Origin of the sequence: Bacteroides sp. MSK.20.12 (genome assembly GCF_019052435.1) — a bacterium.
In the GTDB taxonomy this organism is placed as follows: domain Bacteria; phylum Bacteroidota; class Bacteroidia; order Bacteroidales; family Bacteroidaceae; genus Bacteroides; species Bacteroides xylanisolvens.
Genome location: NZ_JAHQVH010000004.1, coordinates 1 through 230,686, shown reverse-complemented (window position 1 = coordinate 230,686; position 230,686 = coordinate 1). Strand labels below are relative to the sequence as shown.

Below are 230,686 nucleotides of genomic sequence, written 5' to 3'. Positions count from 1 at the left end.
AGACAACATCAATACAGTTGAGAAAAGTGGTGCTGTTCCACCCGGAATATACAATCCCACTTTTTCGATTCCTACCGATTTTTGCCAGCAAGTCACACCGTTCATTGTTTCTACCTTCTTTCCGATAAAACGTTGGGAAGCATGAAAGGTTTCAATATTTTGTTTTGCCAGGGAGATGGCTGCTTTCAGTTCATCGCTTACCAATGTTCCGGCAACCTGTATCTCTTCAGGAGTCACAGCAAGCGCAGACAAGGCGACTTTATCAAAAGTAGCTTCATATTCCAAGACGGCTTTGTCACCTTCTGTTTTTACCTTATTTATAATAGAGCGAACAGTGTCGAACAAATTTTCCGTATTCAGTGCCGGACGTTTCAAAAGTTCCGTCCACTGTTCTTTTGAGGGATATTTAATCAATCTCATGGTTCCTACTTTATTAGATACCTATATATTTATACAATCATCTTTTCAATCGGCAGTACTAAAATACCTTCCGCTCCCAGTCCTTTCAGTTTTCCAATGATTTCCCAAAAACGTTTTTCATCAAGTACTGTATGAACAGAGCACCAGCCTTCCTGTGCTAACGGCATCACCGTAGGACTCTTCATACCCGGCAATACAGCAATGATTTCTTCCAGTTTATCTTTCGGAGCATTCATCAATACATATTTTTTATCTTCGGCTGTTTTTACCGCATTCATGCGGAACAGCAGTTCTTCGAGCACTTCTTTTTTCTCGTCGCTCATATTCTTGTTGCCAATCAGCAATGCTTCCGACTTCATTACGACTTCCACTTCTTTCAAACGGTTACTTACCAACGTAGAACCGGAGCTTACAATATCGAAAATAGCATCAGCCAATCCAATTCCCGGAGACACTTCTACAGAACCGGTAATCACGTGAATTTCAGCATTTACACCATTTTTCTTCAGGAAGTTACGAAGAATAACCGGATAGGAAGTAGCGATCTTCTTACCGTCAAACCATGACAAACCGGGATATTCAATATCTTTCGGCATAGCCAATGAAAGGCGACACTTACTGAATCCCAAACGTTTGATGATTTCCGCATCTTCTTCCTTTTCCATAAATTCATTTTCGCCAACAATTCCCAAGTCTGCCACACCGGTAGCCACTGTCTGCGGGATATCATCATCACGAAGGAATAGAACTTCAATAGGGAAATTGGAAGACTGCACCAATAAGGTACGTTTTGTAGTGCTCAACTTAATATCCGACTCTCCTAAAAGTGCCATTGTCTCTTCGAAGAGACGTCCTTTGGCTTGTACTGCGATTCTTAACATGACTTTATTTAATTTTTAATTATAATATGCGTTGAGAAATAAAAAAGGCTTACCGTATTCGGCAAGCCTTAGTTATCGTTTATATAGTTATACACAATATCATCCACGCCCACCGATTATTCGTTAGGAAAATGATGATGATGATGTGTAGTTGTATATTTCATATTTCTTTTATTAACTGCGACAAAAGTAAAGCATTTGTTTGAAACCACCAAACATTTATCACAAAAACTTGAGTTTTTATTTCAAATTAAAGGCAATATCTCTTCCGGCTCTACATCACATTTCGTAAAATGCATTTCGTCTTTCGACTTTTCTTTCGAGAAAGTAAAGTAGGTACAAACCGATTCTGTGCATACTTCTCCATCCTCATTATATAATTTTGCTTCAACAATGACAATGTTCCGCTTCACTTCTTTAATAGAGGCGCGCAATACTATATGAGAATCTTTGGTATCAACAGATTTTCGGTAACGGGTTTCCATCTTCGAAGTCACTCCAGTCGTTTGTAGTTTACGAAGCACCACCCACGCACAGATTTCATCCATCAAAACTGCTTGAATACCGCCATGCAAAGTGTCAATCCAGCCTTGATACTCGGGACGTGGCTTCCAAATGCTCACTACTTCGTCACCATCCTCATAAAATTCCATTTTTACTCCAGCTTCATTATTAGGAGCACAACCGAAACAATTGTACCCTTCCAAACCCTTCCAGGGATTTATTATCTTCTTCATAGTTCTCTCTTTTAGTTAGTTTTACTTCCCAAATATAAGCAATTTATGAAAAGGAGATGCAATTTTCACTGATTTACTTTCTAATACAACGAATAGCGAAAGCTTTCGTATCAATACCCGCATTAGATTCTTCTATGATATTCGTATCACTTTTCATGTAGAAAACCTTAGTATCGATGGTGGCATTTGTATTGTCCAATGTCCAATATGCCAAATGTTTGTTCTCATAATCTGCTTGAAAAGCCCCTACATACATTCCTACAGGAATACCATTAAAACCGGATAAATTAGTTGCAGGTTGCACTTGTTCTTCCGTCTTCAGGGACAACCAGGTCCCTGACTTCAACAAAGAAGCTTCCCCCTTCAAGTAGTCTTTTAAAATATTCCAGTCTTCCCAATTCGGTATACTCCAGTGAGTTGGCAAGATCCTACCGGAAAGCGCAACATTAGCGGTATAAAAATAATGCTCTGTAGTAGATTGCAAATATCCGGCTATATTTGCTGTTACCTGATTCAATTTAGGGAGCGCATCACCGTTTACATATAAAGATGTCTCCAAATTACTCCTCATCCAGTATTGAGTTCCGATCTTCACTAACGGATAATTATGGATGACTCCTCCACGAACATCACGAACAATATCTTCCTGTGCCAAAACAGGTAACACATCATCTGCCAGTGTTACTGATAAGGAGATTGTTCCGTCTGCCAGCACATAAACATTATGACGAGCCAATAAGGTGCCATCCACATAGGTTAATGAATGATCTTCCATATTCCATGATACACTTCCACCATTCACTTTTCCTGATTTTCCTAATAACTGTGCTACAATCCCTTGAGATAAATTAACGCTACCGTCTTCTTTCATCGGATAGGCAACAATCGCTTGAGAAGAAAAATCCGGAGTAACAAGATACTCTTTACATATTTCGGCTACTTGTTTTCCCGAATGTATCACTTTGTACACATTCGATTTTTCAAAAGTCAGCTTCGATACATCTATGTATTTATGCAAAATACCCGATTCGGTATGATCCACTTCTGTTCCATCCCAATCCCCGATTTCTCCGTTCACTTTACTCATTAATATATCTTCGGCCGATACAAACGTTATTTCCAACTCTCTCTGTTTTCCACTTTCCAATTGTAAAGTGGATGGTAATAAACTGGTATATAGTTTGCCGGCAGCTTCCAATGTTATGTATTGATACCCAACAGTCGCCTCTTGGGGAATCAAAATAAGCTCTTTTCCTACTAGTCGACCGTCTTTTATTTCCCATTCTCCTGCAGGAGTAATATCTTTCTCTTCAGAATAGGCAGAGAATGTTTTCTTCTGAAAATCATAAATGGTCTTAGTATAAAAGCCACTCACCGAAAGTGTAGGTTTCACAGATAGTATTTCTTCTATATTCTCTTCCTCTCCGGGGACAAGGACTATTTTCATGCGAAAGAACTGGTGGTTGTAAGTCAAAGCAACTGCATCTTTACTAGCTAATACTTCCTTTTTGGAAGCAACTAGAAAATCAGAATGAGAATAATCATCCAGTTTATCTTGAGTTGTTGCAACGGTCACTTGCATGGAACTTTCACCCATTACTACCCCGCCCTTCTGATATGGATAATAACTGATTAAATTCAATGTTACTCCATCATCCGGATAGTAAACCGACTCATCAGATACAAACTCACCAGTAGATGAACGCACAAAATGAAGATTATCTGCATAACGTTCTTCTTGCATTGTAGTAGTTCCTGCAAGTGCAAATAATCCCACTTCATCTTTTTCTCCAAAACTATTGTTTACTACACGAGTATTCATGATCTCATGAATATCAGCTACAAACTTCAACGGAATATCTCCATTATTAATGATTTCCCCTTCTTCCTCCGAAATATGGTTTACACAAGCAGTAAACATAGTACAACAAAGGATAAAAAAACCTACTCCCACAAATAGGTTATGGCATGTTTTCATTTTGTTTTTCTATTAGTTCAAAAAAAGAAATTCTTGATTGAGCAGAAAGAATGCCATAAGAGGAAGTATTCACTTTCGGTTATGAAAAACCATACAACACGTCTGTTGCAACTGTAGAATCTTAAATTCCCACATTACAGTTTGAAATGTGGAAGCGAAAGTACAGATTATAGTTAAGAAAAGAAATATTTTCCTTTAAAAAGATTAATCTTTTATATAAAAAGCACGTAATCAGCCATTTACATAACACATGCAAAAACAAGACATTCTGAACTCCACATTATTATATTAGCATTGGTTATTATTTACTATCCGTCATTTATTTCAAAAAGAATACCCCACTTCTATTCCGGCAATGTGTCTGCCTTGCGAAGATGCATATTGATAACAATAAAATGCATCCAATGACCAACGTTTGGCTAAAGCAATCTCCACTCCGGGACGATAGCGCATACGGTCTGCTCTCCAAAAAGAGGTATCATCCAGACTTTGATAAATTTCAACAGAAAAATAAGGAGAAACGATTCCTTTTGTAGGAGCATAGGATAACTTCAAACGAGAACGTAGACGAGTTTCAGAATCACCACGGTCAAAAGTCTGCTGAAACCTCTCCCGCAAAGACACTTTCAACCATTGATAACGAAAGTTGGCAGTGGCAGATATATGATAGCGATGTCTCAACTTCCAGTCTGAATCACCCAAATTCCGAAGATGGGTCTCATATCCCACTCCCAGATTCAAAAAAGAACAAGGGCGATAACTTCCACCAACTGTCAGTCCCCAACGATCTAATCGACTTACATCATCCTTCATACGTAATTCCAAATCGCCTGAAACCGAGAAACGAGAATCTATCTTATGACTCACTTTAAACTTGGTCCATGTATTGAAATCATCACTTTGTGCCCATGCGGGAAACGACATTCCAAACAACAACACAAACAGCCAAATCTTAGTATTTAATATTATTCTACTCATTGATTATCGGGTTAAAGTTGCAAAGATAACAAATTATCTCCGGCAAAGGAAAGACATAAAACTGAATTTATTCTGAAAAGATAATGTTTGTATTCTACTTAAATTCTCATTTGCATATTGTATCTTTGCGTAAGAAACTCTAAAACCATCGGATATGGACAACTTAATGCGTAAACTTCCTATTGGAATACAGACATTTGAAGGAATACGGAAGGAGAATTATCTTTATGTGGATAAAACTGCGCTTGTATGGCGTATGGCCAATTTGGGAAAGCCATATTTTCTAAGCAGACCACGCCGCTTTGGTAAAAGTCTATTAATTTCGACATTCGATGCTTATTTCCAAGGAAAAAAAGAGCTATTTAATGGTTTGGCCATTGAACAACTAGAGACAAAATGGGAACAGTTTCCTGTTTTACACCTTGATCTGAATGCAAAAAAATATGAGACGGCAGCGGATTTAATCGCAATGCTAAACCAATATTTAGAGAAATGGGAAGCTATTTATGGTGATGAGAAAAAAGATCGTAGCCCCGAAGAACGCTTTAGCTATGTGATCGAGCAAGCTTTTCTGAAAACTGGAAAAAACATCGTTGTATTAGTAGACGAATATGACAAACCTCTTTTGCAAGCCATTACCCGTCCGAAATTGTTCGAAGAGTATCGTCAGATATTGAAAGCCTTTTATGGAGTATTGAAAAGTGCTGACGCATATCTCCGTTTTGTTTTCCTGACCGGAGTTACGAAGTTCTCTCAAATCAGCGTATTCAGCGACTTGAATCAGTTGAATGACATTAGTCTTGACTACTCTTACGCCACACTTTGTGGCATCACTCGTGAAGAGCTAAAGAGTACTTTCGAACCCGAAATTGAAACTTTCGGTCACAAAAATAATCAGACGCCAGAAGAAGTGGTCACTGCAATGGAACGCAATTATGACGGCTATCATTTTCATCCGGATGGCGCAGGAGTATTCAACCCATTTAGTGTATTGAATGCTTTCAGCAAATTGGAGTTGGGCAGCTATTGGTTCCAAACCGGTACACCGACATTCTTGGTTGAACTACTACAAAAAAGTGAATATGATCTCCGTACTTTATTAAATGGTATAGAAGCGCCTGCTTCTTCTTTTGCTGAATACAGAATGGATGCTAATAATCCTGTACCGCTGATTTATCAAAGTGGATATCTAACTATTAAAGATTACGACAGAGAGTTTCAGAATTATCTGCTCGATTTTCCGAATGATGAAGTGCGCTACGGATTCATTAACTTTCTTGTTCCGTTTTACTCTCCGATGAAGAACAACGATCAAGGATTTTATATCGGAAAATTCGTTCAGGAATTGCGCACAGGTGATTATGAATCTTTCCTCACCCGCCTGGAGGCTTTCTTTGCCGATATTCCCTATGAATTGAATAACCAGACCGAACGTCACTATCAGATTATCTTCTATCTTGTATTCAAACTGATGGGCCAATTCACGGAAGCGGAAGTACGCAGTGCCCGCGGACGTGCCGACGCTGTAGTCAAAACACCCAAATACGTCTATGTATTTGAGTTCAAATTAAATGGAACCGCAGAAGAAGCGATGAAGCAGATTGATGAAAAAGGATATTTGATTCCTTATCAAAAAGATCATCGGGAAGTAGTAAAGATTGGTGTGGAATTCAGTGCGGAAACTCGCAATATCAATCGTTGGCTGGCAGAGACAAAGTAAATATGATAAAAAGATTTTCGGGAAGAATCGTAAAAACGAACTTCCCGAAAATAAATCCAAGACTTTTGAATATAAACACTTGTTATCTTCTTTTACAAACAAGCTTTCTCAATCTAACCTAATACATCTTTAGAATTAACCCACTACTTTTGATTTTGCATTCCAAACCAATAACGCAAAAAGTACCGACAGCAGAGCCGCCCCTATCCAAAACCAATTGATATAAGTGAAATCATAAACATCAACTCCATTCTGAACAGTTTTTTGACCTTCTATCAAAACACCACTCATCACATCCTGCAATCCGGCTCCGATATAACTAGCAATACCTACTACTCCCAATGCAGCACCCGACGCATTACGGGGAGCAATATCCACTGCCATCAAACCACCTAGAAAGCAAATTAGTACTCCGATTCCTAAACCGAAAAGAATCATAGCCAATACATCTATCCAAAAATGCACCCCCGGAACCAGTAAGAACAGACAGAGCGCAAGCACATTCATCAATCCGAAGATTAAGGCAGGAACATTGCGACGACCACCAAACAATTTATCCGAAATCACTCCGGAAAACATCGTACCGATGATACCACAAACCGGACAGATAGAAATGATAAAACTGGCATCCAGGGTAGAATACCCTTTTTGAGCTTCCAAGTAAAAGACGCCCCAGCTGTTTATCGCATAACGACTGATATACATAAAAGCACTCGAAAGGGCAAGAATCCAAATGGCAGGCATCATCAACACCTGGCGCTGTGCTTTATTGAAATCCGCCGTTTCTGTTGCACTCATCTCTTTTTTCTGTTTGGGAACATTCACCGGAGGGAAACCCTTACTCTCGGGAGTGTCATGAAAGAACTTCCACACGATTAAAGCTCCAAGCAAACCGACAATACCGGCTCCGAAGAAGCCGTATCGCCAACCCAAGACACTGACAATAGACGCAATAATCAAAAAGGTTAACGCCTCACCGATGTTATGGCTGGCAGACCAAAATCCGTAATAGGAACCGCGTTCTTTGTCCGTGAACCAACGGGAAAGACCAACCACACAGGAGGCGGCCCCCATAGACTGAAACCAGCCGCTAATCCCCCAAAGGACAGCAAACAGAATAAAAGAATTGGTAAAGCCGAGACATAAGTTCACTAATGCCGTAACCAATAAACCGGTAGTCATGAAGCGATTGATATTGCTACGGTCGGCAAGGAAACCATTCGTGAACTTTCCGAGGGCGTAAGTGAAGAATAATACGGAACCGATTATTCCCAGTTCCGTTTCAGAGAAGATTCCTTCCTCTACGATGGGCTTCTTTACGACATTCAGGCTAAGGCGGCAAACGTAATACATACCGTAGCCAAAGGTTGCCGAAAGGAAGGTAGACCACTTCAGATACTTCAGACGACGTTCATCGGAAGAGGACAAAGCCTCCCCGTTACAAGGTCCCGGTGAAGAGACCTTGTAAAAGTTTATAAGCTGTTTTAACATGAAGAAATACGGTTAGTCGTGAAGTTTCTTTTTGCGCAGATACTCCAATAACAGAGCAGGACGATCGGTTTGAATTAATTTCGCTCCCTGATTAATGATCCATCCCCAGCTTTCTTCCGGTTGATGGAGTTCCACCGCACGGTCATCATCATGACCGCCACATAGTTCGGGCCAAAGAGAATTGATAAACAAGTTAGAACCTGTATCACGCACTTTCTTTATCAGGTTAAGAACCTCCGGATTATCATTGTCGAATACTAATTCATAAGCAGCAGGCTTCATGTGTGTCTGGTAACTATCAATAATAGCTTCGGCTCCTTCTTTGTGCAACTGTACAATAGGCATAAAAATTACTTTATCCAACACAGCACCGTTTTCAGCTTTCACTTGTTCGTAAGGAAGCCCAGCTTTGATAACACACTGGTCGACTGTTCCAGTCTTCTCAAGTACGGCATAAGCCTCCTGAAAATAATCATAGCCCTTATCAATATTTACCATTATCTTACCTTTGCAAAGCAACATGACTTCCTCCAATGTAGGAATCTGATGTCTTGTTTTACAAGCGACCCCATTTTTAAGACGCATTGCTTTCAATTCTGCTAATGTATAATCTTCTACCAGCCCTTTTCCGTTCATGGTGCGATTGATTGTTTTATCATGCATCACTACCAAATGTCCGTCTTTTGTTCTTTTCAAATCGATCTCTACCATATCGACTCCCATATCAATGCAATTCTGTATACCTTGCAATGAGTTTTCCGGAGCATTACGCCAGTCGGCCCGATGTGATACAACCAGTATTTTATCAGGATGATCTCCTAACAGGTTTTCTTTGATTTCAGTTATTCTATTTTGGGCAACAGCCAGTTGTACCAAGCATAGAAGAAGTATGAAGTTACATATCCGTTTCATAAGTTCAAACATTAAGAATTTTAATTCAGTTTATTGTTTTTCCAGACCATTTTTTCTCCCCACATTGGTACATAGGTCTGTTCACAGTTAATCTTCGAAGCCCGTTCGAGTGCCAGTTCCAATGACCATCTCGATTCGTCAACACCGGCATGAGCAAGTTCCAGAATATGCGATAACAAGACATAATCCGGTTCTACCTGCCCTGCACCCGAACCCAGAATATTATTTTCAGTCAGTGCATTGGGAGCGTAACGTGGTATCAATACATTCACATGAGAAGCTAGATTCGTATATTGTTCCGGTTTATAGTTGGAGTCTCCTACATGCATAAAGACGAAGTTACCGGTATCTTCACCACAATCAATCGAAAATACAGTCACAAAATTAGATAACCCGGAATTGTTGTGATCGGTGATACAGGTTTTAATTTTGAATTTTCCTATTTCATAATCTTTATCTCCTTTTGCGGTATAAGGATATGTCGTATCTTTCAGGTAGTTAGACAATACCGGTTTGCCTAAATCAAACATAGCCTGAATAAGATCATTGTTATAATGATCGGAATGCTTATGAGTGACGCAGAGAAAATCAATATAAGGTGCCAGTTCTTTTGCCCAACGATGAGATATGTCAATAGCAAAACACCCTGACGGAGTCTTAACCACATACCCCATATTATAGAGTGCCCAAATCTCTACTGTACCATTTTCCACTTTTGAGTTTTTAATTCCATCCATCACGCGGTCAAATGCGCTCCGATAAAAATAGATAATAGGATCGCACTTTTCCATACTTGTACTTGCTTGGTCGAAACCATTCAGATAACTGATGAAATAATCATCTTTACATTTATCCGCATACCCCTGAATTTTGGTCAAAGTAGCAGTACGTCCGGCATTGACAATCAAAGGAGAAGAACTCCACAACTGTTGTGCTGTGGCATCCACTTCCTCTGCCAATTGAGTAAGGATTCCTTCATGACCTGTTTCGGTACTGTTGTTGTCATCATCATCGCAAGCAACAAAGCCTATTGCCAAAAGGCAAAACAGTAAATATTGAATTTTTCTTATTATATCCATCTTATTTCAGTGTTTTATAATCATTTATTATTTTATTGAAAGTTTCAACGACCCGTTCCGGGGTTGGACGTGTATCATGGCTTTCGTGATCTTTAGTCGCTTCATACATGAAAACTCCTTCATAACCGACTCCTTCGAGTGCGTGCATTAACTTTCCCCACTTAATATCGCCTTGCGTAGGAAGCCAGTGGCACTCGTTGACAAAATCAAAATCCGAAGCATGTATGGTACCAATACGTTCACCAATGGTTTCTACAAAATGTTCCGTCGTTCCTTTTGTATAATGATTGGTATCAAAACAAACCTTCACACCGGGAATGTCTTTGATGATCTCCCCAAGTTCTTCAGGAGTATTTCCCAAACAAGTCCGCGGCAGATTCTCTATACATAACTGTGCTCCTATCTGATCCGCATATTTCTTCAGATAAGCAATAGACCTGGAAGCATTGGCTATTCTTTGTGCCCGAATACTGTCGTCAATCGGTTCAGAACTTGGATGCAGAACTAAACATTTCGGTTGAAATTGAGCACACTGTTCAATCATCTCCGCCATAAAATCTACATTTTCTTTCCTTTTCTTTTCATCGAGAACCGATATATCCAGCGTGCGGGAAAAAGGAAGATGTATAGACCAGACTTTGATACCGGCACTATCAATTTTTGCTTTCATATCCCGAACACGAGGAATGACCTCATTTGCCGGAACGCCTCTATAACACTGGTTAAATGCAACTTCCACATACTCTAGCCCCACAGACCGAGCTTGAGAAAAATCTGTGGAAGCAGGTACTTTCCACAAAGCTGTAGTAGTACCTACTTTATATTTCTGTGCATATACTCCCATTGTCATCGTCATAAATACAATAAAAACCGAGATTCTCATCATCACTTACTTTTGACGGTTTGTACCTTGAATATCACCACCACGAATACTCCAGGAGTCTGTCTCCAAAGTCTTATTAATATCAAATGCTTTGACAGCACCGATATTACCAGATCCGATCGTTCCGCAATAAAGCCGTTTGTCCGGACCAATAGTAACAGCTGCCATGACTTGTTGTCCTACAGTTTCTTCAAAAACAATGTTTCCATTAGTAATATCAAGTCCCAATACTTTGTTTCCTGATTGAGTACCTATATAAAGAATACCATCCGTGCTCAAGGTACCTCCACTGTAATTCAAATTGTTGCCTACCTTTTTCTCCCAGATTTTAGCCCCGTTGGCATTTACTGCATGAACTGTCTGCGCTCCTTTCTCTGTAAAGTAGATATTACCATTTTTATCTACAATCGGGAAATAGGCATCACCTTTCGTAGTCGGATACGTCCATATCTTTGTCCCGTTTGTCATATCGACAGCAACAAGTCCGCCTCCTTTCAACGTCGCATAAAGCATCTGATCTTTCAAAGCAAACGTAGCCTGTTCTGTCACATTTACTTCTTCCAATTTCCATATCTGATCCTTATTCGGTTTAAAAGCATAAATAGCAGCACTTGTACCCGCATAAACATTTCCGGCTTTATCAATAGCTACCGCACTACCTGTTGCTCCGTCAAGGGATTGTTGCCATTTTATAATGCCACTGGATGCATCGAGGGCATACAACGTACTCTTATTGGTGAGACAGTAAAGGACACCATCGGCAGACAATGCAGGAAAAGCACCTATCGCAGCATCCAATTTAACCGCCCACTTTTGAGTTCCGTTCGGATTTATAGCATATACATTATTAATAGTAGCATTTCTTACACACTGATATATAGTACCATCAGGAGCCACCAACGCACCTCCACCATACGTTATCTCACTGATAGCAAACACCCATTTGAATTCACCGCTCACTACATCAATAGCAAATAAATGCCCTGCAGGAGTAGATGTTGGAGTGTACATTGTTTTTCCATCCGGAGAGAACACCGGATTGGAAGTCTTTACATATCCGGTAAGTCCGCCAAAGTTCAAATCGACAGAATTCCATTTATAATTGCCGACTGTAACAGCCAGACTACCCGACTCGGTTGTGTTATTTACATAAGTCACCGTAACAGCTACTGTATAAGTTCCGGTAGTAGCAAATGCATGTACAGGGTTGTTTTCTCCTGATGTCGTACCATCACCAAAATCCCAGCTTACCGATTTCACTTCACCTGCCATAAAATACATATCGTTATAAGCAAAGGCGCAAGGTTCCCACACGACCAGTTCCGTATTGGCAAGAATAGGATAGATCAATCCCGGAGTAGCTGAAGTTTCCACTGGAATAGAATTGCCTGTAGGATAAACACAAACTACGTTGAACGTATATTCCTGATCGTTAGTCAACCCGTCAACAATGTATTCTTCCAATGAAGTATCATCCAGATTGATAATCTGATTGCCCGGATTAACAGTAACCTGATAACGGGTAAAACGTTCACTGGCAGGTTTTGTCCATCTCAAACGCACTCTTTCATTGCCGGCTGCTGCCGTCAGATCAGAAATCGGGTATCTCGCATTCTTCGGCGTACAGGCAGCGGTCGTTTTACTAGCCAATCCTCCTGTATAACGAGGCTGTACAGAAAAAGTGTAAGCAACGTCATTCACCAGATTATTGATTGTGGCAGTCATCGTTTTTGCATCCACAGTCATCTCACCTCCTTCCGCGTCTGACGATCCAGAAGTCCAAAGAATCAAATATTCATTAGGCCGGGCATTTTCGTATGCCTCCCAAGCAAGAGTCACATTCATATCTCCGGCTGTTGCCGTAAGTGACTTCAGTTCATATAAATCGAAATTCGCTTTTGGCAGCTCTTCTTCACAAGCAGTAAAAACTACTGTGAGAATAAACAACAAGCTATATATTATTTTTTTCATTGTCTGAATTCTTTTAGTTTAACCCTATTAATATCCCGTATTCTGCCACAACAATTCTGTGTTGTTTATTCTTTCCAATTCCGTTTTGGGAATAGGATACAGGAATTGGTAATCCTGAATAATATGTCCTTCTGCTTTCATGGCTTCCTTAGCACCTCCCATACGTACCAAATCGAACCAACGCTGTCCCTCATAAGGAAATTCCTGTTGACGTTCCAGCATGATCGCACTACGGAAACTATCCTGGTCGGGTAACTCTGTAATCAAAATCGGAGACAATCCGGCACGGGTATGTACAGCATTCAAAGCAACCAAGGCTTCTGAATTCTGCAAATTACTGTAACTAATTTCATTCAAAGCTTCTGCGTACATCAACAATACATCGGCATAACGGAGAATAATCTGGTCATTACCAACAGTGTTATAAGTCGCGCTCTTGACATCTTTAAATTTATTCATGACACAGACCTTATCTTCCACCTTTACATAAGTAATCAAATCTTTCCGCTTATCCCCGTCTTTATAACATTCTTTCAGCGCCTTTGTCTGATTGGTATCGTCGGTCAGGTTAATAATAGAGAACCAGTATCCATGCCCTTCTCCTTCCACATCCTTATTAAAGCGAACAGCAAAAATGATCTCATCATTCATTTTATTATTTACATCAAAAACCCGGTCCGGAGTAGTCATCAGAGAATACTTACCTATCAATTGAGATAACACATTTCGAGCTTCCGTCCATTTATGGAAAGTGAGGTAAATCTTGCCGAGCAGTGCCATTGCAGCACTGGAAGTCACTCGTCCCATATCGGCACTTGCATAAGAAGACGGCAACATACTTTCATTAATAACCTGATTCAAATCACCGACAAGGAAATCATAAACCTGCTGGTCTGAACTACGTCCGATTTTCAGAGCTTCGGCCACTGTTACCACCTTATTAGTCATAGGTATTCCTCCCCACAGACGATACATATTAAAATAGGTAAGTGCACGAATGAAAAGGGCTTCTCCTTTATATTGTTTTTTCAGAGTAGCGTCAAAGTTGGCTTCATCAATCCTATCTAATATAAGATTACAACGATAGACTCCATTATTAAAATTCGCCCAAGCATTTTCCAGGATTCCATTAGAAGCTTTATCTGCAAACTGGTCGATATCATAACGGTCCTGCGTTCCGGCAGTAGGTGCGCTCAATGTCAAATTATCACTCCGATATTCGCAACACTCCGTAAAATAGGAAACCTGTGTCTGCAATTTAGAGTAACATCCCATCACAGCTACATTAAAATCGTCTGCTGTCTTATATACTTTATCGGTAGGCACACTGCTACTTGGTTCCAAATCGAAGAAACTATCTGTACAAGCAACTGATAGAAAAGCAGTTGACAAGAATAGTATTAGTTTATATTTTTTCATACAACGTGTATTTTAAAGGATGATTAAAGAGTTATATTCAATCCGAATAAGAATGTTTTAGCCAATGGATAAGTACCATAGTCCTCACCCGGTGAAAGAGAATTAGACGGCCGGGCATTCACTTCCGGATTGTATCCGCTATAATTAGTTGAAGTCCAGAGATTTTGTCCGGAAACGTATACTCTCAACTTTTCTACAAAAAAGCGCTGGGTCAGATTCTTCGGCAGAGTATATCCCAGTGTCACATTCTGCAACCGCAGATAAGAACCATCTTCCAAATGCCAGGTTGACGTACGTCCATTATAACCTTTTGATTTACGATTGGCACGATTCACCTGACCGTTTCCCGGATCTTCCGGACTCTTCCAACGATTCAAGGCGATGGTAGTACCATTGGTATTGCCTTCCAGATTATCAATGTAACGGCGATTCAAGTTCAGAATCTCATTACCATACACTCCCTGGAAATTGAAATCAAGATCAAATCCCTTAAACCACACTTTTCCTCCGAATCCATAGGTGAAATCAGGCATATAGTTACCTACTATCGCACGGTCTTTATCCAAGTCCATCACGCCGTCTCCATCTACATCCACAAACCGGAAATCTCCGGGCTTGGTATTGCTGAAATGAGGATATTTCTTCAATTCTTCTTCATTGGAGAAAATACCATCCTGCACCAACAGATAATAACAGCCGATAGGTTCACCAACTTTCGTTATGTAATACGCATGATCTACGCTACCGGTAGATATGATAGGAGCATTACCCGGACCGAGCGCCTTTACTTCGTTTGTATTTGTAGCATAATTGGCATTGAATGAATAACCGAAATCTTTCGTTATATTCTTCTGCGAGGTCAATGCTATTTCCCATCCCCTGTTGTTCACTTTACCGATATTCATCAATGCAGTGCTATATCCGGTCAGATGAGGAACAGGTACGTTCAACAACATATTAGAAGTGTTGGTATTGTAATAATCCACAGTCAGCCCCAACAATCCTTTGAACATTTGTAAATCAATACCTACATTCACCATCGCATTCTTTTCCCAACTCAAATCCTCGTTTTTTATGGTACTAGGTTTATATCCATTCACCAACTGTCCATTGCCTGTACCGAGTATATAATTATCGGAAGCCATCAGAGACAGGTGGTCATAATTACCAATCTGAAAATTACCGGTAACTCCATAACTGGCTCTAAGTTTCAAGTCATCAACAAATGACAGGAATTTTGCTTTCGTGAAAAAGTCTTCTCCACTTATTCTCCATGCAAAAGAAGCAGAAGGGAAATATCCCCAACGGTTGTTTTTTCCGAAACGGGAAGAACCGTCTGCACGAATGGCTGCTGAAGCCATATACTTACCTTTATAGCTATATTGTACACGTGCCAGATAAGAAGCAATTGTCCACTGTGTTTTATCAGATGCACCTTTCGTCACCGTACCTCCGGAAATTGTTTGTATATAGTCATTCGGGAAATCGGTAGCCGTTACATTATCACCTTTATATGTTTCTTTTTGAGCCGATTGCACTAAAACGACATTGATAGAATGAGCATCCTTGATGGTCGTATTATAATTGATTTTATTCTCAACCAACCAGTTGAAGTAAAAACCGGATGAACTGTATGCAGTAGGATTCGACTTCACATCATAATATTTCTGTCCCAATAACGGAAGTTCCGATGAACGGTATTGATCGTTATGCGAACCGTAATAATCACCACCAAAAGAAATGTTATAGGTAAGCCCTTTATATAACTCCAATTCCGCAAAGACTTTTCCCACAATAGCCATACGATCTACAACATCCGATTGGAGGTTTGCCATGGCTACCGGGTTTAATACGGCATTGTGCTGATAGTCATTTCCAATTCTCCAATATCCGTTTCCCTGATAGTTATAACTTCCATCCGCATTATACACCGGCCATACCGGAGGCATCATCAAGGCTGATTGCACAATACCGTTAGACCCGGAAGCATCTACCCGGTTGGAAGTAGAATAAGAAGGAGAAAAATTCAGACCGAATTTCAGTCTTTTATATTTCCCGTCCAAATTCATACGCATACTATATTTCTTAAAATCGGAATTAATGATAATACCTTCTTTATCATAATAGTTGGCTGAAATAAAATAACCGACTGTTTTTCCTCTGCCGGAAATAGATACATTGTGGCTGGTAGTAGCAGCAGTACGGAATATAGCGTCTTGCCAGTCCGTATCGGTCAGTCCTTTGTCACCATTCAGATAAGGAAAGAGTTCGGTGGGGATACGTTCCCATGAGTTGGGACGCATCCCATTCGGATCATCCGGTGATCCACCGGGATTGGCATCCAGATAGGCGTTGTCATGCCCATCTTTTGCAAATTCGGCAAACTGATATGCATTCATCATTGAAAGTTTCTTCGAAACACTCTGGATACCATAATATCCATCATACTGCACTTTCATTTTCTCCGACTGCCCCTGTTTGGTTGTGATAATAATTACACCATTCGATCCACGACTACCATAAATAGCTGCCGAAGAAGCATCTTTCAAAACTTCTACAGATTCAACATCATTATTATTCAGATTGGCAAATCCACGTTCCACCGGTACACCGTCGATAATATAGAGAGGATCACTACCTGCATTCACTGTGCTGATACCACGAACACGGATACTTACGCTTCCTTCCGGATCACCACTAGGTTGCGTAACCTGTACTCCCGGCATTTTTCCCGCCAACGCCTGACGAAAATCGGAAGCGGAAACTTCTGCTATTTGTTCGGCTTTCACGGAAGAAATAGAAGTAGAAACATCTCTTTTTCTCTGAACACCATAGCCTACCACGACTACTTCATCGATCATCTTACTATCTTCCACCAACGTGATTTTTACCGTATTCTTATCTTTTGCAGAGATATTCACCGTTTTATAGCCGATATAAGAAATAGTCAGTGTGGCAGATTCTGGTACATTCATGATTGAATAACGTCCGTCGATATCGGTAATGGTACCACTGCCTTCTCCTTTAATCTGAACACTGGCACCAATCACCGGTTCTCCTTTATCATCTGCAACAATTCCCTGGATAGTGCGTGTGCGTTGAGCTGTTTCTTCCTTTTTAAGCGGCTGTTTGCTGACAGCAATTGTATGATCGGTCCTATTGAAATAAAGTTTGGCCTGGGTGGTTATCTCGCCCAGAATCTGTTTTAATGAAGCATTTTTAATGTCGAAAGAAACTCTCGGAGCTTTGTTCACTGTCTCCTGGTCATAGAGAAATTTAAAATTAGTCTGTTTGCTGATTTTATTGAAAACACTTTCTACCGGCTCATTTTGCACGCGAAGCGTTATATCGTGCTCTTTCAGTGTTTGAGCAGCAGCCGGAACAATTAAAATGAAGGTGAATAGTAAAAAAGCTAAAAACGAACAGCTATTTTTACTTATCCCTTTACAAATAAGAAGATTATTCATAAATTTGTGCGTTTTAGTAATTGACTAAAGTTATTAAAAACAAGCAATACGCGATACGTTATTCATTTGGGTCGAAGCTTATGAATATCCGTCCGGATTGCGGATAGGGGCATTCCTTTGGAGTGCTTCTATCATTTTAGGGGGTTCATGAAGGGGCTGTTTTCATCTATTATTCTTTTAAAGGTTGAACATTATCTTTTCTTCATCTCATTCTTTATAAAGAAGGACATTAATACCTTCTTTCTTATATTTGATATCACCGCTGATAAATTCGATGGATTTAAGTACGGCCTCCAGACTCTTATTATCGTGCTCACCGGTAATCAAATTGTTGAAATCCTGACCGGGAGCAAAAGTAATCCGGCAATTATATACACGCTCCAGTTCTTTTGCCACATCCCGAATCGGTGTACTGTAGAAACGTAAACCTCCTTTCATCCAGACAGCCACTCCCCTGTCTTCTGTTTTCTTGCTATATTCACCGGAAACCGTATTGATAAGCACTTGCTCTTTTGCGGTCAGCCTCATCATCGCTTCCGGTAAATCAACCTGTACTTTACCACTCTCCACACTCACAGATACAATCTCATCCGTTGAATAGGACTTGACATCAAAACGAGTACCCAATACCCGAACATCCAGCCGCTTTGTCTTTACAACAAATGGCATCTTTTCATTACGGGCAACACGGAAATATCCCTCACCTTCAAGTTCTATTTCACGGCTATCTCCCACAAAACGTTCCGGATAACGCACTTGAGAACAAGAATTCAATACCAAAAGAGTTCCATCCGGCAAAGTCACTTGTCTTTTCTCACCAAAAGAAGTGGTGACTTCGGCAAGCGTGACCTGCTGCTCATTCATATACCGGAAAAAGTTGACACTCCCTATTATAATGGCTATGACAGCCGCCGTACTAACCGCCACCACAGACGCCCGACGGAACCAGGTACGTTTTTTGTGTTCAATACGTTTCAATAACTGACGTGCCTCTCTCTTATATTTTTCCCGTTCCAAATCAGTAGCAGGTTGCAAGTTCCCGGATTCTTCCCAAACCTCTGCTGCCAGTTCATCCAATAAATCTTGGTTTTCTGCCTCTTTTATGCTTTGCAAAAGTTGCGAAGCCTCTTCCCGGGTATAAAGGTCATCCAGGTAACGATGCAATTTATCTTTTTCTGTTTTAGTATCTTTCATCATACATTCAAAATTAGGATATTAATTTCCTTCCCTTTGTATAAGTAATACACAAAAGTAAGAAAGAGCTAGGGTGTGATTAACATTTATTATAAGTTTAAACAAAATAGAATCAAAAGTATATCAGCTGATGTACTTGAATATTTAGTCAGATAAGAACGAATCACTTTCAGAGAAACAGAAATATGTTCCTGCACCGTATGAACAGAGACACCCAACGCTTCGGCTATTTCTTTATGAGACATCTGTAACTCACGGCTCATTTTGAACACTTCCCGTTGGCGGGGTGTCAATTGTTCCAATGCACGGGCAACAATCTCTTTCAAATCATTGAGCAAAATATGGTTATTGGTCTCGTTTGTTGAATCGATCGCTTGAGAAAGAATCTGTTCTTTCAGCTGATCTTCATTAGCCATGTCGCACAACTGATTCAGAATACGATTACGTACGATGGTATAAAGGTAGGAAGAAAAAGAGGCTTCGGGATTGATGAAACGACGAGTTTGCCAGACTACCGTAAATGCATCCTGAAAAATATCTTCAGCAAATTCACGCGACTTGACGAACTTCAGGGCGAAGTAGAGCAAACGATTCTTGTAAGCGGCATAAAGTTCGCAAAAGGCCTCTTCATCTCCGTCTATCAGACGGAGAACCAATTCCCGTTCATTTACAAGAGTGTCTGTTGCGTACATATTTTCTTTATTTTTGGGCACAAAGGTATTGTTATGATGTTACAAACGTATGTATTTTTTCTGAAATAAAAAAATAAAAGCGATCTCACCGAAAAGATGAGACCGCTTTTATTTCATTTATCATTCAAGACAGTGCCTTATCGAAGATTTTAATTTTTCCCTTTCTTATAATTCTCCAATCCGGTCTGCAAGAATTCGATATACTTAGGAATATCTTCGTTATAAGCATACGACTTATTCAACGGTTTACCCTGATTGTCCAACAATACATAGAAAGGCTGGGCGTTGGCTCCGAATTTCACACGTTGCAGATAACTCCATTTATCGCCGACAGTACGCAAAGTACGTTCTGTACCGTTCTCGATTATCTTTACGGGCTCTGTCAACGGAGTCTTATTATCCACGTAGAGAGTAATCAGTACATAATCGTTATTAATCAAATCACTCACTTTCGGATCAGTCCACACCGCTGCTTCCATCTTACGACAGTTTACGCAACCATATCCGGTAAAGTCGAGCATAACGGGCTTTCCGTTCAGACGGGCATATTCCATGCCTAAATCATAATCATCGAATTTCGCATGTACCTCGTTCTTATACAAATTGAAGTCTTGCGTCTGCATAGGCGGAGCAAATGCAGATACAGCCTTCAATGGTGCTCCCCACAAACCGGGAACCATATATACGGCAAACGCTAAAGAGATTAATGCCATAAAGAAGCGGGTGACTCCCACCTTATTATCATCGTCATCATGCGGAAATTTGATCTTACCCAACAGATAGAATCCAAGCAAAGCAAAGATTACAATCCACAGAGCCAGGAATGTTTCGCGGTCAAGCAGTCTCCAACCGTAAGCCAAGTCAGCTACCGACAAGAATTTAAGCGCAAACGCCAATTCGAGGAAACCCAGCGTTACTTTGATTACATTCATCCATCCACCGGACTTCGGCATAGATTTCAGCCAAGACGGGAACAGGGCAAAAAGTGTAAATGGCAATGCCAAAGCAATGGCAAATCCTAACATACCGATTGCCGGAGCAACCACACTTCCTGTGGTAGATACCTGTACCAGCAGAAATCCGATAATCGGACCTGTACAAGAGAAAGATACCAATGAAAGCGTGAAAGCCATCAGGAAAATACTTAGTAATCCGGTCGTAGATTCCGCTTTGCTATCTACTGCGTTTCCCCATTTCGAGGGTAGTCTGATTTCAAACGCTCCAAAGAATGAAGCGGCAAAAATCACCAACATCAGGAAGAAGAGAATGTTGAAAATAGCATTGGTAGATAAAGCGTTTAATGCGCTGGCACCGAAAACCAAGGTAATAGCCAAACCTAATGCCACATAAATCACGACGATAGATGCACCATACGTCCACGCATCACGAATTCCTTTCTTTTTGTCTTTACTGCGTTTCAGGAAAAAGCTGACTGTCATTGGAATAATCGGCCACACACAAGGAGTGAACAAAGCCAATAATCCTCCAAGGAACCCTGTAATAAATATATATATCCAGGACATATCTTCCTGACCGTGCTCCTCACCTAATGCTTGCAGATCACTGATAACGGGTTTCCAAAGTTCACTAGAGGCAACTGCCGGCTGAATATCCGTGGCTGCTTCCGTTGTAGTTGCAGGCACCAACTCCATCATAGCAGATGAGTCTTTCGAAGCAACAGAAGTTGCCTCTTCTTTCTTATCTGCCTTATCCACTACTTTTTGTTCCGGTTGTTCTGCTTTCGATTGTTCTGTTTTCGTTGCGGCAGCATTTCCGGCTTTTGCTACTCCCGAAAACTTGAATGGCACTTGAGTAGGAGGCAGACAACTCTCGTCATCACAAGCTCCGTATTCCAGATAACCTTCTATCGCGTAAGCTCCACCCGTAAATTTCACTTTCTGCACAAACTTTGCTGTATTCTCGAAATAACGTACCTTCATTTCGAACAATTTATCGAAAGTAGCTACTTCTTTGCCCACAGGTTTCAGTTTACCGACAAGCTCGACACCCGATTTATTATCAACATTAAATGTTGCAGAAATAGGACCGCCATCTCCCAGGTCGGTAGAATAAACATGCCAACCTTTATCAATGGCAGCCGTAAACACCACCTCTGCCTCCGTATCGGAGAGAGGTGTCAGTTCTGTTTTAAACTTTACCGGATCTTTGATCTGCGCTTGCAATGCATATACAACAAAGCTTAAAAGCAGGAAAGAAATTATTTTTCTCATCTTTATTTTTGGGGTTTATAATTCATAGTCTACGCATGCACGGCTTTCCTTCGTTTCAGCCAAAATCTTACCGGCAGCTACGTGGTCGGGATGTGTTGCGTAGAATTTCACATCTTCTAGTGTTTCAAACTCACTGTAAAGCGCAATATTCCATGTTTCACCAGGATTCATATTCAATCCGACTTCCACTTTGCGAATGACAGAGATTTTAGCAGGAAGAGCTTCTATCGCTTCCTTGAATTTAGTCATGACTACCAGTTTCTCTTCAGCAGGAACTTCGTCTTTTAACTTAAATAATACAATGTGTTTTACCATTACGTTGTTATTTTAATGAATTGTTTCTATATTTGTCTTGTTAATGCAATCATCGCATTAATAGTAATGCAAAAATACTCTATTTGGTTCAAATATACATTTAAAGAGATGTTAATTATAGGAATAGCAGGCGGAACAGGCTCCGGAAAGACCACCGTCGTACGGAAAATTATAGAAAGTCTCCCCGCAGGGGAAGTAGTACTCTTACCACAGGATTCATACTACAAAGACAGTAGTCATGTCCCGGTTGAAGAACGCCAGAATATCAATTTTGACCATCCCGATGCTTTTGAATGGAGCCTACTATCCAAACATGTCATGATGCTGAAAGAAGGAAATAGCATCGAACAGCCTACCTATTCTTATCTCACTTGTACGCGCCAGCCCGAAACGATTCATATCGAACCTCGTGAAGTGGTTATCATTGAAGGAATCCTTGCTTTATGTGATAAAAAGCTACGCAATATGATGGACCTTAAAATCTTTGTAGATGCCGATCCCGACGAACGCCTGATACGTGTTATCCAAAGAGATGTTATTGAGCGCGGACGTACTGCCGAAGCTGTAATGGAACGCTATACACGGGTTTTAAAGCCTATGCACCTGCAATTTATCGAACCTTGCAAACGATATGCCGACCTTATTGTACCGGAAGGCGGCAGTAATAAGGTAGCTATTGATATACTGACTATGTACATCAAGAAACACTTGAAGAGTTGAGAGTGGAGAATGGAGAGTTAAAAGCAAAATGTCAGGTATGAATGTCAAGACACTGATTATCCCTTTATTCCTCGTATTGTTCTGTTGTGTGTTCGGATGCCGGAACAAGCAACATAGTACAACGGATGAATCCACACGTGATCTTCCACAAATAAAAGATAGTGGCGAACTCGTTGTATTGACATTGTATAGCTCTACTTCCTATTTTATTTACCGGGGACAGGAAATGGGATTCCAGTATGAACTTAGCGAGCAGTTTGCCAAAAGTCTGGGACTAAAGCTTAGGATTGAAGTTGCCAACAGCGTTGACGAGATGATTCAAAAATTGCTGGCAGGCGAAGGAGATATGATTGCCTATAATCTGCCTATCACCAAAGAGTGGAAAGACAGTCTGCTTTATTGTGGTGAAGATGTCATCACCCATCAAGTGATTGTTCAACAAGGAAGAGGAAAACAGAAGCCATTAAAAGACGTAACCGAACTGGTAGGAAAAGATATATACGTAAAGCCGGGGAAATATTACGACCGCCTCGTCAATCTGAACAGCGAATTAGGAGGCGGCATCCGGATTCATGAAGTTACCAATGACAGTACTACCATCGAGGACTTGATAACGCAAGTGGCGCAAGGAAAAATTCCGTATACAGTAGCCGACAATGACCTGGCAAAATTAAATAAGACCTATTATCCTAATTTAAATATCGATCTGTCTATCAGTTTCGATCAACGGTCTTCGTGGGCAGTACGAAAAGACAGTCCCGAACTGGCAGCCGCCACTACTAAATGGCATCAGGAAAATATGACCTCTCCTGCCTACACAGCCAGTATGAAACGTTATTTTGAGAATAGTAAAATGATGCCCCACTCTCCTATCCTTTCATTGAAAGAGGGGAAAATTTCTCATTATGATGATTTATTCAGAAAGTATTCCAAAGATATCGGATGGGATTGGCGTATGCTGGCGTCACTAGCCTATACTGAATCTAATTTCGATACCACAGCTGTTTCCTGGGCTGGCGCCAAAGGACTGATGCAGTTAATGCCTGCCACCGCCCGGGCAATGGGAGTACCTCCCGGCAAGGAGCAGAATCCGGAGGAAAGTGTGAAAGCGGCTATCAAATATATCGCCGCCACCGACCGCAGTTTCAGTATGATTCCCGACAAACAGGAACGACTCAACTTCATTCTGGCATCTTATAATGCCGGCTTGGGACATATATACGATGCCATGGCGCTAGCCGAAAAATACGGAAAGAACAAACTAGTATGGAAAGACAATGTAGAAAACTTCATCCTGCTCAAAAGCAACGAAGAATACTTTACCGACCCTGTCTGCAAAAACGGGTATTTCCGTGGTATCGAGACTTACAATTTCGTACGTGATATCATGTCGCGCTACGAATCCTACAAGAAGAAAATAAAAGCATGATTAATATTAAGTATCAAGTATTAAGTATTAACCGTGGCCTTTGAGATGTTTATCCGCATGGCGTAATACTTAATACTTGATACTTACTTAATACTTATTTTTTGGTTATTAAGCTGATTACGATGATGGCTAATACAGATAATGGTAAGGCAAATAATATCGGATCAATCACAGGGAAAGGATAAGTGGTAATCAATACATCCCGTCCAAATAATGCTTTGCAGATACCTAATGCTGCAGATTCTTTCTGATGAAGAAATACAAGGGCAAACAGGCTACCGATTGTTCCGACCCAAAGACTTGCCATGACACCCTGCTTAGTAGCTTTCTTCCAATATAAAGCACAGAAATAGGCTGGAAGGAAAGCTGCAGCACAAATCCCCATAAAGATAGAAGTTCCACGGGCGATAATATCATGAGGCAACATATAGCAAATAATGTAGCTGACCAGAATAGAGAACAATACTCCCAGACGAATCACGTTGGTCAGTTTATTCCGCGAACGGGGTTTATAAGTTCCATAGATATCAGAACCTACCGAAGCCCCCATTGTATGGAACTGCGAGCTTAGTGTAGACATACTGGCCGAAAGGATACATAACATAAAGAGTGCGGCAAACCAGTCGGGCATCGCTTTATTAATAAAATATGGAATAATCTTATCGATGTCCTGCACTACTTCGGTAGCAACCGCTCCTTCTGTTTTCAGGAAGAAAAGGTTACTCAAAGCTCCGGCATGATAGATAGCTCCTACTGTTATAATCAAAAAGAAACAACCGATAAATACACCGCGGTTTAATTGTTTGCTACTTTCCACAGTCATAAAACGAACCACTAGCTGGGGTTGCGCAAGACATCCGATTCCTACTCCTAAAATAAGGGAAGTAACAAGTGAGTACCATTGCGGTGAACCTGTAACAGGCATTGCAGTCCATCCCTGATGTCCCAATGCTTTAAATTTTTCCGGGACTAACGGAGCAATAGCAGTCAACTCTTTATTCGCCTCGGTAAAACCCATACCGAGCACCTGGTATAAAGAGAATAATAGAAACAGCATGCAACCGAACATGATTACTGCCTGCAACGCATCTGTATACATGACTCCTTTCATACCGCCTGCAATAACATAAGCAGCAATAACCAATGTAAATATCAACAAAGAGATATTGAAATCAATCTGAAAGATCTGTTCGATAAATACAGCTCCACCTTTCATCACAACTGCTGCATAAAGCGGCATTCCGACAAAAATAACAGCAGCAATAAATACCTGTATATTACGGGAACGAAAATGACACCCTAATAATTGAGGAAAAGTGCTCACATTCAGTTTTGCACCCATACGCCGGGTGCGTAAACCGAAAAAGATAAAAGCAATGACAACCCCAATAAACATATTCAGGAAACAGAGCCACTGAATACCCATTCCGAAAGCTGCCGCCACTCCTCCAAAACCTACAATAGCAGATGCAGAGATAAACGTAGCACCGTAAGAAAGTGCCATAACAATAGGATTCATCTGACGTCCGCCTACCAGATAGTCACTGGTATTCGTTGTTTTCTTGTATCCCAAAAAGCCGAGGTAAGCAAGTGACAGGAGATATCCTATCACAATCAAGCCGAGTGTAAATGTATTCATCGAGTTTCGTCTTTTTCGTCGTCCTTATTCCAATACTTCAGCCCAAACCAGGCAGCAAAGATCACACATACCACTGAAAGAAGGTAAGGCAGAATTATAAAAGGGTCGTCTATTCCAAACATTTGCGTATCAGATTTTAATTAGCGTTGCAAATGTAAGGAAATTATTGAAAAGACAAAACTTTTGCTTACTAATACTGATTATAATGTATCTTTTTCTCGTCAAATTTCTGTTTCGGGTTCTCTTTTGTAGCCGGATAGCCGAAAGGAATGACACAAAGCGGAAGGATATTATCAGGTAGATTGGTATATTTGCGTACCACCTGCATACGGTCTTCATAAGGATAGGCAGCCGTCCATACAGCCCCCAGTCCCAGACTTTCGGCAGCCAGCAGAATATTTTGCGCTGCTGCTGAACAATCCAAATACCAATAAGACGAACGTACAGAATCTCCGCAGACAATGATAGCGTTACGGGCTTGGGTTAACATCTTTGCATAAGGAAGCGCAGCAGCCATTGAATCCAGTTTGGCACGGTCGGATACTACTATAAACTCCCAAGGACGGACATCTTTACCCGAAGGGGCAGCCATTCCGGCACGAAGCATCAAGTCTATTTTCTCTTTCTCCACTCCCTTATTCAGATAAGTACGCACACTTTTACGTGCGAAGATATTATCCAAAGCAGCATTTCCGGTTTCGGACGTTCCTTTTTCTTCTTTGGTAGAAGAACATGCGCTCATAGCAACAACTATTGCTGCAATCAGACATAAGAAAGAGAAAATCTTTTTCATTGTGATACTATTTAAAACAGATTCAACTTATTTTTCTGCGCCTCTTCCAATGAAACCGTTTCACGTTTCAGCAGACCGCTTTTTTCACGAAGCACCTCATATTCGCTATTCAGTTCGTTCACCAATTCGGCTTTCAGCTGTGGATTCAATAATTTGGAAGCAACACTTGCATTCTGGGAAGCATCTTTCAGATGTACCACCGGAGCGTGATAGACAGGAGCAATCTTCAATGCTGTATGCATTTTCGATGTAGTAGCCCCACCAATCAGAAGAGGAATATCCAGTCCTGCTTTTTCGAGTTCCAAAGCCACATGCGCCATTTCTTCCAAAGAGGGAGTAATCAGACCACTCAATCCAATCATATCCACTTTTTCTTCAATGGCACGCTGCACAATGGTTTCCGCCGGCACCATCACTCCCAAGTCTACAATATCATAACCATTGCAAGCCATCACCACCGCTACAATATTTTTTCCAATATCGTGCACATCGCCCTTTACAGTTGCCAGCAACACTTTTCCAGCCGCGGCGCTTCCTTCCACTTTTTCCGATTCGATAATCGGCTGCAGGATAGCTACGGCTTTTTTCATCGTACGGGCAGTCTTCACAACTTGGGGAAGAAACATCTTACCGGCACCAAACAACTCACCTACATAATTCATTCCATCCATCAACGGGCCTTCAATCACATCGACTGCTTTATCATAAAGCGGCAATGCTTCCGCCAAATCCTGTTCAAGGAAATCTCCGATTCCTTTCATCAAGGCATATTTCAAGCGTTCCTGAACGGATTCTTCTCTCCACGCATCTTGTTTGGCGGCTGGTTGTCCGGCAGTTCCGCTCATAGTTGCTTTCAGCGATTCCGCCAATTCTATCAGACGTTCCGCTGCGTCCGGACGACGATTTAAGACGACATCTTCTATCTTTTCCAATACATCGGTCGGGATATCACTATATAACACGGAAGTACCCGGATTCACAATTCCCATGTCCATTCCTTGCTGAATGGCATGATAAAGGAATACAGCGTGCATCGCCTCACGGATATAATTATTGCCACGGAAAGAGAAAGAAAGGTTACTGACTCCTCCGCTAATATGAGCACCCGGAAGATTCTTTTTGATCCATGCGGTAGCTTCAATGAAATCTACGGCATAGTTATTATGTTCTTCGATCCCCGTAGCTACGGCAAGTACATTGGGGTCAAAAATAATATCATGAGGATTAAAACCTACTTTATCTACCAAAAGACGGTAAGCCCGTTCGCAAACTTCTATTTTACGGGCGGCTGTATCTGCCTGACCTTTCTCATCAAAAGCCATTACGACGGCGGCCGCTCCATATTGGCGGATGATACGGGCATGTTCGAGGAAAACGTCCTCGCCTTCTTTCAGAGAAATGGAGTTAACGATTGACTTTCCTTGCAGACATTTCAGGCCGGCTTCAATCACTTCCCATTTGGAAGAGTCAATCATTACCGGAACACGGGCTATTTCCGGTTCGGACATGATAAGATTCAGGAAAGTAGTCATCTCTGTCTTTGCGTCCAACAGTCCGTCATCCATATTGACGTCAATCACCAAGGCACCATCTTCCACTTGTTGACGGGCGATGGAGAGAGCTTCATCATATTTCTTTTCGTTTATCAGACGAAGAAACTTACGAGAACCGGCTACGTTGCAACGTTCGCCGACATTTACAAAGTTAATTTCCGGTTTGACTTCCAATAGTTCAAGTCCGGAAAGCCACATACAATCCGGTGCAAGAGCAGGGACGTGTGGTTTAGCACCTTTCACGAGGGCGGGATATTCGGCAATATAGGCATCCGTCGTTCCACAACAGCCGCCAATGATATTGATTAGTCCTTCTTCGATATATTCTCTCACTTCGTGAGCCATATCAGCAGGTGTCTGGTCATACTTACCCAGGCTATTCGGTAATCCGGCATTCGGATAGGCGCTAATATAATAAGGTGCACGAGCTGCCAGTTGTTCAAGGAATGGTTTCAATTGGCGGGCTCCGAAAGAACAGTTTAAACCGACAGAAAAGATATTGGCATGTTGCACGGAAGCAAGAAATGCGTCCAATGTCTGGCCGGACAATGTTCGTCCGCCAATATCAGACACCGTTACAGATAACATGACAGGCACTTCGACACCTGTTGCTTTCATTGCTTGTTCGGCTGCAAAAATAGCAGCTTTAGCATTCAGGGTATCAAAGATTGTTTCGATCAGAATGGCGTCTACGCCACCTTCAAGCATTGCTTCCATCTGTTGCTGATAGGATGCAGCCAGTTCGTCGTAACTCAAAGCACGATAAGCCGGATTGTTCACGTCCGGGCTCATAGAGCAGGTTTTATTGGTTGGGCCTACAGAGCCGGCTACAAAACGCGGTTTATCGGGATTCTTTGCAGTGTACTCGTCGGCAAGATCACGGGCTAGTTTTACGGCTGCCAGATTCATCTCACGCACGTATTCTTCTACGTGATAATCAGCCATAGAAACTGTAGTCGAACTGAATGTATTGGTTTCGATGATATCCGCACCTGCTTCCAGGTATTTACGATGAATATCCTGAATCACGTCGGGACGTGTAAGACACAATAAGTCGTTATTCCCTTTCAACTGTCCGGGGATATGCGCAAACCGTTCACCACGAAAATCTTCTTCCTTGAGGTTATATTGTTGAATCATTGTACCCATTGCCCCATCCAGAATAAGGATGCGCTCGGATACGACTTGAGAAATTGTCTTTTTCATTACCCTATCACATTAATACCTAAATACCTACTCTGCCATCTTCTGCCAGACACTTCGCAGTCCGGCGTTTATCTTATAGCGGTTTTTACTTACCGCTTGAACATTCTTGCCATATCTCTACGGTCGTCTTTCTCCTTTATAGATTCTCGTTTATCGTATTCTTTCTTACCTTTCGCCAAAGCGACTACCAGTTTCGCCAAACCTTTTTCATTGATAAACAAGCGTACAGGAACAATCGTAAAGCCGGGATTTTTCATCTCCCGCTGAAGTTTCTCCAATTCTTTTTTACTAAGCAACAACTTCCTCTCTCTACGTGCCGTATGGTTATTGTACGATCCATAGAAATATTCGGCAATGTGCATATTCTTCACCCACAATTCGCCTTTCGTAAAATAGCAAAACGTATCTACCAGACTGGCTTTTCCCAAACGAATGGACTTTATTTCCGTACCGGTCAATACAATACCTGCTGTGTAGGTATCTATCAGCTCGTAATCAAACGTAGCCCGTTTATTCTTTATATTTACAGGAGGTTGTTTCATCTTTACTCATTAATTAAGTATAGCCGTCAGTCTATTAAACACGATCTGTATCACTGCCGGACATAGTATTAACAATACAGACGACAAAAGGGTGTATTTTAATCGTTGTTTTTCTTCTACTCCCATCAGTATAGGAACTCCCTCCCATACCACATAGACGATGTAGAACTGCAGCAACCAAGCAATAATTCTAAAATCAGGTAATAGTCCGGTTACTATCTGAAGCAGGAAAGACACAACCAATGCATATCCTGCAAACTGTTGTGTCAACGGCATATTACTATGCATGCCAAACATCCTTGTTCCCATTTCATTGATGGCATAAGCTGCCAGAAAATAGCCACCGAACAAGGCTACAGCTACGGCGCAACAATTGGTCATAGCTATCTGGAAACTTTGCGGACCTCCCCACCCATTCGTCAATAACGAACCGATGAATACGGACAGACCGCATAAACCAATCATAGGATAGACAAAAGCCATAAATACTTTTCGCCTATCCTCTTCCATAGAAATTTCCTCCCAGGCCTTGGCCGGAGAGGAAATCAATTTCATTGCTATGTTAAATAGTTCTTTGTAGTTCAATGTTATTCTGTAAATGCGTAATCATATTCAACCGAAGTTTCTCCATTCGCTTCTTTCAATTCATCTTTCGAATTATTGGTTTCAGCTGTCAGTTCCAAGTATTTCGGCAATTTACCACTTGTTGCTGTTTTAAATGCTTCAAGAGCAGTCCTAATAGAATAAGCTCTATAAGCATACGTAAAATTAGAACGAGTAACAGTCTCACCTTCTGCATCATCAACAACGTGACTAATATATAATTTTAGTTTAGTATCAGTAGCTTTTATGTCAGGATCATAGGAAAGAACAAATGAATGTTTCTTTACTTCTGAATCTTCAACGCTAGAGTTTGTAACTTTCACCCAATATGGCATTGTCAAAACAATCGTATTTTTATCATAATAAACTAAACTTGACTGTTGCTTATCCAATGAATAAAGAGGATTAGTAGGTTCCGTTTTTGTGTAAGTCAAAGTTTCATTACCTTTAGGGTCAATACAAAGCGGAGTAGATAGCAAAGTAACTGGTATATTAGTACTGTTTGCTGTCACCTGTGATTGGTCATATTGGCATGAAATTATAAACATATTTCCATCCAAAAAGCCCAACTCTGTAGTTGGCACCAACTTCGTAGTTCCATCACCCATCAAAAATGATCCATAATTATACTTAACAGGAACAGTCATTGTAACATTGTGGTTATCATCTCCATTCATACAAGAAGTAACTGACATACCCATAACCACAGCCATCAAAGCCACCAAGAAAAATTTCACTTGTTTCATAAACATATTTTTTAGATTTTGCAAAGATATAAATTCTAATTCATAATTAATAAATGCAAGTACTTAAAAAATACTGCATCCGTTACTTTATTATTTTTGCAAAAAGTTCCAAATGTTCATCTACATAGCTTGCAATCAATGCTGTGACCTGTTCTTCCATTTCTAAATAGGCTTCTTCCAAGTCATCAAAAGCTTCATATTGCTCGTACATAGCCATAAATTCATCATCCGTCCGTTCCTTTTCCAAGTCTTTCCGGTTGGCATCAAAGATTTTCTTAGCCTTATAAACTAATTTCGAAAACTCTTCCGCTCCCCATAAACGCATCACTTTCGCAAACGGATTATCAAATATATAGCCACCATAACCATTCTGAATCAATTGGCAAAATCCCCCCGCCATCACCTCATCACGAAAAATCTGATAAGCCAGCAAAGAATGTTGTTCCCCTGTCAGCAGAGGCATTGTTTCGGCGGTTAGTTCGCCACCGATAATCTCTTTATATTTATCTGTAAACGCCTGGATAAATTCATCCATTCCTTCACCCGCAGCCTTTTGCAAAGTAGATTCTACAACTTCGATCATAACTTTCTTATATAAATTATGCAGCAAAGCTACGAATTTTATTCTACATCCAGTAATAATCCTTACACAATCTTACCTGTCTTAACTTCATTATCTATCCTCCACTGCCTTCACACGACGCATATCAACTCATTTACAGACACTTCCTGTGAACAAATCATATAAAACACGGTATTCACATCCTTCACAGAATATGTATTTCACAGTTTCACCACATAGTGAGAACCAATACTTGCTATATTAATAGAAACAGGCAAATAGCATATATATCCCGAACGGAAAGCAACTGTTTAATAACAGACGACTCCAGTCGGCTATCCAGTCAACTCCAGTCGGCTAATCAGACAACGATAGTTGTCCGAATCGCCGGCTATCGTCAGCCGACAAGAATATTGTAAGGTGATTTATGAATAGCCGGCTCTATTCAGGCTATTTATTATACATGTAATCGCATCCCCAAATAAACTCCTATTAGATAAGGTATAAGCCAAATGCACCAAACTACAATGCTGAAACGATTAAAATGTCTCTTTTCTATAGGCGTTCCCTTCACATAGGTCCATATCGCCCATAACGCATGTACAAACATCAGAAGAATAGCAATTGCCCCTGTCACCGTATGCATTTCGTCATGCAGATGAGTCAGTTCGGCAATATGCTCCATCAGGCTTGTACCCACCGTGTCGGCCAGCAACCCGAGAAGAAAGAAAATGATATGCCAAAACTTTAATTTCCTTTGAAGACGTTCTCCCCAAACACCTATCGTATAAAACACAAGCGCAGATGAAATAACGCAAATTGCCGCTATTAAATAATGTATATCTATCTGATTCAGTTCCATAAATTTTCTTTTTCTAATAACAACAAAGCACAGGATAGATAGTTCTCGCGGTCTCAATCTTTCACAAATGCAATCCCGACTTTACAAACGACGAAAAAACGTAAACAGATTTGTCTCTTTTCACAAAAAAGTAATAAAAGGCGATTTGCAGAAACAAATAAATCGACTACCTTTGTGGGCGATTTAGAGAATCGTGACTACGTATTTTTAATTATATCACTAAAAAAAGAGCTAATTATGACTTATTCACACGAAGTGGAACACATGTGTGTTGTAAAGAAGGGCCCTAACCACGGACCGGCTCCCATACCCGAAGAAGGCAAATGGGTAAAATCTAAAGAAATCGTTGATATTTCTGGTTTGACACACGGTATCGGTTGGTGCGCTCCTCAACAAGGTGCTTGTAAACTGACACTGAACGTTAAAGAAGGTATCATTCAGGAAGCTTTAGTTGAAACTATCGGATGTTCCGGTATGACTCACTCTGCTGCTATGGCTGCTGAAATTCTTCCGGGAAAAACGATCCTTGAAGCATTGAACACTGACCTTGTTTGCGACGCTATCAATACTGCAATGCGCGAACTTTTCTTGCAAATCGTATACGGACGTACTCAATCAGCTTTCTCTGAAGGTGGTTTGATTATCGGTGCAGGTTTGGAAGACTTGGGTAAAGGTCTGCGTAGCCAGGTAGGTACTCTTTATGGTACTTTGGCTAAAGGTCCTCGTTACCTTGAAATGGCAGAAGGTTATATCAAACAAATCTTCTTGGACAAGAACGACGAAATCTGCGGATACGAATTCGTACACATGGGTAAGTTCATGGACGAAATCAAGAAAGGTACTGATGCTAACGAAGCTTTGAAGAAAGTTACAGGTACTTATGGACGCGTAACAGCAGAACAGGGAGCAGTTAAATCTATTGATCCACGTCACGAATAATATAAGGAGGAAAGAAAACTATGATTAGAGAAGTAAAATTCGAAAGCCAAGACCGTCGTATCAAAGGTATCATTGAAGCCTTGAACGCTAACGGCATCAAAGACATCGAAGAAGCTAACGCTATCTGCGAAGCTGCCGGACTTGATCCTTATAAAACGTGTGAAGAAACTCAGCCTATCTGTTTTGAAAACGCAAAATGGGCTTATGTAGTAGGTACTGCCATTGCTCTTAAGAAAAACTGCACAAACGCTGCTGAAGCTGCTGAAGCTATCGGTATCGGTCTGCAAGCATTCTGCATCCCGGGTTCTGTAGCTGACGACCGTAAAGTTGGTATCGGCCATGGTAACCTTGCTGCTATGTTGCTGCGTGAAGAAACTAAATGTTTCGCTTTCCTGGCAGGTCACGAATCTTTCGCTGCTGCTGAAGGTGCTATCAAAATCGCTGCTAAAGCAGACAAAGTACGTAAAGAACCGTTGCGTTGTATCTTGAACGGTCTTGGAAAAGACGCTGCTCAGATCATCTCTCGTATCAACGGCTTTACATACGTTCAGACTCAATTCGATTACTTTACTGGTGAACTGAAAGTTGTTCGCGAAATCGCTTACTCTGACGGTCCTCGTGCAAAAGTAAAATGTTATGGTGCTGACGACGTTCGCGAAGGTGTAGCTATCATGTGGAAAGAAGGTGTAGACGTATCTATCACAGGTAACTCTACTAACCCGACTCGTTTCCAACATCCAGTTGCAGGTACTTACAAGAAAGAACGTGTTCTTGCTGGTAAACCATATTTCTCTGTAGCTTCAGGTGGTGGTACAGGTCGTACTCTTCACCCGGATAACATGGCTGCCGGTCCTGCTTCATACGGTATGACAGATACGATGGGTCGTATGCACTCAGACGCTCAGTTCGCCGGTTCATCCTCAGTTCCTGCTCACGTAGAAATGATGGGATTCCTTGGAATTGGTAACAATCCTATGGTAGGTTGTACAGTGGCTTGCGCTGTTGACGTAGCTCAGGCCTTGAGTAAGTAATTCAAATAATTACCATATAGTAAATCCCTGTAACTGATAAGGTTATGGGGATTTTTATTTTCAGTATGTTCGTAGGTTGAACTGCTGATTTACCTCTCTCCTACCTTTCTAATATAGTTTAGTTTTGTATTCCTACCTAATACTGATTTCACTTTACTAAGATGGATATAGATACTACTTTAAACTAAAAAAGAAAGTATTTATTAGTCCAATGCAAAAAAAGTAGAGTATTAATACAACTATCCCTAATGATACCTTGTTAAAGTAAGAGTTATTAATTATCTTTGCATTGAAAGGAGATACACCTATGAAGCTGATTGAAAATAATATCCAAAAGATAATTGACCTATGCAAAAAACATAAGGTACATAAATTATTTGTCTTTGGTTCTGTTCTTACGAGTCGTTTTAATGACAACAGCGATGTTGATTTAGTTGTCGATTTTAATAAGGCAGAAGTAAGCGATTACTTTGATAATTTCTTTGATTTCAAATATGCTTTAGAAAATTTGTTTGGTAGAAAAGTAGATTTACTGGAAGAACAGACTATTAAGAATCCATATTTGAAGAAGAATGTGGATGCAACTAAAACTTTAATCTATGGATGAGTTAATAAAGAAACACTTGCAAGATATTCTAACTGCCATTGAAGAAGTAGAAAGTTTCTTCGGCAATGCTCCTAAAGTTTATGATGACTTCTATAGTAACCTATGCCTTAGACGAGCCGTTGAAAGAAACATAGAAATTATTGGTGAAGCTATGAATAGAATACTAAAAGTTGATAAAGATATAGCTATAACCAATTCTCGTAAAATAGTAGATGCCAGGAATTATATCATACATGGCTATGATAGTCTATCCGTAGATATACTTTGGAGTATGGTTATTAATCATTTACCAAAACTAAAAAATGAAGTAACAGCATTACTAAATATATAAGGTTTGTGACTTATTCACGACCATTTATTCAAAGCAGAGAGATTTATAATCTGGAGCGTTCTTTAAAACATTTCAATATTAACCTGTAAAACAATCATTTACGATTAATTTGATTGAATTATAGGGATGCAGTGTCACTACTTCATACGGTATGACAGATACGATGGGGCGTATGCACTCAGACACTCAGTTCGCTGGTTCTTCATCTGTTCCTGCTCACGTAGAAACGATGGGATTCCTGGGAATTGGTAACAACCTGATGGTAGGTTGTACAGTAGCTTGTGCTGTTGACATAGCTCAGGCTTTGGGTAAGTAATTTATTACTTTTATACATAAGGAGAGTGCTCAATACAGCACTCTCCTATTTTTATTTAAAAACAAAAACTTTTGGAATAGCGTTTCCATTCTATATTTATTAAAAGATATTGGCATAAACACCAAAGAATTATTATATAACAATGCTAATTTATCAACTGAACTTTGTTGGATATAAACCTAATAACCATATCTGCATAAGCTCATAATCAATAAAATTATGGAATACATCAACGAATTTCACAAGCAATGGATAGAGCGTACTCGCAAGTCAATAGCATTATGGAGCAAGTAGCCAGCCTCATTAGAAGAAAAAAGGAAGCAACAAGAACGTTTGGATCAACAGAGAGCTATAAGAGAAGGCAAATTGAAGAGTTAATTTCATTTGCCAATTCAGACGATTTATGGATCCCCCCTCTAATTTGAATATAGAATTCTTAAGTAAAGATGGAGAAAATGAGTCTATACAGGAGATGAAGATATAGTTGTAAAGCTGAACAACTTTAAGTACACAGGCGATACTTTATGGAATAGATGGAGATTTGTATTTTATTGATATACAATTAGATTGAGAGCTCAATCCTAACGAAAGTTCTATTTGAGAACTATTATACAACTTCACTTGTTTATATAACAGATACTAAACATTATACAACAATGCTACTCACATTCTTAAATACACTCGCCACTATCATCAGTGTCATCAGTCTACTGATTGTGACCTATGGTGTGCTCGTTGGTTTCGTTGCCTTCCTGCGCAATGAGATAAAACGGTTCAACGGAACTTATACTATTAATAATATCCGGCAACTTAGAGCAGATTTCGGCAGTTACCTCTTACTAGGACTGGAATTCCTTATCGCATCCGACATACTGAAAACTGTAGTTGATCCTACTTTGGATGAACTGGCGATCTTGGGCGGAGTAGTTGTAGTAAGAACTATACTTTCCGTGTTTTTGAATAAAGAGATTAAAGAATTGGCAAAAGATGATTCTGTCAAGGACATAAAGAAAATATAAGATAGGTCAGCATTATTAAATGTCTCCAAAGCTGCATATTTTTATTACCGGATATTTCTACTTTTAGCTACCTTTGCAAAAGCAAATCCTTTATAAAGAAGCTAAAAGAAAAATATCCATGCATCTGATTATATATAGCTCATTTTTATACTCTATGCAACTCCAAGCAGTTCCACTTCGAATATCAATGTCGAGTAAGCAGGAATAGAATCAAAAGATTTAATACCATATCCCATTGCATAAGGTATATAGATAATCCATTTATCTCCAACGTGCATTTTCTGAAGTGCTACCTGCCATCCTTCTATTACATCACTAAGACGTAAGGCATCGGGACAAGTACGTTCATAAGAATTATCAAATACCCGGCCATCAATCAGACTTCCTTTGTAATGCACGGTAACAATACTCCGCGCACCCGGAGAAATCGTACCTTCACCAGTTTCCAAAACTTTGTAATAAATTCCACACGGCAACGCAAAAACACCTTCCTGAAATGACAGCTTTTTCAGAAATCGTCGATTGGCCTCTTTGTATTCTTTCTTTTTCCCCATAAATAAATTGATTAAGAACTTGCAAAAATAATCAGAATAACAAAGGATTTAGCATAAAAACTGTATATTTGTTTGTTGAACTATAAAAAAACTCATCGCTATGGGACTAACAAAGACTACACGTAGCATTAGTGCTACCGGACTACTCCTACTTATCATGATGACTGTGGGCCTATATTCATGCACACGTACTCAAAAAGACATCATTCCTTCTGCCGATTATGCACCGTATGTAAATGCGTATACGGGAGGAGTTATTTCACAGAATTCAACCATACGCATAGAGTTGACCCATGACCAACCCATGGTGGATCTGAACAGTGAGTTAAAAAACAATCCGTTCAGCTTTTCCCCTTCATTAAAAGGAAAAGCATACTGGGTAAGCAACAACACCATTGAGTTTGTGCCGGAAGAAGGAACATTGAAACCGGGAACGCTCTACGAAGGAACTTTCCAACTGGGAGACTTCATCGAAGTGGACAAAAAACTAAAAGAGTTCAACTTCTCATTCCGTGTGCAGGAACGTAACTTCACTTTGCAGTTGGAGTCGTTACCAATTACAGCTACCCAACCGGATGAAATAAATATTAAAGGAGAAATACGCTTCAGCGATGTAGTGAAAAAAGAGGAAGTGGAAAAGATGCTGACTGCCAGCGATGGCAAGAAGAGTTATCCGGTAGAAGTCACCGCGACAGACAACCTTACCCGGTATCAGTTCAACATCAGACAAATACCCAGAGAAGCTGATGATTACCCATTGACCATTACAGCCAATGGTAACCCAGCCGGCATTGACCGCAAACAAAGCGAAGAAGTGCTGATACCGGCTAAAGATTGCTTCCGTTTTATGTCTGCCGAACGCATTGAACAACCGGAAAACGGAATTGAGATTGTTTTCTCCGCTCCTTTATCCACTACCCAGGATTTAAAAGGACTGATTGAGATTCCGGAAGTCTCCTCATCTATCTTCCAAATCAGCGAAAACAGAGTCTTTATCTATTTCGAAGCAAACACACAGAACAAACTGACGTTGAATATCCATGAAGGAGTCAAAGACAGTCAAGGTAAAGCGCTGGGAACTTCTCATACGATCTCGTTCAGTGAAGTAAGTCTGAAACCACAGGTAGAAATGTCTACCTCCGCCGCTATCCTGCCCGATTCGAAAAGTCTGATTATTCCTTTCAGAGCAGTCAATCTATATGCTGTGGATTTGAGCGTGATCCGCGTCTTCGAGAATAATGTATTGATGTTTATGCAAACCAATTCGCTCGCCTCGGCCAATGAACTACGCCGCTCGGGAAGACTGGTTTACAAAAAAACATTGTGGCTTGCCAAAGATGCTTCCAAAGACATTCATCATTGGGGAGATTACTCAATAGATCTTGCCGGGTTGATTCATCAGGAGCCGGGTGCCATATACCGTGTCATACTTTCATTCCGTCAGGAATACTCCGCTTATCCTTGTGGAGGAAACGAGAATCAGGATATGAAATTTGCCGACAGTAACACATCCGACGGGTTGATCAAAGTAAGCGGAAGTGTCTTGTCAGAAGAAGATGAAGCCATCTGGAATACGCCCGAAGCTTACTATTATTACAACGGAGGAACAATGGACTGGAGCGTGTACCGATGGACGGAACGCGACAATCCATGCCATCCATCTTATTATATGAATTCAGACCGAATTGCTGCATGTAATGTGTTTGCTTCCAATCTAGGAATGATTGTAAAACGGAATTCACTGAACAAACTATGGATTGCCGTAAGCAATATTTTGGACACCAAACCGATAGGGAAAGCACAAGTAACAGCATATAACTTCCAGTTACAGCCCATAGGAAAGGGAGAGACCAATGGAGACGGGTTCGTTGAAATCACTCCGAAAGGCGTACCTTTCATTATCGTGGCAGAATCGGAAAAGCAAAAGGCGTATGTGCGTGTCGTAGACGGTGAAGAACAGTCCGTCAGCAGATTCGATGTAGGAGGAAAAGATATTCAAAAGGGATTGAAAGGATTCATATATGGCGAAAGAGGAGTATGGCGACCGGGAGACACATTGCACATTTCCTTTATATTGGAGGACCGCGAAAAGAGAATCCCCGACAAGCATCCCGTAGCACTGGAAATATATAATCCGAGAGGACAGTTCTACACCAAAATGATTTCAACGCAAGGAATGAACGGATTTTACACATTCGACGTTCCGACACAGGCTACAGATCCGACCGGACTCTGGAATGCATATATTAAGGTAGGAGGAACCACCTTCCACAAAGGTCTGCGCATCGAAACCATAAAGCCCAACCGCTTGAAAATAAACCTGGCATTGCCAAAGGTTCTTCAAGCTACGGACAAAGATATCTACGCCCCACTCACTTCGACCTGGTTGACAGGAGCCACTGCCTCCAAATTGAAAGCTAAAATAGAAATGTCTTTATCTAAAGTGAATACACAGTTTAAGAAGTACGGACAATATATCTTCAATAATCCGGCTACGGATTTCACGACTATCAAAACAGATGTATTTGACGGTACACTGGATGCAGAAGGAAAAGCCAGCGTCACACTGAAAGTTCCGACTGCAACCGAAGCACCGGGTATGTTGAATGCAACTTTCACCACCCGTGTATTCGAACCGGGAGGAGATGCCAGCATCTACACCCAAACAATCCCGTTCTCGCCATTTACATCTTACGTCGGTATCAACTTGAACCAACCGAAAGGCAAATATATTGAAACGGACAAAGATCACGTATTCGATATTGTGACTGTAAACACGCAGGGACAGTTAGTGAACCGTACTAATCTGGAATACAAAATATACCGCATCGGCTGGAGCTGGTGGTGGGAGAACAGCGGTGAATCTTTTGGCACTTACATCAACAACAGTTCCATCACACCTGTTGCCAGCGGCAACTTACAGACAAGAGGCGGAAAAGCATCCTTCAAGTTCCGCGTCGATTATCCATCATGGGGACGCTACCTGGTTTACGTAAAAGACAAAGAGAGCGGACATGCCACCGGAGGAACCGTTTATATAGACTGGCCGGAATGGCGCGGACGTTCGAGCAAAACAGATCCCAGCGGCATCAAGATGCTTGCTTTCTCTCTGAACAAAGATTCATACGAAATTGGAGAAACAGCCACAGCCATTATTCCTGCGGCAGCGGGAGGACGTGCACTGGTATCCATTGAAAACGGTTCGACAGTTTTGCGTCAGGAATGGATAGAAGTCTCCAACGGAGGAGATACGAAATATACATTCAAGATTACGCCGGAGATGACTCCGAACGTATATTTGCATATCAGTCTGTTACAGCCTCACGCACAAACAGTCAATGACCTGCCTATCCGTATGTACGGCGTTGTTCCGGTATTTGTCACTAACAGTCAGACAGTATTGCAACCGCAGATACAGATGCCGGAAGTGTTACGCCCGGAAACCAACTTCAACGTAACCGTCAGCGAAAAGAGCGGTAAACCGATGACTTATACATTGGCGATCGTAGACGACGGTTTATTGGATCTTACCAACTTCAAGACACCGGACCCATGGAATGATTTCTATTCACGCGAAGCGCTTGGCATCCGGACATGGGATATGTATGATAATGTATTGGGAGCTTCTTCCGGAAGCTACAGTTCGCTTTTCAGCACAGGTGGAGACGCCACACTGAAACCTGCCGATGCTAAAGCAAACCGTTTTAAACCGGTAGTCAAGTTTATAGGTCCTTTCTATCTGGGAAAAGGAAAGAGCCAGACGCATACATTGAAACTTCCGATGTATGTGGGTTCGGTACGTGCCATGGTGGTTGCCGGACAGGACGGTGCTTATGGCAATGCGGAAAAGACTGCCTTCGTACGAACTCCATTGATGATGTTGTCTACTTTGCCCCGTGTGCTTAGTATTCAGGAAGAAATTACCGTTCCGGTCAATATCTTTGCGATGGAGAATCAAGTGAAGAATGTGACCGTATCACTTCAGGTATCCGGTGGAGGAGTACAGATTGTAGGAGCTAACCAACAATCGCTCAAATTCACCCAACCGGGAGACCAGCTTGTCTTCTTTACCTTAAAAACAGGCAGCAAAACCGGAAAGGCTACAATCCACCTGACAGCAAATGGCGGCGGACAACAAACCAAAGAAACCATTGAAATAGACGTACGCAATCCGAATCCGGTAGTAACCCTGCGCAACAGTCAATGGATAGAAGCCGGACAAAGCAAAGAATTGTCATACAACCTAAGCAGTTCTTCCACAAATAATCAGATCAAGCTGGAAGTATCCCGCATACCTTCGGTAGATATCAGCCGTCGGTTCGACTTCTTATACAATTATCAGCACCATTGCACGGAGCAGTTGACTTCCAAGGCTCTGCCTCTTCTGTTTGTCGCTCAATTCAAGACGATAGATAAGACGGAAGCCGAAAAGATAAAGACGAATGTACAGGAAGCTATCCGGCAGATTTATGGTCGTCAGCTCCCCAACGGCGGATTTGTATATTGGCCGGGGAATGCTGTTGCCGACGAATGGATCAGTTCTTATGCAGGAATGTTCCTGACGCTGGCGCAAGAAAAAGGATATGCCGTTCATGCGAACGTACTGAACAAGTGGAAGCGCTTCCAACGTGCAGCCGCACAAAACTGGCGTATGCCGCAGGAAGCAAGCGGTTGGCAGCAATGGCAGTCGGAATTGCAACAAGCCTTCCGTTTATATACCCTTGCATTGGCAGGAGTACCGGAATATGGAGCCATGAACCGAATGAAAGAACAGACCGGATTATCTATTCAGGCCAAATGGAGACTGGCAGCCGCATACGCACTGACCGGAAAGATGAAACCGGCTGAAGAACTTGTGTATAATGTAGAAACAACGGTGAACCCCTACTCTTCCATGAATCAGATTTACGGTTCTTCCGATCGTGACGAAGCAATGATTTTGGAAACACTCATCCTGATGAACCGGGAACGGGATGCTTTACAACAAGCGAAAGTCGTTTCTAAGAATCTATCACAAGAGGATTGGTTCAGTACACAATCTACCGCTTTTGCTCTGATGGCAATGGGACGTCTGGCAGAAAAGCTGTCAGGCACACTGGATTTTGTGTGGTCATGGAACGATAAACAGCAGCCTGCTGTAAAATCAGCCAAAGCTGTGTTTGAAAAAGAGATCGCTACCACTCCAAAATCCGGCACTGTTTCTGTGAAGAATCAAGGAAAGGGAGCGCTTAGCGTAGACCTTATCACACGTACGCAGTTATTAAACGATACGTTACCGGCTATCAGCGATAACCTCCGCATGGATATAAGATATGCTAACCTGAACGGTACACCGCTCTCTGTCAATGACATCATACAGGGAACTGACTTTATGGCTATCACCTCAATATCCAATATCAGCGGTACTTCCGATTACACTAATCTGGCACTGACGCATATCATACCGTCCGGTTGGGAAATATACAATGAAAGAATGGTTGCTCCCAAAACGGAAAACGTAGCAGCCGACGGCTCCGGTCAATCAGTCAGCAAGTACAGCTATCAGGATATACGTGATGACAGGGTGTTGACCTATTTCAATCTGCGCCGCGGTGAGACAAAGGTATTCACTGTCAGGTTACAAGCGACCTATGCCGGTAACTTTATTCTCCCTGCCGTTCAATGTGAAGCGATGTATGATGTAAACGTACAGGCACGAAGCAAAGCAGGAAGAACAACTGTCAGTCGATAATATTAGGCACGGATTACACGGATTTCACGGTTCTACTCGTTCACTTAAACCGCGTAATCCGTGCCTAATTATTTCGTACCTTATTATTTCTTACTTAATTATTTGTCACAAAGATATGTCTCTTAGCTTTTAATATTTAAATGAATCCTATAAAATTCTTCAAACGATTATCTGTCACTAAGAAAGTAATGACTATAAGCATTACTCTTTTGATAATAGGATACATCTTTTGCCTTCCCCGGCAACTGTTTCATGTACCCTACTCTACCGTTGTGACTGATCGAAATGAAGAATTATTGGGAGCACGCATCGCCTCGGACGGTCAATGGCGGTTTCCTCCCCGAAAGACAACACCCGAAAAAATCAAGCAATGCCTCATTACCTTTGAAGACAAACACTTTTATCACCACTGGGGAGTTAATCCGTTAGCTACCGGAAGGGCACTCTATCAAAATTTAAAGAACAAACGTGTCGTAAGCGGAGGAAGTACTCTTACCATGCAAACCATTCGTCTCGCCCGGAACAAGCCCAGAACTCTCGGAGAGAAAGTCGTTGAAATGATATGGGCTACCCGTCTGGAATTTCGGGCTTCTAAAGAGGAAATCTTATCCATGTATGTCTCTCATGCACCATTCGGAGGAAATGTTGTAGGATTGGATGCTGCTGCCTGGCGTTACTTCGGTCATTCTGCCGAAAATTTATCATGGGCGGAATCGGCTATGCTGGCTGTCCTGCCCAATGCCCCCGCCATGATTCATCTATCCAAAGGACGAAAGACACTGCTTTCCAAACGCGACCGTTTATTAAAGCAACTTTTTGAAGAAGAGATTATCGATGCGTCTACCTACGAATTAGCTGTCAGCGAACCGTTACCCGACGAGCCGCATCCGCTTCCTCAAATAGCTCCCCACCTAGTCAGCCGCTTCTATCAGGAAAGAAACGGGCTATATACTCGTTCAACTATTGACAGAGGGATACAAACCCACATAGAGAGTTTGGCAGAACGGTGGAGCAACGAGTTTAATCGAAGTGATATCCGCAACCTAGCAATTCTGGTTATCGACATTCCCACCAATCAAGTAGTAGCATACTGCGGAAATGTACATTTCGACCGTAAACAAGGAGGAAGCCAGGTAGATGTGATCCAAGCTCCCAGAAGTACAGGTAGTATTTTAAAACCCTTTCTCTACAATGCCATGCTACAGGAAGGAAGTTTATTACCAAAAATGCTGTTGCCGGATGTACCGATTAATATCAACGGCTTTACTCCTCAAAACTTCAGTATGCAGTTTGAAGGAGCAGTCCCCGCTTCCGAAGCCCTTGCCCGTTCGTTGAATATCCCGGCTGTAACCATGTTACAAAGATATGGAGTACCCAAGTTTCACCATTTGTTGCAACAGATGGGATTCAAGACTATCAATCGAGCAGCCTCTCATTATGGTTTGTCACTGATTTTAGGAGGTGCAGAAGCAACATTATGGGATGTAACGAATGCCTATGCGCAAATGGGACGAAGCCTTTCCAGCAGCCCCTCCCCGACCGTATCTCAAGGAAAGGAAGCACAGATACTACTGGAAACAGAAAATACAGAGCAAATAAACAATGATACGAAGCAAACAAGCCGTAATCATAAAAGCAATCATAACAAGCAGGAAAAACGAGAACAAAGTAACTCCAGTCCTCTCTCCGTAGAAGAGGATTCGGAAGAAACCACTTCGGCTAAAACAGGAGCAGCTTGGCTCACCCTCTCCGCCTTAACAGAAGTCAACCGTCCCGAAGAGATTGACTGGAAATCAATTCCATCCATGCAAACTATCGCATGGAAAACCGGAACCAGCTACGGATTCCGTGATGCGTGGGCAGTGGGGGTGACTCCGCGCTATACAGTAGGCGTATGGGTAGGCAATGCAACCGGAGAAGGAAAGCCCGGATTGGTTGGTGCACAAACAGCCGGTCCTGTATTATTCGATATATTCAGTTACCTCCCTTCTTCACCGTGGTTCGAACGTCCCACAGGCGTTTTCGTTGATGCAGAAATATGCCGCCAGTCCGGTCATCTGAAAGGACGTTTCTGTGAAGAAACTGATACCGTATTGATTCTTCCTGCCGGATTACGGACAGAGGCTTGTCCTTACCATCATCTCGTCACTCTATCTGCTGACGAAAGCCACCGCATCTATGAAAACTGTGCAAATACCGAACCTACCATTCAGAAATCATGGTTTGCCCTGCCACCTGTATGGGAATGGTACTATAAGCAGCACCATCCGGAATACAAACCACTGCCACCTTTCAAAGCCGGCTGTGGAGAAGATTCTTTCCAATCCATGCAGTTCATCTACCCTCCGATGAACGCCCATATCAAGTTGCCCAAACAATTGGACGGCAGTAAAGGGTTTATCACAGTCGAACTGGCACACAGCAATCCCAATGCAACCATCTTTTGGCATCTTGACGACACCTATCAGACACAAACGCAGGATTTCCACAAGATTTCCCTGCAACCCGCTCCCGGTAAACATTCCCTGACGGCAGTAGACGGAGAAGGTAACACAGTTTCCACTACCTTCTTTATCGAATAAACATCTTATTTTATTATCTTTGCCGCATGAAACAGCTATTAAAAGAAAACGGAGGACTACCGGCATCCATCCTCTGGACGCTTGCTATTGTGGCAGGTGTCTCGGTAGCCAACATCTATTATATCCAACCTCTATTAAATATGATACGCCATGAACTTGGCATATCAGAGTTCAGAACTAACCTGATTGCCATGGTCACGCAAATAGGCTATGCAGCAGGACTATTGTTCATCACCCCCTTAGGCGACTTATATCAACGAAAGAAAATCATCCTTGTCAATTTCACTGTCCTGATCTTCTCCCTCTTGACGATTGCCCTGACACACAGCTTCCATCTGATACTCATCGCTTCATTCCTCACGGGAGTCTGTTCCATGATTCCACAGATATTCATTCCCATAGCCGCCCAGTTTTCCCGTCCGGAACATAAAGGCAGAAACGTAGGAATTGTCTTATCAGGACTATTGACCGGTATTCTGGCTTCACGTGTCGTCAGCGGATTTATCGGTGAACTGATTGGCTGGCGGGAAATGTATCACATCGCTGCAGGCATGATGTTTATCTGCGCGATTGTTGTATTAAAAGTCCTTCCCGATATTCAGACCAACTTCCAGGGAAAATATAGCGACCTGATGAAATCTCTGTTAGCCTTAGTGAAAGAATATCCGCAACTACGCATTTATTCGATTCGGGCAGCACTGAATTTCGGTTCCCTCCTTGCCATGTGGTCCTGTCTGGCTTTTAAAATGGGACAAGCTCCGTTCTTCGCCAACAGCGACGTAATCGGTATGCTGGGACTTTGCGGAGTGGCCGGGGCTTTGACAGCTTCTTTTGTCGGAAGATACGTAAAACGAGTAGGTGTACGCCGCTTCAACTTTATCGGCTGCGGTTTGATTCTCTTTGCCTGGTTGTTATTCTTCGTCGGTGAAAACACCTTTGTTGGCATCATTGCCGGAATCATCATCATTGACATAGGAATGCAGTGCATCCAGCTAAGTAACCAGACAAGTATCTTCGAACTGAATCCGCGTGCTTCGAACCGTATTAATACAGTGTTCATGACTACTTACTTTATCGGTGGTTCTATGGGAACATTCCTGGCAGGCAGCTTTTGGCAACTATATGGCTGGCACGGAGTTATCAGTATCGGAGTCGTTTTAACCGGGATTTCTTTATTAATTACGATTTTCTACAAGAAATGAGTCAACAAAACGAACGGTCAAACCGTTTATTACAATAAAACGCCAATGAAATACGGAGTTAACAGACAAATCTTACTTATCACAGCCGGTGCCGTCTGGATTATAGCCGGTGCCAATATTCTGCGAATAGGAATTGTGACCTGGTTAAACACTTCCCAAGATTGGATGTTCAAAATAGGAGAAGCCACCGTGGTTTTCTTATTATTCTTCGTATTGGTTTTCAGAAGGCTCTATTATAAACATACCCAGCGAATCGAGCAAAAGAAAGAACGCCGGAATTGTCCGTTCTCTTTCTTCGATGTGAAAAGCTGGATTACAATGATATTCATGATTTCCCTGGGAATCACCATCCGTAGCTTCCACCTCCTGCCCGAAACGTTCATTTCTGTTTTCTATACCGGATTATCCATCGCCCTCATCCTGACAGGAGTGCTTTTCATCCGTTACTGGTGGATCAGGCGCAAGACTTTTGCCAGTTGAGCCGTCTCCTATATATTCCAATCAAATATAAACATCTAATAATTTTTATTACCTGATGTTTTGAAGCAAAAGATTTCATTCTTTTTTGTTGTATCTTTGCACGGCTATCAACAAACAGTAGCCGGAAAATAAATAAAAGGTTATAAGAATCAAGATGAAGAAAGCTCCCTCTCCCCTCGTATCGTTGATACCGATTGTTGTACTGGTGTTATTATTGTTTGCCACTATCCGTACCTTTGGCAGTGATGCCCTAAGCGGCGGTAGTCAAGTGTCATTGCTTACCACTACAGCCATTTGTATCCTGATCGGTATGGTGTTTTATAAGATTCCCTGGAAAGATTACGAGCTCGCCATCACCAACAATATTGCCGGAGTGGCAACAGCCATCATCATTCTGTTGATAATCGGTGCGTTAAGTGGCATTTGGATGATTAGCGGAGTAGTACCGACTTTAATCTATTACGGGATGCAAATTATCCATCCCAGTTTCTTCCTGGCATCGACCTGCATCATCTGCGCGTTGATTTCTGTAATGACCGGAAGTTCGTGGACCACTATTGCCACTATCGGTATTGCATTGATGGGTATCGGAAAGGCGCAAGGCTTTGAAGATGGATGGATTGCCGGAGCTATCATTTCGGGGGCATACTTCGGGGATAAAATATCTCCTTTATCCGAAACCACTATCCTGGCGTCTTCCATCACAGACACTCCCCTGTTCCGTCACATTCGTTATATGATGATTACTACGGTACCGTCTCTTATCATCACGCTGATTATTTTCACAGTGGCAGGACTTTCCCATGATGCCAGCAATACACAACATATTGCGGAGGTGGCAACCGCTTTGAATGAAAAGTTCCATATCACTCCGTGGTTGTTAATAGTCCCTGTTGTAACCGGAATACTGATAGCACGGAAAGTACCCTCTATCGTTACGCTGTTCCTATCCACTCTGCTGGCTGGTGTCTTTGCTTTGATATTTCAGCCGGAGTTGTTGCAAGAGATTTCCAGAGTTGCCGTTTCCGGATTCGATTCTTTATTCAAAGGACTGATGATGACCGTCTATGGAGCGACAAATTTACATACAGACAATGCCGTTCTGACAGATTTAATCGCTACACGTGGGATGGCGGGAATGATGAATACGATTTGGCTGATTCTGTGCGCCATGTGTTTTGGCGGGGCAATGACAGCAAGCGGTATGCTGGGAAGTATCACTTCCATCTTCGTCCGCTTCATGAAGAAAACAGTCAGCGTGGTTGGAGCGACAGTCTGCTCCGGCCTGTTTCTTAATCTGACAACTGCCGACCAATACATCAGTATCATTCTGACGGGAAATATGTTTCGTGATATTTATGCCAAGAAAGGGTATGAAAGTTGCTTACTAAGCCGTACGACGGAAGATGCAGTAACCGTTACATCCGTATTGATTCCGTGGAATAGTTGCGGAATGACACAAGCTACTATCCTAAGTGTACCCACACTTGTGTATCTACCTTATTGTTTTTTCAACATTATCAGCCCCTTAATGAGTATCACTGTGGCAGCCATCGGATATAAAATTGCAAGACGTTCGTGAACAATCTGGCATACACTTTGTTTTTGCAATAAACGAACAACGTATTAAACCTAAACAAAAAAAAGTTATGAAAAAGTTTATTGCATTAGTAGCATTAGTATTAGTAAGTGCAAGCACAATGATGTATGCACAAGAAAGTAACGCAGCAGCACGCCGCGCAGAAAGAAAAGCTCAAAGAGATGCAGAAAGAGCAAAACTCCGTGCCGAAGAAGAGGTGCAGGACATGGCAGCCTATCAACAAGCTGTACAGGCTTTGAAGAACAAGCAATTTGTATTGGAAGCTAATCAAGTTGTCTTCCGCAACGGTATGAGTGCTTTTGTTACTTCAAACACCAACTTCGTCTTGATGAACGGCAACAGAGCTACCGTACAGACTGCTTTCAACACTCCTTACCCAGGTCCTAACGGAATCGGTGGTGTTACAGTAGATGGTAATTCTTCGGATATGAAGATGAATATCGACAAAAAAGGAAATGTGAACTGCTCATTCAGCGTTCAGGGTATCGGCATCTCCGCTCAAGTATTTATCAATATGAGCAGCGGAAACAATACTGCTTCGGTTAGCATCAGCCCGAACTTCAGCAACAATAACCTGACATTGAACGGAAATATCGTTCCGCTTGACCAGTCAAATATCTTCAAAGGACGTTCCTGGTAATCCGGATACAAGAATCTTATCATAACTCCGCTACAAATCGCGCAAAATGCGTACATTTGTAGCGGAGTTTTTTTATTCATCGTTGCTTATGAGAGAATTTATCATCGCAGACAATCAGGATATCAGTAAGGCAGGAATGATGTTCCTGCTAAGTAAACAAAAGGAAGTGTCCCTCCTTTTAGAAGCTGATAACAAGGCTGAACTGATTCAGCAGCTACGATTGCATCCGCAAGCGGTGATTGTATTGGATTATACACTGTTCAATTTTGCCGGAGCGGATGAATTGATTGTCCTGCAGGAAAGATTCAAGGAAGCCGACTGGATTCTATTCTCTGACGAACTTAGCCTGAACTTTCTCCGCCAGGTACTGTTCAGCAGTATGGCTTTCGGGGTAGTGATGAAAGATAACTCGAAAGAAGAAATCATGACTGCCATTCAATGTGCCACCCGCAAACAACGGTATATTTGCAATCATGTCAGCAATCTGTTGCTTTCGGGCGCTTCTTCTCCGCTGGCTGCCTCAAGCGTGGACGATCATCTATTGACACAAACGGAGAAGAATATCCTAAAAGAAATTGCATTGGGAAAAACGACGAAAGAGATTGCAGCAGAGAAAAATCTTAGTTTCCATACAATAAACAGTCATCGTAAGAATATCTTTCGCAAATTGGGAGTAAATAATGTACATGAAGCTACTAAATATGCGATGAGGGCTGGGATTGTGGATTTAGCGGAATACTACATCTGAGATGCCGCCTTATAAGAATTACCCTACACATCCTATTAGCACAAACTGGTGAACAGTGCCTTTCTCTATTCTATTTCAATCCATTCTGTTTCAGAAGTTGTTCTATTTCCTTTTCTGATATAGACACTCTATCTGCTTTATCATAAATATAAAGAAGATTCAAAACTGCATCTTGTTGAGAAACGACTAAAGTAAATGTTATAACCCTTGCTCCTCCACTTTTACCTTTTCCTTTTGAAGTTATTTTCATACGAACTTTGCGCAGTCCATGTCCCAAGTCCGTTCCTAGCAGAGGATTCTGTTCTAAATCATCAATCAATGAAACAAAATCCTCCTTAAAAGAGGAATAGTGTTTCGCCAACCTTTTAGCCTCCCGCTGAAATGTCGGCTTAACTATAATTTCATAATTCATTAATGAACTCTCTTGCGGTCTTTACCTCCAACTTACCTTCCATTGAAAGTTTTACCTCTTTCAGTCCGGCGTCAATCCCTGCTAGAACTTCTTCTTTCGTGATTTCTTCCTCTTCTTTTTCAGCTTCCATTTTTTTCAGTCGTTTCAAATAGTTCTTCACTCGATTGAGCATCTCTTTGTCATTCAAACTCAGGAGTTCCTCCACCAAGTCCATCTTCAGACTTTTCAATTCCATCGTTGTCATAAGCAATCCTCCTTTATTTATATTCTACGAAACAAAAGTAGTGAAAAATCTCCTGATAATCCAATCTTCACCAATCAAAATAAACTATTTAACAGATGATTTCACCGCTCCCCACACAAACTTTTGCTTCTTCATCATAAATCACCCCAAACTGTCCCGGAGCAATGCCTTGCAACTTTTCGGACGACAAGATGTGAAACTGCTTCTCCCCTTCCTGTATCAGTTTTCCTTTTGTAAATTCGGGAGTGTGGCGAATCTTGAAAGTAATGTCTATCTCCTTCTCCTGACCTTTCCAAGGATTATCAGTAATGAAATGGAAATCATGCATCCGGAGTTCATTACCGTATTGTGTCTCTACACCGTAGCCACGAGATACGTAGATAGTATTTTCCTCAATATCCTTCTTGACTACAAACCAGGGACCTCCACTCAATCCGAGCCCTTTCCGCTGACCAATTGTGTGGAACCAATAGCCGCGATGTGTACCCACTTTCTTTCCGGTTTCCAGTTCAACAATCGCCCCTTCCTTTTCTCCTAAAAAACGACGAACGAAATCATTGTAGTTTATCTTTCCAAGAAAACAAATCCCCTGACTGTCTTTCCTTTTGGCACTAGGCAATCCGGCACGGTTTGCAATCTCACGTACCTCCTGCTTCATCAACCCTCCAATGGGAAACATGAGTTTGGAAACTTGCAGGTAATCAATCTGGGCGAGAAAGTCTGTCTGATCTTTCACGGGATCTTTTGCTGTGCCCAGCCAAGTTTTACCATCACATTGCAAGGTGGTGGCATAGTGACCGGTTGCCGTAAAGTCGAAATCTTTCCCGACACGCTGTTCAAAGCAGCCGAATTTGATAAGCTTATTACACATCACGTCCGGATTCGGTGTCAATCCCTGCCGAATTTTATCAATGGCATACGCCGCCACATTCTCCCAATACTCCTGATGCAGGTCCACCACTTCCAAAGACAGACCGTATTTACGTGCCGTTGCAGTAGATAATTCAATATCCTCCTCTGCCGAACAGTCCATATATTCCGCTCCGTCCATACCTATCTTAATGTAAAAAAGAGTAGGCTTATATCCTTGCTCACAAAGGAGATGTACGACAACCGAACTGTCGACACCTCCTGACAATAATGCAGCTATCTCCATGAATAAAAATCCGTCTATTAATAACTTTCTATATTTTAGCTAATACCTATCGAAAACTTTGATGTCACAAAGATAAGGCAAGATTCTCTAACACCCAATCACACATTGAAGGCATTTTTATACCATAAATGTGGTAGATAAGCAAAGTATTTCCTACATTTGCACAGTAAAAAGCTTTTTATGATGACGAAATTAAGAAAGATAATCCTCATACCTGCCCTGATTCTCGTATCTATCAGTGGTTTCTTCTCCTGTGGTGTCGACCGCTGGCCGGAGTATGCCCATCAAACTGCACTGGATACATGGATGTACGACATCATGCAACAGAACTATCTGTGGTATCAAGATCTACCTTCCTACGATGATGTGAATCTGTTTCTGGAGCCTGCCTCGTTCTTGTCTAAAGTGAAATCGAAAAGCGACAGTTACTCGTTTGTGGATTCTGTGATGGAAACCCCGCTGCCTACTTATGGATTTGATTATTCACTGGTTCGAAGTGTGGATATCGATACAGCATATAACGCATTAATTACTTACGTCATTCCCGGTTCACCGGCAGAAGCAGCCGGACTGGAACGTGGAAACTGGATTATGAAAGTCGATACTTCTTACATCAGCAAGAAATATGAGACTCAATTACTACAGGGAACCAAAGCTCGGGATTTGGTGATGGGAGTATGGAAAGAAGTTCCTGTTGAGCCGGAAGAAGGGGAAGAAGTAGGAGAAGAAGAATTTGTATATAAGGTAGTACCTAATGACATAACATTAAAACTACCTGCTGCACGATCCGTTGAGGATAATCCGGTACATAAGACCAAAATACTTACGGTAAAAGAAAACAATAGAGATATCAAAGTAGGGTATCTCATGTACAATAGCTTCACTGCCGGAACCAATAGTGATCCGGACAAGTATAATAACGAACTGCGACAAATCTCACAAGAGTTCAAGACAGCAGGCGTGAAATATGTTATACTTGACCTACGTTACAACGCCGGTGGTTCATTGGATTGCGTTCAGTTATTAGGTACAATTCTGACTTCAGAAGTACGATTAAATAAGCCGATGGCCTATCTGGAATATAATAATAAAAACAGGGACAAGGATGCTACCATCAACTTTGATAGTGAGATATTAAAGAGCGGTGTTAATTTAGACCTGCCCGCCCTATTTGCTATCACAAGCAGTACAACAGCCGGAGCACCGGAAATGTTAATCAGGAGCCTATTCCTGAAAGACAGCTATCCTGTTGTAACCATCGGTGGTGTCACCAAAGGACAAAATGTAGCAACAGAACAATTCATTAATGAAGAATTTCTGTGGTCAATCAATCCGGTAGTCTGCACTGTTTATGATTCCAACCACGATGCCGGAGGAGCTCTCTCCCCTGCAACAGATCTTAAAATCAGTGAAACGACTATTGGTGGAGTTACTAATTACAGTGAGTTTCTGCCATTTGGTGATCCTAACGAAAGAATGTTAAAAGTAGCCATCGGTGTTATTGACGGAAGTTATCCACCAAAGGACGAAGAAACCGAAGAGACGACAAAAGCGCAATTCAAGATAGAGAAAAGCGTAATAAGTCCGGCAAGTAGACGTTTTAGTAGTAACGGATTACGATTAAAATAAGAAAGGATGAAAAAAATAGCTATTTTATTGCTGGCAATACTGACATTCAGTTGTTCGGATGATGACGAAAAGGGCACAGTAGAGGATAAAGGGCAATGGGCTATGATTTTCAATGAAACCGTCAAGAGCGATTCAAATCCTGTAGATAGAACAGAGAAGTTTATGTTCGATGGCGAGCGCCTGATTCAACATATTATAAAACAACGTTATTTCGAAGAAGAAATCAGTAACGAAGTAAACTTGAGCTACTCTGATAATCAGGTAACAGTTACCACTGACTATCTCACTTTAGTATATACATTAAATAGCGAAGGCTATGCCAGTCAATGTGTATACAGTTTGTCTTCACAAAATCGTATTTATCAATTTTCTTACTCTGCAGAAGGATACTTAACCGGAATTGTCGAGAATATTGACGATACAGAATATTCATCAACATCACTTACATACGAGAACGGAGATATAACCTCTATCAGTTCCAAGATGAACGGCCTTGAAAACAAGTTCATTTATGAACCGGGAGAAGAAAGTTCGACATATCATTTGCCCTGCCTCGGTTTATTGGAAATACACCCTCTGACATTCCATATTGAAGCTCTTTACGCAGGGTTATTGGGTAAGGATCCGCGCCATTTCACCATGCACAGTTGTCCTGCAGGAAGTAACGACGAAAAGACAGTCTATTCGTATGGGTTTGATAAAAAAGGAAATCCATCCAGGATGATTTGTCAGACGACCTATGCCGGAGGACAGGCCAGCTATTATCCATACACACGCAACATTTCGATTTCTTTCGAATAATCTTTCATTCCGAACATCGAATTCTCTTTTAAAGTAGTATAATCACTCTATTTCTGTCAAGAGCAGAATTATAGATTCTTAACCTATAAAGATACTTTTCATGCCTCAACTTTGTTTATTCCGAAACAAAGGCTCTGATTTTACCTAACAAAGGCTCTAACTTCTCCTAATGCAGCGTTTAATGAGTCGTAACGCACCGTCTAATTTTTATAAAGCTACGGTATAAAACACGTTAATCTCTAGTTTCATCCCTTTTATAAACCGGGATAAAGCTCACGACTCCCAAGGATACAACAAAAAAGGAGAAAGCTTCCGCTCCCTCCTTCTATCGTAGTTTAACCTCAATCTATTTTATGATTCTGTACCAAAGATACAACATTGAAAAGCCAAAGTCAAGTATTCCCGGTTTTATTTCTTGAAAAACTTATCAAAGAACAGAATCTGATAATCAATGGAATTATTCCAATACTGTCCATTATGCGCTCCCGGGCGGGTAATAAAATCATGATCGATCTTTCTTTCCAACAGGCGGTTATGCAAATCCTTGTTCACATTCAGGAAGAAATCATCTTCTCCACAATCGACAATGATAGCCAAATCGCCATTCTCTATCTTATCAATCTGATTGATAACGGTATGATTATCCCATACCTCCTTATTCGATTCATATTCTCCCAACTGTTTAGCCATGTCCCAGTTTTTCGGGAACGGGCGAATATCCATCCCTCCGCTTGTACTTCCACTGGCACCAAACGTATCTTTATGACGGATTGCATTCCACATCGCTCCGTGTCCACCCATACTCAATCCGGTGATGGCGCGTCCCTTACGGTCGGCAATCGTCTTGTAATGTTCGTCGATATACTTCACCAGTTCCGACGAAATAAAAGTTTCATAGCGGAAAGACGGATTGACCGGACTATCCCAGTACCAACTGGTCTTTCCGTCCGGACAAACGAATATGATTCCTTTTTCGTCCGCAATTTGGGGAAGATTCGGTTTAATGCCAATCCATGTTTTAGCATTTCCACCGTAACCGTGCAGTAAATAAATGGTGGGACAAGCCACCGATTTCTTTCCTGATGCAACATCCGGCGTAACAACGACCACTTGCACTTCCTTATTCATGGAAGGACTTTTAATTAACAAGGTATCTACTTTGGCAGCAAAAGAGGGAGCTACCCAAATTAAAAGAAGAGCAATTAATAGATTTTTTTTCTTTTCCATTGTGTGTTATAAATAGTTAGATATAATTATTCCTCTGGCTCTGCAGCAGGATTAAATTTAGCAACCGGCATTTCAAAGTTTTTATGACACTGTTTACAGGTATAGTTCCAGTGGTTGTCTCCCGGGGGAATGACCATTAATGCAGAAATGATAGCAGCCCCCATAGCACGCCAACGCTTTTCTTTTCTCAAAACCAACTGGATGTCCGATGAACCGCAGTACGGACAAAGCGTTAACTCTTCCGGCCAACTATCGTTATCCTTCAACACTTGGACAGCATTCTCGTAGTCTTCGTCTGCCACCAATATATCCACCCCTGCTATACTACTTACGCAACTTTTATACAAAGTAGAGAAATTCTCATTGTGCAGAATAGACTCGATGCCTTCATTCTCCAATGCTCCCTGAAGGATATGTGCCTTCATCGCATCATTACAAGTTATCAATTTTACAGTCTTCATAAGGAATCTGTTTTAATATGTCCCACAAAAATAAGATATAAAAATGAAATGTGAAACAAAACCCGACTAACTTTATCAGCAGGTAAAACGAACCAAATCAGAAGTGATTCTTTTTTTATTCACGGAAGGTATCATTATTTAATACTTTTTTCGTACTTTCGCACCGACAATTGGCAATCACATGAAAAAACTATTGACACTGCTACTATTTTCTAACATCCTGTTTTCCCTGTTACAGGCACAACCTGTACATCAAATAAAGGGAACGGTGATTGAGAAAAACAGCCGTCAGCCATTAGAATTCATTAACGTAATGATTCTTGGGCTGAACAAAGGTGGTGTCACCAATGCGGAAGGTCATTTCACCATCGAACAAGTGCCTCCCGGCATCTACCGTTTGCAAGCGACAGCCATCGGCTACAAGAGTGTCACTACTCCCGAATATATCTTATCTACCAAAGATCTGAACATTTCGATAGAAATGGAAGAGAACCTGACCGAACTCGCAGGAGTAACCGTCACCGCTTCTCCTTTCCGGCGCGACTTGGAAAGTCCGGTCAGCCTGCGCATCATCGGATTGCAGGAAATAGAAAAGAGTCCGGGAGCCAATCGAGACATTTCGCGTATTGTTCAGTCTTATCCGGGAGTTGCCTTCTCTCCTATCGGCTACCGCAATGACCTGATTGTACGCGGTGGGTCTCCTTCTGAAAACCGTTTCTATCTGGACGGAGTGGAAATACCCAATATCAATCACTTCAGCACACAAGGAGCCTCCGGCGGTCCGGTGGGAATCCTTAATGCCGACCTGATCCGTGAAGTAAATTTCTATACAGGTGCTTTTCCCACTGACAGAGGAAACGCGCTTAGCTCCGTGCTTGATTTCAAATTGCGCGACGGAGACATGGAGCATAACTCACTAAAAGCTACCCTTGGAGCATCCGAAGTCTCTTTGGCCTCCAATGGGCATATTGGAAAAAAGACCTCGTATCTGGTATCCGTGCGTCAATCTTATCTGCAATTCCTGTTTGATATGCTCGACCTGCCTTTCCTGCCGACTTTCACCGATGCGCAATTCAAGTTGAAAACCCGGTTCAACGAACAGAACGAATTGACGGTATTGGGGCTTGGAGGAATCGACAATATGCGATTGAACACGAAAGCAGATAGCGAGGACAATGAATATATCCTTAGTTACCTGCCAAAAATCAAGCAGGAAACGTTTACCTTAGGTGCTGTATATCGTCACTATGCAGGGCCGCATGTGCAATCGGTGGTAGTCAGTCACAGTTACCTGAACAACCGCAATACCAAATACCGGCAGAATGATGAAAGCATTCCGGAGAATCTGATGCTCCGCCTCCGTTCTACCGAACAGGAAACGAAGTTCCGCTTCGAAAACAATTCTTCTTTCCGCAACTGGAAAGTCAATCTCGGAGTGAATCTGGATTATAGTCAATATACCAATACCACCTTTCAAAAGGCATATACCAATCAGGCACAAACGTTTGATTACCATACCTATTTGGGAATGATGCGTTGGGGACTTTTCGGCACTATCAGCTACTCTTCGATGGACGAACGTTTCACAGCTTCCTTGGGATTGAGAGCTGATGCCAACAATTATTCGTCGGCCATGAAGTCACTCTCCGATCAGCTTTCTCCCCGCATATCGCTTTCCTACCAACTTGCCGAGCACTGGTTCGTAAGCGGAAATGCAGGACTTTATTATCAGTTGCCTCCTTACACGGCACTCGGTTTTAAAGATAATAACGGAATGTATGTCAACAAATACAATCTGCGCTATATGAAAGTCAGCCAGGAAAGTCTGGGCATTAGTTGGCGCAAAGGGGATACGTTCGAAGTCTCCGTCGAAGGATTCTACAAAGACTATGATAAAATTCCGCTCTCCGTTGTAGACGGGATTCCTCTTACCTGCAAAGGAAATGATTATGGAGTGATTGGCAATGAATTGCTGACTTCTACCGCTCAAGGACGTTCGTATGGCGCGGAGATTCTGGTAAAGTGGCTGATCGCCAAGAAACTGAATCTGGCTTCCTCCTTCACCATCTTTAAAAGTGAATACCGCAACGACAAAGAAAGCGAATACATCGCATCCGCATGGGACAACCGATATATTTTCAATTTACGGGGAACTTACAATCTGCCCCACCAATGGAGTGTTGGCATGAAAGTCAGTTACATCGGCGGTGCTCCTTACACGCCATACGATGAAGAAAAATCATCTTTGGTATCCGCCTGGGATGCACAAGGCAAAGCATATTACGACTATTCAAAATATAATAAGGAACGTCTTCCGGCCTTTGCACAGGTAGACCTCCGCATCGACAAGACATTTTATCTGAAACATTGCATGCTGGGATTCTATCTTGATTTGCAGAATATCACGGCCAGCAAACTGAAACAGCAGGATGTGCTGATGAGCACCGGCATCATCGAGAATCCGGAAGCTCCTGCCAACAGCCAACACTATAAAATGAAACGCCTCAAACAATCGAGCGGGACTTTGCTCCCCACATTAGGAATAACATTTGAGTATTAATTTATGCATAGAACATTAAACTAGAAAAAGAGTATGAAAAGAGAAATCGCTATGATTGCCTTCGTATTATTAGGCATGGGAATGACAGCTTCTGCACAATTCGGCAAGAAGATTAATTTAGGAAAAGCTTTGCAAGCAGGTAAAGATGTAGTATCAGCCGTTACGTTATCTGATGCGGACATTGCTAATATGAGTAAGGAATATATGGCATGGATGGACACTCATAATCCATTGACAAAACCTGATACTGAATATGGCAAACGTCTGGAGAAACTGACGGGACATATCAAAGAAGTGGACGGACTGAAACTTAACTTTGGCGTATATGAAGTAATAGACGTAAACGCCTTTGCCTGCGGTGACGGTAGTGTACGTATCTGCGCCGGTCTGATGGATGTTATGACGGATGAAGAAGTAATGGCAGTGGTAGGTCATGAAATCGGTCATGTGGTTCACACAGATTCCAAAGACGCTATGAAAAATGCCTACCTACGTTCAGCTGTGAAGAACGCGGCAGGTGCAGCCAACGACAAAGTAGCCAAACTGACAGACTCCGAACTGGGAGCCATGGCAGAAGCTCTTGCCGGTGCACAATTCTCACAAAAGCAAGAAAATGAAGCCGATGATTATGGTGTTGAATTCTGTGTAAAAAACGGCATCGACCCTTATGCAATGGCAAATGCCTTGAGTAAATTGGCAGAACTTGCAAAAGATGCTCCTAAAGCATCCTATGCACAAAGAATGTTCTCTTCACATCCGGACACTCAAAAGCGCATTGAACGTACAAAAGCCAAAGCAGACAGCTACGCTAAGAAGTAAAGAGTTTATCTAATATATAAGGAAGAGTTCAAAACTTCCTGTTGATTTTTATTAAGGCACGGATTACACGGATTAACACAGGTCTTATTTAATTGAAACTGTGAAATCTGCGTAATCCGTGCCTCAATTATATTATTATGATTACACAAAAAAGACAACACGATTATTAAATTTTCATTAATATATTACACATATTTGCATAGTGTCCCGATTTCTTGTAATTTCGACCCTATAACCATTTAAATCCATTTATGGAATTTCTTATCATACTTTTCTTACTTATACTGAATGGCATTTTTGCCATGTATGAAATTGCGTTGGTATCATCCAGCAAAGCACGTCTTGAAACACTTGTCGCAAAAGGCAACAAATCAGCCCGAGGAGTTTTAAAACAATTGGAAGAACCGGAAAAGTTCTTGTCTACCATTCAGATTGGTATCACGCTGATCGGTATCGTATCCGGTGCGTATGGTGGTGTGGCTATTGCCGACGACCTCGTACCTTTCTTTTCTCTCATTCCGGGCGCAGAAGCATACGCACGCAACCTGGCAATGATTACTACCGTAGCAATCATCACCTATCTTTCTCTGATTATCGGAGAGCTGGTTCCTAAATCCATTGCTCTTAGTAATCCGGAACGGTACGCCACTTTGTTCAGCCCGGTCATGATTCTGCTGACGAAGGTTTCTTATCCTTTTGTGTGGTTGCTAAGCGTCTCTACCCGGTTACTGAACAAACTTATCGGTCTGAAAAGCGAAGAACGCCCCATGACACAGGAAGAAATCAAAATGATCCTGCACCAAAGTTCGGAGCAGGGTGTGATTGACAAGGAGGAAACGGAAATGATACGCGACGTATTCCGTTTCTCTGATAAACGCGCCAACGAACTGATGACACATCGCAGAGATCTTATTATCCTTCATCCCGATGATACACAGGAAAAGGTGATGAAGATTATTGAAGAAGAACATTACAGTAAATATCTATTGGTAGACGAACGGAAAGATGAGATTATCGGTGTGGTTTCCGTAAAGGATATTATCCTGATGGTAGGCAACAAAAAGGTGTTTAACCTGCGCGAAATTGCCCGTCCTCCCCTCTTTATTCCGGAAAGTTTGTATGCAAATAAAGTTTTAGAGCTATTTAAGAAGAACAAAAACAAGTTCGGAGTTGTTGTTAACGAGTATGGCAGCACAGAAGGCATTATCACACTGCACGACCTGACCGAAAGTATCTTCGGAGACATCCTTGAAGAGGATGAAATGGAAGAAGAAGAAATCGTCACAAGGCAGGATGGTTCAATGCTGGTGGAAGCTTCAATGAATATCGACGACTTCATGGAGGAAATGGGTATCCTATCCTACGAAGATCTGGAATCGGAAGACTTCACCACTCTGGGTGGATTGGCCATGTTCCTGATTGGTCGCATCCCGAAAGCAGGAGATATCTTCACCTACAAGAATCTGCAATTCGAAGTGGTGGACATGGACCGCGGACGAGTAGACAAACTGCTTGTCATCAAACGGGACGAGGAACAGGAATAGGATAGCAAAAAACGAGCAATAGCTCACTATAATTATATTAACTTAAAGCACTTAATGATGAAAAAAGTAATTATGTTAGCAGCAGTCGTAGCTGCTTTGGCATCATGCCAATCAAAAGCAAACAAAGCCGCAGAGGCACAAGCAGACAGTCTAGCTATTGCTATGACTCCGATTACCGAATTGACTGAAGTTTATGAAGGTACTCTTCCTGCTGCCGACGGTCCGGGTATTGACTATGTACTGACCTTAAATGCTGCAACTGACGGTGTAGATACAGTGTACACACTGGATATGACTTACCTCGACGCTGAAGGTCAAGGACAAAACAAGACTTTCACTTCGAAAGGAAAACAAGAGACTGTACACAAGGTTGTGAACAAAAAACCTGTTACTGCTGTTAAGTTAACTCCGAAAGATGGTGAAGCTCCGATGTATTTCGTGGTTGTTAACGACACCACTCTTCGTTTGGTGAACGATAGCTTGCAAGAAGCTGTCAGCAATTTGAATTATGACATCATCAAGGTAAAATAATAAATAAGCCTAACCCTAACCAGTAAAAAAAGCTCTGTATAGAACCTTCGTTCTTGCAGAGCTTTTCCTTTTTTACACTATCACCTATTCTAATCGGACTATTCACTTTATTAGTTCTACCGATACTTTGATATTACCGTATTCATAAGCCCGGTAATACTGTTATCCCAATACCCCGTGTCCTTCTTGCAGACGTTTCAGCCTCAACAAGGCTTCGATATAATAATAATCTGCATAAATAATAGAAGCATCTATTTCAGAATGAGCGGGCCAGTGTCCTACACTATGCAACAGAAATGACGGTTTGCTTTTACCACTCTGATAACTGTCAGAGTTCAGGCTTGCCAGCATTTCAATAGCAGCATCTTTATAACGTTTTCCTGTTCCATTCGGGAGGTAAGTGGATAATTCAAGCAAAGCAGAGGCCACCACTGCCGCAGCAGAAGCGTCACGCGGAGCATCCGGTATTCCCGGTGCACTGAAATCCCAATAAGGAACCTTGTCTTCCGGCAAACGTTCGAGATAGACATCTGTCACTTTCTGCGCGAAATCAAGATACTTAGGATCTTTCGTTTCACGATAAACTACCGTGTATCCATAGATTGCCCATGCCTGACCACGCGCCCACATGGTACTGTCGGCATAACCTTGGTGCGTTACTCCTTTTATCAGATTACCTGTAATGGTGTCGTATACCGCTACATGGTAAGATGTATAGTCGGGACGGAACTGGCATTTCATCGTTTTATCGGCATGAGAAACGGCAATATCATATAAATAAGGATTTCCACCATTCTTCGCTGCCCAGAAAAGCATTTCGAGGTTAATCATGTTATCCATGATGGTATTGTGCGGCCAGTTGCGGGGTTCCACTTCACGAGGCCATGAAAGGATGGTTCCTACGATAGGATTGAACAGAGTAGCCAACGTATCGGCTGTATCAAGAATCACTTGTTTGTAAGCCGGATTCTTGGTCAGGCGGTAACCATTTCCGTAGCTACAGAACACGAGGAAGCCCAAATCATGGTCGAAAGCCGGAGTCTTGGAAAGGAATTCCAGTGAGTTCGTGAACTTCTCCGCTTCTTTCTGAATCTGTTTATCTTTCGTATATTCGTAATCATACCACAATACTCCGGGCCAGAAACCGGCACACCATTCTTCCTTCGTCGCTTTCCGACAATTCCAATGATGTTCGTCAGTCATGATATTACGTGGCATCATTGTATAGTCGATGCCGGAGTCTGTTTTCAGTTCCGCAAGCGTACGTTGTGTCTGCTCTGCACAATAGTCCAATGCCTTATTCACATCCAATGTACCGGACGGCTGATGAACACACGTACAGAAACCTAACATCACAGCCAAACCTACTACAATCTTTTTCATCTTAATCTGATATCTTCGAGTTAATTCTTAATCTTTATTTCTCTTTGTCAATTATTGATTGGTCAATTACTTATTCATCCGAAACCAATCGACATCTGCCCATCCCCGATTGCCTTCATTCGGAGTCACACAGAATAGTCCGACTTTGGCTCCAATCCATTTGCCCTGACGGGCTGTGAAAGACTCTCCTACTGTCGTATATTTCTTCCCGTCCAGACTATAAGCAAATGTACAAACGGCTCCTTTACGAACCTTTACTTGCAAGTAAACAGTTTGCCATTCATTATCTGCTACTCCCGGCATCTTCAAATATTTTACCGGAATGTTTGCCAATTCTTTTATCTGTTCAGGATTTTGCTGTTCCGCATCCTTACAAACTGCCTGTTGCAGAATAAACTGATCGCCCGCCTTGCGAATAGAAAGATAACTATAATCCCATCCCATCACAATAATTCCGGTTTGTTCTCCATCCTGCTTGGCAGTAAATGTCAGCTTGGTCGTAGCTGTAAATTCTTCAGCCGGGAACTTTTGCATCAACAGATTAGGAACTTCCCAGAAGTTCACAAACTCTTTCGAGAGGCTGCCTGCATAAAGACGGATAAATCCCAAATCGGTAGTAAACCCGTAAGTGTCTTTTTTATTGGCATGCCATTGCCATTGTAATCCCAAATGCCGGGTATTGAATTCGTCACTCTCTGGCGGAGTAGCTACCGAATAGGTCTTTCCCACATTCGGTTTCTTATAAGTCGTTACAGGTTCACCGCAACCATCTTTATCCTTGTCCACTCCGATTACAGGCCAGTCATTTACCCACATCATCGGATTCAGATGAATCACACGTCCGTAAGCGCCTTTATCTTGAAAATGGACGAACCAGGATTCTCCTGTGTTGGTGTCTACCCAGCCACCCTGATGAGGTCCGTTTATCGTTGTCTTTCCTTGTGCCATCACGATTTTCGATTCGTAAGGGCCATAGATGTTCTTTGAGCGAAGTACCAATTGCCAACCGGCTGCGACACCTCCTGCCGGAGCAAAAATATAATAGTATCCGTTGCGTTTATAGAGCTTCGGTCCTTCTACAGTATGATTCTTTCCATCATTTCCGTCGAACACCATCACCGGATCGGAAATAACTTCTGTTCCTTCCGCATTCAGTTCGCAAATGACGAGGATACTGTTCACTCCACTACGGCTTCCGGCATAAGCATGTATCAGATATACTTTTCCGTCTTCGTCCCACAAAGGAGTTGCATCAATCATTCCTTTCCCTGCTTTCACCAATACCGGTTTGCTCCATTTTCCTTTCGGGTCTTTGGTTTTAATCATATAGATTCCATAATCCGGATCCCCCCAGTAAATATAAAATCCTCCGTTATGAAAACGAATGGCCGGTGCCCATACGCCTTTACCATGCTGTGCCTTATCGAAGAAAGGTTCCGGCTCCTGAACCGGTAACGCATAGTTTACTAACGACCAATTAACCAAATCATTGGAATGAAGAATAGGAATTCCAGGAATACAGTTAAAACTGGATGCTGTCATATAGAAATCATCTCCGGCCGCACAGATATCCGGGTCTGAATAGTCAGCATGAAGAACCGGGTTCTGATAAGTTCCATTCCCCTTATCAGCCACCCAGGTCTTAGAAATTTCTTGTGCGCCTGCCAATGAACCGCAAGCCATCATTCCTGCTAAAAACAGAATCTTTTTACGCATATACCTTACTAATCAATTTCATTCAAAACTAGATTCGTTATTCCTAAAAACAGGTTCTTTCTACCTTATATAAAAACCAATCACTTTTAAAACTGAATCCTATCTCTGATTTCAAAACAATCTATTTACTGACCTATTTATTTATATATACGAAAGGGATTAGGTAAATACCTAATCCCTTTCCAACTTTTTTCTATTTATCTAAAAACTCATACCCATTTTATTCACGATATAACATTAACGTAGCCCAGCCCAATTGGTCAAAAGCGCCACTATTAGAACCGTAGCGATTAGCAGTCTCTCCTGCCCCACCTTCAGGACGCATTTTATCCGCCAGTACTTGAGCATACTTATAACCACTGCTCAATCCCTTAATCTTTGCATAGTGAGTATAGAAAATTTCCCATCCGGGACGAACTTCCCCACGACCATCGTCAGATACTACCTTATGATCTTGTCCGTGATTTTTATCTTTACATGTACAATTTGTACAGTACTGATACTCTTTAAAAGGTATTTTTGTTATATCAATCAGCCAGGTACCATCCGAATTGTCATTTTTCACTCCATCCGTTGCATTGCTAAGTGCTACATATTCACCCATTTTCATAACTGCGTTATTATTAGCCGCGAAGAAATCTAGTCGGGAAATGTCTTTATTATCCTGATAGAATGTATAAGCTATCTGACAAAGATTAGCTGTTACGGCTGCCGACATTTGAGCATGCCCCTGGTCGCGTCCGCTTTCCTGATTCTGACATATCTCTTCACCAGACAGTGGATCAACATGAGTACCCTGGATTAAATTATTAAGAGCTCCATTGCCAACACCATTATAAAAGTAGTTCACAATATAGTTAACCATATCATCATCTTCAGTTAAAATACCAATAGACAAATAGGAGCACATATTAACTAAATCCCAATTCGACCAGTAATGTAAAGCACAATTGTTACTACCTTGATGATTATCCAGAAAATCTTTATTTTTAGAAGCGAATACTTTCACCATCCACGTTTTAAAAGTAGTTTTATCTGCTTCTGTCCAACCATCATAGGTTTGCATTATTTCTGCCGCATTAGCAAAAGTATATCCTTGCGCACCTGCCGCTAATTTATGATTAGCATCATTTGAAGTCACTTCCGTACAGGTTGCAGCCCATTGATTCAAAATGTTAACCACATTCTTTGCATACTGTTCAGTACCGGTAAGTTTCCATAAAAGCGCCATCTGATAAGCAGCTGCAGCATCCTCCATAGCATAGCTGTAGTTTTCACTACTAAATCCCGTTCCAGTTACATCACCACGAACAATCTTTGTCTGCGGTTGCGGGGTATAGGAAGAAGCTGATACATAACTGGAGTTTTTCAGATTTTCAAACTCATCCTTTACTTTTTGAGGTGCAGTCCCATCATTCAGCATTTTCTTTACCCTATCAAAATCTGCCTGATTAAACATCGCACAAGGATGATTGTAAGTATATTCAGCTTCTACCGGAACATATACTCCTTCCGGAAGTGTCAAATCCACTACTCCGAATTCATTCTCACGGCAGGAGGTCTGCACTGCTATCAGCAGTGCGAAACCCATTATCTTAATTGTATTTTTATTCATAAAGAATCTATTTTGAGCCTTAATTTATTATTCTATTATTTTATCACTTCATAAGTCAGCCCTTCTGACTTAATATATGCTTGCACATCCTGTAATGTTTTGAACGTCTGAACCCAGTAAACATTATAACTTACAGCTGTAGACGATACAATATCAGCATATTTGAATTGAAGAGTTGTAAACGATGCAACAGCAGTTGCCGGGAGTAAACCACCTGTACCCCATTTCTGACTGGCCATATCATAAATAAGCACATGACTTCCATCGCTACATTTATAATCATTCAGCCATTTATTGTTATTTCCGTCTAGACCACCGGAATATTTAGTACCATCACACATCCCGGATGCGTCAAGAGTTATATTACGTGCAGTTACTCCCTCATAATCTTTCACATCATCCATGCGAACTGCGAAAATAGGATAATTGCCAGAATGTAACCAAGAGGTTGTACTCTTACAAATCAAATCTCCACGGCATTTACCACCGGTTAATTTTGTATTGATCGTTATATAGCCTCCATCTTTATTCCATGTATGTGATTCCGCATTTGAAGCATTAGCCCATGTATAATTCTCATTACGGAAAAGCTCCCGTATTAATCCTTCTGCCAAATTCAACTCTATAGACGAAGAATTACCTGTTTCCGGACAGGTGGCAGTTATAGTAACCTTGCCAAACACTCCATTCGCATTGAAAGTAACAACACCTGCCTTCACCGTAGCAATAGTTTCATCACTTGATGTCCACTCTATCAATGACTTGGTACAATTCTCCGGCACTGTTGTAAAGTTCAAAGCAACACTCTTTTCTGCAATAGCAAATTCATAGCCATTAGTCGATGAGTAATTTTGGTCAATAGTTACCTCCTCCGGTTGTACAATTGAGTTCACGATAATCTCTTTAGTTGCGATCACATTTGCATCATCTAAAGAAGTTGCAGTAATAGTAACGGGCACAGCTGCACCTTTACCGCTGTCCAAACCTGTAACAACTCCATTCTTATCTACTGTAGCAACAGTTTCGTCAGAACTTGACCACTTCACAGTTTTATAAGTCGCGTCAGATGGTAAAATCCCAGCTGTCAACTGTACAGTTTCTCCTGCATATACATTATCTGCACTTGAAGTAATCGTAATACTCTCCGCACTAATCAGTGAATTCACAACCAGCACTTTCAAAGCACTAGCCACATCGCTACCCGAATAATAAACACTGGGGGCAACTTGAATCACCGCTACACCTGTACCGTCACCACTAACAGCATTTACTGTTCCATTAGCATCTACTGTAGCTACGTTTGCATTACTGGAAGTCCAATTTACCTCTTTATAAGTAACATCATCAGGAGTTATATTATAGCCCAACTCTATTTTCTCTCCTTTTACTAAGGGCAAGACTTTCACTTTCGTGTCATCCACATAAATAAGTTGTTGTAAATCTTCTGAAATAATTATTTCTACCGATTTAGGATAAATCGCTTTAGATAGTGGGGATACCTCGTCATTATCATCACATGACAGAAATGTGGAAACGACCGCTGTCATAAACAGACAACCTAACCCATATTTTAATATCTGTTTCATACGTTTTTTCTTTTATTCATTATTACAATAATACATCTTAGTTTTTCCATCCCGGATTCTGTTCCAATTGTGGATTCAACTGCAACTGGTCAGAAGGTAGCGGATAAAGATAAAGTTTATCATTCCAGGTACGATCACTATAGAGTATAAGGCAGCCGTCACTACTAAGCGAACGTTTATGATCAGTCCAGTTGGTTTCAAACCAAGTCCCTGTAACTTGCACTCCAAGCTGATCTTGCGGCATCTCAACAGGTGCAGTAGCCCAACGTTTCAGATCATCAATGCGAAAACCTTCCAGTACAAGTTCAACAGTACGCTCCCTACGGATTTCTTCACGCATTGAAAGATTGTTTGCCGAAACCAATTTGCTACTCAATTTTGGCATATCCGGATTGACACGAAGACGAACCAGATTTAAAGAATAATCTAATTCCGGATCCGTTATAGTACCATTTAGTTCATAAACAGCTTCGGCATAATTCAGCAACACTTCCGCATAACGAATAACCGGGAAGTCATAAGATTCGTAATAATCTTCCAACTGACGTTCTGTGCCCCACTTACGATTTTGATAGCCACTACCAGAACGTACATTAGCGGTCAGGCTACTTGTCAAATCTGCATCTGTCCAGGTTGTACGCCATTTTCCATCGTTATTCCAATACTGTTGTCCATGATACAGCATATTATTTCCCATACGGTTATCTCTATTTTGAAATTCATCAGTTACTCCGGCATATTGTTGAAACTTGGATGATTTCCCTATAGGCAACCCGTCAGAACAAAGGTACATATTCGCCAACTTACGAGTCACATAACAAGCATTTGCCACCATACCGTGAGTCAGATTCCATGCTGTTTTATCTCCATTACGATGACGTTTCACAAAGATATATTCTGTATTATCACTCTTTGAAAGGTTGGCCGGATTGCATTGTGCTCCATCTTCTAACGTAAACATATAACGATAACTCTCATTCGCTAATTTTTCATTATAGAAGATTTTATATTTACCACCTTTAATAACCTCATTAGCTGCATCCCTGGCAATAGTCAACAGTTCCGTGCTGCGAGTAGTATTTGAAGTAGCATCTTTTCCATTTGTATGAAATTTTTGCCAGGTACCTTCATATAATGCTACCCGTGACAACATGGCATAAGCGATATATTTATTCAATCGTCCGGCTTCGGAAGACGTTTCGGGTAAACTGCCGGCTGCCTCCTTCAAATCTTTAATTACCTGATCTATCACTTCACCGCGATCATTACGCTTCCCATACAATATTTCAGAGTCCAAGTCTAAAGGTTGCGTAAGAACGATGGCGTCTCCATAAAGCTGCACCAACTCAAAATGACTATATGCACGGAAGAATTTTGCTTCAGCAACAGGCACTGCAATATCTGCAGGTACAGCAAAACTTTCAGCATTCTTCAACAACAGGTTAGTATAATAGATACGTTTATATAGTCTAGTGTAATTAGCATCTGTAGCAGGAATAGCATTTGTACCCTGGCTATACACATTCATAGATGAACCCGCCACTAAATCTGAACGAAAATCACTATGAGGCTCGTCTGATACAGCACGGTTGAAGTCATGAGGCCAACTATAAAATTGATTGGCAAATAACTGGAAATTGGTAGCATTGTTCCACACCAGATTATCACCCAAATCCGACAATGGTTCTAAATTCATGCAGGAAGTTGTTACCGCCATGAAGGAAAAAAGACATGCAGCTTTTATATATTGCTTTAGTTTCATATTATCAATTATTTAAAAGGTTAAATTAGCTCCAATGGTAAAGTTACGAGTGAACGGATAACGTTTCACTCCCTTAGCAGCTTGAGTAGTATTATTGGTATCTCGAGCCGATGCTTCCGGATCCCATCCATCTTTAATTTTGGTGGTCTCCCATAAATCTGCTCCTGTCACATATATACGGGCACCTGAAATCGCTTTTGTTTTATTCAAAAGCTTGGCAGGAAACGTATAACCGATTGTCACATTCTTCAAACGAAGGTAACGGCCGTCTTGCGCTGTCAAAGAAGATGCCTGATAATTATAATTATTGATATTACTTTCATTAGTATATGGAGCGTAGTAAGCATCCCGGTTATTTTGACTCCATGTGTTACCAAGAGAAGCAGTGCTTGTATTGGTATAATTACTACGGAATGGAACAGTCCAGTTATCAATCGGACGATAAACAAATCGATTGGCAGCTCCTTGAAAAACGACATTTATATCAAATCCTTTATAATCTGCGCCAAAGTTGAAAGAATAAGATATTTCAGGAGTATCACTACCCAAATAGATATAATCTTTTTCATCCAACACACCATCTCCATTCTCATCGCAATACATATTGTCACCTACACGCAAGTTAGATGGCATACCAATACCATTATTATTATAATACTTAGTCTTGTAAGCAGCCAGCTGTTCCTCGTTTTGGATTTTACCTCCGTAACGCAGACCGAAAATTGAATTTAGTGGATAGCCTTGCTGTGTTTGTACATATCCTGATTTCAACACAGTTGTACCACCATAGTCGACTAATTCATTACGGGCAAAAGTAAAAGTACCACCTACATGATAATTTACGTCTCCAATCCGGTTACGATAATTAAGCTGACCTTCATATCCCCAACCTTCAAACTTTCCGGCATTAGCTTTCGGAGCAGAATCACCTAACGTCCCCGGAAAAGTAACATTCACTAACATATTATTATTATGCTTCATAAACGCTTCAACAGAACCGGTTAGAGTTCCATTTAAAAAGCCAAAGTCAACACCTATATTATAATTCTTAATACGTTCCCAACTACGTGTAGTGGAGGCCAGAGTTCCATTTGTTTTAATATAAGAAAGCTTATTGGAACCAATATATGCACCATCATCTCCAGCCGCAACCAGATTATAGAGCTGTACACCATCATAATTTCCAATACCACTCTGATTACCCACTTCGGCATAGGAAAGGCGTAATTTCAAATCACTTAACCAATCGACTTTCTGCAAAAAAGATTCTTCTTTTATACGCCATCCAAGTGAAACACCATAAAAGAAATCCCAACGGTTTTCAGGTAAGAATTTAGAAGAGCCGTCATAACGTCCATTCAATTCCAACAAATAACGTCCATCATAATCATAGTTGAAACGTCCGAAATAAGAGAGGTTTGCATTCTGATACTTCTTCTCATCACCAGTCAGAGTCACATCCCCCGAACCGTTTACTATTTCCATACCGTTCTGAATATCTTTAACCATTACACCGAAATAAGTGTATTCTTTAAATTCATACTGCGCGCCCAACGTCAAATTCAGCTTATGTTTTTGAGCAAATGTCTTATTAGCCGCCAAATATCCGGAGACAGAGTAAAAATCCGTTCGTGAGCTTGTCTGTGTATAAGTTGAGTTTGCCTGGCTTGGGTCTGTCCGTACCTCTACATCACCCATATAATTATAAAAAGTAACAGCGTTTGTTGTTTTATTACGAGCTGCCGTACTTGTACTATATCCTACATTGGCATTAGCTGACAGCCAATCAAAAATCTGATAATTCAAAGTTTCGCTTAATGAAATAGCAGAAACAGAGAGTTTATTGTCGCCTCCATCACGTACAACAGCTGCAGGAGATCCCCATGTTCCCCAAGCATATGGTTTTCCATTCAATGATTCAAAAGGAAGACCGGGCATAGGTAAAGTGGCAGACAAAGCTGATTCAATCTGCGTTGGCGCAACTTGTTCCTGACGATTATACGAAATAGAAGAATCTAATTTCAGGTTCTTAGTAAACTTATACGTATTGTTCATACGAAAGTTATAACGCTGGTTGTTGTTATTACCAAATTGCAAGGTAGAACCATCATAAAGATAACTCATGGAAATACGATAAGATGATTTCTCCGAACCACCGGAAACACTTAAACTATGTTCTGTACTCCATGTATCGCCAAAAAGCGTATCCAGCCAATTTACATCATCCGTAAATACAAAATCAGCGACATCAGTAAAATTGGTCGAACCGAATGGATTAGGACTGTAACGCATATCAAGATAAGAACCTTTATATTTCTTCGCTAATTCGGCATAAGTATACCATACGTCAGATGTCTTTTTATCATTAGTCAATGCTGTCATTACACCATCTGCCCATTGGTCGATATTCATAGCAGAGGCCATCAAACCAACAGTCTTCAAAGTAGCACTACCACTATACTCTACCTTTACTTTACCTTCAGCACCTTTCTTTGTAGTAATTAAAACAACACCACCGGCAGCGCGTGAACCATAGATTGCAGCCGCACCGTCTTTCAGAAAGTTCATTGATTCAATATCATTGGGATTCAACAGCCGAAGTTCGTTCACACTCTCATACGCCACACCATCAATGATAATTAATGGTTCTGTGCTATTCACAGACACTGAACCGCGCAAACTCAATCCCCAACTCTCATCTCCCGGAGCAGAGGAACTACGAGTAATCATGACACCTGGCACCTGCCCCTGTAAAGCTTCCAATGGACTAGACAGACCTCCTTTTTCCTGAAGCATTTTAGCTCCTACAACCGTAACAGCACCTGTTAATGAAGATTTTTTCTGGGTACCATAGCCTACAACCACCACTTCATCCAACACTTCAGAATCTTCCTGCAATGTAATTTTCACAGGTGCGCTACCATTCACATTAATTTCTCTTGTTTTATATCCAATATAAGAAACAACCAAAGTCCCCGGATTGACATTGCTAAGTGTAAAGTTTCCATCTATATCCGTGATTGTACCATTAGTAGTTCCCTTCATCAGCACACTAGCACCAATTATTGGTTCATTATTTGCATCCAACACAGTTCCCTTCACAGTCACAGTCTGCATCACAGATTGTGACCTGTCAACTTCTGCATAGGTCTTCTGGGGTATTCCTGTCAATAACGCAGAAGCAACCACCATTGAAAATAAAAATCTTTTCGGCGAACATTTTAAGATATCATTCATAAAATTAAATTTGAGGTTTAAAAATAGTATTAAATTTTTGTTCTCTAAAATAAGGTGAGGCATACAAGTACCTCTTTGTAAATTCTGACTCCTTTTCCATAAGCACAAAGGGTTATTTATTAATGAATAAGATTATATACAATTCCGGAAAAACTCGCGCATTTCACGACGTCCCAGAAACAGATGGTTTTCCACCGTCCTGCAACTTAAATTCAGTTCATTTGCGATTTCCGGAGACGTTTTATTTTCGAAGCGGTTCAATGTATAAATTAACCGACGTTGTTCGGGCATAGCAGCCAAGCGGGTCCGTTCCATTGTCATTAAATCATCACCGATAATTTTTTCTTCGGTTTCATTGGTAGAAGTGGACATAGTATCATAGATGTAGCTGTCTATCTCCTGTTTCTTATAATAACGACGGATATAGTCGATTACAATATTGCGGGCAATGGTGAACAAGAAATATTTCACTGTGTCCGGACGGAGCATTTGCTTGTAGTCCAGCAGACGTACAAATACATCCTGGGTTAGATCCTCCGCTTCGTAGCGATGAGTGATACGATAAGTAATATAGGTAAAAATCACCTGATAATATTCTTCATAAGAACGGGTGATAATGTTGTCGGAAGTGTTAGCTGTTGTCTCCATAATACTATCTTTTTCGGTTTTGATCACGATGCAAATATAGAGGTGATTTTGGATATAACAGCCAGAAAATAAAGCAGATCAATCTCAATGAATCTAGGTAGACTCATTTAAATATACAATTCTAATTATCAACATATTACGTTTACAAAAAAGAGAGTATCACTTTATAAAATGAGACTCAAATCACTCAAATCAACGTATCTTTGCTCCACTTACGCTCGTTTGCTCCCATCCTCTTCCCCTCTTCAATTTTATTATTTGATCGTTTCATTGTCACATCAAAGCTATTAATGAAGTACGAACATTAATAGATAAATTCCGTTTCATTAAAGATAAACTTGCTTTGCACTTATTGCAAAGTTACGTTTGATTAAGGGTAAACTATAAATGAAAGCTTCAATTATATAATTGCAAGCTTTGTTTTTATAAACGCAAGTTTCATTTATAAAAACAAAGCTTGCGTTTATAGATTACTCCCTATAAAAAACAACTTTGCAATAGGAGCAAAAGAAGTTTATATAGGGAGAAGAAGAACTTATCTATTAATAGATTACGAGAAAAAGACTAGTAAAAGGAAAATCCACTTGGTGAAGGGAGGTCCTTCACCCTCTAACCCCGATGAATAGGGCGGTGTGAAGGGTGAAAGGGATATGAGTATAAAATAGATTTCAGTGATAATAAGTCGAAAAGTTACTCTTCTTTGGCTGTTCCACCTATACTACGAATATATTCATTCGGAGTGACTCCCGTACTCTTTTTGAATGAGCGGAAGAAAGAAGCACGAGAACTGAAGCCGCAGAGTTCTGCCAGTGCAGTTAATGTATAGCGGGAATATTGACTATCCACCACCATTTTCTTGAATTGAGTGACGCGGTATTCGTTTATAAAATCATAATAAGACTGATTGAGATATTGATTCAAAAGATACGATAATGAATGCGAAGAAGTATCCAGAGCAGAAGCCAGGTCGCCCATTTTCAAATCAGGATTAATATATGGCTTTTCTTTCTCCACATAAGCAACCAGTTTCTTATGGAGTTCTTTACATTCTTCTTCAGTCAGCCTGTTAGTTTTATACTTTTCTTCGGTTGCAGCGATAGAAGACTCTTCAGAAATCACTTCCGCTTGTTCTATCGTTCGGTCTTTCTGCTGTGTCTTCTCTATGGGTGCGGAGATTGCCGATGCAGGAGAAGTAAGCAGGCGGCGCATACGATTCCACACATAATATCGTATAAAAGCAATAATGCCTACAATTAATAAAACAGAAAGTGCCCATCCCCACCAAGGTATCATAGGACGCACCGTCACTTGATAAACAGCTTCCGACTGTTCATTTCCCGGAAGGCGCACACGGAACGTATAAGTTCCGGAAGATAATCCATAATAGGAAACCTCATTCTGCGCAGCCAATAGTTTCCAGTCTTTATCCACTCCTTCCAACTGATATTCGTACAATAGAGCAGAAGGCAGACCATAAGCAAAATCCGTAAAGCAGAAAGTCAGATTATTCTGATTATATTTTAAAGACGGGTTGGTAAAAGAAATACCATTAGCTAATATATCCGTAAACACAATCGGACGGACTTTACCACGCACTTCATCCACCCGCTTCGGATCGACATAAATCAAACCTTTGGTGTTGCCGAACCATAATATTCCTTTTTCATCTTTATAAGCAGCCCCATTCGTAAAAGTAGGTCCTGGTACTCCATCATTGAAAGTGAAGGCATCGTACTCTTCTCCTTCTTCCTTTATGCGTAACAATCCATCATTGCAAGCCACCCACAACCAACCCTGGTTATCTTCCACGATCGACATCAGCGAATTGTCAGGAAGCGTGGAAAAGACGGAACGGTTCCGAAAACGATCCATCGTTAAAGTAGAGGTAAACAGACTCCCCTTTTCACGAATAAAATAAAGGTCGTGTCCGGTATCTTCGTAAATGGTGCGCACCTTATCCCTATGCACAAATCCTTCAGGGAACACATTAGATCGTAAACTTTGAGAAGCAGGATCATATATACACATACCGGTTTCCGTGGCAATCCATCCTTTGCCGGTAGAGTCAAAACTAACTTCATAAACGTTACCTTCCGGCAATTGGGAATTGGCGCTGGTAAAGTGTTTGATCTGTTTTGCCTGTTTATTATAACAGAACAATCCCTGTGAAGTGCCTATCCAGAGATTTCCTTTCTCATCCGGTCGCACACAAAAGATATGTCCTTTCTGAAACAGCTCTGCATCTCCATCTCCTCCCTGGGCAAAATATTTTAAAGATAATGTCTCCGGATTCAACACCATCATGCCTCCGCCATACGTACCGATATAATATTCGCCTTCATAAAAACAGATTGTCAATATCAAATCCGAAGTCAAAACAGGTTTCACAAAACTCTTTACGACTCCGGTAGCTTCATTTATATAATACAAGCCGTCACGTGAACCGATGACTTTTTCGTGTCCTCTGTTGACAAAAGAACGAATAGAAAGATTGGCAGAGTTAAACAGAGGAGGATAAGCATAAGTTTGGAAAAGACCATTCTGATAAAGTGAGTAATCCAAACCTGCCTGAAAGTGCCCCACCCAAACAGCACCTCTGTCATCCACCAATAGTGAATAAATGGAATTACTGCGAATACCTTCTTTATCACTTACATCGTGACAAAAACGACGTGCCACTTGTTGGGCTTTATGTGAAAGGAAATGAACGCCATTACCATCTGTTGCAATGTATACTGTCTCCTTTCCATCACTGGATATGTCGGAAATGACATCACAGCCTAAAGACACCGTATGCGAAAAGCTCTTTTTGTTTATATCGAAACGAACTACTCCCTGGCTCATTGTACCTAGATAAAGGGTTTCTCCAATACGAGTCAGGCAGCGGAAATAATCGGCCTCGGGAACATTCTCCTGGAAATGCCAGGAATCAATCTTACCATCTTTCAATGAATAAGAGAATAAACCTTGCACTGTAGCCAGCCATAACGCACTTTTATCTTCATTCAGACAGAGATCCATAATTCGATTACAAGCAGCCAGCATATTCCGGTCGGTCAATACTTGGAGCAATTGCCCGTCCTTTTGGATGAACAATCCTTTCTCCGTACCGATATAGAGAATATCTCCATCCGGAAGTAAGGTATTTACAGCAAAATCTATCTTTTCGGGAACAATTCTCTCCAGCTGGCCGTTTGCACGATTCAGACGCCAAAGTCCGATACCGTTTCCCACCCAAAGCTGATTGTCGGCTGTTTCCGTGATGCAGTTCACCCGTTTCTTCCTTCCGGAATCCACGCCTCGAAATTCATAATGGCGAACTTTCACACCATCAAAACGATCGAGACAATTATCTGTTCCTAGCCAGACAAAACCTTCCGAGTCTTTATAAATGGCGTTCACCAATAGCCCGGACAGTCCATCGGACATGACTACATTACGAAATGTATAATTCTGGGCTTGCAGATTTACACCACAAACCAAGTATATGATTAAAAGAATCAGATATTTAATCGTGTTCTTCACTTACAACCGCTTCCTTTCATATTAAACATGTGACAAACATACATAAAAATCTCCAAAAGAGCACATTCCTTTATACAAAAAAATAGTCCCTTCGTATTTGTTATATATGGAAAACAAATACGAAGGGGAGAATTTATTTACTCAATGCTATTGAAGATTTTATCTGCCACTGATTCAAACAATAGCCTTAATCTGAATTCTTTTCTACCAATTCAATCATATAGCTATAAGTATATTTCTTGTCAAGCAAGCGATATTCATTGTGCGGATACATTCCCCAACTATTATCGCCGCCTAATCCACGTTGCTTCAAGTCAACGTGCAGAAAGATATTCTTTTGCGGAACAATGTCGATAGTATGCTGCAATTTACGGGTCAGGCCGGGATCAAGGTCTTCCGGTGAGAAATGCAAAGCGGAAAATGCAATAGGTTGCAAGCCTGTAATTCTCACTCCTTGCCCTTCGCTATCCAATAAGGACAGCCAACGAACATCTGTTTTATTTCCTGTTTCCTGCGGACGTATATACCAATAGAACTGATTTTCAACCTTATCCTCATATCGTCCGATGAAGGAACTCGAATAACGGTCGATATAGTTCTCAAAAGGCCCTCTACCGTAATAGACCAAGTTTTCATAAGGTTGATGCAATTCCATACGCATACCAAAACGGGGAAGTTCGGGAAGTTTCGTTCCTGTCAGGTCGATACTGCCTGTCACAACAATAGCACCATTATTACAGATCAAATATTCCATCATATAAGGAACCTGAATATCATTTAATATCCAATCAATCCTGATGGATAATCCTTTTTCATTCTGTTCGTCTATTGTTACTTTCTTCACATAACGGTTGACATGAGCTGTCCGCCAAACACCTGCCAAAGTGGGCATTTTATTCCCAAAATCATTATCAATCGGAGCACGCCAAAAGGCAGGTTCGGGATATTGCCTGATAGGTTGCTTGCCATTTATCATATAATCAAACAAGATTCCCTTTTTCAAATCAATCTTACCTGAAACGACCCCCGATTGAAAAGACAAAATATTATCTTTCGTTTCATAAGACAGTTTTCCCGAGCAAGACGGGAGCGATGTGAAGAAACTACTTTTATTTAATTGCATCTGCTCTCTAGCTACTTCATAGCGGGCAGGTACTAAATCGGTAGCAACCCGGGTGTGCGCATAGAGATTAAGGAAATACTCATTCCCGTCTTCCGGTATAACAGGAAGAGATAAACGTATCTCTTTCTCTTCATGAGGTTTCAAATCGACATTGAAATCCCCCGTAGATATTTTTTCTCCGTTTTTGTATATTTCCCATATAAAAGCATACTCATCCAGATTGGTAAAGTCATAACGGTTTTTAATGGAAATAATTCCTTTCCCCAAGTCTTTTGCGCTAAACTGAATGTACTGATACACTTTCTTCACTTCATACGCTTGTGGTTTGGGAATACCATTGGCAGAAATCAAACCGTCAGTTCCCGTGTTTAGTTCCCCTTTCTTATCTTCCAGCCATTTATAGCTACCCATCTTACCATTATACGTCCAATAAGTACGTCCGTCTCTTGGTTCGGTCTTTACCTTAAATCCCTGATCCATAAAATCCCAGATAAAACCACCTTGCAAGTTAGGGCTGTCATAAATAATATCCCAAAGGTCTTTAAAATTGCCATTACTGTTTCCTTGGGCGTGAGCATACTCACACATGATAAACGGTCGCTGTTTGCCGGACTTCCGATATTCTGTTATTTTCCACATATTGGGATACATCGGACAGACAACATCTGTATTCCAATCCTCCCAGGCCTGCTCGAACTGTACAAAACGACCGGGGTCATATTTCTTCAAACGCTTATATTCATCGTGGAACACGATTCCATTGCCACATTCGTTTCCTAATGACCATCCGATGATACATGGATGATTTTTATCCCTTTCCACCATTCGGGTGATACGGTCGACATGAGCTGCAACCCATTCGGGACGATAAGCAGGATGCGGGATGGTATCTTTGAAATAAGGAACCGAACCCATTCCATGAGTTTCAATATTGGCTTCATCCACTACATAGATACCATATTGGTCACACAATTGATAGAATAACGGATGATTTGGATAATGACTGGTACGAACAGCGTTCATGTTCAGTTGTTTAATCAGTCGCAAATCATTCATTATGATTTCGCGGGTCTGCACATGTCCCAACGTATCATTGTGTTCGTGACGGTTGACACCTTTTATATAGGTGGGTACACCATTTACCAGTAGCCGTGCATTCTTAATCTCAATGCGGCGGAATCCGACTTTATGAGCCACTACCGTCTGTTGCTTGTCGCCATCGGATCGAAGTGTCAGGATACAGTCGTAGAGCGAAGGGTGTTCGGCGCTCCATTTCCGCACATTGCGCACAGTGCCTTCGAAAGTAAGTGTAGTACTTATGTCTGAGATACAATATACTTTCTGCGCAGATAGGACAGTCTTCCCCCCTGCGTCCTTCAAATCAAGTGTAAGTGTCCCCTTTTGCAGGGTTGCATTGGTATTGAACGAACGCAAGTCTACAGTAGCCCGGAATTGCCCGTGCCGGTAGGTATCGTCCAGTCCTGCATGCAGAAAGAAATCCCAAATGGTCGTTTGGGGATAAGCGGTCAGGAAAACATCGCGTTCGATACCGCTTAGACGCCAAAAATCCTGGTCTTCCATATAGCTGCCATCGTGCCAGCGATACACCTGTACAGCAAGCAAGTTCTCTCCTTTTTTCAAATAGTTTGTCACATTAAATTCTGCCGGAGTCTTGGATGCTTTAGTCATCCCCACCTGCTGCCCGTTCACATAGATACGGGCGTAGCCGCTGATGGAACCGAAGTGCAACAACACTTCACGCCCCTGCCAGTTTTGAGGAACCGTAAATGTGCGCCGGTAAGTCCCCACAGGATTATCAACGTCGATATAAGGTGGATTGGGTGAAAACACATACTGAATGTTGCGGATTATCGGCTCACCGAATCCTTGGATTTCCCAGTTGGAAGGGACAATAATTGTATCCCAATCATTGTCGGATAAATCTGTACGATAAAAATCTTTTATGCTTTCTGCGATAGAGGGAGCATAAACAAATTTCCACGTACCATTCAACGAGTATTGCCAAGGCGATTTTTGGGGATTATCGTTCACTGCATCATCTGCGCGCTCGTAGAGGCGAAAGTCAGCGTGTGGTTTCTCTTTGTTCCACTCATATTGGGTGGGATTTTCCCACTCGTTGTTTTGCGCCTTTGCCGTTGGGGACAAACCACAAAAAAGACAGGAAAGGAATAATAAGGTAGAAAATAATCTATTTATCATAAGATAAAGGGTTGTAAGGGTTTCCATTGAGTAACGTCAAGGAGTTAAGAAGCCTAACCTCTTAACTCCTTGAAATCAGTAGGAAAATCTCAAAAAGTTATTCTTCAGTATACAATAATGTTCCAAACCCCAAATCACCGGCTTCGGCAGTACCACGCTCGCCATATCCTTCGGGGCGTTCTTTTTCGGCAAAAGCTTGCGAATATGGAGCATTCATACCTTTCACCTTGGCATAATGGTTGTAAAGGAGTTCCCATCCCGGACGGGCACGCCCCTTACCGTCAGCCGACACCTTCTCATGCCAACCGTATTTGGGGTGATAGTAAGGTTCGAAAGGCATTTCCACATCTTCGGCCGAAGTTAAGTTATACTTAGCCGTATATTCGCAGAGGTCAAGAATGATGTTGTCGTTGTAGGCAAAAAGGTCGATGCCCATGTTATAGGCTGTACGGCAGAAGTAAGCGTGCAAGCCTACGTTGAGAGTAGCGTGCCCCTGGTCGCGTCCCATCTCCTGGCTCTGTGCCAAATGTCTGCCTTTCACTTTTCCCGCAGGATCCTCGTGCATACCTTTCACCGACCATTCGATACAGCCCATACCTTTTCCGTGATAGAAAAATTCCAAGGCTTGTTTAATCTTGGCATCGTCATCGTTCAGCACGCCAATAGAAAGAATGGTAAGCATGGCAGGCAAATCCCAACTCATCCAGCCCGAAATGGCTGAAGAATTAAAGTGGTTATCCAAGAAATCATCACAGATGGGATAGAAAGTTTTATCTATCCATTTTTTGAAGACTTCAAAATCTTCGGTTTTCCAACCTTCGTAATCCCGCATCAATTCAGCGGGAGCAGCAAACTGGTATCCGATAAATCCGGCGGCAAGCAGACGATGGCTGTCGTCGGGCCATGTTTTATAATTCACCCCCTTACAAGTCTTAGCCCATCCGTTCAGAATTTTAACAGCTGCCTTGGCATAATCTTCATCTCCCGAAATTTTCCAGCGTACAGCCAACTGATAAGCGGCACCGGCATCGAAAGCGGCCGTATTGAAGTTGCCGCCTTGCGAGTGACGTACAATTTCTTCTTGCGGGTTTGCGTTGTAGCTCAGTTGGGCAAATCGGCTTTCGCACAATTTTTCCCAACCGCTAATCCAAGGTTCGGCACGTTCGTTCACTTTGCGGCGTGCGCGTTCAAAGTCGGCTTCGGTGTTCACCAGACAAGGATGCTTGATGGTGTACTCATAATTTTCATTGGGGTTGATTTCGCGTTGCCATGGTTCGGGAGTTCCGTTCTCGAACTCAGCACTACAGCTGGTCAGCAACACAAGCGTTACGCTGCCCACGAAGGTATAAATAAGATTTTTCATACATTCAATTTTCATTTTGTTATTCAATCAGTTTCCAGAGAAAGTAGATGCTATTGTTTACCACTTTCGTTCTTTATCAAATCTTTCAGTTCTTGTTCCGATTCGAAAGTCTTTATCCAATCCACATAGATGCTGCCTGTTTCATTGGCTTCATACCAGATTTTCCAAAATTGAAGTTCCACCGTGTCGTACTTCGTCAATGAGGTAGGCATATACTGTTGATTTTTGCCAAGGAATTTCTTCGTGAAGTCGGCGTAGAATACTTTGTATTCACCGCAATCTACCACAGTCATGGCATTTTTTCCTTTATCGGTATCTTCGCCATATTTACCGGCTACGGTAATGCCGCTTCCGCCCCAAATGTCTAGATACCACTCTATACTTGTCGATGCTTCGAACACATTTTCGGGGAATTTCATTTTAAAGGCCAAGATGGGATAGTTGGTTACGTTGAACCCAAAACCGCCGTTGCGACAAATGCGGACAGCTTTGTAAGTCTTATCTTCACCGGGGAAAATACGAAGTACTCCGTCATTCTCCATCCATTCAAATTCCCGGTGGGTAAAGTTTCCGAATGGCTGCCAGATGTTCTCGACAGTAAACTGGTCGTTCATTAAACCTTCGCTCACGTTGACACTCATCGTAGCTTTGACAGGTTTACCGTCACCATAGTCGGCCAAAGCGGTAATTACTGCATTGCCATAAGCCTTCGCCACGAACCGGCCTTTTTCATCAATCTCTACAACATCCGGCTTACTGCTTTCCCATACGATGTACGAAAGCGTAGCATCTATCGGCGTTACATTCATCTGCGGAGTGTAGGTTTCGCCCAAAGCTAGTTTGTCTGCTTCTTTCACAAATTCCATACTTTCGATATAGATAATGGGCTTCACCTTAATTTCAAACTCTTTCGTGAAATGTTTGTCGTCGGTAGCGGTAACTTGGATGCGTGCCTTTCCTTCGGCTATGCCCTTCACCTCGCCTTTTTCATTGACAGTGGCTTTATCGGGAGTAAGGCTTTTCCAAATCAACCCGGGGTAAGTGGGGTCGGCCGGAGTAGTCTGCCAAGTAAGGGGCAAAGTTGAGGTTACAAACACTTCGAGGTCTTCGTTAGTGAGATTGATATCAGTGATGTGAATAATTTCGTTTACCACCTTCACATTGATGGTCGAAGTGGCAGAATAGCCCACAGCCGGCTTGGCCGAAATTACCGTACTACCGGCCTTCACTGCCGTGATGCGTCCTTCGGCATCTACGGTAGCCACATCGGGCACAGTCGATTTCCATACCACCTCTTTGTTGAAAGCCTCATCAGGACCTACGGTATATTTTATCAAAGTGTCAGTGCCTATCAGCAGAGGCAGTTCGGGGGTCACTTCAAGGTTGATTTCCTTAACGAGCACTCTCTCTTCTAAAACAGGGGATACATCGTCATCGTTGCACGAAACGGTCATCATTAAGCCAGCCGTCATCAGTGCTACAAACGCACCCTTTTGAAGTATATTTTTGTATGTCATAATTCGATTACTTTATAAATGAATAATGAATGGATTATTGGTTCCAACCCGGATTTTGTTTCAAGTTGGAGTTCAGTTTGAGCTGGTCGGTGGGCAGCGGCAATAAGTAATGCTTTTCGTGCCAGTTGCGTCCTTTCTCGTGGATAATGCAACCTTCACCATCTTTCTCCTTAAAGGAAGCATCAGGCCATCTGTTTTCAAAATCGGTACCTTTCCACTTCACACCGGTGAGGTTCATCGGCATTTCGTCTTCGGCCGTTTTCCAACGCTTCAGATCATCAATGCGGAAATTCTCATCGAAAAATTCGATGGTACGCTCACGACGAATCTCTGTGCGCATATCCAAATTATTTGCCGTAACAAAGTCGTTAGTCAAGTCAGGCATTTCGGGGTTGATGCGTTTGCGTGTCAGGTTCAAACTGATGGCTAAGTCTTCATCCGATATTTGTCCATCGCGTTCAAACACGGCTTCGGCATAGTTCAGCAATACCTCAGCATAGCGGATGATGGGGAAGTCATAGGCTTCCATACCGGTAGGCACTCCGTCGCGTTCGCTACACCACTTGTGGGGAAAGTAGCCTGTACCCGTTTGAGGCATGAAGTTCCTATGCGAGGCATTGGCTATTTCGGCAGCATTGCCGCTCCAATCGATGCGTCCGCCGTTTGTACCCCAGTAAGTTTGTCCGGGCACCATAAGCTGATTGTTCATGCGGTTGTCGCGATTTTTATATTCATCATCCACTTTCGTGTAATTCCACGTTTGGGGATTGATGGGCAACCCATTGCTTTGCAGATACATATTAGCCATTTTGCGAGTAACGTACAAGGCATTGCCCAAACGCCCTTGGGTTATGTTGAACCCGATAGAATTGATAACAGGGTCGTGGCGGCGGGTAAAGATATACTCTTTATTACCTGTTTTATTGATACTGGCAGGATTCGACTTTTCATTCTCCAAGATAAAGAGATATTTGTAGGCTTCCGTACCCAATTCTTGAGGAGCAAAAAGCTCGAATGCTCCGCCCGCCATTACATCATGAGCCGCCTGTGCTGCGGTATTGAGCAAATCTTTTATACGTTCGGTATTTTGACCGCCATTATGGAATTTCTCCCATGTACCTTCATAGAGGGCTACACGTGAAAGAAATGCCAAAGCAGCTTCGCTGGAGAGGCGACCTTCGTCGCTGCTGCTGATAGCCTTATCGACGGGTAATAGTTTAGCGGCTTCTTTCAAGTCGTCAATGATGAAGTCAGCCACCTCGGTACGCGGATTGCGGGCCTTCTGCATCTCAGGCGAGTCGATGTCGAGCGGCGTGCGGGTAATGATAAGGTCACCGTAGGCCTGCAACAACTCGAAGTAACAATAAGCACGGAAGAAACGGGCTTCCCCCACCGAAATGGCGATGTCGGCTTGTTGGTCATACGCATCAGCCTGTTGCAACAAGGTGTTGGCTTGGCGAATACGATTGTAATTGTCGGTATAATGCTTGTCGGATGACGGAATACTGTTCGTTCCATTACTATAGATATTCACCGTGCTACCGGCAAACAAGTCCGAGCGAATATCAGCGTGCTGGCTATCGTCAAGCCACTTGAAATCGGCCGACCAGCCGTAGAACTGGGTAGCAAAGAGTTTGAAGTGTTCGGGCGACTTCCAATAGTTGGTATCCGCCAATTGCGTCTTGGGCTCAAGGTCTAAACACGACTGCATGATCATGGCGCAAATGATTCCTAAAATATATGCTATTTTTTTCATTGTTATCTTCAATATTAAGAATAAAAATTAGAATGTGGCATTCACACCGAAAGTCACGGTGCGGTTAAACGGATAGCGTTGCTTGTTTTCTACCTTGCGGGTGGCTTCGGGATCCCAACCATCGGTGATATACGATTTTTCCCACAAGTCGGCACCCGATACATAAATACGCAGGTTGCTGATGAAACCGCTCTTATTCATCCATGCCTTTGGCAATGTGTAACCTAGTACAATCTCTTTGAGACGCAGGTAAGCACCATTATCGGCCGACCAGGTAGAGGGAATGTAATTGTAGTTATTGATGTCATTACTGTTTGAATAAGTAGGAAAATGGTTGTTAGGAGTTTCAGGACTCCATACATTACCTACCGACTGGTTGGTAGTGTTCAGCCAAATAGCTTTGAAAGGCACTTTCCAAGAGTCAATTTCACGATAGATGGTACGCTTGCCCACACCTTGGAACACGGTATTGAAATCGAATCCTTTCCACTCGCATCCGAAATTAAACGAGAACGAATATTTGGGGTCGTCGGAACCAAGAAATACAAGGTCGTCTTGTGTCAGTTTGCCGTCTTTGTTCACATCTTCATACATGTGGTCGCCCAAACGCAAGTTGGCAGGTAGGGCGATAGAGTTGCTGCCCACATATTTGTCCACGTAATAGTCCAGTTGGTCTTGGTTTTGTACTTTGCCCACGTAGCGGTAGCCAAATACCGAGTTGAGTGGATAACCATTCACGGCTTCGTTATAACCTGCGCTCACCACGATGTTACCTCCATCAACGAGTTTGTTGGTCATATAAGTTAACGTACCGCCAACATGGTAGTTGAAACTGCCTATCTTGTCACGCCAAGTCAAGCTGGCATCGTAACCATTGGCTTCAAACTTACCGCTATTAGTGCTGGGAGCAGTTCCACCCAATACACCGGGGTGCAGACGCGAAACCAGCATATTGTCGTTTTTCTTTTTAAAGACCTCGAACGTACCCGTAAGGCGATTGTTGAGGAATCCAAAGTCAATCCCCAAGTTATAGTTGTAGATACGTTCCCAAGTACGCACGGTGCTCACCAGTCCGGCAGATTCCACATAGGTTCCTTTCGAGTTGCCCAACAAAGCGCCGCTGTTCGATTTGTAGTTGTAAAGTTGGATGCCGTCATAGCGTCCGATACCATTTTGGTTACCTACCTCACCATATGAGGCACGTAATTTCAGTTCATTCACATAGTCACGCAAGTTCTCCATGAATTTTTCTTCAGTAATACGCCATCCGGCTGATGCGCCCCAGAAGAAGTTCCAGCGATTCTTGGGCAAGAATTTCGAAGAGCCGTCGTAGCGAGCATTCACTTCGACCATATATCTCGACTTGTAGTTATAATTCAAGCGACCGAAATAAGAGAGAATGGCTTCCTCCCAACGGTCTACTTTGTCTATGTAGATTTGTCCTTTACCGTTAAGCGATTCGATTGCCGCTTCCACGTCCATTGCTTTGGTGCCGCTATAATCGTAAGCGGCATAGTCGTATTGCACACCTCCCATAAGCGATATGTCATGAACCTCATCAAATAATTTCTTATAAGTGAGGAAAGCTGATGCCGTGTAATTGTCGGTACGCGCAGAACTTTTAGTATACGATGATTTTTCTTTTGCGGGATAGGGAGAGTTCTCATTCAGAATCGGAGTGCCGTCGTATTGATACCAATCAATCGAAAGATATTGTTCGTCACGGGCCGCATTGTTCGTTGAGTATCCCAAAGTTCCCTGAAAATCAAGACCATCCAAAATGTTCACTTTCAAAATTTCGTTCACATTCATAGTGGTCACCACAAGTTTGTTGTCACCACCCAATTCGGCCGACCAGTTGGGAGTATGAATGCCTCCCCACGCATACGGTTTGCCATCAATGGTCGAAACCGGTAGCCCTGGCTGCGGTATGCTACTGCCTAATATACTACCAATCTGTGTAGGAGCCACTTGATGCTGACGACTAGCTGACATATTGGTTTCCAAGCTGATACGGTTGTTTATCTTGAAACTGTTGAATAAACGTACGTTATAGCGTTCGTTCGAGTTGTTCCCCCATTGCAGTGTCCCTTGGTCGTTCAAATACCCCAACGAAAGTCGGTAGGTCGATTTTTCCGAACCTCCGCTTACGCTGAGGTTATGCTGGGTAGAAGTGGCATTTCCCCACAGCACATCAGTCCAGTTCATATCGTGAAACACAAAGTCGGCCACGCCACGGAATCCTCCCGGAATAGGATCTTCATCGGGGTTGTTTCCACCATGCAGATTAATCCAACTCCCCTTCATCGCTTTGGCCAAACGGGCATAGCGCACCCAGTTGTCGTCTTCGCCATAGCCGTCATTCAAACGGGCTTGGAGCACACCGTCCGTCCATTCGTCCATGCTCATCATGCGGGGTTGCAAACCCACAATTTTACGTGTAACCGAACCGCTATATTCCACTCTGGTTTTGCCGGCATCGGGACGTTTGGTAGTTACCAAAATCACACCACCCGCTGCTTTTGCGCCATAAATAGCAGCCGAAGCATCTTTCAGGAAGTTAATGGTTTCGATGTCGTCGGCATTGAGTTGAGCCATCTCGCTGACACCACTGGCTGGTACACCGTCAATAATCAAAAGAGGTTCTACCTTGTTCTTTGAGACAGAGCCACGGATTGAGACACCCCATCCTTCTTCGCCGGGAGCAGCCGACGAGCGGGTGATGCGTAAGCCCGGAACCTGACCTTGCATAGCCGAGAGCGGATTGGCCACTGTACCTTTGTCCTTAAAAAGTTTTTGGTCGACCACTGTTACCGAGCCTGTCAACGATTCTTTTTTCTGAGTACCATAACCTACCACAACAACTTCATCCAGCACCTCTGTATCTTCGTGCATGATAATTTTAGCCAGATTCGTCCCTTTTACAGAAACTTCCAACGTCTTATAACCAATAAAAGAAATCACTAACGTACCACCTGATACATTATTCAAAGTAAAGTTTCCATTCATATCCGTTATCGTACCATTGGTAGTGCCTTTCACTTTGACATTGGCACCAATAACAGGTTCGCCATAGGAATCCACGATTTTACCTTTGATTGCCCCAGTCTGCGAAACAGCCTGCACTTCTCCCACATTGGCAAATACCACCTGCGGAGCACCTGTTACAAGGGCAGAGGCCATCACCGTAGAGAATAGAAATCTTCTCGATGAGAATCTGAAGAGATTTTTTTTCATATACATAAAATTTAAAACTAACATTTATACTATTTATTCTAATATTAGATACACTGTTGGATATACTCACGGATTTCTTTCCGACTGATAAATAAGTGGTTTTCCACCGTACGGGAAGAAATTCCCAATTGGGCGGCAATATCAGCCGAGGATTTATTTTCGAAACGACTCATGATATAAATCTTCCGACGTTGTTCAGGAAGCTGATTGGCTCTCTCCCATTCGCATGTCAATAGATTATTGGCAATAATCTGGCTCTCCACTTCATTGGTACAAGTAGGAATCCGGTCGAAAAGATAGGAAGTTACTTCTTGAGCTTTGTAAAAACGACGCAAATAGTCCGTTACCAGATTCCGGCAAATCGCGAATATAAAATGTTTCACTGTTTCCGGACACAATATCTGCTTATAGTCCATCAAACGCAAAAAGACATCTTGTGACAGGTCTTTTGCTTCTTCGTCCTTACCTATTTTATAATAGATATAAAGATAAACGGAATGATGATAACTCTTATAAGAGTCAGCAACCAGTTGAGTGGATTTCATGTTTATATTTTCCATTGCTTAGATTTTTGTTTATCATTACGCTGGCAAATATAAATGGTAAATACGGAAAAGAAACAATAAAAAAGGGCGGATAGATTTCATCCTATTGGAAGGGAAACAGAAGTCATATTATCTACTGATAATCAACTAATTAAACAATAGCAAGCTAGAGTCTCAAATTATTATATGAGACTCCGGCAATCAATCTTCATTAGTTCGTCCTATACTTTGGACGTATTCGTTCGGGGTTATTCCGGTCGTCTTTTTAAAATAACGGAAAAAGGAAGTACGAGAACTAAAACCACACAGTTCAGCTAAAGCACTTAAGGTATATTTTGAATATTCATCCTCATTAAGCAATCGTTTAAACTCAGCTATGCGGTAATCATTCAGATAATCATAATAATTCTTGTTCAAGAACTGATTAAACACGTAGGACAATGTATATGGAGAGACGTTCAGCACTGACGCCAAATCCGCAATCTTTAAATCAGGGTTAACATACAGTCTTTTTTCCTGCATCAGCATGTCCAGTTCGTTTGCCAGCCGATGACATTCTTCCATACTCACATTGCTCTTTCTGTATTTTTCTTCAACTACCGGTTTCCCGGTTTCTATGGCGTCCACCGCAAGAGCCGGAGAGTTCTTTTTTCTCCGGTAATAAGCATAGCTTAAGCATATTATTGCAATCAATAATAGAATTGTTCCCCATAAGGTCGCGTTAAAAGAGGAAGCAATAGTCACTGATAAACAGATTTCCGAACCGGGCTCACCAATCCGACGGATTTTGAATTGATATTTCCCGGAAGACAAGTCATAATAGGTCAGTTCGGATTTACCACCCAACAACTGCCAATCATCATCCATCCCTTCCATTTTATATTCATAAGACATATATGCAGGATCGGAATAGGTAAATCCGGAGAAACAGATAGTCAGATTCTTGTGCGACGATTCCAAAGAGACTTTATAGAGATGCTGTTCTCTCTGTATAGCAGGATGATAAGGTTCTTTACCATTCACATATACATCTGTAATAGCCAGGGGATAACTGTTTTCTTCATTTATATCACGTAAATCCCTGGTCAAATAAATCAATCCTTTGGAATTGCCAAACCAGATTGTTCCCGAAGCATCTATAACAGGGCAACAGGTAATAAAAACAGAACTCGGTAATCCATCCACAAAAGTATAAGGAACAATTGTACTTTTTTTATCATAACGGTACAGGCCCAGATTCGTACCAATCCACAGCCACCCTTCACGGTCTTCGATCATAAACATGGCATCTTTCCCTTCCAAAAGAGTGCCCGGCTGGAATCTTCGGAAATGAGTCATTGACAAATCGGAAATAAAAATAGGGCCTTTATCCGGAAGGAAATAGAGCTCGTGGGAAGAATCTTCATATACTGTCCTGATTTTCTCTTTATGTATAAAGCCTTCGGGGAATATATCTGATTTGATACTACGAGTGGAAGGATCCCAAATACATAAACCGGTAGCCGTACAAATCCAGCCCTTTCCTGTAGAATCAAAGCATATATCAAGCACATTCCCTTCCGGAAGTTTGGAGTTCGAACTGGTATAGTGATTGAGTTGTTCGCCATCTTTATACTGATACAAGCCCATTGAAGTGGCAATCCACAGACAACCGTCATTGTCCGACTTGATGCAGAAAACATGCCCTTTCACAAAAGGAGTCTCCGAAGGTTCAAAATCATGGATAGTTAATGTAGAAGAATCCAGTATATACATGCCACCACCATACGTACCGATATAATACTTTCCTTGAAACGGGTAAATGCACATTATCATATTAGAGCGTAATTGGGGTGACTTGAAACTCCTAAAACGCCGTTTCGTCTCATCAACATAGAAGAGGCCATTGCGGGAACCTATCAATCTTTCATTCTCATTGATAGCTATAGCCCGTACCGGTATGTCTTTTGAATCAAAATAAGGAGAATAAGAATAGGTAGAGAAAAGCCCGCTCTGATACAGTGTATAATCAAGTCCCAACTGATAGAATCCAACCCATATCAATCCTTCCCTGTCCACCAGCAATGAATAGACAGAGTTAGAGCGGATTCCGCCATTAGTACCGGGTTCATAGCGGAAAGATTTCATAACCTTATTTTCCTTGACAGATACAAAATGTACTCCATTTCCGTCTGTTCCAACATAAAGTATATCTTTTCCGTCACCCGACAAAGAAGAAATTACATTGCATCCCAAATCAATCCAATTATCCCTGAACTTCCCTGTCGGTATATCGTAAACAACCACTCCATGTTCCATTGTCCCTAAATAGAGCCTGGAACCAATTCGTGCCATTTTTCGATAAGTATAATCCTGGCTATCATTGTCACCGCATGGACATAAAGTTATTTTTCGGGTAGACAGATTCATTGAATATAGTTTGGAGCGGGTCAGAATCCATAATGTATCTTTTTCTCCCATATTCAAATCGACTATGAAATTATCCGATGACCACATATCCGCATTGATAGTAATCTGCTCCAATTCATTATTTTTGCAGACAAACAATCCTTTTTCGCTGCCAATATATAAGGTTCCCTGCGCATCGGTCAATAAAGAACGAACTCCGAATTTTATCACTTCAGCAACAAACGGTTCTAATTTACCGGATTCTTTATTTATCCGCCAAAGGCCCATATCGTTTCCCACCCAAATCCGGTTGCCTTGCGTTTCTGCAATCACATTCACCCATTTCAGTTTCTCATCATCTCCGAATATCGGATAATGCTTGAAACGGAAGCCATCAAAACATTCAACTGACGTAGCTGTTCCAATCCAAAGATAACCTACGGAGTCTTTATACAAGGCACTGACCGTTAAATCAGATAATCCATTTGTTTCTGACAGACCACGAAAGGAATAAGAAATCGGATAGGCAGACAGAGAAAGAGAAATAAATATAAGGCTTGTTATATGTCGTATCAGATTATTCATAGGATTTATATTTGATGAAACAATGCAAACCTACATAAAATATCCCGAATTTTATGTAGGTTTATACAAAAACAAAACACACTCCTCAATAAAAATGAGTGTTAATTTACCAGATTTACACATCATATGCACAGAATGAAAATAACATCCAATAAAGTGATAATATATATGTTGTAAATCAGTATTTTATAAACGTCTTTTTATTTTCGGTTGTTTTCAGAACTTTCAGTAGATTGGTTCTTATTTGGTGCAATTTTGTTTCTCATTTGTTTCTCAAATTCGATACTTATCCGTATATTTGCAGTAGAAAAAATGAGAAAGGAATCCCTATGGCACGAGTTAAGAATCATACAAAAGTCAAAGAGCCGATTCGTCTTCGGATGAAGTCGCTGAGCAATGGCAGCAAGAGCCTGTATCTGGATATATACCGCGACGGAAAGCGGACATATGAATACCTCAAGATGTATATTATCCCGGAAACGGATAGCAACTCCCGCAGGCAGAATCAGGCGACAATGGACGCCGCCAATGCCATCAAGTCGAAGCGTATTATCGAACTGACCAGTAATGAGGCTGGGATTGTGTTCCGTAAGGACAAGACTTTCCTGCTGGATTGGATGCAGGTTTATATGGAGGCTCAAGAGAGTGCCGGTAAGAAAGATGGCAGTCAGATCAAGATTGCCATGCGCATACTGAAAGACTATGCCGGAGAAATGGTCACACTGGATCAGATTGACGGGGACTTCTGTCGTGGCTACATCACTTATCTGCTGACGGAATATCATCCGAAAGGCAAGGACATATCGAACTACACGCTTCACAATTATTACCGTGCGTTGAACGGTGCGTTGAACTCTGCCGTCAGGAAGAAAAAGATGAAGGCCAACCCTTTCAACGAACTTGAGAAGTCGGAGAAAATCCGCAAGCCGGAGAGTATGCGGTCGTACATGACCATCGAAGAGGTACAGGCGTTAATTGATACTCCTATGCCCCACGAGGAATACGAGATCGTAAAATGCGCATATCTGTTCTCCTGCTTCTGCGGATTACGCATCAGCGATATAATCAAGCTGAAATGGAGTGACGTGTTCGTTGACCGGGGACAGTACCGTTTGGCCGTGTCCATGAAAAAGACCAAAGAGCCTATTTACCTGCCCCTCTCTCCTGAAGCATTGAAGTGGATGCCGGAACGTGGGGGCAAATCATCAGAAGATAATGTGTTCGACCTGCCGTCCGCCAATACAATCAGGATGCAGCTCAAACCTTGGGCGAAAGCAGCCGGAATCTCTAAGCGGTTCTCCTATCACACCAGCCGGCATACGTTTGCCACCATGATGCTGACGCTCGGAGCGGACTTATATACCGTCTCGAAGCTGCTCGGTCATGCCGATGTGAAAATGACACAGGTGTATGCCAAGATTATCAATAAGAAAAAGGACGAGGCTGTGAATCTTGTAAACGGTTTGTTTCACTAATTGAAGGCATTATGTGGTCCATGTCTAATTTACAAACATCTATTTACGGCATTTCTTCGGTTGTAAATGCAACCGAAGTTAATGCTTTCATCACATATTATAAACTCAAAAAGGTAAATCGACATGAAAAGACCTGAAGACGGCCTTCTCTCTTTTTGGAGGAAGCCAACACCTGCAGCACTTCGCTGCGGACAAGGATGTGGCGAATGAACTTTTCGCCCTGCTTACCGAAGCAAAAACAGTTTATCTCCACGATGTTGTGTTGGGTGGTAAACAGTACCACCGCTATGTGGACGATTTCGTAAACGGACACCGGTACATAGACTGTGACCATGCGGCCTGCCGGAACTGCCACGAAATGAACATCCACATTGTCAAGGGGCTGCTGACCGAGTGCGCCAGTTCCGTCCAGCCCTGCTTTGCCGCACCGGATTTCACGTTTAATGAGTGCATGAAGTTGAAACGGATGTATGACACCTCGGAATCGTTGTCTCCGCTTGGTCCACCCCGTATCAACCGACCTGCGGCTCTCTCTCTTTCTTTTGGTTGTGATTTTACCCCGGAACAGATGGAAGGTATAGTGGCTTGCGCCAATACTTATCATCTGTTCTGTGTTTCTGTACGCATTGAAGACATGGAGGCTCTCTTCGCCTGCAAGAAGGGTTTTTCCATCCGCGTGAACAATATCCGCCGTGTGGTAATCCTGTTCGATGCGCTTCTTGAAAACTCGTTCATCCAATCTCGGTGGCAGAATGTTCTCGGCAAGGGTGCATTCCTGCAGTCCAAGGACGGGACACGCTCCGTTTCGGTGTCAACCCTGTCTTCCGCGCTGTCATCCATCAAGAACAACATGACATCGGTCGCATACAGCATCCGAAAGGTCATTGATCGGCTGAAAGAATGACAGAAAGTGACAAGAAGCGAAGTATGTGAAAGGTAAAAGCATGAGAGTTACAATGACACGTGCATAGTATCATTCCCCAAATCACGACATCTTCGTTTACAGGACATACCTTTGACCTCCGTTAGCGCGCTGCATAACGGAGGTTTCATCTCCATTGTCAAAAATCAAACTGTGTTATTATGCCGAATAGAATGACATTCATGGAGCGGATGAGCGGACGGCTCGCCGCCATTGAATCGGTACTGAAGAAATTGGAACCGGTCGAAAGTCTCTTGGAGCGTATTACGCTGCTGGAAAATACCATCTTCACGACCAAGAGAGTTTTCACATTTCAGGAAGCCTGCATGTATATCGGGGTTTCTGAAAGTATGCTGTACAAGCTCACATCGAGCAAGGAGATACCGCACTACAAACCGCGCGGTAAAATGGTCTATTTCGCCAAGGAGGAATTGGACGAATGGCTGTTGCAGAATTATGAACCTACCATGAACGAGGCTGTGCGCAGGGTGACGGAAGCCGCTGCCACAGAACCGTTCCTTAACAAGAGACGCTATGGAAAACGAAAGAAGGATTGACCGCACAACCAGCATGGGGATGGATGAACACCGCCTGTCGGACATCCTCCATGCCTCGCAAATCAAGGCGACGGACATTTATGAGACCCCTCCGCAAATCATCTGGATAGATAACTCAACGATTGCCACGCTCGGCAATTTCAGTGCATCGACCGGCAAGGCGAAATCGAAAAAGACGTTCAACGTCTCTGCGCTTGTCGCCGCATCATTGGCGGGGAAACAAGTATTGAATTACCGTGCACATCTGCCCGAAGGCAAACAGCGTATTCTGTACGTCGATACGGAACAGAGCCGTTTCCATTGCCGCTCGGTATTGGAGCGTATATTGCGGCTGGCCGGGTTGCCCACGACGACCGATCCGGAGAATCTCGATTTTTTCTGCCTGCGTGAATATTCGCCGTCAGTGCGTATCGAGGTCATCGACTATGCGCTGCGCCAACAGAAAGGCTACGGACTGGTCATCATCGACGGCATTCGCGACCTGATGCTCGACATCAATAATGCCGGTGAATCGGTGGAAGTCATCAACCGGATGATGGAATGGTCTTCGAAATACGACCTGCACATCCACTGTGTGCTTCATTTGAACAAAGGGGACAACAACGTGCGCGGACATATCGGAACGGAAATGAGCAACAAGGCGGAGACCGTGCTGGTCATCAGCAAGAGCAACGAGAATCCCGGCATCAGCGAAGTCCATGCGCTCCATATCCGGGAAAAAGAGTTCAAGCCGTTTGCATTTACCATCAATGAAACAGGACTGCCCGTCATTGCGGAAGTACACTCGTTTGGCGAGCCCCCGAAGCCCAAAGCAAGAACGGGGTTTACGGAGCTGAGCATCGAACAGCACCGCGAAGCTCTCTCCGCCGCATTCGGGGAAAAGCCCATCCGGGGATTCGACAACCTGCTGCAGAGCCTGATGGTCTCCTACGAGGCAATCGGGTTCAAACGCGGCCGGAGTGTCATGATAAAACTGATGCAATACCTGATAGACAACCTCAAGCTCATCATCAAACGGGACAAGTTGTTCTATTACGACATGACGCCTACCGAGGCCATGCTTTTTAATGAAGAATGAAGTCGTGCGCGGGCTTATATCATTTAGTTTACTTTAGTATTTATATATATAGGGGAAAAACTAAACTAAACCTTTTTTTGAAATCAAGAGAAAGAAAAATAGATGACCATAGCAGAAGCAAAACAAGTACGCATCGTGGATTTTCTGGCACAGCTCGGCCACCATGCACAGCATATAAAATCGGAACAATACTGGTACTTCTCACCGTTACGGAACGAGCGTACCCCGTCGTTCAAGGTAAATGACCGAATCAATGAATGGTACGATTTCGGCGAGGCGACCGGTGGCGACTTGGTGGAACTGACAAAAAACATTTGCCGGACGGACAGCGTGAGCGAGGCATTGGCGTATATCGAGAGGCTTGTGAATGGCGCATCTCTACCGAGAACCCGTATGCCGACCGCTCCACCCCGACCGGTGGAGGCTGAAATGAAAGACGTGATCGTGATTCCACTCCGCCATCACGCCCTGTTCTCTTACCTCCAATCCCGGCTTATCGACGCGGACATCGGCCGTATGTATTGCAAGGAGGTGCATTATGAGCTGCGAGGCCGTCATTACTTCGCTCTCGCATTCGGCAATATATCCGGTGGTTACGAGGTGCGCAACGCCTATTACAAGGGATGCCTGAACAACAAGGACATCTCATTGATAAGACATCTGACAGAAGAGACACAGGAAAATGTCTGTGTTTTCGAGGGCTTCATGGATTTCCTTTCCTATATGACACTGAAACTGGCAGGCGACCGGACGGTCTGTCTTGCCATACCATGCGACTACCTCGTGATGAACTCGGTAAACAACTTGAAAAAGACGCTGGCACGTTTACAGGAATATTCGGTCATCCACTGTTATCTCGACAATGACCTTGCCGGGCAGAGAACCACAGAGACCATTGCCGGGATGTATGATGGACGTGTCAGCGATGAATCCTGCCACTATGCGGAATACAAAGACCTGAACGATTACCTGCGCGGAAAGAAACGCTGATATTCTGTGTTCTCCTTTGCCACCTAAAGCTCTCCACCACGAGAGCTTTTTTTATGCCCCGATTTCTCCATTTCCCTCCATAGAGACTGCAATATAGTACGATTTAATAGTTCGATTTTTGGAAATTACATAAATCTCATTAACGAAATAGATGTTTAATGCTCAATTATTTTATGGTTTTATATTTCGTGCGTTTCTTTGCAAAATCATACTAATACAAATTTTAATATTCATACTAAATACATGAACTCATATTTCATTTTTGCCATCGTCCTGACGGTTGCCTACATCATTTACTACGCCGTCATCATAGCGCATGACCTCTACGGGAAAAAGGGGACGGACAAACCGAACGAGGAAGTTTTCGACCTCGGCGCACCGGAAGAGGAAGAGAGTGTGGCTGTCACGGAAAGCGAGACCGGCTTCTGTATCGGTAGCGAGAACTACGAGACGGAAAGTACGGCTACCTCTTCCGAAACATCCCCTGAGGATGTCAAGGACAAACCGGGAACGGCGCAGGAGAAACTGGAACGGCTGAAGGCCGAGGCGGAGGAACAGATGGAAGAGACCACGCCTTACCTGTCGGACGCACGCACGTCGGAGGAGATGTACAAGGCTATGATTTTCAAGGGACGGTTAGACAACCGGCCGGAAATAAAGTGGAACCCAATTCAAGACCGGTTGTGAGATGTCGAAAGCTAAAAAGATTCTATGTGCGCTGTGCCTCCCGTTCCCCTACACGGCTTTTGCCAAAAGCGGCAGCGTGAACTATAGCTGGGGAGCGGATGCGTTGGCCACGATGCACGACTTCGTGGTGACGATGATGCTATATGTCCAGTATATCTGTTGCGCCATAGCCGGAGTTTACGTTATCGTGTCCGTCTGTCAGATATATATCAAGATGAACACGGGCGAGGACGGCATCACCAAGTCGATAATGACGCTTGTCGGCGCGTGCCTGTTCCTGATTGGGGCATTCTATGTTTTCCCGGCTTTTTTCGGCTACCGCATATAACCTTACTTGTATCAGGTCGCAGACAAATAAAGTATTCACTAAAAAAGTAAACGTATGTTTCAGAAAACCAAACAACTGTGCCGAAAGGCATTCGGATTCGTCAACAGAATCCCCACCAAAGTAATGATGTTCTCCTTCATGCTGCTGTCCGGCATGGTAGCGAAAGCGCAGAACTCCGCAGGCGACTATTCCGCCGGTACGAGCGCATTATCCACTGTCGCCGAGGAGATTGCCAAGTATGTGCCTATTATGGTGAAATTGTGCTACGCCATTGCCGGCGTTGTGGCCATCGTGGGTGCAATCTCGGTATATATCGCCATGAACAACGAGGAGCAGGACGTCAAGAAGAAGATCATGATGGTCGTGGGAGCCTGCATCTTCCTCATTGCGGCGGCCAAGGCGTTGCCTCTGTTCTTCGGTATTGCCGCTTAAACATCAAGGACGAGTATGAAAGGTAAGGACGAACGTTATCCGGACTACCCGCTGTTCAAGGGACTGCAACGGCCTCTTGAGTTTTTGGGCATCCAAGGCCGGTACATATATTGGGCGGCGGTGACGACGTGCGGAGCCATTATCGGCTTTGTCGCCGCCTACTGCCTACTCGGTTTCATTGCCGGGCTTGTCGTGCTGGCAGCCACCGTAGCAGTTGGTATCGTGCTCATCCTCCTCAAACTGCGGAAAGGACTGCATAGCAAGAAGGTCGCTCCGGGTGTGTATGTGTATGCCCACTCGCGCAAGATCTGACGAAAGAAAAACCATCACGGCAATGTGCATGGCTTTATTGATTGTTGAACGCGGGCGGGTTTGTCTTGAAGCAAGGCGAACCTGCCCCTATTTAATTACACGTATATCGAAATGACCCTATACATCATTTTATGTTTTGTCGCTTTGTGCGCTGGTATGGCCTTGTCGGTTTATGCGTTCGGTACGGGCGGCAAGCGCAAGAGAATCTTTCAGGACATCTATTTCTCGGCGGAGGAAACGGACGGTGTGGGTGTGCTGTATACCAAGACCGGCGAATACTCCGCCGTACTTAAGATAGAGAATCCGGTACAGAAATATTCGGCGGACATTGACAGTTACTACGACTTCACGCACCTGTTCACCGCCCTTGCGCAGACGTTGGGCGAAGGGTACGCCATCCACAAGCAAGACATCTTCGTCCGGAAACAGTTTGCAAGCGAACCGGCTGACGGACAGGAGTTCCTGTCTTCATCCTATTTCCGTTATTTCAAGGGATGTCCCTACACGGACAGCCTTTGCTACCTGACCATCACGCAAGAGGCGAAGAAAAGCCGTCTGTTCTCGTTCGATAGCAAAAAGTGGCGCGACTTCCTTGTGAAAATCCGCAAAGTACACGACCAGTTGCGTGACGGCGGCGTACAGGCCAGATTCCTGAACAAAGCCGAAGCGAGCGAGTACGTCGATCGTTACTTCGCCATGAACTTCAAAGACCGCACCGTGTCGATGACGAACTTCAAGGCGGACGATGAAACCGTGTCGATGGGCGACAAACGCTGCAAGGTGTATAGCCTCGTGGACGTGGACTGTGCAGCACTGCCCTCACTGGTACGTCCGTACACGAATATCGAGGTCAACAACACGGAAATGCCTGTCGATTTGGTGTCGGTGGTGGACAGCATCCCGAACGCCGAGACGGTAGTCTATAACCAAATCATCTTCCTGCCCAACCAGAAGCGTGAGTTGTCGCTGCTCGACAAAAAGAAGAACCGCCACGCGAGCATTCCCAATCCGAACAACCAGATGGCTGTCGAGGACATCAAGCGTGTACAAGAAGTCATCGCCCGTGAGAGCAAGCAACTGGTATATACACACTTCAACATGGTGGTGGCCGTGTCTGCCGGTGCAGACCTGCAAAAGTGTACGAACCATCTGGAAAACGCATTCGGACGCATGGGCATCCATATCAGCAAGCGGGCGTACAACCAACTGGAGCTGTTCGTCGGTTCGTTTCCGGGCAACTGCTACACGCTCAATGAGGAATACGACCGTTTCCTGACCCTTTCCGATGCGGCGATGTGCCTGATGTACAAGGAGCGTGTGCTGCACAGTGAGGAAACACCGCTGAAGATTTACTACACCGACCGTCAGGGCGTGCCGGTGGCTATCGACATCACGGGAAAAGAGGGAAAGAATAAACTGACTGATAATTCCAATTTTTTCTGTTTGGGGCCATCGGGTAGTGGCAAGAGCTTTCATATCAACTCGGTCGTGCGCCAGCTCCATGAGCAGGGAACGGATGTGGTCATGGTCGATACGGGAAACTCATACGAGGGACTGTGCGAGTATCTGGGCGGCAAGTATATCTCCTATACCGAGGAACGGCCTATCACGATGAATCCGTTTCGCATCAACCGGGAGGAATACAACATCGAGAAGATAGACTTCCTCAAGAACCTTATCCTGATGATTTGGAAAGGGGCGGACAGCCAGATTCCCGAAATCGAGTTCCGCATTGTCGAGCAGATAATCATAGACTACTATGATGCCTATTTCAACGGATTTACAAGATACACCGACGAGCAACGGGAGGTACTGCTGAAAAACCTGTTTGCGGCGGCCAGCCGAAAGAACCCAAACAAACCACCCAGAGAGGTGGATGAGATGGTGCGCAAACAGATAGAGGTGCTTGAGGCACGGCGGGCGGCTCTCAAAGTGTCGGAACTGAACTTCAACTCATTCTTTGACTACTCATTCGACCGTCTGGAGCAGATCTGCACCGAAAATGACATCACGACAATCAGCTACTCGACCTATTCGACCATGCTGCAGCCGTTCTACAAGGGAGGCGCGTATGAGAAGATTCTCAATGAGAATGTGGATTCTGCACTGTTTGACGAGACATTCATCGTCTTCGAGGTGGATGCCATCAAAGAGAACAAGAAACTGTTTCCCATTGTCACACTGATTATTATGGACGTATTCCTGCAGAAAATGCGCATCAAGAAGAACCGCAAAGTCCTTGTCATCGAAGAGGCGTGGAAGGCCATTGCCAGCCCGCTCATGGCGGAATACATCAAGTTCATGTACAAGACCGCCCGTAAATTCTGGGCTTCTGTCGGCGTGGTGACGCAGGAGATACAGGACATCATCGGCAGTGAAATCGTGAAGGAGGCCATCATCAACAACTCGGACGTGGTGATGTTGCTCGACCAGAGCAAATTCAAGGAACGCTTCGATGAAATCCGAAAGATTCTTGGTCTGACCGAGGTGGATTGCAAGAAGATATTTACCATCAACCGCTTGGAGAACAAGGAGGGGCGCAGCTTCTTCCGCGAAGTGTTTATCCGCCGGGGGACGACCAGCGGCGTGTACGGCGTGGAAGAGCCGCACGAGTGCTACATGACCTACACGACCGAACGGGCGGAAAAGGAGGCACTGAAGCTTTACAAGAAGGAACTTCGGTGCAACCACCAGGAAGCTATCGAGGCATATTGCCGGGACTGGGATGCCAGCGGTATCGGGAAGTCCCTGCCTTTCGCACAGAAAGTAAACGAGACGGGGCATGTGCTCAACCTCCGTCCCGCACATGAATCCAAATAAGCATTGCAGCCATGAAACGACTACTCCTTATCCTGACCATCGCCTCGGTCGCACTCTGCCAGACGGTTCACGCCCAGTATTACAGCGTGAACTACGACACCCGTACCGTTGCGGCGATGGTGGCCGCTTTCGGTACGGAAGCGGTCGCCGAAGGGTACTACCGGGAGCAGGTCGATGACATCCTCAAGCACTACACGGCAGCGGAAGTCGCTACCGCCGGGATATTCGCCGCCAAGTTCTTGGAGCATAAAGCCCTGAGCGACCTCGGCATCTGGAACAGCCGCACGGAAAACTACTACTACCAGCGCATCTACCGGATGGTGGCGGAGAAAATCATGCCCAAGATATGGGTGGTGGCGAAGCAGATGCTCCATTCGCCGCAGACGGCTATCTACTGGGGCAGTTACCTGATGAAAGTCTGCGATGATACCAAAAGCCTGTGTATGCAGTTCGAGAGCGTGGTGACCAACAGCACGCTGACCTTTTCGGACATCGCCTTTCTCGAAATCAATCCGGAGATTGCCCCCTTGCTGAAGCTATCCGAAACGGGAAACATCGACTGGCAGCGGATGATGGACAACTTCGCCCGCATACCGGGCAACTTCACGCACGAGAATCTGAGAAGCGACCTCGACAACCTTTATAACACGGGTGTCGGTCTTGCAACGGCTGGCATTGCCAATCTCGGTGACGCCCTGTTGCAAAGCAGCTCGTTCCATGACCTGCTGGGCGGAAAGGTTGAAGAAATCGGCAACCTGTATGAACACTACGGGAGTCTATTCGAGCAGGCGGAACATGACATCGGCGGCCTGCTGATTGACATGGTGGGTGGTCCGGATAACGTAGCCGGTCTGTTCAACTTCAGCAACTACAATCTTACGGCGTGGATGACCGACTACCTGGACGAAGCGATGGGGAACTATTACACGCAGCGGTGGTACATTGCCCGGCGTGACCAAGGGAGCGTATCGCTGTGCGACTACTATCCTCCGACGGACGACAACAGCATCCTGAACGGGGGCGCATGGGTGCGGTTCAACACGAGCGACCCGAATTTCTATCCCAACGCCTCGCAACGGGAACAGGTACTTGCCAATTCGGAAGGATATGCCGGCTGGTCGAGAAGCCGCGTGCGACAGTTGAACGACCAGAACGACGGGTTCAACTACAGCATCAACTATTGGATGAGTGCTTACATCATCAGCAAGAAAAACAAGCAGACCAAAAAGGCATACGCATACGAAATCCATGTGAGCAAAAGCTGGAACAAAGAAGAGGTCGTCTATGAGGAAGTCTTCGATTCCTACTCGATGGACTTGAACACGTTTCGGGCGCAACTGAATGTCCGGCTTGCGGAGTTCAACGAAAACGAGGACGGCTACACCTATTATATATCTTCCGGTGCGCGGAACTATTACCAAGCAACGGACGCCGCCAAATTGAAGGGATGCGAGAGCGTGACCATCAGCGTGACCTGTTCCGACGGGGTTACGCTCGGACAAGGTTCGACACAGTACAAGTGCCGTAAATGCGGTAGTTCGTTGAACGCCCATACCAAGGAGTGCGCCATGCAGACCTCGGTGACGGAAAATAACCTCGACCTTTCGGAACTGGATGCGCTGTTGAATGAGGCGAACAGTCAGGTCGCCAATCTTGAAGCACGAATCGGGACATTGGAAAACGAGAACGCTGTCCTGCTGAAAAAAATCAGTACGGCAAGCATCGAGGATGCGGCGGCCTACCGTCAACAGTACAACGCAAACAAGACGGAGACAGACCGTCTGAAAGGCGAACTCGCGGAGTGGAAAAAGAAACAGTCCGACTATACCCAAGCGAAATCGGAAGCCGCAGACGACAACAGCGTGGCGACGGACGACTATTACCGCATCCCTGCCATCATGCACGACTGCAAGGCGGCATACGGTCTTACTTGGCAGGACGGCGGAGCATGGAACGGCTACTCGTATGTACGCAAGGCGGCCATGCCGAACATCAACGGCATCATCACATTCAAGGCTGCGGTCTCCATTGCCCGTAAGCCGAAATATTTTCTCGGCATAAAAATACACCGTGCCATTATCCAAATCAAGTGGGAACTCACCTCGGCTTATACGGACACGCACGTCGCCGACGTGCTGACCCTTGATCCGGGACTTTCGGATGCGGAAAAGGCCAAACTGGTAAACGACCGGATAGCCGAAATCGCCCGTGAGCATCCGTCCTGTAAAATCACGACGGAATACGCCCGCAGCGCACCGACGGAGGAAACGCCATCAGGCGACGTGTACCATCTGCTGTGGTCGAGCGACCGCCTTGAGATAGCGCGAGAGGTGGACAGCAGAATCACCAAGATATATGCCGACTTGGTATCGCTGGAAAAGATGATGCACTACAAACGGAGCATCCTTGACGTGATGAAGGATGTGCTGCCCGGACTGGACACGGACGAAGGCCGCAGGCTGACACTCGTGGAGGAATGCCATGACCGCTGGGTGGAGAACGCACGGACACTCCGAAACGGAAATAACAGAAATGGCGGAAAGGAGGTGCGGCCATGAAACGAACCATACGGATAGCCCTCGTGCTGTTCGCCCTGCTGCCCGGTATCGCCAAGGCGCAGTGGACTTTCGATATAGTCTCCGTCGAAGCCTACATCAACGACCACAAGAAGCAGCGCAGTCTGCTGTTGGCCCGCAGTACCTTGGAGTACAGCAACAAACTGTTGCACGAGTACAGCAGTAAGGAAGTCGGGAGCTATAAAGAACTGAATATCGACCTTGACCGGTACACCCGTGCGTTCGATGTTATCGACGTCATGTACCAGTCGTTGCGCACGGTGCTGAACGTCAAGAATACCTACACATCGGTCAGCGACCGTATCGGCGACTATAAATCATTGTTGGAGGATTTCAATGCGAAGATCTTGAAACGGGGACGCATCGAATCCGCAGATACCCTGATTATCTCCATCAATGCGAGGGGGCTGAGGGCGATTGCCCGTGAGGGGGAACAGCTCTACAAGTCCGTGAGTGACCTCGTACTGTATGCCACCGGAGCGGCAGCCTGCTCGACCTCCGACCTGCTGATGGTGTTGGAGGCCATCAACCGCTCATTGGACAACATCGAGCGGCATCTGAACCGTGCGTATTTCGAGACATGGCGGTATATACAGGTGCGTATCGGCTATTGGAAGGCAAAGGTATATCGCTCCCGTACCACGCGGGAGATTCTCGATGACGCCTTCGGGCGTTGGCGCGGAGCCGGAAGACTGGATTATTAACGACAAAAAGAGAAGAATATGAACAGAAAACTTTTACTCATGGCGGTGGCGGTCACCATAACGACAGCCGTACACGCACAGTATGTAACGTACAACCATGATTCGCCGAAGCAGAATCAGGTAACGGTCATGGAAACGGGTACGGGCGCACTCTCGCCCGACCTCTATTATTCCGTGCTGCATAACAGGTACAAGAAGTCGGCGGCGGCCAAAAACAAGCTCTCGTTCCGCACGCTTGCCGGTATCAATCTCTACAACCAGGTGGACGAAGCGGAAGCCATTGATTCGGCTTTGGTCAAGCGGGCGAAGGTCGAGGCGTTGAACGTCGCCGACCGGCAGGTGGACATTGCATGGCTCGCCGAGGGCGATAAGGTCAGCGGACAGATGGAACGGTTCCGGCGCAACATCGACCGTATTCTTCTGTCCGGCGGCACTCCGGCTGACAAAGAACGATGGACGGAATACTACCATGTCTATCAGTGTGCCATCGACGCTACGAAAAACGCCTATATGCCTAATGCCCAGCGAAAGAAGGAGTACCTGCGCATTTACGAGGACGTGGCACGGCAGAACGAGATTTTAGTGGGCTACCTTGCCAAGCGTCAGAACGCAACGGCAACGAGCGCACTGCTGAACGCAACGGACAACCGTACCCTGCATAAGGGTGGCATTGTCCGTAATGCCATGAGCCGGTGGCAGGAATCACGCCTTGCGGTGCGTGGCTCGCAATCGGGCGGAAACGGCGAAGATGACAACGAGAGTGTAAACAGAGGGAAATAAAAAGACAGGGCTATGGCAAACGGAGATATACTTTCGGATTTCGGCATCAACCTGTTGGAGGAGGAAATAGATGATGTCATCTTTCAGACCAACGAGTTCTTGACGGACGCCACCTTTACGGGGGCGCAGGGACCGTTCTGGTGGATATTGCAGATGTGCATGGCACTCGCGGCACTGTTCTCCATCGTCATGGCGGCAGGTATCGCCTACAAGATGATGGTAAAGCACGAGCCGTTGGACGTTATGAAGCTGTTTAGGCCGCTTGCCGTGTCGATTATCATCTGCTGGTGGTATCCGCCTGCGGACACGGGTATGGCGGGCAGCCGGAACAACTGGTGTTTTCTGGACTTTCTGTCCTACATCCCGAATTGCATCGGGTCGTACACCCATGACTTGTACGAAGCTGAAGCTTCACAGATATCGGACAGGTTCGAGGAAGTTCAACAGCTCATCCATGTGCGTGACACGATGTACACGAACCTGCAGGCGCAGGCGGATGTCGCCCACACGGGCACATCCGATCCCAATCTGATAGAGGCGACAATGGAGCAGACCGGCGTGGACGAAGTGACGAGCATGGAAAAGGATGCGGCGAAGTTGTGGTTCACATCTTTGACGGCAGGTGTCATCGTGGGGATAGACAAAATCATCATGTTGATTGCCCTCGTGGTGTTCCGAATCGGTTGGTGGGCGACGATTTACTGCCAACAAATCCTGTTGGGAATGCTGACGATTTTCGGACCGATACAGTGGGCGTTCAGTATCCTGCCGAAATGGGAAGGTGCTTGGGCGAAGTGGCTGACACGCTATCTGACGGTGCATTTCTACGGGGCGATGCTCTACTTCGTGGGCTTCTATGTGCTGCTGCTTTTTGACATTGTATTATGTATCCAAATCGAGAACCTGACGGCGATAACCGCCAGCGAGCAGACGATGGCCGCCTACCTGCAAAACTCGTTCTTCTCGGCAGGCTACCTGATGGCGGCTTCGATTGTAGCCCTCAAGTGCCTGAACCTTGTTCCGGACTTGGCGGCATGGATGATACCGGAGGGCGACACGGCATTCTCTACCCGAAACTTCGGCGAGGGCGTGGCACAGCAGGCGAAGATGACGGCAACCGGAGGGTTGGGCGGCATCATGAGATAATCCGCAAAAGATAATATAAACCCAATAAAAATCATAACAACATGAAATTGCAAGAGAAAATCAAAAGTTGGTGCAAGGATGAGAAATTCATGTCCTTTGCACAGGAACGAGCGAGAAAAGAGGTTTGCGAGGTGGCGGAAAACCACCGCATCGACCCGCAGTATGAAGAACTGGACGAAGCCTTCGAGTACGACGACCGGTACATCGCCCCCTTGGTGACGTACCTGACGTACAAGCTGCGTCTTGCCCTGCTGCAGCGGAACGCAGGTAAGCGCAAAAGAGGAATCTGGTGGGTGCTTGTCCACGTGGAGATGCAGGGCTATTACGTGGAGATATTCTCGGCGGAGTTCGAGAATCTTTTGACGGAACTTCGGGATGCGGTCATACCCATGCTGCACACGGAATATGTACAGATGTTGAACGGTAAAAGGGAATAACCGATGGTCATCAAGAATTTGGAAAACAAAATAAGACTGGTGGGCATCATCTGTACCGCTTTTCTCGTGGGATGTGTCATCATCAGCTTGTCAAGTATCTGGACAGCCCGGACGATGGTCTCGGATGCGCAGAAGAAGGTGTATGTGTTGGACGGCAACGTGCCTATCCTCGTGAACCGCACGACAATGGACGAAACGCTTGACGTGGAAGCCAAAAGCCATGTGGAAATGTTCCACCATTATTTTTTCACGTTACCGCCGGATGACAAATACATCCGCTATACGATGGAAAAAGCGATGTATCTGGTGGATGAGACGGGGTTGGCACAATACAACACGCTCAAGGAAAAGGGTTTCTACTCCAACATTTTGGGTACGAGTTCGGTGTTCTCCATCTATTGTGACAGCGTGGCTTTCAACAAGGGGAAGATGGAGTTCACTTACTACGGACGGCAACGCATTGAGCGGCGGAGCAACATCCTCATGCGGGAACTGGTCACGGCGGGGCAACTTAAGCGTGTGCCCCGAACAGAAAACAACCCGCACGGATTGCTTATCGTGAACTGGCGAACCCTGCTGAACAAGGACATCGAACAGAAAACGAAGATCAACTACTAAACAACGGAATTTATGAATATCAAGGGATTCAGGCGGATGCTCTTCGGTGAAAAGATGCCGGACAAGAACGATCCGAAATACAAAGACCGTTACGAGCGGGAGGTGTCCGCTGGACGAAAGTTCGCCCAAGCGACACGCATTGACAAGGCTGCCGCCAAGGTGCAGGGATTCGCCAACGCACACCGGATACTTTTTCTGGTCATCGTCTTTGGTTTCGCTATCGGAGGGTTCACTTGGAACATCTATCGCATTACAATGGCATACCGCAACAGCCGGCCGACACGCACGGCGACGGAAATGCAGGATTCGGTGCTACGGGAAAGACACAAGAGGCTGCAAGGGGGTGAAATAAGGGAAAATCGGAACGAGAACAAGAAATATGAACCGCAATAAAGGAGTGCTTATGAATACACGATTTGAAAAATCAGTCCGCTCGTCGGACGAATGGTACACCCCGAAGGAAGTGTTGAAAGCGTTAGGCAGGTTCGACCTTGACCCTTGCGCCCCTGTCCGTCCGTTGTGGCCGACCGCCGAAGTCATGTATGACCGGAACATGAACGGATTGTCCCTGAAATGGGAAGGGCGTGTATGGCTCAATCCTCCGTACTCGCGTCCCCTTATCGAACAGTTTGTCCGAAAGCTGGCGGAACACGGCAACGGAATCGCGCTGTTGTTCAACCGTTGCGATTCCAAAATGTTTCAGGACGTCATTTTCGAGAAAGCGACGGGCATGAAATTCCTGCGCCACCGCATCCGGTTTTACCGCCCGGACGGAACACGCGGCGATTCTCCCGGTTGCGGCAGCATCCTGATCGCATTCGGAGTGGAAAACGCAGAAGTGCTGAAAAACTGCAGCATTGAAGGCAAGTATGTACAACTCAATTAAAAGATGTATGATGAAGATATTTGATAAAATCAATTTCAGGGAGCCGAAGTATATGCTTCCGGCTGTCCTGTATATCCCGCTTCTGGTTGCATCGTACTTCATCTTCGACCTGTTTCATACCGAAACGGCGGAGATTCCGGACAAGACGCTGCAGACAACGGAGTTTTTGAACCCCGATTTGCCGGATGCCCGGCTTAAAGGCGGTGACGGCATAGGCAGCAAGTACGAGAACATGGCCAAATCATGGGGTAAGATACAGGATTATTCCGCAGTGGATAACATAGAACGAGATGAACCCGATGACAACAAGGAAGAATATGAATCGCAATACACGGTGGACGACATCGCCTTGCTCGATGAGCAACAGCAGGAAAAGGCTGCGGCAGCGCAAATTGCCGATGCCAAGACACGCGAGCAAGAAGCTCTCGCGGAACTGGAGAAAGCCCTTGCCGAAGCAAGGTTGAGAGGACGCAATGAGGTATTACCGGCGACCGATACGGACAGTACCGCATCGGCGCAACCCACGACGGCAACCATAGAGGTCAAGGGAAAAATAGAGGAAGAGAGCCGTTCGGTAAAAGCCCCGTCAGAGAACGAACCGCCCAGCGAAGTGGTACGCAAGGTAAAGACGGCTTCGGATTACTTCAATACGCTTGCGGTCAATGCCCGTGAACCGAAACTGATAAAGGCCATTATCGACGAGGACATCAAGGCGATGGACGGCTCGCGTGTGCGGTTGCGTCTGCTCGACGACGTGGAGATCAACGAGTGCGTGGTCAAACGAGGGTCGTATCTGTATGCCACCATGAGCGGCTTCTCGTCGGGGCGTGTGAAGGGGAACATCACCAGCATTCTCATCGAGGACGAACTGGTGAAGGTCAGCCTGTCCCTTTACGATACGGACGGCATGGAAGGGCTTTATGTACCGAACAGCCAGTTCCGGGAAACGAGCAAGGATGTGGCAAGCGGTGCGGTGTCGGGGAATCTGAACATGAATACCGGCAGTTACGGCAACAGTCTCTCGCAATGGGGAATGCAAGCTGCTACGAATGCCTACCAGAAAACGAGCAACGCCATCGGCAAGGCTATCAAAAAGAATAAGGTAAAGCTGAAATACGGCACTTTCGTCTATCTGGTGAACGGACGTGAGAAACAGTAAAAACGGAAAACATGATAGAGATTGACAACATATATAATATGGACTGTATCGAGGGCATGAAGCTCATGGCGAACGGCAGTGTCGATGCCGTGATAGCGGATTTGCCTTACGGCGTGTTGAACCGTAGCAACAAGGCGGCACACTGGGACAGGCAGATACCGCTCGAAGCGTTGTGGGAACAGTACCGCAGGATTACCAAGCCGGGAAGCCCCGTTATCCTCTTTGCGCAGGGCATCTTCTCGGCGCGGCTCATGCTCTCGCAACCCCGGATGTGGCGGTATAACCTCGTGTGGCGGAAAGACCGGGTAACGGGTCACCTGAATGCCAACCGGATGCCGCTACGCCAGCATGAGGATATCATCGTGTTCTACGACCGTCAGCCGGTATATCATCCTCAGATGATGCCGTGTCCACCGGAACGGAAAAATCATGGACGGCGCAAGACGGACGGTTTCACGAACCGCTGTTACGGTGAAATGAAACTGGCTCCGGTACGTGTTGCCGAAGACAAGTACCCGACCTCTGTCATTTCCATACCCAAGGAACACAAGACAGGAGCATTCTATCATCCGACACAGAAGCCGGTAGCCTTGATAGAGTACCTGATACGCACCTATACCAACGAGGGCGATGTGGTGCTTGACAACTGCATCGGTTCGGGTACGACCGCCATTGCCGCCATCCGCACGGGACGGCATTACATCGGATTCGAGATTGAGCCGACGTATTGCGAAATTGCCGGACGACGGATTCGGGAGGAACTGGAACGTGGTCATGGGATTAAAGAAAGCGAAATAAGGGAAATAAAGAAATAAAAAATATCAACAGAAACGATATGAACAGGAAAATAATTGTAACGGCATTTCTTCTGGCGGCTGGACTTTTTGCCGCACGGGACGCACAGGCTCAGCGTACATACGAAGAGATGGAACGGCTGACGGTCAATGAACAGGTAACGACCGTCATCACAGCATCGGAGCCGGTCCGCTTCGTGGACATTTCCACCGACAAGGTGGCGGGCGACCAACCCATTGAAAACATCATCCGGTTGAAGCCCAAAGAGACGGGACACGAGGACGGTGAAGTGCTGGCCATCGTCACCATCGTAACGGAACGCTATCGCACGCAGTATGCACTCATCTACACCACGCGGATAAGCGAGGCGGTGGCAGACAAGGAAATTCAGCTACAGGAACGGGATGCCTACAACAATCCTACGGTCTCGATGTCCACAGCCGACATGGTGCGTTTTGCAAGACGGGTGTGGAACTCGCCCGCGAAAATCCGCAACGTGGCGACCAAGGCGCACCGAATGGTAATGCGCCTGAACAACATTTACTCGGTGGGCGACTACTTCTTCATCGACTTTTCCATCGAGAACAAAACGAACATCCGTTTCGACATCGACGAGATACGGGTGAAACTGTCGGACAAGAAACTTTCGAAGGCAACTAACGCGCAGACCATCGAGCTGACGCCTGCCCTGGTATTGGAACATGGCAAGACGTTCAAGCACGGCTACCGGAATGTGATTGTCGTGAAAAAGATGACCTTTCCGAACGACAAGCTGCTGACCATCGAAATGACGGAACAACAAATCAGCGGGCGCAATATCAGCCTTAACATCGACTACGAGGATGTGCTGTCGGCTGATTCATTTAACACAGCTTTATTGGAGGAGGAATGACGATGAAAAAGACGTTGAAAATAGTTTTGTTACTGATGCTTGTCTGCATAGGGTTTGCCACCAATGCCCATGCGCAACGCAACGGCGGCCGCCTCTCGCTCGGCGTGGGATTGCTGTATGAGAACGGCATGGACGTAACGCTTGCTTACGAGCATGAAATGAACTACCGTCATGCGTGGGAGTTCTTCGCCAACGGCTATCTGAAATGGACGGAATGTAAATCTTGCGGTCATATTTGTCCGGAATCCTTCTGGCGCAACTACCGCACTTATGGTTTCGGTGTGGCGTACAAACCTTGTGTGGTGCGTGGACGCAACCATTACGGCAACTTGCGTATCGGAGCTTCGGCAGGAAGCGACACGAACAAGTTTCTTGCCGGAATCCATGTGGGTTACGAGCACAATTATGTACTGCGGTCGGGATGCACACTGTTCTGGCAGGTCAAGAGTGACATGATGATAAAAGGGGCGGATTTGCTGCGGACAGGTATCGTGCTGGGTGTAAAACTGCCGATAAAATAAAGGAAAAACAAAAAACGGAAATGACATGATACGAAAGATTCAATGGTTTGCAATGGCAGTGGCGGCGGTATTGTGCGCTGCCTGTGACGCTCATATCGACGTACCCGATACGGCGGTACGTCCGGGGCATATTCTCTGCGAGGACGGCACGGCATTGTCCTATGCGCAGTATGAACAATCGGGGAAGCGGGCAATAGCGGTTGTCTTTGATACCGAACGCCGTGAAGGTACGGAAGGGAACGGCTATGCGGTTTACCTGTGGGACATCGCTCCGGTGGCATTCGCCGACAGCCTCGGTGTCGCACAAGGGACGTCGGCCGACATCGGGGCATTGGACGGGAACATGAACACCTTTTCGCTGTACGACACAAGGGAGACGGCTTCGCCTATGGCGGAAGCGGTCTTCGACCTGTGGCGGTACGGACAGAGTGCCTATATCCCGTCGGTGGCACAAATGCGGCTGCTGTATGCCGTCCGGGAAACCGTCAATCCTGTCATCGAACGGTGTGGCGGCCATCCGCTGCCGTTGGATGAAAACGACTGCTGGTACTGGACATCGACGGAAGTGTCCGGACAAGAGACGGCGAAAGCATGGCTTTACTCCACAGGAAGCGGTGCGATGCAGGAGACCCCGAAGATACAGGCACACAAGGTGAGGCCGATTATCACACTGAACAGGTAGGAACGAAAAGAGGGAAAGTACAAAGACAATGGAAGAAAGCAAAGAATTACAAGGGTTCTACAAGATATTCCGTGCGGTCATCTATATCTCCGTGCTGATGGAGTTCTTCGAGTATGCCATCGACCCTGCCATGCTCGACCACTGGGGTGGCATACTGATTGATATTCACGGGCGCATCAAGCGGTGGATGATTTACAATGACGGTAATCTTGTGTACAGCAAGATTGCGACGTTCCTGCTTATCTGCATCACCTGTATCGGCACGAGGAACAAGAAGCATCTGGAGTTCGATGCCCGGAGACAGGTGTTATATCCGCTAATCAGCGGACTGTTCCTGATTGTGTTCTCCGTGTGGTTGTACCATCATCCGATGGAAACGAGGCTCTACACGTTGCCACTAAATATCATCTTCTACATGGCGACCACGCTTGTCGGTGTGATATTGGTACATATCGCACTGGATAACATCTCGAAGTTCATAAAGGAGGGACTGGGTAAAGACCGGTTCAACTTCGAGAATGAAAGTTTCGAGCAGAGCGAAGAGAAGGTTGAGAACCAGTATAGCGTGAATATACCGATGCGGTACTATTACAAAGGTAAATTTCGCAAGGGATGGGTGTCGATAAGCAACTGTTTCAGAGGAACATGGGTAGTCGGAACTCCGGGCAGCGGTAAGACGTTCAGCATCATAGAACCGTTCATCCGCCAACATAGTGCCAAGGGCTTTGCGATGGTGGTCTATGACTACAAATTTCCGACACTTGCCACTAAACTTTACTATCATTACAAGAAAAACCAGAAGCTCGGCAAAGTGCCAAAAGGATGTAAGTTCAACATCATCAACTTCGTGGATGTGGAGTACAGCAAACGGGTGAACCCCATTCAGGCAAAGTACATCAATAATCTTGCGGCGGCAAGCGAAACGGCGGAAACCCTGTTGGAATCCCTGCAGAAAGGCAAGAAAGAGGGAGGCGGAGGCAGTGACCAGTTCTTTCAGACTTCTGCCGTGAACTTTCTTGCCGCCTGTATCTACTTTTTCGTGAACTACGAGCGGGAACCCTACGATGCAAACGGAAAGAAACTGTATGCGGAGAAACGGCAAGATCCGCAGACGAAGTTCTGGAAGCCGACGGGTGTCGTTCGTGACCGTGAGGGTGGCAGCATCGTGGAACCTGCCTATTGGCTGGGAAAATACTCGGATATGCCGCATATCCTTTCATTTCTCAATGAGAGCTACCAGACTATTTTTGAGGTACTGGAGACGGACAACGAGGTCGCGCCGTTGCTCGGCCCGTTCCAGACGGCCTTCAAGAACAAGGCGATGGAGCAGTTGGAAGGTATGATAGGTACGCTGCGTGTCTATACCAGCCGTTTGGCCACCAAAGAATCCTACTGGATATTCCACAAGGATGGGGACGACTTCGACCTGAAAGTTAGTGACCCCAAGTCACCCAGTTATCTGCTGATAGCCAACGATCCGGAAATGGAAAGTATCATCGGAGCGTTGAACGCTCTGATATTGAACCGTCTCGTTACCCGTGTGAACACCGGGCAGGGGAAGAATATTCCGGTCAGCATCATCGTGGATGAGCTGCCGACACTGTATTTCCACAAGATAGACCGACTGATAGGTACGGCGAGAAGCAACAAGGTAAGCGTGACATTGGGTTTTCAGGAGTTGCCGCAGTTGGAGGCTGACTACGGAAAAGTGGGAATGCAAAAAATCATCACGACGGTGGGTAACGTGGTGAGCGGTTCGGCTCGCTCGAAAGAGACATTGGAATGGCTGTCGAATGACATTTTCGGTAAAGTGGTACAAGTTAAGAAAGGTGTAACCATCGACCGGGACAAAACGAGTATCAATCTCAATGAGAACATGGACAGCCTTGTACCCGCCTCGAAAATTTCGGATATGGCGACGGGATGGATTTGCGGACAGACGGCCAGGGATTTCGTGAAGACGAAAACCGGTACGGGAGGCTCGATGAACATTCAGGAATCGGAAGAGTTCAAGACTACAAAGTTCTTCTGCAAGACGGATTTCGATATGAGGGAGATAAAAGCGGAGGAAGCGGCCTATGTACCTCTACCGAAGTTCTACACTTTCAAGTCGAGGGAGGAACGGGAACGCATCTTGTATAAAAATTTCATACAAGTCGGACAGGACGTAAAAGACATGATAGCGGATGTACTGAACAAGCGTGGGGCGAAATAAATCAAAATCCCTGCAATAATTTCGTGGTTATTGCAGGGATTTTTATATTCAATTTCAGTTACCCAAAATCTTGTGGGCATAAAGCCGGTTTTGCGGACGTAAATGAATTATCTGACAGTTTCCGATTGGGAATCATTTTCGGACAGCAAATTCTGTAATTTGTCGATGTCCGGTAGAGTCTTGCGTAGATTTTCAGGCATTTCTTGGGCTGTGCGATATGTCGCCACGCCCATAGGCTTATCATAGTCGCGCACCATGATTTCGACAAATTGGCGGTTAGCATCCTGACACAAGACGATACCGATTGAAGGGTTCTCGTGCGGTTTCTTGTCGGTCATATCATATACAGTCAGATAGCCACTAAGCTGTCCGAGATAATTCGGACGGAACTTGCCCCGTTTCAGCTCGACGATTACGCTGGCATTCAGCTCCCTGTTGAAGAATACAAGGTCGGCAAACATTTCCTCTCCGGCAACTATCAGGCGATGCTGACTGTCGATAAAAGTGAAGTCGTTTCCAAAACGGAGGATGAATTGCTTGATGTTGGCTACGATTTGGTTTTCGATGACCTTTTCGTTCCAGTCCTGTTCACGTTCTCCCACATTCTCCAAATTAACCATTTCGAGCATATACTCATCCTTGAACGCCAATGCCGCTTTTACGGCATAAGTGGCTTCGGGCAGCACTTGAAGGAAGTTGCTTGGCAAAGAGCCGCGATTTGAATAGATGTCTTCTTTCAAGTAATTTTTGAGAGAGGACAATGACCACGCATTTTGAGCGGCACAATGGATATAGAACAACCGTTCCGCGATGTCTTTTGAACGGGTCAGGATTTCGATATGATGCGAAAAGCTGATCTTGACAAAATCGTCCCAAGTAAATTCGGTATTGAACGGTTGCCCGATGAGTTGCAGCAGGAGATGCTCGTCAATATCTAATTCGTCCAACAGCGTTGGACGAATTAGATCCGTACCCTTTTTCGACGAATGGTTTTCCAATTCGCCCAACACTGTTGGACGAATTAAGAATGTCCTCCATTCTTCATAGAATGAGCGCATCCGTTTCAACCCCGATTCAGAAAAGCCGTGCAGACCGGGCAACTCCCGTTGAAGGAGCTTTGATATGGTAGGCAATGCTTTAGTACCCCAACAGCCGATGCGGGAATTTTCAGACACGAATTTACCCACTCCAAAATACAACGAGAGAGTTTCTTTGTTGACTGCAGCCGCACTTCTATACCGGCAGCGTTCGATGGCATGTTTGATTATCTCTACTGCCTCTGCATATTGTGTATAATCCGATGGGATAACCTGTTGTTCCATATATATACATTTTGTGCCGCAAAGGTACGAAAAAATACAGGAGATACAGGACGGAATGTCAACATATTATGGTGCCGCGTGGGTATTATTCCGTATTTTTCGTATTCCGGTGTCCGTATCAGACTCGTCTTTGCCAAGTGGCAAGGGCGGCAACATTTACCGAAGGAACTACAAGGGGGATATTGGAAATGACGGAGCCGGACAATCCCACAAGCCGTAACCAGATGTATGTAACGGTAAAAGTGGAACAAGAATTTCAAAAGTAAGTTTATAATAGGATATTGCGGCTTGGACGCATCCAACCTCATACAAACAACACTGCCCGCGTGAAAATGAGGGCAGTGTTATTTATATGGTAGTTCACTTATTTAGGCTCGTGTACCGCTTAAAAGTTCGGCAAGTTGCCGGTCGCAGAATTTATCGTATTCCTCTTTGTCTGTACCGCTTTCGACGGCTCGGTCAATGACATCGCCCAACTCGTCGAAGCATACTTCCTCATTGACGCACTCCGCACCGTTCTCTTTCAGTAGATATACTTCATAATAATCGGAGCCGTTGAGAGCGATAACGACATATCCGGCGTGTAACCGTCCGTTTACTTTGATCCGCAGTGCCGGCAATTCCCGGAATACCGTAGCGACAAACTCGCCGATTCCCCACGACATGAGAATGGGCATGGGTGTAAGTGATACCAACTGTTCTTTGATGGTCTGTGCAATGTGCATTACATACTCTTTGTTCATGATTTTGTTGTTTAGATGATTGTTGACTTGTTTTAGTTGAACCATTCGGGGTTATCCTCTTTTAATTCCGTGATGAGTTCATCGTCCGGTAATTTGAGGGTCTTCGCATCGGTAAAAAAGAAAACCTCGTCATATATTTGTTCGGCTTCCTTACTTGCAAAACCTTCGTTTTCGTCCTCGAAACTGCCCGGATGAAGTGCATCGAGCAGAGCGGTAGAGCCGATAAGTAGTTCTTCACCTTCGTTGGATTTCACGATACGGCAGATGTAGATATTGCCGTCAAATTGTAGTTCTTTCGTTTTCATACGTCTGTTATCTTAATGGGATGTGTTTCCCGTGAACCTTGAGGTATTCCATGATGCACTTCGCTTCCTCGTGCGATGCACGGTTGCGGTCATCGTAGTTGCGTGTCTCGTCCGCCATGACCACGATACACTCCTTGACCAGTCGGTAAAGGCTTTGCTGCAGTGTGGGGTGCATTTCGGGGATAGCGGCTGCAAACCGTTTGGGGTTGAAGCCGTAATCGTTCACTGCTCTTTCCCAGTCTTTGGCGAGCTGGTACTCCTTGCTTTCCTTGATATTGTCCATAATCTTGAATTTTAATGATTTGTTTTTTTCTTCCCTCCGTTCGATTCCTTTCTGTCGGAACCGCTTTGGGATTTTATGGATGCGGTACACGGTTGTCGGTACAGCTTCATACGGAAGGCTTTTCCTGTCAATTACTCTTTCTGAGGAAAGGAAGAATTTGCAGGAAATTCACTTTAAGCCGCCGGATCAAGCGCGACGGCCGACCTTTGCATCTGATAAAACCAAACCGGGACGGACTGACAGGGAATGAAGCCGGGGAAACGTTATAAAAGGGAAGTTGAAAATGGTAAAAAAGAGAGGGAACGGACGTTATGAATGGAGGAAGGGCGGGTGGTGACGGGTTCGTCAGAAAGTTAAAAGAGGTACTTGGGTCCTTTGTCCGGAGCATACAAAAATGAATAGAGGGCGGATTTCTCCCTCCCCCTATCCGTTATGACAACATTTGTCAGGCAGCTATTTCTTCCGCTTGCGGTTCGGTCTGTGCTTCCGCTTCGGGTTGCGGTTCATCGGGTTGTTCCGCTTCCTGCGTGGCTTGTTCCTGCAAAGCGGCTTTCTTTTCCTCGATGCGTTGGTGTCGCTTTTCGTACACTCCATTATATCCGTCTTGGATATTGGCAAGTTCTTCGGGCATATGCTTTTGGGCGAAGTCAAGCAACAGGGAGGCAGTGACGTTGTTGCCGAATGCGTCTTTGAAATTGGCAATCAGATAATCCCTGCGGATAACGGCTTTCTGCTTGGCGGTAAGGTTCTCGATGATGCGCATTTTGTCCTCGCTCGTAAGGTAGTAATAAGAGCCTTTATCTTCAATGCCTACCTCATTGAAATGCTCTTTGCGGAGTGAGGAGAGCAGGAAGAAATACACCATTTTCTCCTCGTCCTGTCCAAATTTGCGTTCTGACATATCGACCTCTAAAATCCGCTTTTTGGTGTCTTCAACGGTCTTTTCGAGGGCAATCTCCTTGTTGCGTTTGTCCTGCTTTTCCAACTTCTCGATAGGTGAAAGCGGCATTTCGGTTGCCGTACCGTTTGCGGTGGTAGCGGTATTTGCAACATAGCACAGTGTAATGTCGTTGCTCTCGATACGGAGATAGAGGGAGATTTCTCCTGCTTCGCTTCGGGTGCGGATTGCTTCGCATTTCTCGGTGTAGCCGTTCAATTTCTGCTCGTAATCCTTTTCTGCTTCCTCGTATTCCTCGGTGGTATCGTAATCCTCTTTTTGAGGAGCTTGGGGGCATTCGGGGTATTTCGTTGCATAGGTTTTAAGGCTTTCCACCTCGTAGCCCATAGCGGTAAGTCGGTCGATGACGGCTTCATTGTAATTGTAGCTTTCGTGGCAGAGGGGAACGGCAGGGTGCTGTTCCATGAGCCGCATAGCCTTTTCGGTAAGGTGCGATGTGTTCATTTCCACCAAGCAAGCACGGTTGGCGCAATTTCCGCAACTACCCTCACAGAATAACATCATGTTATTGGTATTGTGGGGACATGAAAGACAAAGGGTTTTGTCAAATGAATAGCGATTGAGGTCTGCGGTATATTGCCGTTCGATGCTCTGTGCCACCTCGGAGGCTTTCATGCCTCGCCAACTATTGTACTGCACTCCCTCTTTCAGATGTTGGTCGTACACCTCACGCTGTATCTCTTCCCCATAACGGCAGATTTCACTTGCCACACTGATTGTGATTTCGTCCTGCTCCAACAGCAAGGCGATTTCGGGTATCAAGGAAACGAATTTAAGTCGTGTACGGATATACGCTTCCGTCTTGCCGAACTGCACGGTCAAGGATTGGACATCGTGGCGACCGCTGTCTATGAGTTTTTGGTAGGCGTTGGCTTCCTCAATCGGGGTAACATCCTTGCGATGCAGGTTCTCGGTGATTGCCATTTCCTCGGCTGTCTCGTCGGAAATTTCCATGACGGTAGCCGGAATTTCCGTCAATTCAGCCATGAGGGAAGCACGGTATCTGCGTTCTCCAAAGACAATCTCGAAACGGTTGTCCGCAATGGGGCGCACACCGATAGGCTGAAGCACTCCCTGCTGACGGATACTCTCGGCAAGTTCCGCAAGGCTTGTCTCGTCAAAGTTCTTGCGTGGGTTGTAGTTACTTGGCTGAATGTTTGCCAATGCTACCGATGTGATGTTCTTCTCTACTGCTTGGGCTGCTGCTGTTGTTGCCATAATCATAAAATTTAATTGTTATTGAATTGATTTTCTTTTTTATCCCTCTTTTCGGTTCTTTTTTCTGCCTGAACCGCTTGGGATTTACAGATGCTTCAAGGGACTGACGAACAAGCTATTTTCAACGCTTTTTCCGGAAAATTACTCTTTCAAGGAAAGGAAGAATTTTACGAGAAATGCACTTCAAAGCGGTGAAATCAAGCGCGGCAGTCCAAATTTGCGTCTGGAAAACCAACCGGCGATGGCAGGAACGAGACCGGACAAGCGGTAAGCGGAATGGATAGAAAGGGAAATGCAGCCTTGCAGCTATAAGAGGCGAATAGAACAGGTAAACTGTCAGGGGATATAAATGGGAAAACCGCTACCTTGTGGACGTGTGTCATAAGATAGCGGTATTTGGTATAAAAGTCGATTGGGCGGCAAGCCGCCCTGGTTATTTCTCGTGCTTCTCCAGATATTCCTTCATCGCCTCGTTCACAATATTTCGGAGCGACATATTCTTTTCGATAGCGAGGTATTTCATCCGGGTATGGATGCTTTTGTCGATAACAAAATTGCAATGCACAGCAGGCTCTTTTTCCGTTTTGACCGGTGCAGGTTCTTTCTTTTGCGTGGACTTCCCGGTGGATGACAGCAAGCCGTCCAGTCCGCTTCTCATGCCGTTTTTCAATGAATCACTTTTGCTCATATCGTTTTTACTTTAATTTCAACACTTCTTTTGCTAACTCCATGTAGTCCTTTGCCCCGTTGCTGTTCTTGTTGTATTCAAAGATGTTCAGACCCTTTATCGGAGCTTCGGCCAATGCCACATTGTCCCGGATGACGGTCTTGAACACTTTGTCGCAGAACGATTCGCTGATGAGTTCCGCTACACTCTTGTTGAGCGTCTTGCGCTTGTCAAACTGTGTGATGACAATTCCGCCGATGTTCAGATTCGGGTTCAAACGGGTTTTGACAATCTCGATCACATTTGTAATCTTCGCCATTCCGCGCATGGCGAGGAACTGTGCTTGTACCGGAATAATCAGAAAGTCCGCCGATGTGAGGGCGTTCAGCGTCAGCAAACCCAGCGAGGGCGGACAGTCAATCAGGATATAGTCGAATTTCCGGCTCTCAAGCAATTTTGCAATCAGGCCTTTCAGTATCAGTTCCCGTCCCGGCTCGTTGATAAGCTCGGATTCCGCCGCTGACAAATCAAGGCAGGACGGAACAACGGAAAGACCATTTCCCAGCTCGAATGCCGGTAAGGGATATTCGCCTTTCATCGCTCCGTACACCGTCTGTTCCTCTTCGATGGAGAGACCGCAGGATTCCGTGAGGTTCGCCTGACCGTCCATGTCGATGAGCAACACTCGCTTTTTTTTCTGCTGCAATGCGGCAGCAAGATTGATGGTAGTAGTCGTTTTTCCGACACCACCCTTGTGGTTCAAAACTGCGATTATTTTTGTCATAATTTCATATCTTTATATCTGATACAAAGATACTACTATTTTTAGTATTTACTACGATTAGTGCATACTATTTTACTACTTATTTATATTTTAGTATTGTAGTATCTACTACTATACTAAAATACTGATTGACTAAATGTAGTTGCATTCTATCATTTCCGATGTGATATTTCCTAATATCCTACTTTACTAACCTTAGTATATACTACATTTAGTATCGGTTGTATAACAGTAAAGTAGCCTCTTGGAGCATATAAACGGATATTGCCGCTGTCAGATCGGGGAACACAAGAAAAATCCCTCTGCCGGGTTCTCACAACCAAACAGAGGGAAAAGGCTAAGATATGAGTATGGTTTAAGCGGCTTTGGTTGTAGGTTCGTATTCGGTAGCCGGTGTTTCGGGTGGGGTTAGAGAGCGTTCCGCATCCTTGAGACTTTCGTCAATCTTCCGCTGCAGCTCCTTGCACTCCAGTTTGAGTTTTACCAATTCATCGGCTTTGCTCCACTGGCGGTCAACGATGTCCTGCAATATGGGGATTTCGCTTTCAATCCGCTCCACCGCCTTTTGTTGCTTCTCAATAAGTGAGGGCAATTTGTTTAGTGTAGCCTGCGGATATTGAGCAGATTCCACGAAGCCAAGCGGTAACGCACCTGTCAGTCCACAACGGTATTTAAGCCCGCTTGTCCCCTCGACAAAGAACGTGTTGCGGTCAAATACCCCTGTTATACTGTACTCGCTGCGTACCAACAGGTTCAGTCCTGCAAACGTACCAATCGTGCCATACGCTCCGCTACGGTAGGTTTTAGCGATGCGGTGTAATTCCCGGCCTGTTTCCTCGGTTGTGGCTTGTGGCAGGTTGAGAAGCTGCGTTACCTTTGTGCCCTCGTAAGAGTTGAAGTATTCCCAATCATTGATGAAACCGGCCTTTGTACGCCGTGCCTTTTCAACCTCTTCACGATTGGAAGCTATTTTGCGCTCGGCACGGACGCGTTCTTTCTTGAAAATGGCCTGTTCCTTTTCCAACTGCATAATCTTGTTGTCAAGTTTTGCCTTGTTCAGCAAATCTGTATTGCCGGAAAGGACAGCCACGAACTCGGCGAAGTTCATGCCGTTGTCCTCGTCCATGCCGCCCTCGTCGATACGGCGCACGGCTATTGTGCCGTTATTGATTTGGTTGATGAACATCTGCTTGTTTTTCAGCAAATTGAATTTGTAGGCGTCAAGTGTCTTTTCCGTGCCGTATATCACCACATCCACCACATTGCCGCCCCACAGCTTCACGGTGTTGCCCTTGCGTACCGCCCTGCCGTTGCGCTGCTCCATGTCGGCCGGTCGCCAGGGAATCTCCAAATGATGCACCGCTACCGCCCGCTGTTGGGCGTTTACCCCTGTGCCTAACATGGTGGTACTGCCGAAAAGCACACGCACCTTGCCGTTGTTCATGTCCTCGAACAGGCGTTTTCTTGCCCTTTCGGTGGTGGCGCACTGGATAAACTGCACTTCATCGGCCGGAATGCCGAGGTTCACCAACTTCTTTTTAATGTCAGTATATACGTTCCACTCATTCGGCTTGTATGTGCCGAGGTCGCTGAACACGAACTGCGTACCCCGGTTGGCGTTCGATTTCACATAATAGTCATAGATTGTTCTTGCGCAGATTGAAGCCTTGTTGTCGGCATCGTCGCTGAACTTGTCGCCCAACAAACGCATATCGAGAGCCATTTTCCGTGCCACGTTGGTAGCGACCAACATTTTAGCCTTATCGAGATTGTCGGGTTCGGGCGTATCAAGTCCCAAATCCTCCCACTGTCCGCTGTGTGCAAAGGAAACCAGACGGCCTATCATTTCCTCCTGCTGGATAGTGGGCGCATGAGAAAGAAAGCGCACGTTTTTATCCGGTACATCGAGGTTTATCATGTCGGCGGTGCGGTAGTCGGTAATCTCACGCAGGAACATTGCCAGTTCCGGCACTTTGATGTAGGTGCGGAAACGCTCTTTACGCTTGATTGCACCTGTCACGTTCAGTTCATAGTCGGCTGTCTTCTGCGTAAATATCGCCGCCCACGCATCGAAGCAAGAAATCTGTTGACGTTGCAATTCTCTTGGTCTAAGATACTTGAACATCACATATAGCTCGGTGAGTGCGTTAACTACTACCGTGCCCGAAAGGAATGTTGCGCCGAGGTCACGTCCTGTCCGGTGCTGAATGTCACGGATGGCAAACAGCAGGTTCATCGCCCTTTGCGAGCCTTTGGTATTGCCTATACCGGCAACCCTCGTGTGGCGTGTCTGAAACATTAAGTTCTTGAAAATGTGGCATTCATCGACAAATATGTGGTCTATGCCCATCGAGTGAAAATCGACTGTATCGTCTTTCCGGTCGTTGATTTTCATTCGCAACTCCTTAAGTTTGGCCGTGAGGTTCTGTTTGCGCTTCTCCAGACCGTCCTGCATCTTTCCGCTGCGGTAGCGCATGGTGGATTGTTCCAATACTTCCAAATTGCGCTCCACATCGGCCAGTTCTTCCGTGAATATATCTATCATGGTCTGTTCCGACTGCGGTATTTTGGCGAACTGGTCGTGCGTCAGAATGATACAGTCCCAGTTGTTGTTCTTGATTTTCGAGAATACCTCTTTGCGGTTGGCAGGGGTGAAATCCTCCTTGCCCGGATAAAGCACCTTTGCCGAGGGGTAAGCCTTGCGGAACGTGTCGGCAATCTCGTGAACATTGGCTTTCAAGCCGATAATGAGTGGTTTCTGCACTAATCCGAGGCGTTTCATTTCGTAAGCTGAAACGCACATTATCATCGTCTTGCCTGTGCCTACCTCGTGCCAACAGATACCGCCGCCGTTCTGCTTAATCATACAGATAGCGTCTTTCTGTGAGGGATAGAGGCTGTCGTATGGGAAATTCTCGAAAGAGAGCTGCGGAAAGGTCTGTGCCGAGCCGTCATAATGCGGACGGACATAGCAGTTAAACCGCTCGTTGTACACCCTTACCAATTCGTCCCTTACCTCTATCGGTTGACAGTCGAGCCACTGGTTGAAACGGTTTCTTATCTCCTGTATCTTGGTGGCCGCTTCCTGTATGGCTTCCTCGTCCGGCACTCGTACCGTTTCGCCGTTCCGCTCTATCTCTTTGGTTATTTCGGGAACGGTGTCCTGCAATGCGTGTACAAACAAGTCCTCTCCGTTGTAATTCTTTACGGAATAGGTGTTATAGACTATAGGGGAATATCCTTGCAGACGTACCAGATAGGTGTCGTTCACGTCAAAATACATCACATCGGTTTCCGTTCCGAAAAGCTCTGTGGCAAAATCGGCGTACAGCTTCGTGTCAATCCAACGCTCGCCCATGTTGATGTCGAGTTCCTCGTAAGGTATCGCTTCGGGCATGGCTTCCTCCAATGCCTTTACAGCGGTTTCCGCCCAGTCCTTTTCCTTGCCTGTGAGGTCGGGAAGATAAGAGCCTGTTTCCTTGCTTTTGGCAATGACGTTTCTGGCTATGAACTTGCCTTTGTGTTCCCATTCTCCGGTGGCTGGGTTGTAGAATATCTCGCCTTTGAGGTCGTCGATAACTTCGTCCTCGTCTTTGCCTGTGGTCTGTGTCAGATAGCCCATATCCACACAGCCGTAAAAGTTCAGACTGCTTGCCAACGCTTCGGCCGGTGTGAGTTGCACGGTCGTGTCTATCTTTTTGAACGCTACAGGCTCACGCATGATGTCGGCTTTGAATATGTTGCCCTTGACCTGCATTTCTATTGTAAAGACTTCCACGCCAAGGCTGTCAAGCATGATAAATTCCTTGTTGTCGTTCTCGTGGAAAAAGCCCCATTTGGCGACAAAAGCATCATAGCAAGCGTTCAGTCGTTCACGCAGTTGCGGCTGTTCCATCTGTTTCTCCTGCTCTTTGATTGCAAGTTCAAAGTATGCCTTGCGGATAGCGAAATAGTCGTTTGCCCTGTCGGTGTTCACCTTGCCCTCGTCCACCGGGACAAAATCGGTGGCCGTCTCTTGGTAGAGGTCGGATTTGCGGTATTGGATAACGCCCACCTGCCCCTCGAACAGTACCATTGCGCCCTCTTTCATCCACGCTTCCGGCTCGTCCGTATAGGCTCGTCTGCCTTTTGGTGGTTGCTTAACGGCCACACTACCGAAAAGGGACATTTGCGTGTGTATGCCGTCCTGTCCCTCACTTGTGAAAAGGCTTTTGCGGAAATAGCGGCCAAAGTCGAGTTTGAGCAATGCGGCGAGGTACTGCGACATGGCGTTTTCATCACCCTGCCACTGGTATTTGCGTACATACTTGCCGTACTGGTTCATCGCAATGCGGCTGCCTGTTGCAAGGGTGGTTTTCGACAATGTGAAAAGTTTGTTGGCGTATTCGGTCATTGTGCCTGTCGTATCTGCCTTTTCCCTGCCGACCTGCAAAAAGAGCTGTTCCCTTTGTGAAAGTGATGCCTTGTGTGTATGTTTTTGAAATACAAGTAAGTCACTGCCTACCTCGATACCGCTTGTTTGCATGAAAAGCATGTCGGGCAGACGAATGGCACTTATCAAATCAGCATGGCTCACAAGGTAATCACGCACGAATTTGTTGCTTGGTGTGTCGGCCACGCCCCTTGATGTGACGAAAGCCAACAGACCGCCCTCGTTCAAAAGTTCCATAGCCTTGACGAAAAAGTAATTGTGTATGGTCTTGGTAGCCTGCTCGTATATGCCGCCTTTCTTCCAGAGTTCCGCATCGAACACACGGAAGTTACCGAAAGGTATGTTGGAGGCTATGACATCGAATTTCGTATGTTTAAAACCCTGTTCGTCTATCGTTTCAAACCCGGCTGTCCGTGTAATCGTGTTGTCATTCAGCAGGGAGAGTATCAGACCCGAAACCGGGTCTTTTTCAATAGCATAGCCGCAGGTGTCGGACATGGCTACCGGGAGGAAACCGCCAATGCCTGCACTCGGTTCGAGGAATGAGCGCATTTGCAGTCCGTTATCCTTGAATGTAGTGTGTATTTGTTTTGTTACCGCTTGAACAAGGAATTTCGGGGTGTAGAACGCTGTCAGGACGGAGGCTTTGATACCCTCCATGACGTTGTGGCGCATGGGTTCTGTGAAATGTGGGTAGGTGTCGATAAGCTCCTGCAATCTTTGTATCGGTTCTACCATGTCGCCACTTACAGGCTTTTCCGTGCCGATGTTCAATACTTCTTTGATACCGCCAAACCCCGAATATAGGGATAAAATCTCTTTTTCCTCTGTTGTGGCTTGTCTGCCTTGAATGTGGATTTGTAACGCTGTCTTTATCGCTTCCACGTTTGCCACCAATGATTTCAATTTGTTGTAACTCATATTTAACCTTTCTTTTTATTTCCCTTTGTTCGGTCTGTTTGCGACCGCCGGGAAGATTTTTCTGCTTTCAGAAGGTGGTGAGGGACAATCGGACAAGGCTGATCCGAAAAAATACGCTCGACAGACGGAGAGGAAGATTTTTACGTGTCACTCGCAGCGGCACGCCGGCCTTGGCAAGATTGGAGCGGCCGGTTACCTTTGCGGAAAATTCTATCCCGTAGGTCGCACGGCAGCGGACTTGGGTTTAATGGGAATCCGTTAGAAAAAGGAAAGATTATGGGTAAAAGAATAAGGCGGCCAGCCGGGACGGACTTTTCGACGGACTGTCTTGGGACTACAGAGGGCAGGATTTATCCCGCCCCCTGTAATGCCAAGTCTGTCCGTGTCCGTCCTTTTGCAAAAAGGGGCTTCACGCACTTTATGTAAGGTGTTACACAAAATGCGTGAGGCTGCTTGAAGCAAACTGGCCGCAGGATGTAAGGCTATAAGAGGGAGAACAGGAGTTCTATAAAAGGTCGTTGGCGGACGGGAACATCAGACCGTACCGAGACTTTGCCCGATACGGTCTGTCCTTACCCTGCATATAACTCAGTCTATGTCATAGCCTATCATGTATTCATCGTTGATAAGCAGATAATAGTAGCCGTTACCGCAATTCCGGTATTCTTTGCTGAATCCAGCCGCCATATCGCCGTTTTCGCGCGGCTCACACCATAACGTACCGTCATAGCCACAAAAGTCGAAACGTCCGGTGGAAAACTTTTCGCCTTGCTTCAGTGCCGTTCTGAAACGAGCCATATCCCAACTGCCGCAATACTTCTCGATGGTGGCAAGTCCGATACACTTGCCGTCGATGCGTGTGCCGGTCGTGATGCGGTTCTCGTAAAGGGATTTATCCAAATCGGCATTAGCGATTTTGCGAAGCCAGTCGTTTGTATGCGTGGCAAGCCGGGCAAGTTTCTGGTATTTCAAGACCAGTTTCTTTTCTATGTCCGCTGCATCTTCGGGAGAGGATGACGGATAGTATATCTTCTCAATGCTTGCCCAATCTGTGAAGATGTACCCGCTTTTTCGTTTTTTGGGCGCAATAATGCCGATAACATTTTCATTGCGGTTGATGAATAATCGCCTGCGTTGGCCTGCAATCCTTACATATAAAGAGGCGGGATTCTGCTCGTTTCGGAGATAGGCTTCTGCCGGATGGATAGTTGTTGTTTCCATATCTATATGAATTTTGATTTTTGCTGTTCCTATTTGGGTTTACCTGTTCAAAGTTCCGGGATTGTGCCGTTCTTATATAGAACACCGTCCCGATAATGGGACACGATGCCCGGCTTAAGTCCCATTTCCTCAAAGGCTATATGCCTGATATAGTCCTTGTATTCTTTGCCAATGAAATTCTTTCCACAAAGGTTGTTGAAAATCATAGGGACGGAAAAAACGTCTTCGCTCGACAATATCACTTTGCCGTCTTGTCTAATTTCTTCTACCATACTTGTTTACTTTTAATTGGTTGAACTTTTCTGCTGATTTTTTCTTTTTCCCTGCTTTCGTTTGCCGTGCAGGTTTGTTTTCAGCTTTTTGAGGCAGCCAGAGGATGAAGCTGTGGCATCATAAGCCAAACCCGGATAGAAAACCGACCGTGCAACAGTCTGTTTTCGTCATCCGAATGCAATGCGGCTTGGCGATTATGCGCTTCGTCCTACATTCGCCGACGAAAAGAGTAAAGAATGACCTGCCGATAAACGAGATGTGACAACAATAAAACAGGAAAATACGATTTGGTAAATTGTCATTGTACAATATTGAACAACCACTAAATATCGGCACAATTTTAATTTAGTGCCGATATTTAGTAGATGATGACAAAAGGTTATTTACATATAGATTGTTTTAAATAAATACAAATTTTCGGCACTATTTCTGAATAGTGCCGAAAATTTGCTATATTTGCAGGCAAAAACAGGATATAATATGAGTAATAAAACAACGACATCCATACTTGAATACGCTGAAGTACACCGTGATTTCAGCATGGATGACTTGTTTGCCTATCTTCACGAAAAGGTTGGTATAAGCAAGTCTTCCTTGTCATGGTATCTGTTCAAGCTCGTGAATGAAAATGCACTGGTCAGAACCGGACGCGGAATGTATGCTAAAGTCATGAAACAGCCCTTTGTTCCTAAACTCATAGGTGAAGTAAGAGAAATTTACGATTCGTTGCTGGTCAATTTCCCATTTGCGAAGTTCTGCGTCTATCAGGGGGATATTATCGCACCCTTGCAGCATCACCTTTCTTCCAACCGTGTTGTCTATGTGGAAACAGACAGGGATTCGGCAGAAACGGTTTTCAACTTTTTGAAAGACGGGAACCGTGACGTCTATCTGCGACCGGACAAAGATATGATTTACCGATATGTAGATATGGACAGCCGTGTCTTTTTTGTGAAAAATTTGGTCTCGGAAGCTCCTTTGCAGAAAGTATCAGATGTACCGATGCCTACACTGGAAAAGCTGTTGGTGGATATATTGAGGGATGCGGATTTCTTCTACCTACAAGGTAGTGAAAGCGAGCATATCTTTGAAAATGCCTTTAACCTGTACGCTGTCAATCGAAATCGGCTATTCAGGTATGCCGGCAGACGTAAGGCAAAAGAAGAAATATTGTCCATATTAGAAAATCTGAACATAAAATGATAAAGAAGGAGTGTTTTACGGCAGAATGGATCGAACAGGTTTCATCCGAATTGCACTATAATGATAAAAATCTGATAGAGAAAGTAATCCGTGCCCTGTCCCTGCTTGAAATGCTGGTTAAAGCCGGGTGTCCACTGGTTTTTAAGGGAGGAACGGCACTTATGCTCATACTTGGGAAATCTGCTCATCGTCTGTCAATCGACATTGATGTTATCTGTCCCCCTGGAACCAACATTGAAGACTATCTGAAATCATTTGCCGATTTCGGCTTCATCAATCTGGAACTTGTGGAACGCAAGCAACGGGATGATGCGGATATTCCCAAGAGCCATTCCAAGTTTTTCTATCAGATTGCCTACCGAAATGACACCGATGCACAATCCTATATCCTGCTGGATGTACTCTACGAGGACATTCATTATTTCCGTACCCAACAAATAGCTATCGACTGCCCGTTCATACGGTTGGAAGGAAAACCATTGATGGTAACAGTCCCGTCCGCAGAAGATATTTTGGGCGATAAACTGACGGCTTTCGCTCCCAACACAACTGGAATACCTTATTACAAGAATGGAAGGTCCTGTTCGATGGAGATAGCCAAACAGCTTTATGATGTGGGGCGGCTGTTTGAAAATGTTTCAGACTTGCAGATTACCAAAGAAGCGTTCCGTAAGATTGCGGTGGTCGAACTTTCATACCGGTCTTTCGGAACGGACATAGGGCAAGTTTTCAATGACATCCGCCAAACGGCACTTTGTATCTCCACACGGGGAAAAGCCGGAGAAGGAGACTTCGACCTGATACAAGACGGAATCATCCGTGTCAAATCATTCATGTACAATCAGCGTTATCTGATAGACCATGCCATTATTGATGCAGCAAGGGCGGCTTATTTAGCCACGTTAATTGAAAAGGGAATCAATGAAATAGAATCTTATTCCAACAACCCTGCCGATATAAAGGATATGGTCATCCGACCTTCGCTGCCCAACAAACTGAATAAGCTGAGAAGCAACCTACCGGAAGCCTACTATTATTGGGCAAAAACGAGTGAGTTATTGGAAGCATGAAGTTTTACGAACATCGAATGGAAAAGATAAAAGCCGTATTCAACTGGAGCGGGGGAAAAGACTCCGCGCATGCCCTTTGGCGAGCTCGTCAATCGGAGCTATACGACATCGTTGCCCTGCTCACCACAATCAATCGTGACTCGCAACGCTCCACCATGCACGGTATCCCACTCCCCTTGCTTCAGGCACAAGCAGACAGTATCGGTATTCCCCTGCATATCGTGAATCTCACACCCCAGGGGAACCTTGAAAATTACGCAGAGGCCATGACTTGCGCAGCCCTACATTTCAAGGAGCAAGGAGTAACCCATTTTATTTTCGGGGATATTTACTTGCACGATGTCCGTGCCTACCGGGAGCGACAACTCGCTCCACTCGGAATAGAGGTTGTGGAGCCGTTATGGGGAGTAGTCTCCTCGGAAATCGTCATGCAGCAATACCTCGCTTCCGGACTGAAGACGGTCATCGTGACCACGCAAGCCGATGGCTTGGGAATGGATGCCATCGGTCGCGAGGTAGATGCCGACTTTATTGCCTCTCTCCCCAAGGAAATGGACCCCAACGGAGAAAACGGAGAATACCACACGTTCTGCTACGACGGACCGATATTCTCTTCACCCGTACTTTTCCGACTGGGAACTCCCTTTAGCCAAAGTTATGACATCCGGCTTGAGGATGGCACGATTCAAACCTATACTTATTGTTTTGCCCATCTTTCCGCCGAACCATAACACGGATTACATTTGCAATCATAAATCAACAATATGGAAAACGAAGGATATATACATGTCTATACTGGCAACGGGAAAGGAAAGACAACGGCCGCATTTGGGCTTGCCATTCGAGTTTTGTGTGCCGGAGGAAGCGTCTTCATCGGACAATTCGTAAAGAACATGAAATATAATGAAACCAAGATCGAACATCTGTTTAACAACGTCCGCATCCAGCAATTCGGTCGGGGGTGCTTTATTGAAAAGAAGCCGGCACAAGAAGATATTGACGCAGCTTATGCGGGATTGGAAAGCTGCAAACAAATTCTCGCTTCGGGAGAGTATAATCTGGTCGTGCTCGATGAACTAACCATTGCCCTGTATTACGAGTTGCTTTCTATTGAGGAGGTATTGACGGCGATTTCTCGACGACATTCCGGGACAGAGTTGGTAATCACGGGACGGTACGCTCCGGCAGAATTGATCGACATAGCCGACTTGGTCACGGAGATGCGAGAAGTCAAACATTATTACACGGAAGGCGTCCTCTCCCGCAACGGGATAGACCGTTAGAGTCCGATCTCCCTACTCGGTCTTGGTTTCACAATCATTCAAATAAAAAATTACGATAAGTTCCAAAATGAAAAGTCCCCTGTTTTAATCGAAAACCACATCACCTAATGACACTCTTTTCGATTAGCGTTTGGCGACATAAACACTCTTACAACAGTCTGCTCAAAGCTGAAATGCACTCCTGCTGTGTAGTCCTGATGTAATCGAAAACGACCGACGGATCGACACTCTTGCCATTTAGCTTGCAGGTTATGTGCAGGTGTTCGCCTGTACTTCGTCCAGTCGAGCCGGTTATACCGACGGCATCACGGGGACGGACTACCGTACCCTTGGCGGCCAGCACCCGTGAAAGGTGGCAATAGCTGACGGTGTAATTTCCGTGCCGCAGGGTCACATACTTGCCGGAAGTCTTGTCCTGTCCCACTTTGATGACCACCCCCTCCATCATGGCCAATACCTGCTCGCCCCGTGCGTGCAGGTCGATACCGCCGTGAAACTTCCTCTTCCCGGTAAACGGGTCTTTCCGGTAGCCGTATGGCGATGTAATTCTGATGCGCTGCAATGGATAAGACACGCTGAGATAACGGTCAATCCACAACTTCTTACTTTCATCGGCAGGTTTTGTCGAAGTCTCCTGTGCAGGAGCCATGCTTTCGGGTGTCGGCTCCTGCTTTTTCATACCCTCCTGCAAGGCTTCTACCTTGTATCTTTCTGGTGTCTTGGCAATCGTGTTGAACTGCGCCTGAACGGGCATCGTGCAGAATGAAATACCCGATATTGCTATCAGTAAAATTTTTCTCATTCGGCAAAGTTATAACGGGAGTTTTCATGTCGGAAACAAACAGCCGTCATTTCTTGTATTGGTTTGATATTTTGCGTCTATTAGTACGATTTTGATTAGATAATTGTACTAATGAAGATAAAAACAGCATATTACAACCGTTTATATAGCTGTATTTTTGTTCGTCACAATAAGATGTCTCTATCTTTGTATAGTACAATTTTATAATATAAATATAGTATGAAAAAAGTTCAGATTGAATTTGATGAATTACCCTTCCCGGCACTGGAACGATTCGGTCTCACACGGGAGATGATCGAGGATTTGCCGATGCGTGTGTTGGACGACATCTGCAATGGTCGGCATTCTCCCGTGCTTCCCGTGCGTGTTACGGACGAGCATGGCGGGCAAATAGAGAGCCGTAGCCGCTTTGCCTTTATCCGCATGGACAACGGTCAGGTGGATGTGGTCTTCTATCCGGCACTGAAATCCTCTCCGTTGGAACGGTATGACGAAGCGCAGCAGAAACAGTTGCTCGACGGCAAGGCGATTGTCGCCGACGTGGAAATGGCGGACGGCCGGAACAGCAAGGCTTTCGTGCAGATTGACACCGAGACGAAACAGGTGATGTATGTCCCCACGCCCATCATCGCACGCAACCTGAAAGTGCTGGCCGAGGTCATGCGCCTCGGTGCAGTGGAGGTAAACGGGATGCAGCACGGCGAGCCGCTGACGGTCGTCGTGGACGGCGAGCCTGCCACAGTGGGCATAGACCTTCATGCCAAGACCGGCATCCGCATCTGTTCGGGCGACGCGCAGCAATGGCGCAACCAACCCAAGCGAGAGTGGGACAAATACACCTTCGGGTGCTACGGTTGCTGGGTCATGGACGATGACGGCAACCTTGACTACGTTTCGGAAGAGGACTACACCGAGGAGTTGTGGAACGAACAGAAGAAGAGCGGCGAGCGCAACCGTGCGGCAGCCCTTCACAAGTAAAAACAATCAATCCGTAGATTATGGCACAAAACGAATATTATCCCGAAGAGGTGCTTGTCGGGAAGATGCAGAGCGGCGAATACGGCTGGCTCGATTACGTCAATCATTTCTCCGCCGACTGGCAGGAGGAATACGCCCGTTACTGCGAGGAAAAGGGGCTTGCTGTCGGCAACGAATCCGCTGCCGAGTTTGTCCGCTTCAAGGACGAACAGTTGGAGGCGGCAATGGAACGCGGCGACGCATAACGAAAACAATCCGACTATGGCGATACGAACGAATACCAATCCCCGGCAGATGGACTTGCAGCCCGAAATGCGCAATATGCTGATGCGTAACGGCCTGCAAGCCCATGTTGCGCTTGATGGTTCAGGGTATCGGCTGATTGTGCAGGGGCATGATTCTCCGCTGCTGGTCTATCCGATAAGCGAACGTCAGATGTTGGCACTCACGGACTGGGGAACCAATACGGCCAACAAGAAAGCCTACAACGTGCTCACGAGCATCGTGGGCAAAGACTTCTACATGCCCAAGAACTTCGTCCATGCCCGCAATGCCAACGGGCGTGTGGCTATGGGGCTGCACGGCTACCGCATCGGCATCGGCGAGTACGGTCGCATGGGACGGATGGGAATGCCCCCGCCGTTCCTCGGCTGGACGCCACGCAACCAGTGGGGCTTCCACCTGCGCAGGGTCGGCGGCCAACTGTTCTTTCCGGGGCCGTCCATCGTACCCGAACGTCCCGACGGGCGCATGAAGCCCGGCGAGTTGCAATCGGGCGGTTACGGATTCTATTACAAGGGGCATCAACAAGCGCAACCCGTACAGCAACGGGACGTTCTGCAGGACTTGCAGGCGGTCATCACGCCGATTGTCAGCCGTCCGCGCAGCGGAGAACCGGCACGGCCGTACAAGGAGCTTATAGCCTCTCCGGTCTATTTTTCCAACGAGAAATGGGCGGAGTGCCTTGCCTCGCACGGTCTTGTCGTGGATGCGGAAAGGCGGACGCTAACCGTGCAGTCGGAAAGCGTCCAAGCCGATATGGTCTATGACCTGACGGAAGAGGAAGTGAGGACACTGGTTGCCACACCCATCGAGGAACAACCCGTAGAAAAACGTCTGGAACTGCTGAACGGCATTATCGGGGCTGACTTTTCCGACAAAGTGACGATGGAGGCTCTCAACAGCGATCAACGCATCGCTATCGGTCTGCATCCCGAAGTACAGCAGGATTTGGAACAACGCCAACGGCAGGAGCAGGAGGCTTTCATGCCGGTGGAAACCTCGCTGCAACAGCAAGAGGAATCCATACAGGGAGAGATCGGTGCGTCAGTGGACGGGCGTGACCTCCAGTTTCTGAATGAAAACAAGGGATGGTATCGGGAAGAGAAGCACGGACGGGAAGTCGAAGTGAGCCAGATAGCCGTTCAACCGGCACAGACCGAGGGGAAATACAGGATGACCGCCGTTATCGACGGTCAGGCTATCAGCCACGAAATCACTCAACGGGACTACGACAAGTTCCTTGCTGTGGATGATTATCACCGGATGAAGCTCTTTTCCAAGATTTTCAGCGAAGTGGACATGAAAACACGCCCGGAAGCACAACGGGCGCTCGGTACGAAAATCTTTGCCGCCCTCACCGCAGGTACGGTAGTCGCGGCGGGTGTCGCGCACGGCATCCACCATCACTGCCATGCCCCGGAGTTCTACGGCGAGCGTTTCGGCGGTCCGCCACGCCCGTACTTCAAGCCGGGTGTCGATACGCCGAGGGATGTGGCCATCCGTTGTTTCGAGGCAGAGATGAACCGTGAAATCAATGATATGAGAATGGGGAGGTAAACCATGAGAGAGGGCGAACTGACTTATGACGATTTTCTGCGCAGGCTGAACATTCAGGACGTGCTTATCGATGCGGGCTATCACCTGAACCGGCGCGACGGCCTGCGCTATCCCTCGTATGTCCGGTTGGACAGCGAGGGGCGGCGCATCCGCAACGACAAGTTCATTGTCACGCAGCAAGGGAAATGCTGTTTCAAACCGCAACAGCAGAAGTCGTATAACATCATTTCCTTTATCAAGGAGCATCCGCATTTTTTTGCGGAATACCGTGCAGGCGTGTCTTCCGACCGACTGGTAAACCTTGTCTGCAACCGGTTGCTGAACCAACCCGTCGCTGACCGGGATACCCGGATTATCCAGCCTAAACGGGAGGTGAAGCCGTTTGATATGGCGGATTACGACATTCACCAGTTCAATCCGCAGGATCGGGCGACACAAAAGAAGTTCTATCCGTTTTTCAAGCATCGTGGAATCGACCTTTACACGCAATACGCCTTCCACCGGAATTTCTGTCTGGCGACAAAGCATCGTGAGGACGGCATGAAATACACCAACCTCGCCTTTCCGCTGACCGTTCCGAAAGATACGGGGCAGGTTGTCGGTCTGGAAGAGCGAGGCCGCCCCCGCATGGACGGCAGCGGCAGTTATAAAGGAAAGGCGGAAGGGAGCAATTCGAGCCAAGGGCTATGGATTGCCAGCCCAGCCCAAACGCCTCTTGCGAATGCCAGGCATATCTACTGGTTCGAGAGTGCCTACGATGCGATGGCCTATTACCAGCTTCATCAGGTAAACAACAAGGATTTGCGGAAAGCGGTCTTCGTATCTACCGGCGGCAACCCGACGGTGGAACAGATGCGGGGTGTTCTCGCACTTACACTTCCTGCCCGGCAGCATATCTGTTTTGATACCGACCTTGCGGGAATCGAGTTTGCCAAGAATCTGCAACAGGAGATGTACCGGGTTGTCCGCTCCACCATCGAGCAGACGCCGGAGCGGAAGGCATATCTGGATTCCGTCGCTGACGGCAAGAATCTCGATGAAGGCGACATTGAACTGTTGCCCGACGCTTTGCGGTCGAGTTACGGCAAATATGAATCCGCGTGGGAAGAAGCCATGTCGATGCGGTCGAGCGGTTTGTGCCACCCGGACGACATACGGGAGCAGACGGATATCATGAACGGTCATTACCGGGAATTTCGGGAAGGGCTGCGGGAGTTCCTCGGCTTGGACAGGGAAAACGATACCTCTTTTGTCCGTGAACAGCCGACCTATCCCAGCAAGGACTGGAACGAACAGCTTTTGGCCGAGCTGAAACGGGAAGAGACGGTCGATGAGACACAGGCGAGAGAACAGTCACCGGAAGAGGAACAACAAACACACTTTCGCCGATGATGACCGATGCACCTACAGGACATTTCCAAAGTATCGTGCTGCAACCGCACGCCGGACAGTTCTTTATCGACGAGCTGCCCGCAATCGTGCTGTGTTGTGCGGCATGGGTGTACGGAGGTATGGAGGGGCTGCCTCTGACGGCTCTTGCCGTACCGGTCGCCACCTTGCTCTCTTTGGCATTGCTGTACCGTTTCATCTATCTGCGCCGGACACGCTACCATATCGGTTGCGAGCAGCTTATCAGCCAGCATGGGGTGCTGTCCCGGAAGACGGACTACATGGAGCAATACCGCATCGTGGACTTTGTGGAACACCAAAGCCTCATGCAACAGCTTTGCGGATTGAAGACGGTACGCATCTTCTCGACGGACAGGAATACACCCCGGCTTGATTTGGTAGGTATTGAATACGACTTCGATGCGGTAACGCTTATCCGGGAACGGGTCGAGTATAACAAACGAAAAAAGGGAATATATGAAATCACGAATCATTAGTCTGGTCATTTTTGCCGTCTGCATGATGCCACACTGGGCGAAAGCACAAATCACGGCATCCAATCCGTTGGAATGGATGGCGTTGGCCGAGGGCAACGAAGTCATCAATGACCAGATAGAGAAACAGATAAACGGCCAAACGAAGACAGCGATGCTGCAGAACAGCATCGCCGCCGAGTTCAACCGCATTCACAAATGGGAGAAGCAATATAACAGCTATCTCAAGACGGCAAGCGGCTATGCTTCATCACTGAAAGCCTGCACCCACCTCTATAACGACGGGGTGAGAATCTTCCTTACGTTGGGGAAATTAGGCAAGGCTATCAGGAACAATCCGCAGGGCATCGTCGCCTCCATGAGCATGAACAACCTGTATATCGAGACGGCAACGGAACTGGTATCGGTCTTCACGCTCCTGAATGACGCGGTAGCCAAGGGCGGCCATGAGAATATGCTCACGGGAGCGGAACGCAGCAAGACCCTGTGGGCATTGAACGACAAACTTTCGGCTTTCAGCCGGAAGCTGCACCTGCTCTACCTGAGCATACGGTACTATACCCTCAATGATGTGTGGAACAATGTGACGGCCGGGATGCTCGACCGCAACAACGGGGAGGCGGCACGGATGGCCATGACCCGTTGGCGCAGGGCTGCCGTCCTCGCACGATAAAAACGGAACTGACAATGAAACGGACGATTTGGATAGGCATCTTATTGTTGTGCATCGGTATTAACAAGACATGGGCGCAGAACGACCCCGTGCTTGCCGGGATGATTCTGCTCTATACCGACAAGGCGGAAAAGGAGCTGAAGAACCAGGAGAAGGTCATGCTGCTGCAGACCACCGGACACCTGTGGACGAAAGAGGAAGTGAAAGCCACGACCGACCTGCAACGGGAGTTCAACAACTATCTGGACTCTTTCCGGTCGATAGTCTGCTACGCGGCGCAGATATACGGTTTCTACCACGAAATATCGAAGCTGACGGACAATATGGGTGACTTTACCAGACAGGTGAGCCGTAACAGTCCCAATGCGCTGGCCGTCGCCCTCTCCACGCAACGGAACCGGATTTACCGGGAACTGATCATGAACAGCGTGGAGATTGTGAATGACATCCGCATGGCGTGCCTTTCGGACAACAAGATGACGGAGAAGGAGCGCATGGAAATCGTCTTCGGCATCCGTCCGAAGCTCAAGCTGATGAACAAGAAGCTGCAACGGCTGACCAAGGCGGTGAAGTACACGACGATGGGCGACATCTGGCGTGAAATCAACGAAGGGGCACGTCCGACGGCCGACAAGCGGGACATCGTGGAAGCTGCCAAGCGACGCTGGCGGCAGATAGGAAAAAATGTAAGACCTTAAAAACAGATAACGTATGGGAGTTTGGGATTCAATATTGAAATATGGCGGCAAGGCCATGAAAGGTGTCGGGACGGCTACGGCGGCTACCGGCAAGAAAATGGGCAATGCGGCTTTGCACCCCTCGCAAACCTTGCGTGGTGCGGGTCAGGCCGTCAAGACGGCGACTGTCGGCGGCGCAGTCGGTTATGTGGGCTGGGAGAAGCTGACCACCGACAAAAGCGTGGTGCGCATCGTGAGCGATGCGGTCATCGGCGAACTGGCGACGAATACCCTCGCGGAGACGGCTGACGGTGTGCGTGAACTGACGGGCAAGGCCGGGGAAGCCATCGGCTCGGTCAGCGGTGCGGTGACCGGTATCGACAACAAGCTGAACGGCGTGTCGAACTTTCTGCGCCAAGCCTCTGGTGGCGGTGTCATGGATATGTTCGGCAACTTTTTCCGCAACCTCGGCAGCGGCAACGTGTCGGGGTTGGGCATCGCCGGACTGGTCGCGGCGGCGTTCCTCATATTCGGACGCTTCGGCTGGTTAGGAAAAATCGCGGGGGCGTTCCTCGGCATGATGCTTATCGGTAATAACGCGGGTGTCCTCCGAACGCAGGAAACGGGAAACGTGCAGCGTAGCCGGACACCTGACCTTCCGGCCGAGAAACAGACGCACAGCGGAGGGATGAGAAGATAGGAATATGAATCAAAATGGAAACAGCATGAAATATACAGAAGAAATGATCCTGCAATCCGAGAGCGGCTATTGTATGCCTTTCGAGGAACAGCAGGGCAAGGATGTGGAGCTGTCGCTCGGCTACGGCGAACAGACCGACCCGGCGACGGGCGAGAAATTCTTTCATCACGGCATCGACTTCAACGTGCGGTGCTATACGCTTTCCGCCCTTGCCAGCGGCATCGTGTCGGGCGTGGGCAACGATAGCGGACACGGCATCTGCCAGACCATCCGCTACGGGGAGTATGAGGTGACCTACGGAAACCTGTCCAATGTGTTCGCCCAATTCGGCCAGCGTGTCAAGGCCGGGCAGACGGTAGCCCTGAGCGGCGACAAGCTGCATATCGCCGTCCGCTTCAAGGGAGAGGAACTGAACCCGCTGGAGTTCCTGACGATGCTGTACGGGAATATTCAGGCGATGCGTCAGGCTGGCGGACACGAGACTGACTATTTCTCCGGTCTGGAACTGAAAACCGATTACGAACACGACAAGAGGGAGATAGAGGAACTGATGCTGCGCTTCCTGCCGCATTACATGGAGGATTTGCGGCATGGGACATACACCTTGCCCCGAAATACGGAGCAGTCGCTACGCCACATCTTCACGGTGGGCGCGATGAAGGAGTATTTCTACGAGAATATGCCGAGCATGGCCAATCCGCTCGGACTGGGACACAAAGCCCTGCCGCTGGCCTGCAAGGTACAGAACCTCCTGATTGCGGATTTCCTGCATTACCTCGCCCTGCGGCATGACGTGTACCTCTCCACAGCGGACGGCGACGTAAAAAAAAACTCCATGACGAAGCCCTGACATATAACGGTGTCATCGACCCGTTGGCGGAACTGGACATCGACATCCAGAGCTTCGACATACCGAGGCTTGTCACGGTCTATCCCGACCGGGCGGGTGTGCGCTGGTGGACGAAGGCATGGTTCAACAACCGGGAAGAGGGCGAGACATCCGTCGAAATCGAACGGGAGCAGGCGATACGGTTCATGCAGGACAACATCGAGAAGGACGCATGGCTGGAAGAGTTCTTTCCCCGGCAGATGGAGGTTTACCACAACGCCATCGAGCAGACGAAAGAACAGTTATTGAAACAGATAAATATATAGTACACAATATGGATGGAATCAAACATAGCCGGCAATTCGCGGAAATGGAACGCCTCGTGAGCGACTATTTCCATTGCCACCTTGCGCCCGTCATGTCAAAAACGCAGGCTTACCTCACGAAGAAACAGGGCGAGGAAATGAGGGAATATTCCACCTCCTTGGGCGGCATACTCAGCGCGATGGCGTCTGCGGCACAACCGATGGGCGACCCATACCAGGTACTCAAGGTCACGGGCGAATGGAACTCGAAGACAACGGAGGACTATATCGGAATGTGCAAGGCGGAGATTACCGGCTCCAAGGAGATACAGCAAGACCTCGCATACATGGCCGGGCAGTGGCGTGATACCGTCGTGCAGGAAATCGGACGCAAGCGTTACGATGAACTGTCGGAACAATTAGGCGGTGACCTTGCCTATGCCTATATGGACTACCGGGTGGAGGAACTGATGATTGACCGGCTGGTCAAGGAGCGTATGCCGAAATCGTCAGCCGACTACATCATCCGCAAGGCCGCCGAATCGAGCCTGCTCGGACTCTCGCAGACCTTGAACCGCTCGCCGCTTGCCGAGGAAATCGAGGCACGGGGCGAAGCGGCCTACCGTCCGAAAGGATGGGAAAAAGGCGCGGGTCGGGTACTGGGCGCAACGGCAGATACCGTGATGATGGGCGGCGTGGGTTCGTGGGCAACACTGGCGAAGTTTGTCGGGGCAGATGTGGCTATCTCGGCAGTCGCCTCCCGTTTCGAGCCGAAAAAGCCTGATACGCTTTCTGTGGAACAGTGCATCAGCAAAGGGGTGTTCGGCAGCGAACGGAACGTGTTTGCGGACTTCCGCAAAGAGGCTGCAACGGTACAGACCGGCGAGAGTCCGCTTATCATGGCGGCCAACGAGCGATTGAAAAAGAAAATACCGGTGATGGACTTTAATTTTTTGAAGTGGATGCAGACGCCGAAGTTTACCCCTTTCCAAATGCCCGAACTGCCCGGACACCCTGAAAAGAAGAATGAACGTGCCGAACGGTACAAGGATGTGCCGCTGGTCGTCGCTCCCGGACAGGAAGAAGCCTATCTGAAGCATTTGGAGAAATATAAGAATGCAACGGCTGTAACTGCCAAAAAGGAGTCAGCGCAGCCGGAGACGGAACAGAGGGAAAAAGAAGAAAAAGAGGAACGGCAGGCGGTTGTTCCCCACAAGGAAGAAATGCAAGAGGAACAGGCCGTACAGAACAACACGAACGGTTGGAACGGATTGCTCGGTATGCTGGGGCTGGACGGTATGGGAGACGTCACGGGCAACCTCGGATATGTCATGGCCATGCTGCCCGACATCCTGCTGGGGGCGTTTACCGGCAAGACACAATCGTTGCGCCTGGGGGACAACCTGCTGCCGATAGCGAGTATCGTGGCCGGTCTGTTCGTGCGTAACCCGTTGCTGAAGATGCTCCTTGTCGGTCTGGGCGGCGCGAACCTGCTGAACAAGGCTGGACACGAGGCTTTGGGGCGACCCATGCCGTCCGCTGCCGAACAGACGGAGAAACAGTACCGCCGTTATCCCGACGAGCCGCTCAATCCCCGTATCGTGAACCCGGTACTGCAAGGCAGCACGCTCATCGCCACGATAGACCGTGTTCCCTGTACTATCCAGCTCACGCCGACTGTCGGAGAGGCTTACCGTGCAGGGGCATTGCCGCTGAACACGCTGGCGAACGCCGTGCTTGCCAAAAGCGACCAGTTGCGCCATATCGCCTCGCAGAATTACGACGACGGACAGCGGGAGACGGTCGTGCGCACACGGGGCATCCAATAATTCCATGAACAATAAAAGCATGATGATATGAAAGAAAAGTCGCAAATCGAAAAGAAAGCCGAAGCAAGGCAGGCGGAGCTGTTGTCTGCCGCACTGGGCGGGGCATCGAACGCCGGCGGCCATTGGCTCAACGTATCGGGCAAGGGATTTCCCCGGCTCTATCCGCAGGGTGTCTCGGCCAGTCCGTTCAATGCCCTCTTTATGGCCTTGCATTCGGACAATAACGGATGCAAGACCAACCTGTTCACGCTTTACAGCGAGACCAAGGCACGGGGTGCTGCGGTACGGGAGCATGAGCAGGGCGTACCGTTCCTGTTCTATAACTGGAACAAGTATGTCAACCGGAACAACCCGAATGAAACCATCGACCGCACCGCCTATCTCCAGTTGGACGAAGGGCAGAAGGCACAGTTCAAGGGTGTCCACAACCGGGAGATACGCACTATCTTCAACATCGACCAGACGACGCTGCCCTACGTGGACAAGCCGGCTTACGAGGATGCGGTAAGACAGGACGGCGGTGTTCAGGAGAAAGGATATACCGAAGCGGACAACCGCAAGTTGCGCACCCGGTTCAACGATTTCCTGCTGAAAATGCGGGACAACCTCGTCCCCGTGCGTTCGGACGGCTGCGGATTACCCCATTACGAGACGGACAAGGATGCGGTCTATATGCCGCGTCAAAAGGACTTTGAGCATTACCACGACTATGTGCAGGAAACCTTGCGGCAGATTGTGAGTGCCACAGGACACCAACAGCGGCTTGCCCGTGAGGGCATGGTCATGAAGAACGGCGTGGCCCCGTCGGAGGATGCGGTAAAATATGAACGGCTGATTGTGGAACTGGCTTCGGGAATCAAGATGCTGGAACTGGGGCTGCCTGCGCGTCTGTCCGATGAAAGTCTGAAGACGGTGGATTACTGGTGTCGGGAGTTCAAGGAGAATCCTTGCATGATGGATGCACTCGAAAGCGACGTGAACAATGCGCTTGACGTTATCCGCAAGGCGGAACGGGGCGAGAAAATAGAGTACGCCACCCTGCGCAACAGGCGGCAGACCACGACCATGCAGGAGCAGATGCCCAAGCATTACTTCGTGGCGAACGAAATCCGCCAACACCCGGACAAGGCGGCGAAAAGTATTGTCCTCGTTATTGACCGGGAAGCGAAATCGGCGGATGTCATTTTGCCGGCTGGGGCTTCGACCGAAGTGAACAACGAGATTCCCGGCATGAACAAGGGGCGTATCGAACGTGCCTTGAATAAGGAGGGCATCGAACAGGTACGCTTCTATAATACCGACGGTGCGCTGGGCTACAGACCTGACGACAGCTATTTCAACGAGAAACTGGTGACATTGGCCAGGCTAAGGAACTACACATTGGAAAGGCTTTCCACACTGGACGTGTCGGATGCGGTCAGGCGGGCGAACGAGGTCGGGTTCGATGCCGTACAGATGATTCAGGATGACAAGAACCGATGGGCACTCTATATCAAGCCGGAGAACAAGGAGGGGTACAGTGTCTATCCCGACAAGGAGGATGTGAACCGCTTTTTCTCCACGCTCAAGCAGGCGATGGACAACATCGACAAGGTACGCATGGAGCTGGCGCACAAATATTATACACTGGCGGAAGTCAAGCCTGACCTGAAAGTGGATTTGTTCAGCAGCGAGACGCCGGAGATTGACCTGAACCGTATTCAGCGTGTGTCTGTCTTCAAGACCAGGCAGGACGGCATTCAGTGCGTGGCGACCATCGACGGGCAAAAATTGCAGCCCCGGAGCGTCACGCCGCAACAATGGCAACGGATGTGGGTGGCGGAAGACCGTGAAGGCTACAAGCGGCATCTGGCGGCCACGCTGTTTGCCGATGTGCTGCAAAAGGGGCAATCCGTCGGGGAACAGAAGCAGGAAGAACAGGTGCGGCAACAGAACGAGGCGGTGGCAAAGAACCGGCCGGAAGCGAAAAATGATGAAAATGTTTCCCCACAACGGCAGTTTTGGGACAAGGTCAAGGAAAAGTACCCCGATGCCTTGCACCTGATCCGTACCGGAGAGGTGTATCGGCTCTATGACGAGGACGCCGTAAAGAGTGCGAAAATACTGGGTATCGGACTGAATGAGTATGCGGGGAACCGGGAACGGGGCTTCACATCTTATGCGGAGTTCCCGATGAATCAGCTTGACAGCTACCTGCCGAAACTTGTCCGTGCCGGTGAGCGGGTTGCTATCAGTGACATGGAGGCGCAAGAGAAGCAGCAGGCCGAACAGGAAACGCACAGTGGTATTCACAGATAAGGAGGAAGATTATGGGCAAGAATCAGGAATATGCACAACAGTACGCGGAGTATGCGATGGAACAGATGCGCAGGTATGGCATTCCGGCTTCCGTCACATTGGCGCAAGGCATACTGGAAAGCAGCAACGGACAAAGCCGTCTGGCAAGAAACGAGAACAACCATTTCGGTATCAAGGCAACCCCCTCGTGGATTGCCGGGGGCGGCAGGTACGGAACCTATACGGACGACAAGCCGAATGAAAAGTTCTGCAGCTATGACAGCGTGGGTGATTCATACGAGCATCACTCCCGCTTTTTGAAGGAGAACAGCCGCTATGCCAGTTGCTTCAAGCTCTCCCCGGACGATTACAAGGGCTGGGCACAAAGTATTGAGAAAGCCGGTTACGCCACAGGAGGCAAGTATGCCGAGAACCTGCAAAGAATCATCGAACAGAACGGCTTGCAGCAGTATGACAGGCAGGTGATGCAGGAGATGGCGGCACAGGGCAGGCAGTTCGGGGTGGAACACAATCCGCTCCAAACATCCGAGGGTGCGGAACATGGAACGGGGTATTCGTTTCCGGTGGAACGGGAGGAATTTCTATTCGTCACCTCGCCGTTCGGAACACGGCAAGACCCGATGGACGGCACAAAGCAGCAGATGCACAAGGGGGTGGATATCCGTTGTAAAGGCGACGCGGTACTGGCTACGGAAAACGGCGGCAAGGTCGTGGCGGTAAACCAAAACAGGAACACGCCCGGCGGCAGGTCGCTGACGGTGGAATATGCCCGGACGGACGGCAGCAAGGTACAATGTACCTATATGCACCTCAAGGAGATTTCCGTCAAGGTCGGCGATACGGTACAGGCCGGCGGACGGCTCGGCACATCGGGCAATACGGGGACACGGACGACCGGGGAGCATCTGCATTTCGGTGTGAAGAATATCTATGCCGACGGAACGATGCGGGACATAGACCCTGCGGCGTATCTGGCTGAAATCGCACAGAAAGGACATATCAAGCTGCAAATGCTGCACAACGGTAATGACCTGCTCGCCAAATACAAGGTGGCGGAAGAGACCGTGCCTGAAAAGAACCTTTCGCCTGACGGATGGATGAAGAAGCTCCTTTCGTCGGAGGACAGCGGTGTGGGAATGTCGGGTTGCAACGACCCGATTGTGGAGATGGCGATGACCGCTTTCGCCTCCCTGATGCTGCTGGCCACACAGATTGACAACCGGAACGAAGAGGAACAGAAGGCGGCCATATCTGCTATGATGGATCTTCGTGCCATTGACCTGAAGCCGTTGTTGCCGAATATGAAGAACTGCGACCTGACTATCGGCGAGAACGGCAAGGCTGTCTTGAATGCGGACAATGGCGAACTGCGTGTCTCACGGGAGCTGACCGCTTCCGAGCTGAGCCGGTTGTCTGCCACGTTGAACAACGGCACACTCACGGAAGAGGCCAAGCGGATGCGTGTAACCGGTATGCTGAATACGGTTATCCTGTCGGAAGCGGCCTCTCAGAATTTCGAGCAAGGGATGTCCCGGCAACAGGGACAGACGGAAAACCTGCGAAGATAAAAGCATGGCGATATGATAAAATGCGTGATGATACAGCTATGCAAGTGTCTGGCGGGAGTTTCCATCCTTGCTTTGCACGTCCGGTTCTGCTACCTGCTGTTGGGGTGGATCGGGACGTTCGTTGTCGTGGGCGTGCAATTAGTCATCGCCGGATGGATTGTCTGGGCGATGATACGCGCACCTGACTGACTGTACCCTCCAACAGTTCAACATCAATCAACCCATGTATCACTTGTCGGATGATCCATGTATCATTAAAGACAGAAAAACAAATGATTAAATGTAATGTTACGGTATGCGGCGTTATCGGCCGCGATGCGTCGGTTCGCAAGAACAAAGAAGATAAAGAGTTTCTGGCATTTCCACTCCGGGTACAGATTCCGGCGACTGGTGGCCAGCACACTATCGAGGTGGATGTCCGCAGGGAGGGCAACCAGGAAGAAGCCGCCGGTTATCGGAACGGCTCCCGTGTGGAAGTGAGGGGTACGATGTATCTCAAACGTCGGGGCGACAAGCTCTATTTCAACCTGTTCGCCGATGAAATCTGCCATGCCGCTACGGATAATGCGGATTCCGTCAAGGGCGAACTGGTGTTTCGTGGCAAGACCGGCCAGAACATCGAAGAAAAAAGGGATAAGAAAGACCAGCCGTACACGGTATTCTCGGCGTTCAGCGCGGAGAAGGTCGATGACGGCTTCGAGTACCAGTGGGTGCGCTTCTTCTGTTTCGGCAAGGAGCGCGATGAGTGGCTGCAGCCGGGTGTAAAGGTGGATGCCAGAGGTGAAATGAACCTGTCGGCGCACAACGGGAAGGTCAACCTCTCCTGCAAGGTGGAGGAACTGGCGCAATATGTGGCGGATTCGTCTAACTATAATCAGTAAGGGTTATGGCCGGTTACAGAAAAAGAAATGCCGACGGGCCGAACAGCGAGGACAAGGCACTCGACCTGTTCGCCGAAATGATGATCGAGAAAATCGAGGGCATCCACAAGGACTGGAAAAAGCCTTGGTTTACGGAGGGTGCGTTGCAGTGGCCCCGCAACCTTCACGGGCGCGAGTACAACGGGATGAATGCCTTTATGTTGCTCCTTCACTGTGAGAAAGAGGGGTACAAGATTCCCCGTTTCTGTACGTTCGACTGTGTGCAGCGGCTCAACAAGCCCGGCAAGGATGGGGAGGAACTGCCCCGTGTCTCCGTGCTTCGTGGCGAGAAGTCCTTTCCGGTCATGCTCACCACGTTCACTTGCATCCATAAGGAAACCAGGGAGAAAATCAAGTATGACGATTACAAGAAGTTGTCCGATGAAGAAAAGAATCAGTACAATGTCTATCCGAAGATGCAGGTGTTCCGTGTCTTCAATGTCGCGCAGACCAATTTGCAGGAAGCGAGGCCGGAGCTATGGGAAAAGCTGGAGCGGGAAAACTCGCGTCCGGCCATTGAGAACGGCGAGCATTTCAGTTTCGCACCTGTCGATACGATGATACGGGACAATCTGTGGATTTGCCCGATTACACCGCAATATCAGGATAAAGCCTACTATTCAATCTCGAACAATGAAATCATCGTGCCGGAAAAGGAACAATTCAAATCGGGAGAGTCGTTCTATGGGACGCTGTTCCACGAAATGACACACTCGACCGGTGCGGAGGGTGTTCTCGACCGATTCAAGCCGACTGCCTTCGGTTCCCCGGAGTATGCCCGTGAGGAACTGGTGGCGGAATTGGGCAGCGCATTGGTCGCACAGCGTTATGGCATGACCAAGCATATCAAGGAGGACAGTTGCGCGTATCTCAAAAGTTGGCTTGATGAGCTGAAGGAATCGCCGCAGTTCATTAAGACGACGCTTCTGGATGTAAAGAAAGCGACTTCAATGATTACCCAAAGGGTGGATAAGATAGCGCAGGAGTTGGAACAGAATGTCGGTGAGAAGCAGGAGAATGGAGTGGCGGCAAAGGAGAAGATTTATTATTCCTCTGTCGTTTATCTCCAGTCCTCGGATGATACGAGGCAGCTTGACGAACTTAGGGACAAAGGTGATTATGAGGGGTTGCTTACGCTTGCCAAGGAGTATTATGACGGCAACGGTATCAACGAGAAATATACTTATCCGTCGGCTACGAACAACAAGGGTGACAGCCTTATTGTCGATGACGGGAATTTTGCTGTCGTGTACAACGGGAGTGTCGGGGGAACCTACGAGGTGATGTTGAAATTCACGGAGCAGGAAATCCGAGACCATATCCGGCGTTACGGTGTCGATATTGCCGGAGAGACGATAAAAGAGGTTGCCAGGGAGATGGCGGTGGAACAGTTCTCCGCTTTGGCGCATCAAAAGATTCCGACCTTCGAGATGCCGAACGGCGACGTGCTGTATGTCGAATATAACAAGGAATCCGATACGCTTGATGTCGGGCAGCCCACCAATGCCGGGCTGGTCGCGCAGCATCGTTTCCCTTACGACCACAATATCGGGTTGGATGCTAACTTGCAAGCCGTGAACGAGAAGCTGAACGAACTGGAAGAGTATCGGGCAGAACTACAAGAGGCTGAATACGGTGGCGGTATGCGCCGGTAAGGAAAACAAGAAAAGATGCGGAACCGGTTGGCTCCGCATCTTTTCTTGTTTTCGTTTTTTTATTCTTTCAGTAAATCATCCATCATGGACTGCAAATTTGCCATGTCACAATATTGGTTATATCCTCCTCTGTAGTCTTTTGCGTGTTGGGCTGTCCGTATCAGAAACGAATCAAGTTCAACTCTTACGCCGCCGCCCATTCGGGCCAACGTGGAAGAGTGCCTGATGTAAACGAACTTGCCGTTGCGCTCGATGAAACATGAGGTATCATAATGTCCTTTTAAGTTGGATGCCACCTGTGCACCGACCGCCGTTGCATATTTGGAAATCTCACGTACCAATGCTGTCTGGAAACTGCGATACTCTTTTGAAACATAGCCTCCTGCATCTGCAAGGATAGCGTTCTGCCATTTGGTATAAAAATTCTGTGCCATATTGATATTTATTATTATTCGTTCCACAAATAACTTTTCCACTTCTCGCCGTCAATGGTCAGTTTGCCCATTTCCCAATCGTATTCCACTTCCGGTATATTGGTATAAGGGAAATTAACGGTATAGCCTATCTGTCCGTATGAGCAATGCAGAGGGGTAACACAAATCTCCCACCCGAAGTAAAGTTGTGGCGTGCAGTATTTTTGCCAGTTGAAACGACCTGCGGCAATATTGCCGCAAAGTCGTTTGAGTATGCCGGTTGTTGTCATTCCGCACCTCCTTTGCTTAGGATAGTAAGCTGTCCGGGACGGTCTGGAAACCAATAGGCATCACTGTCGATATATACGCATCTACCGCCATTCCACGGCTTTCTGAAAGCTAATACTTCTTTGGGGCCAAACACCACCCCATAGTCGTTTGTAAACGCCACCATATCGCCTACAGCCAAACCGCTGTCTGTTTCCATGACTTCGGACAACCGGCTGAAAAACTCCATGCCCTCGGCTTCACGCTCTTTCTTCCAGCGCAGAAATTCCTCTTTGTGGCTTCTCGATGAGCCAATGGGTGATAGCTCCGATGCCAAAACTTCAATCTCAGAAGAACCTGTTGCGACTAAAATAATACTGTCGCTATCCACTTTTTCGGGAGTTGAGATAATTCGACATTCTACATCGTTATCGGCAGTGTGCCGATAAAGGAGGTTGCCTTGCTTGATGAAATCGTACTTGTTCATTGTCTTTTGATTTAGTGATTTTTTTTATTTCCCTTTTCTTGAAGTCTTCTGACTTCGCCCAAAGAGGTTGTTTTCATGTGCGTTCCAAACGGGGGATACAAGAACGACGGACAAGGAACCTGCGATGAAATTTTATGAAATACCGTTATCTCCGATTACGGAAAGTTGTCGTCAAATTTTATTTCAGGTAGCGATAGCGGTACTTGAACCATGTTCGTCCACCGTACCTTTGCACACGAAAACAGATCTGCGGCGTATGTCGGGGCTGTGAAGGGATTATACCCTTAAAACAGGAATATACCGGCAGGGAAGCCGATGGCGGAAACTCGGCAGAGTATGTTATAAAAGTAATCGGGGAGCCTGTGCAAAAAAGAGAGCAACCACCCGCTTTTGAGGCGGGTGATTGCCAATGTTTCGGACAATCATCAGAAGTGATAATCAACAACTCCTCCGATGTAGAGTATCGTTCCCGGTTCAAGCCTACAAACAAACTCCATAAACGCAAAGGACTGTTCGGCAAAAGACTGGCAGCCGTCGCCATCCAAATAGAAATGATAGGCGACATCCAACGGATTTTCTACTGCCTGTTTGAGATAATAGGTCGAACCCCATTCCAACATATTATCTACCGTAAGAGCATCCGCTCTCTTTTTGATATTGGCGACATACTCCTCTTTCCATTGCTCTATTCCACCATTATAGCGCATGGTGTCATCGGATATAAGCTCGAACATTCCGTTGGGTAAGGCATGATTGACCAAATTGGCAATATCCTCTTTACGGTTTTCCTCGTCTATTTCTGAACAATAGTCATAGAAGCTCCCGTCTCCTTGCTGGAGTGTGTCCTCATTCAGATAGTTTTCTTTGTCTATCGGCTCCGTTGAAATTTGAAAAATCCTGCTGTGCATAATTGTAAATTTTAGATTGTCAAACATTTTCTTGTTTCCCTTTTCTTGAAGCTCTTCGGCTTCTCGTCGGGGAATGATTTTTATGCAGGACTGACAGCGGAAAAAGGACGGATAAGGCAAGTAAACAGTGTACGGGATGGAACGGAATACCCAACCGCCGAGTGCAAGGGCAAAACCCGGCTCGACCGGCTTTGTTCTGCAACGAGACGGGGGCTAAAAGCCCATCTTCGATTTGCGGAAGGCTGCCGTGAAGAATATCCGGGAACCGTTAGCGAAAGCGGTACTTGACGACCGGACGCACGCTGTACCTTTGCATAGAAAACCTCTCCGAAGAGAATTGCTGACGTGAGATGAGAAAAAGCCATAATTGAGAAATGTTATTATTCATAAAGGGGAAGGACTATTCATAGTTGTTATAAATGTTTAGTTGGCATGAAAATACAATTCGCACTATAAAATAATCTTTTCTTGAAATAAAAATTAGGGAAAAAGAAACGAGATTAAAAAATAACCATTAACTTTGCACCAGTCAAGTTTCCAATCGAAGCGTCGAATGGAATTAAAAGGGAATCCCGGTGAAAATCCGGAGCTGTACTCGCAGCTGTAAGTCCTATTAAAGTTTATCGCACTCTTTGCCACTGGTGAAAGCTGGGAAGGCGCGATAAGCGGGATGAGCCAGAAGACCTGCTTGATGAGATATGATTTAGTGACCACGGGATAATTGGCATTAGATTAAAATGAACAGAGGCTCGTCCAAAGACACCTAATATTCTTTTTGATAACCGATTTCTCATTCGTTGCAAATCTATCGCAAGGAAAACGAATGTGTAATTAAACTTTTTTGTTTAACTTTTAATAATTGAGTTATGAAAAAGAATCTTAAATTCTTGGCAATGGCTGTTGTAGCAATGGCCGCCGCAGTGTTCACAGGATGTTCGTCCGACGATGACTTCCTTACTCCGTATGAGGAGAGTGCGATTCAAACCCGCGCGATAAGTTCTACCAATGCGATTATCGATTTTGATAACGTACCATCCAGCGTAATGGCTTCCGATCAGTATGGAAACAATCTCTATTCTGCCACAGCCAACGGCAATCAGGTAACGACCGGCTACATCACTCAAATCGAGCAAACCGGTACGTACATTCAGTTCCCGATTAACTATTTGAAACAGGAATGGGTAAGCGGACAACCTTGGGAATATGAGTTTTGGAATGGTGGTTTTGCCATCTCTAATTTTCATAATCTGACACAGGGGGATTATCAAAACCAATGTAGCGTGTACTGGCCCAACGGCGGTCATAGCGGTAAAAATTTTGCTGTAGCTTTCGGTTATAGCGATTCATACAATGATTCACAAGCAACTTATGACAAATGTGCGAAGATTTACCTGACCGATGCAACCGGCTACAGAGTCGTTACCACAAACACTCCTGTCAAGGGTACACCGAAATATGGTAAATTCAACAGCGTATGGGTTTGCAATACGACTTATACCTACTTAGTCATGAAGGATGGCAACTCGTTTACACAAGGCTCTTTGTCGGCACAAAAAGGATGGTTTAAGGTGGTATTTGTTGCGTTGGATGCGACGGGTAAACCTACAGGTAAAGAAGTAGAATACTATTTGGCAAACTTCGATTCCAGTAAGGATGCAGAATCAGGCTTGGCCAATCAAATCCGTACTGGTTGGAGCCAAGTGGACTTAAGCGGTTTAGGTGACAGCGTATGTACTGTAGCTATCAATTTTAAAGGAAGCGATTCAAGCGCATACGGATTGAACACTCCTGCTTACGTTGCCATAGACGATATTGATGTAACCGTAAACGAATAACATGAATTTGGGGCAAATGCTTTTTAACGACAAATGCTAAGTATTTGCCCCTTTTTATTATATCCCAATGGAGATTGAAATTAAATACTTTCTTCAAGGGAATTTCAGCGTTAAAATTATAAATATAATGAAGAAGTATTTGCTTTTATTCTCCTTGACGATATTTCTATTTGCATGCAACAAAGACGAAGAAATATCGCAGGACGTGACCGTGCCTCCTGTCATTGAATTGGACAGCGAAGACGGAATCTATGTTGTAAAGATAGGAAAAGAGGTCGTTATTGAGCCGACCTATCAGAATGTCGATTACGCCGTTTATTCATGGAAATGCAACGGTCGTATCATTTCCGATGAGCCTCAATTGAAATACATTTTCAACGAATGCGGTTCGTATTACGTTACCCTGCGTGTGGATACGAGGGATGCCAGCACAGAGGAAGAAATTCGTGTGGATGTCAATGAATTGGCTCCGCCCGTCATTTCATTGGTAACCCCCTCTATAGGGCTTAAAGTTGTCGCAGGACGTGAATATATCCTTACTCCCGACATTCAAAATGCAGAAGGAGCTACTTATTTGTGGACTCTTAACGGGAACGAAGTCGGAACTGAAAATACTTATACATTCAAGCAAGATGAGTTGGGAACTTATGAACTGACTTTAACTGTAGCGAATGAAGACGGACAATCAGAGAAGACAGTTTCTATTGAGGTTGTCGATAAACTTCCGATTGAAATCGTAGTTCCGTCATCTTTATATTTCACCGAGGATAATACCAAATACGTAGAATTAGGACGTACTTTGTTTGTCCGCCCCTTTGTATCAATAAGTGCCGAGCCTTCTTATCAATGGATTTTGGACGGGCAACCGATTGAGGGAGCCAATTCCTTGGTTTACGGTTTCAAACCCTCTAAAACCGGAGAACACACGCTTACTTTTACCGTGAAATACGATAATCAAATAACAAAAGCAACCCTCACTCGTAATATTGCTGTTTCCGGTGTCGATGAAGTCAGTGTCAATATTCCGGTGAAATGTTGTGAAGCGGCCGGAAAAAGACCTTTTGCTGCCGGAAATTCCATTTACAGCAATAAAGTATATGAATTTGTTCCGGCTCCGGGACAATTCGTAAACGAAACGAATACAGCAGGTTTCAATGGGGAAAGCACGCACGAAGCAGCCTGTGCTTACGCACAAAAACGTCTTGATAATGAACAATATGTTTCTCTTGGAGGTTGGGGAGGATATATCGTAGTAGGATTCGACCACAGTATCGAAAACAAAGGCGGTTATGATTTTTCCATCAAAGGAAATGCCTTTGATTCGTCAAATGAACCGGGCATTGTATGGGTAATGCAAGATGTCAATGGAGACGGCTTGCCCAACGATGAATGGTATGAACTGAAGGGTTCTGAATATGGAAAACCCGAAACCATTCAGGACTATGCCGTAACTTATTTCCGTCCCGGTCCCAACATGGATACTCAATGGCAGGACAACAAGGGAAATAAAGGAGCGATTGACCGTCTCGGCAACTATCACCCGCAAGAGTTTTATTATCCTTTGTGGATTGAAGCGGATTCCTATACGTTATACGGCACATGCCTGAAAGCACGTACCGAACAAAGCCCGTCGACAGGCATGTGGTCCAATAATCCGTTCGGATGGGGATATGCCGATAATATTGGTGATGATATGCCCAATAAAGACAATCCTAACGCGGGAGCACTTGGAAACTATTTTAAGATTTCCGATGCAGTCAATATCGACGGTACACCTGCAAACCTTTCCCATATCGACTTTATCAAGGTGCAGACCGGAGTCAATGTAAAAGCCGGATGGTTAGGGGAAAATTCCACGGAAGTTTTCAAGTTCTGTGATGAAAACAACAATAACGACAAATAAAATTCATTATGAACAAAATATATCATTTCATCCTATTCTGTTTCGCTACGCTCTGCCTTGCTGCATGTAGTGATGACGACCCTGAAGTAAGCGGAATAGACGGCAAGGATCACTTCATCTCCGAGTTTGCTCTAACTGTAGATGGCATTACCTATCAAGCCATGATAGTCGGGGACAAGATTACAGTTGAGATACCTTATAATACCAGTCTGAAAGGGGCTACCGTAGAGTATGCCCTTTGCGAGGGAGCCTCTATTAACCCGAATCCATCAACCATAGAGGATTGGGAAAATGAATGGAAATTCGTAGTCACCTCCAGAATGCAGGAGAGCAAAGTATATTCCTATACTTATCAATATGCAGACATCGAACAGAGCGGCAGCGTGGTACTTGCCACGCAATCCGAGGTGGATAATTTTGCCAAGACAGGAATAAACAAAATCGAAGGCAGCCTGACCATCGGAACGGCAGACGGAGAAGAAATCACCAATCTGGACGGACTTGCCAACCTGAAACAAATCAGTAACTCTCTTGTTATCAATCCGTCTTACAAAGGAGCGGATTTGACGGGGTTGGATAATCTGGAACAACTCGGAAGTTTCAAATTAGGATCGACAACTTCTACCAGTAAAAACATAACGCTCAAAACGGTTAATCTGCCCTCTTTGCTTGGAGTGACCGGCGATTTTGTCGTTAACAGTTCTGTCATTGAAAAAATATCCATACCCAAAGTCGAGTTCATTGGTGAGGATATGTATATAACCTCCGATGCTTTGCTTGATTTGGATGCAAATGCCGTTGAATCTGTCGGAGCTTCCTTAATTGTCAAAGGTTCGGTAGCACAAAAAGAATCAGCGACAACCGAAGCCATTGTTTTCTCAGCGCTCAAACGGGTCGGGAATGAACTTACAGTCCAATATTTTCCCAAACTGCAAGGAATTTATCTACCGGCATTGGAAAGTGTGGCCGGTACTGCCTCATTCTCCGATATGTCCTCCATCGGAAGTCTTGCAATGACCGAATTACATTCGGTTGGAGGACTGACTATAAAAAATTGCAAAGAGATTTCCATTGTTGAACTTCCCGGTCTTATTTCCTGCGGAGAGACCAGTGTGGATGCGAATAAAGTCAATAAGTTTAATATATCTTCTTTGAAAGATGTACTCGGTGATATGACTTTAAGTAATCTGCTCATAGAAGAACTGGATTTGTCCCAGATAAATTTTAACGGGAATACACTTACCCTACAATGTAAGCAACTAAATAAAATCGTAGGTTCGGAAACATTTAACGGTAGCCTTCTTCTGCTTCCTAAAAATTGTCGATTGACCGAATTGACTCTTGAGGGAATCTCAAATATAGAGGGCGACTTCCAATGCAAAGATTATTTTTATGTAAAAGAATTTGTTATGCCATTTATTCGTGTGGCAGGAAATATGACTATTGCATTGAATTCGGGAAGTGTTGATACGGGTGCGGAAATTGAATTTCCTAAATTGCAGGAAATAGGAGGTACTTTAACATTAGAAAATAATACGAATGCAAATAATATTACCTTCCCGTCATTGAAAAAAATTCTCGGTTCATGTTCGGTTACGACTGATTTTCTTAAGAATGATATTGAGTTTACCAGTTTGGAAAGCATTGGGACGGATGGAGCAAATACACAAATTGAGTTTAAGATTGATGTTACTAATATTTTATGTCCCAAATTAAAAACGATAAACGGACTGTTTAATATTGTAACATCTACTGTTGTATGGGGTATGACGGCTGATGAGGTGTCTTATCCTACCGTTGAATCAATATCCGAAAATCTTTCAATAACATGCCCGTATTCTGATTTTGGTTCTAATGGTATTTTGTCCATTGATTTTTCAGGTCTCAAATCAGTAAAAGGGATTAGTATAAGCGGGCAAGGAGATGTTAGCGATTTCAGTTCTTTCAAATACCTGTTTGAAAACAATGTTCTAACAGGAGAATCTCAATGGTCTGTCAGAGAATGTGCTTATAACCCCACATACCAAGATATGAAAGACGGGAAGTACAAGCCTGCCGAATAGATAACCAAACAATAAGTTTTCTGCCAATCCTCGGTATGCTTACCGTAAGGTAAGACTACCGGGGATTAACTATAAAAATAACGGTATGACCTATCACCAATTGAAATATCTGCTATGGAGCGTAGTTGTCGGAGTGACACTATCCTTGACATCCTGCATGGAGTGGGACTACGGCGATGCCGTAGAAGACTTCAATGCCACGGGAGCCGGACTGTTCATCACCAACGAGGGCAACTTCCAGTACGGCAATGCTACCTTGTCCTATTACGACCCGGCAACCAAACAAGTGCAAAACGAGGTCTTCTTCCGAGCCAACGGCATGAAGCTCGGCGACGTGGCGCAGTCGATGACCATCTACGACAACAAGGGCTGGGTCGTGGTGAACAACTCCCATGTGATTTTCGCCATCGACCTGAACACCTTCAAGGAGGTAGGACGCATCGAGAATCTGACCTCCCCGCGCTACATCCATTTCCTGAGCGACGAAAAAGCCTACGTCACCCAACTGTGGGACAACCGCATCTTCATCATCAACCCGAAGAAATATGAAATTACCGGCTACATTCAAGTGCCGGACATGACGATGGAGAGTGGCTCCACCGAACAGATGGTGCAATACGGCAAATACGTCTATTGCAACTGCTGGAGCTACCAAAACCGCATCATCAAAATCGACACCGAAACCGACCAAGTGGTCGATGAACTGAAGGTCGGCATACAACCGACATCGCTGGTCATGGACAAGTACAACAAGATGTGGACGGTGACTGACGGCGGTTATGAGGGCAGCCCCTACGGTTACGAAGCCCCGTCGCTCTACCGCATCGACGCCGAGACATTCACGGTGGAGAAGCAGTTCAAGTTCAAGTTGGGCGACTGGCCCTCGGAGGTACAGCTCAATGGCGACAGGGACAAACTCTACTGGATCAACAAGGCCATTTGGAGCATGGACGTGACAGCCAGCCATGTGCCGGTGCGTCCGTTCCTCGAATACAGCGGCACGATTTATTACGGACTGACGGTAAACCCCGCCAACGGGGAAGTATACATCGCCGATGCCATCGACTACCAGCAGCAGGGCATGATTTACCGCTACTCGCCCGAAGGGAAATTGATAGATGAATTTTATGTCGGGATTATCCCCGGTGCATTTTGTTGGAAATAAGAAAGGAGGCAATATGAAAAGACTATATCTGTTCTTCGCTTTGGCAGCATGTCTCCCCACGACACTCTTCGCGCAGCAGACGGAAAGCAAAAAGCGGTCGGACTGGCATCTTACCATACCGGAAGTCACGGTCATCGGACATCGGCCGATGAAAGAAATCGGTGTGCAGAAGACGAAGTTCGATTCACTCGCACTGAAAGAGAACATCGCCCTCTCGATGGCCGACATCCTGACGTTCAACTCGTCCGTATTCGTCAAGAGCTACGGACGCGCCACGCTCTCGACCGTCGCGTTCCGAGGAACGTCGCCTTCACACACGCAAGTGACATGGAACGGCATGCGCATCAACAACCCCATGCTCGGCATGACAGACTTCTCCACCATTCCGTCCTACTTCATAGACAACGCATCGCTGCTGCACGGTACTTCATCGGTGAACGAGACTGGCGGTGGACTGGGCGGTCTGGTTAAGCTTGGTACCACCCCCACCGTTGCCGAAGGGTTCAACGCCCAGTACGTGCAGGGCATCGGATCGTTCCGGACATTCGACGAGTTCGCCCGCTTCACCTACGGAAGCGAGCGGTGGCACATCTCCACCCGTGCGGTCTATTCTTCCTCGCCCAACGATTACAAGTACACCAACCACGACAAGAAGATAAACATCTACGACGAGGACAAGAACATCATCGGGCAGTATCACCCTAAAGAGCGCAACCGCTCCGGGGCGTTCAAGGACCTGCACCTGCTTCAAGAGGTCTATTACAACACCCGCAAAGGCGACAAATTAGGCCTGAACGCATGGTATATCAACTCCAACCGGGAACTTCCGATGTTGACGACCGACTACGGAGATGCAACCGACTTCGAGAACCGCCAGCGGGAACAGACTTTCCGCAGTGTCCTTTCGTGGGATCATATCAAAAGCAACTGGAAACTCGGCGTGAAAGGCGGTTACATACACACATGGATGGCCTACGACTACAAGCGTGAGGTCGCACCTGATAACTGGGCGTCGATGACCCGTTCCCGTAGCAAGGTAAATACGTTCTACGGGCAGGCTGAAGGTGAATACAGTCCGACAAAACGTTGGTTTTTCACCGCTAACGTATCGGCTCACCAGCATTTGGTACGCAGTGAGGACAAGAATATCATCTTGCAGGACGGAGGCAAAGCCATCGTGGGCTATGACAAAGGACGCGTGGAACTTTCCGGCTCCGTATCTGCCAAGTGGCAACCGATAGACCGGCTTGGCATGTCGGTTGTGTTGCGAGAAGAAATGTACGGTTCCGAGTGGGCTCCGCTTATACCGGCTTTTTTTATTGACGGCATCATTTCTCCGAAAGGGAATGTGATGCTCAAAGCTTCTGTTTCACGCAATTACCGTTTCCCGACGCTGAATGACCTCTATTTTCTGCCCGGTGGCAATCCCAATCTGAGAAACGAGCATGGTTTCAGCTACGATGCAGGTGTAAGTTTCGAGGTCGGCAAAGAAAATGTCTATAAGTTGAGCGGCGGCGTGAACTGGTTCGATTCCTACATCGACGATTGGATTATCTGGCTGCCCACCACCAAAGGCTTCTTTTCGCCCCGCAACGTGAAGAAGGTACACGCCTACGGCATCGAGGTCAAGGCGAACCTGGCCGTGCAGCCGGCAAAGGATTGGCTCATTGACCTGAACGGTTCCTATTCGTGGACACCCTCTATCAACGAGGGCGAGAAAATGTCACCTGCTGACCAGTCGGTGGGCAAACAGTTACCCTACGTGCCGGAGCATTCCGCCTCGCTGACAGGACGGTTGTCGTGGCGGTCGTGGGCGTTCCTTTACAAGTGGGCGTTCTACTCGGAGCGTTTCACCATGTCGAGCAACGACTATACGCTGACAGGACACCTGCCCGAATATTTCATGAGCAACGTCTCCTTGGAGAAAAACCTCTTTTTCAAACCGGTGGACGTGCAGTTGAAATTCGCCGTCAACAACCTTTTCAATGAAGATTACCTCTCGGTACTCTCGCGCCCCATGCCCGGCATCAACTTCGAGCTGTTCATCGGTATCACCCCGAAGTTCGGGAAAAACAAGAAAAAGTCCGTAAACACAAATTTGTAACGATATGAAAGCATTGAAAAATCTGAGCCTGATATTGCTGCTTGTACTGACATTCACAGGCTGCCATGATAAGAGTTCCAAACTTGCCGATTTCAACCGAGCGGTCTATACACCCGAATACGCTTCGGGGTTTGACATAAAAGGTGCAGACGGCAAAAAGAGCGTATTGGTTACCGTCACGAACCCTTGGCAGGGAGCTGACAGCATTACCACATACCTGTTCATCGCCCGTGACGGAGAAAGCGTACCCGAAGATTTCACCGGTCAGGTGCTCGGAAAAGATGCCGAGCGCATCATCTGCATGTCCTCTACCCATATCGCCATGCTCGACGCAATCGGTGAAACGGGACGCGTAGTCGGCGTGTCAGGCATCGACTACATCTCCAATCCCGACATTCAGGCACGGCGGGACAGCGTTGGAGATGTAGGCTACGAAGGGAATATCAACTACGAATTGCTGCTCTCGCTCGACCCTGACCTCGTGCTGCTCTACGGCGTGAACGGGGCAAGCTCGATGGAGGGCAAGCTCAAAGAACTGGATATTCCGTTCATGTACGTCGGCGATTACCTCGAAGAATCGCCGCTGGGCAAAGCCGAATGGCTGTTGGCACTTTCGGAGATCATCGGAAAACGGGCGGAGGGCGAAAAAGTATTCGCGGAAATCCCCGTCAGATACAATGTCCTGAGAAAGAAAGTAGCGGACAATGTTCTCGATGCCCCGTCGGTGATGCTCAACACCCCTTACGGCGACAGCTGGTTCATGCCCTCGACCGAAAGCTATGTCGCCCGAATGGTCAAAGATGCCGGAGGCGATTACATCTACAAAAAGAACACGGGCAATGCCTCGGTGCCCATAGACCTGGAGGAAGCCTACCTGCTGGCCTCGCAAGCCGATATGTGGCTGCATGTGGGTATGGCGAACACGCTCGACGAGCTGCGAGCCGCCTGCCCGAAGTTCATCGACACCCGCTGTTTCCGTGGTGGACAGGTCTATAACAACAACGCCCGCACCAATGCTGCTGGCGGCAACGACTACTATGAGTCTGCAGTCGTAAATCCCGACCTCGTGCTGCGAGACCTCGTGAAGATATTCCACCCCGAACTGGTCGAGGAAGATTTCGTCTATTACAAGCAACTGAAATAGATGCGCTCCCGTTCCGTCCTATTGTTTACCGCACTGGCTGCCCTCACCCTTTTCCTGTTTTTGCTGGATTTGGCGGTGGGGGCTGTCGCCGTACCGCTCGGTGATGTTTGGGCGGCCCTGACGGGCGGCGATTGTCCGCGAGCGACGGCGAAAATCATACTGAATATCCGACTGATTAAGGCGGTGGTCGCGTTGCTGGCCGGAGCCGCCCTGTCGGTCAGCGGACTCCAGATGCAAACCCTCTTCCGCAATCCGCTTGCCGGCCCCTACGTGCTCGGCATCAGTTCGGGCGCGAGCCTCGGCGTGGCACTCGTCGTACTCGCCGGTGTCGGCTCGTCGATAGGCATCGCTGGGGCGGCATGGCTCGGAGCGGCAATCGTGCTGGTCGTCATCGCCGCCGTCGGACACCGCATCAAGGATATCATGGTAATTCTGATTCTCGGCATGATGTTCTCGTCGGGAATCGGTGCGATTGTCCAAATATTGCAGTATGTTGCCAACGATGAATCCTTGAAAATGTTCGTCGTCTGGACGATGGGGTCGCTCGGCGATGTGACCTTCAACCAGCTTGCAGTGCTTATCCCGTCGATTGCCACCGGACTGTTGTTGGCGGTGGTGACGATCAAGCCGCTCAACCTGTTGCTGTTCGGCGAGGAGTATGCCGTGACGATGGGGCTGAACGTTCGTCGCTCACGCGGACTGCTGTTCCTCTCCACGACGTTGCTGGCCGGCACTGTGACCGCCTTTTGCGGTCCGATAGGTTTCATCGGGCTGGCCATGCCCCACGTCACGCGGATGCTGTTCCGCAACAGTGACCATCGGGTGCTCGTGCCGGGAACCGTTCTTTCGGGTGCTTCCGTGCTGCTGCTTTGCGACCTTGTTTCCAAACTGTTCACCCTGCCGATCAACGCCATCACCGCATTGCTGGGAATCCCCATTGTGGTGTGGGTGGTCTTGCGCAACAAATCCGTTACAGCATGATAGAGTTACACGATTTTTCCATAGGCTACGGCGAGCGAACTTTGCTCTGCGAGGTGGAAGCCACCATAGAAAAAGGCAAACTGACAGCCCTTATCGGGCGCAACGGCACGGGCAAATCGACGCTGCTCCGCGCCATCGCCGGACTGAACCGCCGTTATGCCGGTCGAATCCTGCTCGACGGGCATAACGCCGCCGATATGCGGGTTGCAGAGAGGGCAAGAACACTGGCATTCGTCACGACCGAGCGCACACGCATCGCCAACCTCAAATGCGAGGACGTCGTGGCTATCGGCCGCGCACCCTATACCAATTGGATAGGAAGGATGCAGAAGGCCGACACGGAGATCGTTATGCGGTCGCTCGCCTCGGTAGGCATGGAGGACTATGCGGAACGCACGATGGACAGGATGTCGGACGGCGAGTGCCAGCGCATCATGATTGCACGGGCATTGGCGCAGGATACGCCGATTATCCTACTTGACGAACCCACCTCGTTTCTCGATATGCCCAACCGCTACGAATTGTGTACGCTACTGGCACGGCTGGCGCATGAAGAAAACAAGTGCATCCTTTTTTCCACTCACGAGCTGGATATCGCCCTGTCGCTCACCGATGCGATAGCCCTTATCGACCCGCCCTGCCTGTCGTGCCTGCCGACCGAAGAGATGCGCCGGAGCGGTTGCATCGAACGGCTGTTCCGTAATAATTCCGTGACGTTCGATACCGCGACAGGTATGGTAAAAGCCCGATAAATAATGATCCGCATATGAAAACGCAGCAGGAACTTTGCGATATACTCGGTTTCATCGCCGAATATGCGACCTATCAACTCGGTTCGGGTGTGCACACCTCTCGGGTAATACGCAATGCGCAACGGATCGGCGAGGCGCTGGGTGTGGACGTTCAGTTATCGAGTTTCCAAAAGAGTACGATACTGACGGTGCTCGACACCGTAAGCGGCGAGTCCGCAACCCGTGTTGTGGCAATCCCGTCGCTCCCCATCAGTTTCGAGCGTAACTCCGATCTGAGTGCCCTGAGCTGGGACGCATTGGACGAGGGCCTCTCGCTCGACGAGATCCGCAGCCGTTACCGGACGCTGGTTGACAAACCGCGCATGGACCCAATCTTCACGCTCGTGGTCGTCGGGCTGGCCAACGCCTCATTCTGCAAGCTCTTCGGCGGCGACTGGACGGCCGTGGGCATCGTCTTCACGGCGACACTCGTGGGCTTCGCCGTCAAACAGCGCATGCAGGCCCACGCTGTCAATCACTTCCTCGTCTTCGCCTGCTCGGCTTTCGTCGCCTCGCTCTGCGCCACGGCAGCCTTGCGGTTCGACTGCACGGCCGAGATAGCGCTGGCAACAAGTCCGCTCTTCCTCGTGCCGGGCGTGCCGCTCATCAACGGGGTCATCGACATCATGGAAGGACACGTCCTCATGGGGGCAGCCGGCTGGTTAACGCTCTGCTGCAGATTGTCTGCATCGCCGTCGGTTTGTCGGCCACTTTGTTAATGGTTAAAGATTCGCTGCTATGATCGTGACGGATATTCTGCTCGACGGCCTCTTCGCCGCTGTCGCCGCCATCGGATTCGGGGCCATCTCCGACCCGCCGATGCGGGCCTTTCCACGCATCGCCCTGCTTGCCGCCATAGGCCACGCCTTGCGTTTCACGCTGATACACTGTGCCGCACTGGATATCGCCACCGCATCGCTTTTCGCGGCCTTTGCAATCGGCATGGGCAGCCTGTGGCTCGGCCGCGGCGTCCGCTGCCCGATGACCTGCCTCTACATTCCGGCTCTGCTGCCGATGGTGCCGGGCATCTACGCCTACAAGACGGTCTTCTCGCTCATCATGTTCCTCCAGTCGCTCGATCGGGCCGACGAGGGTATGCGCTACATGCAACAGTTCTTTCTCAATGCCACCGTATCGCTGAGTGTCATTGCGCTGCTTGCCGCCGGTGCCACGCTGCCGATATTCATCTTCAAACGCCGGGCTTTCTCGATGACCCGACGCACACGAAAAAATAGTTAGGTTATGGAAATCTTTTGGAACACGATCGCGGCCTACAATGCCGCAACCTGGCCTGCGCAGATCGGTTTCACGCTCGTGGCGGCCATGCTGCTTGTGCTACTCTACCTCCGTCCGACGCCCGCAGTACGGATCGCCATGAAACTCTTCATGGCGTTTCTCAACTTCTGGATCGCCGGAGTCTATTACATGATCTATTGCCGTCCGCGCGAATATCACGGCATGCTGGCGCTTTTCTGGGCCATAATGGGTGGAATATGGATCTATGAGCTGCTGGTGAAGCACGCCTCGCTCGAACGCACCGGCCAGCACAACGCATTCGCTATCCTGCTCCTTGTCATGCCGTTGATATATCCACTCTGCTCGCTGGCGCTGGGCCACGAATTCCCCATAATGACCTCGCCCGTCATGCCCTGTTCGGTGGCGGTCTTCACCATCGGACTGATGCTCGCCTTCTCGGAGCGGGTCAATATCGTGCTGGCGATGTTCCTCTGCCACTGGGCACTCATCGGTCTGTCGAAAGTCTACTTCTTCGGCATCCCCGAAGACTACCTGCTGGCGTGCAGCACCATACCTGCACTCTACATCTTCTTTCGGGAGTATGTCCGAAGCAACGCCGACCGGCCGATGAAACCCTCGGCCCATGTGCTCGATGCGTTGCTCATTACGCTGTGCCTGGTCATCGGCATCTTCTTTACTTTCACGTTATTGCACCAGCTTGACCTATTCACTCGAATCATCTGATTTATATGCGCATGCTCAAACAAATATTTTACCGTTGCAATGGACTCGAGCCGATAAACCGGCACATCACTCGATATAGCCTTTATAGTCCTTTTCCCGGACAACCGGTTCTGTTGACCGAGGAGATGCGTCGGAGCGACTGCATTGAACGGCTCTTCCGAAATAATTGCGTGACGTTCGATATCATAACAGGTTTCATTAAAGTAAAGCAATGAAAAAAGGATATGTAACAGAGAATTTCACGGCAAATATAAGCGTGGACGAATACATTTCACGCTTCCGAGACGAAAAACGTTTTGTCGAATTTTGCAAACAATGCCCCAACTACGGTAATAGTTGGGGATGTCCGCCGTTCGATTTCGATACCGGAGAATTTCTGCGCCAATACAAGTATGCCTATCTTATAGCTACCAAAATTGTTCCTATCGAAAAAGGCATCCCGATAGACAAATCACAAGAGTTAATCAGGCCTGAACGAATCAGGGTAGAAAAAGAACTGTTGAAACTGGAACTCAGATTCGGAGGTCGGGCATTCGCCTATGTCGGCAAGTGTTTATATTGTCACGGTGCGGAATGTGCCCGCAAGTGCAACCGTCCTTGTCTGCATCCGGACAAAGTACGTCCCTCGCTTGAAGCATTCGGGTTCGATATAGCACGTACTCTCTCGGAACTTTTCGGGATAGAACTGCTCTGGGGAAAGAATGGAATTCTACCGGAATATCTTGTACTCGTAAGCGGATTTTTCCATAATTCGACAAAAAATATTATCAGTCATACGAATCGTAATCAGAATTCAGTAAACCTATAATCTTATTACTCTCATTGATAATGTCATGACAGCTATTTACCAGAAAGTCCCTGCAATCCGAATTATGGATTGAGGGACTTGATAACAATGAATGTAAGAACTAAAAGAACAGCTCTACTTTCGTATGCCTGTTGGCTTCGACCGGCACATGGTCGGCTATGCCCCCCCTGCTTACCTTGACGATGCGTTCGATTGGTATGCCACGCTTTTCTAATTCTGCAACGATATGATCCGCTCTCAATGTGCTTAATGAACCATTAAGCACGGGAGTTCCAGTCGAACTGTCGGCCGCACCAGTTACTTTCACGGATAATCCGTATTTCTTGGCCACGCGAGCCAGTTCATCAAGGTTAAGCATTTGGGAAGCATCCGTCAGGTGCGCCGTGTTGAGATTGAAAAAGAAATAGACAGGCGACCCGATGCAATTTCCGGCTTGTATGAGTTCCGTCCTTTCAGAGACGATTATGCCCCGTTTTTCGGAATCATCTCCGTTGTTGCCATATACAATACTTGCAGAATCAAGTGGCGATATTCCATCCCAATGCCGGTTTTTCAATCTTGCCCGAAGTGAGTTCAATCCGCTGTAATTATTTCTGGGATAACCTTGACGGCGGTCGGTCTCATCGTCATTAACCAGATGACCGTACTTGTCAAGCAAGCCTTCTATTTCCAGAATTTTCTGCAATTCTGCGAGCGTCCGTCGGTTGCGGTCGTACCAGTCTTTATAACGCTTGTTTTCTCCGGACAAGACATTGGCATAATCCACGAGCCACTCATTCTGACGAATGTAAGATGTCGCATCAACCGCGCGTTTCCAACCGACCTTTCCGAGATGAAACGTGAAACCGGCGGTCAGCGATACCATGTGGTCGCCGAGGCGGTTCGGGCGTCCGTAACCATCGAAGTCCTGAAAGGTGGTCGTGCCGGAGAGTTCCAATATGGCACTTACTCGTTTGGATATCCGATATTCTCCCTGTACGCCATACGAAACGGCAAAGGGATTATTCCCGTTAGAGGCGTTGTGCAGCAGGCCGACACCGGCAAAGGGAGCAAGATTCCAGCGTACCTGTTCTTGCCGGGCATATCTGCGGCCAAGGACATTCCACAGCAGATCCGCATGGATATGGTGGTAGTCCTGATTGGACAATGTGCCATCTTTGAACTGCACACCGCTGTAATTGATACGTGCGCCGACGGACGGAGTGAACCATTTTCCGACTGCGAAGCTGTACGAGGGTTTCAAGCGTCCGAAGAGGTCTTCGCAGCCGAGAGGTGTGCCGAGAAAGGCGGACGTACCCCCGGCAATGCTGACAAACCAGTTGCCAGTCCGGGATGCCGGAAGTACCACTCCATCAAGATAGACGGGCTGTATCGGTTGCAGTTTCTCCGAGACATCATAGTACGGTGTATGTTGTACAGTATCCACCTGTATGGGTCGTACACTTGCCTGTGCCTGCAACGTGCAAAGCACGGCCAATATAAAAAAGATTTGTTTCGTCATATTCCAATGATATTATTCGTTATACTTTTTGATTTGTAGTAAGGCGTATGCCACTTACCGTTTAGGTTTCTTGCCAATGGCCGGACGCATCATGCGGCTCGCCATCCTCATGCAGCGGAGTGCCCATGCACGGTTGTCCTCGTCCTCGTCGCGCCCCCATTTCAGGTCGCTGCCGCCACCTCCGCCGCCACGAGTTTCGGCAAAAGTGGTGGCATCATCGACCATACCGAGAAACAGCATCGTCGCGCAGTGCATCACGTCCGTACCTTGTTCCGCTATGGACTGGACGAGCGAGCCGTCGAACAGTTGCCGTTCCGCCACGTCCATCTGTGCCGATACGTTCTTATACTCGCCGACCACATTTTCCAGCAGGACATCCTTGAGCAACGTGTCCACTTTGGAATGTACATCATGGGAGTATTTGTAGGCTTCCTCCTTGAGTTCCCCGGTACGTTCCTCAATGGCATACATGTTCTCTTTCAGCTCGGCAAGCTGCCGGTCAGCCGTCTGCAATTTCTCCTGCTTGTCTGCCAGTTGCCAGTTGATTCCAGCCAGTTCTTTTTCCAGACTTTTCACTTGTGCGGCTAATTGTTCCGCATCGCCCTTGTTCGCTTTCAAATCCTGTTCGGCTGCCGATAGCAGGACCTCTTTTTCGGCTTTCGACTTCTCAAGGTTATCGACCATTGTCGTAAGCCCCTTGACCCTGCGCTCTGCCAGACGGATGTCCGATTGGAGGTCAGCCAAAATTTTTTGATGACGGCTGATATTTTCCTCGATGGTCGTACATTCTTCCGATAGCATACGGCGGTATTCTTCGGTAGTCCTGTGCCGTGCGCCTGTTTCGGATATGCTTGTTCCTCTCGACATTCCCCACCTTGTATTGACTTCGGTGAAAAAGTCGGTATGAAGCTGTTTCATCCTTGCGCTGTATTCAAACTTGTCCTTACCGGCGAATATTTCCTTGTACGCAAAACGGCCGTCTTTGATTGGCAACAAAGTACAATGCACATGAGGGTTCAATTCGTCAAGGTGTACGATGAATGCGGCGATGTTCTGCTCGCCATATTTGCCACTCACGAATGAATAGACGTCTTTCGCCCAGCGTTCAATATCGCTCATTCTTTTGATACGGGTATTGTCCGCACCTTCATCAAAATCCACGTTCTGCGTGCCGAACGCGAGTTCGTGCATCCGCTTACGGGAACCGCCGAAAATGAAGTTCACCACCGTGCGGTACTTCGGTTCTGCCAGTCCTTCGTTGGGGTCTTTAATCCCGCGCCTGTTCAATATGTCCGCCATCCGTTCGGGAATGTTGCGGCTCGTGTCGATGGGACGTACCTTGCCTCCGGGTGCAATCTCGAAGTTCAGGTGTTTGCGTGTGGGGTCGTAATTCCCCTTATCCATAGCGTACTTTTCCGCCCTTTCACTGCGATCGCGCAAATGTTCGTTGCTCTGGGCTGCGGTGATGCCTTTCGACACCTTCACATCAAGTACCTGTTTTTGATCTGCCATACTCTTTTCGTGTTGTTTCGGACAATCCGCCCTGTCCCAGCTTGCTGCTTGAACGGACAGCCTTCCGACGGTCGATAGACGGTCGGGGTATTAGGCTCCCCCTTCCCTTTGTTTCGTGGCAGACGGGCAAGCCCGTGTGCCTCTTATAACCGGCAGGATAACCGTTAAGGGATGGAGGTGGATTGTTCGCGTTATACAATCTGTTTTCGACTCCCGGTTCAATCCACCATCGCCTGTGCCTTCGCCAGAAGCGATAAAAAGGGTTTGCAAAGCGATTTGAAGCGTTCTTTGTCCTCGTCCATGTCGAAGTCCGTCACTGATGCCTCGGTGTCGAGAATCAGCCCGGCGAGGTCTTTGGCAGACTCGATGAAAGCAGCCCATTCTTCACCGAGGTCAAACCGGAAGAAATCCACAAGCGGCGAACTGTCATCGAATCTCGACTTGTGCAGGATTTTTTGCAGGGCGGCGTGGGCAATGCAGCACAAGGCTGTTTCACGATGTTCCGTGACCAAAGTGCCGGAATGTGCGGAGGTCGTGTTGGAATGGGTGTCCGAACAGAGTCCGGTGTCACGGTCGGCAGTTTCGGACATCGCCTGACTTACGAGTTGTCCACACGCTGTGCCGGTTTCGGCAGCGGTCGTTTTGCCGATTACCCAATCGGACAATACCTCACGGAGCTGTCCGGTAAAGTCCGGCTGCTCCTGTGCATTGCGGGGCTGTGCTGCCTGACCGGATTGTACGGTCATGGTAATGACCACGCTTTTGGGAAGCTGGATGCGGGTCAGCAAGCCGAATGCCTCCATTGCACTCAAAAAAGAACGGACAGTAGCCCTGTGCCAATGCCACTCCGATGCGAGGTCGGAAACGGTCAGGTGGCACTGGTTGGGTTGCAGCACGTAGTCCTTCTTTCTTAAAAACGGGGAGACGAAACCTACCAGTGATTTGTCCAACAGGTCACAGTACGCTTCGGTGCGTGTTTTGCGTTCATCCCCTTTCTCCTTGAGATATTCGAATACCTCCCTGTCTGCCAATATGGAAACAGGTATCTTTTGGTTATTTTTCATTTTCATTCGGTTTTAATGATTCATATTGTGCGGATATATCAGTGTTGCCGCTGTACGCTTCATGCGGCAGATTTGCGTGATGATTGTCGTGATAGGATTCTGACAACATTCCGGGATGCTTTGCCCATCCGGAAAGTGTGCCCGTATCCTTGCATTCGGACATGACCCGAACGGAGGGATAGAACAGGGCTGCCAGAAGAAGATAGGCAATGGTTATTGCCAAGGTGTACAGATGCGGCACAAAGCCGATGACCAGTGCGACCGACGCGAGTGTGACAAATGCACGGGGGCGGTCAAGCAACCTGCGTAACCAGTTGTCCGTCCGTCGGAACGAGAACATCGCGGCACAGACACCGGTAGAGAGTAGGATTCCAAACTCGCCCATGTGTCCACAGGCATATACATAATGGAAAAGAAGCAGGCATATCAGCCATACTTGCACATATAGTTTACGGGCGTTGCCGCTTCGTGCCATTGCCATGTAAAAGGTTGCCATGAACCGCTTGTTGTTCTTGTACAATGACATGGATACCCCGAAAGGTATCACGCAGAAAATGAGTAGCAGGATATTCAGTAACATAAGTAATAGGGCTTTTCGGGTATGGGAGCGGGACACACAATGAGTTCCAATTGGATAATGCCGTATGTTGCCAGCCGGATAAGGGTTTCGGCATCCTTGGGCGAAAAGTACATGGCCGCTTTCTTGATGCGCTGCTTGAATGTACTGTCTTGCTTTCGGTAGATGGCCAAAGCCTTGTCCAGTTCGTGTTCGGGAATAGTCCATGTCATACCCTCGGCGTGTATGCCGTTCGTCTTGAAGGCACGCAGTACCAATGTACGGGAAACGAGGTAGTCGGTGCGGTCGGTTCTTGAGATGATATGCTCCTTGTAGAGATTGTCATCGGCAACCTCTATCCACGTCCGGTAGGTGTTGATGCAATAGACCATCTGTCGGTATAAAGTTTCTCTCATATGAAATTCATCAGCACGTCGGACTTGTCTTTCTTGTATTTCAGGAACCCGCTTTTGGAGTGAAGTTCCAAATCGAGGCATAGGTCCCCGTACATCTGCTCCAAAGAATCATAGATGGTAACAAGGATGCTGTTTACATTGCCCTCGGCATCCGTCTTGGCGTTCATCTTGAACATCTGTCCGAAAGCGGGATTGGAGTATGCACAAGTGCTATGACCGAATTTTTCCGTCCGCATCGGGATATGGTGGTAAAGCGTGATCAACTCCATGTCGTCCTCAAACATATCCATTACTTCGTCCAGTTCGTAAGGGGTGCGCAACGGAAACGTAAGCAGCACATAGTCGCCGTAGAACTGCGGTTCTTCCATCGTCGTCACATCGAGCAACTGCGGAAGTTGCAGGGGGACGAATGCCATGAAGTCATTATAAAAATGTCGTAACATATTCATATATTTTTCTGTTGTTATATTTTACAGCGTGTGTATGAATGCTTCCATCAGCATTCCGGGCAGCTCGTCCAAGCGGTTGTCTCCGGGGTGCAGCATCCTGCCCAACTCCCTGAAAGCGTCGGGTGTCTGCGAGGCAAGCATATCGAGTTGCTCTCTTTCTTCGGCTGAAAGCAACGCCAGGCAGAAACCGTCCAACGACGAATAAGGCTGGAGAAGCATCCAGATGTAAGCTTGTGCCTGTGCCGGTGTCTTGACTTTTTTATTGCAGATGTCGTCGATACAGGTTCGGACATTCTGAATCAGCCTGCGGTTGGTGCGCATGGCCAAATAAATCATGGCATTGCGATAGGTGATGTCGTTCCGTTCGGCGGCAAGGAATACCTGTGCGCAGCATCGTTCCGTGTCATGCGTGATGTCGGAAAGATTCTCGCCGTCGAAATCAGGCAGACGTGAAAGGAATGCCCGGTACACAGCATCCTCCTTTTCGATAAAGGTCGTCAGGTCTGCCATACAATGAATACCGTAATCAATCGTTTCAGCAAGGGTAGTTCGATAAGTGGCAAGAATGTGTTGTCGGTTTCTCTGACTGACGGGCTGGTTATCCAATGAGGCAAAGAACGGCCGGATTGTTTCAGCCGCACGGTGCAACTCTTTGTCTTCAAGATGCGGCGAGATTTGTTCTTTTACCCACAGTATATCCTTATAAGTGCGTGTCTGAGACAGCACCATCCGTGAAAATTCCATGCGGATGGAATCATGTACCTGTTCACACTCTTCTCTTACAGTGGAATGAAGTCGGCCAAGCGTATCACATTCGAGATACAGGAATACGGAATCCCTCAATGTTTGCCATTGCTTGAGGTGTCCGGTCAATTCTTTAATGGAGAGTTTTTTCTGCCTGCGTATGTCGGACAGGTATTCCCTGTATGTTCCGGCAGGATCATTCTTGGCTTTCGCCAATCGTTTGCCATTGCCGTTGTCGCATGACGCGCATAGGAATATGGCAATCGAAACGGCAATTATTTTGGCAAAGATTATCGGCTGTTTTAAGTTCGATTTTGATGTTTTCATACTATATTGTTTCGTACTATTTAGTGCAAAACTATATATTATTTTTGATACTTCGTATCCAGAAAACCGTATTTTGTGCATTTTTTAATATCGTACTTAATGATATGATTACCAATGAAAACAAGTGAAGATAAAAACATGAAAAAATGTACGATTTTCGTTTTTTAATATAGTATGATTCATATACTCGAATAAAACTTGTATATTTGCACTTGTTATCATGAATATTGTATATTGATATGGCAAAAGTCGGTTATATATTCGAGGCGAATTCCTACGATGCGTTTGATGCGGATAAGGAATGGATGCGCCAGTACGGGTGTGTACAAGTGGTTGAAGAATCGGTCGGACACGAGACGCTCAGACCGAGATGGAAACAACTGATGTCGAATCTTGAAAGAGGCGACGAATTGGTGGTGTCAAAATTCAGCAATGCCGTGCGTGGTTTACGGGAACTATCGGCATTGATCGAGCTATGCCGCATCAAGGTCGTGCGTATTATCTCCATTCACGATAAAATTGACACCGGCAACAAATTGTTTCCGGACACGACACTGGCGGAAGTATTGGCCATGTTCGGGGCATTACCGGAGGAAGTGGCTGTTTTGCGGAAGTCGTCGGATAAGATTATACGCCTGCAGCAGAGTATCAGTATTCCGATTACCAAAAAAAGTATGAGTAAAACTGAACGGGACAAAAAAATCGTGGATATGTATAACAATGGGTATTCAATCCGTGATATTTGGAAAGAGAGCGGTGTCCGGAGTAAAAGCACCGTGTACAGCATTCTCAATAAATACAAGGTTCAGCTTAACCGGACACCGGGACGCGTGCCGGGCATCCGGAAATAGAACTTATAAATCAAATATGGATATTGAAAATCAGTAGTTTACTTGCGTAATTCATTATTTTTTCGTATCTTTAAGTTGAATATAACTATAAAAAATAAGACCTATGGGAGATATTATAATTTTATTGCTGGTGTTTTTGGTAGTGGGCAGGCTCTTGAGGGGCGTCTTCGGCGGATTCAGTAAAAGCAGCTTTCGGGATGACAAATAAGTTTGGATTGTTATAACAGGCGGATATTTGTTAATTTTGCACCGTATTCATTAAAATCAAGAACAATATGACAAAAGCGGAAATTGTCGCTCAGATCTCACGGCAGAGCGGAATAGAGAAAACGGTTGTGATGACTGTGGTGGAATCATTCATGGAAAATGTAAAAGAGTCGATGGTTGCGGGAAACGAGGTGTTCTTGCGTGGGTTCGGCAGCTTTATCATCAAACGGAGAGCTGAAAAGATGGCCCGGAACATTTCGAAGAATACGACAATTAAAATTCCCGCTCACAATATCCCTGCATTCAAACCTGCCAAAGCATTTCTGAATGCGGTAAAAGAGAACAAGTAGAGTATAAAATACAGATGGTGCAACAACACTGTAATGAGTAAAACAAAAGCGACCCGAAGGCCGCTTTTGTCGTGATAAGGCAAGGATTATTTCTTGCCTTTTTTCGCTGGTTTGGCCGGCTTTTCAGGAGTTTCCTCCTTCTCGACGGGCGGATAGAACTTGACGGCGACCATCACGATACGGTTGTGTTTCACGCCGCTTTGGTCGCTCCATTCTTCGGGCTTGAAATACCCCTCGACGGTCAGCATCGTACCCTTGGTCAGTTGGTCGAACGACCCGGTGTTCTCGTTTTTACGCCACGCCTCAAAATTCATAAAGGCGGAAACGCGTTTGGATTCCTCGCCATTATTCTCCAGTCGGCTTACTGCCAGAGGGAAACGTGCTACACTTGCGTTGGTGAACTGACGGATTTCTGCATCCTTTCCTACGAAACCGGTTACTACGAAATTGTTTTCAATCTTTTTCATAATGAATTGTTTTTAGAAGTTATTAAATCAATTTTACGCTGCCTCAAAAAGTAGGTGCAGTTAAGGGGATGCACCAAGGCCGGACGCATCAATACTCTTTATTTTTGTCCGTAGGCAAAACCGGAAGGCTCGATAAAGGAAGATTGTACGGCTGTGCCATTGGTCAAGACTTCCAAAGTCGTTCCCGTCTGCATACTATCTTTGCATCGGAAAATGATGATGACTTCGACGGAAAACTATTCTGAAAATGAGCGGGAAACCGTAGTTGCAGGGGAAGTGAAAGTGCAATCCATCCACCGGCACAATGGTGCGCGTTTCGGCTGTAAGTCCGCAGAATCGGCAGGGATTTTCGTGTAATTCGGTCGGACTGAATTGAGGTGGCTACAAACAGAACACTGAACTGACAACAGGTTGCGGTACCGCAGAAGGGAATATCAACGAAGTGGCGACAAAAGGCGGAACGGGGTATCGGGGTGCTGCCATGTTCCCGTCCGGCAGAAAGAAAAGGGGACAAAAGGGAAAAAGGAAAGAACCCGGCTTATCGGAAAAAGCGGACGGCAGCTTTTCACGAATGGCTGGTTTTTACAAAAGGATATGGCGCAGCCAAAAGAGAGAGATAAATGTAAAAAAGGGAATGCGGCATGGCAGGAATGGAAGATTATCCCGTTCCTGCCTGTATCATCAAAATTCTGCCATGATTACCCGATGCTCGAAAATCTTTTTTTGATTACTGGGACGTCTTTGGCAAACCCATAGATGATGCTTGCCATAGCCGAAGACGAAATAATCATCAAGGCGTGTTTTTTCTTGTAGGCGTTCCATGCCGGTACGCAGTTCCGCTTCATCGGTGGAGAAAAGAATCGTGTTGATGATACGGAAGTAGAGTTCTGTTACCTCGTCACAATAAGGACAAAAGCTATGCTCAATCGTTGCTTTCATGTTTCTTTGATTTTAATTATACTTCTACTATGTCTTCTATTCGACCATACAGGACAGAGCGCAACGCTGTTTTGGCAATGGCGTAATACTCGGCGATATGTCCGTGCTGTTTTACGAAATATCGTTTGAGAACATCGGAGAAATCAAAGAAGTAGCCCATCAATGCGATACCTCTTTTGAAATGGATGCACTCTTTCACGTTTCGGGTAATCCAGTTCTTGTCTTCACGGCTCAACTTGTCTCCGTTATCAAGTTGTTCCCGTAATTGGTAAACCCTGCTGTCTTTCAGCTTCTCTAATTCGGGTACGTCCCATTGGACGAATTTCATTGCTACCTGTTGCATCGCTCTTGTATTTAATCGTAAATAATCACTTCATCACGGTACTCGACCACCTCCTTGCCACTGTTCAGACGTACCACTATTTTATTGCCGAAGTCGCCGACAACTGTTCCCTCGGTATAGCCTTTATAGGGGGTAAGCAGGGTGCAGTGCGCACCGATAATTTCGCTATCTTCTTCGTATTCGTACATAGTCATGTCATTTTACAGTCATAACCTGATATGCCATTTGCCTTGTGAGTATGTCCGAAAGCTAACATATTCGCATCCCATTTCATATGTCAGAACTCGAATATAGATACTATCTTTAGTCTCTAAAGATGCTACCAATTCGTCTATCAATTCCTCTGGATAAGCCCAACGAGAAGAAAACTCGCCCTCCAAAGCGTCATCAGCACGTTCAAGATAACAGTCACCAAAATTGTCGTTCAAGAAAACCTCTATTTTATCAAGGTCTTGTTCATTCTCTGTAGTTGCGAAGAAAAGGTTTGTTGCGTAATTTGCCATAATCCTAAGTTTTAAGTTTTTTATTTTTCCCTCTTTTAGCATTTCAGCTACTTTCGGGCTTGATTGAAAATTATGTCGCCTCAAAAGGTGTTATGGCTCTTTATGCAGGGTTTCACGACCAAATACGACCTCTGCAAAGCGGAGCGTGGAGATTTTGTCGGGAACCGTCAGGCTGTGACCTTGAATACAAGAAAGCCATGACAAGTACCTTTGCGACACAATTCTCATCAGGCAGCCTGAAAGTCGATATGCAAGAATGTGGGAGTACACCTGCAATGGGTAATCTGTAAATGGGACTATGGAATAAAAGGGGATTGCAGCGAAAAGAGAAAATATCGGTGTGACTATCTTCTCTTTTGACTGCAAATATAAAAGTATGGGGAGGTCGTTTGGGAAAGGTTTAGTTTAGTCTATTAGCCTATATATATGCTAAACTAAAGTAAACTAAATATAGGCAGATATATTGGGCTGCCTGTATATGTGTTTCGAGGGAAATAGCTACCTTTGCAAAAAACAATGTTCCTTGAAAAAAAGATTAGCTCCTTTTTTCTTTTGGCTGCGATTTTTCGCTAATGAATACAGAAACAATAACTCTTCGCGAAAGAATGAAAATCGAGCAAAAAGGTTTGGAAAAATGCTCAAAGTACGAACAAGTGAAGAGAAAGAAAGGTAGTGCAAACAAAAAAACAGGAAAATGCGATAATTTGTGTTTCTGTTCCTAATTTGTTCCTTAATAAAAACATGTCGGAATATAAATCATTGGTTTACAAAATATTACAGTGTGGACTTTTGAGATATAACTAAATCTACCAGCTTTATACTCAATTGGGATTGTTTATACACAACAGGAATTCTCTTATTATTAACCTCTACTCTTACAGGCTTCTTCTTACTCCTGAAACTGGCATTTATCTTCGGCTGTCCGTCTATCCAAAGATTGAGTTTCTTATCTTCTTCCTTTTGAATGACAAACAACTTAGCCAAAGAAGAAAAATAGGTTTCCTTATCGCGCCTTAATGCACTGCCATGACAGATAAAGAAATCTTTGGCGTCTTTGGCTTCCGTTCCTTCGGGATAAGAAACTGCAAACATATAGGCATCTGTCATCCAGCCGTCCGGCATAATCCATGAGTTGCTGTGCATCAGTCTGCCATCTGCCAACTGGTTAATATACAAGTCAGTCACTTTACCTTTGTGACGGATACGAAGTCCAATCCAATCTTGTCCTTCCCGCCGTTCCATTTGTGGCAAGTCTTTTTCATTGGGAGTCTCCTTTAATATAATAGCTGTCAGCCCTTTTACACGATTGACTTCTGCCGGCAAATGGAATGAATAATAGGTTTCAGTACCTTTCAAATCTTCAGTTGGAGCCTGTATTTCTTCCCAATACAAATCCTCCGGATAGTCGTGTACAAAATCAGACTTAGCAAGCAAACGGGGATAAAGAGGACGAATCACAACGGAAGAATTACCATTCGTCACATTCACGTCAACTCCCGACTTCTTATAAGTCCCGTTGGTATGCCACAGCCATTCAAAACAGCCGACCTTATGCGTCTTTAAATCATCAATCATATAAATCACATTATCCATCCAAAGGAAATGGCGGAAATTACGACTGAAATTATTAGATACAGGACCTGTTCCATTAGCCAGGACATATTTCACATTTCCCGCATCCAAAAGATGATGTAAATATCCTCTCAAAGTAGAACCGCTGTACTGCTGCTCACGGGGTTGTCCCTCGCCATTGAACAGTACTACATTATGCGCCTGGCTTTGAAAGAAATAATTCCGATAAGCAGGATTAGGATACCAACAGTTTCCCCCGTCTTTAATAATATCTACCCCTTTATGAAAGACAATAAATGAATTGGCATCTGCGTGAGAATGATTCCATGTATGACCGCTTTTTACAGCCAGCATCGTAGCATCCTTTTCCCACGAATCACGCATCGTAGCCCAACCAAAATCGGCAAATAATTGAGAAGTCGGCAGTTGAGGGACAGCGGGCGCCTTACTCAAATCAGGAGTGTAAAGGAAGCCCATGGGACGATTCAGGAAAAAGCCATCACGATGTTGTCCTTGTTCCACCTGGGCTATATACCACAAAATAGTTGGATCTTTCACCCCCAATGCATACAATAACATCATGCTGGATTCTGCCGATACATTTTTATGGCTATCTCCAAAATTCAAACTATGCAGCATACCTGTACGCGGATAGCAGACTTGTGAGAAGTAACTCGGCAATTTTGCCAATTGAGGAATATCACCCGGATTCTGTCCGGGATGAGTATTTATCCAAGCGATCCTAAACAACAAAGCTTCCTGAATACCAAAGTTGGCGTAATTCAGACTTTCATACATTCCACCAGCCTCATCAAAACTCTTTGCTTTCTGTTGCAATACATCACCGGCAAAATCAAACCATTCAGGAAGTGATTCGTGAAGTTGCTCCACCCATTCTTTTACTTCGGGAAGTTCATTTTGAAGACTCAAAGCCAATATTCCACCCTGACAAACACAGGAGGTCCACCAGTTATGTCCCATCGAATTCAATGAGTGAATACGGGTCGGCTCCAACAACCAGTCTCCCAATGCCGGTTCCACGGCTAACCGTTTCAATCCTTCGGCTATCTTTTTTCTTTCTGAAGAAGACATGACATTGTATGCAGCATCATACCCCACTGCGGAAAGAAAACTCTTATGAGCCATACCCAGTTGTGAACGCCATGCAGGAATACGTGCCATCATTTCCACATCTCCCCATGATTCGGCTTCCACAGCTTTCAGGAGGATTTCTTTGATTGCGTCTGCATACTCCTTATTATCAGTCATCAAATAAGCTAACGACAAATAGTCTAATCGATTAAAATCTTTCTTTTGCAAAGCTTCATCGGCTGTTTTCTTAATATCTCCCCATGCTTCCTGCAATTTAGGTTCATGCTGCATACGCTGTTTCACTTGCTGTATGCGTTGTGGAGTATACAGTAATGAAGGATGATTTATTTTTTGTGCTTGTATATATAATGAAGAAACACAAAAAAAACAGATAACAGCAATAATAGTTTGTTTCATGGTACTTAGTCTATTCTATATATAATCAGTTACAATATTATTCTTTATTGAACGTTTTTCAAAAATTCTTCCAATGCTGCATTAAATTCTTCCGGGCGTTCCATATTCAGCATGTGTCCGCAATCGTCAATTACTTTCAGTTTTCCATTGGGAAGATATTGTAAAATGGGAGGTTCTTTTGAGAATCGGTTGCCGGAAGAATGACCTTCAACAATTAAAGCAGGTACATCGGGATGATTCTTTTTCAATTTCTCGATGGCATCCAAACCAGCTACCACCCGTACTTCTTTGTGTAAAGGTTGCCACGCATCCCACTCATCGATCATTTGCCATAGAGACTCACGCATTCGTTCCCGCTGACTTCCTCCTGACTTCATCAATCCTTCAAACCACTCTTTCTTCATCACATCTACCCCTTTCTCTTTCAAAGCAGCAATCTCCTTATCACGTACTCTTGCTTCTTCCGGAGTCATCGGTTCACTGGGACCTTTCGATTTCCGAATGTTTCCACTGGCTAAAAAAGCAGATAACATTCGGTCAGGGAAATACGCCAACATATCAGCAGTAATAAACCCACCTAAAGAAAGTCCGACGATATGCGCTTTCTTGATGTGCAAAGAATCCATCAAAGTAACTAAATCTCCAGCGTGTGTGAATTGATAGTCTTCCGTTTGTGAAGACGAAATGCCATATCCTCTCAAATCATAGCGGATCACACGATATTTTTTTGCCAGTACGGAAAATTGTTCATCCCACATACGATGATCCAAAGAATGACCATGAACAAAGATGACGGGAGCACCTGTGCCGGCTTCCTCATAGTAAAGAGAACCGTTGCCCACTTCAACGCGGCCTTGTTTCACAACCAACGGATGTCCCTTTACAATCTCTGAAACAGTTCTCGAAATTACAGGACTACCATAAAAAGACGAGAAACCATCTTCTTTACTGGAAGCACCGACTACATGAGCAATAAAGAAGCCATAAACATTCTCCCGTTTATTGATCCACGGGTAAGCGCCAGCCCATCCTGGTGAACTAATCTGATAAGCTTCACCTGTCTTCTTATCGATTAATTCACGCCATTCTCCCAATCCGTAGATTCCATTGTGGGATTGTCCTAGCCCTTTCGCTACATAATTATCCGAGTTATTCGAAGGGATTATTGCGTCTTTCACTTGGTCGGCCTGCATTTCCTTTACAGTTTTTGCTGATATAATCCGCTTATCGTTATACATTCCATCATGATAAATCATAGATAGGAAATGAATATAATCGTTCAAGGTGGTACACAGACCACCACCTAACATCGGGGCATGTCCGCCATCTGTATTTATCGGAGTAAAATGAGAATTTTTCATTTCCAATGGTTGCGCCAATAGTTCTTGAAAGAGAGTTTCAAACTCCTTCCCCATTGCCACTTCCGCCATTCTTCCGGCAATCTGCATGGCAAGCCCTCCATACTGGAACCGGCTTCCCGAAGTAAAAACCGTATCTAACGGCAATATTTCAATAATGGCAGAATCCAAATGATTGTAATTATCTACACGCGGTTCAGGAAGATAGGGACGCACTCCGGAAGTATGAGATAACAGTTGTCGTAAAAGGATTTTTCCTTTGGCATCTCCCTTAAATTCCGGCAACCACTTTTCCACAGGGTCATCCCAGTCCAAACTGGTACTGTCCACTACCGCTCCGATAACAGCAGCCGCCACCCATTTTCCGGCAGAGGCTACGTATACTTTTGTATCAGGAGTATAGCTACCATAGTTCTTCTGAAAAATGACAGAATCATTCTTTACTACACAGATAGAAGCACCTGGATAGTACTCTTTACTCACCCAGCCTTGAATAACAGAATCTAATGAAGAGAAGTTATAACGACTCCCTTGTACGGATGATACATTGCAGGAACCTGCAATAAAACAGATACTTATAAAAATTACGATTAATAATCTTCCCTTCATTTTCGTTATCTATTAAATTCGTATTAAACACAAATTACACGAACTACGCTATTGTTTGATGCAATTATAATTATAAAACCGCGTAATTCGTGTAATTCGTTCTTAAATTTTTCTATTTCGACTGCAAATCCCAATATACCACATAACGCTGATGATGCAAATCATAAAGCGGACGAATCACATCTCCTTGTTCTGTTATAAATTTCAGTTCTTTTCCTGTACGCTGCAAAGTACGTTCCGGATGTTTCATATCTACTTTCAATGAGGTACGCAAATCGGCAGGCACATGGAAATTATAAGTATAATAATCATTATAAAGAGCTGGATTAGAGAAAGGTGCGGGAGCCTGCATACCTTCCGTACCCCGTTCTCCGGCAAGCACTAACGGGCCATACAATAAAGCCACTTTATTCGGATTATCGGGAGTGGCTTCCAATTCAATCTGCATCGGGTAAGTAGCCGAGATACGGTCATTATCTTTCCAGTCACGAGTGATAGCGATGTAAGAACCCGGCTTTTGTTTTACTGCTACTTTTTTACCGTTCACAAGAACTTCCGCTTTTTTACTCCATGAAGGATATCTTAGATAAACAGTAGTGCGAACCGGTTTCTCGACACGAATAGTAAACCGGGTCGTTTCCTCTTTCGGAAATTCCGTTTCCTGGAGAAGGGTTAATCCTTTTTCTTTCCAGGTGACTTGGGAAGGAATAAACAGATTTACATAGATTCCCTCGTTGTTGTGGTAGTAGATAGCTTCTCCGTATTTAGCATGATTTTCGAATCCGCTGCCGACACAACACCAGAAAGAGTTCTCTTTGGTACTATACAGTTTATGTGAACCCGAAAGTAAGGGTAAGAAATAAGTGACCATTCCCGTTTCCGGGTCTTGCTGTCCCAGGATATGATTATATAGTGCCCTTTCATAATAATCGGCAATAGATGAATCGCCCGTCCAACAGAAAAGATGACGACTAAGCTTCAACATATTATAAGTACAGCAGGTTTCTCCGGTATAGCCGGTCAAGTGTTTAGAAAATTTCTTCGGGTCGAAAAAATGCTCCTTATCACTACTACATCCCGGAGCAAAAGTATGGTGGTCAACCATGGTATGCCAGAAGAATTCCGAGAGCTTTTTGCTGGTCTCATTCTCTGTCAGTTCATAGTTACGTGCTTCGGCTATGACTTTCGGGATAAACGTATTCGTATGTTTGGTTCCCAAATCGTCCCGAAGTTCTTTCAACGGGTCAATTACATCATTATGGTAGAAATATTCGGCCAACCAACGGTAACGTTCATCTCCTGTGATAGCATACAAATTGTAGAATGATTCGTTGACACCTCCAAACTCATTGCGTATCATGAGTTTGCGGGTTTCTTCACTAAGTGGTTTCAGTTTGTTATAAGCCCAGTCGCCCATTTTGGTCACTGTTTTCAAAGCCTGCTGATTATCCGCATACAGATATTGGTCTATCAGACCGGAATAAAGCTTATGCAAGGTGTACCAAGGTGCCCAAACACTCTTTCCCCGGATATTACGGTTTATCAGTTCTTCGGGAAAAGCACTTAAATATCCGCCTTTCAAAGCGTTCTGAACTTCGGTCAGCCCGTTGACAAGGCTATCCCCTTTCAGCTTGAAAATCTCACTTCCGGTAGCGGCATACATCAAAGCGTAAGCCGAAAGCAGATGTCCGGTAGTATGTCCGCGAAGTTCACAGTCCAAAGATTCCCAGCCACCAAGTTTTTTCACTGTCATATAACCGCCTTCACGACCAGCAAAGACTCCGGCATTTGTCCGGAAACTATGTAATAGGCGACTTACGTCGATAGAGGTCATCCATGCGGAATCCCGCAACATATTGTCACGAAAACGACTCGGTAATAAACGGACGTCCTTCAAATCAAAACTTTCTACCCGAACAGGAGCCACTGTCTCTTTTTTCATTTTCCCCTGGTGCTGTCCGGGGTATACAGATTGAGCCGACGATATAGCCGATACTGCCAATAATGCGATTACAACTAAAGATTTCTTATTCATAATCATTTTTAATATCCTTATATTTATAGGATACGAATAAGTTCAGCCTAACACTCAATGCAAAAATACGAATTCCAACTTATAGTTCCATAATCTTTCATTTATCAATTGCCGATTGATAAATGAAAAAACTCCGTTCTACCGGTTCGGCAGTCTGTACTTCTCCTGCCAATCCATATTGCCATGCCACCACAGTCACTTTCAACGGGAACTTACTGCGTGGGGGAATTCGAGTAAATACCAACTTGTTTCCCTCTATTTCTGCCGGTCCTTCTTTCACGTAGTAATATACGGGTAGCCCGCAATCGGAAGTTGCATGTAAAGAGATAGTTTCCGTGCCTTTCTTCACATCGTCAAGGCCCGGAAAAAGAATATGCTGGCGTTTACCTTCCGTATTGCGATAGGGAATCCGGAAACTAAGTTCCTGAACTGTGCTTTTATAGTGCTTGTCACCGTCATTACCGGCTAGAAGGCAAATATCTCCCGTACGACGCTTATTGTACATCCCCATACGGTAGAAACGGACAGTAAAGGTTGTGTCGTTCACTTTCTGAACCGGGCCACAGATACGGGTTATTTCAGGAGAAGTGAGCGAATGTTCGTCAGAAATTGCAGTATGCAAGCTATCCGTATATACAGCTTTCAGATGAAAAGTCAATCCGTCTTTTTCCGGCAGGAAACGGGCGGCAACTTTCACATGGGATTTGGGATTATATGTGAGTAATTGCCCCTTTTGTACGAAACCTAAGTATTGTGGTTTCTTCCCTCTTTCCCGGCGATAGCGTTCTTCCGTCATTTCAGCCATTTCCTTATCGAAATACCAGAATGCATCGTGCGAGTCTCCTTTATACTCTTTATAAGGAGCAGCTTTTGCACGTTTCTTCTGATTCGGATGCCACCTTTCGGCAAGCCAGCCATTCTGCGGATTCAGCTTCTTCAATTCCACAGGCTTATCCAAATCATACGTTGCGGGCATACGATATTCCAGTGCTTTCTTTAAGAACAACGCAATATAACCAGCGGTGCGGTCGGCTATATCGAAATGTCCTCGTCCTGTGTCGCAAAGGAAAGAGACGCAACTTTTAGGATACATCATACGGAATGCCAAAGCCGGATTTACACGGTCTTCCCACCATTCGTATTCGCCTTCAATCATCAATCCAGGGATGCCGTCAATCGTACGTTTCCCCCACTCCATATTGTCACGACCATATCCGGTAAGGTTAGTGCGCGGCGCATCTCCATGTAAAGAGATAATGGCTAATGTGCGGTCGGGATTCCATGCTGCGAAGTTCCACGGATAGGTAGCCATTGCCGAATGTCCTAAAGGGACAATAGGCGCATATTTCAATTCACTATAGCCGCTGACATTCGCAAAATCCTCCATCATCTTTTCAAAGGCTTCCTGACATCCGGTAGTTATATCCCATCTTTGATCCCATCCAGGGGTAATCCATATCAGTGCTATACCCGTTTCTGATAATCTTTCACGAAATAGAGAATTTTCAAACAAAGTCTCCTCTGTCATATTATGATTGCCTATTATCACAGCTTTCACTTGAGTACAATCGGAAGGTATCCACAAGAATGCTTGCGGATGATCGTTCGTTTCGTTGGAAATAATACCTGGCAGCTGTACAGACCACTGCCATTCGGCTGCCATATTGCTGGGTAACAGAATAACGGACATTATTCCAAACACCAAAAATCGAAGTAGTTTCATGTTTAATTCATTTATCATTGTTTTATATAATACGTAGCAGGAAGAAAGTATACTCAACCGAAAAATACAAAAAACTATTATTATAGGAAGCCTTTCACTGACTATTCCATAAAAACGTTGTATCTTTATTCTCAATTTAAGAAAGGAGTGATATGGATTTACGTACAGCAAATGTAACAAGATATATTCTTCCCTTGCGGGAAGGAGGGTCATTGCCGGCTTTGGCTGAAGCGGATGATGAATTTAAATATGTCGTAAAATTCAGAGGAGCAGGACATGGGACTAAAGCCCTTATTGCCGAATTGATAGGGGGAGAAATAGCCCGTACACTGGGATTCAGAGTTCCGGAGATTATATTTTTGAATCTGGATGAGGCTTTCGGGCGGACAGAAGCGGATGAAGAAATACAGGATTTACTGCAATGGAGCCGTGGGTTGAACATGGGTCTGCATTTCCTGTCCGGTTCATTGACGTTCGACCCTGTTGTGCATAAGGTGGACGGTAAAACTGCTTCGCAAATTGTATGGCTGGATGCGTTATTGACCAATGTAGACCGTACAATCAAGAATACGAATATGCTGATGTGGCATAAAGAATTGTGGTTAATCGATCATGGAGCTTCCCTTTATTTCCATCATTCGTGGACGAATTGGCAGAAACACGCACTTAGTCCGTTCGTACAAATAAAAGATCATGTACTATTGCCGTTTGCCGATCAGCTGGAAGAAGTAGACGCAACATTCAAACAACTACTTACCGATGACAAGATACGAGAGATAGTCAATGCCGTCCCTGACGACTGGCTGAACTGGACGGAAGGACAGAAAACTCCGCAAGACTTGAGAGATGTTTATATTCAATTTTTAGAAGAAAGGATCAAGCATTCCGAAATATTTGTAAATGAAGCGCAAAATGCAAGAAAGGCACTTATATGAATACGCAGTTATCCGTTTCGTTCCTAAAGTAGAACGTGAGGAATTTATTAATGTAGGTATTGTACTGTTTTCCAAACGGTGCAAATATCTAAAGTCTCTTTATACAATAGATGAAAACAAACTGAAACTGTTTTCTTCCGAATTGGACATCAACTGTCTGATAGAAGGGCTGAAAGTCTTCGACAAGATTTGTCAGGGAAATAAAGAAGGAGGAGTTATTGCCAATATGGACATTCCGGACCGCTTCCGGTGGCTGACTGCGGTAAAAAGCTCCTGTATTCAAGTATCCCGTCCTCATCCGGGATTCTCTACAGATTTAGATAATACTTTAGAAAGGTTGTTCAAGGAATTAGTTCTTTAATTCCTTGAATAACCTTTCCACTCAATGAATGAGAAAACTCTCCTCTTCTCTCATTACGACCCGGAAATGGTGAAGTGGTTGATTAATTATAGCAAATAATACCTCACTATATTTTTCAGGCACGGATTACACGGATTTCACGGCTTTAGAAATGATGGTTGCATAAAGCAACAGTGTAATCTGCGTTATCCGTGCCTAAAAAGAAACATAAACTTGCCTACTTAAGCGGAGTGAAATGCAATGCGGCTCCGCCACTTGCTTTTAGCTTCAAAACAAGCTTATCTCCGGCTTCTATCTTCTTATGAGTACTGCGTACTTTCGTTCGTGTATTCAGCTTGTCATCATCTTCGTACAGGTGAAGCATATACTTCTTACCTGATTCCAGAAAATCCGTAGTCAATGTAATTGTGCGGGCTTCCGTATTCGTCATTGCTCCTACAAACCAGTCATTCCCCGAACGACGTGCCTGAACGATATATTCACCAATCTCCCCATCTAACGCGCGGCTGTCATCCCATACACTCGGAATTGCTTTCCAAAATTCCAGTTCTTCTTCTCCCTGGTAGAATTCCGGTCTGTCATACCAAAACATAAATTGCAAAGGACTGTAATACACAGCTGCCATCGCCAACTGATGTGCTTTCGTATTCTTCACCCGGTTATTGAAATAACAAAGCGTATAGTCTCCTGCACCTGCCAGATAGCGGGTAAAAGGGAGAGTCGTATTGTGTGTGGCATCCGGCATTTCTTCATTTCCACGAATACCTTCCTGCGTCATCAGGTTAGGATAAGTACGGCTGAAACCTGTCGGACGATATTCGTCATGAATATCTACCATCAGACCATATTCTCCACATTTACGAACTGCATCATGCAGCCAAGTACTCCAACGCTGATTACCTATCTGTACAAAACCGAACTTGATACCTTTCAATCCCCATTTTTTATACAAAGGCAACAGAGTATCCAACTGCTGCACTAATGCACGCTGATTGACATACACCATAAGTCCGATTCCTTTCGATTCGGCATATTTACACAAAGCGGGTATATCAAGGTCTTTATCAGGAGAAACAGTAGTAGCGTCCGAACTCATTTTCATCTCTGGTCCGTACCAGCCTGCATCCATATGCACATACTGAATACCACGTTCTGCCGCAAAGTCAATGGCTGCTTTTACTCTATCTTGTTTCAAGTCGCCCGAACGGAATACTTTCCCGGGTTTAATCCAAGAAGTATCAGCCAGTTTGCAAGCCGGATTCAGATTCAAGACAATATCATTGTTATTAATTAAATCGACCGGACGTTCGCCAACCATGATTACACGCCACGGAGTACTGTAAGGAGAAATAATATCGGCACTACTATACAGGCTTGTCTCCAAAGTGGAAGGTTTCTCTGCCGATAAACGGAATTTACCACGAACATAATCCACCATTTCCGCTTCCAACAAAGCTACAGATAATCCATCAGGCAGTTTCAAAGTCAAAGGACGCTCACTCTCCTCTTTGCCCCATCCTTCCAACGGACGAAGTTCATAAGGTCCTTGCGCCCAACGTTCATAATACGCCATCGTTCCTTTAGGCATTGTGAAGCTAGTCTGCTCACCGACGATATGCAAGAAAAGCCCGTTTGTCATTTCCGGAAAATGATAGCGGAAAGCAACTCCTTCATTATAGGCGCGAACTATGATATTCATAAAGTAATTCTTACGCTTATCATAACCACCGTCCTGATTGCCATTTCCTTCTCCCTTCTTGAGTTTCAAAGTCATCTCATTGTAGCAATCACGTACTTCCGCACGTTCGCCATATACAGGCTTCCATCTCTCGTCCGTCTTTTGATGTTCAGTCTCTGTCAACTTCAGATTCTCACACCAAAAATGACAAGTATCATTCGGTATACCCAACGCCGATTCAAATAACTGATTTTCAATCAGAACACCCAGTTTACTTTCTTCAATCACCGGACGATTCTTATAAGTCAAGGTATAATACATTTGTGCATTATCCTCTCCCACCGCACGTTGATAAAAGGTAAAACGATAAGCTCCATCAGGAGACGTCAGTTCCTGACGGGTTTCTGTCATCACATCTTGCGCTTTTACCAATGCCGGTATCACCAACAACAAAAGCAAAATTCTTTTCTTCATTCTATTTACGTTCATGTTTATTCCTTTTCTATTATATACGAACGAGAAAGAAATTATACTCAAATGTTTATTGCCTGAAAAAGCTTATTCCATCTGTTCCCTATAAAAAGTAGGTGTCATTCCTGTCACCCTTTTAAAAATGCGGTTAAAATGTACAGGTGATTCAAATCCGCAAGTAGCACTGATTTGAGATATATTCATCATACTACTATTCAATAGTTTACAAGCATATCCGATACGCATATCAAGTACATACTCTTTAAATGTCTTTCCTGTGTTTTCTTTAAAGTATCGGCAGAAAGCAGCAGGGTTCATCGCTGTATAAGAAGCAATTTCATCCAGACCGATAGACTCGGTATAATGTTTATTCAAATAGGCAATCACCTTTTCCATTCTTTCATTACGCATAATCGAAGGGGACGGAGTATAATGAGAAGTAGTCAGATATTTCTTATGATTGCTAGTAGCCATCATCTGTAGAAGTGAAAGCAACAGGATGATTTGATCTGCTCCTTTGGCAGAAGGAATTTGCTCCAATAATTTAATGATTTTCCCCGAACGGGTAATTGTGAATTTAATCCCTCTGCAAGCATCCTCCAATAAATTCCTGATAGGAATAAACTGGGAGTATTGAGAAATAGAATAATGCATAAAATCTTTCTCAAACTGAATATTGACTCCTCTTACTTTCGGTTCGGTTTTTTCTTCGTTATCAGATTCTTCCCCGCCATCCGGTGGACTTTGCATACTATGAGGCAGTTCGGAACCAAAAAGAATCAAATCACCTTTTGAATAGGAGATAATGCTGTCACCCACCAGACAATCCCCCTCTCCCTTTTCCACATAAATAATTTCATACTCACTATGAAAATGCCACGGATACGTGAAACGTGGATATTCATAAAAGCGGGCACGGACGGGATTAGAAGTCGTAATAGTCAACTTCTCATTCATTATCTTCTTCATAAATCTCCTTTCTAAACTGCTTTTGCAAAGATAGGTAAATATCTTGCAAAAATACGCATCATAGCATGTATAAAAACCCGCTATTTTTGCATCCATTCATAAAAACATTTGATAGAAACCATGAACGAATTATTTAGTATTGCCGGTAAAGTTGCTGTTATTACCGGAGCAGGTGGTGTACTGGGCGGAAATATTGCCCAACACTTTGTACAGCAGGGAGCAAAAGTTGTAGCTATTGACATTCGTCAGGAACAACTGGACAATCGCGTAACTGAACTTAAGCAATATGGTAACGATGTAATCGGCATCATCGGTAATGTACTTGACATCGCCAGCCTGGAGAAAGTAGCCGAAGAAGTTGTAGCCAAATGGGGAAAGATCGATATTCTATTGAACATTGCCGGTGGCAATATGCCGGGAGCCACTCTCGAACCGGATCAGCACTTCTATGATATGGACATCTCTTGCTGGGAAAAAGTGACTAACCTGAATATGAATGGGACAGTCTATCCGTCTATGATATTCGGTAAGGTAATGGCAAAACAGAAGAAAGGATGCATCATCAATGTATCTTCTATGGCTGCTTATAGTGCTATCACCCGTGTACCGGGTTACTCGGCCGCTAAAACTGCAGTAGCCAACTTCACCCAATGGCTGGCAAGCGAAATGGCACTGAAATACGGTGATGGTATCCGTGTTAATGCTATCGCTCCGGGATTCTTTATCGGTGACCAAAACCGTCGTGTACTTATCAACCCGGATGGTTCATTGACCGACAGAAGTAAAAAGGTGTTAGCCAAAACTCCGATGAATCGTTTCGGCGACATCAAAGAATTGAATGGTGCTGTACAATTCCTGTGTAGTGAAGCCGCTAGTTTCGTAACGGGAGCTATGTTGCCTATCGATGGTGGTTTCAGTGCATTCAGCGGCGTTTAATATTTAATCTTTTAATTTATTCAAACGCTATGATGGAAAAAACATGGAGATGGTTCGGCAAGAAAGATAAAATCACCTTGCCGATGCTCCGTCAGATAGGTGTTGAAGGAATCGTCACTGCATTACACGAGGTACCGAACGGAGAGATTTGGACAGTAGAAGCCATCAACGATTTAAAATCGTATATTGAATCGTATGGGTTGCGCTGGTCGGTCGTGGAAAGCCTTCCGGTTTGTGAGGCAATCAAGTATGCGGGTACGGAACGTGAACAGTTGATTGAAAATTATAAAGTAAGTCTTGCCAACCTGGGTAAATGCGGAGTGAAAACAGTCTGTTACAACTTCATGCCGGTAATCGACTGGATACGTACGGATTTACAGTACCCTTGGCCGGACGGTACCAGTTCGCTTTACTACGACCGTATTCGTTTCGCTTACTTCGACATCAAAATACTAGAACGTGAAGGAGCTGAAAAAGACTATACAGAAGAAGAACTGCATAAAGTTGCCGAACTGGACAAAGTGATTACAGAGACCGAAAAGGATGATTTGATTGATACTATTATCGTCAAGACACAAGGATTTGTGAACGGTAATATCAAAGAAGGAGATAAAAACCCGGTTGCTATATTCAAACGTCTGTTAGGTTTATATAAAGACATAGACCGGGACGCTTTACGAGAGAATATGTGTTACTTCCTTTCTGCAATTATGCCTGTATGCGATGAATATGGTATCAACATGTGCGTACACCCGGATGATCCTCCATTCCAGGTTCTCGGCCTACCCCGTATTGTCACCAATGAAGAAGATATAGCCTGGTTCCTGAATGCCGTAGACAATCCGCATAATGGGCTGACTTTCTGTGCAGGTTCTCTTAGCGCAGACGCACATAATGATACTCGTGAATTGGCAAAGAAGTTTGCAGGAAGAACCCATTTCGTTCATCTACGCAGTACAGAGGCCATGCCGGGTGGAAACTTCATCGAAAGTTCTCATCTATCAGGAAGAGGACATCTGATTGATCTCATCCGCATTTTCGAGAAAGAGAATCCAGGACTTCCCATGCGCGTAGATCATGGACGAATGATGCTCGGAGATGAGGATAAAGGCTACAATGCCGGTTATTCTTTCCACGGACGTATGCTGGCTTTAGCACAGGTAGAAGGAATGATGGCTGTGGTGGATGATGAGAAACAACATAAGATAGAGTTTTAATCTTATTTTTCATCAATATACTTTGAAATACAGGAAAGGAGCTTTACTTTTGTGAAGAAATAAAAAAGAAGAATATTATGAAAGCAAAAATGGCGAAGCTCTGTCTACTATTTATTCTATTATGCTCCCTTCCTGTATTTTATTCATGCAGCGACGAGGCTGACGATTTTTACCTGTTTGAATACTGGGAAGTAATGCTCAATCCAGAACCTCCTATTAGTGAAACCAGTTTGTCAATCACGGGAGGAACAAAGTTGGGAATTAAGGGTGGCATAGCTCCCTATACTGCAGAAATAGCCGATGGGCAAATTGCTACAGCTTATGTGGACAAAAACAATGATATTCAGATCAGCTCTATAAAACTGGGCAACACGTCATTGATGGTAAAAGACGCTGATGGAAGAATCATAAAAATAGGACTAAAGGTCGTCAACGGCAAACAATCTTTTTCAGTGAATTCCGTGGAAGCAAGAATCACAGGAATAGATGAAAGTCTGTTGGATGAACAACAAAAAGAAAAACTAGAAGCGGTCAAAAAAAAGATAAAGGATGAAGCGGGTATACAAGCTACAGGAGGAATAGCTTTCTCTTATGACCAAAAAAGTAGTGGTAAAGTGACAATTGTTACTAGTAAAGATAATGCTCCGAAAATAGAAGGAAGCTTCTCCCGCTCCACATCAGAGTCAGGCACTACATTCCAAATTACAATCAATGGTAAAGAGTATGACTGCAAATTTAAACTTCCCGAACGTTCCGATACTTCAAAGAGTATCACCACACGAGACCTTGGCCCGATTCCTTATTGGTTAGTGGAAGATGTAACTGAAGATTATAAATCAGATGTGACCGACCTATTCGGAATAAATGCCACCTCCCTGAAAATAGAACGCATTTATATAGGTTCATTCACTCCTTTACGATAAGTTTATTCCTCTTTCTATAAAATAGATGCGGCAAAAAGCACGAAAAACTGTTTTTTGTCGCATCTTTCATCTTTTAGTTATTAGCTACTTTATCCGTATCTTCTCTACAAAATCTTTTTTATCTATATTCAATTCTTCCAAAGAAGTGATCCGCCTACCGTTCAACACAATGTTTTCGAACAAAATATTCTCAATCTTCCTATTTTTATCATAACCTTCTATTAAAGAAGAATTGATATATTTCCCGGTACATGAAATATTACGGAATGTTATGTTCTTGACACCTCTGCCGGGACCTGTATTGTATTTTTGGTTATACATCACCCGAAGATGAAATAACTGTCCTTCCTGAATATGTTCCACACGAATGTCCTCAAAAGTAATGTTTTGTGCCAGGTTGTGATCCCCTACATTGATAGTCATACAGCCTTGGTAATCACGATCATCCTCATCATGCTCCAATATATCAATATTCCTGAATACTATATCTTCCAAAACTTCATCTCCCGTTTCCGTATTTCCATGTGTACCGATATTGATAGGATGCGCAATATCTGCCCATAGAGTAGAATTAAGTACATGAACATTGCGACAGTCTCCATAATAATTCCAACGATGCGTATAAAGAGCTATACAATCATCCGAATTACGAAGAAACACATCATCAATCATCACATCCGAGCAGGACATAAAATCCAGCCCATCACTCCAACCCTGATAGCTGAATGATTTCAGATTTTTGATAGTAATTCCGGTAGATTGTCCCCCAGAGACAGTATAATGCCGTGGATTGACCACCGTAACTCCATCAATCAGTACATTCCGGGAGTAGGTAACCGAAATTCCCTGTTGCGGTTCAAGCAACATGCCATGTCCCAATATTTTCACATTCTCTACACTGTCGCAAGTGAGACAACCTTTCAAAACGGCACCACCTTCTAAATAAACCGTCGTATTACTGGGAATACGGAAGCATTTTCCAGCCGTATCAGTCGGTTCATGTATTCCAGCTTCAAAATAAATCACGTTCGGATCATTCTTATCTGGCACATTTTTGATGATAGGATTGGCAAATACATGCAAATTATTCAGGCGATCTCCATTAAACTCGACCGACAACTTTTGTGGTTTATCTATCGTAAACAATAGAAAGTTACCATCAATCTCCGGTTGGATACCTTTGGATAAAGGACGCACCACTGCCGAACGGATCTCCCCATTGTTCTTTTGTACCAATACTTCCACTTTCCCTGAAAAGTCGAACTGAACCATCGTGGCATCGGACTTCGTATCCATATCCACCTTTACGTTATACTCATAAAGGTCTACCCAGTCTTTTTCTCCCACTTGCCGTACTTTTACCGTATAGTCATCATTGTGACGGGCATAATAGATGCCTTGAGGTACCGGATAGATGACTATTTCTGCTTGTATGACTCCTGTGGTCATTACAAGTAAAAATGTGAGCGCTATTCTTATTAGTTTATTCATTTCAAGTTTTTACTAATACCGTTAATGTCCTGGAATTCACCACAGATTGAAACAAATAATCCATCCACACTGGCATATCCGAATCTGTGGCGAAGTCTAACACATTTTATTCATTTTATCTTGCATACATCAGCGTACCGAGCCCAAGTACGTCATAGCCACCGGAGTTAGCGTCATAATACCCACCTCCTCCTTCTATTCCTACATATTCCGTAGCTATCTTAGTATATTTGAGATTATCATTCGAGATATTTTTTATCCCTTTGTAATGATAATAAGGCAATGCCCATATTGCACGTTTGATCCATTTGCCGCCACCAAGTGTTGTTTGCTCTTCCGGAATCGGATATCCCCATTGACTCTGTTTTTGCCATATATAAGTAGTATATGGTACAGTCTCATTAGTGTAATTACAACAAGCAGCATATTCACAAGCCCGCATGAACAGATTGTCATCATAAGCAAAAAAATCGTCTCCCTGACTCCATGCCAACTGACAAATAACTCCCATCAATCCGACACACATCAACGTGTGCCCTTGGTCACGTCCACTTTCCTGCCATTGAGCAAAGTTATAGTCCGGTGCATAATCGTGATAGATAGCACGACGTAAACGTCCGTTTGTATCACCCGTCTGCAAATGGTCGATACCTTCATTATAAATATCACGACGATCGGTTACAATGCCGATAGCCATTTTAGCCGCTATATTACAAAGACACCAGTTAGCCCAATAATGTAACGCATTCGTATCGTGATGACGTTTCAAGAAATCATCATTAGCAGGATAGAACACTTTAAGCAACCAATTCTGGAACGCTGCGAAGTCCGCACGATCCCATCCTTCATAATCCCTCAATAATTCACCGGCAATAGCAAATTCATAACCATAAAGTCCTGCGGCAAGCGATAAATTCGTATTACCTGTTACACCTACACAAGTCTGTACCCACTTATTCAGATTCTCCACTGCTTTTGCCGCATATTCATCATCTTGTTCAATCTTCCAACGAAGCGCCTGCTGATATGCAATAGTGGCCCCTCTGGCTGCATTCATATAATTTTCATCACCGGAAACTCCACGTTTAATCCATTCCGTAGGATAAGTATCTGCCGTCTTCTGCGAAAACTGACTTTCTACTAATAATTGATAAGCGCTAACCCAAGGCTCTTCTCCGGCAGCTTTTTTATCCCGGATACGCTGAAAGTCTTCCTCTGTATGCAACCCTTCATGCAGCATGGGTTCCGTTGACGGCTTAAGTTCAACCTGTTCCAAATTTACGTTATTATCAGGAAGAGGAATTTTATTCAAATCAGTTTCCACATTGACACCCGGAAGGTCAATGCCGTCCCCACATCCTACTAAAAACAGGGTAGCAAATACTGCGGTTATATAATATATCTTTTTCATCATATTTTTGGTTTAATGGTACACCGTATCTACCATTGATTACGGTGCACCCAATTATAGTTTATTGCTCTACTAACTCTAATTTGAAATTATCTATCTTAGCCCGTCCTTGTTTTACTGTAATCGTACATACAAAACCAATGACAACATCGGTAGGCTCTTCAACAGAAATATCAACTACTACATCACCCGTACCTGAAATAGAAGCGTTTGCCAGACTCTTACTTGGTATATCACTCGTATTTGCCATCTCATTACCTTTACAAACCGCAACATAACCGGTAAAACCTCTGCGGTCATATTCATAAACGTGTGCCGTCAACTTATATTTTCCTTTTTGAAGATGAGAAGTCTGATATACCTTACCATCATTTTTAGGATTGTCAAATCCCCAATCTGTTTGTAAAGCCAAACCTGCATCACTTCCATCACCATATTTCGTTTTAAATGCCAAATCAACAGCAGCACCTCCTTCACCAGCAGTCAAGTTAGAGTTCTGAACTATCCAATAAGCAGCTTTTGCCCACTCTCCTTTTTTATGGAATCCTTTATCCCCACCTTCTTTTACATATTCAAAAGGCTGTTTATAGTTCATGAGTACATATTGAGAAATATCTCCATCCACCGGCAGAGGTTGCAACATATCACTCTCTACGGGTTGTGCAATACCTTCAAACACCATTGTTACTTTTCCACCATTGAAACCCTGCGGAACCGTTACAGTAATAGAAGTCGTAGTAATCTCTTTAACCGTAACGGGTACGGATATTCCCTCAAAAGTAACTGTAACAGAATTCTTATCCGTTCCAAAACCCTTTCCTGTAAATGTTATTTCCTGTCCGGCTTTTACTAATGTACCATAAGGATAAATATACGGTGTTTCAACAGAAGTAATTTCTGGAGTTTCCCAAACCTCAAATGTGCCCGATTCGCCCATCTCTATTTCCTTACCCTGAATTATCAGTTTAATCTTCACCGGAGCTTCAGATGAAACTCCTTTGGGAACATTCACTACGATATTACCTTTATCATTCAGTGTCACTTTATCACAAACTGTTTCTCCGAAAAAGACCTGAATATTTTCAGCTTTCGTACCAAAGTTCTGACCAATGATCGTTACTTCCGCATTAATATATCCGGCTTTCGTTGAAATGCCTGTTACTGTCGGCATCGGTAATACCGTATATTTCAACTGTGTCCCGATAGTTTCAAACGGAGTAATGACAGTAATTGTATAATCTCCGGCTTCCAACGAAGCAGGTACAGTGAGTGGAATACTCTTATCCATCAAATTATCTGTATCTATTACAGCTTCTACAGGTTCTCCGCCAGCTTTAGAGAAAATTACTTTCAAAGGCTCCAACCCTTCAACAGACTTATCCAGCAATTCTTGCACAAGATTGGTTCCTGTTATTGCAAATTTACTGCCAGCAAAACCTGATGGAACCGGTTCGTCTTCCTTAGGAATATCAAGCGTTGCATGCTTCAACACAGTGAAAGGATAAGAAGCCAAATCAATCGTTTGTTCTGCCATAATAAGTGTCATAACTCCACTGACAGCTGTCTCGGGAATTTTGGCCGTAAATTCGGTATCAGTAGGTGTACCCACAATCTCTGCCTTGTCTGTAGAAGTCCCGAAAGTCAAAGTATACAGTGTTTTAGAAGAAACAAATTCTTGTCCTTCGAAAACAATACTGGCACCCGGAAAACCATAAGAAGGTTTCACTACGCTGACACCCGGCTTACCAAGTACACGATAAACTAGATCAGTCTCCACACGTTGCCCGAAAACCTCAACGGTTATCTTTCCGTTTGTTGCCGATTCCGGCACTTTCGCAAGGATAGCATCATCGGCACAGGAGACTACTACTGCCTCCTGGGAACCGATAAACACTTTTACATCTTCAGTTCTGATTCCAAAATCATCACCATTAATGGTAAATTCATTCCCAACATATCCTTCGACGGGTTCTATCTTTGTTACGGTCGCCACAGGATCAGTGTAACTCATTGGAACAATTTCTTCATTGTCCTCGTCACAAGCAGCTAATGCGAAAAACGAGAGAAAAACGGGAAACAGATAGCTATATATTTTCTTCATAATCTTAATTATATTATCACGATGAATTACTCTTTTTTCTTTTTCCACATTATTCAAGAATCAATTTCAATTCTGTCACCTTAAAGTATGAATTACCCTTTGCCAGTGAAGTCAGGAATCCAATAACAACGTCCGTTGTCTCCGTTACTTCAAATGAAGGTGTAACCAACGTACCCGAATCATTCGCTGTTCCCATTTTATCATAGGCCACATAAACTCCATTTAATTGCTCAAGATCAGAGACATTCGGTATATCACTTTCACTATCTCCTTTAGCTATCAATACGGAAATAAAGTTCCCCGCATCAGTAACTACCAATGTATATGCATAAGTGACTTCCAGTCTGTATCTACCAGGACGGAGCGTAGCAACCTGCCACATTTTCCCATCCGTATAAGCTTCTTTATCCCATCCATTCTGGAATGCTAACGTTAAGCCTTCTTCTGATTTATATTGCATTCCGGAAACAGTCGTATTGCCTTTTGCATTGAACGATGCTGCGTTTTGATTCCACACTGCCGGAGTCCACCATTCACCGTTCTTCCAACTTTCATCATTTGCCTTGGCAAACGGCTGCTTATAGTTTTGAAGATAAAGCACTGTCACATCACCCTTCGAATTAGGATTGAACATTGCACCACCTGTCATTGTATATCCGTGAATAGTCACAGTCACACTACCTGTCTGATAATCAGCAGGAGTTGTCGCAACAATAGTAGACTCATCCACCAGCTCAAATTCGGCCGGCGTTCCATTGAAACTAACAGAAATATCGGATGGATCCGTACCAAAATTTTCACCTGTTATAGTAACCTTGTCTCCCGTATCAGCTACCCCTTCACCGTCTTCACTATCAGAAGTCACTGTAATGACACGTGGTGTAGGTAGTACTGTATAATGACCGATATTCTCCACCTTTTTATTATAAATCTGTAAAGACAGATTGCCTGTTACTGCCGTTTCCGGCACCTCCACTACCAAACGGTTGTTCTTGCAGTCGAGCACTTTATTGGATTGGGCTTCACCGAAGAAAACTTTCACTGCTTCAGCACGGTCACCAAAATTGGTACCCGTAATAACAACCTGTGTAGTAACATATCCATCTGTTGGATATATACTCTCCACTACCGGCACAGGATAATCATAAACTCTATACTTGGGGTCTTGCTCACAACCGGAGAAAAGTGCGGAAACGCAAGCAAGTATTACCAAGTGAAATGTATATTTGAATAAAAGCTTCATATAATCTATGGTATTATACGTTAAACAATTGAATGATTAATATCCCGGATTTTGTACCAGATTCGAATTCAGATTGATTTGATTTCTTGGAATCGCCCACAAATAATCTCCTTTAGTAAATGCACAGTCAGATGATTTGAGAAGCACTACACAAGGTAACTTACCTTTACCTGTTTCTACAACTTCCGTTCCTTTCGTAAAAATAGCCGGATTGAAAGCACTAGTAGCATTCCCGTTTTCGTCTACAAATGCTGTAGGATAACTGGCATTACCTACCACCGCACCGCAACGAGACTCGTTCAGATTCTCTTCCGCAATGCCCCAACGTTTCAGGTCGTCGCAACGAAAACCTTCCATATAGAGTTCCAATGCACGTTCACGACGGATCTCATCCAGCATCACCTGATTGACTGTCTTATTCGCATTTGCCAGTACCCCTTCCTGAATTCGCTTTGCCAATGCATTTGTTAGGTTGGCAATTCCCGCACGGGCACGGATTTTATTTATCGACTTATTCAACTGGTCATCTGATATTTCACCATAGCGTTCCATCACAGCTTCGGCATAGTTCAAGTATACTTCTGCCAACCGAAGTACCGGATAATTGGCCGATTCATCTTTACTTTGGCGTTGAATATCGGTAATAGCAAACTTGGAAACACCATACCCACAGTTCTCAACTGTCAGGCTCGTAGCATACGAACCTACATAAGAAGTCAAACGGAAATCACGATTCTGAAATTCGTCCCCCGGATTCTTATATCCCTGGAACTTATCAGACATACTGACCGGAAGCCCATCAGTGCATAAAAACATATCAATCAATTTCCGGCTGGGACGCATATCCGTATAAATCACCTGATTCAAATCTACCTGTCCTTTACGCGTTTCCTGACTATATACAGAAGCGATAATAAATTCCTTGTTCGTCGCTCTTCCGGCACCGGCAGGATTACTAGCTTCTTCTTCAATATTAAACAGGTAACGATTGCTCATATTTCTCATAGCTGCAACATTGTTATAATTCCAAAGGGAATAAGCAGCATCTCCCATCACTGTTTCGGATAATTGCATGGATTCTTCCAGAAAAGCATTTACCTGATCGGAAGCCGGACCGGCAGAACCTTCAAAATCAGTAGAAGTGCCATTGTACTTACGCCAGGTAGCTTCATAAAGTAACACACGCGCCTTAAATGCCTGTGCAGCCTGTTTGCTAATTTTACCTTTGTCGGCAGAAGTGATATTCTGTTCCAACGGTAACCCTGCGATAGCCTCATCCAAGTCGGACAAAATCAAGTCAACAACTTCATAACGGCTGTTACGTTTTCCATATAACTCTGGTGAAGTCACGTCGAGAACTTTCGTAACGACAGGCACTCCGCCAAAAAACTTCAATAAGTAAAAATAGTTATAGGCACGGAAGAAATGCCCTTCGGCTAATTCTTTTTTAATATCCGCCAAATTACCTGTATAGGAAGAAACAGCTCTTTCAAACATGTGATTAGTGGCACGAATATTACTATAGCAATTATTCCAACGACTATCGTCATTAGGAATTCCCATCACACCGGTTCCCACACCATACGAATATCTGAAACAAGTAGAAAGATCGGAGGCTGCATCCATGTGATCGAATATACTTCCATAGGAAGACTGCCATCCCAATAATTGCCCGTAAAGCCCGTTAGCATATTCGCGAAAATGTTCCGGTGTCTTGAAATAAATTACATCTGTCTTGGCATCCAGTGGTTCCAAATCGAGGAACGTATTTACGCATGAAGAAAATCCCAATGCGCAGGTACAAATTAATATATAGTTCGTTATCTTTTTCATATCTTCTGTTCTGTATTTAATTTTCCATAGCTACTATAAAGTGATGTTCAGACCGAACGACCAAGTACGTGCAAACGGGTATCCACTGTTGTTGGAGGCTGCTCCCATTTCCGGGTCGAAACCGTCTCGAATACTGGTAGCTTCCCATAAATCATTACCAGAGAAATAAACACGTACTTTTTCCAGTTTTACTTTGCGAGTCCATATCTGCGGCAATGTGTAGCCGACTATTAATGTTTTCAAACGGATATAGCGGTTATTCTGCATCATAAAGTCGTTATTCTGATAATTCCAGCGTGCAAGATTCGCATTAGTAGTCAGACGAGGAAATTCCGCATTCGGATTGCTCTCTGTCCATGTTTTGCCCAAATATGTCGGGTTCTGATTGGCAGTACGTGTTTGAAAAGGATAAGCCATCCAGTCATTACGGATAACATACTGCTTGCCGACACCTTGGAACATCGCGTTCACATCAAAACCTTTCCATGCTCCTCCCAATGTGAAACCGAAAACAAAATGTGGATTGGAGTCACCAAGATATTGCAAATCGCTATTCTCATTCCCTGCACCGGAAATCTTATAATCACCATTCAAATCCAAACGTTTGGTATCACCCGGACGCAACCGGCTTGCACTTCCTGCTCCTACACCAGTCAGATCTTCTTTACCCTCTCCATAGAGTGCATAATAGCGGTCTACTTCTGCCTGATCTTTAAAGTAACCATCTGTACGATAAAGGAAGTACGAATTCAATGGATACCCATTCACGGCTGCATTCCAACCGGCCCCATAAGAATCTGCTCCTTCCATCTCTTTCAACAGACTCTTTGTATCACCAATATTAAAGTTGGCATAGTAAGAAAAGTCTTTAATCTGATCGCGCCATCCAATAGTGAACTCCCAACCTTTTACGTTCAAATGACCACTATTCGTTTTAGGAGCTTTACCTCCTAAAACACCCGGATATGTGACATTTACCAACATACCGGTATTATCTTTTATAAAATAATCGAATGTAGCTTTCAAACGATTATCGAAAAAGTTAAGATCGATACCAAAGTTTTTCTGTGAAACTTTCTCCCAAGTACGGTCATAAGAAATTAAACCGCCAAAACCTGAAGATACTTGATTAGCAGGTATAGTTCCAAAACCGGCTGTTCCAAGAGAGACAGTAGACACATAATCGTAATCACCCAGCCCGACATCATTACCCGAACTACCGTAACTTAAACGCAACTTACCAAAAGAAAGAACAGGTTTTAAAAATTCTACAAATTGTTCTTCCGAGAACGCCCAGCCCAAAGAAACGGAACCGAAGCTCTTAAAACGATAACCGGGAGCAAACTTGGAATTTCCGTCACGACGCCCCATCAATTCAACCATATATTTTTCCGCATAGTTATAATTCAAACGGGCAATATATGAATAGGTACCATTATGAGTCTTTCCTCCACCGTTACCCTGTGTACCCGTAGCCAAATTCAAATCGTAAATTCCGGCATCCTCAAACTTCTCACGGGCGGTAACGACTTTTTTATTTACCCACTTCTCGGCACTGATACCGAACATAGCATCTATATTATGTACTTCGGCAAATGTACGCTTATATTTCAATAACCCTGAATAGTACTGATACCGGGCATTATTTGCCTGTACCAAATATCCCGGCTGATGAGAATCTTTAAAGTTCATCACATCTTGCGGAGTACTAAGGGTTTGTGTTGTTTCATATACTAACTTCGCCGTCTGCTCGCCGAACCAATTGTAACACTGTACCGGAAGCGAATAGCGTTCTCTACGGTATTCCTCATTTTGAAAGGAAGCAGTACCCTCGAAAGTGATTCCTTTCCAAATATCCACCAATGCTTTGAAATCGACACGGGTAGTCAGTTTTTCCCTCTCGTCACGTCCTCCATCTGTTGTAGCTGCCGCCGCATTGCGGTCGCCCACATTACCAAAGTTGGCATACCATTGTCCATAGGGATTCTTAGCCGGAAAAAACGGAGCATCATTTCCGTAAAGTGTACGGTCGATACCATGTGTCGGTGTTTCAGTATTTGTTTTAATCATACTTGCCGAAGTTTCCAATTTGAACCAATCAGTCAATTTGATTCCATAATTCAAACGCAAGTTCAACTGTTTCTGCCCGTCATAGGCAGTGGCCAAATTGGCTTGATTATCAGCATAAGCCAAAGAAATACGGTAATCAGATTTATCCGTAGAACCTGCTACACTCAAATTATGCTGATAAGAATAACGACGGGCAAACAATTCATCCAAGCGATTGGCATTGCCCACAAACATTGTACCCCAATCGGCTACAGTCGACTCGTAAATTCCTTCAATGCCTTGAGCCATCTTTTTCAGGTTTTCTTCTCCCCAGCCCCACCAGTCATGTTCCGGCATTTCTTTATTGGCTTCCAACCACATGGTGGCATATTCCTGCATACTGGGAGAAAAAGCCATAATACCATTGGTAGTGAAACGCATATTGAAGCCATAATCTACCGTTGTCTTGCCTTTACCTTTTTTGGTAGTTACCAATATAACACCATTAGCTGCTTTTGCACCATAAATGGAAGCTGAACCGTCTTTCAATACACTAATATTCTCAATATCATCCGAATTTAGATTTTGAAATGACTCTGAATTCAATACGGGTACTCCATCCACAATAATCAACGGACTACCGCCATTGACAGATGTCAAACCACGAATCTGAAAATTTAATCCTTCATTACCCGGACGTGAAGAAGAACGAGTGACCACCAATCCCGGAGTAGCTCCTTGCAAAGCAGCACCGACATTGGTAATGGCACGGCTTTCCAATACCTGGCTACCTATTTGCTCTACCGCACCTGTCAGCGTAGCTTTCTTCTGTGTACCATAACCTACTACAACGACCTCATCCAGTGCATTATTATCTTCCTTTAGTACAACTTTAAAATCAGAGCGGTCATGAAGGTTAATAATCTGATCTACATATCCAATATAGCTAATTTTAATCTGTTTCGCATCAGCAGGAATATTCAGAGTAAACCGGCCGTCAATATCGGTGATTACTCCTGCATTTCCTCCGACCACCACTACATTACAACCTATCAGAGGTTCGCCGTTAGCATCCGTAACAAGACCTTTAATTGTGCGACCAGTCTGGGCGGCAATCAAACTCTCTTCTACAGATTCATTTGCATAGAGCGCTATACCAGGTGATCCTCCCAGCAGCATGGCGAAAGCCAATGCGACTCCTCTACTACATAAGAATTTGGATTTAATTTCCATAATACTATTAAATTGTTAAAGTTAATATGTGTTTTTCCGAATCTGGTATTTAACCGACTTTGGAGAATTCATTTTTCAAATAGGTGCGAACAGTCTTACGAGCCAGTAATAGTTGACATTCCACCGTGCGAGGAGATAATGACAACTTTCCAGCGATGGCAGGACACGATAATTCATGATGAAAGCTCAATTCATAAATTCGACGACGCTTAGCAGGAAGATTTTCCACCACTGTGTGATGCAGTTTTTCCAATTCATCATATTGCACCGCTTCTTCGGTGGTATTCCGACTGCTGTCTTCGACATTATTATATATGTAAGAGATAAAATCTTCCTGTTTATAATAACGGCGGATTTTATCCGTCACAAGATTACGTGCAATAGTGACAAGTAAAGACCATACAGTATCTTTGTTCACAAATGCCCTGTGTTCCCATAAACGAACAAAGACATCTTGCGCCAGATCTTCCGCTTCGTATGGATGACAAATACGGATGGCGATATAGTTCTTGATAAAGACTCTATATTTCAAGTAACATTCAGAGAAGAATCTGTCAAATGTAGAAGACTGTTTATTCATGGCATTAAATTTATCCGTTTAACGATGTTACAAAAGTAAGGAATAGGCTTTAGAACGGATACAAGAAAAGTAACAGATGACAACGCAATTGTAACAATTCTATTCTTTTCATAAAATTCCCCATTTCATCGGGGATTTTCTTATCATTATCAGAAAAAAAAGAGGAGACGCTACTTCTAACGACTCCCCTGTTTCTATATTTGCATAGATGATGTTACCTCATCTACATTCTTTCATTTGCTCGTTTGTAATTCTTGAAAATCCGGTATACGTTTTACGTTCGCACCTTTCATGACACCTCTTTTGATAGCTTCATTCGTATCGGTAATTTCTTTTTTGACGCGTTTATAGTATTCTTTTGTCAGACCCTTTTCGATCGCTTCCGATTCTGTTACAGCCCATAAATATTGATAATCCATCAACATCAGATCCGGAGCAACGACTTTAAAGAACACACTGTCTCCATCAAATTTCTCACGCAAGTCACCCAAATAAATAGTATCTGCCGGATTCACCTCTTGAGCGTTTGCATTACCTTTCGAACCACTACCTCCACAAGAAGCCAACAACAAACTTCCAACCAATGAAATAAAAACTAATACTTTCATATAATATCAATTAAAGATTAAAAATTAAAAGTCTGCGATACTATGATCGCCAGACAGGCTATCGAATAACCAAATTGATGCAAAAGTAATAAATTATATTACAGTCTGAAGTCTTTTTTCATTATTCTTTTTTCTCATGCTCTTCTACATACTGCTTTGGTAACATCCCAAACATCTCTTTAAAACATTTTGAAAAATAACTCGGCGAACTGAATCCTACCCGATTGGCTACCTCCACAATCGGCAATTGACTGCCTTGCAAGAGTTGTGCCGCACGCTTCAGACGAATACTACGGATGAAGTCCGTTGGTGTATCACCTGTAATCGATTGCAGCTTGCGATAAAGACTCATACGCGCCATACCCAGGTCGCAGCTTAGTTCTTCCACCCCATATTCCGGATTATCCATGTTCTTTTCCAAATACTCCAGACTCTTCTGTATCAACTGTTCATCCACCGAAGTAATCGTTATCGCACTGGGATTTACTTCAATGTTCTTACGGAATTCCTGTTTTCTCTTCTCCTGTTGCTCTATCAGTTTTTCGATGCGAACCATCAACATGTCAAAGTTGAAAGGTTTCGACATATAAGAATCCGCTCCTACTTCATAACTATTGATTTTTATATCATCTGCCGTACGGGCTGTCAACAATATCACCGGAATATGGGAAGTCTGCACATTCGTCTTAATACGGCGACAAAGCTCAATACCATCTACTTTCGGCATCATAATATCGCTGATAATCAAATCCGGATTTTCCTCTATCGCACATTTTTCGCCTTCTTCACCATCACCGGCTTCCACAATCTGATAGAAATCCTCCAATTGCTCTTTCAAGAATGTGCGGAATTCCTTGTTATCCTCTACCAACAACAATTTCTTATGATTGTCTTCTCCGGTAACCACAGGAGCACTCGCTTCTGCAACTTCACCTGCCACTATTTCCTCCGTTGCTTCAGACATGGCTTCCTCTTCCAGTTTCAAATCCATCGGTATCCATACTATAAATGTCGATCCACGATCTACCTGACTCTCTACTTTGACCTTACCTTCATGGATTGTCACATATTCCCTGACCAAATGCAGGCCGATACCGCTACCCAGTTTTTCATCCGCCTGCTTACCCACCTGATAGAAACGATCGAAAATATAAGGAAGATCAGATTCGGAAATTCCGATTCCTGTATCGGAGACTTCAATCTTAACATACATTCTTTGTTCGATCTCTTCTGTAGAAAAGAACAGATTTACCGTACCACCTTCAGGGGTAAATTTAAAGGCATTGGACAACAGATTATTCACAATCTTATGCACTTTGTCGCGATCAAAAAACATATAGACAGGTCTATGCAAAGTCTGATTGACAAAGTTAAGATGATTTTCGACTGCCATCGGTGTAAAATTGTTGCAGGCAGAGACTATAAATTCCTCCATATCCCCATTCATCAGGTTCAGCCTCTCTCCTTTCATTTCCAATTTCCGGAAATCAAGTAATTGATTGACCAGTGACAATAGGTTTTGCGCATTCTTATAAATGGTATTCAACTGTTTCTTCATTGTCTCATCTGCTACTCTGCGTATCATCATATCGAGTGGAGTTATAATCAACGTCAACGGGGTACGCAGTTCATGACTGATGTTGGTAAAGAAACGGAATTTCATCTGATCCAGTTCTTCTTTCTGTTTCAAAGCCTCCTCCTGTTGCATACGAATCATTCTTTGGTGATTACGACGGTTGACTACATAGATTATTCCTACTATGGCCAGACAGCAAAGAATTGCATAAAGGATACGGGCGAAAACTGTATCCCAGAAAGGAGGATGAATCGTTATGGCAAACTCCGCCTCCGGTCCCCATACCCGGTCATTTCCGGCTGCCGATACACGAAAAATATATTCACCGGGAGGAAGATTATTATAGGTAACACGCCCCTGCCCGCTTTCAAACAATGTTTCAGTCCATTCTTTATCAAGTCCGTCCAACAAATAGCGGAAAGAGGTTTGCGAAGGATTGGGAAAGTTCAACCCGGAAAATTCAAGCGTTACGAAATTCTCATCATAGTCCAAAGAAACTCCGTCTGAATAGCTAAGTGCCTTGTCGAACAATACACGTCCATTATATTCTTCTCCGGAACTAACCGAAACATTGAACAGTCTGAATGAGGTAATCAAGGGACGGACAAGACATTGGTTGTCAAGCATACTCTCCGGTAAGAAAGTGACAAATCCGTCCATTAACCCGAAATAGAGTTTGTTGTTCTTGGTTACCATCGAAGGAAAATTAAACAGATCATCCTGACGAATCTCTGCTTCAGATAGGTAACTGACCACATGAAACGAGTATTTATCCGCTTTTCTATCTACTTTAATCTTATAAATCGAAGTAACCGTAGAAATCCAGATATCATGATTATGATCTTCTACGACATTTAGAATTGCACTGGTCAATCCTTCTTCTTTACCTAACGTATAACTCTTGTCATCAGAAGTCAAAATGGTCAGTCCATACTGCGTAGCAAACCACAATGTGCCTTCATGGTCTTTCAGAATCTGATTATATTTATAACTGCCACGATTAAATACAGAATTGGCTCCTCCATCCTGTTCCGGTATCCATACTGTATTCTTTGCAGGATCATAGATATATAAACCATTATCGCTCCCGACTATTAATCTTGAATGACTATCCACAGCCAATGCATTGGCCACTTTGTATTTTTTCAATTCAGGAAATTGCTCCGACAACAGAGTAATCTTCCCATTATCGGGGTTGAGCTGACCGACTCCGCCGCCACCGTATATACTGATCCATAACCGTCCGGACGAGTCCGACACCATCGTACGTATATTGCTATAATCCAGTTCATTCTGATAGTCCGTATTGGGATAAGCAAAGGCTCTCACTTTTCCTTTTTCGATACAATATAATCCGTCATGATAAGTGCCTACCCAAATTCGTTTCTGATTATCTTCATAAAGCACCCGACAGTTTTTCTGATTAAATTCCTTATAAAAAATATCCATACGGTGTGACTCAGGACAATAGCGATAAAGTCCTTGTGAAGTTCCCATCAGGATAGCCCCATCCGAAGTTTCTAACATACAGCGAATTTCTTCTCCCCCCCAAGCTCCGGTCAGCACTTTCTTATTGCATATCATGAGTTTATTCATACTGGGATGGTAATAGCAGATACCTTGATTGTACAAACCAATCCAAACAGCATTGCTTTCCCAATCACAATAAATACTCTGAATGCCACTCTGCAGTTTTTTGCCCGATAATAAAGAAAGATCGTATGTATGAGTGACCGAGAAATTATGCATATCTATGGTATATATTCCATCCTGTACAGTACCAACCCATGCATTTCCTCCTTTATCTATATCCATGGAGGTAAACCAGGAATAATGTCCGAGTTGTATATCAGAAATCTGGTTCCATTTGTTGTTATATACGTCATAATAACCAACTCCACGATCCCACATTGCCCAAAAGTCTCCATTACCCAGTATTTTCAAGATGACGCGATCGTCCGGTTTCAACTGCCCTTCCAGGAAATTTATTTGTTTGACAAAACGCTTCTTCTCCTGATCATAACAACGGATAGCTCCTTTCTGATGAACCATCCAGCTACAATTTCCATGGCTTTCCACTCCTAAGAGTCCACCATAGAATTCCATAAATTCATCATTCCGGCATATCAAGTCCAAAGATTTCTTCTTGCTATCATACATATACACCAACGAACCGGACGTCAAAAACCAACAATGTTTTTCCGAGTCAACAAACATATCCGCCACCTTTTCTTTGATACCGAATTGAAGCAACAGAGAATCTACATTATGGACATATTGTTCAGTAATCAAGTCAAAAACACGTAATATACCACGTTCTTTCATCCATAAACGCTTATCGGCATCAATGTATTGTTCAGGGATAATATGATTATATGAAATGGGATATTCTTCCCTAAGGGTAAAAGGGTAGTTGGCATAGTTTGCACCATCATACAAACTAAGCAATACTGTGCTACGGACACCGATCCGCCCGTCCGGAAGAGAGAATACACTTTTGACATAATTATCCGGTAGTCCTTCAGTAACCCCGATATGCCGGAAGACATAAGAGGACTCCTGCGAATATGCGTTATTCAGGAATAGGACGCCCAATAAGGCTATTAACAAATATATTCGTGTTTTCATGGCCATCACTTTACATTGTTACTATTTTATATACGAAGCAAAAGTCAAATCCCCGTATCTACCCTGCGATTATTTTTTCTTTTCGCCCTGCAATCTAACATGAATCTTGCCAAGAAGCAAATTTTCCCCTGCCTCTTTCACCGATAAACGCAAGACACATGCTCCTGCTGAAAGTGACAAGCAGCCTATTTCTTTTTCTGTCCATTGCTTTGAAGCCGGTAAAGAAGTTGTTCCCGTATCAGTACCCTGATCAGAAGCAACGGAAAGTGCTGATTTAGTTCTCGATTGATAAGTGATATAAACAGTATATGTTCCTACAGACGGCACCTTTACTGTATAATTCATCCATTCTCCATCTTCTACTTGTGTCACTACATATTCGTTTCCTATGTTCTTTAATTCGACAGCCCCATCCGGACGGTATTCATTTCCCCGTTTCACCCCTACATTATGATAGGTATGACCTTCGGGATTCTCTGATAAAGAGTAGTAATCATAATCAGCTGCTTGGATTGTACCGGGTAGAAGATGTATTCCGGAGATTCGCTTTCCCGAAGAAAAAATCACCGGATCACCTGCCATCCAAGGAGTCAGGCGTTTCGTTAATGTTCCCCATCCCGTCCATTCGTAAAACCAATTAGGAGCTATTCCCCAGTTTTCACAGCCATAATGTTCAATCATATAATCACGATAACGTTGAAGCCACGTGTACTTTTCCAAAGGTAAACCGGCACGTACCGCATAGTGAGCCAAAGCCATTTCACGTGTTCCACCGCTCCCGGAAACATCTCCCCGCCCATGCGAAGATATACTTACTGACTCCCATCGTCCGCTACGACTCTTTATTTGCAAAAACTTTCCATTTTCAAAAGTTACTTCATTTGCGTCTTTTGTAAATCCGGTGGGTTCCCAGGCTTCTTTCTGATCTTCATAAGATTGTATCTTCGAAAGGTTATAACGATAATTCCATTCTAATCCGGACAACAGACGATTATTCAGACAGCTATAAAGAGAGTCTCCCTGATTCCATGCCATTTCCGCTATTGCCACATAATTATGAACTCCGGCAAACACATGCCCCTGATCGCGGCTTGACTCCTGGCATTGTCCGTTCGGATAAATATAATGTTGTAACTGCTCATCATAACCATAATCAGAAATATCCGTTTTCCTTCCCAGCAATTTATAATCAATGATGGTGGGTGACGTGCGGATCGGCTCTTCGCTACTGATTGCAGGACCGGAGGGATAAGGTAAATCGTCCGCCCGATGTTTCATGCCCAATAAATAACGGTAAGCACGGTCATACATTATTTCATTATCCAGATAAATTGCCATTGCCATCATTCCGCGCGCTGCAAACAATCCTTGATTTCCGAAACGCGCAACATCAAAATTATAGATATTCCAGTAGAAGGTTATTCCATTCTTCGAATCATCCCAGTAATCGGCATACTTGGCAGCCAAATCCTCTGTATGGCTATATCCCGGATAAACCAACATATCTTTAAATCTCCGTTGATCTTCCTTTTTCCATCCCGGATAGTCACGCATTAGTTCCGCAGCATCTATCAGCAAGTAGATTTTGCCATTATCGAGTGGTCCTGTACCACGACTACTTGTGTTTGTATAATAAGAATTTGCATTCAGAAACTCTACCGCTTTACGTGCATAAGCCTCATCTCCGGTCAGATGCCAGAGCAATGCCAAATCATGGGCACGCCTGCCATCTACTCCAATGGTAGCATTGAATCGTCCTCCCTGAATTTGCTTTCCACGATGATGAACAGGAGCTTCCAATGAAGAATAGGGGGATTCTTTCAATTTCAGAAAAGTAGAATAGTAGGGCTCTTTTTGCACTTCAATCATTGCTTTCATTCTATCCAGATCACCCTTTGTATAAGTGATACCGGGATGTACAAAGGCTCGTTGTGCCTGTACTACTTCATGGATACTCCCCAACCATATCACCCAAACAATACATATAAGCCTGTTAATCATAGTGTTATTTTTAAGTCTCTTTTTTCTGCTATGTCTTACTTACGAACAAAGATAATTATTTTACTTTAATTCCTTTCACAAATTCATTCGTTATAAAGCCATCGATATTCTTCATCTTCACCCCATTTATCATCACATTATCAAAAGTCACATTTTTTATTCTACGATTCTCATCTAATCCTTTCAATAGAGAGGGATTCTCGCCTACTCCATTATAGGTTATATTACGGAAAATAACATCCTCAATACCCCGTCCGGGCTGCTTGTCATATTTCGGATTGAAGCGGACATTGACATGGAACAAACGTCCTTCCTGAATACTTTCTACTCTTATATTATCGAACAAGATATTACGTACCAGGTTCTTATCACCGCAATCTATCGTCATGCATCCCTGATAAAGAGGATCATCTTCATCATGTTCCAGAATATCGATATTGCGGACAGTTATGTTTTCTACTGTCTCTCCCACTTCATCCGCCGAATTGCCATGTCCGCCGATATTGACAGGGTGTGCAATATCAGCCCAAAGGATAGAATTCTGTAAAGTGATATTTTTACTTCCGCCGTAATAATTCCAACGATGTGCATAAACAGCAATGCAGTCATCACTATTTCGCATGAAAACATTATCAATCAATACCTCATTGCAACACATCAGATCAATGCCGTCGCTCCATCCTTTACAACTGAAAGATTTCAGGTTCTTGATGGTCAAGCCGGTGGTTTCACCTCCGAAAACCGTATAATGATCGGGATTTACAATGGTTATTCCATCAACCAATACATTTTTAGAATAAGTTACTTCAATGCCGCGTAGTGGATGATCGAGGATTCCACGACCAATGATACGTACATTCTCGGCTTTATCTATCAATAATTTTGCTTTTACGACAGCGCCCGGTGCCAGATAAACTGTTGTATTAGAAGGGATCCGAATTTGATTATTGGGAACATCCTGGGGACGATGTATTCCCGGTCCAAAATACATGACGTCCGCACTACTTTCCGAGTAAGTTTCTGTCTCCAAAGGATTAGCAAACAGATGAAGATTATGCAAGCGGTCACCATTAAATTCCACGGATAGATATCGTGGTTTCTCCAAAGTAAATAAAATAGTGTTCTGATTTACCGTATGCCGGATTCCATTTACCAAAGGTCGGATTTGTACATCTTGAATCAGCCCGTTATTCTTCTTTACCATCACCTCAACAGGACTGCCCATATCAAACTGTACCATAGAAGCTGATTGTACATTGTCCATATCCACACTGACATTATATTCAAACAAGTCTTTCCATTCTCCACCCGGCACACGTACCCGGACAGTATAATCGTCATTATGTTGCATCCCTGCTTTCAATCCTTCCGGATAAGTCACCAGTTGCGCATTTGCAAAAATTGAAAATGCAATAAATGTGAGCAATAGCCCCTTCTTTCTACCTTGTAATATCCTAAATAGATCCATCTTTGTTATTTCCATATATAATCCTCCCATCACAGAAAAGACACATTTTGTCCTACCCTGTTTAATTCCATCATAAGTATCATTAATCCCCCCACACTAGATATGCTTTTTTCATTCAGAATCATTTTAATCAGACAGGCAATAACGTGAGTTGCGATGTTATTCCTGATTTTATCTTCTTTCCATTAATAACCACCGTACAAGGAACAGAAGAAAGGATATACCATTTTCCCTGTTTCTTTTCGAGTAACACATTGCCCGCCTGATCCGTATGAACGGTCACCTTGGGTGCAACAAGTTGCGTTCCGTTCCCCAGGAATAAAGTCCGGTTTCCTGCATATTCATTGCTGACAACTGCATAGTCTGCTTTTACTTTCATTCCTTGATAAGTGGCGGTCTGCGTAGCATCAGACAAGGAGAAAATATGATCTGTACGCCCATTTTTGCTTTTCACACAGATACCGGCAAAGTCTTTCAAAACAGTTTCTTCCGCATCAAAATAGGATACAGACTGAATGGCAGACGGTTCTTTCTTCGTACTCGGTTCATAGACTGCGACAAAAGGACGAGTCCATGCTTCTCCATGCTGACGGGCCACGAAAGTCAATGTTGGTTGTTCTTTTATATTATATGGCATACCAGGCGTACGACTTAAACCTTCGGTCATCGGTGACAAGGCCGTGAAAACTTCACGATCCGGTTCCCCTTTCATCCAGAGATTCATTACTATATCATCCCCACCTTTATCTTTCATGTCGATGGTAAAGGTCGCTTTTACATCTTTACCGGTAGCCGCTACTTTCTTGTCATATAAATAAGAATAACCATACAGATGCGCTCCAGCAAAAGCGAGTTCTTCTGTCGGTTGAAGATTCAGGTCTATACCATCAGCTGCTGTCAATGTCATGGTCTGTCCGAGATTATGATAGAAATAATCATGCATCTTATCCCCTCCACGCTCTTTCCGGCTCCGGAATACATCCACATAATATCCTGTCTCGGATCCGGTGGTAACAATGCTCATCATTCGGGTCTGATCCGCTCTGCTTTCCGGTTCACGAAAATAGACATTGCTATAAGTCACAGAAGTAAACTCCTTTCCCGGTTCTGCCGAAGCAGGAAAACAGGAAAGCAAATCAAAAGAATGATTGCTTTTCATTACCGGATAGCTCGATATTCCATCTACGCATACTGTATTGTGACTTGGAAATTGAGAATAATATTCGGCATAATCCAGGCCGCTATACAAAGTCAGCCCAATTCCTGCATCTGGTCCAAGCACATATCCTTTTCCATAAAGTTCCATGGAAATGCCGTTAGCGTGCATGTGGTTTCCTTCACTGGCATTCAGAGAAATCATCAGGCTATGACGCGGATGCATTCCGTTCCGCTGCACCAGCCATGACACATTGGGAGCATAGAATAAAGGAGAAACATAGTCCTCTATTTTCCCTGCTTTCACTTTCGGATTCAGACTTAACGGTTTATCTTCAAAGAAAGAATTGACAGATACACGCACGTTATTCTTCTCACCCTTTTCATTATCAATTTCGGGATTCAAGCATTTCAGCAAAGCACTGAAGTAGTTCTCCTGTTCCGTTTTACCGTTTGCCTGCGCATTCTGTATCATGCGGATAAAGAAGTTCGTATTCAAATAGCTTGGATGCGTATCTCCGAACCCACAAATCATCCGGTTGGGAAAAAGATATTGCGGAGTGGCTGCCACAGCTTTCGACAGTACAGGCATAGCCTTTACCAAATCATATTTCAAGTTGTTATCAAACTGATTGGCAAAATTAGCATAATCGTTGATTACCACACTGCTATATCCCGGACACTCTGCCCAGATACCAGTTGTTGAATCAAAGCCATAATCGGCAAGACGAGACAGACTCCATTGACGGATACTGGAACGGTTCAATACATAATCAATATAATATTCACGTCCTTTTCCATCTGCATACTCTTTATTATCTTCAAGCACCAATCCCACATTCATGATATATCGTGCCTGCAATAAATCCCAGTTATTATGAGGGACTCCATTCGCAATGATGTTATCCGCCCATTTCTTAAATGCACCGGCATAGATATCCATCTTTTCCGGATAGTTGGTCTTCAGGTAATTATAAAGAAAATCATACAAGGGAACAACGATATGCAGGGCATCTTCGTGAATCACTTCAAAAGAAGTCAACCCCACCAATGTCTGTTGATGACCATGATTCAGATCAATGGGAACATTTCTGTAATAAATTCCAGTCATATACGTATCAAACACACCGGCAGCCAGTTTCGCGAATTTTTCCTCATCTGTCATCCAATAAAGGAAAGCTGCATCACAAGCTATTCCCAGAATTTCCCGGTTCAGACTTTCGATATTCCGTCCCGTTTTTGACGGATGTACACTTTCCAAAGGACGTTCCGGCAATGCATTATTACAAAAAGTCACATTTCCGTTTTCATCATCGTCATAAGGCACTACATCTGCCAGTTTGGGACGGCCATGAGTAGCAGCCGTTCCACGTGTTCCTGTATAACGGACAGTCGGATAAGGAGCTTTTTTACCTCCGGCATGATCGTAAGTCTCACCTTTAACATATACCTCGGTTGCATGAGATTTCCAATACATGGCCAGACGGGATAACAACCATGCGGGTTGAGCATCCGTCAGATTGGTATATACTTCGGTTCGTTCCTTCAATTTATTGAATACGTCTTTCGCCCATTTCTCTTTTTTAATCAGCTCCCACGTATCCTGCTTTCCATCCGGTGTAGTCAACACTCTCGGATGTTCTTGCGGCATTTTCTCCGGCAACGGAATTTCCCGTCCGTTTTCCTGTCCGGATGCATTATTCAATAAGCAAAGAAGACATAGTCCCAGTAAAATTTGTCTCATACTTTATATTTCATTTTTAGGTTTACTACCTATTAAATACGAAGATAGAGAATTATTTACCTAATTACTTTCATTAAGACCTGTTTTATTTGCCCGAACGCTGCTTTTATTCAAACAAAGAACTATATTTGCAAAAAAACCGACTAACAATTCTGATACTTATGAAAATTTTATCTATCCATGATTTGGCAACAATCAGGAAGAGAGCAGAGCACAATCTTTCATTGCGCGAAGAAAGTAATGAAAAGGTGACTGAAAAGTGTTACGGACTGGCATCCGGTGCGCAACATCTTCAGATTCTGATCTGCGGTGGTACAGGCTGTAAGGCATCTTCCAGCCAGGGTATTACAGACAATCTTCTAAAAGCCATCCAAAAGAACGAAATCACCGACAAAGTAGAAGTCATCACCGTAGGCTGTTTCGGCTTCTGTGAAAAAGGTCCTATCGTGAAAATTATCCCCGATAATACCTTTTACACCCAAGTCACTCCCGAAGATGCGGAAGAAATCATCAACGAGCATATCATCGGAGGACGAAGAATCGAACGGTTGCTGTATGTAGATCCTAAAACGGAACATACCGTCAGCGACTCCAAGCACATGGATTTCTACCGGAAACAACTCCGCATCGCATTGCGTAACTGTGGTTTTATCGATCCCGAAAATATTGAAGAGTATATCGCCCGTGAAGGATACTTTGCATTGGCCGATTGCCTGCTTAACAAACAGCCGACGGACGTTATTGATATTATCAAACGTTCGGGACTTCGCGGACGTGGTGGTGGCGGTTTCCCGACGGGACTGAAATGGGAATTTGCCAACAAACAACAGTCGGATGTCAAATACGTGGTTTGTAACGCCGACGAAGGAGATCCCGGTGCATTCATGGACCGTTCCATTATGGAGGGCGACCCACATTCGATTGTAGAAGCGATGTGTGTCTGCGGTTATTCCATCGGGTCCACCAAAGGATTAGTATATATCCGTGCCGAATATCCGTTAGCTATCAACCGACTGAAAACAGCTATCAATCAGGCACGCGAATACGGATTACTGGGAGATCATATCTTAGGAACAGATTTCAGTTTCGACATAGAAATACGATACGGAGCCGGAGCTTTTGTCTGCGGAGAAGAAACTGCCCTTATTCATTCGATGGAAGGAAAACGAGGAGAGCCGACTCTGAAACCTCCCTTCCCTGCCGAATCCGGTTATCTGGGAAAACCAACCAATGTAAATAATGTGGAAACACTTGCCAATATTCCCATTATTCTAACCAAAGGAGCCGACTGGTTTGCAACGATTGGCACAGAACGTTCCAAAGGAACCAAAGTGTTTGCTCTTGCCGGAAAGATTAATAATGTAGGGCTGATCGAAGTGCCGATGGGAACTACTCTTCGGGAAGTAATCTACGAAATCGGAGGAGGCATCAAAGGCGGAAAGAAATTCAAAGCTGTACAAACAGGAGGACCGTCAGGCGGCTGTCTGACAGAAAAACATCTGGACACTCCCATTGACTTTGACAACCTTCTCTCGGCCGGTTCCATGATGGGTTCAGGAGGGATGATTGTCATGGATGAGGACGACTGCATGGTATCCGTAGCCCGCTTTTATCTGGATTTTACAGTGGAAGAGTCCTGTGGGAAATGCACACCTTGCCGCATTGGAAACAAACGTCTGCTGGAACTACTGAACAAGATTACAGAAGGAAAAGGCACAGAAAAAGACCTGGACACACTTGCCACTTTGGGACAAGTCATCAAAGATACGGCCCTCTGCGGACTGGGACAAACCTCTCCGAATCCCGTTTTATCCACATTGGATAACTTCTACGATGAATATATGGAACACGTACGGGATAAGACTTGTCGTTCCAAGCAATGTAAATCACTATTAACGTATACCATCAGTCCGGAACGTTGCATTGGTTGTCATCTATGCGCCAAAAACTGTCCGGCGGATGCTATCAGCGGGCTGGTGCGCAAGCCACATGTCATTGCTCCCGATAAATGTATCAAATGCGGCATGTGTATGGCACGCTGCAAATTCAACGCTATTCTTGTCTGCTAAAATCGATTACTATGGAAGATAAACAAATCACCCTCCAGATAGACGGTCATTTCATCACCGTCCCCGAAGGAAGTACCATCCTTGAAGCTGCCACGAAAATCGGCATCAACATACCTACTTTGTGTCACATCGACCTGAAAGGCACCTGCATAAAGAACAATCCTGCTTCCTGCCGCATCTGCGTAGTCGAGGTAATAGGACGCCGCAATCTAGCTCCTGCCTGCGCTACCCGTTGCACGGAAGGAATGATAGTGAAAACCAGTACGCTACGTGTGATGAACGCACGCAAAGTGGTAGCCGAACTTATCCTGTCGGATCATCCCAACGACTGTCTCACCTGCCCCAAATGTGGCAATTGCGAACTTCAGACATTAGCGCTACGCTTTAATATCCGCGAAATGCCTTTCAATGGAGGCGAGCTCTCTCCCCGCAAGCGGGAAATCACTGCCTCCATCGTGCGCAACATGGATAAATGTATTTTCTGTCGCCGCTGCGAAAGTGTCTGCAACGATGTTCAGACAGTCGGTGCGCTCGGTGCCATCCGTCGCGGATTCAACACGACGATAGCCCCTGCCTTTGACCGGATGATGACGGAAAGCGAATGTACCTATTGCGGACAATGCGTAGCTGTCTGTCCGGTGGGTGCACTGACCGAACGCGATTATACGAACCGTCTGCTCGACGACTTAGCCAACCCGGATAAAGTGGTGATTGTGCAAACAGCCCCTGCCGTACGTGCTGCCCTGGGTGAAGAATTCGGTTTTCCTCCCGGCACACTGGTAACCGGAAAAATGGTTTATGCCCTGCGTGAACTGGGATTCGACTATGTATTCGATACTGACTTTGCCGCCGACCTCACCATCATGGAAGAAGGATCGGAAATACTAAACCGTCTGACGCGCTATCTCAACGGAGATAAGTCCGTACGGTTACCTATCCTGACCTCCTGCTGTCCGGCATGGGTAAACTTCTTCGAACATCACTTCCCGGATATGCTGGACATTCCATCCACCGCCCGTTCACCGCAACAAATGTTCGGTTCTATCGCCAAATCCTATTGGGCGGAAAAGATGGGAATTCCCAGAGAAAAGCTGGTAGTCGTATCCATCATGCCCTGTCTGGCAAAGAAGTATGAATGTGCCCGCGATGAATTTAAAGTGAACGGTATTCCCGACGTAGATTATTCTATTTCCACCCGCGAACTGGCACGACTGATTAAACGCGCCAATATCGGCTTCCCGCTGGTATTAGACAGTCCGTTTGACAACCCTATGGGTGAGTCGACCGGTGCCGGCGTTATTTTCGGTACAACAGGTGGTGTAATGGAAGCCGCCCTCCGTTCTGTTTATGAAATCTATACCGGAGAATCTCTGAAAAATGTAAACTTCGAGCAAGTACGCGGACTTAACGGTGTCCGGCGTGCTACCATTAACCTAAACGGATTTGAATTAAAAGTAGGCATCGCACACGGACTAGGCAACGCCCGCCATCTACTGGAAGATATACGAAACGGGCACAACGAATATCATGTAATCGAAATTATGGCTTGCCCCGGAGGTTGCATCGGAGGAGGCGGACAACCGTTACATCATGGCAACTCGGAAATATTGTATGCACGCGCCAACGCACTCTACCGCGAAGACGCCAATAAACCTTTGCGCAAATCACACGAGAATCCGTACATCAAGACCTTGTACGAAGAATATCTCGGCAAACCACTGGGCGAGATATCGGAAACGCTATTGCACACGCACTATTTCAACAAATCTATGGATTAACTTTAAACGAAGAGTATTATGTCAGATATAAAACTAGCCTGCGATGTGGCAGAACAAGTCCGAACGATTTGCGACAAGCACGGAAACAACCCGGGCGAACTAATCAATATTTTGCACGAAGCGCAACACCTGCACGGCTACCTGCCCGAAGAGATGCAACGCATCATCGCTTCCAAACTCAATATCCCCGTATCGAAAGTATATGGAGTGGTCACCTTCTATACCTTCTTCACCATGACCCCGAAAGGGAAACATCCCATCTCCGTCTGCATGGGTACGGCATGTTACGTGCGCGGCTCCGAGAAGTTGCTCGAAGAATTCAAACGCGTACTAGGCATCGAAGTCGGCGAAACTACACCGGATGGAAAATTCTCATTGGACTGCCTGCGCTGCGTAGGTGCCTGCGGACTGGCTCCGGTAGTGATGATTGGCGAGAAAGTGTACGGAAGATTGCAACCGATAGATGTGAAGAAGATTATCGAGGAGTTGGAATAAATGTCCGGAATAAAAAGTGGCTGCTTTGAAAAATCAAGGCAGCCGCTTTCAAACATTTTTTTAACAACAAACAAAAAAGCGGAGAGAACGAGATTCGAACTCGTGATACACTTTTGGCGTATACACGCTTTCCAGGCGTGCCTCTTCAACCACTCGAGCACCTCTCCTTATTTTCCAATAAGGAAACAGACAATGGAAATATATTTTCCACAAAAGAAATAGCAGCTTAAAAGCTGCTATTCTTAGCGGAGAGACAGGCTCTCGAACTTATACTTTCACAGAATATCATAAAACTGCAAACAACTGATAATCAAGTGTAAATTACAATATAGAGTAAAACTAAATGTTTCTAAATGTCTTTTGCTATCTCAATAATTGGGTGTATATTTGGGTGTAGAATTTCAAACGCACCCAATTATGAATATCAAACGCAACATCATTTTTGCATTGGAGAGCCGGAAAAAGAACGGTGTGCCAATCGTAGAGAACGTACCCATCCGTATGCGTGTCATCTTTGCCAGCCAACGCATCGAGTTTACAACGGGCTACCGGATTGACGTAGCCAAATGGGATGCAGACAAGCAGCGGGTAAAGAACGGATGTACCAACAAGCTAAAGCAAAGTGCAGCCGAAATCAATACGGACTTGCTGAAATACTATGCCGAAATCCAGAATATTTTCAAAGAATTTGAGGTACAGGAGGTCATGCCAACGACCCAACAGTTGAAGGAAGCTTTCAACATGAGAATGAAAGACACCAGCGAAGAACAGCCGGAAGAAGCCCCTGTCAGCTTTTGGGAGGTGTTCGATGAGTTTGTAAAAGAGTGCGGTAACCAGAATAACTGGACGGCATCCACCTATGAAAAATTTGCAGCAGTGAGGAACCACCTCAAAGAGTTCAAGGAGGATGCAACGTTTAACTATTTCGACGAGTTTGGATTGAACGAATACGTCAACTTCCTACGTGATACCAAGGATATGAGAAACAGCACCATCGGCAAGCAAATGGGATTCCTCAAATGGTTCCTGCGCTGGAGCTTCAAGAAAGGACATCATCAGAACATTGCATACGATACATTCAAACCGAAACTGAAAACCACCTCGAAAAAAGTAATCTTCCTGACTTGGGATGAACTGAACAAGCTGAAAGACTACCAGATACCGCATGACAAACAGTATTTGGAACGTGTCAGGGATGTTTTCTTGTTCTGCTGTTTTACGAGTTTACGATATTCGGATGTTCGCAATCTGAAAAGAAGCGATGTGAAACCCGACCACATTGAAGTTACCACAGTCAAGACAGCGGACAGCCTGATAATCGAACTGAACGACCACAGCAAAGCCATTCTTGAAAAATACAAGGATGTTCATTTCGAGAATCACATGGCATTGCCCGTCATCAGCAATCAGAAGATGAATGATTATCTGAAAGAACTGGGTGAGCTGGCGGAAATCAACGAGCCTGTACGGGAAACCTACTACAAGGGGAATGAACGTATAGATGAAGTCACACCCAAGTACGCTTTGTTAAGCACCCATGCCGGAAGAAGGACATTCATCTGCAATGCGCTGGCTCTTGGAATCCCGGCACAGGTGGTCATGAAATGGACGGGCCACAGCGACTACAAGGCTATGAAACCCTACATTGACATAGCGGATGATATTAAGGCAAACGCCATGAACAAATTTAATCAACTATAAAAGTATCAAACAGTTTCATAGATAGTTACCAATGACTATATTTGTAGAAATTATCATCACAATATGAGCAACAAGGAATCCAATATAGAGAAAACGAATTTTGATGCATTCATTCAAGCGGTCGGTTCGGAAATAGAACAGGCACAAGTAAGGCTGATTGTTGCAGCCAATGCACAAATGCTGTTCCATTACTGGAAGGTAGGCAATTACATCCTTTATCACCAGCAGCTGCACGGATGGGGAAGCAAAATCATCAAGCAGTTGGCAAAGGCTATCCGACTGCATTACCCTGAAAAGAAAGGCTATTCGGAACGCAACCTTACCTATATGTGTCAGTTTGCAAAGGCATATCCTTTAAGAGCGTTGCAAAGTTTCATAGAAACGGATGCAAGACTGTCTGTCCCAACCATACAGAGTGTGACCAATGAAGTATTGAAACTGAATGACAAGCAATTTACGCAGGAACTTACTGCGCAAATACAATCTATTGATTGTCAATCGTTAGCAATTACGCAGGAGGTTCCTGCGCAATTTGAAGATGTGGGAAAAACCGTTTCTGCCATTTACAGGATGGGAATCAGGGAAATAGAAGAAATTTTCTTGACCTCTCCTATAGCCAAAATAAACTGGACAAGCCAAATGACTATACTTGACAGTTCGCTACCTTTAGGTCTAAGCTACTGGTACACGAAGCAGTCCATAGAAATGGGATGGAGCAGCAATGTATTGAAATTACAGATTGACAGTGATTTGTACAGCCGACAAATCAGCAACAACAAGGTAAACAATTTCACGACCACACTTCCGGCTCCACAAAGCGACCTTGCCAATTACCTACTCAAAGATCCGTACATCTTTGATTTGGCAGGAGCCAAAGAAAAAGCAGACGAAAGGGATATTGAAGAACAGCTGGTGAAACACGTTACCCGCTACCTGTTGGAAATGTTATGCAAACCTTTACATAAAAGTTCTTATGCCAACAAATTTATTATGCAAAGTGACTTAAACTAAATCGCAGCTACAAAAGTAATTATAAAAATATAATCATTTATTTCTTTACATAAGAATTTCATTAATTTAAGTGCGGTGATATTGCCACAACTTAAATTAATGACGTATGAATGATCACTCAACAACTTTTGAAGCAGTCACATCCTCTATGCTGAAAATCTTAAAAGAGGATTTTTCTCGTACAGATAGTACATTGGAAGGCTATGCATGGAAATGGAATCAATTAAGGCAGTTCATGGAGAACAATGATTTGCATTCCCTCACCCCTAAAGTCTGCGATGATTTTTTATCTTCTCTTTATGGTTCTAAAGATTTAACTTCATTAAAATCTGGTGACAAGAAATTTTTATCCGCTATCTTACTCCTGAAAAATTACCTCATTACAGGCCAAGTTATTCCAAGAAAAGTTCCGGTAGAATTGAAAGGAGAGATTGGCAGTTTGATGATGCAATATATATTATCTCGAAGTCAAGAACGCTTGTCCGGACACACTATCTACAATCACAAACAAATATTCCATCGTTTCCTTGATTTTCTAACATCTGCAAAAGTAGCCTCCATAGAACAAGTTGAGATTACCCACATCATTAAATATCTTAATACCATTGGTACTAAATATAAATCTGTAGCAAGTATATCCATCCATATTCTACGTAACTTTTTCCGATATCTATATGAACACAAAATTATAGATATGGATTTAGCGGCATTTATTCCAAAAGATAATTATAAGAAACAGCCTAAGCTACCGTCAGCTTACACTTCTGAAGAAATAAAAAAGATAGTGTCTTCTGTGGATAGAAGTACGACTACAGGAAAACGTAATTACTCAATTATTCTATTAGCCACAATGCTTGGTTTGAGGGCTTCTGATATAGCAAATTTAAAGTTTGAAAATATATTGTGGGAGGATAATGCCATACGTTTAATCCAGCATAAAACAAATAAGGAATTAGAACTGCCACTTCTACCGGAAATAGGCAATGCTATTATTGAATATCTACGGTATGGACGTCCAAAGTCCCAGTCATCATATATATTTCTCTTGGCACGTTCTCCCTATACTCACATAAACCAACCGGTCATATCCCAGATAGCCAAGAAATATTTTCTTAAAGCCAACGTAAATATAAAGAACAAGCATCATGGCGCACATGCCCTTCGACATTCCTTAGCGACACTTCTTTTAGAAGAGCAGGTAAAGCTCCCTGTTATAAGCGAAGTTTTAGGGCATGAGAACACGGAATCAACAAGTTATTATCTAAGAATAGATATCCAATCACTGAAAAAATGCTCCCTTGATGTATCACCTGTATGTGAAAACTTTTATACCCAGAAAGGAGGCTATTTTTATGAATAGAAATTTTAAAGGCATTTACGCCTCATTGATAAGAGAGTTTGTGAGCTTGAAGCGCAGTATGGGATTTAAGTATATTGGGGGAGAGTTTGTCCTGACTTTATTTGATAGATTTACTATTGAAAGAAATGAGACTGCAATAGGTATTACCAAGGAGTTGTCAGATGCATGGTGCAAGGAACGTGACAATGAATCCAATAGTTACCATTATCGTAGGTGCTATATTTTAGGTGCTTTCTCTTCGTTTCTTAACAAAAAAGGAATCCGCTCATATATACCAAGAACCCCGTCATTGAGAAATACCTTTATCCCTCATATCTTTTCATCAAAAGAGATAGAACGAATTTTTACGACATGTGATAATATGCAAAGTGGAAATAATGATATGAGATCCTCTTTTTTTATAATGCCTTCACTGCTTCGCATGTTATACGGAACAGGAATACGCATAGGTGAAGCCTTGTCTCTGCTCAATGAAGATATTAATCTTGAGGAAGAATACTTCATTTTACGAGATACAAAAAACGGCAAAGACAGGATTGTCCCATTTTCCACTTCTTTAGCAGAGGTTCTTAAAGATTATGTTGTACATAGAAACATATTACCCGTAAAGATATCAGATACTACTCCCTTTTTTATCACACTTAAAGGAAGGGCTTGTGACAGGGATAGCATATATCGTCGATTTTGCAAAATACTCATTCAAGCAAACATTCCCAAAGACCGCATACGTCTGCATGACTTGAGACATACATTTGCCGTTCACTCTCTTGCTAAAATGGCTGAAGAAGGTATGGATTTATATTGTTCTTTGCCGATCCTATCAACTTACCTTGGACATCAATCTTTGCGGGCGACGAATAACTATGTTCGGCTTACGTCAGAGATGTATCCCGAATTAATTAGAAAAATAGATATCATTGGTTTTGATATTTTCCCTAAAATGTGACATTTATGAAACCTACAAATTTTTCAAAATATCTAACAGACTTCCTTCTCCGGTATTTGCCCCATGAAAGAGGAGCAAGTACTAATACGATCCATTCATACAGGGACACATTTACCTTATATCTGGTATACATGGAAAGTAAAGGTGTAAAAGCTGAAAAACTGACAATGGAAAGTATAACAAAAGAGAATATCTTGTCCTTCCTTGATTGGTTGGAAACAAAAAGAAGTTGCTGTACATCAACACGTAATCTTCGCCTTGCTGCCATACAATCATTTTTTAAGTACCTCCAATATCAGAGTTCAGACCATCTATACGAATATCAAGAAATAATGGCTATAAATAATAAAAAGAGTGTCAAGCCTATTATGAACTATCTAACGGTAGAAGAGATGAAGATTCTTCTGCAACAACCAGATACGACCAAACCTAAAGGTCGTAGGGATCTGGCGTTATTGTCACTTATGTATGATACAGCGTGTAGAGTGTCAGAAGTAATAAGCCTAACTCCGCAATGTGTTCGATTAGATGAACCATATACTGTAATAATCACGGGAAAAGGGAATAAAAATAGAGTTGTACCAATGCTTGAAGAACAGTTGGATATACTGAAAATATATATGAAAGAGAATGGATTGTTGAGATCAGAATGTCTACAACATCCGCTATTTACAAACTGTTGGGGCGAAAAGCTGACAAGAGCAGGGGTGGCGAATATACTGGATAGATACATCAAAAAGGCAAAGCTACTTCATCCCACGTTAATGAAGGGGAAAATAAGCTGTCATAGTCTTAGGCATAGTAAGGCAATGCATCTGTTACAAGCTGGGGTTAACTTAGTTTATATTAGAGATATTTTGGGGCACGTGAATGTGCAAACTACAGAAATTTATGCAAGAGCGGACTCAAAAGTGAAACGGGAGGCTATAGAAAAAGCTTATATTAAAGTTGTTCAGGAGGTGGATACTAAACCTATGTGGCAAGGAAATGAAAAGTTAATGGATTTTTTAAAGTCTTTCTGATGAAAATATTATGCAAAGTGATGGAGATAAATCTTTTTATAATTACTTTTGTAGCTGTGATTTAGTTTAAGTCACTTTGCATAATAAATTTGTTGGCATAAGAAATGGGCAACGGTTTTGCCTTCGTTGCCCGGCAGAAGCACTTCCAAGTAGGAAACAGCGATTTCTTTGCCGACCTGATTCTATATTCCATTCCGTTGCACGCATATATTGTCATAGAATTGAAAGCCACTCCTTTCAAGCCGGAATATGCCGGACAACTCAACTTTTACATCAATGTGGTGGATGATAAACTGAGGGGAGAGAATGACAACAAGACTATCGGGTTGTTGCTATGCAAGGGAAAAGACGAAGTTGTGGCACAATACGCATTGACAGGCTACGACCAGCCCATCGGCATCAGCGATTATCAATTGAGCAAAGTGATTCCCGAGAAACTGAAATCAGCGTTGCCCAGCGTGGAAGAAGTGGAAGAAGAACTGGCTTCTTTCCTTGACAAAGACAATAACACTCAAAAATAGTTGCGTCCATGAAAGATGTAATTACAACGCTGATTCCCCGATACGGAGAATTGAACAGAATATACAAAGACTGGTCTGATAATAAAGGTTTCTCTTTTGAAAAGCAGAAATTCATTACCAAGTTCTATCTGGACTACAATGATGTAACGGTTCTTGAAACAGCCATTCTTGAACTGGTATTTCATCTTCCACAGGAGCAATACACACTGATTCTGAACAGCCTGAAAAAGGAAGTATGCGAAAACATAAGTTATTACAAGAAAGGATGTATGCCGGATGAACAGACCGTTTACAATATCTGCTTCCGAGTTTCAGAAATCTATAAAGAAGCCATAGAAGAACAGCAATACAAGACGACCAAGCTCCATGCTCCGCTAAACGAAGCATACCACCGATACGATTCCATAGGTTATCGGGAACACACCGCAGAGGATGAAAAGCGTGCGGAAATGGAATATGAACGGTTCAAGGCTGAATACGAGGAGGAAAAAAACAAGCTGACCGAACTCTACGATCTGCAAAAACAGACCAGAGAGAAAGCCCTGCAATATGCAGAAAGCCGTTTCAATGAAATCTATCGGCTGGGCTGCCACCTCAAAGAGACATTGGCGAAATATGTATTTGATGAAACAAACGAGCCGGAAGAGCCAGCCAAACAAGAACCAAACGCCCCCAACATACAGGAAGAAGTGCTGGGAACGAAACAGACTGAGTATTTCAATATGGAACTGCTTTCGCTCATTCATGTAACCTGCGTGGGAGAACAGTTCGAGAATATTTCCGAACATAATTTCTATACCTGCATGAACCTGCTACCAAGCGACACCAAACCCCAAATCAGACCGAGAGAAAAAATACGTACCTGCTATCTGATATTCCTGATGAGCGAAAAACTGCCCAAACAGGACAGGGAGAATTGGAAGAGGAATATCCTGAAAATATTGGATATTGAGGAAAGCTACTACAAGTCAAAGTACAAAGAGCCTGTTTCCGATTTCCCCAGTGACAGCAACCGGAAATTTGCCAAAGAAATGGACGCAATATTCCGATAATCTGTGATATGCCCTGACATTTTACAAAACAACCACTTTTACCACTCAAATTAAATTTTTGAGTGGTATTTTTATTATCTGATATTCAGATAAATAACAAGATATTCCATTTGTATCAACCACATCCTTACCACTTACAACCCTACCTAATTTTGCATCGTTCGAGAACAGAGATAACAGCCAGTGCGCAGGGCTGATTGTTAAACGACTAAATAGATTGAACGATGAAAAATCTTCAAGAATTATTATCAAAACCCGTCTGGCAGATGACAGGTGAAGAGTTCATATTCCTAAGCAAGCACGCTTCCCGTCAAACGGAAACGCAGCCACAGCCCGTTACAGACACAGAAAGAAAATATGTGTACGGAATACTGGGCATAGCCAAACTGTTCGGGTGCAGCCTACCCACCGCCAACCGTATCAAGAAAAGCGGAAAGATTGACAAGGCAATCACTCAGATAGGACGTAAGATTATCGTGAATGTTGAGCTTGCCCTTGAACTGGCTGGAAAGAAAACAGGAGGACGGAAATAACGGGAGGCATGGCTATGGACTATATGAAAGAGACTAAGGAAATATCGGCTGAAGAAGCCATAATCCTTTGGCAAGCCTCACGTTTGAGCTTGTCGAAAAGTTATGAGAAAGCACCTGAAATCCTTAAAGTACATGATTCTGTCATTGGGACATTGGGTAATTTCAGCGCATCCATCGGCAAAGCCAAAAGTAAAAAAACGTTCAATGTATCGGCTATCGTAGCCGCTGCATTGAAGAATGGCACAGTGCTGCGGTATGTAGCTGAACTGCCTGAAGATAAGCGGAAAGTGCTTTATGTTGATACAGAGCAAAGCCCTTACCATTGTCTGAAAGTCATGACGCGCATTTTGCGAATGGCTGGTTTGCCAGATGATAGGGACAATGAGAATCTTGAATTTCTTGCCTTAAGAAAATACACGCCTGAGCAGCGTATCAGGATTGTGGAACAGGCTATTTACAATACACCCGAAATCGGTCTTGTAATTATAGACGGCATACGGGATATGGTGTATGACATCAACAGCCCCGGTGAATCAACACGCATCATATCCAAGCTGATGCAGTGGACGGACGACAAGCAGATACATATCCATACGATACTGCATCAGAACAAAGGGGATGAGAACGCAAGAGGGCACATCGGTACGGAGTTGAACAACAAGGCGGAAACCGTATTGCAGGTAGAAAAGGACAAGGGCAACGGTGACATCAGCCATGTTTCAGCCATTCACATCCGGGCAATGGACTTTGAGCCTTTCGCATTCCGTATCAACGACAAAGCCCTTCCCGAACTCATTGAGGGATACAAACCTGAAACAAAGAAGCCGGGAAGACCCGAAGAAGAGAAGTTCGACCCTTACAGGCATATCACCGAGCAGCAGCACCGTATCGCATTGGAAGCCGTTTTCGGGCTGAAAGAGGAATACGGCTACAAGGAACTGGAAGATGCCTTAATCAAGACCTATATGTCAGTGGGTGTAAAGCTGAACCATAAAAAGGCGGTATCGCTCATCACCATGCTTCGCAACAAACGGATGATAGTGCAGGAGACAGGCAGAAAATACACATTCATGCCTGACTTCCACTATTAGCCCATTTCCCTGCAATCACTTCACTTTATTCTCGGGGTGTATATATTAGGAATATAGTGAAGTGCTTGGGGAATGGGACTAAATCACTTCACTTTATTACCGTATCCTATATATACGAGAATTTAGTGAAGTGATTATAGACCGTACTTCCTAAAAAGGTACGGGCAAAAAGAAAAATAAACCAATTCACCAACTACTAAAACAATCATTTTATGGATATACAGACAGCCAAGCAAATCAGAATAGCGGATTATCTGCATAGTTTAGGATATTCTCCCATCAAGCAACAAGGTGTCAATCTGTGGTATAAATCACCGTTAAGGGAAGAAGCCGAAGCCTCGTTCAAGGTAAATACCGAACGTGAACAATGGTATGACTTCGGTTTGGGTAAAGGTGGTGGCATCATAGAACTGGCTGCACACCTGTACGCTACCGACCATGTACCTTACATCTTGAAACGGATAGCAGAGCAGACACCGCACGTGCGCCCGGTATCTTTCTCTTTTGGAAAGCAAAACTCTTCCGAGCCGAGCTTCCAACAGTTGGAGATTGTTCCGCTGTCATCTCCTACCCTGCTTGCCTACTTACAAGGTAGAGGAATTAACATAGAACTGGCGAAAAGAGAATGTAGTGAAGCACGTTTCACTCACAACGGCAAGCGGTACTTTGCCATCGCCTTTCCCAATGGTTCGGGTGGATATGAAATCCGCAACCGCTATTTCAAGGGCTGCATCGCCCCAAAGGAAATCTCCCACATCAGGCAGTCGGGAAAAGCGAGGAACACCTGTTATGTGTTCGAGGGATTTATGGACTACCTCTCCTTTCTGACATTGAGACAAGAGAACTGTCCGAATTATCCGGAGCTGGATGGACAGGATTACATCGTATTGAATTCCGTATCGAATGTGAACAAGGCTCTCTATCCGTTGGGCAATTACGAACGCATCCACTGCTTTTTCGACAACGACCATGCAGGAATGGAAGCACTCCGGCAAATCCGTGAGGAATACGGCAGAGACCGATACATCCGTGACGCTTCTCAGACTTACAGCGGATGCAAGGACTTGAACGAATATTTACAGGAACAGGCTGAAAGAAAAAGGCAAGTTCAATCCGCCAAAGGGGTGCGCAGCCAATCACCGGAGAAGAAGAACGGCTTCCGGTTATAGCCCACTATAACTACACGCTCCGCTTTCGTAGTTGTGGGCTCTCCCGAGGGGATTAGGGCTTTGCCCTAATGACCCACTCAGGGCGTTTCACCCCTGAGAACCCCGAGCAAAGAGTGACCCTCTCTTTGCAATCTCCGCTTATGGGTTACCCCTAAGAACCCCTCTGCGAAAGCGAGCAAAGTAAATCAATTGTAAACAAAGAAAAGAAGCTATGGCAACAAAATCAAGCATACACATCAAGCCTTGCAACATCGCATCGAGCGAGGCGCACAACCGAAGGACTGCCGAGTATATGCGTAACATCGGGGAGTCCAGAATCTATGTCGTTCCCGAACTTTCCACCAACAACGAACAGTGGATAAATCCCGACTTCGGCACTCCCGAACTGCGAACTCATTA

At 44.8% G+C, this 230,686-nt stretch carries 189 protein-coding genes, 1 tRNA gene, 6 pseudogenes and 1 riboswitch (1 of these 197 cut by a window edge); of the genes and pseudogenes, 104 read left to right on the top strand and 92 right to left on the bottom strand.

Annotation, left to right across the window (positions count from 1 at the left end):
- The 5 genes from hisD to KTR06_RS04040 form a co-directional block, all read right to left on the bottom strand.
- Nucleotides 1-420: the start of a histidinol dehydrogenase gene (hisD, locus tag KTR06_RS04060; protein ID WP_217289986.1), read on the bottom strand. It extends 870 nt beyond the left edge of the window; the window shows 420 of its 1,290 coding nt (coding positions 1-420); it begins with the start codon at nucleotides 418-420; its stop codon lies off the left edge, out of view.
- 29 nt (nucleotides 421-449) lie between these two features.
- A complete protein-coding gene (gene hisG, locus KTR06_RS04055; protein WP_008021757.1) occupies nucleotides 450-1,301 on the bottom strand; it encodes an ATP phosphoribosyltransferase in 852 nt (283 codons plus the stop codon).
- 245 nt (nucleotides 1,302-1,546) lie between these two features.
- Complete coding sequence (locus KTR06_RS04050) at nucleotides 1,547-2,038, bottom strand: PaaI family thioesterase (protein WP_004310812.1); 492 nt, start codon at nucleotides 2,036-2,038, stop codon at nucleotides 1,547-1,549.
- Between the two features lie 73 nt (nucleotides 2,039-2,111).
- Nucleotides 2,112-4,016, bottom strand: a complete 1,905-nt coding sequence (locus KTR06_RS04045; RefSeq protein WP_217289985.1) for a fimbrillin family protein — start codon at nucleotides 4,014-4,016, stop codon at nucleotides 2,112-2,114.
- Between the two features lie 324 nt (nucleotides 4,017-4,340).
- Nucleotides 4,341-4,994 (bottom strand): DUF2490 domain-containing protein, encoded by a 654-nt coding sequence (locus tag KTR06_RS04040; RefSeq protein WP_008021752.1) that lies wholly within the window; start codon nucleotides 4,992-4,994, stop codon nucleotides 4,341-4,343.
- 154 nt (nucleotides 4,995-5,148) lie between these two features.
- Between KTR06_RS04040 and KTR06_RS04035 the strand changes: the two genes are divergently transcribed.
- Nucleotides 5,149-6,714 (top strand): ATP-binding protein, encoded by a 1,566-nt coding sequence (locus KTR06_RS04035; protein WP_087318206.1) that lies wholly within the window; start codon nucleotides 5,149-5,151, stop codon nucleotides 6,712-6,714.
- Nucleotides 6,715-6,849: 135 nt separating this feature from the next.
- On the opposite strand, the gene KTR06_RS04030 is transcribed toward KTR06_RS04035, so the two are convergent.
- The 11 genes from KTR06_RS04030 to KTR06_RS03980 form a co-directional block, all read right to left on the bottom strand.
- Nucleotides 6,850-8,205: an MFS transporter gene (locus tag KTR06_RS04030; protein ID WP_211420690.1), complete on the bottom strand. Its 1,356-nt coding sequence runs from the start codon at nucleotides 8,203-8,205 to the stop codon at nucleotides 6,850-6,852.
- 12 nt (nucleotides 8,206-8,217) lie between these two features.
- Entirely contained in the window at nucleotides 8,218-9,117 is a 900-nt protein-coding gene (locus tag KTR06_RS04025) for a glycerophosphodiester phosphodiesterase family protein (RefSeq protein WP_120143505.1), read from the bottom strand.
- Nucleotides 9,118-9,137: 20 nt separating this feature from the next.
- The gene (locus tag KTR06_RS04020) at nucleotides 9,138-10,196 is read right to left on the bottom strand and encodes an MBL fold metallo-hydrolase (RefSeq protein ID WP_217289984.1); all 1,059 of its coding nucleotides are present in this window, start codon (nucleotides 10,194-10,196) and stop codon (nucleotides 9,138-9,140) included.
- Nucleotide 10,197: 1 nt separating this feature from the next.
- A complete protein-coding gene (locus tag KTR06_RS04015; protein ID WP_117809104.1) occupies nucleotides 10,198-11,079 on the bottom strand; it encodes a sugar phosphate isomerase/epimerase in 882 nt (293 codons plus the stop codon).
- Nucleotides 11,080-11,085: 6 nt separating this feature from the next.
- The gene (locus KTR06_RS04010; RefSeq protein ID WP_120067391.1) at nucleotides 11,086-13,050 is read right to left on the bottom strand and encodes a PQQ-binding-like beta-propeller repeat protein; all 1,965 of its coding nucleotides are present in this window, start codon (nucleotides 13,048-13,050) and stop codon (nucleotides 11,086-11,088) included.
- Nucleotides 13,051-13,077: 27 nt separating this feature from the next.
- Nucleotides 13,078-14,469: a RagB/SusD family nutrient uptake outer membrane protein gene (locus KTR06_RS04005; protein ID WP_120067392.1), complete on the bottom strand. Its 1,392-nt coding sequence runs from the start codon at nucleotides 14,467-14,469 to the stop codon at nucleotides 13,078-13,080.
- 23 nt (nucleotides 14,470-14,492) lie between these two features.
- Complete coding sequence (locus KTR06_RS04000; RefSeq protein ID WP_217289983.1) at nucleotides 14,493-17,936, bottom strand: TonB-dependent receptor; 3,444 nt, start codon at nucleotides 17,934-17,936, stop codon at nucleotides 14,493-14,495.
- A gap of 207 nt (nucleotides 17,937-18,143) precedes the next feature.
- On the bottom strand, nucleotides 18,144-19,133 hold the full coding sequence (locus KTR06_RS03995) for a FecR family protein (protein ID WP_165861880.1): 990 nt from the start codon (nucleotides 19,131-19,133) through the stop codon (nucleotides 18,144-18,146).
- 86 nt (nucleotides 19,134-19,219) lie between these two features.
- Nucleotides 19,220-19,822: an RNA polymerase sigma-70 factor gene (locus KTR06_RS03990; protein WP_217289982.1), complete on the bottom strand. Its 603-nt coding sequence runs from the start codon at nucleotides 19,820-19,822 to the stop codon at nucleotides 19,220-19,222.
- A 149-nt stretch (nucleotides 19,823-19,971) separates the two neighbouring features.
- Entirely contained in the window at nucleotides 19,972-22,053 is a 2,082-nt protein-coding gene (locus KTR06_RS03985; RefSeq protein ID WP_217289981.1) for a cytochrome c biogenesis protein CcdA, read from the bottom strand.
- A gap of 15 nt (nucleotides 22,054-22,068) precedes the next feature.
- A complete protein-coding gene (locus KTR06_RS03980; protein WP_217289980.1) occupies nucleotides 22,069-22,368 on the bottom strand; it encodes a Dabb family protein in 300 nt (99 codons plus the stop codon).
- 108 nt (nucleotides 22,369-22,476) lie between these two features.
- Here KTR06_RS03980 and udk point away from each other — a divergent pair, with 108 nt between their 5' ends.
- Both udk and KTR06_RS03970 read left to right on the top strand, forming a co-directional pair.
- Entirely contained in the window at nucleotides 22,477-23,088 is a 612-nt protein-coding gene (udk, locus tag KTR06_RS03975; protein ID WP_032811070.1) for a uridine kinase, read from the top strand.
- A gap of 37 nt (nucleotides 23,089-23,125) precedes the next feature.
- Complete coding sequence (locus tag KTR06_RS03970; RefSeq protein WP_074909089.1) at nucleotides 23,126-24,517, top strand: transglycosylase SLT domain-containing protein; 1,392 nt, start codon at nucleotides 23,126-23,128, stop codon at nucleotides 24,515-24,517.
- A 94-nt stretch (nucleotides 24,518-24,611) separates the two neighbouring features.
- Here the strand turns inward: KTR06_RS03970 and KTR06_RS03965 are convergent, their stop codons facing one another.
- The 9 genes from KTR06_RS03965 to KTR06_RS03930 form a co-directional block, all read right to left on the bottom strand.
- Nucleotides 24,612-26,156 carry a sodium:solute symporter gene (locus tag KTR06_RS03965; RefSeq protein WP_217289979.1) on the bottom strand — a complete coding sequence of 515 codons (1,545 nt, stop codon included), beginning with the start codon at nucleotides 26,154-26,156 and terminating at the stop codon, nucleotides 24,612-24,614.
- Nucleotides 26,153-26,278 (bottom strand): symporter small accessory protein, encoded by a 126-nt coding sequence (locus KTR06_RS24435; RefSeq protein WP_004296931.1) that lies wholly within the window; start codon nucleotides 26,276-26,278, stop codon nucleotides 26,153-26,155. The genes KTR06_RS03965 and KTR06_RS24435 overlap by 4 nt, the downstream gene beginning before the upstream one ends.
- A gap of 68 nt (nucleotides 26,279-26,346) precedes the next feature.
- Nucleotides 26,347-26,949: a nitroreductase family protein gene (locus KTR06_RS03960; protein ID WP_004315984.1), complete on the bottom strand. Its 603-nt coding sequence runs from the start codon at nucleotides 26,947-26,949 to the stop codon at nucleotides 26,347-26,349.
- Between the two features lie 11 nt (nucleotides 26,950-26,960).
- Nucleotides 26,961-29,708, bottom strand: a complete 2,748-nt coding sequence (metH, locus tag KTR06_RS03955; protein WP_211146409.1) for a methionine synthase — start codon at nucleotides 29,706-29,708, stop codon at nucleotides 26,961-26,963.
- 89 nt (nucleotides 29,709-29,797) lie between these two features.
- A complete protein-coding gene (gene smpB / locus KTR06_RS03950; RefSeq protein WP_004310798.1) occupies nucleotides 29,798-30,250 on the bottom strand; it encodes an SsrA-binding protein in 453 nt (150 codons plus the stop codon).
- 9 nt (nucleotides 30,251-30,259) lie between these two features.
- Nucleotides 30,260-30,805: a Yip1 family protein gene (locus tag KTR06_RS03945; RefSeq protein ID WP_004315986.1), complete on the bottom strand. Its 546-nt coding sequence runs from the start codon at nucleotides 30,803-30,805 to the stop codon at nucleotides 30,260-30,262.
- A 32-nt stretch (nucleotides 30,806-30,837) separates the two neighbouring features.
- Nucleotides 30,838-31,599, bottom strand: coding sequence for a hypothetical protein (locus KTR06_RS03940; RefSeq protein ID WP_087318217.1), 762 nt, complete (start codon nucleotides 31,597-31,599; stop codon nucleotides 30,838-30,840).
- Between the two features lie 82 nt (nucleotides 31,600-31,681).
- A complete protein-coding gene (locus tag KTR06_RS03935; protein ID WP_008643253.1) occupies nucleotides 31,682-32,182 on the bottom strand; it encodes a DMP19 family protein in 501 nt (166 codons plus the stop codon).
- 436 nt (nucleotides 32,183-32,618) lie between these two features.
- Nucleotides 32,619-33,023, bottom strand: a complete 405-nt coding sequence (locus KTR06_RS03930) for an HsmA family protein (protein WP_008643251.1) — start codon at nucleotides 33,021-33,023, stop codon at nucleotides 32,619-32,621.
- A 237-nt stretch (nucleotides 33,024-33,260) separates the two neighbouring features.
- On the opposite strand from KTR06_RS03930, the gene KTR06_RS03925 reads away from it, so the two are divergent.
- From KTR06_RS03925 to KTR06_RS03900, 6 genes and pseudogenes are all read left to right on the top strand, one after another.
- Nucleotides 33,261-33,962 (top strand): iron-sulfur cluster assembly scaffold protein, encoded by a 702-nt coding sequence (locus KTR06_RS03925; RefSeq protein ID WP_007759112.1) that lies wholly within the window; start codon nucleotides 33,261-33,263, stop codon nucleotides 33,960-33,962.
- Between the two features lie 20 nt (nucleotides 33,963-33,982).
- Complete coding sequence (locus tag KTR06_RS03920) at nucleotides 33,983-34,993, top strand: GGGtGRT protein (protein WP_005677721.1); 1,011 nt, start codon at nucleotides 33,983-33,985, stop codon at nucleotides 34,991-34,993.
- A gap of 307 nt (nucleotides 34,994-35,300) precedes the next feature.
- A complete protein-coding gene (locus tag KTR06_RS03915) occupies nucleotides 35,301-35,600 on the top strand; it encodes a nucleotidyltransferase family protein (RefSeq protein ID WP_008021707.1) in 300 nt (99 codons plus the stop codon).
- Nucleotides 35,593-35,931: a DUF86 domain-containing protein gene (locus KTR06_RS03910; protein ID WP_004315993.1), complete on the top strand. Its 339-nt coding sequence runs from the start codon at nucleotides 35,593-35,595 to the stop codon at nucleotides 35,929-35,931. Before KTR06_RS03915 ends, KTR06_RS03910 begins: the two co-directional genes overlap by 8 nt.
- 142 nt (nucleotides 35,932-36,073) lie before the next feature.
- Nucleotides 36,074-36,247, top strand: a pseudogene (locus tag KTR06_RS03905) (GGGtGRT protein); the annotation flags it as partial.
- Between the two features lie 656 nt (nucleotides 36,248-36,903).
- Nucleotides 36,904-37,266: a DUF1622 domain-containing protein gene (locus tag KTR06_RS03900; protein ID WP_008643248.1), complete on the top strand. Its 363-nt coding sequence runs from the start codon at nucleotides 36,904-36,906 to the stop codon at nucleotides 37,264-37,266.
- 152 nt (nucleotides 37,267-37,418) lie between these two features.
- On the opposite strand, the gene KTR06_RS03895 is transcribed toward KTR06_RS03900, so the two are convergent.
- Complete coding sequence (locus KTR06_RS03895) at nucleotides 37,419-37,820, bottom strand: FKBP-type peptidyl-prolyl cis-trans isomerase (RefSeq protein ID WP_008021699.1); 402 nt, start codon at nucleotides 37,818-37,820, stop codon at nucleotides 37,419-37,421.
- Nucleotides 37,821-37,920: 100 nt separating this feature from the next.
- Between KTR06_RS03895 and KTR06_RS03890 the strand changes: the two genes are divergently transcribed.
- From KTR06_RS03890 to KTR06_RS03860, 7 genes are all read left to right on the top strand, one after another.
- Nucleotides 37,921-43,551 carry an alpha-2-macroglobulin gene (locus KTR06_RS03890; protein ID WP_217289978.1) on the top strand — a complete coding sequence of 1,877 codons (5,631 nt, stop codon included), beginning with the start codon at nucleotides 37,921-37,923 and terminating at the stop codon, nucleotides 43,549-43,551.
- Nucleotides 43,552-43,691: 140 nt separating this feature from the next.
- The gene (gene pbpC, locus KTR06_RS03885) at nucleotides 43,692-46,133 is read left to right on the top strand and encodes a penicillin-binding protein 1C (protein ID WP_217289977.1); all 2,442 of its coding nucleotides are present in this window, start codon (nucleotides 43,692-43,694) and stop codon (nucleotides 46,131-46,133) included.
- 26 nt (nucleotides 46,134-46,159) lie between these two features.
- Nucleotides 46,160-47,335 (top strand): MFS transporter, encoded by a 1,176-nt coding sequence (locus KTR06_RS03880; protein ID WP_118407627.1) that lies wholly within the window; start codon nucleotides 46,160-46,162, stop codon nucleotides 47,333-47,335.
- Nucleotides 47,336-47,380: 45 nt separating this feature from the next.
- Entirely contained in the window at nucleotides 47,381-47,815 is a 435-nt protein-coding gene (locus KTR06_RS03875) for a hypothetical protein (protein ID WP_008018526.1), read from the top strand.
- 154 nt (nucleotides 47,816-47,969) lie between these two features.
- Nucleotides 47,970-49,397: a Na+/H+ antiporter NhaC gene (nhaC, locus tag KTR06_RS03870; RefSeq protein ID WP_217289976.1), complete on the top strand. Its 1,428-nt coding sequence runs from the start codon at nucleotides 47,970-47,972 to the stop codon at nucleotides 49,395-49,397.
- 67 nt (nucleotides 49,398-49,464) lie between these two features.
- Complete coding sequence (locus KTR06_RS03865; RefSeq protein ID WP_004305931.1) at nucleotides 49,465-50,055, top strand: DUF4251 domain-containing protein; 591 nt, start codon at nucleotides 49,465-49,467, stop codon at nucleotides 50,053-50,055.
- Nucleotides 50,056-50,143: 88 nt separating this feature from the next.
- The gene (locus KTR06_RS03860; RefSeq protein WP_008770885.1) at nucleotides 50,144-50,803 is read left to right on the top strand and encodes a response regulator transcription factor; all 660 of its coding nucleotides are present in this window, start codon (nucleotides 50,144-50,146) and stop codon (nucleotides 50,801-50,803) included.
- 70 nt (nucleotides 50,804-50,873) lie between these two features.
- Here KTR06_RS03860 and KTR06_RS03855 read toward each other — a convergent pair whose 3' ends face one another.
- The 3 genes from KTR06_RS03855 to mnmA all read right to left on the bottom strand — a co-directional run bounded on the left by KTR06_RS03855 (nucleotide 50,874) and on the right by mnmA (nucleotide 52,615).
- Complete coding sequence (locus KTR06_RS03855; RefSeq protein ID WP_217289975.1) at nucleotides 50,874-51,215, bottom strand: type II toxin-antitoxin system RelE/ParE family toxin; 342 nt, start codon at nucleotides 51,213-51,215, stop codon at nucleotides 50,874-50,876.
- Nucleotides 51,205-51,459 (bottom strand): hypothetical protein, encoded by a 255-nt coding sequence (locus tag KTR06_RS03850; RefSeq protein ID WP_004316007.1) that lies wholly within the window; start codon nucleotides 51,457-51,459, stop codon nucleotides 51,205-51,207. Before KTR06_RS03850 ends, KTR06_RS03855 begins: the two co-directional genes overlap by 11 nt.
- Nucleotides 51,460-51,547: 88 nt before the next feature.
- The gene (gene mnmA / locus KTR06_RS03845) at nucleotides 51,548-52,615 is read right to left on the bottom strand and encodes a tRNA 2-thiouridine(34) synthase MnmA (protein WP_118407628.1); all 1,068 of its coding nucleotides are present in this window, start codon (nucleotides 52,613-52,615) and stop codon (nucleotides 51,548-51,550) included.
- Between the two features lie 180 nt (nucleotides 52,616-52,795).
- Here mnmA and KTR06_RS03840 point away from each other — a divergent pair, with 180 nt between their 5' ends.
- Together KTR06_RS03840 and KTR06_RS03835 are read left to right on the top strand one after the other, a co-directional pair.
- Nucleotides 52,796-54,244 (top strand): S41 family peptidase, encoded by a 1,449-nt coding sequence (locus KTR06_RS03840; RefSeq protein ID WP_211146221.1) that lies wholly within the window; start codon nucleotides 52,796-52,798, stop codon nucleotides 54,242-54,244.
- A gap of 6 nt (nucleotides 54,245-54,250) precedes the next feature.
- On the top strand, nucleotides 54,251-55,045 hold the full coding sequence (locus KTR06_RS03835) for a DUF4595 domain-containing protein (RefSeq protein WP_004316011.1): 795 nt from the start codon (nucleotides 54,251-54,253) through the stop codon (nucleotides 55,043-55,045).
- 408 nt (nucleotides 55,046-55,453) lie between these two features.
- Here the strand turns inward: KTR06_RS03835 and KTR06_RS03830 are convergent, their stop codons facing one another.
- Together KTR06_RS03830 and KTR06_RS03825 are read right to left on the bottom strand one after the other, a co-directional pair.
- On the bottom strand, nucleotides 55,454-56,272 hold the full coding sequence (locus tag KTR06_RS03830; protein WP_120143443.1) for an alpha/beta hydrolase family protein: 819 nt from the start codon (nucleotides 56,270-56,272) through the stop codon (nucleotides 55,454-55,456).
- Between the two features lie 26 nt (nucleotides 56,273-56,298).
- Nucleotides 56,299-56,733, bottom strand: coding sequence for a DUF2007 domain-containing protein (locus tag KTR06_RS03825; protein ID WP_004316013.1), 435 nt, complete (start codon nucleotides 56,731-56,733; stop codon nucleotides 56,299-56,301).
- 181 nt (nucleotides 56,734-56,914) lie between these two features.
- On the opposite strand from KTR06_RS03825, the gene KTR06_RS03820 reads away from it, so the two are divergent.
- From KTR06_RS03820 to KTR06_RS03805, 4 genes are all read left to right on the top strand, one after another.
- Entirely contained in the window at nucleotides 56,915-59,293 is a 2,379-nt protein-coding gene (locus tag KTR06_RS03820) for a TonB-dependent receptor (protein WP_217289974.1), read from the top strand.
- Between the two features lie 33 nt (nucleotides 59,294-59,326).
- Nucleotides 59,327-60,112 carry a M48 family metallopeptidase gene (locus KTR06_RS03815; RefSeq protein ID WP_004296962.1) on the top strand — a complete coding sequence of 262 codons (786 nt, stop codon included), beginning with the start codon at nucleotides 59,327-59,329 and terminating at the stop codon, nucleotides 60,110-60,112.
- A gap of 251 nt (nucleotides 60,113-60,363) precedes the next feature.
- On the top strand, nucleotides 60,364-61,656 hold the full coding sequence (locus KTR06_RS03810; RefSeq protein WP_009040928.1) for a hemolysin family protein: 1,293 nt from the start codon (nucleotides 60,364-60,366) through the stop codon (nucleotides 61,654-61,656).
- Between the two features lie 57 nt (nucleotides 61,657-61,713).
- The gene (locus KTR06_RS03805) at nucleotides 61,714-62,187 is read left to right on the top strand and encodes a copper resistance protein NlpE N-terminal domain-containing protein (protein WP_009040929.1); all 474 of its coding nucleotides are present in this window, start codon (nucleotides 61,714-61,716) and stop codon (nucleotides 62,185-62,187) included.
- Nucleotides 62,188-62,349: 162 nt separating this feature from the next.
- Here the strand turns inward: KTR06_RS03805 and KTR06_RS03800 are convergent, their stop codons facing one another.
- From KTR06_RS03800 to KTR06_RS03730, 15 genes are all read right to left on the bottom strand, one after another.
- Nucleotides 62,350-63,570: a glycoside hydrolase family 88 protein gene (locus tag KTR06_RS03800; protein ID WP_008648414.1), complete on the bottom strand. Its 1,221-nt coding sequence runs from the start codon at nucleotides 63,568-63,570 to the stop codon at nucleotides 62,350-62,352.
- Between the two features lie 66 nt (nucleotides 63,571-63,636).
- Nucleotides 63,637-65,286 (bottom strand): glycoside hydrolase 43 family protein, encoded by a 1,650-nt coding sequence (locus tag KTR06_RS03795; RefSeq protein WP_217289973.1) that lies wholly within the window; start codon nucleotides 65,284-65,286, stop codon nucleotides 63,637-63,639.
- A gap of 220 nt (nucleotides 65,287-65,506) precedes the next feature.
- Entirely contained in the window at nucleotides 65,507-66,901 is a 1,395-nt protein-coding gene (locus tag KTR06_RS03790) for an alginate lyase family protein (protein ID WP_009040932.1), read from the bottom strand.
- Nucleotides 66,902-66,936: 35 nt separating this feature from the next.
- Nucleotides 66,937-68,487 (bottom strand): Ig-like domain-containing protein, encoded by a 1,551-nt coding sequence (locus KTR06_RS03785; RefSeq protein WP_217289972.1) that lies wholly within the window; start codon nucleotides 68,485-68,487, stop codon nucleotides 66,937-66,939.
- Between the two features lie 37 nt (nucleotides 68,488-68,524).
- Nucleotides 68,525-70,249 carry a RagB/SusD family nutrient uptake outer membrane protein gene (locus KTR06_RS03780; protein ID WP_008648422.1) on the bottom strand — a complete coding sequence of 575 codons (1,725 nt, stop codon included), beginning with the start codon at nucleotides 70,247-70,249 and terminating at the stop codon, nucleotides 68,525-68,527.
- Nucleotides 70,250-70,261: 12 nt separating this feature from the next.
- Nucleotides 70,262-73,549 carry a TonB-dependent receptor gene (locus KTR06_RS03775; RefSeq protein ID WP_151921659.1) on the bottom strand — a complete coding sequence of 1,096 codons (3,288 nt, stop codon included), beginning with the start codon at nucleotides 73,547-73,549 and terminating at the stop codon, nucleotides 70,262-70,264.
- A 69-nt stretch (nucleotides 73,550-73,618) separates the two neighbouring features.
- The gene (locus KTR06_RS03770) at nucleotides 73,619-74,134 is read right to left on the bottom strand and encodes an RNA polymerase sigma-70 factor (protein WP_151939794.1); all 516 of its coding nucleotides are present in this window, start codon (nucleotides 74,132-74,134) and stop codon (nucleotides 73,619-73,621) included.
- 690 nt (nucleotides 74,135-74,824) lie between these two features.
- Entirely contained in the window at nucleotides 74,825-77,659 is a 2,835-nt protein-coding gene (locus tag KTR06_RS03765; protein ID WP_217289971.1) for a two-component regulator propeller domain-containing protein, read from the bottom strand.
- A 187-nt stretch (nucleotides 77,660-77,846) separates the two neighbouring features.
- Nucleotides 77,847-81,002: a glycoside hydrolase family 2 TIM barrel-domain containing protein gene (locus KTR06_RS03760; protein ID WP_217289970.1), complete on the bottom strand. Its 3,156-nt coding sequence runs from the start codon at nucleotides 81,000-81,002 to the stop codon at nucleotides 77,847-77,849.
- A gap of 97 nt (nucleotides 81,003-81,099) precedes the next feature.
- Nucleotides 81,100-82,365 carry an alginate lyase family protein gene (locus KTR06_RS03755; RefSeq protein WP_229067690.1) on the bottom strand — a complete coding sequence of 422 codons (1,266 nt, stop codon included), beginning with the start codon at nucleotides 82,363-82,365 and terminating at the stop codon, nucleotides 81,100-81,102.
- Nucleotides 82,366-82,415: 50 nt separating this feature from the next.
- On the bottom strand, nucleotides 82,416-83,882 hold the full coding sequence (locus KTR06_RS03750; protein WP_217289969.1) for an Ig-like domain-containing protein: 1,467 nt from the start codon (nucleotides 83,880-83,882) through the stop codon (nucleotides 82,416-82,418).
- A 34-nt stretch (nucleotides 83,883-83,916) separates the two neighbouring features.
- Entirely contained in the window at nucleotides 83,917-85,638 is a 1,722-nt protein-coding gene (locus KTR06_RS03745; protein WP_217289968.1) for a RagB/SusD family nutrient uptake outer membrane protein, read from the bottom strand.
- Between the two features lie 27 nt (nucleotides 85,639-85,665).
- Entirely contained in the window at nucleotides 85,666-88,875 is a 3,210-nt protein-coding gene (locus KTR06_RS03740) for a TonB-dependent receptor (protein WP_008997760.1), read from the bottom strand.
- A gap of 44 nt (nucleotides 88,876-88,919) precedes the next feature.
- Nucleotides 88,920-89,435: a sigma-70 family RNA polymerase sigma factor gene (locus KTR06_RS03735; RefSeq protein WP_004316029.1), complete on the bottom strand. Its 516-nt coding sequence runs from the start codon at nucleotides 89,433-89,435 to the stop codon at nucleotides 88,920-88,922.
- Nucleotides 89,436-89,621: 186 nt separating this feature from the next.
- Nucleotides 89,622-92,393, bottom strand: a complete 2,772-nt coding sequence (locus KTR06_RS03730) for a two-component regulator propeller domain-containing protein (RefSeq protein WP_217289967.1) — start codon at nucleotides 92,391-92,393, stop codon at nucleotides 89,622-89,624.
- Between the two features lie 329 nt (nucleotides 92,394-92,722).
- On the opposite strand from KTR06_RS03730, the gene KTR06_RS03725 reads away from it, so the two are divergent.
- The 24 genes from KTR06_RS03725 to KTR06_RS03610 all read left to right on the top strand — a co-directional run bounded on the left by KTR06_RS03725 (nucleotide 92,723) and on the right by KTR06_RS03610 (nucleotide 115,405).
- A complete protein-coding gene (locus tag KTR06_RS03725; protein WP_008782506.1) occupies nucleotides 92,723-93,868 on the top strand; it encodes a site-specific integrase in 1,146 nt (381 codons plus the stop codon).
- A gap of 199 nt (nucleotides 93,869-94,067) precedes the next feature.
- Nucleotides 94,068-94,772: a hypothetical protein gene (locus tag KTR06_RS03720; RefSeq protein WP_008782505.1), complete on the top strand. Its 705-nt coding sequence runs from the start codon at nucleotides 94,068-94,070 to the stop codon at nucleotides 94,770-94,772.
- 179 nt (nucleotides 94,773-94,951) lie between these two features.
- Complete coding sequence (locus tag KTR06_RS03715; protein WP_004320431.1) at nucleotides 94,952-95,347, top strand: helix-turn-helix domain-containing protein; 396 nt, start codon at nucleotides 94,952-94,954, stop codon at nucleotides 95,345-95,347.
- Nucleotides 95,325-96,425: an AAA family ATPase gene (locus tag KTR06_RS03710; protein WP_008782504.1), complete on the top strand. Its 1,101-nt coding sequence runs from the start codon at nucleotides 95,325-95,327 to the stop codon at nucleotides 96,423-96,425. The genes KTR06_RS03715 and KTR06_RS03710 overlap by 23 nt, the downstream gene beginning before the upstream one ends.
- 102 nt (nucleotides 96,426-96,527) lie before the next feature.
- Complete coding sequence (locus KTR06_RS03705; protein ID WP_008782503.1) at nucleotides 96,528-97,415, top strand: toprim domain-containing protein; 888 nt, start codon at nucleotides 96,528-96,530, stop codon at nucleotides 97,413-97,415.
- Nucleotides 97,416-97,658: 243 nt separating this feature from the next.
- Nucleotides 97,659-98,102 carry a hypothetical protein gene (locus KTR06_RS03700; RefSeq protein WP_128712299.1) on the top strand — a complete coding sequence of 148 codons (444 nt, stop codon included), beginning with the start codon at nucleotides 97,659-97,661 and terminating at the stop codon, nucleotides 98,100-98,102.
- 1 nt (nucleotide 98,103) lies between these two features.
- Nucleotides 98,104-98,430, top strand: a complete 327-nt coding sequence (locus tag KTR06_RS03695) for a DUF4134 domain-containing protein (protein WP_016278145.1) — start codon at nucleotides 98,104-98,106, stop codon at nucleotides 98,428-98,430.
- 54 nt (nucleotides 98,431-98,484) lie between these two features.
- Nucleotides 98,485-98,862, top strand: a complete 378-nt coding sequence (locus KTR06_RS03690; RefSeq protein WP_008669756.1) for a DUF4134 domain-containing protein — start codon at nucleotides 98,485-98,487, stop codon at nucleotides 98,860-98,862.
- Between the two features lie 15 nt (nucleotides 98,863-98,877).
- Nucleotides 98,878-99,174 carry a DUF4133 domain-containing protein gene (locus KTR06_RS03685; RefSeq protein ID WP_217289966.1) on the top strand — a complete coding sequence of 99 codons (297 nt, stop codon included), beginning with the start codon at nucleotides 98,878-98,880 and terminating at the stop codon, nucleotides 99,172-99,174.
- A gap of 111 nt (nucleotides 99,175-99,285) precedes the next feature.
- Complete coding sequence (locus KTR06_RS03680; protein WP_217289965.1) at nucleotides 99,286-101,994, top strand: conjugal transfer protein TraG; 2,709 nt, start codon at nucleotides 99,286-99,288, stop codon at nucleotides 101,992-101,994.
- 11 nt (nucleotides 101,995-102,005) lie between these two features.
- Nucleotides 102,006-104,552, top strand: a complete 2,547-nt coding sequence (locus KTR06_RS03675; protein WP_008669752.1) for a hypothetical protein — start codon at nucleotides 102,006-102,008, stop codon at nucleotides 104,550-104,552.
- Nucleotides 104,549-105,274: a hypothetical protein gene (locus KTR06_RS03670; protein ID WP_008669750.1), complete on the top strand. Its 726-nt coding sequence runs from the start codon at nucleotides 104,549-104,551 to the stop codon at nucleotides 105,272-105,274. The genes KTR06_RS03675 and KTR06_RS03670 overlap by 4 nt, the downstream gene beginning before the upstream one ends.
- Nucleotides 105,275-105,292: 18 nt before the next feature.
- Nucleotides 105,293-106,054, top strand: coding sequence for a DUF5045 domain-containing protein (locus tag KTR06_RS03665; RefSeq protein ID WP_008669748.1), 762 nt, complete (start codon nucleotides 105,293-105,295; stop codon nucleotides 106,052-106,054).
- A gap of 12 nt (nucleotides 106,055-106,066) precedes the next feature.
- Nucleotides 106,067-107,200, top strand: coding sequence for a membrane protein (locus tag KTR06_RS03660; protein ID WP_008645383.1), 1,134 nt, complete (start codon nucleotides 106,067-106,069; stop codon nucleotides 107,198-107,200).
- A gap of 41 nt (nucleotides 107,201-107,241) precedes the next feature.
- A complete protein-coding gene (locus KTR06_RS03655) occupies nucleotides 107,242-107,637 on the top strand; it encodes a hypothetical protein (protein ID WP_004301340.1) in 396 nt (131 codons plus the stop codon).
- A 3-nt stretch (nucleotides 107,638-107,640) separates the two neighbouring features.
- A complete protein-coding gene (gene traK / locus KTR06_RS03650; protein ID WP_008669744.1) occupies nucleotides 107,641-108,255 on the top strand; it encodes a conjugative transposon protein TraK in 615 nt (204 codons plus the stop codon).
- A 12-nt stretch (nucleotides 108,256-108,267) separates the two neighbouring features.
- Nucleotides 108,268-108,648: a hypothetical protein gene (locus KTR06_RS03645; protein ID WP_004301338.1), complete on the top strand. Its 381-nt coding sequence runs from the start codon at nucleotides 108,268-108,270 to the stop codon at nucleotides 108,646-108,648.
- A gap of 10 nt (nucleotides 108,649-108,658) precedes the next feature.
- The gene (locus KTR06_RS03640) at nucleotides 108,659-109,141 is read left to right on the top strand and encodes a DNA N-6-adenine-methyltransferase (protein WP_016278606.1); all 483 of its coding nucleotides are present in this window, start codon (nucleotides 108,659-108,661) and stop codon (nucleotides 109,139-109,141) included.
- Nucleotides 109,142-109,148: 7 nt separating this feature from the next.
- A complete protein-coding gene (gene traM / locus KTR06_RS03635) occupies nucleotides 109,149-110,300 on the top strand; it encodes a conjugative transposon protein TraM (RefSeq protein WP_016278607.1) in 1,152 nt (383 codons plus the stop codon).
- Between the two features lie 11 nt (nucleotides 110,301-110,311).
- Nucleotides 110,312-111,115 (top strand): site-specific DNA-methyltransferase, encoded by an 804-nt coding sequence (locus KTR06_RS03630; protein ID WP_016278608.1) that lies wholly within the window; start codon nucleotides 110,312-110,314, stop codon nucleotides 111,113-111,115.
- 20 nt (nucleotides 111,116-111,135) lie between these two features.
- Nucleotides 111,136-111,987 carry a conjugative transposon protein TraN gene (gene traN / locus KTR06_RS03625; RefSeq protein WP_008669736.1) on the top strand — a complete coding sequence of 284 codons (852 nt, stop codon included), beginning with the start codon at nucleotides 111,136-111,138 and terminating at the stop codon, nucleotides 111,985-111,987.
- Nucleotides 111,984-112,508 (top strand): hypothetical protein, encoded by a 525-nt coding sequence (locus KTR06_RS03620; protein ID WP_008782493.1) that lies wholly within the window; start codon nucleotides 111,984-111,986, stop codon nucleotides 112,506-112,508. The genes traN and KTR06_RS03620 overlap by 4 nt, the downstream gene beginning before the upstream one ends.
- Before the next feature lie 25 nt (nucleotides 112,509-112,533).
- Complete coding sequence (locus KTR06_RS03615; RefSeq protein ID WP_008782492.1) at nucleotides 112,534-113,190, top strand: hypothetical protein; 657 nt, start codon at nucleotides 112,534-112,536, stop codon at nucleotides 113,188-113,190.
- Between the two features lie 28 nt (nucleotides 113,191-113,218).
- Nucleotides 113,219-115,405 (top strand): type IV secretory system conjugative DNA transfer family protein, encoded by a 2,187-nt coding sequence (locus tag KTR06_RS03610; RefSeq protein WP_008782491.1) that lies wholly within the window; start codon nucleotides 113,219-113,221, stop codon nucleotides 115,403-115,405.
- A gap of 107 nt (nucleotides 115,406-115,512) precedes the next feature.
- Here the strand turns inward: KTR06_RS03610 and KTR06_RS03605 are convergent, their stop codons facing one another.
- Entirely contained in the window at nucleotides 115,513-116,727 is a 1,215-nt protein-coding gene (locus KTR06_RS03605) for a PDDEXK nuclease domain-containing protein (RefSeq protein WP_016278609.1), read from the bottom strand.
- A gap of 55 nt (nucleotides 116,728-116,782) precedes the next feature.
- Here KTR06_RS03605 and KTR06_RS03600 point away from each other — a divergent pair, with 55 nt between their 5' ends.
- Nucleotides 116,783-116,947, top strand: coding sequence for a hypothetical protein (locus tag KTR06_RS03600; RefSeq protein WP_167330597.1), 165 nt, complete (start codon nucleotides 116,783-116,785; stop codon nucleotides 116,945-116,947).
- A gap of 148 nt (nucleotides 116,948-117,095) precedes the next feature.
- Here KTR06_RS03600 and KTR06_RS03595 read toward each other — a convergent pair whose 3' ends face one another.
- The 9 genes from KTR06_RS03595 to KTR06_RS03555 all read right to left on the bottom strand — a co-directional run bounded on the left by KTR06_RS03595 (nucleotide 117,096) and on the right by KTR06_RS03555 (nucleotide 128,531).
- Nucleotides 117,096-117,470, bottom strand: a complete 375-nt coding sequence (locus KTR06_RS03595; protein ID WP_032939541.1) for a hypothetical protein — start codon at nucleotides 117,468-117,470, stop codon at nucleotides 117,096-117,098.
- Nucleotides 117,471-117,502: 32 nt separating this feature from the next.
- On the bottom strand, nucleotides 117,503-117,775 hold the full coding sequence (locus tag KTR06_RS03590; RefSeq protein ID WP_004301325.1) for a hypothetical protein: 273 nt from the start codon (nucleotides 117,773-117,775) through the stop codon (nucleotides 117,503-117,505).
- A 7-nt stretch (nucleotides 117,776-117,782) separates the two neighbouring features.
- The gene (locus KTR06_RS03585; RefSeq protein WP_008669723.1) at nucleotides 117,783-118,058 is read right to left on the bottom strand and encodes a hypothetical protein; all 276 of its coding nucleotides are present in this window, start codon (nucleotides 118,056-118,058) and stop codon (nucleotides 117,783-117,785) included.
- Between the two features lie 445 nt (nucleotides 118,059-118,503).
- Entirely contained in the window at nucleotides 118,504-120,240 is a 1,737-nt protein-coding gene (locus tag KTR06_RS03580) for a ParB/RepB/Spo0J family partition protein (protein ID WP_089503706.1), read from the bottom strand.
- Between the two features lie 427 nt (nucleotides 120,241-120,667).
- Nucleotides 120,668-120,922, bottom strand: coding sequence for a hypothetical protein (locus tag KTR06_RS03575; RefSeq protein ID WP_008669718.1), 255 nt, complete (start codon nucleotides 120,920-120,922; stop codon nucleotides 120,668-120,670).
- Nucleotides 120,923-120,929: 7 nt separating this feature from the next.
- Nucleotides 120,930-121,685 (bottom strand): ParA family protein, encoded by a 756-nt coding sequence (locus KTR06_RS03570; protein WP_008669717.1) that lies wholly within the window; start codon nucleotides 121,683-121,685, stop codon nucleotides 120,930-120,932.
- A 355-nt stretch (nucleotides 121,686-122,040) separates the two neighbouring features.
- Entirely contained in the window at nucleotides 122,041-127,038 is a 4,998-nt protein-coding gene (locus tag KTR06_RS03565) for a helicase-related protein (protein ID WP_217289964.1), read from the bottom strand.
- A 588-nt stretch (nucleotides 127,039-127,626) separates the two neighbouring features.
- Complete coding sequence (locus KTR06_RS03560; protein WP_008669713.1) at nucleotides 127,627-128,259, bottom strand: hypothetical protein; 633 nt, start codon at nucleotides 128,257-128,259, stop codon at nucleotides 127,627-127,629.
- A gap of 47 nt (nucleotides 128,260-128,306) precedes the next feature.
- Entirely contained in the window at nucleotides 128,307-128,531 is a 225-nt protein-coding gene (locus tag KTR06_RS03555) for a hypothetical protein (RefSeq protein ID WP_008782486.1), read from the bottom strand.
- A 481-nt stretch (nucleotides 128,532-129,012) separates the two neighbouring features.
- Between KTR06_RS03555 and KTR06_RS03550 the strand changes: the two genes are divergently transcribed.
- Genes KTR06_RS03550 through cobO form a run of 4 tightly spaced genes read left to right on the top strand, consistent with a single transcriptional unit; the run spans nucleotide 129,013 to nucleotide 132,088 of the window.
- Nucleotides 129,013-129,735, top strand: coding sequence for a DUF6577 family protein (locus tag KTR06_RS03550; RefSeq protein WP_008669710.1), 723 nt, complete (start codon nucleotides 129,013-129,015; stop codon nucleotides 129,733-129,735).
- Complete coding sequence (locus KTR06_RS03545; protein WP_008782484.1) at nucleotides 129,732-130,805, top strand: nucleotidyl transferase AbiEii/AbiGii toxin family protein; 1,074 nt, start codon at nucleotides 129,732-129,734, stop codon at nucleotides 130,803-130,805. Before KTR06_RS03550 ends, KTR06_RS03545 begins: the two co-directional genes overlap by 4 nt.
- Nucleotides 130,802-131,536 carry an ATPase gene (locus KTR06_RS03540; RefSeq protein WP_008669706.1) on the top strand — a complete coding sequence of 245 codons (735 nt, stop codon included), beginning with the start codon at nucleotides 130,802-130,804 and terminating at the stop codon, nucleotides 131,534-131,536. Before KTR06_RS03545 ends, KTR06_RS03540 begins: the two co-directional genes overlap by 4 nt.
- Nucleotides 131,537-131,569: 33 nt before the next feature.
- Entirely contained in the window at nucleotides 131,570-132,088 is a 519-nt protein-coding gene (gene cobO, locus KTR06_RS03535; protein WP_217289963.1) for a cob(I)yrinic acid a,c-diamide adenosyltransferase, read from the top strand.
- A 148-nt stretch (nucleotides 132,089-132,236) separates the two neighbouring features.
- Here cobO and KTR06_RS03530 read toward each other — a convergent pair whose 3' ends face one another.
- The gene (locus KTR06_RS03530) at nucleotides 132,237-132,890 is read right to left on the bottom strand and encodes a M23 family metallopeptidase (protein WP_008669703.1); all 654 of its coding nucleotides are present in this window, start codon (nucleotides 132,888-132,890) and stop codon (nucleotides 132,237-132,239) included.
- A gap of 219 nt (nucleotides 132,891-133,109) precedes the next feature.
- Between KTR06_RS03530 and KTR06_RS03525 the strand changes: the two genes are divergently transcribed.
- From KTR06_RS03525 to KTR06_RS03450, 16 genes are all read left to right on the top strand, one after another.
- Complete coding sequence (locus KTR06_RS03525) at nucleotides 133,110-133,868, top strand: DUF4099 domain-containing protein (RefSeq protein WP_008669702.1); 759 nt, start codon at nucleotides 133,110-133,112, stop codon at nucleotides 133,866-133,868.
- Nucleotides 133,869-133,888: 20 nt separating this feature from the next.
- Nucleotides 133,889-134,113, top strand: a complete 225-nt coding sequence (locus KTR06_RS03520; RefSeq protein WP_004301303.1) for a hypothetical protein — start codon at nucleotides 133,889-133,891, stop codon at nucleotides 134,111-134,113.
- Between the two features lie 16 nt (nucleotides 134,114-134,129).
- A complete protein-coding gene (locus KTR06_RS03515; protein WP_008782480.1) occupies nucleotides 134,130-135,707 on the top strand; it encodes a hypothetical protein in 1,578 nt (525 codons plus the stop codon).
- A gap of 3 nt (nucleotides 135,708-135,710) precedes the next feature.
- Nucleotides 135,711-137,099, top strand: coding sequence for a toprim domain-containing protein (locus tag KTR06_RS03510; protein WP_008782479.1), 1,389 nt, complete (start codon nucleotides 135,711-135,713; stop codon nucleotides 137,097-137,099).
- Nucleotides 137,096-137,593: a PH domain-containing protein gene (locus KTR06_RS03505; RefSeq protein ID WP_008782478.1), complete on the top strand. Its 498-nt coding sequence runs from the start codon at nucleotides 137,096-137,098 to the stop codon at nucleotides 137,591-137,593. The genes KTR06_RS03510 and KTR06_RS03505 overlap by 4 nt, the downstream gene beginning before the upstream one ends.
- A complete protein-coding gene (locus KTR06_RS03500; protein WP_008782477.1) occupies nucleotides 137,574-138,263 on the top strand; it encodes a hypothetical protein in 690 nt (229 codons plus the stop codon). Before KTR06_RS03505 ends, KTR06_RS03500 begins: the two co-directional genes overlap by 20 nt.
- A gap of 14 nt (nucleotides 138,264-138,277) precedes the next feature.
- Nucleotides 138,278-138,961, top strand: a complete 684-nt coding sequence (locus KTR06_RS03495) for a hypothetical protein (RefSeq protein ID WP_008782476.1) — start codon at nucleotides 138,278-138,280, stop codon at nucleotides 138,959-138,961.
- A 13-nt stretch (nucleotides 138,962-138,974) separates the two neighbouring features.
- Nucleotides 138,975-139,640 (top strand): hypothetical protein, encoded by a 666-nt coding sequence (locus KTR06_RS03490; RefSeq protein ID WP_008782475.1) that lies wholly within the window; start codon nucleotides 138,975-138,977, stop codon nucleotides 139,638-139,640.
- A gap of 25 nt (nucleotides 139,641-139,665) precedes the next feature.
- The gene (locus KTR06_RS03485; RefSeq protein WP_016278613.1) at nucleotides 139,666-140,490 is read left to right on the top strand and encodes a M23 family metallopeptidase; all 825 of its coding nucleotides are present in this window, start codon (nucleotides 139,666-139,668) and stop codon (nucleotides 140,488-140,490) included.
- Between the two features lie 23 nt (nucleotides 140,491-140,513).
- Nucleotides 140,514-140,795: a hypothetical protein gene (locus KTR06_RS03480; protein ID WP_004301295.1), complete on the top strand. Its 282-nt coding sequence runs from the start codon at nucleotides 140,514-140,516 to the stop codon at nucleotides 140,793-140,795.
- An 8-nt stretch (nucleotides 140,796-140,803) separates the two neighbouring features.
- Complete coding sequence (locus KTR06_RS03475) at nucleotides 140,804-142,603, top strand: hypothetical protein (protein ID WP_008782473.1); 1,800 nt, start codon at nucleotides 140,804-140,806, stop codon at nucleotides 142,601-142,603.
- Nucleotides 142,604-142,630: 27 nt separating this feature from the next.
- Nucleotides 142,631-144,901 (top strand): zincin-like metallopeptidase domain-containing protein, encoded by a 2,271-nt coding sequence (locus KTR06_RS03470; protein WP_008782472.1) that lies wholly within the window; start codon nucleotides 142,631-142,633, stop codon nucleotides 144,899-144,901.
- Between the two features lie 11 nt (nucleotides 144,902-144,912).
- Nucleotides 144,913-146,469 (top strand): glucosaminidase domain-containing protein, encoded by a 1,557-nt coding sequence (locus tag KTR06_RS03465; RefSeq protein WP_008782471.1) that lies wholly within the window; start codon nucleotides 144,913-144,915, stop codon nucleotides 146,467-146,469.
- A gap of 12 nt (nucleotides 146,470-146,481) precedes the next feature.
- Nucleotides 146,482-146,658, top strand: coding sequence for a hypothetical protein (locus KTR06_RS03460; protein WP_016278614.1), 177 nt, complete (start codon nucleotides 146,482-146,484; stop codon nucleotides 146,656-146,658).
- Between the two features lie 83 nt (nucleotides 146,659-146,741).
- Nucleotides 146,742-147,350: a hypothetical protein gene (locus KTR06_RS03455; protein WP_016278615.1), complete on the top strand. Its 609-nt coding sequence runs from the start codon at nucleotides 146,742-146,744 to the stop codon at nucleotides 147,348-147,350.
- A gap of 5 nt (nucleotides 147,351-147,355) precedes the next feature.
- Nucleotides 147,356-149,044, top strand: coding sequence for a zincin-like metallopeptidase domain-containing protein (locus KTR06_RS03450; RefSeq protein ID WP_008782469.1), 1,689 nt, complete (start codon nucleotides 147,356-147,358; stop codon nucleotides 149,042-149,044).
- 59 nt (nucleotides 149,045-149,103) lie between these two features.
- Here KTR06_RS03450 and KTR06_RS03445 read toward each other — a convergent pair whose 3' ends face one another.
- From KTR06_RS03445 to KTR06_RS03430, 4 genes are all read right to left on the bottom strand, one after another.
- A complete protein-coding gene (locus KTR06_RS03445; RefSeq protein ID WP_008782468.1) occupies nucleotides 149,104-149,478 on the bottom strand; it encodes a hypothetical protein in 375 nt (124 codons plus the stop codon).
- A 14-nt stretch (nucleotides 149,479-149,492) separates the two neighbouring features.
- Nucleotides 149,493-149,747, bottom strand: a complete 255-nt coding sequence (locus tag KTR06_RS03440) for a hypothetical protein (RefSeq protein ID WP_008782467.1) — start codon at nucleotides 149,745-149,747, stop codon at nucleotides 149,493-149,495.
- Complete coding sequence (locus tag KTR06_RS03435; RefSeq protein WP_008782466.1) at nucleotides 149,744-150,211, bottom strand: hypothetical protein; 468 nt, start codon at nucleotides 150,209-150,211, stop codon at nucleotides 149,744-149,746. Before KTR06_RS03435 ends, KTR06_RS03440 begins: the two co-directional genes overlap by 4 nt.
- Before the next feature lie 425 nt (nucleotides 150,212-150,636).
- Nucleotides 150,637-151,119 carry a hypothetical protein gene (locus KTR06_RS03430; RefSeq protein ID WP_016278616.1) on the bottom strand — a complete coding sequence of 161 codons (483 nt, stop codon included), beginning with the start codon at nucleotides 151,117-151,119 and terminating at the stop codon, nucleotides 150,637-150,639.
- A 45-nt stretch (nucleotides 151,120-151,164) separates the two neighbouring features.
- Here KTR06_RS03430 and KTR06_RS03425 point away from each other — a divergent pair, with 45 nt between their 5' ends.
- The 14 genes and pseudogenes from KTR06_RS03425 to KTR06_RS03365 all read left to right on the top strand — a co-directional run bounded on the left by KTR06_RS03425 (nucleotide 151,165) and on the right by KTR06_RS03365 (nucleotide 165,893).
- Nucleotides 151,165-151,407 carry a hypothetical protein gene (locus KTR06_RS03425; protein ID WP_229096044.1) on the top strand — a complete coding sequence of 81 codons (243 nt, stop codon included), beginning with the start codon at nucleotides 151,165-151,167 and terminating at the stop codon, nucleotides 151,405-151,407.
- A gap of 226 nt (nucleotides 151,408-151,633) precedes the next feature.
- Nucleotides 151,634-151,826, top strand: a riboswitch (cobalamin riboswitch).
- Nucleotides 151,827-151,985: 159 nt separating this feature from the next.
- Nucleotides 151,986-152,954, top strand: a complete 969-nt coding sequence (locus KTR06_RS03420; protein WP_217289962.1) for a DUF4465 domain-containing protein — start codon at nucleotides 151,986-151,988, stop codon at nucleotides 152,952-152,954.
- 127 nt (nucleotides 152,955-153,081) lie between these two features.
- The gene (locus KTR06_RS03415; RefSeq protein WP_016278619.1) at nucleotides 153,082-154,857 is read left to right on the top strand and encodes a PKD-like domain-containing protein; all 1,776 of its coding nucleotides are present in this window, start codon (nucleotides 153,082-153,084) and stop codon (nucleotides 154,855-154,857) included.
- A gap of 8 nt (nucleotides 154,858-154,865) precedes the next feature.
- The gene (locus tag KTR06_RS03410) at nucleotides 154,866-156,920 is read left to right on the top strand and encodes a DUF4971 domain-containing protein (protein WP_016278620.1); all 2,055 of its coding nucleotides are present in this window, start codon (nucleotides 154,866-154,868) and stop codon (nucleotides 156,918-156,920) included.
- An 85-nt stretch (nucleotides 156,921-157,005) separates the two neighbouring features.
- Nucleotides 157,006-158,085, top strand: coding sequence for a glutaminyl-peptide cyclotransferase (locus KTR06_RS03405; RefSeq protein ID WP_175307348.1), 1,080 nt, complete (start codon nucleotides 157,006-157,008; stop codon nucleotides 158,083-158,085).
- Between the two features lie 13 nt (nucleotides 158,086-158,098).
- On the top strand, nucleotides 158,099-160,189 hold the full coding sequence (locus KTR06_RS03400) for a TonB-dependent receptor (protein WP_016278621.1): 2,091 nt from the start codon (nucleotides 158,099-158,101) through the stop codon (nucleotides 160,187-160,189).
- Between the two features lie 4 nt (nucleotides 160,190-160,193).
- A complete protein-coding gene (locus KTR06_RS03395; RefSeq protein WP_008782460.1) occupies nucleotides 160,194-161,333 on the top strand; it encodes an ABC transporter substrate-binding protein in 1,140 nt (379 codons plus the stop codon).
- Nucleotides 161,334-162,314 carry an iron ABC transporter permease gene (locus KTR06_RS03390; RefSeq protein WP_008782459.1) on the top strand — a complete coding sequence of 327 codons (981 nt, stop codon included), beginning with the start codon at nucleotides 161,334-161,336 and terminating at the stop codon, nucleotides 162,312-162,314.
- Complete coding sequence (locus KTR06_RS03385) at nucleotides 162,311-163,066, top strand: ABC transporter ATP-binding protein (RefSeq protein ID WP_008782458.1); 756 nt, start codon at nucleotides 162,311-162,313, stop codon at nucleotides 163,064-163,066. The genes KTR06_RS03390 and KTR06_RS03385 overlap by 4 nt, the downstream gene beginning before the upstream one ends.
- Before the next feature lie 14 nt (nucleotides 163,067-163,080).
- Nucleotides 163,081-163,847: pseudogene (locus KTR06_RS03380) on the top strand (threonine/serine exporter family protein).
- Entirely contained in the window at nucleotides 163,844-164,344 is a 501-nt protein-coding gene (locus tag KTR06_RS03375) for a threonine/serine exporter family protein (protein WP_008782454.1), read from the top strand. Before KTR06_RS03380 ends, KTR06_RS03375 begins: the two are co-directional and overlap by 4 nt.
- Nucleotides 164,345-164,347: 3 nt before the next feature.
- The gene (locus KTR06_RS03370; RefSeq protein ID WP_016278624.1) at nucleotides 164,348-165,085 is read left to right on the top strand and encodes a DUF6064 family protein; all 738 of its coding nucleotides are present in this window, start codon (nucleotides 164,348-164,350) and stop codon (nucleotides 165,083-165,085) included.
- A 116-nt stretch (nucleotides 165,086-165,201) separates the two neighbouring features.
- Nucleotides 165,202-165,300 (top strand): annotated as a pseudogene (locus KTR06_RS24680) (ABC transporter ATP-binding protein); the annotation flags it as partial.
- On the top strand, nucleotides 165,297-165,893 hold the full coding sequence (locus KTR06_RS03365; RefSeq protein WP_016278625.1) for a DUF2284 domain-containing protein: 597 nt from the start codon (nucleotides 165,297-165,299) through the stop codon (nucleotides 165,891-165,893). The pseudogene KTR06_RS24680 and the gene KTR06_RS03365, both read left to right, overlap by 4 nt.
- 100 nt (nucleotides 165,894-165,993) lie before the next feature.
- On the opposite strand, the gene KTR06_RS03360 is transcribed toward KTR06_RS03365, so the two are convergent.
- From KTR06_RS03360 to KTR06_RS03330, 7 genes are all read right to left on the bottom strand, one after another.
- On the bottom strand, nucleotides 165,994-167,394 hold the full coding sequence (locus KTR06_RS03360) for an OmpA family protein (protein ID WP_016278626.1): 1,401 nt from the start codon (nucleotides 167,392-167,394) through the stop codon (nucleotides 165,994-165,996).
- A 54-nt stretch (nucleotides 167,395-167,448) separates the two neighbouring features.
- Nucleotides 167,449-168,906 (bottom strand): MobV family relaxase, encoded by a 1,458-nt coding sequence (gene mobV / locus KTR06_RS03355; RefSeq protein WP_016278627.1) that lies wholly within the window; start codon nucleotides 168,904-168,906, stop codon nucleotides 167,449-167,451.
- A gap of 218 nt (nucleotides 168,907-169,124) precedes the next feature.
- On the bottom strand, nucleotides 169,125-169,970 hold the full coding sequence (locus tag KTR06_RS03350) for a hypothetical protein (protein ID WP_016278628.1): 846 nt from the start codon (nucleotides 169,968-169,970) through the stop codon (nucleotides 169,125-169,127).
- On the bottom strand, nucleotides 169,960-170,550 hold the full coding sequence (locus KTR06_RS03345) for a hypothetical protein (RefSeq protein WP_008669452.1): 591 nt from the start codon (nucleotides 170,548-170,550) through the stop codon (nucleotides 169,960-169,962). Before KTR06_RS03345 ends, KTR06_RS03350 begins: the two co-directional genes overlap by 11 nt.
- Nucleotides 170,541-170,942, bottom strand: a complete 402-nt coding sequence (locus tag KTR06_RS03340) for a hypothetical protein (RefSeq protein ID WP_008669454.1) — start codon at nucleotides 170,940-170,942, stop codon at nucleotides 170,541-170,543. The genes KTR06_RS03345 and KTR06_RS03340 overlap by 10 nt, the downstream gene beginning before the upstream one ends.
- Nucleotides 170,939-171,385: a hypothetical protein gene (locus tag KTR06_RS03335; protein ID WP_008669455.1), complete on the bottom strand. Its 447-nt coding sequence runs from the start codon at nucleotides 171,383-171,385 to the stop codon at nucleotides 170,939-170,941. Before KTR06_RS03335 ends, KTR06_RS03340 begins: the two co-directional genes overlap by 4 nt.
- Nucleotides 171,386-171,412: 27 nt before the next feature.
- On the bottom strand, nucleotides 171,413-172,462 hold the full coding sequence (locus KTR06_RS03330; protein ID WP_032939452.1) for a hypothetical protein: 1,050 nt from the start codon (nucleotides 172,460-172,462) through the stop codon (nucleotides 171,413-171,415).
- 239 nt (nucleotides 172,463-172,701) lie between these two features.
- On the opposite strand from KTR06_RS03330, the gene KTR06_RS03325 reads away from it, so the two are divergent.
- Both KTR06_RS03325 and KTR06_RS03320 read left to right on the top strand, forming a co-directional pair.
- Complete coding sequence (locus KTR06_RS03325) at nucleotides 172,702-173,313, top strand: recombinase family protein (protein WP_008669457.1); 612 nt, start codon at nucleotides 172,702-172,704, stop codon at nucleotides 173,311-173,313.
- A 263-nt stretch (nucleotides 173,314-173,576) separates the two neighbouring features.
- Entirely contained in the window at nucleotides 173,577-173,870 is a 294-nt protein-coding gene (locus KTR06_RS03320; protein WP_257205083.1) for an HU family DNA-binding protein, read from the top strand.
- A gap of 86 nt (nucleotides 173,871-173,956) precedes the next feature.
- Here the strand turns inward: KTR06_RS03320 and KTR06_RS03315 are convergent, their stop codons facing one another.
- The gene (locus KTR06_RS03315) at nucleotides 173,957-174,337 is read right to left on the bottom strand and encodes a single-stranded DNA-binding protein (RefSeq protein ID WP_005680031.1); all 381 of its coding nucleotides are present in this window, start codon (nucleotides 174,335-174,337) and stop codon (nucleotides 173,957-173,959) included.
- Nucleotides 174,338-174,490: 153 nt separating this feature from the next.
- Here KTR06_RS03315 and KTR06_RS03310 point away from each other — a divergent pair, with 153 nt between their 5' ends.
- Nucleotides 174,491-174,694 (top strand): hypothetical protein, encoded by a 204-nt coding sequence (locus tag KTR06_RS03310; RefSeq protein WP_032941545.1) that lies wholly within the window; start codon nucleotides 174,491-174,493, stop codon nucleotides 174,692-174,694.
- Nucleotides 174,695-175,018: 324 nt separating this feature from the next.
- Here the strand turns inward: KTR06_RS03310 and KTR06_RS03305 are convergent, their stop codons facing one another.
- Genes KTR06_RS03305 through KTR06_RS03290 form a run of 4 tightly spaced genes read right to left on the bottom strand, consistent with a single transcriptional unit; the run spans nucleotide 175,019 to nucleotide 176,122 of the window.
- On the bottom strand, nucleotides 175,019-175,276 hold the full coding sequence (locus KTR06_RS03305) for a hypothetical protein (protein WP_005680032.1): 258 nt from the start codon (nucleotides 175,274-175,276) through the stop codon (nucleotides 175,019-175,021).
- Nucleotides 175,277-175,292: 16 nt separating this feature from the next.
- On the bottom strand, nucleotides 175,293-175,619 hold the full coding sequence (locus KTR06_RS03300; protein WP_217289961.1) for a molybdenum ABC transporter ATP-binding protein: 327 nt from the start codon (nucleotides 175,617-175,619) through the stop codon (nucleotides 175,293-175,295).
- Between the two features lie 11 nt (nucleotides 175,620-175,630).
- Nucleotides 175,631-175,807 carry a hypothetical protein gene (locus KTR06_RS03295; protein WP_008669460.1) on the bottom strand — a complete coding sequence of 59 codons (177 nt, stop codon included), beginning with the start codon at nucleotides 175,805-175,807 and terminating at the stop codon, nucleotides 175,631-175,633.
- 18 nt (nucleotides 175,808-175,825) lie between these two features.
- Entirely contained in the window at nucleotides 175,826-176,122 is a 297-nt protein-coding gene (locus tag KTR06_RS03290; RefSeq protein ID WP_008669461.1) for a hypothetical protein, read from the bottom strand.
- Nucleotides 176,123-176,214: 92 nt separating this feature from the next.
- Here KTR06_RS03290 and KTR06_RS03285 point away from each other — a divergent pair, with 92 nt between their 5' ends.
- Nucleotides 176,215-176,412, top strand: a complete 198-nt coding sequence (locus tag KTR06_RS03285) for a hypothetical protein (protein WP_157443250.1) — start codon at nucleotides 176,215-176,217, stop codon at nucleotides 176,410-176,412.
- 484 nt (nucleotides 176,413-176,896) lie between these two features.
- Here the strand turns inward: KTR06_RS03285 and KTR06_RS03280 are convergent, their stop codons facing one another.
- The 4 genes from KTR06_RS03280 to KTR06_RS03265 all read right to left on the bottom strand — a co-directional run bounded on the left by KTR06_RS03280 (nucleotide 176,897) and on the right by KTR06_RS03265 (nucleotide 184,928).
- Nucleotides 176,897-179,203 (bottom strand): heparinase II/III family protein, encoded by a 2,307-nt coding sequence (locus KTR06_RS03280; protein ID WP_217289960.1) that lies wholly within the window; start codon nucleotides 179,201-179,203, stop codon nucleotides 176,897-176,899.
- Nucleotides 179,204-179,247: 44 nt separating this feature from the next.
- Nucleotides 179,248-181,170: an alpha/beta fold hydrolase gene (locus KTR06_RS03275; RefSeq protein WP_004316032.1), complete on the bottom strand. Its 1,923-nt coding sequence runs from the start codon at nucleotides 181,168-181,170 to the stop codon at nucleotides 179,248-179,250.
- Between the two features lie 112 nt (nucleotides 181,171-181,282).
- Nucleotides 181,283-183,211, bottom strand: a complete 1,929-nt coding sequence (locus KTR06_RS03270) for a glycoside hydrolase family 127 protein (protein WP_120067415.1) — start codon at nucleotides 183,209-183,211, stop codon at nucleotides 181,283-181,285.
- Between the two features lie 91 nt (nucleotides 183,212-183,302).
- Nucleotides 183,303-184,928: a hypothetical protein gene (locus KTR06_RS03265; protein ID WP_120067450.1), complete on the bottom strand. Its 1,626-nt coding sequence runs from the start codon at nucleotides 184,926-184,928 to the stop codon at nucleotides 183,303-183,305.
- A 152-nt stretch (nucleotides 184,929-185,080) separates the two neighbouring features.
- On the opposite strand from KTR06_RS03265, the gene KTR06_RS03260 reads away from it, so the two are divergent.
- Nucleotides 185,081-185,863: a HipA family kinase gene (locus KTR06_RS03260; protein ID WP_120067416.1), complete on the top strand. Its 783-nt coding sequence runs from the start codon at nucleotides 185,081-185,083 to the stop codon at nucleotides 185,861-185,863.
- Nucleotides 185,841-186,224: a DUF3037 domain-containing protein gene (locus tag KTR06_RS03255; protein ID WP_004316036.1), complete on the top strand. Its 384-nt coding sequence runs from the start codon at nucleotides 185,841-185,843 to the stop codon at nucleotides 186,222-186,224. The genes KTR06_RS03260 and KTR06_RS03255 overlap by 23 nt, the downstream gene beginning before the upstream one ends.
- A gap of 217 nt (nucleotides 186,225-186,441) precedes the next feature.
- On the opposite strand, the gene KTR06_RS03250 is transcribed toward KTR06_RS03255, so the two are convergent.
- Both KTR06_RS03250 and KTR06_RS03245 read right to left on the bottom strand, forming a co-directional pair.
- Complete coding sequence (locus KTR06_RS03250; RefSeq protein ID WP_120067417.1) at nucleotides 186,442-188,391, bottom strand: glycoside hydrolase family 97 protein; 1,950 nt, start codon at nucleotides 188,389-188,391, stop codon at nucleotides 186,442-186,444.
- 69 nt (nucleotides 188,392-188,460) lie between these two features.
- Nucleotides 188,461-189,342 carry an AraC family transcriptional regulator gene (locus KTR06_RS03245; RefSeq protein WP_120067418.1) on the bottom strand — a complete coding sequence of 294 codons (882 nt, stop codon included), beginning with the start codon at nucleotides 189,340-189,342 and terminating at the stop codon, nucleotides 188,461-188,463.
- Between the two features lie 120 nt (nucleotides 189,343-189,462).
- Here KTR06_RS03245 and KTR06_RS03240 point away from each other — a divergent pair, with 120 nt between their 5' ends.
- The 3 genes from KTR06_RS03240 (at nucleotide 189,463) to KTR06_RS03230 (ending at nucleotide 192,418) form a co-directional block, all read left to right on the top strand.
- Nucleotides 189,463-190,278 carry an SDR family oxidoreductase gene (locus KTR06_RS03240; RefSeq protein WP_120067419.1) on the top strand — a complete coding sequence of 272 codons (816 nt, stop codon included), beginning with the start codon at nucleotides 189,463-189,465 and terminating at the stop codon, nucleotides 190,276-190,278.
- Between the two features lie 29 nt (nucleotides 190,279-190,307).
- Nucleotides 190,308-191,495, top strand: coding sequence for a mannonate dehydratase (gene uxuA / locus KTR06_RS03235; protein WP_120067420.1), 1,188 nt, complete (start codon nucleotides 190,308-190,310; stop codon nucleotides 191,493-191,495).
- Nucleotides 191,496-191,572: 77 nt separating this feature from the next.
- Complete coding sequence (locus KTR06_RS03230) at nucleotides 191,573-192,418, top strand: pilus assembly protein N-terminal domain-containing protein (protein WP_120067421.1); 846 nt, start codon at nucleotides 191,573-191,575, stop codon at nucleotides 192,416-192,418.
- Between the two features lie 84 nt (nucleotides 192,419-192,502).
- On the opposite strand, the gene KTR06_RS03225 is transcribed toward KTR06_RS03230, so the two are convergent.
- The 12 genes from KTR06_RS03225 to KTR06_RS03170 all read right to left on the bottom strand — a co-directional run bounded on the left by KTR06_RS03225 (nucleotide 192,503) and on the right by KTR06_RS03170 (nucleotide 215,539).
- Nucleotides 192,503-193,909: a glycosyl hydrolase family 28 protein gene (locus KTR06_RS03225; RefSeq protein WP_120067422.1), complete on the bottom strand. Its 1,407-nt coding sequence runs from the start codon at nucleotides 193,907-193,909 to the stop codon at nucleotides 192,503-192,505.
- A 115-nt stretch (nucleotides 193,910-194,024) separates the two neighbouring features.
- On the bottom strand, nucleotides 194,025-195,323 hold the full coding sequence (locus KTR06_RS03220; RefSeq protein ID WP_134993376.1) for an alginate lyase family protein: 1,299 nt from the start codon (nucleotides 195,321-195,323) through the stop codon (nucleotides 194,025-194,027).
- 58 nt (nucleotides 195,324-195,381) lie between these two features.
- Nucleotides 195,382-197,421 carry an IPT/TIG domain-containing protein gene (locus KTR06_RS03215; RefSeq protein ID WP_217289959.1) on the bottom strand — a complete coding sequence of 680 codons (2,040 nt, stop codon included), beginning with the start codon at nucleotides 197,419-197,421 and terminating at the stop codon, nucleotides 195,382-195,384.
- 49 nt (nucleotides 197,422-197,470) lie between these two features.
- On the bottom strand, nucleotides 197,471-198,664 hold the full coding sequence (locus KTR06_RS03210) for a DUF5013 domain-containing protein (protein WP_217289958.1): 1,194 nt from the start codon (nucleotides 198,662-198,664) through the stop codon (nucleotides 197,471-197,473).
- Nucleotides 198,665-198,700: 36 nt separating this feature from the next.
- Complete coding sequence (locus KTR06_RS03205) at nucleotides 198,701-200,497, bottom strand: RagB/SusD family nutrient uptake outer membrane protein (protein WP_217289957.1); 1,797 nt, start codon at nucleotides 200,495-200,497, stop codon at nucleotides 198,701-198,703.
- Between the two features lie 33 nt (nucleotides 200,498-200,530).
- Nucleotides 200,531-203,779 carry a TonB-dependent receptor gene (locus tag KTR06_RS03200; protein WP_217289956.1) on the bottom strand — a complete coding sequence of 1,083 codons (3,249 nt, stop codon included), beginning with the start codon at nucleotides 203,777-203,779 and terminating at the stop codon, nucleotides 200,531-200,533.
- A gap of 49 nt (nucleotides 203,780-203,828) precedes the next feature.
- A complete protein-coding gene (locus tag KTR06_RS03195; protein ID WP_120067426.1) occupies nucleotides 203,829-204,359 on the bottom strand; it encodes a sigma-70 family RNA polymerase sigma factor in 531 nt (176 codons plus the stop codon).
- Nucleotides 204,360-204,592: 233 nt separating this feature from the next.
- Nucleotides 204,593-204,967, bottom strand: a complete 375-nt coding sequence (locus KTR06_RS03190; protein WP_120067427.1) for a hypothetical protein — start codon at nucleotides 204,965-204,967, stop codon at nucleotides 204,593-204,595.
- Between the two features lie 121 nt (nucleotides 204,968-205,088).
- Complete coding sequence (locus tag KTR06_RS03185) at nucleotides 205,089-209,171, bottom strand: hybrid sensor histidine kinase/response regulator transcription factor (RefSeq protein WP_120067451.1); 4,083 nt, start codon at nucleotides 209,169-209,171, stop codon at nucleotides 205,089-205,091.
- A gap of 69 nt (nucleotides 209,172-209,240) precedes the next feature.
- Nucleotides 209,241-211,172 (bottom strand): alginate lyase family protein, encoded by a 1,932-nt coding sequence (locus KTR06_RS03180; protein WP_120067428.1) that lies wholly within the window; start codon nucleotides 211,170-211,172, stop codon nucleotides 209,241-209,243.
- A gap of 55 nt (nucleotides 211,173-211,227) precedes the next feature.
- The gene (locus tag KTR06_RS03175) at nucleotides 211,228-212,640 is read right to left on the bottom strand and encodes a glycosyl hydrolase family 28 protein (RefSeq protein ID WP_032811824.1); all 1,413 of its coding nucleotides are present in this window, start codon (nucleotides 212,638-212,640) and stop codon (nucleotides 211,228-211,230) included.
- Between the two features lie 130 nt (nucleotides 212,641-212,770).
- A complete protein-coding gene (locus KTR06_RS03170; protein WP_217289955.1) occupies nucleotides 212,771-215,539 on the bottom strand; it encodes a heparinase II/III family protein in 2,769 nt (922 codons plus the stop codon).
- 161 nt (nucleotides 215,540-215,700) lie between these two features.
- Between KTR06_RS03170 and nuoF the strand changes: the two genes are divergently transcribed.
- The 3 genes from nuoF to nuoE are packed head-to-tail and all read left to right on the top strand — an operon-like array spanning nucleotide 215,701 to nucleotide 219,881.
- Entirely contained in the window at nucleotides 215,701-217,608 is a 1,908-nt protein-coding gene (nuoF, locus tag KTR06_RS03165) for an NADH-quinone oxidoreductase subunit NuoF (protein WP_008774971.1), read from the top strand.
- A gap of 11 nt (nucleotides 217,609-217,619) precedes the next feature.
- Nucleotides 217,620-219,386 carry an NADH-dependent [FeFe] hydrogenase, group A6 gene (locus KTR06_RS03160; RefSeq protein WP_120143464.1) on the top strand — a complete coding sequence of 589 codons (1,767 nt, stop codon included), beginning with the start codon at nucleotides 217,620-217,622 and terminating at the stop codon, nucleotides 219,384-219,386.
- A gap of 18 nt (nucleotides 219,387-219,404) precedes the next feature.
- A complete protein-coding gene (nuoE, locus tag KTR06_RS03155; protein ID WP_008021615.1) occupies nucleotides 219,405-219,881 on the top strand; it encodes an NADH-quinone oxidoreductase subunit NuoE in 477 nt (158 codons plus the stop codon).
- A 79-nt stretch (nucleotides 219,882-219,960) separates the two neighbouring features.
- On the opposite strand, the gene KTR06_RS03150 is transcribed toward nuoE, so the two are convergent.
- Nucleotides 219,961-220,048: transfer RNA gene (locus tag KTR06_RS03150), tRNA-Ser, on the bottom strand.
- Nucleotides 220,049-220,298: 250 nt separating this feature from the next.
- Between KTR06_RS03150 and KTR06_RS03145 the strand changes: the two genes are divergently transcribed.
- From KTR06_RS03145 to KTR06_RS03095, 11 genes and pseudogenes are all read left to right on the top strand, one after another.
- Complete coding sequence (locus KTR06_RS03145) at nucleotides 220,299-221,582, top strand: site-specific integrase (RefSeq protein WP_117588494.1); 1,284 nt, start codon at nucleotides 220,299-220,301, stop codon at nucleotides 221,580-221,582.
- Nucleotides 221,583-221,645: 63 nt separating this feature from the next.
- Nucleotides 221,646-222,527 (top strand): annotated as a pseudogene (locus tag KTR06_RS03140) (DUF1016 N-terminal domain-containing protein); the annotation flags it as partial.
- Nucleotides 222,528-222,699: 172 nt separating this feature from the next.
- Complete coding sequence (locus KTR06_RS03135; protein WP_008024682.1) at nucleotides 222,700-223,953, top strand: site-specific integrase; 1,254 nt, start codon at nucleotides 222,700-222,702, stop codon at nucleotides 223,951-223,953.
- On the top strand, nucleotides 223,946-224,899 hold the full coding sequence (locus tag KTR06_RS03130; protein ID WP_254306391.1) for a tyrosine-type recombinase/integrase: 954 nt from the start codon (nucleotides 223,946-223,948) through the stop codon (nucleotides 224,897-224,899). Before KTR06_RS03135 ends, KTR06_RS03130 begins: the two co-directional genes overlap by 8 nt.
- Before the next feature lie 5 nt (nucleotides 224,900-224,904).
- Nucleotides 224,905-225,921 carry a site-specific integrase gene (locus KTR06_RS03125; protein WP_008024684.1) on the top strand — a complete coding sequence of 339 codons (1,017 nt, stop codon included), beginning with the start codon at nucleotides 224,905-224,907 and terminating at the stop codon, nucleotides 225,919-225,921.
- 101 nt (nucleotides 225,922-226,022) lie between these two features.
- Nucleotides 226,023-226,442: pseudogene (locus KTR06_RS03120) on the top strand (PDDEXK nuclease domain-containing protein); the annotation flags it as partial.
- A gap of 8 nt (nucleotides 226,443-226,450) precedes the next feature.
- A complete protein-coding gene (locus tag KTR06_RS03115; protein WP_117853853.1) occupies nucleotides 226,451-227,494 on the top strand; it encodes a hypothetical protein in 1,044 nt (347 codons plus the stop codon).
- Between the two features lie 224 nt (nucleotides 227,495-227,718).
- Entirely contained in the window at nucleotides 227,719-228,027 is a 309-nt protein-coding gene (locus KTR06_RS03110) for a DUF3853 family protein (RefSeq protein ID WP_117677823.1), read from the top strand.
- A gap of 14 nt (nucleotides 228,028-228,041) precedes the next feature.
- A complete protein-coding gene (locus tag KTR06_RS03105) occupies nucleotides 228,042-229,118 on the top strand; it encodes an AAA family ATPase (RefSeq protein WP_117853858.1) in 1,077 nt (358 codons plus the stop codon).
- Between the two features lie 212 nt (nucleotides 229,119-229,330).
- Entirely contained in the window at nucleotides 229,331-230,287 is a 957-nt protein-coding gene (locus KTR06_RS03100; RefSeq protein ID WP_005924026.1) for a toprim domain-containing protein, read from the top strand.
- A 211-nt stretch (nucleotides 230,288-230,498) separates the two neighbouring features.
- Nucleotides 230,499-230,686 (top strand): annotated as a pseudogene (locus KTR06_RS03095) (mobilization protein); the annotation flags it as partial.

Excerpts from the sequence above, each read along its gene's own strand:
- KTR06_RS03730 (WP_217289967.1), bottom strand. The coding sequence starts at position 92,393 with ATGAATAATCTGATACGACATATAACAAGCCTTATATTTATTTCTCTT.
- KTR06_RS03315 (WP_005680031.1), bottom strand. The coding sequence starts at position 174,337 with ATGAAAAAGATTGAAAACAATTTCGTAGTAACCGGTTTCGTAGGAAAG.
- uxuA (WP_120067420.1), top strand. The coding sequence starts at position 190,308 with ATGATGGAAAAAACATGGAGATGGTTCGGCAAGAAAGATAAAATCACC.
- udk (WP_032811070.1), top strand. The coding sequence starts at position 22,477 with ATGTTAATTATAGGAATAGCAGGCGGAACAGGCTCCGGAAAGACCACC.
- KTR06_RS03450 (WP_008782469.1), top strand. The coding sequence starts at position 147,356 with ATGGCCGGTTACAGAAAAAGAAATGCCGACGGGCCGAACAGCGAGGAC.
- KTR06_RS03580 (WP_089503706.1), bottom strand. The coding sequence starts at position 120,240 with ATGATTATGGCAACAACAGCAGCAGCCCAAGCAGTAGAGAAGAACATC.
- KTR06_RS03825 (WP_004316013.1), bottom strand. The coding sequence starts at position 56,733 with ATGAAGACTGTAAAATTGATAACTTGTAATGATGCGATGAAGGCACAT.
- KTR06_RS03840 (WP_211146221.1), top strand. The coding sequence starts at position 52,796 with ATGATGACGAAATTAAGAAAGATAATCCTCATACCTGCCCTGATTCTC.
- KTR06_RS04015 (WP_117809104.1), bottom strand. The coding sequence starts at position 11,079 with ATGAGAATCTCGGTTTTTATTGTATTTATGACGATGACAATGGGAGTA.
- KTR06_RS03685 (WP_217289966.1), top strand. The coding sequence starts at position 98,878 with ATGAAAGGTAAGGACGAACGTTATCCGGACTACCCGCTGTTCAAGGGA.
- KTR06_RS04000 (WP_217289983.1), bottom strand. The coding sequence starts at position 17,936 with ATGAATAATCTTCTTATTTGTAAAGGGATAAGTAAAAATAGCTGTTCG.
- KTR06_RS03390 (WP_008782459.1), top strand. The coding sequence starts at position 161,334 with ATGCGCTCCCGTTCCGTCCTATTGTTTACCGCACTGGCTGCCCTCACC.
- KTR06_RS03725 (WP_008782506.1), top strand. The coding sequence starts at position 92,723 with ATGGCACGAGTTAAGAATCATACAAAAGTCAAAGAGCCGATTCGTCTT.
- mnmA (WP_118407628.1), bottom strand. The coding sequence starts at position 52,615 with ATGGAGATAGCTGCATTATTGTCAGGAGGTGTCGACAGTTCGGTTGTC.
- KTR06_RS03575 (WP_008669718.1), bottom strand. The coding sequence starts at position 120,922 with ATGAGCAAAAGTGATTCATTGAAAAACGGCATGAGAAGCGGACTGGAC.
- KTR06_RS03760 (WP_217289970.1), bottom strand. The coding sequence starts at position 81,002 with ATGATAAATAGATTATTTTCTACCTTATTATTCCTTTCCTGTCTTTTT.
- KTR06_RS03115 (WP_117853853.1), top strand. The coding sequence starts at position 226,451 with ATGAAAGATGTAATTACAACGCTGATTCCCCGATACGGAGAATTGAAC.
- KTR06_RS03670 (WP_008669750.1), top strand. The coding sequence starts at position 104,549 with ATGAAACGAACCATACGGATAGCCCTCGTGCTGTTCGCCCTGCTGCCC.
- KTR06_RS03810 (WP_009040928.1), top strand. The coding sequence starts at position 60,364 with ATGGAATTTCTTATCATACTTTTCTTACTTATACTGAATGGCATTTTT.
- KTR06_RS03910 (WP_004315993.1), top strand. The coding sequence starts at position 35,593 with ATGGATGAGTTAATAAAGAAACACTTGCAAGATATTCTAACTGCCATT.
- KTR06_RS03500 (WP_008782477.1), top strand. The coding sequence starts at position 137,574 with ATGAAATCACGAATCATTAGTCTGGTCATTTTTGCCGTCTGCATGATG.
- KTR06_RS03170 (WP_217289955.1), bottom strand. The coding sequence starts at position 215,539 with ATGAGACAAATTTTACTGGGACTATGTCTTCTTTGCTTATTGAATAAT.
- KTR06_RS03160 (WP_120143464.1), top strand. The coding sequence starts at position 217,620 with ATGGAAGATAAACAAATCACCCTCCAGATAGACGGTCATTTCATCACC.
- KTR06_RS04040 (WP_008021752.1), bottom strand. The coding sequence starts at position 4,994 with ATGAGTAGAATAATATTAAATACTAAGATTTGGCTGTTTGTGTTGTTG.
- KTR06_RS03270 (WP_120067415.1), bottom strand. The coding sequence starts at position 183,211 with ATGATTATGAATAAGAAATCTTTAGTTGTAATCGCATTATTGGCAGTA.
- smpB (WP_004310798.1), bottom strand. The coding sequence starts at position 30,250 with ATGAAACAACCTCCTGTAAATATAAAGAATAAACGGGCTACGTTTGAT.
- KTR06_RS03435 (WP_008782466.1), bottom strand. The coding sequence starts at position 150,211 with ATGAACAAGTACGATTTCATCAAGCAAGGCAACCTCCTTTATCGGCAC.
- KTR06_RS03995 (WP_165861880.1), bottom strand. The coding sequence starts at position 19,133 with ATGATGAAAGATACTAAAACAGAAAAAGATAAATTGCATCGTTACCTG.
- KTR06_RS03970 (WP_074909089.1), top strand. The coding sequence starts at position 23,126 with ATGAATGTCAAGACACTGATTATCCCTTTATTCCTCGTATTGTTCTGT.
- KTR06_RS03265 (WP_120067450.1), bottom strand. The coding sequence starts at position 184,928 with ATGAAACTACTTCGATTTTTGGTGTTTGGAATAATGTCCGTTATTCTG.
- KTR06_RS03465 (WP_008782471.1), top strand. The coding sequence starts at position 144,913 with ATGGGCAAGAATCAGGAATATGCACAACAGTACGCGGAGTATGCGATG.
- KTR06_RS03370 (WP_016278624.1), top strand. The coding sequence starts at position 164,348 with ATGGAAATCTTTTGGAACACGATCGCGGCCTACAATGCCGCAACCTGG.
- KTR06_RS03860 (WP_008770885.1), top strand. The coding sequence starts at position 50,144 with ATGAGAGAATTTATCATCGCAGACAATCAGGATATCAGTAAGGCAGGA.
- KTR06_RS03360 (WP_016278626.1), bottom strand. The coding sequence starts at position 167,394 with ATGACGAAACAAATCTTTTTTATATTGGCCGTGCTTTGCACGTTGCAG.
- KTR06_RS03880 (WP_118407627.1), top strand. The coding sequence starts at position 46,160 with ATGAAACAGCTATTAAAAGAAAACGGAGGACTACCGGCATCCATCCTC.
- KTR06_RS03375 (WP_008782454.1), top strand. The coding sequence starts at position 163,844 with ATGATCGTGACGGATATTCTGCTCGACGGCCTCTTCGCCGCTGTCGCC.
- KTR06_RS03225 (WP_120067422.1), bottom strand. The coding sequence starts at position 193,909 with ATGAATAAACTAATAAGAATAGCGCTCACATTTTTACTTGTAATGACC.
- KTR06_RS03835 (WP_004316011.1), top strand. The coding sequence starts at position 54,251 with ATGAAAAAAATAGCTATTTTATTGCTGGCAATACTGACATTCAGTTGT.
- KTR06_RS03440 (WP_008782467.1), bottom strand. The coding sequence starts at position 149,747 with ATGACAACAACCGGCATACTCAAACGACTTTGCGGCAATATTGCCGCA.
- KTR06_RS03180 (WP_120067428.1), bottom strand. The coding sequence starts at position 211,172 with ATGATTAACAGGCTTATATGTATTGTTTGGGTGATATGGTTGGGGAGT.
- KTR06_RS03300 (WP_217289961.1), bottom strand. The coding sequence starts at position 175,619 with ATGCAACAGGTAGCAATGAAATTCGTCCAATGGGACGTACCCGAATTA.
- KTR06_RS03195 (WP_120067426.1), bottom strand. The coding sequence starts at position 204,359 with ATGAATAAACAGTCTTCTACATTTGACAGATTCTTCTCTGAATGTTAC.
- KTR06_RS03445 (WP_008782468.1), bottom strand. The coding sequence starts at position 149,478 with ATGGCACAGAATTTTTATACCAAATGGCAGAACGCTATCCTTGCAGAT.
- KTR06_RS03940 (WP_087318217.1), bottom strand. The coding sequence starts at position 31,599 with ATGAAACAAGTGAAATTTTTCTTGGTGGCTTTGATGGCTGTGGTTATG.
- KTR06_RS03770 (WP_151939794.1), bottom strand. The coding sequence starts at position 74,134 with ATGGAGACAACAGCTAACACTTCCGACAACATTATCACCCGTTCTTAT.
- KTR06_RS03330 (WP_032939452.1), bottom strand. The coding sequence starts at position 172,462 with ATGAAAACATCAAAATCGAACTTAAAACAGCCGATAATCTTTGCCAAA.
- KTR06_RS03665 (WP_008669748.1), top strand. The coding sequence starts at position 105,293 with ATGAACAGAAAACTTTTACTCATGGCGGTGGCGGTCACCATAACGACA.
- KTR06_RS03335 (WP_008669455.1), bottom strand. The coding sequence starts at position 171,385 with ATGTTACGACATTTTTATAATGACTTCATGGCATTCGTCCCCCTGCAA.
- KTR06_RS03545 (WP_008782484.1), top strand. The coding sequence starts at position 129,732 with ATGATAAAGAAGGAGTGTTTTACGGCAGAATGGATCGAACAGGTTTCA.
- KTR06_RS03595 (WP_032939541.1), bottom strand. The coding sequence starts at position 117,470 with ATGAACAAAGAGTATGTAATGCACATTGCACAGACCATCAAAGAACAG.
- KTR06_RS04005 (WP_120067392.1), bottom strand. The coding sequence starts at position 14,469 with ATGAAAAAATATAAACTAATACTATTCTTGTCAACTGCTTTTCTATCA.
- KTR06_RS03365 (WP_016278625.1), top strand. The coding sequence starts at position 165,297 with ATGAAAAAAGGATATGTAACAGAGAATTTCACGGCAAATATAAGCGTG.
- KTR06_RS03145 (WP_117588494.1), top strand. The coding sequence starts at position 220,299 with ATGAATATCAAACGCAACATCATTTTTGCATTGGAGAGCCGGAAAAAG.
- KTR06_RS03565 (WP_217289964.1), bottom strand. The coding sequence starts at position 127,038 with ATGAGTTACAACAAATTGAAATCATTGGTGGCAAACGTGGAAGCGATA.
- KTR06_RS03410 (WP_016278620.1), top strand. The coding sequence starts at position 154,866 with ATGAACAAAATATATCATTTCATCCTATTCTGTTTCGCTACGCTCTGC.
- KTR06_RS03585 (WP_008669723.1), bottom strand. The coding sequence starts at position 118,058 with ATGGACAATATCAAGGAAAGCAAGGAGTACCAGCTCGCCAAAGACTGG.
- KTR06_RS03325 (WP_008669457.1), top strand. The coding sequence starts at position 172,702 with ATGGCAAAAGTCGGTTATATATTCGAGGCGAATTCCTACGATGCGTTT.
- mobV (WP_016278627.1), bottom strand. The coding sequence starts at position 168,906 with ATGGCAGATCAAAAACAGGTACTTGATGTGAAGGTGTCGAAAGGCATC.
- KTR06_RS03460 (WP_016278614.1), top strand. The coding sequence starts at position 146,482 with ATGATAAAATGCGTGATGATACAGCTATGCAAGTGTCTGGCGGGAGTT.
- KTR06_RS03605 (WP_016278609.1), bottom strand. The coding sequence starts at position 116,727 with ATGGAACAACAGGTTATCCCATCGGATTATACACAATATGCAGAGGCA.
- KTR06_RS03600 (WP_167330597.1), top strand. The coding sequence starts at position 116,783 with ATGTCAACATATTATGGTGCCGCGTGGGTATTATTCCGTATTTTTCGT.
- KTR06_RS03915 (WP_008021707.1), top strand. The coding sequence starts at position 35,301 with ATGAAGCTGATTGAAAATAATATCCAAAAGATAATTGACCTATGCAAA.
- KTR06_RS03255 (WP_004316036.1), top strand. The coding sequence starts at position 185,841 with ATGCAAGAAAGGCACTTATATGAATACGCAGTTATCCGTTTCGTTCCT.
- KTR06_RS03790 (WP_009040932.1), bottom strand. The coding sequence starts at position 66,901 with ATGAATAAAAATACAATTAAGATAATGGGTTTCGCACTGCTGATAGCA.
- KTR06_RS03295 (WP_008669460.1), bottom strand. The coding sequence starts at position 175,807 with ATGTACGAATACGAAGAAGATAGCGAAATTATCGGTGCGCACTGCACC.
- KTR06_RS03280 (WP_217289960.1), bottom strand. The coding sequence starts at position 179,203 with ATGAAACAAACTATTATTGCTGTTATCTGTTTTTTTTGTGTTTCTTCA.
- KTR06_RS03695 (WP_016278145.1), top strand. The coding sequence starts at position 98,104 with ATGTCGAAAGCTAAAAAGATTCTATGTGCGCTGTGCCTCCCGTTCCCC.
- KTR06_RS03245 (WP_120067418.1), bottom strand. The coding sequence starts at position 189,342 with ATGAAGAAGATAATGAATGAGAAGTTGACTATTACGACTTCTAATCCC.
- KTR06_RS04020 (WP_217289984.1), bottom strand. The coding sequence starts at position 10,196 with ATGGATATAATAAGAAAAATTCAATATTTACTGTTTTGCCTTTTGGCA.
- KTR06_RS03350 (WP_016278628.1), bottom strand. The coding sequence starts at position 169,970 with ATGAAAAATAACCAAAAGATACCTGTTTCCATATTGGCAGACAGGGAG.
- KTR06_RS03640 (WP_016278606.1), top strand. The coding sequence starts at position 108,659 with ATGAATACACGATTTGAAAAATCAGTCCGCTCGTCGGACGAATGGTAC.
- nuoE (WP_008021615.1), top strand. The coding sequence starts at position 219,405 with ATGTCAGATATAAAACTAGCCTGCGATGTGGCAGAACAAGTCCGAACG.
- KTR06_RS03105 (WP_117853858.1), top strand. The coding sequence starts at position 228,042 with ATGGACTATATGAAAGAGACTAAGGAAATATCGGCTGAAGAAGCCATA.
- KTR06_RS03850 (WP_004316007.1), bottom strand. The coding sequence starts at position 51,459 with ATGACAACGATGGAATTGAAAAGTCTGAAGATGGACTTGGTGGAGGAA.
- KTR06_RS03900 (WP_008643248.1), top strand. The coding sequence starts at position 36,904 with ATGCTACTCACATTCTTAAATACACTCGCCACTATCATCAGTGTCATC.
- KTR06_RS03620 (WP_008782493.1), top strand. The coding sequence starts at position 111,984 with ATGACGATGAAAAAGACGTTGAAAATAGTTTTGTTACTGATGCTTGTC.
- KTR06_RS03985 (WP_217289981.1), bottom strand. The coding sequence starts at position 22,053 with ATGAGAAAAATAATTTCTTTCCTGCTTTTAAGCTTTGTTGTATATGCA.
- KTR06_RS03960 (WP_004315984.1), bottom strand. The coding sequence starts at position 26,949 with ATGAAAAAGATTTTCTCTTTCTTATGTCTGATTGCAGCAATAGTTGTT.
- KTR06_RS04030 (WP_211420690.1), bottom strand. The coding sequence starts at position 8,205 with ATGTTAAAACAGCTTATAAACTTTTACAAGGTCTCTTCACCGGGACCT.
- KTR06_RS03630 (WP_016278608.1), top strand. The coding sequence starts at position 110,312 with ATGATAGAGATTGACAACATATATAATATGGACTGTATCGAGGGCATG.
- KTR06_RS03550 (WP_008669710.1), top strand. The coding sequence starts at position 129,013 with ATGAGTAATAAAACAACGACATCCATACTTGAATACGCTGAAGTACAC.
- KTR06_RS03260 (WP_120067416.1), top strand. The coding sequence starts at position 185,081 with ATGGATTTACGTACAGCAAATGTAACAAGATATATTCTTCCCTTGCGG.
- KTR06_RS03710 (WP_008782504.1), top strand. The coding sequence starts at position 95,325 with ATGGAAAACGAAAGAAGGATTGACCGCACAACCAGCATGGGGATGGAT.
- KTR06_RS03340 (WP_008669454.1), bottom strand. The coding sequence starts at position 170,942 with ATGAGAGAAACTTTATACCGACAGATGGTCTATTGCATCAACACCTAC.
- KTR06_RS03430 (WP_016278616.1), bottom strand. The coding sequence starts at position 151,119 with ATGCACAGCAGGATTTTTCAAATTTCAACGGAGCCGATAGACAAAGAA.
- KTR06_RS04045 (WP_217289985.1), bottom strand. The coding sequence starts at position 4,016 with ATGAAAACATGCCATAACCTATTTGTGGGAGTAGGTTTTTTTATCCTT.
- KTR06_RS03590 (WP_004301325.1), bottom strand. The coding sequence starts at position 117,775 with ATGAAAACGAAAGAACTACAATTTGACGGCAATATCTACATCTGCCGT.
- nuoF (WP_008774971.1), top strand. The coding sequence starts at position 215,701 with ATGAAAATTTTATCTATCCATGATTTGGCAACAATCAGGAAGAGAGCA.
- KTR06_RS03495 (WP_008782476.1), top strand. The coding sequence starts at position 138,278 with ATGAAACGGACGATTTGGATAGGCATCTTATTGTTGTGCATCGGTATT.
- KTR06_RS03485 (WP_016278613.1), top strand. The coding sequence starts at position 139,666 with ATGAAATATACAGAAGAAATGATCCTGCAATCCGAGAGCGGCTATTGT.
- KTR06_RS03215 (WP_217289959.1), bottom strand. The coding sequence starts at position 197,421 with ATGAAGAAAATATATAGCTATCTGTTTCCCGTTTTTCTCTCGTTTTTC.
- cobO (WP_217289963.1), top strand. The coding sequence starts at position 131,570 with ATGGAAAACGAAGGATATATACATGTCTATACTGGCAACGGGAAAGGA.
- KTR06_RS03250 (WP_120067417.1), bottom strand. The coding sequence starts at position 188,391 with ATGAACGTAAATAGAATGAAGAAAAGAATTTTGCTTTTGTTGTTGGTG.
- KTR06_RS03405 (WP_175307348.1), top strand. The coding sequence starts at position 157,006 with ATGACCTATCACCAATTGAAATATCTGCTATGGAGCGTAGTTGTCGGA.
- KTR06_RS03125 (WP_008024684.1), top strand. The coding sequence starts at position 224,905 with ATGAAACCTACAAATTTTTCAAAATATCTAACAGACTTCCTTCTCCGG.
- KTR06_RS03615 (WP_008782492.1), top strand. The coding sequence starts at position 112,534 with ATGATACGAAAGATTCAATGGTTTGCAATGGCAGTGGCGGCGGTATTG.
- KTR06_RS03490 (WP_008782475.1), top strand. The coding sequence starts at position 138,975 with ATGGGAGTTTGGGATTCAATATTGAAATATGGCGGCAAGGCCATGAAA.
- nhaC (WP_217289976.1), top strand. The coding sequence starts at position 47,970 with ATGAAGAAAGCTCCCTCTCCCCTCGTATCGTTGATACCGATTGTTGTA.
- KTR06_RS03540 (WP_008669706.1), top strand. The coding sequence starts at position 130,802 with ATGAAGTTTTACGAACATCGAATGGAAAAGATAAAAGCCGTATTCAAC.
- KTR06_RS03990 (WP_217289982.1), bottom strand. The coding sequence starts at position 19,822 with ATGTACGCAACAGACACTCTTGTAAATGAACGGGAATTGGTTCTCCGT.
- KTR06_RS03935 (WP_008643253.1), bottom strand. The coding sequence starts at position 32,182 with ATGATCGAAGTTGTAGAATCTACTTTGCAAAAGGCTGCGGGTGAAGGA.
- KTR06_RS03470 (WP_008782472.1), top strand. The coding sequence starts at position 142,631 with ATGAAAGAAAAGTCGCAAATCGAAAAGAAAGCCGAAGCAAGGCAGGCG.
- KTR06_RS03930 (WP_008643251.1), bottom strand. The coding sequence starts at position 33,023 with ATGGAACTGAATCAGATAGATATACATTATTTAATAGCGGCAATTTGC.
- KTR06_RS03700 (WP_128712299.1), top strand. The coding sequence starts at position 97,659 with ATGAACTCATATTTCATTTTTGCCATCGTCCTGACGGTTGCCTACATC.
- KTR06_RS04050 (WP_004310812.1), bottom strand. The coding sequence starts at position 2,038 with ATGAAGAAGATAATAAATCCCTGGAAGGGTTTGGAAGGGTACAATTGT.
- KTR06_RS03705 (WP_008782503.1), top strand. The coding sequence starts at position 96,528 with ATGACCATAGCAGAAGCAAAACAAGTACGCATCGTGGATTTTCTGGCA.
- KTR06_RS03555 (WP_008782486.1), bottom strand. The coding sequence starts at position 128,531 with ATGGTAGAAGAAATTAGACAAGACGGCAAAGTGATATTGTCGAGCGAA.
- KTR06_RS03130 (WP_254306391.1), top strand. The coding sequence starts at position 223,946 with ATGAATAGAAATTTTAAAGGCATTTACGCCTCATTGATAAGAGAGTTT.
- KTR06_RS03945 (WP_004315986.1), bottom strand. The coding sequence starts at position 30,805 with ATGAAATTGATTTCCTCTCCGGCCAAGGCCTGGGAGGAAATTTCTATG.
- KTR06_RS03520 (WP_004301303.1), top strand. The coding sequence starts at position 133,889 with ATGGCACAAAACGAATATTATCCCGAAGAGGTGCTTGTCGGGAAGATG.
- KTR06_RS03175 (WP_032811824.1), bottom strand. The coding sequence starts at position 212,640 with ATGGATCTATTTAGGATATTACAAGGTAGAAAGAAGGGGCTATTGCTC.
- KTR06_RS03210 (WP_217289958.1), bottom strand. The coding sequence starts at position 198,664 with ATGAAGCTTTTATTCAAATATACATTTCACTTGGTAATACTTGCTTGC.
- KTR06_RS03925 (WP_007759112.1), top strand. The coding sequence starts at position 33,261 with ATGACTTATTCACACGAAGTGGAACACATGTGTGTTGTAAAGAAGGGC.
- KTR06_RS03610 (WP_008782491.1), top strand. The coding sequence starts at position 113,219 with ATGGAAGAAAGCAAAGAATTACAAGGGTTCTACAAGATATTCCGTGCG.
- KTR06_RS03855 (WP_217289975.1), bottom strand. The coding sequence starts at position 51,215 with ATGAATTATGAAATTATAGTTAAGCCGACATTTCAGCGGGAGGCTAAA.
- traK (WP_008669744.1), top strand. The coding sequence starts at position 107,641 with ATGGTCATCAAGAATTTGGAAAACAAAATAAGACTGGTGGGCATCATC.
- KTR06_RS03560 (WP_008669713.1), bottom strand. The coding sequence starts at position 128,259 with ATGGAAACAACAACTATCCATCCGGCAGAAGCCTATCTCCGAAACGAG.
- KTR06_RS03690 (WP_008669756.1), top strand. The coding sequence starts at position 98,485 with ATGTTTCAGAAAACCAAACAACTGTGCCGAAAGGCATTCGGATTCGTC.
- KTR06_RS03100 (WP_005924026.1), top strand. The coding sequence starts at position 229,331 with ATGGATATACAGACAGCCAAGCAAATCAGAATAGCGGATTATCTGCAT.
- KTR06_RS03205 (WP_217289957.1), bottom strand. The coding sequence starts at position 200,497 with ATGAAAAAGATAACGAACTATATATTAATTTGTACCTGCGCATTGGGA.
- KTR06_RS03645 (WP_004301338.1), top strand. The coding sequence starts at position 108,268 with ATGAATATCAAGGGATTCAGGCGGATGCTCTTCGGTGAAAAGATGCCG.
- KTR06_RS03415 (WP_016278619.1), top strand. The coding sequence starts at position 153,082 with ATGAAGAAGTATTTGCTTTTATTCTCCTTGACGATATTTCTATTTGCA.
- KTR06_RS04010 (WP_120067391.1), bottom strand. The coding sequence starts at position 13,050 with ATGAAAAAAATAATATATAGCTTGTTGTTTATTCTCACAGTAGTTTTT.
- KTR06_RS03400 (WP_016278621.1), top strand. The coding sequence starts at position 158,099 with ATGAAAAGACTATATCTGTTCTTCGCTTTGGCAGCATGTCTCCCCACG.
- pbpC (WP_217289977.1), top strand. The coding sequence starts at position 43,692 with ATGAATCCTATAAAATTCTTCAAACGATTATCTGTCACTAAGAAAGTA.
- KTR06_RS03785 (WP_217289972.1), bottom strand. The coding sequence starts at position 68,487 with ATGAAACAGATATTAAAATATGGGTTAGGTTGTCTGTTTATGACAGCG.
- KTR06_RS03750 (WP_217289969.1), bottom strand. The coding sequence starts at position 83,882 with ATGACATACAAAAATATACTTCAAAAGGGTGCGTTTGTAGCACTGATG.
- KTR06_RS03110 (WP_117677823.1), top strand. The coding sequence starts at position 227,719 with ATGAAAAATCTTCAAGAATTATTATCAAAACCCGTCTGGCAGATGACA.
- KTR06_RS03515 (WP_008782480.1), top strand. The coding sequence starts at position 134,130 with ATGGCGATACGAACGAATACCAATCCCCGGCAGATGGACTTGCAGCCC.
- KTR06_RS03135 (WP_008024682.1), top strand. The coding sequence starts at position 222,700 with ATGAATGATCACTCAACAACTTTTGAAGCAGTCACATCCTCTATGCTG.
- KTR06_RS03740 (WP_008997760.1), bottom strand. The coding sequence starts at position 88,875 with ATGAAAAAAAATCTCTTCAGATTCTCATCGAGAAGATTTCTATTCTCT.
- KTR06_RS03655 (WP_004301340.1), top strand. The coding sequence starts at position 107,242 with ATGAAATTGCAAGAGAAAATCAAAAGTTGGTGCAAGGATGAGAAATTC.
- KTR06_RS03275 (WP_004316032.1), bottom strand. The coding sequence starts at position 181,170 with ATGAAGGGAAGATTATTAATCGTAATTTTTATAAGTATCTGTTTTATT.
- KTR06_RS03230 (WP_120067421.1), top strand. The coding sequence starts at position 191,573 with ATGAAAGCAAAAATGGCGAAGCTCTGTCTACTATTTATTCTATTATGC.
- KTR06_RS03800 (WP_008648414.1), bottom strand. The coding sequence starts at position 63,570 with ATGAAAAAGATTGTAGTAGGTTTGGCTGTGATGTTAGGTTTCTGTACG.
- KTR06_RS03830 (WP_120143443.1), bottom strand. The coding sequence starts at position 56,272 with ATGGAAAAGAAAAAAAATCTATTAATTGCTCTTCTTTTAATTTGGGTA.
- KTR06_RS03345 (WP_008669452.1), bottom strand. The coding sequence starts at position 170,550 with ATGTTACTGAATATCCTGCTACTCATTTTCTGCGTGATACCTTTCGGG.
- KTR06_RS03240 (WP_120067419.1), top strand. The coding sequence starts at position 189,463 with ATGAACGAATTATTTAGTATTGCCGGTAAAGTTGCTGTTATTACCGGA.
- KTR06_RS03680 (WP_217289965.1), top strand. The coding sequence starts at position 99,286 with ATGACCCTATACATCATTTTATGTTTTGTCGCTTTGTGCGCTGGTATG.
- KTR06_RS03525 (WP_008669702.1), top strand. The coding sequence starts at position 133,110 with ATGAAAAAAGTTCAGATTGAATTTGATGAATTACCCTTCCCGGCACTG.
- KTR06_RS03455 (WP_016278615.1), top strand. The coding sequence starts at position 146,742 with ATGATTAAATGTAATGTTACGGTATGCGGCGTTATCGGCCGCGATGCG.
- KTR06_RS03290 (WP_008669461.1), bottom strand. The coding sequence starts at position 176,122 with ATGGCAAATTACGCAACAAACCTTTTCTTCGCAACTACAGAGAATGAA.
- KTR06_RS03890 (WP_217289978.1), top strand. The coding sequence starts at position 37,921 with ATGGGACTAACAAAGACTACACGTAGCATTAGTGCTACCGGACTACTC.
- traN (WP_008669736.1), top strand. The coding sequence starts at position 111,136 with ATGAACAGGAAAATAATTGTAACGGCATTTCTTCTGGCGGCTGGACTT.
- traM (WP_016278607.1), top strand. The coding sequence starts at position 109,149 with ATGATGAAGATATTTGATAAAATCAATTTCAGGGAGCCGAAGTATATG.
- KTR06_RS04025 (WP_120143505.1), bottom strand. The coding sequence starts at position 9,117 with ATGAAACGGATATGTAACTTCATACTTCTTCTATGCTTGGTACAACTG.
- KTR06_RS03745 (WP_217289968.1), bottom strand. The coding sequence starts at position 85,638 with ATGAAAAAAATAGCATATATTTTAGGAATCATTTGCGCCATGATCATG.
- KTR06_RS03185 (WP_120067451.1), bottom strand. The coding sequence starts at position 209,171 with ATGAAAACACGAATATATTTGTTAATAGCCTTATTGGGCGTCCTATTC.
- KTR06_RS03220 (WP_134993376.1), bottom strand. The coding sequence starts at position 195,323 with ATGATGAAAAAGATATATTATATAACCGCAGTATTTGCTACCCTGTTT.
- KTR06_RS03775 (WP_151921659.1), bottom strand. The coding sequence starts at position 73,549 with ATGCCTCACCTTATTTTAGAGAACAAAAATTTAATACTATTTTTAAAC.
- KTR06_RS03820 (WP_217289974.1), top strand. The coding sequence starts at position 56,915 with ATGAAAAAACTATTGACACTGCTACTATTTTCTAACATCCTGTTTTCC.
- KTR06_RS03570 (WP_008669717.1), bottom strand. The coding sequence starts at position 121,685 with ATGACAAAAATAATCGCAGTTTTGAACCACAAGGGTGGTGTCGGAAAA.
- KTR06_RS03805 (WP_009040929.1), top strand. The coding sequence starts at position 61,714 with ATGAAAAAAGTAATTATGTTAGCAGCAGTCGTAGCTGCTTTGGCATCA.
- KTR06_RS03735 (WP_004316029.1), bottom strand. The coding sequence starts at position 89,435 with ATGGAAAATATAAACATGAAATCCACTCAACTGGTTGCTGACTCTTAT.
- KTR06_RS03190 (WP_120067427.1), bottom strand. The coding sequence starts at position 204,967 with ATGAAAGTATTAGTTTTTATTTCATTGGTTGGAAGTTTGTTGTTGGCT.
- KTR06_RS03875 (WP_008018526.1), top strand. The coding sequence starts at position 47,381 with ATGAAATACGGAGTTAACAGACAAATCTTACTTATCACAGCCGGTGCC.
- KTR06_RS03920 (WP_005677721.1), top strand. The coding sequence starts at position 33,983 with ATGATTAGAGAAGTAAAATTCGAAAGCCAAGACCGTCGTATCAAAGGT.
- KTR06_RS03305 (WP_005680032.1), bottom strand. The coding sequence starts at position 175,276 with ATGAAAGCAACGATTGAGCATAGCTTTTGTCCTTATTGTGACGAGGTA.
- KTR06_RS03200 (WP_217289956.1), bottom strand. The coding sequence starts at position 203,779 with ATGGAAATTAAATCCAAATTCTTATGTAGTAGAGGAGTCGCATTGGCT.
- KTR06_RS03815 (WP_004296962.1), top strand. The coding sequence starts at position 59,327 with ATGAAAAGAGAAATCGCTATGATTGCCTTCGTATTATTAGGCATGGGA.
- KTR06_RS03385 (WP_008782458.1), top strand. The coding sequence starts at position 162,311 with ATGATAGAGTTACACGATTTTTCCATAGGCTACGGCGAGCGAACTTTG.
- KTR06_RS03865 (WP_004305931.1), top strand. The coding sequence starts at position 49,465 with ATGAAAAAGTTTATTGCATTAGTAGCATTAGTATTAGTAAGTGCAAGC.
- KTR06_RS04035 (WP_087318206.1), top strand. The coding sequence starts at position 5,149 with ATGGACAACTTAATGCGTAAACTTCCTATTGGAATACAGACATTTGAA.
- KTR06_RS03660 (WP_008645383.1), top strand. The coding sequence starts at position 106,067 with ATGGCAAACGGAGATATACTTTCGGATTTCGGCATCAACCTGTTGGAG.
- KTR06_RS03395 (WP_008782460.1), top strand. The coding sequence starts at position 160,194 with ATGAAAGCATTGAAAAATCTGAGCCTGATATTGCTGCTTGTACTGACA.
- KTR06_RS03980 (WP_217289980.1), bottom strand. The coding sequence starts at position 22,368 with ATGGTAAAACACATTGTATTATTTAAGTTAAAAGACGAAGTTCCTGCT.
- KTR06_RS03715 (WP_004320431.1), top strand. The coding sequence starts at position 94,952 with ATGCCGAATAGAATGACATTCATGGAGCGGATGAGCGGACGGCTCGCC.
- KTR06_RS03420 (WP_217289962.1), top strand. The coding sequence starts at position 151,986 with ATGAAAAAGAATCTTAAATTCTTGGCAATGGCTGTTGTAGCAATGGCC.
- KTR06_RS03755 (WP_229067690.1), bottom strand. The coding sequence starts at position 82,365 with ATGAAAAATCTTATTTATACCTTCGTGGGCAGCGTAACGCTTGTGTTG.
- KTR06_RS03475 (WP_008782473.1), top strand. The coding sequence starts at position 140,804 with ATGGATGGAATCAAACATAGCCGGCAATTCGCGGAAATGGAACGCCTC.
- metH (WP_211146409.1), bottom strand. The coding sequence starts at position 29,708 with ATGAAAAAGACAATTTCTCAAGTCGTATCCGAGCGCATCCTTATTCTG.
- KTR06_RS03505 (WP_008782478.1), top strand. The coding sequence starts at position 137,096 with ATGATGACCGATGCACCTACAGGACATTTCCAAAGTATCGTGCTGCAA.
- KTR06_RS24435 (WP_004296931.1), bottom strand. The coding sequence starts at position 26,278 with ATGTTTGGAATAGACGACCCTTTTATAATTCTGCCTTACCTTCTTTCA.
- KTR06_RS03795 (WP_217289973.1), bottom strand. The coding sequence starts at position 65,286 with ATGCGTAAAAAGATTCTGTTTTTAGCAGGAATGATGGCTTGCGGTTCA.
- KTR06_RS03895 (WP_008021699.1), bottom strand. The coding sequence starts at position 37,820 with ATGGGGAAAAAGAAAGAATACAAAGAGGCCAATCGACGATTTCTGAAA.
- KTR06_RS03965 (WP_217289979.1), bottom strand. The coding sequence starts at position 26,156 with ATGAATACATTTACACTCGGCTTGATTGTGATAGGATATCTCCTGTCA.
- KTR06_RS03675 (WP_008669752.1), top strand. The coding sequence starts at position 102,006 with ATGAAACGACTACTCCTTATCCTGACCATCGCCTCGGTCGCACTCTGC.
- hisG (WP_008021757.1), bottom strand. The coding sequence starts at position 1,301 with ATGTTAAGAATCGCAGTACAAGCCAAAGGACGTCTCTTCGAAGAGACA.
- KTR06_RS03780 (WP_008648422.1), bottom strand. The coding sequence starts at position 70,249 with ATGAAACTAAAGCAATATATAAAAGCTGCATGTCTTTTTTCCTTCATG.
- KTR06_RS03285 (WP_157443250.1), top strand. The coding sequence starts at position 176,215 with ATGGCTCTTTATGCAGGGTTTCACGACCAAATACGACCTCTGCAAAGC.
- KTR06_RS03510 (WP_008782479.1), top strand. The coding sequence starts at position 135,711 with ATGAGAGAGGGCGAACTGACTTATGACGATTTTCTGCGCAGGCTGAAC.
- KTR06_RS03530 (WP_008669703.1), bottom strand. The coding sequence starts at position 132,890 with ATGAGAAAAATTTTACTGATAGCAATATCGGGTATTTCATTCTGCACG.